Source organism: Chitinophaga sp. OAE865, assembly GCF_040546735.1.
Taxonomy (GTDB): Bacteria; Bacteroidota; Bacteroidia; order Chitinophagales; family Chitinophagaceae; genus Chitinophaga; species Chitinophaga polysaccharea_A.
Map to the genome: position 1 here is coordinate 937743 of NZ_JBEPOF010000001.1, position 230686 is coordinate 1168428.

Sequence of the window (230686 nt, forward strand, 5' to 3'; positions counted from 1 at the left end):
TGAATATGCGCTATTGTTTATAACGTATAAAAAAAAGTATGTGTTGGGAGAATATTTCAGTCTGCATTAAAAAAACTACTGCGAAACCTCCACATACTCCACCCCTTTCCCGATCAACCCCTGTTCGCTCACTCCTTCCACACTTACCTGGAACCTCCCATAAACATCCGAACAGTAAAAACTGACTGTTGCCTCACCATTTTCATCTGTCGTAATATCCGGTATCCAGGCAAGGGTTTTTCTAAAGTCAGGACCGTTGTTTGACTGATCAAACTGCGGAGAAATATAGTAACCACCTGCTACAGCGAGGTTGAATTTTTTTAGTAGTTGTTCCTCTGTAAATGTGGGGTAGTGATATTTTACTTTTTTTACTTCATCCGCGGTGAAGGCAAACGGATGCGATACAATTTCCTGCCTGCGGTTCCCGATATACTCGCTGTATTCCTTTCCTTCCACGGGTTTGGTCCCTCCCCCACAGGCGGGGCAGTTTAAAAGTCCGCACGCGCCTACATAATCTGCGGGGCCTTCAAGTTTAGCAATGCTATCGAGTTTACCCAGGTATTTGGGCCAGGCGGTTTTGGCGCCTTTGGCAGAGATTTCCACGCCGGCTAATGTTTTACTGAACCGGTTGAAAATAATAGCTGTGTCCGCGGTTTTTATTCTTTTAAGAGCAGGAGGATAATAAGGTGTTTTGTTTTTCTCTGCAACGGTAATGGCGGCAAACGGATCGGTAACGGTCATTGTGAAAGGTTGTTTGCTCTGTCCCGGGTATTTGATATAAAGCCGGTTCCCGGATGCCAGGATAGCGGGATCCAGGAAGAAATGCCCGGCACTGTCCGTGCTTAACAAGGTGTTGTTTTTTTCTGCTGCGTTGAATACAAAAAGCAGGTTGGGAGATGAGTGGGACTTATTCCCCCTGCCCTGGAAACTCAAATTACCGGCAATGCTGTCGGTGATCACGGACCTTGTATCAGGATTGGCTTGCCGCTGATCGCTCCACAGGTAACTGTTCTGTTGCCGGGTAAGCAGTAACAGGTCCAGCGCGGCTAACCGGTCTTTATTTTTTTCATCAAAGTAGTATCCGGGATCATCGATCCTGGTTCTCAGCTGGCTGGTAAGCAGGTAATGATCATCAATGTGCTTGCCATCGTTGTTATCATAGGCATTGTAAAATACTTTCAGGCTAAGCCTTGCTGGAACAGGATTACCTTTTTCGTTTGTTGTTTTAATCACCAGGGAAACTTTTTTCCGGGTGAAGTAATGTTGTTCAGGAAGTTGAAGATGGATGTTTAATTTTTTATCAGGGTGTACAAACACCAGCCGTTTTGCCAGTGGTTTCAGTTGCTGGTCAAATAGCGTAATGGCTGCAATGCCGCCGGGACTTCCGCCCACGGGGAGCCGTACCAGCAGGCTGTCTTTGAGCAATGCAGTGGCAGCTGCCTGCATTAGTCCGCGTATCTGGCTGCTGATATAGATCCTCTGCGCGGCCATGCCGGCGCTGGCGGTGATTTTAATAGAGATGCTGTCGGGCCCTGCCGGTTGTACATGCATTACAATGCCGGTATCTGCAGCTTTGGGAAGGGGAATCAACTTATCGCCTGCCTGTATAGTGTATGTGGCGCCCTGTTGAGGAATAAGATCAAAACTTCCCATTCCCAGATGGGTGGTTTCAATGTGTTGTAATGGTTTTCCGTCTTTAAGCAGTGTGCCGGTAATTTGTACCGGTACACCGCTGCTGGTTGTTGCGTTAAATGCAATGTGATTTTTTAACCCGGAGATGAATGTACCTCCTTCCGTAAATGTTTGCAGCTGTACGGAGTCGTTTGTTTCCGGCTGTAGGGAAATGTTGCCAGATGCACGGGGCAGAGAATAGGAATCTTTAATGATGTGCACTTTACGTAAGGCATAAAACGGCGCAGGACCTGCTGTGAAGGAATGCGCGGAATAGGCTTTCAGCCAGTAGTCGCCTGCTGTAAGGCTGCCATCCAGGTATATATGACCGCTGGAAGCGCCATTGCTAACCAGGTAAAGCTGCTGCCATACAGTGCTGTCGCTGCCGGCTTTTGTTAGCTTCACATACAATGTCTGATCGGTTGTATACCATACGAAATGCTGCGCATTCAGCAGGCGTGCATTGAACCAGAGGTCTTCGCCCGGCTCATACACTCCACGGTCTGTTTGTAAATAAATATTCCCGGCGGGAATAGCTGCAGCCGCTTCTGTTAATGCGGTGGCTAATTGTTCTGCCTGTGGAAACTGCTGGCCGTTGGAAGTAAGCGGATGAATTGCCAGCAGTATAAGAGCCATAAGTACTGTCTGCCGAAATATTTCCATCTGCTTAAAATATAAAAAATACTCCGTAAAGCGACGGCTGTTTCCGGCTGAGATAAGTTGGCGCCCGGTTATTCATTGGCAATCATCAGCATTCCAGCAACCAGCTCTTTTTCTCTTTACTTACAATGATATTTTTTGTTGAATGGAAATTTCAGGTTCACTTTAAGCTTCCTGGGAAAGTGTTCTGTTGCGTCCCGGATGGCATTACGGTTAACAAGGAATTGCCTGTTCACCCGGAAAAATGTGGAGCTTACCTGTCTTTCAAGTTCTTCCAGGTTTTCAGGAATCGAATATATTTTGCCTGAGTGAGTATACAGATGATTGATTTCATTCTCCAGATAAAACAAGGCAATCTTATCAAAACTGATCGGCAAAAAAACGGTCACGGTATTTAATCATATAAGTGCCGTTGTCTTTCAGCAGATAGGTGGAAAGTGCTTTCATGGCTGCTTCGTACTGACGTACAATATCGCCGGCCAATAATTTTTTCGGGTTTTCAAATTTGGAGATCGCTTTCTCCAGGGGTTCTTTACTAAAGGGTTTAAGTACATATTCTACATTTACTTTAAAAGCTTCTATGGCGTAGCCGTCGTAGGTGGTGCAGAATATGATGGGAACATTGATATGGCCTTTCAGTTGTTCAGTGTTTTCAACCACCAGCTCCCAATCCATACCGGCGCCAAATCTTGTTGACGCAGTAACAGGTGCTTCTATATTTTCATTTGCAGGCGGGAGTATTCCAGGTCGGTCTGGATCTTGGTGTGGTGTGTAATTACAAAGTCGTGCAGTAAAAGTACAATGGTTTAGTAATGATCACCGCTACCATTACGTATGTCAGCTGCCACCTTACACCTTCTGTATTGAAGCCGGCGTTGGAAAAGTTGCTGCTCGTTTACGATAAGGAATTTATGTCTTATTTCGGTGCTTCAGGCGCCCGGCAGATCTCCCGGTATAAAGATGTGAAAGCTGTTTTAAGCGATCATCAAACCTTTTCTTCCGGGTATATGCCAAAACAGTATGATAATATTTTTACCAGAATCTCAACATGGCACAATGTGGCAGTTAATTAATTTAATGCGATTTTTATATATGTAAAATATATGCAATATTATTGTCAAATAGTCATTGCAAAGGCGTTTAATTGGGCATATTGCGCTATTTTATTGTCTGTTTCTATTTGTTGATATCCCTTCAAACCCTTTCTCACAGGGAGGAAGCAGATCAAGTCCACCTCCACTCCATTTTTACTGCGGGCCCTATTTTACTGCACAGTATGCGTATCGCTATTCCTCTGTATGAATAAGCTATACATCACACAACAAAAATCAATATAATCTGCACGTTTAATCAAATATTTAACTAGCTTTGCCGCCGATGTTCATCTTCCTGAACATTGGTCTATTCCTCCTTAGCTCAGTTGGTTAGAGCATCTGACTGTTAATCAGAGGGTCGCTGGTTCAAGTCCAGCAGGGGGAGCAAAATAAAAAGGCGCTTAACATAATCAGTTGAGCGCCTTTTTATTTTTATAGTGATTTGACAGTATATCTACGCCGTCACCAATATCATACATCCCGGATGCACAGGAAGTATTTCAATCATGGGCTCCGCATGATCAACACCGCTTTTAATCGCAATACACTTTTATCAACGCAATTTCGTGTATGCTATGTAATTGAATGTAGCCACTCTCTTAATCGCAATACATTTTTACCAGCAGCTCATGAAGGCGTAATCAGCTAAGTGGCTCCAGTATGTTGTGCTGGATGAAGTGATTGGAAATGATGTCGCCAGATTTTTTGATCGCTCATTTGTTGCCCGCGACAGATTGGAAAAGTTGTTTTGAAAGATTGAATGATAACAAAGACCGGAGGGCAGCCGTTTTTATTAAAAAAAACTTCACTAACTTCGCCGCCATGAAGGTAAGGGTCTGCCATAATGCAGGCTCTTTGCATTTAAGACATAACAACGGGGATTTTTATTAATTTTCCTTCTTTAATTCAGACAACATAATGGATAAAACCAGCAAATTTATAGCGGTAGAAGGTTTAGACGGCGCGGGTAAGTCAACACAAATAGAACTGCTGACACAATACCTGGAGTCGAAAAATGAGAAAACCAGGTTTATACATTTCCCCCGTAGCAATAAGGGAATGTTTGGTGAGCTCATTGCTAAATTCCTGCGCGGTGAATTTGGCGACGTGAAAAATGTGCACCCGCAACTGGTTGCCTTGTTATTTGCTGAAGACCGCAAAGAGTTTGCCGCCACTATCAATGAATGGCTGAATGATGGTTATTTTGTATTGGTAGATAGATACGTGCTTTCAAACATTGCTTTCCAGTGCGCTAAACTCCAGTCAGACGAAGAAAAACAATACCTGCGCAACTGGATCAATGAATTTGAATACAACTATAACAAGATCCCTAAACCCCATTTCTCTATTTACCTGGATGTTCCCTTTTCTTTCACGGAGTCCGCACTAACTAAAAGACGCGCAAATGAGGACCGGGAATACCTGCAGGGGAAAGATGATATTCACGAAGCGGATTTCTCCCTTCAGCTGGCCGTGAAAAAGGAGTATGATGCCTTGTTAACCGCAGATCCAACCATTAACAGGATTACCTGCTATAATGATGCACAGCAAATGCGCCCCATACAGGAAATCCATGAAGAAATTATTCAGCTGGTGAACAGCCAGGTGAAATTATAATAGTTTATTGCTATGAAGCTGCAACTGTAGGGAAAAATATTCCCCTTTAAGCAGATAGAATTATAGTCGCCTGTTGCTGCAAAGTTTCCCTCCGCCCGGAAAAATATTCCCTTTAAGCAAGTGGAATGATAACCTCTTATTGTTGCGGGACTCTCCCGTTCGTGCAACCGTTCCCGTACCTGAAAAATATTTTTACCGGTTGTAAGTAATTACCGGTAGTATACCTGTCCTCCTGTAAAAGCGCCTGCGCCAAACCTGGTTCCACTGTTATGAGCGCGCAGTAGCAATTATGACGGCTTTACATACGACTGGCTGAGCACACCAGGAAAACTGTTTATTCCACAAAACCCACAAAATCCACAAACTGGAAAACATGAAAACTCTTCCCTGCGCTAAAGCGCTCCTCCACAGCACCTGCTTGGCAGTGCTTCTTCTGGCATTGATTGTTACCGGCTGTAAGAAACCGGAAATGATCAAATCTTCCGAAAACAACACCCTTTCCGGTACAACCGGCCTGGTAACAATTAACTCCGTACAACCGGTGAAATCCGAAGCATTGCTGGCTATGCAATGCTACAACAACGCATTTTATCATCAGTACGGTACTTATGGCCCGTCTTTCAAAGCCTATTACTATTCAGATGTAAACCACACCGGCAGGATGGATTTCTGGCGACAGGCAGAGGCCATCGAAACACTGATTGATGCCTACAACATCAACAACGACACAGACCTTAAAAACAAAATGGTGTACCTGTACAACGGAATGCGGGATAACTATGGCCTGCTCTGGACTTCCAACATCTATAACGATGATGTGATATGGGGCGCCCTAATGTGCATCCGCGCTTTCCAGATCACCAACGACGGCGGCATGAAAGATATGGCCAAAAATAACTTCGACATGGTATGGAACCGGGCCTGGGATACCAACCTGGGCGGCGGCCTCTGGTGGACCACCGCCAACAATACCAAGAACGCCTGCGTGAACGCGCCGGCAGCCATTTGTGCCATGTACCTCTACCAGGCTACCGGAGATGCCACCTATAAAACCAAAGCCAAACAAATTGTTGATTGGATGGTGACTAAATTATACGTACCCGGCACCGGCGAAGTAAAAGGTGCTATGAACGCCGCCGGCGTTATTACAGAGGGGCCCCGTACCTACACCCAGGGCACTTTTATTGGTGCCTGCAGCATGCTGCACAACTCTTATCCTTCAGATAATTACAAGGCAATGGGTGCTAAAGCCATGGACTATACGAAAATCAGCATGTGCAACGCACAGGGATTACTGCCTGATGAATATGACACCGACGACTGCCAGGGCTTCAAAGCCATTTTTGCCCGTTGGGCCTGCCGCTTTGTGAAAGACCATAGCTACCAAAGCACTTACGCCGCCTGGCTCAACTACAACGCAGCTGAAGCCTGGAATTACCGCAACTCCAACGGGCTTATGTGGGGCCAGTGGTGGCACAGAACTCCCGATAATTACGTGAATTCCTTTGAAACTACCTGCGGTATTGCTATGATGAATGGCGTTTGGCTGTTTTAATGACTGCTTTTGTTTTTGTTCCTGGAGATATTTAATTTGTGTGAAACAAACCTATATCAACCGGTTATGATACACACAAAAAGAATAACACTGCTGCTGCTCGTAATACTTTCAGGCATCATCACACAGGCACAGTCCCTGGCAGATATCGTGAATAAGAACGTTGCAGCGCTTGGTGGCGCCGATAAGCTGAAAGCATTGAAAAGCCAGTATGCCGAAGGCACTATGGAAATGCAGGGAATGAACTTTCCCTTCAAAAGATGGGTGCTGCAAGACAAAGCCATGCGCCTCGAATTTGAAGCGATGGGCACTACCAATATCCAGGTGCTTACAAGCGCCGGCGGCTGGGTACAAATGCCCGTGATGGGTAAAACCACCCCGGAAGATATGGACAGCGCTACCATCAAAGCGCTGGGCAAACAGCTGGATCTGACAGGTGATTTCTACCACTACAATGAAAAAGGCAACAAACTGGAACTGCTGGAACCTGAAACCGTAGATGGCATAAAGCTGGCGAAAGTGAAGGTAACCTATACTAACGGCAACGTCACTACGTGTTTTGTAGATCCTGCTACGGGAAATGTGTTGAGAATGGCCAATTCACTGGAAATCCAGGGCCAGCATATGGACCTGGTTACTAACCTCAGCAATTTTGCAAAAACTGCAGATGGCTATAACTATGGCTCCAGCATCTCGCAGGAACCGGTGGGAGTGAAAATCAGCATTACAAAAATGGAGAATAATGTGCCGGTAGACGAAAGCATGTTCAAAAAGCCATAAAACGAAGAAGTGTATCAAAGAGGAATGGATATTTCTTAAATGCCTGGCTAGCCAGGCGCTCACATAAAAGAGGCTGTTCAAAATTGAAGTGCTCCAAAAGTGTCGAACTTTTGGGGCACTTCAATTTTGAACAGCCTCCTTCCTTATTTCGTAAGCAACGATTCCAGTAACCTGATCTTCTTAAGATCCGGCTTTGTGGTAAAGATCCCCTGCCCGCTTACATTCCTCACCCCGCGCACAAAGCAGTAGATGACGCCCCCGAACTGTTTCTCATAATTAAAGCCAGGAATGCGGCTTTCCAGGTATTTTTTTACCGCTACAGTATAAATAAAATACTGAAGATGGTAATTGTTTTCATTCATCGCTGCAGCCAGGCTGTTCGCATCATAATCAGCCACACTGTTGCCCAGGTAATTCGATTTCCAGTCGAGGATATAATATTTCCCCTGGTGCTCAAAGAACAGGTCTATTTTCCCATTCATGATACCTTCCAGCTCCTGGTTGCTGTATTCAGAGAACCGTTTTACGCTTACACTTACCTGTTCGTCGGACAGATTATTGAGCAGGTTCGACTTAAACACCGGCACCGGGAAATCAAACTCAAACTCTGCCAACCGTTGCTGCCGCCCTACAGATGCCAGCTGGAAATTAACGCCGTCAACATGTATAGTGGAGTACATTACATGTTGCAGCATTTCGTTTAGCCGTTCCAGGTATATTTCCCGTTGCCCGGGCACAAATTTCCGGATGGCTTCTTCCAGCCAGTGCTCCCACTTGCTGCTATCGGAGAAATTAATACTTTCAAAGATGAAGTGCAGCAGGTTACCCGTTTTGGCGCCGCGGCGCAGTGTATTGAATATGAAATTATCATAAGGGTCGGTTTGCTGTAGGGAACGTAGCCGTAGCTGGTGTTCCGGTTTGGCAGCCAGCATGGTATAGCTCATTTTCCGCCAGTTCTGCTCCTGCAAATGAAAAGATACCGGCGCCCTGCTTACAGCCAGCCGGCCTTTGTTAAGCTGCTGCCTGTAGTTTTCTGCGGGCGCTTCCGGTAGAACGCCCTGCAGCTGTATCAGCGAAGCATCCGGTGGCGCTGCAGCCAGCTCCTTCAGGAAAACAGACAGCGACGAATCCTTGAAAGAATGATGGCAGTTTTTAAACAGGTAACATTTATACACAGCACGGGTAATGGCTACATAAATCAATCGGCGGTTTTCCTGCTCCTGTTGCTGCTGGTAGGCTTTTAGCTGTTCTTCTGTAAGCAACGCCTTTTGTGTGCCCAGGTAATCGCCGGTGACAGGATCGCGGAAGCTGACAAAATCAATTTTTTGCTTCTCCACAAAATCCAGGAAAGGAGCAATCACTATTTTATATTCCAGCCCTTTACTTTTATGGATGGTTACTATATTCACGGCGTCTTCATCGCTTTCCACGCGTTGGGCGTATTCGTCGCCGTCGGTGTTCATACCATCAATGCCGCGTTTGAGCCAGGAGATGAGATCCCGCATGGAAAGGTTTTTACGGCTCTGCACCTGGTGTACCAGTTCTGATAGCTGGTACAGGTTGGTGATGATACGTTCCCCGTTTTCAGTATGGCCATCCAGCAATACCTGGCGTACATTGAAGTCCGCAATAAACTCCATGAGCGCGGTATAGGCGCCATCGCGCTGCCACAGGGTGCGGTATTTGCCAAATAGTTCCAGCATTATTTCGTCATCCAGCTGAAGAATGGTGTTGCTGTTGTAGCCGGTGAATGATCCCAGCAATGCCCGGTTGATAGTTGACCGGTCCGGCGCCTCCATGGCTTCCAGTAAGTGCAGCAGTTGCTGCGCCTCGGCCGACCGGAGCACTTTGGCTTCATCTATGGTAACAGCAGGGATGCCCAGTTGAGCCAGTGCATGCTTGATGTCCCTACCCTCCTGCCCGGTGCGCACCAGTATACCAATGTCCGACGGAATAATGGAACGGGAGCCTTCTTTGTTTTCAATGCGGTAATCCTTATCCAGCAGCAGCTGTGCAATTTGTGCGGCCACGCTGTTACAGATGGATTCTTTTTTATCACAGGCCATCACCTCAATGGGTACATCGGGCGTATTGCCTTTATAGAGATAGCCTTTCCGGTTGTTCTCCGGGCTGTGTACCTGGATGTAATCTATGCTATCGCCCTGCCCCGTAAAATCAAAAGTGGGAAAGCCGGGTGTTGGCTCAAAGAACACGTTCATGGCACGGATCATATTTTCCGACGAGCGGAAGTTCTGATTCATGTCGTACACATGCTGTACGCCATTGCGGGCGTTGAAATAGGTGAATATATCTGCTTTGCGCCAGGCGTAAATACTTTGCTTGGGGTCGCCAATGTAGAACAGGATGGTGTTCTGGCCAAAGGCCCGGTCAAATATTTCGAACTGTTCTTTATCGGTATCCTGGAATTCATCCACAAATACCGCTTTGTATTTATTTTGTAAAGAAGCAATCAGCTCTTCGTTATTATTTTTCACCAAGGCAGTATGCAGGTTGTTAATAAGATCATCATAACCCAGCATGTTGCTGCGCTCCTTGAAAGCGCGTACCTGTTCACTGATTTCCTTGATGGCAACATAGTAAACCTGCCGGCGGATGAGTTGCTGATGTTCTTCCAGTTGTTGGGTTAATGCCTCTATTTTGTCTATTTCTTCCAGAATTTCAGGAAAAACAGCACTAATGAACTTTGCTTTCTCCCGTTTGGCTTTTATTTTTTTAACCAGTTCTTCCGGCTCAGCTACCAGGTCCGGCCATTCGCTTTTGGTATATCGGTTGGCAGTGCAGGCGGCTACCCAATGTGCGCTGTTAGCTGTTATACCGGTATATAGCTTTTCAGTGGCTTCCAGTTCTTTTGCCTTTAGTTGCTGTAGTTCCCCGATCCATTGTTCCTGCAGGGCTTCATTGATCTCATCCGGTATATCATCTGTATAACCAAAAAACTTCTTCCCGCTGAGATGTTCTTTGATCACATTCAACAGTTCAGTTTTCATATCCTCGTTCCAGATCTGTTCCAACAGGTCGGGATGAAGCGTGGTTACATTCCTGCGCCAGAATTTATTCAGCTCATTTTCAATAACCGGCGTAAGGTCGGGCACCATGGTGGCGCCAAACAGCTGGTTGGTTTCAAAGGCATATTCATTCAGGGTTTGCTGGCAGAAGCCGTGAATGGTGAGCACGGATGTTTCATCCAGCAGCAGGATGGCATCGCGCAGCAGTTGCTGTACGGGGCGGGGATCATCAAAGTCGATAACGCTGAAAACCAGGTCCATGATCTTCTGGTCGCTGATCTCCTGCCCCCGGCTTACCTTGTAGGCCTGGCGTATAAACAGCCGTATCCTTTCTTCCAGTTCAGCCACGGCAGCCCGGGTAAAGGTAACCATCAATATTTCTTTTACAGATAGCTTCTGCTCCAGTATCAACCGTAGTACCAGTATGGCGATGGAATAAGTTTTACCGGTGCCGGCGCTGGCCTCAATGAGGTTGCTGCCTTCCAGCGGAACGGTACCCGCATCAAACTGTTTATATGTAATGCTATCGATCATTTCTCTTTGTCTGGTGTTTCAAAATAGGCCTGTAACAGGATAGTTAGCGGCTGTATCAGCAATTCATAAATATCGAGGTAGCTGCTCAGCGCCTCTTCTTTCTCAAAAAATCCCTGTTCATATACCTGTACAAGGTAAGGGTCCGGCGATTCCTGCCGGTCTATCATCCCCGATATCTTATCCCTGAATTTTTTCAGATCCATATTCAGCCAATCTTTTTCCGTAATCTCAAGATCAGGGTAAAAGGATATTATTTTGCTGAAGCCCTTTTTATACACTTTTACAATTTCCGTTAAGCGCTTTAATGCTTCTTCCTGCGTTAGCGGAGCGGCCTGGAAGGCGTCTTCTTTTTTGGTGCCTGAAATAAAACAGAGGTCCGTTACTACCCCCGCCGCTTTCCCGGCCAGGTAGCGGAGATAAGCTTCTACCAGGTATTTGCTCTCTTTCTTCGACCATGATACCTGCACCAGGGTTTGGTCAAACACACGTAGGTTCCCCTTCAGCAGACTGTCATCTGTCATTAACTCAATTGTGATCCGCTTTTCTTCAGCGCCTTTGGTAACTGCTTCATACAGGCTGCGCACCGGCATTACCATTTCTTCCATTTTATGGATGGCAACGGTAGCCATATTGCGAAGCGGCAGTTTCCCTTTTTTTACCAGGGTGGTTTGCAGCGTATTCTTTTTATCGCCGGTTGCCGGCAGCAGTTCGTTTTTCACCGACCATTGCTGCAGCTTATTCAGGTTAAAAATTTCCGTTTCGCTGAGCAGCAGCTGGTTGTCGTTATAGCGGATACCGAGTACCTTGTTGTAATAGGCCCTGAAAGGATTTTTAAAAAAACTGATCAGTTCTTCCAGGGTAATTTCTTCGAAGGTTAAGGGAGTAACAGTTTTATTTTCGTTGAGATAATTTTTTTGGCCGGTTTCCTTATTGCCCAGGTAGGAAAAAAGACGCTGATCTGAACCGGCATATTTCCTGCTGAAGCTCTGCAGTGGCTGCAGGGTGATCAGTTCGATGCGCACGGCTTCCGGTGTATTTGTACCTGCTTCAATATAATCTACCAATTCATCTACCAGTACGGATGGCGGAAGATCAGTGTTGTCTTTCGCATCTTTCCCGATATAGCTGATGTACAGGTATTCCCTTGCGGAGAGCAGGGTTTCGAGGAACAGGTGCTTATCGTTTTCTTTTACATTACGGTCACCTTTCTGCCGGTCTTTTTCCATGAGGTTGAAGCTCGATTTATTCTCCTTCCGTGGAAATTTATTGTAGTTGAGGCCCATAAGTGCCACTACTTTGAAAGGAATACTGCGCATGGGAATGAGCGAGCAGAAAGTAACGCCGCTATTTACGAACAATCCCGCGCGGGTGCTGCCGGTAAGCGTGTCCAGGAAGCTGTGGCTGAACACTTCGAAAGTTACTTTTTCGCTCATAAATTCATTCAGCGCATTATAAGCAGTGAGTTGCTTTACGAGCGTATTATAGTCTTCATCAATATCGTCTACCGGCTCGTACACCATATTATGCAATACCCTTTCGGTGTAGGCTACCCATTCTACAATGCTGCGTGGGCGCCGCCTGTCTGCGATAGAAGACATAAGCACTTCTGCAAAATGACAGAAGCGGATCACATCATGTGCATCGCTGCCTTCGGTAATATCCAGCGGGAAAAAGCTGTCTTCCCCACTGCCATATTCTTCTTCCCCACTCATACAGATACCAAACATAATGCGTTGGATACCGTATTGCCAGCTCACAAAATGGGTTTCCTCCTTTTTGTTGCCGCTAATGCCAAAGCGGATATTGGCAGCCTCAATGATGCGGCGGATGAGCACCGGGTCGTTGAGGTTAAAGCGTTTGCGGATATAGGAAAAGTCGAGCAGCTGCATCACCGCTTCCGATGTGAAATTCTCCTCGTTCATGGTGAGGATGGCGTGCAGGGCATTAAAAAGATTATCGTTATCGGTATAGCTTTCATCGGCGATCGTATACCGGAAGGCATAAGGCGCATTGTTGAACACGGCTTTGATATAGGGCGCATAAGCATCTATATCGCTTACCATTACTACGATGTCGCGGGGCGACAAGGCCTCCTTCCTTTGCGCTACCAGGTGCACCAGGTAGTTGTAAAGCACTTCTACTTCACGGGCTATGGTATAGCAGGCGTTGATGGTGATGGAGCCGTCGCGCACATCATGCAGGGTGATTGGCTGCCTGTCGGCAGTGGTGGCTGCGGCGTTGAAAATATCGTGTTGTATTTTATGGAGCAGGTTATCCGGTTCGGGTTCCACGGTATCAATTTCTTCGTAGGCATTGATAAATGCGTCGTATGCGAAGAAGAGGCCAAAGCTGTCTTGGATAACCCGTCCCCAGCCGGTAAGCAGGGCGTTGCCGGCTTTGGCGTCCTGTATATCTTTTAAGCCTTTCTGGCGCCAGCGGGCTATCTGTTTTTCGTTCCGGTCGTCGAACCAGAACACCACCGGCGATGGGTTAATGATATGAAAATATACGTCTATAAAAGACGATAGCTCATGCAGGATCTTCACGTGGTAGGCGGTGATGATAGACAGGCCGAACAGGTGTACCACGGGCATACGGGCTGCCAGTCCTGATTTCTGGCTGTTGCTGTGCAGGGCATCGAGAATAAAATTTCCTACGATGGTTTTATCCGGAAGGGCGCCGCCGGAAAGTTGTTTTACTTTTACCCATAGCCAGTGTTGCCACCCGGCGGTGGCCAGTTCCGGGGTATCGGTGAAGGTCCATGCCTGGATCATTTCCGGGCGGTACACCTGGTACTGGTCGAACAGGTCGGCTACTTTTTCTGCCAGGGCCATTCGTTTCAGATCGCTTTCTGTTTCCGCTGCAGTGTAGTAAGCAGCAACTTTCGGGTATTTGGCAATGAACTCTTCCTGGCCGAGTAGTTTAAATACCAGCCAGCTGAGGTTTTGAGGTGAGAGCACTTCTGAATGTGGTCCACCCAGGATTACATACAACTGGTACAGCAGGTCGTTGGGCTTCATGAAGCGGCAATTCGCTGCAATACCCAGGTGATCTGCCAACTGAAGTTTCAGCCAGTTGTTCATCCCTTCCGTTTGGGTAATGATATAGTGAGGCTGGAACACACTGTTGCCTGCATCGCGGAGGTTTTGCGCCAGCCCGGATGATAAACTGTTCAGTGAGTTCGAAACTTTTAAAAAACAATGCCATTGATAGATCCTTTTGCACTCCGCCATTCCCGAAGCAAGTGATTTAATTTGCCGCTGCATCCATTTCTTTGAACCTCGCCGCGATGCCTGAAGCCCTTTCCACGAAGCGTTCTGCCGCCATGAGTATTACTTCCGGCGTTCCCTGTACATACACTTTATTTTTTGCACGGCTTACCGCGGTGTACAGCAGTTCCCGGGTAAGAATGGGAACATCGGTGGTATCCGGCAACAGTACCAGTACTTCCCCGAATTCGGAGCCCTGGCTTTTATGGATGGTCATGGCAAAGGCGGTTTCCGCCTGGGTTAAGTAGCCGGGCAGCACGGCTTTTAATGCGCCGGTACTGTCTTCGAACCAGGCCATGAGCACCCCGTTTTCATCTGCACGGATGATGCCGGTATCGCCATTGAACAAGCCATGTTCATAATAATTACGGGTAAGGATCACCGGCCGGTTTTCATAGAATTCCGTATTGGCGGTGATCAGCTTTTTATCGAATAAATATTTTTCTATTTTCTTATTTACAGTACGCAATCCCTGCGGGCCTTCCCTTACGGCTGTGAGCACACGTTGCGCATTGAGAAGCTTCAGCGCTGCAGCAATATCTTTTTCTGCAATAAAACTGGCGTAGCCGGCAATGAAATCTTCGAACAATTGTTCTGAAGCTTCCGGGTCAATGATCACCTGTTCATCTGCCGAAGGCGGAAAAAAAGAACTGATCACCGGAACATTATTGCTGATAATAGCCCAGCTGAATTTACCGATGCCCTTGTCCCCGGTGAAGCGATGGCTGTGCCTCAGTTCCACGAGGTGCTGGAACAGGGGGTGATGATCATCGTTTTGTGTTGCGGATGCAGGGATCTGCCGGCTTTCTTCCGGAATAAAATTATTGATCAGTTGCCGGCGGCTATCTGTAAAACGGTTCAGGTGTTCCTGTGCCTGGCAGAGGTCACCAAAAAGACTCCCCGCTTCCACGGAGGCCAGCTGGTCTTTATCGCCCAGCAAAATGAGCCGGGTATCCGGGTGTATGGCATCCAGCAATTTAGCAAACAGGGCCACATCAATCATGGAGCACTCATCCACGATCACTACGTCGTAATTGAGCGGGTTATCTTTATCATGCCTGAAGTAGGGGCTGCCGCTGATGGGTTTCAGCAAACGATGAATGGTAGCCGGTTGCAGCGCGCGGAACTTTTCGGCGACAGGCGCGTCTACATCGATGGTTGTATTACGCAAACTTTCCGCCATGCGGGCGGCGGCTTTCCCGGTGGGCGCTGCAAGGGCCACTTTCAACGCCGGATCAGTGGCAAACAGGATGGCCAGTATTTTAGCCACGGTGGTGGTTTTACCGGTACCCGGGCCACCGGTGATAATAGTAAAATTATTCAGCACGCCGGTGATGGCGGCTGCCAGCTGCCAATCGGCCGGATCGTTATTGTTGCCGGCAAACAGCTTACTGATAAGCGGTTGCTGTTGTTGCAGCAGGGCAATTCTTCCCGGTAGTTGTATTTTCTCTTTTAAGAGGAATTGCCTGATGCGCTGGAGGAAATCTGTTTCATACCGGAAATAGCGTTGCAGGTACAATCTATTCTGATAAATCACAAAAGGTTGTTTATCGTTGCCTCGTGTACCTACCAATGGGATATTTTCCAGGGCTTGATTACTTGTTTCTATTTTTTGATAAGATTCAGGAAGATTATTTTTTTCTTCTGCTATTTTATCGAGATGAATGCAAATATGTCCTTCACTTCCTTTTTTGGATAACAGGTAAGCATAAGGTTTTAGCGCCGGTATATCAAAATACTCGGCGAATTGTTGGTGAACATCATTGAGTGTGGCTATGTTTCGCATTCTTACCTTATCACTTGAAAAGATTAAAGTACAACTTTTTCTGCTTCTGCTGAAACGCTATATTGCAGGCATTCAAAACCTATATACTGTTTTTTATGATTAAGAAATTGCTAACCCTTTGCACTGTTTTTTTAGTTGTTTGTTTACATGCCAGCGCCCAGGAAGAATTCTGGAGAAAACCTGGCCAGTTGAAAGCAAATTTATCCCTGTTGGGAGTGAATGCAAATTACGAATTGCGGCTGTTAAAATATTCAACGCTTAACCTGGAGGCAAAGATCGACATGGGCCTTTTATTCCGGAGTAGTGGTGATTATGGAAATGAATGGGATTTTTTGGCATGTCCCGTTTTTTCTGCGGAGTTCAGGCAGTATTATGGTATTGCCCATCGTGCGGGAAGGAATAGAAGAATAGACAACAACGCTGGTAATTTTTTTAGCATTACCGGTGGATACATGGGTCAGCCGCTAATATCCACCAAAGATTATTATTCCGCCAGTAGCGCATTTTTTACGCCAGCCTGGGGAATGCAGCGCAGCTGGGGTCGTCGCTTCAGTTTTGAAGGCCGCTTTGGTCTTACTTTTTTCCCAAAAGAGTACGCCGATGTGGTACAGCCGAGTATACGGATCAACTTCGGGTATATAATCCTGTAACGGCGCGTTTTCGTAAATTAGCTGCTAAAACCGTGAGAAATGTCTTCCAGGATAATTAAGCAGGTAATAGTGATGCGTAAGGATCTGAATATGCGCAAGGGAAAAATGATCGCACAGGGCGCGCATGCTTCGATAGCCTTTCTGACGAGGCATGCCACCATTAGTGGGCATATATTGCAAACCAATATCAGGAACCCGGAAGAGGTATCGGAGTGGATGACAAAGGGATTTACGAAGATCTGTTTGTCGGTAGATTCTGAAGAAGACCTGGAGCGGGTATACCGGCAGGCGGTGGAAGATGGGCTGAATGCTACGCTGATCACAGATTCAGGGTTAACTGAATTTGGTGGCGTACCCACCAAAACCTGCTGTGCCATCGGGCCTAATTTAAACGAGGAGATAGATCGGATCACAAAAGATCTGAAGTTGCTTTAATCTTCGTCACCTACCACATCGGTTTCCACTACCCTGCCTACCTGTCCGTCTTCCAGCCGTACTTTAATACCGCGGGAATGATAGGCTGCAGAGGTGAGCAGATCCTTTACGATGCCATATGTTTTTTTACCGCTGCGCTGATCTTTTTTCAGGATGATGGCCACTTCCAGGCCAGGGTAAATATCTTTTCTGTATTGTCCGTTCATAGCTGCAAAGCTAAAATTTTATTGGTATAAATAAAAAAGGCGGGTCACTATATGACCCACCTATTTTATTTGGAGATGAAGATCTGACGCAGCTGATCTATCAGCATACCGTTTCCGCTTACACTGATGTTGCTGATCTTCTCCGCGATCTTTTCCACATACTCCATTTCCTTCAGCTTAAACAGCATCGGGTTGTCTTCCATGAGCTTTGCAGTATTCAGCAGGCTCCTGGTGCTGGCAGTTTCTTCCCGGCGCATGATGATATTGGCTTGTGCCTTCTTTTCGGCCACCAGTACCTGGTTCATGATGTCCTTTATATCGCCTGGCAGGATGATATCCCGGATACCGAAGCCGGTTACGCTAGTACCGAGAGCTTCCGCTTTCGCGGTGACGGCCTTCAGGATGGCAGGCGCCAGGGTATCTTTCTTTTCCAGTAATTCATCGAAGTTCAGGGCTGCGATGTATTCCCTCAAAGCCAGCTGGAACAATACGTACAGCTGCCGTTCGTATTCCTTGTTTTGCAACAGGGCTTTGTTGATATCAGTTACACGGTACTGTGCCCATGCGTTCACCCGCAGTGCTGCTTTGTCTTTGGTCAGGATTTCCTGTCCGTTCACTTCCACCTGCAGCTGGCGGGTATCTACTTTACTAATGGTGATGGTGATGTTGTTCTTCCACCAGAAGTAAACGCCGGTGTACAGGGTCATGGCATATTTACCATCTACCAGCATGATAGCCTGTTCGTAATTTTCCACGCTGAAAGTTCTTACGTAAGGCGCTACCAGCCGGTGGCAAAGGGTAGACCGGTCTATATTTTCAGTGATCGCTATTTTAGAGATATCTGCACGAACAAACTTGTTGTCGATGATATTTTTCCAGAACGTATAACGGCCGGTAGTCAATACCTGCTTCAGCAAGCCATTTTCATAGTGCAGCACAATTTCGGTTTCTTTTACTTCCACAACCTGCAATGCGTTCATCACATCTGCGTCCTGCAGGAGGATGTTCAGCTCAACCGGTGCAATGAATGGCTTGTTGATATCGTAGATAGTCACATCTTCGTTGATCAGCCAGTGGCGGCCTACCTGCAGCATCCGCTGGTATACGCCGTTCCTGAATACCAAACCTCTTTCGTAGGTGTTGATGGTTACTCTTTTCATTTTCTTCAATTTTTGGGGTGTTGATAATAAAGCCAGTGCTGCTGTCCGGATGGCGAACACGGAAACAGGTGCAGCTCAGTGATTACGCATCGCTCAGGGCGGAAGTGCTAAGTGATGGTAAGGAACTGATGTATTCCCTGTTTGCGGGGTGTTTTCTCTCCTGCCGGTATCATCCTTTTGATGAAGTGGCGGGGCAGTAAGCCCTGGCTTTGTTTGTTTTGTTAAAGGATTTTCAGTCCTTCTGATTTAATCTCTATCTGAGATTGTCTATTGCTCTACCAGATGAGCTACCGTTTTTCAAGGACGGAAAGGATTCGAACCTTTTACCCATAGATGGTGTGTGCGGGAACCCTGTTTTTGCAACAGCATACAGTTTGTTACTACCACTGCACTGGGGAGTAGTGTGATACTCCTGCCTGGGTTACTGAATTACAGTTGTTCCCGACTTCCTGTTGAGGAAGCTTTTCAGCAAATGCTTTTCATTTGCCTGGTGGATGAAGCAGGAGTCGAACCTGCACGGGCGGTGCTTCAAACCGCTGCTCTACCATTGGAGCTATTCATCCTGTTTAATTGGCAATGGGTGCAGGCGGGGTTCGAACCCTGATCTTCCGGTTCACAGCCGGATATTCTGCCATTGAACTACAAGCACCATATTTTAGTAACCCTGACTGGATTCGAACCAATAACTTTCTGCTCCAAATGCAGACGCGCTAACCATTGCGCCACAGGGCTGTTTTGAGTAGTCCGGATTGGATTTGAACAATAGCCGGCTGCGTATAAGGCAGGTGCTCTGACGATTGAGCTGCCGGACCGGATTTGCCTGTTGCCGTGCAGGCATAAAAAAAACCGGGTGTTCAGCACGACCGGTTCCTACGTATATTCATAAGCGTTACTTATGTTCGCCGACGCCGGTGTCGTTGATGAATAAATTGGCAGCCATAGTTAACCGATAGCAATGGTTTGCTATGATGGCTGTTAAATTGTATTTTATGTGTATGCATTTGCATGCGTATTTTCAGTTTTAAGTGCAAATAAAAAACCCCGCAATCTATTGCGGGGCCTGTGTTATATCGAATTCGTTTATCTCAACTTATTCATCAGCATAACATGCCCCGCCACTGGTATAACCTGGTGTCAGGCTAAACTGGTGTTTTGAATGTATGTTAAAAATTGAGCGGTACATGTTTGTTGTTTTTTGTTAATGCAAAGGTGGGGATATTTTTTTAATATCTCCAAATATTTTTTAAAAATTTTCTGGATAGGTGTGGAAGGTGGATAAGCAGATGGTTAGATAGATATTTACAAGGGAAGGAAATTCGTTTAGTCGTGTTATTTACTGGCATAAAATAATACCAATTGTTAATCAAATACAAATAGTGCGCTTATAATAAATATTTCGGGATGCTAACTTTATCAAATGTTTGTTAACGTCGGATTAACAAAAAAGTTCCTTTATTACTCTTATTGGTAAAGGATTTTGAAATTTTTAGACCTAAAACTCATTTTGATTTTCAGAATTAAAATTTTCCGTTAAGACTTCCATTTTAATGATGAATAGTCATTTCCTTTGAGATCTGAAAATAAAATCTATGAAGTCCATTTTTGCTTTGAAGCGAGAGTCCCGATATAAATGTGAGGCATATACGATAAAGCCGATATCAGTTTGTAAAACTTTGATTTATCACCCAAGTAAATATAACTATGAAAAATCGTATCCTACATGCTGAGGACGATGTCCTGTTTTCGGGCATTGTAAAAAAGATACTTCAGCAACAGGGTTTTGAAGTGTATAGTGTCTTTGACGGGGAGCAGGCATGGCAGCTTTTTAACGGAATGAGATTTCATTCATGTTTATTGGATATTATGATGCCAGGGCTGAATGGAATTGATCTTGGAGAGCGTATTCGCACTCTGGACAAACAGATTCCCATATTTTATCTGTCGGGAGAAGATATTGCGATGGTGTCTGCAGAAGTGTTCGGGAGAGGAGGTGCAAATGGTTATTTCCCTAAGACCTTCAACTTGCGCGAGTTGACAGGAAAATTACAAACTTCTTTAATTCATATCAATAATTATGCTTTATGGAAAGAATTATAAAGACGTCCTATTATGATCCCGAAGCTAATGAGTTTTATGCCTCTCATGGCAGACCCCGGAAAGTTGCGCCGGAAGTTAAGAAAGTGTACAAGTGCCTTTATGATAATGCAAATAAATTAATCAGCAGAGAAGCTATTATGGATAATGTTTTCGGGAAAGATAATCACGATATAAACAAATTGTATGTATACATATCCAGGATCAGGCGAATTATCCAGGATCACTTCGGTTCAAGGATACATAATGTACGTGGTAAGGGATATAAACTGATTGTGCCCGTAACGTAGGAATCCTCTGTTTATCCCTATATTATTTATTCCAATACCTTGTTATCCTAATGGGATATTTTATTATATTCGTTTCCTGTTTAGTAAACCCAAAGTATAACCGTTAACCATATTTATCTACTACAAAACTAATAGTCATGAAACTCCTTAGAACATTGCATCATCCGGATGGTGTGCGTTCATCAGCCGAATATGAAATAAGGGACAATAATGTTTTTGCCACTGTCCACCATCCCGGTGGATCCGCTCCCCTGCCCTGGTATGAGGTGAGAGAAGATAAGCTCTATCCCACTATCCATCATCCGCAGGGGCGGAGCTCATTTCACTGGTTTGAAATTAATGACACGAGTATCAGGCCTTCCATTCACCACCCAAAAGGCAGTGATGGGTTGCCATGGTATAAGATTGTGTAACCACTGAAGAAAATGGGTTTATGAAGCTGGCCTGGCATGGATGCCGGGCTTTTTTATGGCATTTTTGCACTGTATTTTATCTGGATAAATAAGCATTGACCCCGCATTCGAATCTTCTCATCCGCCCCGATCCGATGTTTGCAAGCCTGCTGCATACCCCTATACAACCTGCTTTGGGGCCAATGCTACTCATTTGAAGTGGAATCAAAGCGGTATGATTAACGCCTTATTTACAGGCTTTTCTAGACTTAACAAGTAATTGGCGTCCAATAATTTTAGCAGTTCATTGTAAAGCAAAAGCAGGTCGGCCCGGTGCTGGGCATCTTCGTATTGGGTATCCTCCGCAGCCAGTGTTTCCGATAACCACAACCAAAGCGTTTGCCTCGCTGCAGCAGGTGGAAATAGTTCGCAGAAACGGCTGATAGCCAGCATAGGATCCACAGACTCCTGTTCGGATAAATGTGTGTAATGAAAGAATGACGGTGAGGTTTGCATAACAATAGATTTTTATTGTGCTCTAAGATAGTAAAATTATGATAATAAATGTGATTTTGATCCTTTTAAATAATGATAATGTGCTTATTTATGTGATTTTAATGATGTCATAATGATTTGGCTTATGCTTATATTGTTGAAAAATATGCTTATAAAGCAGTTATGGCAGATCAAGTATTCAATAGAATAAAAGCAGTGCTCGCTGAAAAAGGCAGAACAAATAATTGGTTGGCGGAAACTTTGGAAATGAATAGAAATACTGTATCAAAGTGGTGCACGAATCAGATGCAACCAACCATAGAAACATTGTTTAAAATTGCGCAGGCCTTAGATGTAGAGGCAAGAGATTTACTGGTACTAAGAAAAACTAAATAACCCGTTATTTGTCAAACCCATTGCCATATAAAGAGCAGCTTCACCTGCTCCGCCAGCAAATTCCAATCGGTATCCGCCAGGGTATCCAGCTGCTTAATCAAACTAATGGGGATGTTGATGAGGCCCGGCTTATATTTGAGGCAAACCTTGTTGCGGTGATAATTGATAAAACTGCTGTTACTGCGGATATAGCCAGGAAGTATTTAATAACACATAACTACGATATTCCCCAAACTATTGCCAGTATTAACGCAGAACGTTTCACTTTATCTGAACGTATCTTGCAAAGATCGAAGAATAACAAAGAAGATGCGTTAACGCTGATTGTGCAAAGCATTGAGACAGCATCAAGTATTCAAAGGAAATTCTGGCTGCCTTTGGAAGAATTGACATATTTATCTCCACCTGTTTATTGTTTATTGGTATTGCATGATTTTTTAAATTATGAAGATTGGGAAGGTTTTAGCAGCGCTGTTTACTTCCATCCCGGTATAGTTACCGCCCAGCTGGAAACGTTGCCCGGTTTGGGGTTTGTAGCAAATCACCTGCGCGAGGCAAAAAGGCGTAGCGATGAAATTTACCAGCAGTGTAAAGGATGGCAGGCGTCGGAGATATCCAATAAGGTGGCGGATGATGTGGAGTTTGGTATACACGAGGCGGGGTTTGATGCTGCGAAAACAATGATCATTGACCGGCTGTATAGTTTGGTGGTGGAGAATATTGGTGTATTTCCTTGAAGATAGTTCCTATCTCCGCATCATTCTTTCTCGTAACCCTTCAACCGATAATACATTTATGTCCTTATGCAACATCCTGTGACAATTAGAACATACCAGCGCAAGATCTTTTAAGCTTGTTTTTGTGGAGGCGGTTATACTAGAAAGGGGTGTTCTATGATGACATTCAATAAAGCCTTTGCCTATATCTCCATAAGAAACATGAAAGTCAAATCCACAAACTTCGCAAATTAATTTTCCTTCCTTTTTTAAGGTGGCTTCTTTTTTTAGTTTAATGATAGCAGCTGCCCGCTCTCTTACTTTATGTAATTTATATAAGATGGATCCTTCTTCTACGCTATCTTGGGTGGTTTGCTCATCTTCTTCAATTTTAAATATCTCTTCCTTTATTAATGGATCTGTTACTGCTTTGGTTATTTCTACAGCTAATTTTTTTAGCTGCGCTTTTTTATCAATGAATTCTTCAAACAGTAATTTATCAAGCTTAGAAGCACCTTCTAGGCCTTTGCCCGAATAATTTTTCTTATCTAATGACATGAAATTTGCCAGCTTTCTTGCTACTCCATTTACATTTCGAAATTTAATAGGATCGGGACGCTCTAAATCTAATGGAAGACTCCTTAATAAATTACTCAACGCGATAATCTTCGGATTTTTGCTATCAACACTTCCTCTATCTGGAGAAAAATAAAGATCGAGTGCAAGTATAATTTCATCCCTATGCCACTTTGGGTTGCTTTTCATGGTACAATGTATGGACGCTTAAATCACAAATGGTAAAGTTCTTCTTATAATGATATTTATAATATCGTTATAAGACGCAAATATAAATACAGAATTCCTCATTCCCCCTTTGCTAATCCCCTCTTTTCTCCCTATTTTTACCTTAATGTCCACGCACCGTCCAAAACAATCTCACCTCCAACTTAAGTCAGTATTTGACCTGCTATACGTGCGCCTTTGCCGGTTTGCCACTCTTTTAATTGCTAATCCCGCCATGGCGGAGGATATCGTTCAAAACGTGTTCGTAAATTATGAGCAGGAAGAAGATGATTTTCCCGCAATTAAAACTTACCTGTATAAAGAAGTGCTGAATGCCTGCAACCAACATACTGCAGCTGTTAAAACAGCCGTTATAAAGGCAGAGGTAGGCGGGGAAATAAACCGGGCTATCGCAGCGCTGCCGGAAGGCTGTAGTAAAGTTTTCAAGCTGAGTTATGTGGAAGAGCTGAAGAACGAAGAGATCGCAGCAGAAATGGCAATGCCGCTAAGCTGGGTGAAAACACAAAAAATGCGTGCATTGGAATTATTACATTGGCGATTAAAACCGGAAACTTTTCTCGTATTAAATTTTTTCCTTTCCATTGCAGAATGATCTGGAGTCATATCAATACGGAGCCCGGCTAATAGTAAAGTACTGGGAAAACACGCTTTCAGCTGAAGAGAGTGAGGAGTTAGAGGTATGGATAGCTGCCAGCGAAGAGAACCGGTTGTTATTTGCGGAGCTGACAAAGGAAGCTACCTTAAAAGAAGAATTGCGACAGATAAGCAAGTTCCATCCGCAGCGGGCCTGGAAAAAGATTGAAGCTGCACGTAAGGAAAAGAAACAGGTTCCCTGGGCGGGTGTTGTTGCTACACTGATCATGTTACTGCTGGCCATTACCTTAAAATGGTGCTATCTCCGCGAGGCACCGCCGGCAGATAAAAAAACAGATAATAGGGGTATCAGCCGCTGAGCCGCGTCAGATAAGGAAAGAGGGATTACCTCTTCTTTCCGCCATAGATTTTTATAGAAGGGTGTATCAAAATTAGATACGTCCTTTTTTATTTGGTTACCTGATGAAGGCCGGTGGTCGCTTAGGTGAAGCTCCTCGCCCTCGTTTATTTAATACATGCACTTTATTTATATCCGGCCGCCTGCAGCTCAAATAATTCGGCATACCGCCCTTTGCGGGCAAGCAATTCTTCATGACTTCCTATTTCAATAAGGGTACCACGTTCCAGTACCAGGATACGGTTAGCCATGCGTACTGTAGAAAACCGGTGCGATATCAATACCGCGGTCTTATCGCGGGTAAGATCCGCGAAACGGAGAAATACATTGTATTCTGCCCGCGCATCCAGGGCAGAAGTAGGCTCGTCCAGTATCAGCAATTGGGCATCTTTCATGTAGGCCCTTGCCAGCGCTATCTTCTGCCACTCGCCACCGGAAAGCTCTATGCCCTGGTTAAAACGCCGGCCCAGCATCTGGTCGTAGCCGAGCGGCATTTTCTCTATAAGCGGAGAGGCAAGACTTTGCCTGGCAGCATCTTCAATCATCGGGAGGTTATTGCTTTGGGTAATGTTGCCTACGGCAATGTTTTGCGAAACCGTCATCTGGTAACGCTGGTAGTCCTGGAATATAACGCCTACCTGCGTACGCAATTCCCTCAGATCGTATTCCCGGAGATCAATGCCGTCGAGCAGGATACGGCCTTCTACCGGATCGTAGAGGCGTGACAATAGTTTCACAAGCGTGGTTTTACCGGCGCCATTCTCCCCTACCAGCGCTAATTTTTCACCGGGATGAAGCGTGAAGTTAAGATGCCTGATGGCCCATTTATCGGAATTAAGATATTTAAAACCCACATCCTCGAAAGTAAATCCCTGTTGAATAGGCCGTGGAAATGCCCGCGGATGAAGCACGGGAACCATTTTAGGCTGTATCTCAAAAAACTCAAACAAATCGCGCAGGTAAAGAGCGCCCTGTGTAACGCTGGAAAACCGGATAAGGATGCCCTGGAAGGTAGTGCGTAACTGCCGGAAAGATCCCGCAAGAAAAGCCAGGTCGCCGATACTGAGATGCCCGTGGATCGTTTGCAGGATAATGATCACATAAGCGGCATAATATCCGGCTGCACCTACTATAGCGAAAACGGTACCCCAGATGGAATCCCGGATCTGCAGCGCTTTTTTATCAGTATAAAATTTATTGGAGATGAACTTAAAACGGTCCACCAGGAAATTGGAAAGATCAAACACTTTCACTTCTTTCGCGGTTTCATCACTGGCGCCGAGATAGCGGATATAATCCAGTTCACGCCTGTCGGATGTTTGGCCCCAGGCCAGTTTGTAATACAGGTCGTTGAAGTGCGACTCATTCAGGAAGGCCGGGATCACTGCCAGCAACAGTAATAATATAAGCCATGGGTTGAATAACACCAACCCTGCTGCAAGAAAAACAATCGTAATAATATCCTGCACCTGGCTCAGCACCTGTGCCAGCAATACCGTTCTGCCGCTGGTTTGTTGCCGGGCGCGTTCCAGTTTATCATAGAATTCTGCATCTTCAAACTGGTCGAGGTCCAGTTTGGCGGCATGTTCCATGATTTTTACAGAGGTGTGATTGGCAAACAGATCGCCCAAAAGTCCATCCAGCAGTGAAATAGCGCGACTCAGCGCGTCAGATATTATTGCCAGGCCGAATTCCATCGCTACCAGTTGCCACAACCACGTAGTAGAGTGCCCCGGATCTTTGGTGAGATGTACTACCTGGTCAATGATCAGCTTGCCCACATACAATAATGATAACGGCATGGTGGCCTGGGCTACTCTCAGTACTGTGTTGGCTATGGCCAGCCCCGGGCTGGTTTGCCATACCATCCGGAAAAATGCCGGTAAATTACGAAGAGCGGCCAGCCGCTCTTTGAAGGTTAATTTTTCATCTTTGCCCGAACGTTTTTTCCGGGGATTTGCCATTGCGCTCATGAAGGTAATTTACGAAAATTGCCTTGCTGAACGTATAGGCGCATTGTGTAAAAGGATTTTGTTATTTTTGATTTTCATGTGAATAAACCGGAATGCTATGTTATTACTGATCGTTTCCTTACTGGTAGCTTGTTGTGTGATCGTTGCCGGCGTTGTGTACGCGGTGAATGAACAATCCAAACAATGGGCGGCAACGGAGAATTAAAGCTGCGGCTATGCTGCAGTGACCGGGCGGTATAGTATCGCCGGTTTATATGTGCGGGTTTTGCTGCCTTTATGTAATCAGCCCTGGCTGCCCAGTCTCCGGGAGGCTGTTGTATCTCAATGCACATATGTACCAATTTTTGCAGACCTACCTCCTGGTTTCGGATAGCCCTTCTTCGTGTATCTGCCGGTTTTCAATGTAATTAGCACAGCCGAGAGATCCCGGTTATTTTACTCTAACTGCCGGCACACCGGCAGTTCCCATCATGGCATAGAGGGATACGCCACATAGCCGCGTTATACCAGCGTATTGGAGCTTTATATTAATTAGCATTTATCGATATGCGTGAAAAAAGAACAGTGCTGAATTACCTGGCAGAAAAGGAATGGCTGATCATAAGCTTATGGTTTGGATTATCCTTTATTGGCGCCATCCTGGAGATTTCCCGGCATAACATCAATAATTATCTCATATTTAAAGACGTATTTTTTCACGTCATACACCAGCAGCCGCTATACATCCCCTACCCGGCCGATTATTATGATGTGAATCTTTATGGCCCGGTATTCAGTATTGTCATTGCCCCGTTTGCAGGGCTGGATACCAGCCTGGGAGCGATACTCTGGTCACTCTCCGGCTCAGCCGTTTTGTTTTACGCTATCCGGCAGCTGCCGCTCACGCGTATGCAGCAGAATATCATCCTGTTACTGTGCTCAATGGAGCTGATGGGCGCCGCCAGCTGGTTCCAGATGAACCAGTTCATCGGCGCTTTTATTATCCTCACCTTTACCCATATTATTAAAGGAAAAGAGCTTTGGGCGGCCTTCTTTATTGTTTTGGGAACCCTTACAAAATTTTACGGCATCGTAGGATTGGCCTTTTTCTTTTTCAGCCCCAATCCCAAACGCTTTATCGGCAGCTTGTTTTTATGGGGCGCAGTAATGTTTGCACTGCCCATGATCATCTCTTCCCCCCAATATATTATTCAATGCTACTTCGATTGGTATGCCGCACTGGTGCACAAAAATGAACTGAATGAAGGAGCCAATATCCTGTTCCAGGATATATCTGCCGGAGGCTTTATTAAAAGGGTATTTCATTTGCCAGGACTGAGTAATAACGTGGTACTCATTCCCGCAATAGTGCTTTTCCTGTTACAGTATACCCGGTTGAGCGACCGTTATAACTCCCGCTACCGCCTGTACATACTTTGTTCTACGCTGATGTTCCCCGTATTGTTCAGCACCAGCTCGGAATCACCTACCTATATCATTGCCATACCTGCAGTATGTATCTGGTATGTAATGCAGCCATATACCAGGTGGAACAACATATTTATGTTTTTCGCCATTGTCCTGATCAGCTTTTCCCATTCAGATGTAGTAACTCCCTGGGTAAGGAGGAACATAGCGATGCCATATGCAGTGAAAGCCTTTCCCTGCCTGGTTTTGTGGCTCATGATCGCCTATGATATTTACACCCGGAAATATTTGCTGAAAAAAGATGTTTCCCCCGTGCCGGTAAAGGAATTGGAGCCTGCCGCCGTATTGTGAAAAAATTAACTGAAAAAGTAATAATCCGGGCGTAAATTGCCGGATTATTAAAGGTTTTTGATTATGAACACGGGATTCAAGATAGGTAGCGCATTTGCGTTATCTGCGATGCTGTTTCACGGCATCCAGGCAAATGCACAGAGAAAATCAGCACCATTGCCAGGCTTTGTTGAAAGTAAATCAGTTGCTTCAGTAGATCCTTATATCGGCTCCGGCGGGCATGGGCACGTATTTGTGGGTGCCAGCGTTCCTTACGGCGCAGTACAAGCCGGCCCTACCAATATTGTAAAAGGTTGGGATTGGTGCTCAGGATATCACTATTCAGACAGCGTATTAATAGGCTTCTCCCAGATGCACCTCAGCGGAACCGGTATCGGCGACCTCGGAGATGTACTTATTATGCCTTACACCGGCAATGTGAGAACCAACCGCGGCACACAGGAGAATCCAACTTCAGGATACGGCTCCCACTATTCACACGACCGGGAAACCGCACGCCCCGGCTACTATGCAGTTCAGCTGGACGATTACAACATCAAAGCTGAAATAACCGCTTCAGAAAGAGTGGCTTTTCATAAATACACCTTTCCAAAAGATCAGCAGGCTAACATCATCATCGACCTCAAAGAAGGTATAGGATGGGATGCGCCGGTAGAAACATTTATCCGCCAGGTAGATGAATATACACTTGAAGGCTACCGCTACTCCAAAGGATGGGCGGTAGACCAGCGTCTTTGGTTTGCCATTAAATCCAATGTACCTGTAAAGCAATTCCAGGTATTTGACGGAGATAATAAACAAAACGGGAAAGAAGTAAAATCGAAAGAAGCAAAGGGCGTGATCGTATTCGACAAATCGCCCGGACAGGTGATGCTGAAAGTAGGCATCTCCCCGGTGAGCAGCGAAAATGCCCTGGTTAATATCAAAGCTGAAATTCCAGGCTGGGATTTTATCAAAACCATCAACAGTGCCAATGCCAAATGGGACAAGGAATTGTCTAAGGTAAGTATTGAAACAAAAGATGAAGCCGCCCGCCGCGTATTTTATACGGCCATGTATCATACCATGATCGATCCTGCCCTGTTTAACGACCATGACGGCAGCTACCGCGGCACTGATAAAAAAGTATATTCCAATCCCGGATTCGATAACTACTCCGTATTTTCTCTCTGGGATATCTATCGCTCCTGCGCTCCACTCGCTACCATCCTGCATCCTGAAAAGGTGAACAGCTTTGTGAACTCAATGCTGGCCATTCATAAACAACAGGGAAAATTACCGGTATGGCCGCTGATGGGCAACGAAACCAACTGTATGGTGGGCTACCATGCAGTGCCTCCTATTGTGGATGCATACCTGAAGGGATTTAAAGGATTCAACGCAGAAGAAGCATTCGAAGCCATGAAAGTAACCGCCAACCGCGACGACCTCGGGCTGAAATACGTAAAGGAATTGGGTTATATCCCCGCAGATAAGGAATATGAATCCGTTTCCAAAGCAATGGAATATGCTATCGACGATTGGTGTATTGCAGCCATGGCAAAGAAACTGGGCAAAACAGCCGATTTCGAATACTATAAAAAACGCGCGGCTTATTACCGTAACTATTTCGACAGCACTATCCGCTTTGTGCGTCCGCGCATGAGCGATGGCAGCTTCAAAACACCTTACGATCCGTTTAACTCCATCCATGAAAAAGGTGATTTCACGGAAGGCAACGGCTGGCAATACACCTGGCTGGTGCCACAGGATGTGGAAGGCCTGATCCAGCTGATGGGTGGCGACGATGCATTTACCCGTAAGCTCGATAGCCTCTTTACTGCAAAAGGCGATATGGGAGCCGAAGCCTCCAGCGATATCTCCGGTCTTATTGGTATGTATGCGCATGGTAATGAACCGAGTCATCACGTTACCTATATGTACGCTTTCTCCGGCTATCAATGGAAAACCGCAGAGAAAGTAAGACAGGTAATGAAAGAGTTCTACTTTGATCAGCCGGAAGGTCTTGCTGGTAATGAAGATTGTGGGGCTATGTCTTCCTGGTACGTATTCTCCTCGCTTGGCTTCTATCCCGAAAACTCCGCCAGCGGCGTGTATGTATTAGGCAGCCCGCTGTTCAACAAGGCATCGATTAAACTCGGTGCAGGTAAAACCTTCACTGTTCAGGCTATTGATAACAGCGCAGAAAATATCTACATCCAAAGCGCTACGCTTAACGGTAAGCCATATACGAAAAGTTTCATTACCCATCAGGACGTGGTGAAGGGTGGAACGCTGGTGGTGAAAATGGGTAGCAAACCAAATCTCAATTTTGGTAAAGCTGTTGCTGACAGGCCGTCGAATGCGCTTTAAGCGGATGTTGTCTGACTCAGGATTATGATGATTATGCTGATTACGCTGATTTGATTTTGAAATGATTTGAAAATAGCTTGGGGAGATAGAGGCAGGTAATTGCTTTTATCTCCCCAAGACTTTTTACAAATGTACTAAGCATTTTCTCCCAGCACCCGCAACACTTCCGGGGTTACTTCACCAAAGATGGAAACGCCTGCTGCTCCATTTTCTATGGCCAGTTTCACAGCTTCGCCAAGATCAGTGTAATTGCCATGGAAGTCAGGAAGATACAAGCCGGCATACAATGGGAATGCCCCGTGTAATCCTTTCACGCCTTCTGCTACGGCATCTCCGATCCAGCTTACATTTTCCTTATAAAAACCGTGATAGATCATCGGGCAAACAGCGTTCAGCGGCCAGTTGGTCCAGTCCTGGCGAACAATACGTTTAGCAATTTCAGGTGTGGGAAACACGGCTGCTGAAATAGGCTTTTTATGCTGCCTGGCCACCTCAGCGAGGTTGCTCACTACGTTGGTAATCCGGTCGTAGCGGAATTTACGCCAGGAAGGGCTTTGGTCCGGATGCTCCATCTGCAGCGGATCTACGCCGCTTTTTTCTTTATATGCATTACGGCATTGCCCGCAATAACAGAAATCATATTCGGGTAATTCTTTCGACTGGTCAATGCCATAGTTACTCCAGAGATTCACCGGTAATATCACATCACAGAAACGTACGTAGTCGAGGTGAATGCCATCTACATAATCCAATGAAAGGATTTTTTCCACCTGGTTCTTCAGATAATTCACCACTTCCGGTTTGCTGGGGCATAACCAGCGATAGTAATCCACATAGGGAGGATGGTTGGCACAGGATTCGCCTTTGCGGTTTTGTGCATACCATTCCGGGTGACTGGCCAGCAGATCTTTCTCTCCCCTGTTCATGGTCCACATCCAGCGGTGAGCCTTGATGCCATTGGCTTTGGCCATTTTAAAATGTAGGGGACTGTCTTCCTCAAACATAATATCAGTGATGCCTGACTTGCTGTAAGCGGCATACCTTGATTGCAGAACGGTTGCAGTATCTTTATGATCCGGGTTAATCCATACCCGGTGCTGCACGGCATTTTTTTCCAGTGTGGGTGCTGCTTTTTCAGCAACTGCAGCGGCACTGGCCGGCAATGGTGGTTTTACCAATGCCAATCCACCGATGCCCAACGATTTTATAAAAAGACGTTTGTCCATACCCGTTATTTTCTATTGTTATATACTTTACCTTCCTGGTTGATATTTACAGAACCGCTAAAATTGCTTCCGGTAACGCTGGCATTATATTGCAGCGAAATACCTTCCATTTTTAGCGTATATACCTCACCGTTAGCTCCTGTTTGTTTTTCAGGAATCTTCAGCGCTTTTAAACTGCTGGCATATCGCCCATTGGCTTGCCTGTACTCCAGTTGTGCGCTGTATATCTGCCAGAGGTATTGGCGGGCTTCCTCCGTTGGGGGTAATTGAAAAGTAGTATTGGCCTTGCTTGTAAACAGCAGGTACCCCCACCGTTCCGGTGCATGCATATTCACAATACCCTGTGGCGACCATACCCAGTTGTGTTCCGGTCGCTTCAGTTTTACATACTTTCCGTTCTTAATATCGGTATCCCATTCCACCCGGGAAAAATTGATCCGCCAAAGGCTGTTTTCCTGTGGCCGCTGATCCCTGCTGAAGAAACTGAGCGCACTGAAAGGTATGGCCATTTCCACTGTCCATTCTTTATCCGTATCCGATGGGTTATTGATAGTACCGTTGATATGCACCGCGGTAATAATTCCTTTGGTATCCCAGTTTATCAATGCCTCTCCCATATTGCGGTACGGCTTGCCCATAAATAGATCCATCACGGTATTTAAAGCATTGATCTCTATTTCGTAATATTGGTGGGTATCTCCATCGGGATCTATAAACACTTCAAAATCGTTATCCCGGAAAATGATGGCGTCATGATCTGTCAGTGTTCCCCATATATGAGGTTCCTGCAGGGTGGCTGCAATATAAAGATATTGCTGGTCCCACATCATTTTTACCCTGGCACGCAGTGCGGGCGCTGGTTTTGCATCGCCTTCAATGTCCTGGAAATCGTTGGTCCATGGGGTTTGCTGCCAGGCGGCTTCTTCCAATTTGCCATCGATTACCACCTTATCTTTCGTTTCCTGGCATACGTAATGCCGGGGTGTTCCTTTGAACGGCTTCGCGCTTTGCGCGGAAATTGTCTGACTCAGGATTAAACTGATTACGCTGATTACACTGATTTTTTTTTGTGTATTGAAAGAAAAATTTTTCATTTATAGTTTCCGTTGATTAATCTTCTAAAGTCGAGGCTTGGCCGGCCAAAGTTAATAAGTAATCCGGTTTCTACATTATATGCTTCGAGATAGCTTTTAATCTGGGATAAATGGACTTGTTCTGTTACTGTTAAGGCCTTTAGCTCTACAGCCACAACGTCTTCTACAATGAAATCGGCCCTTCTGCCTCCTACATGTTGTCCTTTATAATATAAAGGAATCTCTTTTTCTCTCACAAAATGAATTTGATTTTCACTCATTTCAATGGCTAATGCCCGTTGGTAAATTACTTCCTGGAATCCTGATCCAAGTATGCGATGTACTTGCATCGCACAACCAATAATCTTTCCGGTAAGCTCGGAATGCTTATAATGAGGATTAATCATACATTATATATTAGGTTAAACAAACAATGGCTCTAATTTAGCTCATTCTAATAATTAAAACAAAGAGCCGGATTTTATCCGGCTCTTAAAATAATACCCAATGAAAATCAAAAATCAAAAATCAAAAAAATAAAATCAGCGTAATCAGCGTAATCAGTTTAATCCTGAGTCAGACAACGTCCGCTGCATTACCAAATGCGCACCCTTGCGCTATCCGGCCTATACATAGCATCCCCGGGTTTTACGCCGTATACCTCGTAGAAGGCATCTACATCCGCAAACGGTCCGTTCACCCTGAACTTGGCAGGAGAATGCACATCTGTGAGCACCTGCCTGGCGAGGGATTCCTTTTTGGTATGTCCCAGCCAGCCCAGTGCGTAACCCATGAAATAACGCTGTGATGGAGTGTAGCCGGCAATTTTCTCATTCTTTTTAAACTGCTCCGTTTTTTTGAACGCTTCCCAGCCCAATAGGATACCGCCAAGGTCGGCGATGTTTTCGCCGAGTGTAGCTTTACCGTTGATGCGTAAAGTATCTACTACTACGTAGTTGTTAAACTGATTCACCATTACAGCTGCGCGCTCATTGAATTTTTTCTCATCATCCTTTGTCCACCAGCTTTTGAGGTTTCCGGCAGCATCAAACTGGCGACCTTCATCATCGAAGCCATGTGTGATTTCGTGGCCAATGGTGGAGGCACCGGCGTAGCCATAAACAATGGCGTCATCCAGCTCTTCATCACGTTTCCCGGGAACGGTGAAGATGCCTGCGGGCAACACAATTTCATTGTTGCTGGGGTTATAGTAGGCGTTGTATGTTTGCGGGGTCATATCCCATTCGGTACGGTCTACCGGTTTACCCAGTTTGCTGATCTGGTAGTTTTGCCACCATTGTTGTGCTGCCTCTATGTTCTGGTGATAGGATTGTTCCTTGATATCCATTGCGGAAAAATCCTTCCACTTATCGGGATAGCCAACTTTCTTCGTGATCTTCGACAGTTTGTACAATGCTTTCTGCTTGGTGCTGTCGCTCATCCAGTCGAGATGCTCGATGCGTGTTTTCAGTTCGGCACGTATTTCTTCTACCAGGTTTTCATATCTTTTTTTGGCGGTGTTGTTAAAGAATTCTTTTACAAACAGTTGTCCCAATGCCTCGCCCATGGCGCTTTCTTCAGCGTCCAGCACGCGCTTCCAGCGGGGCTTCTGTTTGTCTTGCCCTTTCAGGAGGGTGCCATAAAAGGCGAAGTCGGTGTTGGCAATGGTATCGCTGAGATGTGAGGCTGCCGCGTTGATCAGGTTCCATTTGAGGTAGTCTTTCCAGGTTTGAAGTGGTTGCGACTTAACCGCGTTGCTCAGATTGGTGTAAAATTCCGGCTGTCCAACAATCACAGTATCGGCAAATTTGTTGATGCCTTGTTGTTTAATGAAATCATTCCAATCAACATTCCCTGCAATTTTATTGAGCTGTGTCACTGCCATTTTGTGGTAGTTGGCTTCCGGGTCGCGGAGTGCTTCCAGTTTACGGCTGTTTTTAGCCAGGCTGGTTTCCAGTTGCACAATGCCGGCAGCGGCCTTTTTAGCAGAGGTGCTGTCGTAACCAACAAATTGAAGCATTTTGGCAATGTGTGCGGGATAAGCATTTCTTATGTTGGTGGTACGTGCATCGGTGTTGAAGTAGTAGTCGCGGTTAGGTAATCCTAATCCGCCCTGGCCCAGCTGAACGGCAATCATCTCGCTGTTTTTGGCGTCCTGGCCTATGTACAGGCTGCAGAAGGCGCCGGTGCTCATGTTCAGTTTAGAGGCTATTTGTACCAGTTGTGGAATGGTAGTAACTGCATCAATGGCTTTCAGTTCTGCTTCAATAGGTTTTATGCCTTCCTGGTTGATGCGAACGGAATCCATACCGCTTGTCCAGAAAGCGGCGATTTTTTTAGAGATAGGATCGGCAGGATTTTCCACTGCCTTTTCGTTGATGATGCGCAGGCGTTTGTACAATTCTTCCTGTACAAGATTACCAATACCCCATGAACTATATTCTGCGGGTATGGGATTGCGTTTTATCCAGCCGCCGTTGGCATAATCAAAAAAATCCTGTGTGGGGCTCACGGTACTGTCTACATTAGCGGCTACTGCATCAGGTGTGGGGGAGTTGGCATCACCGGGCTGTTTCTGTCCCTGGTTACATGCGGTAAAGCAGGTAACGGCAGCCAGGCCGGTTACTGTAAGGATGGATTTTATCATAAGCTTTTCAGATTTTGTTATCGGCAGAAAGGTAATTATTTTTTGGGACCCCGGTTATTAAAATGGGCTTAACGGCAGTAGGAGAATATAAAGTAAATATTGTACTTTGTATAAAGTCATTTCCTTACCACTTATGATTAACAATTTAAAGACTGGCCGCATTTTATCTATCGATGCCTTCCGCGGAATTACTATTCTTGTCATGATTTTCGTTAACAGTGTTGCGGGGGTGAGCAGTATCCCGTTGTGGATGCAGCATGCGCGTGGTAATGAAGACAGGATGACTTTTGTGGATGTTGTTTTCCCTGCTTTTCTTTTTATCGTGGGCATGTCAATACCTTTTGCTATCAATAGCAGGTTGGAGAAAGGAGATACTTTCTGGCAGCTGCAGCGGCATATTATATGGCGCACGCTGGGCTTGTGGGTACTTGGTATTTTCATGGTAAATGCGGAATTGGTGAACGCTGCTGCTACCGGGATAAGCGGCGCTGCCTGGTCGCTTCTTTTTTATATATGCGCCATACTGGTATGGAATGTTTATAAGTTCGAAACAAAATGGATCTCCTGGTGCTTCAAAGCTGTAGGTGCAATCGGATTAATAATACTTGCCGTTATTTTTCGTGGTGGTGAGGACGGAACTGAACGTTTAAGCCCGCAATGGTGGGGGATCCTGGGCCTGATAGGCTGGGCTTACCTGTATGCATGTATTATTTACCAGGTGTTTAAAGGTGTTGTAGGAGGTATTATGCTGATGATAGCCGTATGCATCGGATATTATATTTTATGCAAACAGCCCTTTATGCAGCAGGGAGAATGGAGCTGGCTTACTTCGCAATCGCGTAATGCTGCTCATACTGCTATTGTTTTGTCGGGAATGCTGTTAACATTATTTTATTTTGATGATGACCTGGGATTGAAAGGAAGTAAGCTGGTGGCAAGGGTAATGGGATATTTTTCCTTATTACTGATCGCCGGTGTTATGTTAAGGCCAACTTACAAACTATCAAAGATCCAGGCTACGCCTAGCTGGTGTTTGTATTGCAGCGCTATATGCGTGGCTATCTTTTCTTTATTATATTTCCTGATAGATGTAAAACACATCAGTAAGTGGACGGCTTTCTTCCGTCCGGCGGGATCCAATCCTTTGCTCACCTACATATTGCCGGATATCGTTTTCTATGGTATGCTGCTGGCGGGGATCGGGCTGCCGGCTGTGTTGGGTGAAGGACTGCCGGGTATTGCCTGGTGCGCTTTTTTTGCAGTGATCATGCTTTTCCTTGTAAAAGGATTAAACAAGCTGGGAATCCGTTTACAACTGTAACAATCTTACACGCCGGTTCGTTATAACACTCGCAATGTAGAGAAATATCTACGTGAAATACATCCGTAACAGATGTATAACACGGTAAATAGGTAATGGCATTTGGTTTGTCCCCTATTTTGCGGAAACATATTTTTTATCCCAAAAGTTCCCCCATGAAAAAAATTGCAATTGTATTAGCGGCAGCAGGGTTGATTTTAGCTATCTTAGCGCAGTATGCCTTAACAAACGACTGGATGTGGTTCAAAGTGTTCCATACCATGGGTTTTGTTGGCTATATATTAATTATCAGCGGTCTTGCTTGCTTTTGCCTGTGGTTGATTCATCAGTTTTCCCGCGATGAGAAAAACAGGATAAAGCGTTACTATCATCGCCGGCACGATGAAAGGGAAGTAAATACTGCGCAACAGTAATGATCTATGTCAGACTTCTTCACACTTAAATTTGAGTATAAAGGGCATCCACATATCCTGGATGTGCAAACTATTCATCAGCAATTCAAAACGGTTTACAAAGTGGCCATTGAAGAGCACGAAATTACTTTTGAGCCTGATGAAGAAGGCTATGTACGCGCTGTTTCCAGTAAGCCTATGCATGATCATCTGCCGCCGGTAGATATAGGCCTGTTACATCATGCGGCAGAACTTATTATCCAGCATATCCAGTAACAATCAGGCTTCGTCCGGCTTTTCCCCCCGGATCTCGTCACGCAATGACTCAGGATCCCAGCCCTGTCCTTCATCCAGCCAGGTTTTTACCCGGTCGGAAGAGATAAGTTTTTCCATTTCTTCAATTCGTTCCTTCATAGAGCTGATGTATTGCTTTTTGTCGTCGCGTAGTGCTGATAAGCCTTTCAGGGTTCGCTCATCCTGGCGGAAGAAGGTCCGGGCGGCGCGTTCGCTATGATAGGCTCTTTCTCCCAGCATGCGCAGGGCATCCACCCCAACACGCAGGGAAGTATCTACCGTTTCACGATAAATATGCAATACACCCAGGTCCATCAATTCAAAAGTATCTTCATTATTTTCAGCCCTTACCAATAGCTGCAGGTGGGGAAAATACCGTTGTGCCATTTTCACTATTTCCAATGTTTGTTCCGGGTGATCGGTGGCGATGATCAGCATTTTAGCATCTGCAGCGCCTGCGGCTGCCAGCAGATCATAACGCGACGCATCTCCATAATACACTTTAATACCAAGGTTATGAAGTGCATCCACCCGGTCGGAGTCAAGATCCAGGATAGTGGTGTTAATTCCGTTTGCCCGGAGGAAACGGCCCGTCATGCTGCCAAAGCGGCCAAACCCAGCAATGATCACAGGGTTCTTCTCATTGATCTCATCTGCTTCCCTTTCCGCTTTCACTTCGGACCGGGTATAATATGGCTGTATCACTTTTTCATACAGCAGCATGATCAACGGGGTGAGGGCCATACTGATGGCTACTACTGCCGTGATCATGGCAGTCATTTCTTCACTCATAAGCCGCGTTTGACTGGTAAACGACAACAGTACAAACGCAAACTCCCCGATATCTGCAAGGGCAAACGCGAACAGCAGGTTCTGATCTGTGCTGAGCCTGAATATTTTTCCGAGCACAAGTAACACAATGGCTTTCAATGCCATGATGGCCGCCACCAGTCCCATGATCAGCCAGGGCTGCTCCAGTATTAATTTAAAATCGATAGATGCGCCGACGGCGATAAAAAATAAACCAAGCAGCAATCCCTTGAAAGGCTCAATATCACTTTCCAGTTCGTGGCGGTATTCGCTGTTGGCGAGTACCACTCCGCCGAGAAATGCGCCCAGTGCTGAGCTAAGGCCTACCAGGTTCATCAGCACTGCAATACCAACCACCATCAGTAATGCAGTGGCGGTAAATAATTCGCGTACCCGGGTGCGGGCTATGATACGCATGAGCGGTCGTACCAGGTACCTGCCGGCAATAATGATAATGGCTACAGCTCCAAGTACTACCAGCGTTTGGGCCCAGCCGGGTATATTATCTCTAAGGGAAGGTGTGTGTGAAGCAACATCGCCGGCCGCATTGCCCGCCAGTAAAGGAAATATGGCCAGCATAGGGATCACCGCAATATCCTGGAACAGCAATACGGAAAAGGCGCTCTGCCCCGCAGAGGTGCCCATCCACCCTTTTTCATTCAGTGTTTGCAACACAATGGCGGTGGAGGAAAGCGACAGGATCATGCCCAGCGCCAGTGAAGTGTTCACCGGTTGTCCGAGCAGGTAAGCAATACCCGCAATAGCTGCTGCACTTAATGTTACCTGCAGCCCTCCCAGCCCGAGTATGGAAGAACGCAGCCGCCATAGCAGTGCCGGTTCCAGCTCTATACCAATCAGGAACAGCATCATTACCACGCCGAATTCTGCAAAGTGCATAATATCTTCTCCTTCTCTTCCTATAAAACCCAGCAAGGAAGGTCCGATGATAATGCCCGCTATCAGGTAGCCCAAAACAGCGCCCAGTCCCATCTTTTTGGCCAGTGGCACAAATACGATGGCTGCAGCCAGGTATACCATCGACTGAAATAGCAAAGAATGTTGATCCATATTATCTGGTTTGAGCGGGTAGTTGAAGTATTTGAGTCAGGTTCTCCAGGCCAGGCAAAGGAGTAAGATCAAACTTATCATCGCGGAGGTGCTCCAGCACCTGTTTCAGCCTGACGGCGTCTTCCTGGATGTCGGAAATATCCTGCCGGTGCACTCCATATATAACATAGGGAGCGGCGTAATGCATATTGCACAATTTGGCTGTTTGTATAAAAGGCAACAGGAAGTCCTGTATGGTATGACCATGATGCCCATCCCGCTGATACGAATGTTCAGAGCCACCTGCGGTGATGATATTACTGAAATACTTCCCCTGCAAGGCTTTGCCGGTATGGCCGTATGCCCATCCATGTTCCAGCACCAGGTCCATCCATTGCTTTACAATAGCAGGTGCGCTGTACCAATAAAAGGGATGCTGCATAAAAATAATATCGTGCTGTTCCAGCAGCTTTTGTTCACGGGCTACATTCACATCCAGGTCGGGATATTGCTCATATAGGTCATTGAAAGTAATGCCCGGCATGTTCCTGATCACCCGTAGCAAGTGGGCATGTACCCTGGATTTTTCCAGGGCGGGATGTGCAAAATTTATCAGAACTCTGGCCATTATCGGATTTTCGTGTAAAGAAATTTAGGCATTTTGTTTCAAAAGTATTGGCACTGTGCTATTAAATCTGTCAGCCCTCTGAATATTCCTGTAATAATGAACGGTATTTGTTGAGAATGCTGGATTTGGAGATAAAGCCCACCAGCTGTTTATCCTGTATTACCGGCAGGTTCCATGCCTGGGCGGTATCAAATTTCTTGATCACCACGTTGATATTATCTTTCAGATTAACCACTGCCGGTGGCGCCTGCATCAGTTTCTTTACAGTAATCTTATCATACATTTCCGGATTGAACATAACAGGCCGGATATCGTCCAGGGTAATAATCCCTTCAAATAGCTGATCCTGGTTTACCACGGCAATAATATTCCGGCCGCCTGTTTTTACCAGTTCTATAATTTCCCGTAAAGTGCCGTCAATGGAAACGGTTTGCACATCTTTTTCTATGAGGTCGTCCATTTTCAAGAGCAGCAGGATGTTTTTATCATGCGCATGTGTAAATACTTTACCATCTTTTGCCAGTTCTTTAATTTCCGGGGAAATGGGAGAAAACCATTTTGCCATCAGGAAGGAGATCGTGGAAACGATCATCAGCGGGATGAAGAGATCGTATCCAGAGCTGGATTCAGCTATCAGGAAGATGGCAGTAAGCGGGGCATACATCACCCCGGCCATTACGCCGGCCATGCCTACAATTACCAGGTTGGTTACGGGGGTATCAGCAAACCCCATTTGCTGGCAAGCCATCGCATAAAAGAATCCGAGGAATCCGCCGGCAAACAGCGATGGCGCAAAATTACCGCCATTGCCGCCGCTTTGTATGGTAACCGAAGCAGCCAATGCCTTCAGCAGGCATACGCAACCGGTAAATACCAGTATCATCCAGCTTTGCAAAGGCAGATACCGGAAGAAACTGTTTTGCAGGATAGCCTCACCATTGCCCGCAGCCAGCGATTTCACACTGGTATAGCCTTCTCCGAATAAAGGAGGCATGGCCACGCAGAGTGCAGATACGAGTATGCCGCCCAGTATAGCCCGCTGCAAGGCTGTCCAGTTAAGGGAGTGAAAAAAATGTTCTATTTTCTGGGAGATGACTACATAATATCTTGCATAAAACCCCGAAAGTATTCCCAGGGCTATATAATAGGGTACATTGTGATAATTAAAAGCGACCCTCGATTCAAAATGAAACAACGCTTCTTCCTGTAAAATAATTTTGGAGAGCAAACTTCCGCAAACAGCCGCCACGATCAATGGCATAAAATCAGAAAACACCACGCCGGTAAGTAAAATCTCAAAGGCAAACATCATCCCGGCAATAGGTGCATTGAATGCTGCTGCTATTCCGGCAGTGGCGCCGGCTGCCAGCAATAGCGTGCGTTCTTTATATCCGAGTTTATAGGTACGTGCATAATTGGAGCCCAGTGCCGCCCCGGTAACAGCGATGGGGCTTTCCAGTCCGGCAGAGCCGCCAAGCCCTACAGTAATGGCACTTTGCAATATCTGGGAATACATTTTTACAGGTGGGATCAGGCTGGAGTTCCTGGCTATTTCATGCAGGATAGCAGGTATTCCTTTCCTGGATTGGCCTTTAAAAAACCAGATCACCACGAGGGTGGTCAGTACAATTCCGAGAAACGGGAATACTATATAAAAGATCACCTGGGTACTGAAATGCACCTTATAGGTGATCACATAATGAATATAATGGACGAGACTTTTCAGTATTACGCCGGCCAGCCCTGCTGAGCACCCTACCAGTATACCCGAAAGCAGGAGGAACTGGTTACGGTTCATTTTGCTGTGTAACCAATGAAGTATGAGTTCATAGCTTTTAGCGCTCTTTAAACTGTATTGCTCAAAATCTTTCCTGAATCGAAAAAAACTATGATATTTCCGCAGTCGGTTAAATTGACTCATGCGGCAAATTTAAGGATCAAAGTTCAATCAGTGCATAAACTTTATCATTCATATAAGGACCGCCAGGGCGGCGGGCAGTGTAGTCCAGATTAATCCAGTACTCCCCCTTCAGTTCGTGATAATATATTTCCTTTACGGCCGGTTTGGGGAAAAGTGTGATAATGGCCTGCTTCATAATTTCGAATTCTTCTTTGTCGCCACAATAAAGCTCAGGGTAGGCATGACCTTTTACCAGTACAATACGGCAGCGGGCCCCGATGGATTGCAGGCAGGAGGTCATCAGGATGGAATGATCATCACAGTCGCCGCCAAGCCCGTTCTGGATGGTTTCCTGTGCAGTAGCGAAGTACTCATCACGCCTTGAATCGAGCACATATTTAAACTGGCTGTTGATAAAGCGGAACAGGGAAAGGAACCGGGTTATTTTTCCATACTTGTAAAAGTATTCGTCGTAATAGTCGAGGGAGTGCTTTACGGAAAAATTGCGAACCACCGAATCCTGGTAATTGATCTTTTCCTTTATGCCACGCACGGTTTTATCGCGGTAGCTTTCCACCCTTCTGGGGTATAAACTAAGGATATCCAGTTGTTTGTTGCCTTTGGTGTTAAGATTGCCCTGCACCATTCCTTTATAATCGTTGAGCACATTATAAAAGGTATAGCGGTCGGTAAGTTTATTTATTACCAGCACACTGCACATTGTTAAAAACACCGGGATGATGAGTGGTCTGAAAATCCAGCGGAGGAGGTAAACAAGGATGAAACTTCCTGCTACGGCCAATAGCAGATCAATATGCCAGCCATTCAGCATGAGAGGCGGCGTAAAGCTGTTGATATAGGGTGCGAGCAATAATAAGGTCAACAGGCTCAGTGTGTTGAACAATATTTTCTGTGCTATGGTATATTTGCTTTCGTCTATGGCCATTATGCTACGCAATAAAGCAAAATTATGCCATAATCACCTCGCAAAATTTGAAACGGCCTGTTTAAAGGAGGTACTTTTCCTGATGAGCTCTATTTGCTGAACGGTATCATTTTTTTGTTTATCCATCTGCAGTTGCTGGTAGATCTTGTTCAGCAGACCGAAATTCATCAGTGCCAGTACTTTGAAATCAAGCTTCTGTGCGTTTTCCACGGCAATTTCTGCCGTACGGATGGCCTTATTGAATTCGTGTTCGTTAAAATACACACCGGCGTAAAGCAGTTTCTGAACAGACTCCAGGTATTTTCCGCCAAAATAATCGACAGAATATTTTTTGATTACCTGGTCGGTATGCCGGCAGATGCGTGCAGCAGATGCCGTTTGCCCTAAGCCAAGGTAGGCCTGGGCCTGCCAGCAGAGCAGGGTGAGGCGCAGTGAATCTGTTTTACGGTGTTGTAGAGAAGGATATGTTTCAAAGATCCGTGTGGTAAAGCTCAGCAGGTGCTCATTGTCGCCCAGTAAGGTGAAAACGATGCCCATATTACGGAATACAATTTCCTGTGGTTCAGTGATGGGTTTCTTGCCACCGCCCGTCCAAAAGCGGAAATAATTGTAGATCTTTTCCCTGATATCTTCATTGATGATACCAAACTTGAGAAATTCATAAATGAAGAGCTGGATTTCATAAGGTGTTACCCAAAGCTCATCTTCAAATTCATCAGGCGCGTAAATCTTCTTGATATTATTGAGCTCTATTTCACATTGTTCTGCATCCAGCTGCAATAATGCCATGGTGAATAACTTGCTCCTGATTTTCAGTTTATCTTCCCGGGCCTCAGCAAGTCCCAGCAAAGCGGTAAGTACTTTGCGTTTCCTGAAATGAATAAATTCGTCACTGATAAAGGGGCCAATAGGATTTTTCTTGAAGAAGCCCGCCGGGAAGATGGATTTGAGTTCACCCTGGTTGTTGCCATCGTGCTGGTAATGTAATACCAGGTACTCCAGCAGGTGTGATTTTTCTATGTTGGATAATGGTAAATGCAACATTTTGATGATGCCATCGATCTGTGCATGGTTAATGGCGTAGCGGAGCAGCCATCTGAATACGCCTATCCGGTAGGGCGACTGTGGCAGGTGCTCAAGTATAGCCATCAGCATGGGCTCATTTATTTCCTGGCCGTTTTCTTTCAGGTAATGCATGGCCACAAAATATTCGAGCAGCATGGTATGTGCAAAGCGCACTTTCACGTTGAACATGATTTCCTGGCTCAGGTTTTCCTCCACCAATATATTATCTGCCAGCAGTTCTTTATAGGCAGGGAAGAGTTCTGCATTCTGGGTGAGCAGCAGGTTTTTATCTACATAGATCCCTGTTCTGCCGAGATCGAGCAGGGTTAATAATTTTTCAATGATCTTTATTTTGAATGCATTGCTTTGCGAATTGAATACGCGGTTCTGGATAAAGCGCGATACAATTTCAAATAAGCTGAGATGCTCGTCTACAAAGGTTTGATCCGGACCGCTGTTGAGCTGGCAAAATAACTGCAGGTAATATGGATAACGCAGTTTTTGCAGGAAATTTTCAGAAAACAGGCGCACGGTGGCAGGATCGAACTGGTGATTATAGAGAATAGACTTTACTTCCTGTTCCGTAAGCCGGGGCATGTTGATATTGGTTTCTTCATCCATTTCAGCGCCCAGGTACCAATAGCGGCGGAAGGCCGGGTATTGCTGGGAGTGCTGGAATATTTCGGCCCAGGTACTGCTTCTGATGGAAAGGATCACTTTCACCCAGGGATACAGGTCGTTGGAGTACACAAAATCTTCCAGTTTGGAATATAGCAACCGTAGCTTTTCACCTGCCACAGCAATTTCATCAAACCCGTCTATTATTAATATAAGGCGTCCGCCTTTTTTATCGAAATGGCTGGAGAAATATTCGCGGAAGTTTTCGCCGTTGCCGAGATTCATCTGGTTATCCAGCCACGAAGAGAGTGAGAATCCTTTCAGCAAAAGGCTTCCTGCAGCGTGTGCGTGTATAAACCAGCATACATCCTGTTTATACCGGGCTTCTTTGCCAAACCAGCAGTGTTCCGCAAGGTGAACCAGTGCCAGCGACTTACCCCATCCTGAAGGTGCTATTAAAGCGGTGGCTGCGTAGTCGCTTTCCAGGAATTTTTCGATGTGGGCGTTACAGAAGGGCCTGTGAACAGTATACGGGAAGGCAATACCAGAGCGGTTTTTGAGAGTGAGCATGGTATAATGTGAAACTGCATCTGCCTTGTTTTTCAAGTCAGACCATTTACTATTATCCAATGCTGCGGTTGAAGTAGACGCACTGGTTGTTTTCGAAGCGGTGTTTAGCTTCCGGTAGTGATGTTGCTGAAAATCCTCCCAGTCTTTGTACTGGCAATATTGCGAAAGTGTGTTCAGGGTATATCTGGAGAAGCTGTGTTGAGCAACAGCAAATCCAAACACCCTTTTCAGCGTAGTTTCGCTTACCAGTTTTGTGGTGTTATCCAATATGGACTGAGAGAGATGTTTGCAATCTCCTGGCAACATGACTTCAACACCAAACCTGCGGAGTACTTCATTCTGCAGGGTAATGATAAAGTCATAGGATAGATCAATCATAGGGGACAGTAAATGGATTTTCGAATTGTCGGTACCTGTTTAATTACGTATCGTATTTGCGTTTAGATTTTCGAAAGGCCGAATGAACAAAATGAACAGAAGGCATTAAACTGAATTATATATATAGAAATTAATAATGGAATAAACATCTTTATTAGTTATCAGATGAATATCATATATAAATATGACTATTACCATATAGTATTATTATATAAAATATATTAATATTTTATTTATTGGCTTTTGAATAAAGAAATAATTATCCATAAGTGAATTGTTGAGATTGCTTGATTTTTTTTACGATACGTCAGCGTTTTCCTTTTTTGCCCCAAAAAATGCATGTGCATTAATGCGCAAATGGACAAAATGAATATCATTTTTTCAAACTGAACAAAATGAACATTTCAAATTAAATGAACAAAAAGGGCTTTCGTATAACGCTTACATCCATTTACTTTCGTACCACAATTGTAACAATACTTTAACTTTTTGAAAGGGGGAAGATATCAACCAGTCATATACGTAAACAAACTGATATACTGTTAAGATTGCTTCTTTTGTTACTCCTCATAACCGCCTGCCTGCCTAGAGTTCTTGAAACAAGAACATTAAAAAATGCATTTATAAAACCCACTATTGCTATGCATCCTATCTTTACTCCTAAGGGGTCGTCAAGGGCTGTCACTTCATTAATTCTTCTACTATTGCTGATCATCACAGCGGGTGGATCTATCAATGCCCTGGGAACCAAACCCATTCCTGTTGCACATGGCAATCTGAATAAGGGGGACCTCAACTTCCTGGTAAATTATTTAAGGCTGCATCCCTATGCACCACTGAATCCTGATAGAGTTGTGGGCAACCGCCGCGCTGCGGGCCCGCTCTGGAGCTATGCCTCTGGTCAAAGTCAAACCACCGCTGGTGGCTGTTTGCTTTGTACCGTTAATAATCCGCAGCTCGCGATCGATGGAGACACTTCCACCGCTTCCACGCTGGTATTGGCTGCAGGCCTAGTGGGTAGCATCGGTCAGAATTTGCAGTTCTCAGGCTCTTATCTGGCAGGAGACCAAGTGGCCATCGACCTGGAAATTCCCAACCAGATCTATACAAAACAATTTTTATCGGCAATAAAAATACAGACATCCAACGCCGGTATCTCCAATAATGATCCTGTAACATTAGATAACGCATTAGTAAGAGTACAGGTATTGGGCATTGGACTTGGCACCACCAACAAATTCAGGGTAGTAGTTCCAATCACAAAAAACTTTGATGCTGTACAGGTAAGTCTTTCTGCCTTGTTCGCCGAACTGGGCTCACTGAAGATTTACGAGGCTGCCGCTATTATTCCGGTAACAATACCTGCACCACCGGTAACGCCTGTAGGCAGTATGGTAACATTAAATGCGTCTATGCCACGTGTTTCAGGCGCTACCTTCAAATGGTTCAGCGTTCCATCCGGCGGCACTGCACTGGCTACCGGCAATTCTTTTACTACTCCGGCACTGAGCAGAAGCACTACTTATTATGTAGAAGCATCCACCGGTATACCTGGTTTGATAAGCTATGTGCGAACACCGGTACATGTAAAAGTGAGTGGCGGAAACGGGGCGCTATGGAGCTTTGCTTCTGATGAGCAAAGCCCTGTTACAGGTGGAATTGCCTGTGCATTGTGCTTTGTGGATTATCCGGAGCTGGCCATCGATGCCGATACCAGCACTGCATCAAAGATTGTATTACCCGTTGGTATCGCTACCTCAGCAGGACAACGCCTTATTTTCTCCGGCAATTATAAAGCCGGTGATAATATCTCTCTTGATCTTGAAATTCCAGGAAAATTATATACTAAACAGGCGTTGTCTGGTATCCAGATTGAAAGCTTTAATAATGGTGTGTCCAATGGTGATGCTACCAATATTGGTGCTGCCCTGATCCGTTTACAGGCCCTCGGCGTAGGCCCGGGAGGCATCAGTAAATTCAGGGTGGTGTTGCCGGTAACAAAAGATTTCAATGCAGTACAGGTGAGCCTGTCGGCGCTCTTCGCCGAATTTGGCGCATTGAAAATATATGAAGCAGCAGCTTTTGTACCTGTAAAAGCAACACCTGATACGGTTAGTATTACGGCCGGTCAAACAGCCAGTCTTACTGCTTCTATTGATCCACGCATGGCTGGAGCTACCTTTAAATGGTATGCTGATTCCATAGGAGGAACAGCACTGGCTACAGGTGCAAATTTTACCACACCAGCACTTTCCACTACCACTAACTATTATATTGAAGCCACCACGCCGGATGGTCTTCACAGTTTTGTACGCACACCTGTAAATGTTAAAGTAACAGGGGGCGCCGGCGCTTTGTGGAGTTACGCAGATAACCAGACAAGCCCTATTACCGGAGGCGTTGCCTGTGCGCTCTGCTTTGTAGATAGCGCAAACCTGGCTATAGACGGTGATACTACCACTGCTTCTAAAATAGTATTGCCGGTAGGCGCGCTTACTTCTGTAGGACAGTTGCTGAAGTTCCCCGGCAGCTATAAAGCCGGCGATAACATTGCACTGGATCTTCAGATACCCGGTACCATCTACACTAAACAACTGCTCTCTGCTGTAAAGGTGCATACCTTTAACGGTGGGGTTGATAATGCTGACCCTATTACACTGAACAGTGCGCTGATCCGTTTACAGGCACTGGGCATAGGTATTGGCGGTACACCCAAATTCCGGGTGATCATCCCTGTACAAAAAGATTTTGATGCTGTGCAGGTGGATCTTTCTGCGCTCTTTGCAGAATTTGGTTCACTGCGGGTATACGAGGCTACCGCATTTATACCGGTAGCTGTTGCTCCTGATTCAGCCAATGTGGTGCGTGGTAGCAGCGTAACTTTCGCTGCCAGCATCGATCGCGTGCCAGGAGCATCTATCCGGTGGTTCAGCACTCCTACCGGAGGAACGCCGCTGGCAACCGGTAACAGCTTCACGACACCACCACTGAACAGAACCACCACTTACTATGCAGAGGCTACCGGCACAGATGGTAAGAAGAGTTTTGTGCGTACGGCAGTTCCGGTAACAGTAACCGGAGGCGTGGGACCATTATGGAGCTTTGCAGACCAGGAACAGAGTCCGATCACGGGTGGCGTAGCCTGTGTGCTTTGCTTTGTAGATAGTGCCAACCTGGCTATTGATGGCGATACCACCACTGCTTCTAAATTAGTACTGCCTGTAGGTGCACTTACTTCTGTTGGACAACTGCTGAAATTCCCCGGTGGCTATAAAGCAGGTGATAATATTGCACTGGATCTCCAGATACCAGGCGCCATTTATACCAAACAATTATTATCAGCAGTAAAAGTACACACGCTTAAAGGCGGTGTGGACAATGCTGATCCTATTACGTTGAACAATGCGCTGATCCGTTTACAGGCCCTGGGTATCGGTATTGGCGGTACACCCAAGTTCCGGGTGATCATCCCTGTGCAGAAAGATTTTGATGCGGTACAGATTGACCTCTCTGCACTCTTTGCAGAATTTGGTTCCCTGCGTATATACGAAGCTACTGCGTTTATCCCTGTTGCTGTTACACCACCGGCACCTGCTACAACTGCAGGAGGTACTGTGGCGTTAACAGCCGGCATTGACCAAACGAGGATAACCAATCCTACCTTTAACTGGTTTACTTCTCCCACCGGCGGAGCACCCGTGTTTAGTGGTAGCACCTTTACCACACCGCCGTTGGCACGTAATAAAACCTATTACGTGGAAGCCAATTCACCGGTTGATGGATTAAACAGCTATGTACGCACACCGGTGTCCATCAAGGTGGGCGGCGGGCCAGGCATCATCTGGAGCTTCGGCCAGGACCAGGTGAGTCCGATCACTTCCGGTATTGCTTGTGCAGCCTGTGTTATTGACAATGCAGACAGTGCATCTGATGGCGATACGACAACAGCTTCCAGGTTTACAACAGGTATAGGAATAGGTACTACACTGAGCCAGCAGGTGATCCTGCCTGGTGTATATGAAGCGGGCGACAGCATCGTGCTTTTCCTTGACCTGCCTGCTGATCCTATCGCCAATGCCCAGTTATTACCTAATATTACTGTTCAAACATTCAATAATGCAATCGCTGGTCCGGCTGTACCTAACAACGACCAGGTATTACTGAATAATACAGGCCTGGTGAGGTTCCAGTTACTGGGAGCAGGTTTGAACGGCACCAATAAGTTCCGTGTAACCATACCTGCTACCAAGCAGTTTGATGCAGTGCAGGTAGGCCAGGCTTCATTGGCGGCATTGTCTTCCTCCATGCATTTGTACGAAGTGGTAGCTGCCATCCCGGTGAAGGTTACTCCATCTCCTGCTACTGTAAATTATAATAAACCTGCTACGCTTAATGCCACTATCCGTGTTCCTAACGCCGCCTTCCAGTGGTTTAATACACCTACCGGCGGTGCTCCGATCCCTAATGCAGGCGCTACTTTCACTACGCCTAATTTAACAAGGAACACTACTTATTATGTAGAAGCAACCGATCCATCGGGAACAAAGAGTTTTACCCGTACGGCTGTTACGGTGAAGATAAAAGGTGGTAACGGACCACTGTGGTCATATGGAACCGATCAGCAAAGCCCGATCACCGGCGGTATCGCCTGTGCACTCTGTACTATACAGGATTCACTGAAGGCTATCGACGGAGATACTACTACTTCTTCCAAACTGATCGCCCCGATCGGTTTAGCAGGATCAGTAGGACAGAAAATCATCTTCCCAGGATCATACCAGAAAGGAGATAGCATTATTGTTTTCCTGAGTTCTCCTGTTGATCTCCTGGCACAGGCAGCTGTATTGAAGAGCATCTCTGTAAAAACATCCAATGGCGGCGTTGAGAATAACGATCCGACTGCACTGGATGCAAATGCTATTGGCATCAACCTGCTGGGTTTAGGTACTGATGGCGAACGCAAGTACAGGGTGGCTGTTCCGGCGAAGAATCCGTTTGATGCGGCGCAGGTAGACCTCGGCGGACTGCTCACCGTAAGTAATTCCCTGCGCATTTATGAAGTAGCGGCGAGCATCCCTGTTACGGTTGCAGTAACACCAACAGATACCACTGTAAATGTTGGACAAACTGCCACATTCAATGCCAGCATACCAAGAATACCTGATGCTACCTTTAACTGGTACGAAACCAAAACCGGTGGCACACCGGTAGCCACTACCAGCAGCTTTACAACTCCACCGCTGACACAAGGTAAAACATACTACGTTGAAGCTACTTCTCCGTCTGACGGGCTTGTGAGCTTTGAACGTACAGCCGTTACTGTTCGCGTGAACAATGCCCCAAGTAATGCAGATCTTGCATGCGGTAGCGCCAAAACGCAAACGTTTGGCTCGGTGGGTATCTGTTTGTTATGTTCTGTGGATTCGGCAGCTAATGCAGTAGATAACTCCATCTACACTGCCTCTAACCTGCGCACTGTAGTTGGTGTGGGCGGAGGAATGGCGCAGCGCCTGAACTTTGGAAAAGTAGGCAAGCCTACAGACAGCATCAGGATAAGGATAGGCATACCTGCATCGTTGGTGGATCTGGGCCTGCTGAGCAATCTTACACTTACTACCTACAATAATAATGTATCCAATGGCGACTCCAGGCCATTGAGCGGCGGCTTGCTGACGCTTGCCCTGCTTGGATCAGAACAGGTGGGTACCCTTACAGTACCTGCAGGTAAAGCCTTTGATGCAGTGCAATTAAGTGTGACCGGTTTAGCTACGGCTGCATCTTCAGTGAAGATTTACTATGCTGAAGTGATCACACCGGTTGCCACTGTGGCCAGCAACAATGTAAATGTATGTAGCGGTACTGCTGCTACATTAATGGCCACCGGTCCTGCTGGTTACGCTTACCGCTGGTATACACAGGCGGTTGGCGGCACACCGGTTGGTTTCGGTCCTAATTATACCACACCTTCATTAACTGCAGATGCAAACTACTATGTGGAAGCGATCACCCTGGATGCAGATAGTTGTGCCAGCAGTGTTCGTACGCTCGTTTCTGTCAGAATAGGACAACCAAGTGTAACAGTAACGCCGGCGTCTGCACAAGTGGCACAAGGTGCTACTCCTACCTTCAATGTAGTGAGCCCTGTTCCTGCCAATAAGTACAACTGGTATACTACGCCTACCGGCGGTACGCCTGTTTTCGTAGGACCTACCTTCAGTGTACCTGCAGTAACAGCGAATATTACTTACTATGTAGAATCAACAGATGCAGCAGGTACCTGTAAGAGCCTGAGAACTCCGGTGCCGATCACATTAACCGGTGGCGGCGGACCTTCCTTGCCAGGTGACATCGACTGTGGTGGTGCTACCAGCCAGTTAAGTAGTGCCAATGGTTTGTGTGTGGGTTGCTATATAGAAAAACAAGATTCTTCTGTAGATAATAGTACAGCTACTTCTTCTGTATTACATACCATCCTCGGACTGGCAGGTGCCTATACACAGCAAATGCTGGTCTTCCCGACCCATGGTAACCTGGGAGATAGTGTAAGGATCGGTATATCCGCAAATACCGGTTTACTTGACGCTGGTGTGCTCAACAGCATTATGGTTGGTTCCTATAATGGAACTACCGCCAATGGCGACAATGTTACACTGGATAACGCAACAGTTAAAGTAAAACTGCTTAGCGGTAATCAGCGCGCTGATATTACTTTCAAGCCAGGAGCTGGTTTCGATAGGGTATTTATCAGGCTTAACTCTGGTTTAGCTACTGCGCTTTCATCTCTTAACGTTTACTACGCACAGATCTTTACCGGTGCACCAACAGTTGAAAAAGACACTGTTTACGTATGTACCGGCCAGGCAGCTACACTGAAAGCTACCGGCCCTGGCACCAGCTTCCGTTGGTATAACCAGATTACCGGCGGTGCTCCGTTGGCTACCACTGCTACTTACACAGTTAATAATGTGACTGCTAATGCAGTATACTATGTGGAATCTGTATCCGGTGCAGGTTGTACCAGCACCGCCCGCAAGCCAGTGTATGTAATGGTAGGATTACCGGTTGTAACTGTTGCGCCGCAAACAACGAGCGTAAATAGCGGTAGCACGGCAACCATTACTGTTACCAACCCGAATCCGGCCTATCAATATAATTGGTATGATGCGCCTTCAGGTGGTACACTGGTAGCAGCTAATAAAACTACTTTCACTACACCACCATTAACCGGTGCAAGGATCTATTATGTAGAGGCCTTTGACCCGGCCACCAGTTGCGCAAGCTCTCAGCGCACCAGGGTGTCTGTAGATATTAATATGTCGCCGGAACCAACTCCATGTAGCTATGCCAACCAGCAGCAAAGTCCGATCATTACCGGTGTTTGCCTGCTGTGTGGTGTAAACAATCCTGCGTTTGCGGTGGATACCAACGCCAATTCAGCGTCCACAATCAGTGCTGCGCTGGGTGCATTGGGATATGTAGGTCAGCTGTTGCGCTTCCAGAATACATATGCGGCTGGCGACAGCATCACCATTGATATGGAAATACCAGGGCAACTGGCTTCAGCAGCCTTGCTGGGTGGTATCAAAGCAGAAACATACAATGGTACTACTGCCAATAATGATGAGGTTACACTGAACAATGCCCTGATCAGGCTCGCCCTGCTGAATGGCAGCAATCGTTTCAGGGTAACAATACCGGCAACGAAAGCATTCAATGGTGTATTGATCAGTATCAATGGCACCATCTCCGTGCTTACAAATCTTAAAGTTTACTTTGCAGCGGCATTCCCGCCACGGCCGGTACTGTCACAAACCAGCTACAGCACTTGCGCAGGTAAGAAAGATACCTTAACTGTTACCGGTCCTGCCGGAGCAGACATCAGGTGGTATGACGCTGCAACAGGCGGTACCCTTGTAGGTTCAGGTAATACCTTCATCACACCTGCTCTTACCACTACCACCACTTACTATGCTGAATCCGGCAAATTTGGTTGTGCCAACCCTGTGCGCGTACCTGCTATTGTAAATGTAGGTGCGGGTCCTGCTGCTCCAACAGCAGCTGGGGTAACGCTTTGCGCAGGTGGTAAGGCAACGCTGGTAGCTTCGGCGCCGGCAGGTGTATTATTCCATTGGTATAAGAGTGCCACCGATACCGCTATACTGGCCACCGGAACTTCCTTTGTAACACCGGTGCTCACTGCAGATACCGCTTATTATGTGGCATCCGATAACAATGGCTGTATCAGTACCCGTACAAGAGTACCTGTAACCATAGGTGCGGTACCGGCGAACTTCACTGTTACACCGGAAAATACAACAGTGAGCAGAGGGCAGGGTGCCATCATCAATGCTGCAGCTACAGGCACCGGCATCATCTTCAAATGGTACAGCGCTACCGGCGATAGCCTGTTTGCTGGAACCAGCTTTAATACCGGGCCGTTACAAGCCACCTCTACTTACCTGGTAGAAGCGGTTGGACCAAATGGTTGCGCTACTGCACGTAAGACTGTTACAGTAACAGTACTCGGCGGTGGAGGCAATGATGTACCATGCGATGCCGCTAATAACCAGACCAACAATGCCAATGGCATTTGTATAGGTTGCTACGTGGAAAATCCTGCCCTGGCAGTAGATAGCGCTGTTTCCTCTTCTTCTACCCTGCATGTGATCGCAGGATTGTTAGGTGGTTATGTACAACAAACGCTGATCTATCCGTCTGCCAGCAATGCGGGTGACAGTGTAAATATCCAACTGAACTTCCCTGTTGGCATCACAGATATTGGATTGTTATCATCTATACAGGTAGCAACTTACAACGGTACTACCTATAATAACGACAGAGTGGCTATAGGAAACGCATTGCTGTCGCTGAAATTACTCAGTGGCAATCAGCAGGCCATCCTCAGCTTCAAGCCTACTGCTACTTTTGACCGTGTGGAAATACGCCTTAATTCAGGCGCGGCCGCACTGCTCAATGCAGTTGGTGTGAACTATGCCAGCCGTCTGGTGGCAGCTCCGCAGGTTGTTGCTGATTCGGTGACCATCTGCGCCGGTGACTCCGCCAAATTGGCTGTGAAGAATCCGGTAACCGGTGTTACCTATAGATGGTATAACCAGGCTAGTGGTGGTAGTGTGCTGTTCACAGGAACCAACTTCACCAGCAACCCTGTTAACTCAGCTGCTATCTTCTATGTAGAAGCAGCCAAAACAAGCAACGGTTGTATCAACCCGGTTCGTACGCCTGTAAGGGTTAACATCGCAACAGCACCTGCTGTTCCCGGTCAGCCATCCACAGTAACAGTTTGCGCAGGTGCAGATGCTGTACTTGCCGTACCAAACCCGGATACCAAACTGCGTTACAACTGGTACAATGTTGCTACCGGTGGAACCAAGTTGAACACCGACAGTGGCTTTACATATAAAGTACTGCATGTAAGTGCTGATACCACTTATTATGTTGAGGCGATGAATAGCTGTGGTACTGTTTCCGCAAGACAGGCGGTGAGGATCACATTGGGTTCTGCTCTGCAGGCGCCGGTGATCACACCATCACCTGACACAGTACGGATTAACGAATCTCCTGTGCTCAAAGCTACACCGCCTGTTGCCAATGCAGTGATTAACTGGTACACATCAGATACTGCTACGCAGATAGCATTTACCGGTAATATTTATTCTCCTGCCGGTAAAGCCACACCAGGCACTACTACCTACTGGGCACAAGCGGTGTTGCAAGGTGGCGCTACCTGTCAGTCTGTACGTGTTCCGGTGAACGTAGTAACCATCAGCGGCTCCGGCCCGCTCGCAGTACCTTGCGAGGGCGCTACCACCCAAACTATTGGCGGCAGCGGATTGCTCATACTGGGTAATGTTTACAACCCTGCGTTCGCGGTAGATAACGATCAAACTACAGCTTCATCTCTTGTAATAAATCTTGGAGCATTAAATGCTACCGTATGGCAGCGCGCTCGCTTCAATGGCGTGTCTGCACCGGGCGACAGTGTACGTGTACTGTTGTCAAGTCCAAGCCAGGTTCTCTCAGCCGCTCTGCTGGCCAGCGTTCAGCTGACCACTTACAACGGCTCAACTCCTGGTGATTCTATACTGGTTAGCAACCCGATAGTACATCTGAACCTGCTGAATGGCCAACGCCAGGCTGAGCTGACCTTCCTTCCTGCACATCCGTTCGATGCAGTGGAAGTGAAACTGAAATCAGGTATCGTAGGTGCGCTCACCGATGTAGACTTTAACTATGCACGCCGTATCATTGCTAAGCCACAGGTACAGGCATCATCCGTGAAAGTATGCGCTGGCAACACCGCTACTCTCAATGTAGCCAACCCTGCAACAGGCATCACTTATCGCTGGTATACCGCTAACGGTACTTACCTGAGCGGTAAAGATGGCAGCAGCTTCACTACCGGAGCGCTCACAAAAGACTCTGTATTTTATGTAGAAGCATTCAGGGCGGCAACAGGTTGCGCAAGTACCGACAGGACCGCTGTGAATGTAAGCGTAACTGCTGCACCGGTTGCACCTGCTGTAATGGCGGATACTGCTTCTGTTTGCGCAGGCGCTGATGCAGTACTGGCAGTGTCCAACCCGGTTAAAGGCTACACTTATGGCTGGTACAATGTACCAACCGGCGGTACTAAACTGAATACCGACAGTGGCTTTACTTATAAAGTGGTGAATGTAACCGCCAAAACCATCTACTATGTGGAAGCGAAGAATGACAGCTGCAATAGCGTATCTGCCACCAGAACTGCTGTAGTGGTGCAAACTTCCAACGGGCTCACCGCGCCAACTGTAACACCGTCACCTGCGAGGGTAGGCATTGGACAACAGGCAGTACTGACTGCAACTGCAGGCACTGCCAATGCAACACTGGCATGGTTCCGTACACAAACAGCTACAGATACACTGGCTAAAGGTGCGATATTCTCACCGGCCGCCAGGAATGCAGCCACAGTAGATACCTTCTGGGTAGAAGCATTCCTGCCAGGTGGCATAACCTGTAAGTCTCCACGTACCTCCGTACTGGTGATTACACAGCCTGTAGTACTTGACACTGTTCCTTGTGAGGCAGCGATCAGCCAGATCATCGGCGGTAGCGGCCTGCTTATCCTGGGCAACGTGTACAACCCTGCTTTGGCAGTAGATAATAATATTAATACCGCATCATCGCTCGTCATTAATCTCGGAGCGCTTAACGCCAATGTGTGGGAACGCGCCCGCTTCAATGGTGTATCTGCCATCGGTGATACCGTGAAGGTGATGCTCTCCAGTCCAAACCAGGTTCTCTCAGCCGCCCTGCTGGCCAGTGTTCAGCTGACCACCTATAACGGCAGCACACCGGGTGATTCAGTTCTGGTAAGCAACCCGCTGGTAAGCCTGAAAGTGTTGTCTGGTACAAGAGGCGTACTGTTGTCTTACGTTCCGACGAAGACATTCGATGCGATCGAAGTGAAACTGAGATCCGGAATAGCAGCTGCATTGACCGCAGTAGACTTTAATTATGCACAGCGTGCTATTGCTGCACCAAAAGCGAAAGCATCCGGCGACTCTGCAATTTGTACCGGTAAATCCGCTACCCTGTCAGTAGTGAACCCTCAACCGGGTGTAACCTACAGCTGGTACGATAGTAAGGGCACTCACCTGAAAGACAGTGTAGCCTTTATTACTCCGGCCAACCTGGCCGCTGGTAGCTACAGCTACGTAGTGAAAGCATCCAGGAATAACTGTAACACCGCTGCATCTGCTCCGGTAGTGGTTACTGTACAAACACTGCCGGCACCACCGGTAGCCGACACCAGCAACCCTGCAACGGCTTGTATTGATAAGTTGCCGGTAACACTCAAAGTGAAACCTGTAACCGGCGTTACCTTCAACTGGTTTGATGCAAACGGTCAGCAGATCGCTACCAATACTAATAGTTATCAAACAGCTGCTAACCTTGCAGCTGGTACTTATAACTTCTTCGTAGTGGCTTCCAACAGCAATGGTTGCGCTAATGATAGCGGCCGTACGAAGATTTCACTTAACGTAACAAGTGCATCTACCGCTACAGATATCAGCATCTCCGATGTGTCCATCTGTGCAAGCGATAGCGCTGTACTGAAACCAACCAGCACCACGGTTAGCAACCCTGTATTCAAATGGTATGCAGATGCTAACAAGGTAACACCGATCACACAAGGTGTAAGCGCAACAGGTGTATTAACCATCCGCGGATTAACTGCCGGAACATATACCTACTACGTAAGCGTAAGCAACGGCGGTAAGTGTGAAAACGCTGCCGGTGATCTGAAAGCAGTTAAGGTAACAGTAAATACAGGTGCTACTGCGGCCGATATCACACTGGCCGACACTACTATCTGCGCAAGTAATACTGTGAAACTGACCGCTACCAGCACCACCGTTACTAACCCTGTGTTCAAATGGTATAAGGAAGCCAGCCTGACAACACTGTTGTTCACCGGCGCAACATATACCACTGGTGTTATAGCTACCAATACCACCTACTATGTAACAGTAGAAGGAGCTAACAAATGCGCTAACGATGCTGCCAACGCGAAAGCGGTAACAGTAACTGTACGTGATGTACCGGTGCCGATCATCACAGCATCTGCTATCAGCATCTGTGTAGGCGATACAACAACATTAACTGTACAGAACGCTGATAATGCGCTCACCTATCGCTGGTACAATGCTGCCACCGGAGGTACCTTACTGTTCACCGGTCCGGTTTACAAAGTAACTGGTCTTACCGCTTCAGCAGATTTCTATGCAGAAGCATCTGCCGGTGGATGTAGCAGTGCTACAAGAACTAAGGTATCCATAGGCGTAGGTGTGGCACCAACTCCGATACTGGAATCTAACAATGTAACAGTTTGTCAGGGTGGTACAGCAGTACTGAAGGTGACTTCTTCTGTCAATAACATTACTTACAAATGGTACACAACTGCAACAGGTGGTACCGCAATATTCACTGGTCCGATATTTACCACCGGTGCAATCAATGCGAACACTTCCTACTTTGTAGAAGCCACCGGTGATACTTCAAAATGTGGTAAACCATCTGCCCGCGCAATGGTAACAGTAACAGCGGTACCGGTACCAGCAGCTCCAACCCTGGTAAGCACCAACGTACAGGGCTGTAAAGGTCAGTCTGCTTCACTGGCAATTCAGAGCCCGGCAGCAGGTACCACCTATCAATGGTTTGATGCAGCTACAGGTGGTACGCTGATATTCGAAGGACCGGTATTTAACATTACCGCCCTGGATAGCACCGTTACCTATTATGTACAGGCATTGGTAAATGGAGGCTGCCCAAGCGCCACCAGGACCAGCGCTACCATTAAGGTAAATGCGGTTCCAGCAACGCCGGTAATAACAGCAACTTCCCTGTTCGTTTGTCAGGGTGGAAGCGTAACACTTTCTATTAAAGATCCGGTTACAGGTACTACCTACCGCTGGTTCGATGCTGCTACCGGAGGCAACCTGCTCTTCACAGGCAGCAGCTTTACAACAGGTGCATTAAACGCCAATACTGATTTCTATGCTGAAGCCAGCAACGGTAATTGCAGCAGTGCTCAGCGTACTAAGGTATCCATAGGTGTAGGACAGGCGCCGACTCCAATACTGGAATCCAACGCGGTAACTACCTGTCAGGGTGCTCCGGCTACGCTCCGCGTAACTTCAGCAACTAACGGTATTACCTATAAATGGTATACACAGGCAACCGGCGGAACAGTTGTATTCACAGGACCGGTATTCACCACAGCTCCGCTTAATACCAGCATGGACTTCTGGGTGGAAGCAACCGGTACTACGGGTCAGTGTGGTAACGCATCTGCGAGAGTAAAAGCTACTGTAACAGTAGTAGTAGCTCCGAATGCGCCGGATGTAGTAGCATCTTCTCTGAAAACATGTGCGGGCACGGGTGTTACTGTAGCTGTGAAAACAATACAGCCAGGCATTACTTACCAATGGTATGATGCCGCGATCAATGGCTCATTACTCTTCACAGGACCTGTTTACAGTGTGCCGGTGGTGACAACAAATACCACTTACTACGTACAGGCTAACCTGGGCAGTGGCTGCTCCAGCTCTACCAGAACAGCTGTGAACGTATCTGTTGATCCGGCTCCGCCAATTCCAACAGCAGACCTGGATAACGTGGTAACATGCATAGGCGGTACAGCAACGTTCACCGTTAAGAATCCTGATCCGGCAATGACGTATCGCTGGTATGATGCTCCATCTAACGGGCTCCTCCTGGCTACCGGTAATGCTTATACTACCGCACCGCTTGCACAAACTACTGTCTTCTACCTGGAAGCATTGAACAGTGCAGGATGCAGCAGCGCACGTAAAGGATTAACCGCAACTGTAGTAAGCACAATAGATGCACCGCTCGCTGATCCGATCACTGTATGCAGTGGCCAGACTGGTGTATTGATGGTGAAGAACAGGCAGACAGGTGTGATCTATAAATGGTTCACAGTAGCACGTGGTGGTACAGCTGTATTCACTGGTGCAGACTTTACCATCACACCAACTGCAAATACAGTATACTATCTCGAAGCATCTACCAGTGGTGGTTGTGTAAGCGCCAGCAGAACTCCGGTAAATGTATCAGTGAATCCTTCTCCGGCTGCTCCGGCTGTTGCAAATGCAACGCTGCAGGCTTGCCCAGGTCAGACAGTTACACTGAATGCACTGAATCCGGATCCGGCACTTACTTATAAATGGTACACAACTCCAACTGGTGGAACAGCAGTGGCTACAGGAGCGTCTTATACAACATCTCCTATAAATGCCAACCAGATGTACTACCTGGAAGCAACCAACAGTAATGGCTGTTCAAGCCCAACACGTACAGCTGTTAGCGTGGTAGCAACACCGGCTCCGGGTAAACCAACAGTTACCGGTAACGATAACGGGGTATGTCCTGGTAAAACAGCCACACTCACTGCGGCATCAACAACTGCAGGCGTCAACTTCCGCTGGTACACAGTTGCTACGGGTGGCACACCAATCTATACCGGTGTAACATTTGTAACACCAGCATTGAATGCAAATACTACTTACTATGTGGAAGCATTTACAACCGGTGGTTGTATCAGTGCAGGACAAAGAACAAGTGTACAGGTAAGTATTGCACAACCGCTGCCGGCACCGGTAGTAGTAGTGGATAACACAACAGCTACCACCATTACCTTCCGCTGGTCTTCAGTAACAGGAGCACAACGCTACGAAGTAACACTCGACAACGGTGTAACCTTCATACCGCCAAGCTCAGGTGCGAACGGAACAACGCATACGGTAACAGGCCTCCAGCCTAACCAGAGCGCTACAATACAGGTAAGGGCCATCGGAGCATCTGAATGTGAAACAAGTGCATTGTCCACAGCAATAACTGGTAAAACAAGTAATCCGCAGGGCAACAACATCTTTGTTCCAAACCTCTTCAGTCCGAATGGTGATGGTATAAATGATATCGAGTATGTATACTCAACTTCCATCGCACAACTTGAATTCAGGGTTTACAACCAGTGGGGTCAGTTGGTGTTCACCTCCAAAGATCAGCGCCAGGGATGGGATGGTACTATGAGTGGTCAGAAACAACCGGTTGGTGTTTATGTATACATCCTGAGGGCTACCATGCAAGACGGAACCGTAATCACCAAGAAAGGTAACATAACCCTCATGCGATAGAAATGATTCATCAGGTCAAGATCACATTAATCATAAAACCGGGATGCGCCACTGCATCCCGGTTTATCCAGAAAATACTAAAAAATGTTCCTATGAAAAGGATTTTTATAGTCACAATAATTTTATGGAGCAGTTTATTGCCCAGGACGTCTGTAGCCCAGGTCGATCCTCACTTTTCACAGTACTATGCTTATCCGCTATGGCTGAACCCAGCGCTAACGGGTGTAATAGACGGTGATTACCGGATCAGTGGCGACTACCGTAATCAGTGGGCCAATTATGGCAAGCCGTTCTCAACGGCAGGAATTTCTATTGATGCCGCCACCGATAAGAATGTTGGCGTAGGCCTGAACGTGATAAATATGTCTGCAGGAGATGCCGGCTACAATCACTTCAACGCGATGGCCAGCGTTTCCTACAGCGGCGTGAAATTTGGACCTACCAAAACCAGCCGCCTGGTATTTGGTATCAATGCGGGTTTAATTAACAGGCGACTGGATCCTGCCAAATTTCAGACAGGTAGCCAATATCAGCCGGTTACAGGTTTTGACCCCAGTATTTTCAATGGTGAAAATGTAAACAACACAACTTCTACGCAATTTGATGCTGGTGCAGGCGTAGTATATTTTGATGGTAATCCCAATCATATGTTCAATCCGTTTGCCGGATTTGCCGCAGCTCACCTTACTCAACCAAAGGATCCTTTCTCCTCTGATGGAACCGAAAGAAAATTACCGGTGCGCTACCTGGTGCATGGAGGAACAAAGATCAAATTAAACGAAGCACTGAGCCTTACGCCTACCGGTCTTTATATGAGACAAGGGAATGCGGAAGAGATAGTTGCCGGTATGTATGCGCAACTAATGGTAAATCCCGAGTTCGACTTCCTGGTGGGAGGCAATTATCGCTTTAACGATGCGGTAATACCTTTTGCAGGATTCCATTTCAAGAGCTTTACGCTGGGGTTGAGCTATGATGCCAATACCTCCAATATGCGCAGACTGGTAAACGGCAGCCAGAGCTTTGAAATATCACTTTCTTTTATCAGCCGGAAAAGAAGGGTGCTTAATGAAGAATACTTTATTTGTCCCAGGTTATAATTTATCAAAAACCAAATCAGAATGGAGGCAAAAATTTATACAGAAAAAAGAAATGAAACCCTCATGAAAAAAATTACACTCTGTTGGCTGGTGGTTTTTACAGGAATAATGAGCACCCTTCAAGCGCAATATGTTTACGATTTTAAACATACTGCAGACGTTTTTTATAATTCAAGGGATTATTATTCTGCAGCGCAGTACTATAATAAAGCACTGGGAACTTTTAAGATCAAGCCGGAACAGGTATTGCCGTATACTGCTTCAGGCGCTGCCGCCCCAACTGGTAAATTGAAAGATTATCAGCAAGTGGTAGCCCGGTTGGCCGAGTCTTACAGGCTCTTTTATGATTATGGAAATGCGGAAACATGGTATGCACAACTGGTCGGCTTTAACAACCCCGCCTTTCCCCAGGCACGTTATTGGTACGCTGTCTGCCTTCGGTACAATGGAAAATACCAACAGGCGCTGGAGGAGTTTAAGAAATTCAAACAAAGCTATACTGTCGCCGATGAATTGTCTGTAAGAACCCCGCTTGAAATCGCCTGTTGTGAATTTGCTCTCTCGGAAGCAAATAAAGAACCGAGATTTACAATAGAAAAAACTGCCGGCAATGTAAATGAGGGCGGAGCAAATTATGCACCTGTGATCCTGGATCCAGGTACCCTGTTGTTTACTTCTTCCCGTGCCGAGAATCCACCGTTGCCTACTACCACTAAGCAGCCCACCGCCAAAAAACAAACAAAAAAAGGAACCCCTTATGTAAATGACCTCTACACTGCTACCGGAAGTGGTAATACCTTCGATAACAGCCAGAAACTAAAGATCCCTTCCGCTAAAGGATATGACCAGGGGGTATCTGCAATTACCCCGGATGGTAACTCACTTTATATCACCCGCTGGTCTATAAAAGACGGGGTGAAACAATCTGCTATCTATTTCAGTAGCCGCCAGAACGGAGCCTGGTCCGAGCCCAAAATACTCGGTGAAAATGTGAACGTGCCCGGGTATAATTCTATGCAGCCTTATATTACCGCCGACGGGAAATACCTGCTGTTTGCCTCTAACAGACCCGGGGGGATGGGTAAAAATGATCTTTGGTACTGCATTATGACCAATGGAACTCCCGGTGGCGCCCGTAACATGGGTACAACCATTAATACAAAAGATGAAGAACAGGCGCCGTTTTATGATGCGGAGAAAAACCTGCTCGTGTTCAGCACTGATGGCCGGGTAGGTCTGGGCGGTCTTGATTTTTTCCAGAGTGAAGGCGATTTCGGTACGTGGTCTGCCCCTGTTAACATGGGCAAACCATTGAATTCACCCAAGGATGATATCTATTACACTGCTTTGGATAATACACATCCCTTTGCAGCAGGATTCATCAGCTCCGACAGGGAATCCATCTGCTGCCTGGAGGTATTCAGCGTTCACCGTATTCGCAAGTTAGCAAGCGGTCTTATCATCGACTGTGATACACACCTTCCGCTGCAAGGCGCCACTGTTAGCCTGCTGGATACTGTGAGAAGAAAAACCATCCGTAAAGTTACACTGGATGCCACCGGAAGATATACCTTCGAAGTGGATCCACAGCGCTACTATAAGATAATCGCTGAAAAAGAGAACTACTTCACCAAAGCACTCTATTTTAATACTGATTCACTGGTAAGGATCGATTCTATGGATAATCCTACCCTTTGTCTCAAGCACTACGAAATAGAAAAACCAATTGTACTCAATAATATCTATTACGATTTTGGTAAAGCTACCCTGCGTGAAGAATCTAAAATTGTATTGGATACAGTGGTGGAAATGCTGAATGATAATCCTAAATTAACCATTGAAATGAGTGCGCACACAGATAGCGTGGGCTCTGTGAAGTTCAATGATAAGTTGTCGCAGGCACGTGCGCAATCCTGCGTCGATTACCTGATCAGCAAAGGTATTTCTCCGGAAAGGCTGATTGCTAAAGGATATGGTAAATCAAGACCAATTGCGCCGAACTCATTGCCAAATCATAAAGACAATCCTGAAGGACGTCAGCTTAACAGAAGGACCGAATTCAAGGTGTTGAAAAGACAGGTTCAGGTGAAAGCGGAAGATGACAGCAATAGTAGTCAGTAAGTTTTTCCCTTAACCGGCTTATCCGCCGGAATACTTCCATATCCTGTAATAACCATTTAGAGCCGGCCATTTGGCCGGCTTTTTTATTGAATGTCCGGGCAGATATATAATTAGTAGTCCTATCTAAATAAAGAAAACGAAAAAGCATGTTCATCTAAATGAACATGCTCCTGTTAGTTCTAATGTAAATTCCCGGTTGTTGATTAGTTGCTTTTGCCAAAGCTGCCTATAGCAATAGTGTCGGCTGCTTTCATTACTTTCAGGTAAGAACTCAGTTCCAGAGCATTGTTATACTTGAAGGTAGTGTCTCTCTGAACGCCACCTGGTTTGGAAACCTTAATGGTTTTTACTTTAGTCAAAAGATCTATTTTCAATGCAGCGCCAGTGCCTTTAAATGTTCCCTTGATCAATGTGTCTGTTTTGGGAGCTGCAGCAGTACCAGCGATCAGGTAAACGCCATGATCCGCATCCTTAATGTTTTTGGTGAGATTCAGTACAACGTTTACACTGCTGTCTGTATTCTCCGAAATGGTAATCTCACCTACTTTTTTATCTTTATCAGCGCCGGTTCCCTTCAGTTCAAACGACTTGGAACGTGGCGTTGGAGGAGGTGGTGTTGGATTGTCGTCATCTTTGCAGGAGCTTACAGTAATACCCAATACAGTAGCGATCACTACTCCGCTCAGGAGTGTGTTTTTGTTGAACATAAGCATGATTTCAGTTTTATAAAGGTTTTACGATTGTGGTTTTTTGATTGTAAATTTTTGTGATTATGATCTTTGTTTTAATATAGGTTTTTCAGCGCTTACTAGAGATGTTAAACGACAGTGGAAATAAAAAGTTACAGATACAGGTAAAGTTTTTTTAAATATATTTTTTCATTGCCTGTAACCTTTACCTATATTGAATCGTAGCAGGTTTGTTTTCTTGTTATGGAGAAATACCTATTGTAACTAACATTATGTACATCTTTGAAAAGATGATTTTTTGTTGATTGAAAAAATAAATTACATTTGTTCAGCATCATTTGATGCATGAACTGATAGCATATGAAAATTTTTTAAGACCACGGTACTTCCGTTTGTCGCTCTCCCACTTCTCCTGTTTTAATTTGCAGTACATATAATGTACTGTTCCTCGTTTATTGTTTTCAAAATAAGTTTATGTCTGTTTTAACGAAAACGTCCAGACGTGTAAGTCGTTTTTTGCAATTATTTAAGATAGCCGTTACCGGTAGTGAAAAAGAGTTTACCAAAGGGAGCATCAACCGGGCTATATTCCTGCTCTCTATCCCTATGATCCTTGAAATGGCGATGGAATCCCTGTTTGCGGTGGTTGATATTTATTTTGTAAGTCACTTAGGTGTTAATGCTATTACCACGGTAGGGCTTACAGAATCAGTACTTACCCTGGTGTATACCGGGGCTATGGGATTGAGTATGGCTGCAACAGCCATGATTGCCCGCAGAACGGGAGAAAAAGATCCGGATGCTGCCGCCCATGCTGCAATGCAGTCTATATATCCCGGTTTGTTTATTTCCGTGCTGATAAGTATAGCAGGAATATTTTTTGCGAAAGATATATTACTGCTGATGGGAGCGGCCAGTGAAGTGGCAAATTACGGTTATGTATATACGCAGATACTACTCGGGGGAAATATAGTGATCGTTTTATTATTCCTGATCAACGGTATTTTCCGGGGTGCCGGTGATGCGGCACTTGCGATGCGTTCATTGTGGATTGCCAATGGGCTTAACATTGTACTATGCCCTCTGTTGATTTCGGGCTGGGGGCCAATTCCGGCATTGGGGTTGAAAGGCGCTGCCATTGCCACTTTTATAGGAAGAGGCACCGGGGTGGTATACCAGTTATATCACCTGGCAAAGGGAAAGGACCTGATCCGCATTACGAGGAAGCACCTGGCGCCGGTATTTTCGCTGATCGGAGCCATTCTTAAAATTGCAGCGGGCGCCACAGCGCAAATGCTGATAGCTTCTGCCAGCTGGATCTTCCTGGTACGTATCATTTCTCATTTTGGGAAAGATGCAGTGGCAGGGTATACGGTTGCCATCAGGGTGGTGATCTTTACTATATTGCCTGCCTGGGGAATGGCGAATGCCGCTGCTGCACTGGTCGGACAAAATCTGGGTGCTCAACAACCAGAGCGTGCCGAGCAATCAGCCTGGAGGGCGGCTTTCTTTAATATGATCTTCCTGGCCATTGTAGCGGTGATATTTATGATATGGGCGCCGGCCATTATTGGTTTCTTTACAGCAGATACGGTGGTGATCAATTATGGTGTGCAGTGTATACGGTTAATGAGCGCCGGGTATATCTTTTTTGCCTATGGTATGGTGCTTACCCAGTCTTTCAATGGTGCCGGCGATACGCGGACACCTATGCTGATCAACATGTTTATTATGTGGCTGTTCCAGATGCCCCTGGCCTATGTATTGGCTATTACATTCAAAATGGGGCCTGTAGGGGTTTTCTGGGCAATGGCTATCTCCGAGTCTACCTCGGCCCTGGTGGCTATATGGCTGTTCCGGAGGGGTACCTGGAAGCAGGTAAAGATTTAGCTTTCTGCTTTCTGTTTAAGTAATTACCTTTGCGAGGTTTGCATTAAATTTTTACATAATAAAAATAACTTAATAAGCATGTCACTCACTGTCGTAGGTACTATGGCGTTCGATGAAATCGAAACCCCCTTTGGAAAGTCAGGCAAAATCATTGGTGGTTCCGCCACCTACATCGCATGGGCAGCGTCTAACTTTGTTAAGCCTATTAACCAGGTGTCTGTAATTGGTGAGGACTTCCCTGATTCAGAACTGAAAGCCCTGACTGCTAAAGGAGTGGCGCTGGATGGCGTGCAGATGAAGAAAGGAGAAAAATCGTTCTACTGGTCCGGCAGATACCATATGGATATGAATACCCGCGATTCACTGGCAACAGAACTGAATGTGCTGGCCGATTTCCAGCCGGTTATCCCGGAAAGTTACCAGGGAAGTGAGTTCCTCATCCTGGGTAACCTTACTCCACAGGTGCAGATGAGTGTGATAGACCAGATGAAAGTGCGTCCCAAACTGATCGTGATGGATACCATGAACTTCTGGATGGAAGTAGCGCTGGATGATCTGCTGAAAGTGTTGAAAAAAGTAGATGTATTGATGGTGAATGATGGGGAAGCCCGCCAGTTAAGCGGTGAATATTCCCTGGTGAAGGCAGCCCGTAAAATTATGTCGATGGGTCCCCGTTACCTGATCATCAAGAAAGGAGAGCATGGTGCATTGCTGTTCTTTGAAAATCATGTGTTCTTCGCTCCTGCTATGCCGCTGGATGATGTATATGACCCAACCGGCGCAGGCGATACCTTCGCTGGAGGCTTCATTGGTCACCTGGCTAAAACAAAGGATATTTCTTTCGAGAATATGAAAACCGCCATCATTGTGGGCTCTGCTATGGCCTCTTTCTGTGTGGAGAAATTCGGAACAGAACGTATCCGCGAAATTACTCACGAAGATATTGCCGCCCGCCTGGAACAATTTGTTCAGCTGGTAAATTTTGATATCGACCTGGTGTAGAGCGGATTTTGACTCAGGATTAAACTGATTAGGCTGATTAGGCTGATTGGATTACTTTGGATTTAAAATGATTAGGGGAGATTTAAGCGGATACTTTCGCTTATTTCTCCCCTAGCCTTTTATAAAATCATTACAAAATCAAATCAGCCTAATCAATTTAATCCTGAGTCAAAATCCGCTGCTGTCGCCGAAGGCGACCCTATTATTTATATATCGCATTAAGGATGGCCGCCAGCCTCAACCCGCCCTTCAACAGCTGTTGATTCAGGTTATCCACAAAAACATAATTATAACGGTAACTGAGCTTGGAATCAGGCAGGGTATAGGCATAAATCTGGTCGGAAAGCTGGTGTGAATCAAACATCCAGTCGGCGATAGAGCCCTGTTGCATGGCTTTAACTTCCGCCGCAGAGGCGATATCCAGTGCCTTGGTGTATTCTGTATAGCTCAGCTGTTGGAAATCGATCAGTTGCTCATCCCACACTTTATGAAGGTTGGAAGGTTTATCAAACCAGGTCACGGCAATTTTATTACCACCCATATCTTCGTCGCGGCCTACATGCAGTGGCTGATGCATGTCGCCTATCATGTGAACCAGGAAAGTAAGGGCAAACCGTTGTTTCTCTTTCGGCAGTTTACGGTTTTTCAGCTCTTTTATCATGGCCTGCGTTTGGGTATACAGGTTTTCGCCGGTGGCAGCCTTCAGCAGCTGGTCAAATTGCGCACGGTCGATATGGCCGGGGAAATCAAGGTAATGCCACTTATTTGTGTGATCATATTGATGTGTGGTGTCTGATTTGATAAAATCAGGCCAGTTGGCGATCATTGCCAGGCTTTGTTTGCCCAGAATGTTGGTAATAGCTTTACGCGCCTGCGGGGTGAGATGAAGCCAGGCTATTTCGGCGGTAATACGGTGGCCGTTCGGGCCCCAGGCAAAAGAGGCAAGGGGTAACAGGAAGGCCAGTATCAGCCCCGTTAAAATTTTTTTTCTCATAAGTCCGTTCTTGATTGTGGCAGCAAAATTAAAGCATCTTTTTTAACACTTTCACTTCCATATTCTTTAGTATTTTTACAGATACTGCTCAAATACAATTTCAATATGTCTTTTAATATACATGCGCCATACGCTCCCGCTGGTGACCAGCCGGAAGCGATCAAACAATTAACGAAAGGAATAAATGAAGGAGAACCCTTCCAGACATTGCTGGGAGTAACCGGTTCAGGTAAAACATTTACAGTTGCCAATGTTATCCAGCAGGTACAGCGCCCCACCCTGGTGCTTACTCATAACAAAACGCTGGTAGCCCAGCTTTATGGCGAACTGAGACAGTTTTTCCCGGATAATGCGGTGGAGTATTATGTTTCCTATTATGATTATTACCAGCCGGAAGCGTATATGCCGGTAAGTGATACCTATATAGAAAAAGACCTGGCCATTAATGAGGAACTGGATAAACTCCGGCTGAAAGCTACCTCCAACCTGCTTTCCGGTAGAAGGGACATTATAGTGGTGGCCAGTGTATCCTGCATTTATGGTATTGGTAACCCTACCGACTATGAAAATGGTATCATCCGCATCCAGAAAGGACAAACGGTGAGTCGCAACACATTGCTCCACAGCCTGGTAAATTCCCTGTACAGCCGCACTACCGGTGATTTTAACCGGGGAAACTTCCGGGTAAAGGGAGATACCCTTGATATTAATCTGCCTTATGTGGATTATGGTTACCGGATTACTTTTTTTGGAGATGAGATAGAAGAGATAGAAACCATTGATGTGCAGAACAGTAAGCGGATCACAGTAGTGGATAATGCGGCTATCTTTCCTGCAAACATGTACCTGGCGCCTAAAGATATGATGCAGCAGATCATATATGAAATACAGGATGAGCTGAAGGCACAGGTAGAATATTTTAAAGCCAATGGTAAGCTGATAGAAGCACAGCGTTTATCCGACAGGGTGAACTATGATGTGGAAATGATCCGTGAGCTGGGATATTGCAGTGGTATCGAAAACTACTCCAGGTTCCTGGACCGTCGTAAGCCGGGCGCGCGGCCATTCTGCCTGCTGGATTATTTCCCGAAAGATTTCCTGCTGGTGGTAGATGAAAGCCACGTAACCATTCCGCAGATTGGCGCCATGTACGGAGGCGACAGGTCCCGCAAACTGAACCTGGTGGAATTTGGATTCCGACTGCCTTCTGCACTGGACAACCGGCCGCTGAACTTTTATGAATTTGAGAATATGCTGAACCAGGTCATATTTGTGAGCGCCACTCCGGGCGACTATGAGCTGAAGAAAACAGAAGGTGTGGTAGTGGAGCAGGTGGTTCGGCCTACCGGCTTGCTGGAACCACCTATAGAAGTAAGGCCCAGCGTGAACCAGGTAGACGACCTGCTGGATGAAATAGACAAGCGCGTGCAGAAGGGTGACCGCGTGCTGGTGACCACGCTTACAAAGCGTATGGCCGAGGAAATGGATAAATATCTGGGACGTATTAATATTAAGTCGCGCTACATACACTCCGAAGTGGATACCCTGGAACGTATTGAGATTTTGCGTGATCTGCGGTTAGGTAATATAGATGTATTGGTAGGGGTAAACCTGCTGAGGGAGGGGCTGGATTTGCCGGAGGTATCGCTGGTGGCCATCCTGGACGCTGATAAGGAAGGATTTTTGAGAGACGAGCGCTCGCTGACGCAAACCGCCGGGCGTGCGGCTCGTAATGTGGATGGGTTGGTGATCTTTTATGCAGATAAGATCACGGAAAGTATGCAGCGTACTATTGATGAAACAGACCGCCGCCGGGAAAAACAGATCGCATTTAACCTGGAGCATAATATTACACCGCGTACTGTCCGTAAAAGTAAGGAACAGATCCTTGGACAAACTTCTGTGTTGGAGATCAAGCACTTTGATGAAAATTCACCAATGGCTATTCATGATGAAGTACAGCTGGTGGCGGAAGACGCAATGGCATATGCAAAATCATCCGCAGCCGGTGTGAAAACTATCCCGCAGATGGAGAAATCGATCGCTAAAGTAAAGAAGGATATGGAAAAGGCAGCCCGCGATCTTGATTTCATGGAAGCGGCCCGTTTGAGGGATCAGATGTTTGCCATGGAGCGTGAATTACTTGAAATGAAGCAATAATTGACTTCGTAATTTCAGAATATTATATATAATTATTTATAATATAAATTAGTTGTTCCAGCAATTAAAGTAGTAAAAATATAATTTATATACTATTATTTACCAGGTGCTTATGAGCTTATCTTCCTTGTTACAGTAGCAAGTGCACCTGGTAAATTTGAAAAATGTTAACCTTTCCTTAATATTCTTCTAACTATATTGATAACCAGTGTTTTAAATCATAAAATTAACCCTTTAACAGCCTGTATATCTTAAAAAAATATAATTAATATTATTATTAATTATAATATCATTGATTTAATCCCAATTATCGTATCTCTTATTTAAATATTTCTATTTTTAGTCCCTTCTATTTGATGTTTTAAATTTCAGATCTACTTTTATTTAAGAAATTTAAAAATCAAACGCTATGAAGAAAGTATCTTTTCAGGACTATCTCCCCTTCATTTTCCTTGCGCTTATCGCAATAGTTGGGATTTTTATGCCCTCCCTCCCAAGTTTTGCTGACGCCAGCAAATATAATTCCGCTGATATCGCCTGGATTCTTGTAGCATCATCCCTGGTATTTTTGATGACTCCCGGTTTATCCTTCTTTTACGGAGGCATGGTAAATAAGAAGAATGTTATTTCTACCATGATGCAAAGTTTTATTGCTACGGGTTTAATCAGCATTGTTTGGTTGGTAGTTGGGTTCAGCCTGGCGTTTGGTAAATCTCATAATGGTCTTATTGGAGATCCCGGTACATTTTTTATGTTTCAAAATGTAGGGTCAGGAGCCCCCTGGAGCCTGGCCCCCACTATTCCGCTGTTACTGTTTGCACTCTTCCAGATGAAGTTTGCGATCATCACCCCTGCACTGGTGGTAGGAGCAGTAGCCGGAAGGATCCGTTTCACTTCATATGTATTGTTCATGGTGTTGTTCAGTATACTGGTGTATGCACCTATTGCACACTGGACCTGGCATCCCGATGGCATCCTGTTTAAATTAGGCGTACTTGATTTTGCCGGTGGTACTGTGGTACATATTTCTGCTGGTTGCGCTGCACTGGCCGGAGCCCTGGTACTGAAAAGAAGAAAAGATCATATCGAGAAGAAAGAATTACAGCCTGCAAACATCCCATTTGTATTACTGGGCACCGGTTTACTGTGGTTTGGCTGGTTCGGTTTCAACGCAGGTTCTGCTCTGAGTGCCAACGCTCTTGCTGCTTCAGCTTTTGCTACTACTAACACAGCTACTGCTGCTGCCGGTTTATCATGGGTATTTTTTGATGTGATCCGCGGAAGGAAACCATCTGCACTCGGTTTCTGCATCGGTGCGGTAGTTGGCCTGGTAGCCATTACACCTGCAGCTGGTTTTGTTGCTATCCCACAAAGTATATTCATTGGTTTCATTGCCGCTATCATTTCCAATATCGCTGTACACTGGAAATCAAAAACCAGCATTGATGATACACTCGATGTATTCCCCTGCCATGGTTTAGGCGGTATGGTAGGTATGCTGCTCACAGGTATCTTCGCTACCAAAGCAGTAAATTCAGCAGGTACAGATGGCTGGTTGTATGGCAACTTCGACCTGTTCAAGAACCAGGTACTGGGCCTGTTACTGGTAGTAGGTTACAGCTTCATCGTATCTTTTGGCATCTTCAAGCTCATCAACCTGATCCACCCGCTGCGTGTATCTGAAGAAGAAGAAGAACTGGGTCTGGATGTTACACAACACAACGAAAACTATCATCCTTCTATGATCAGCATATCCGATAACGGTTCACTGAAAGAAGAAGACGAACTGGTTCACTCCTGAAACATTACACCCTTCGCTGGTGTAGAACAAGAGTTACAGTTCTTTGAGTACGATATTTATCAACTTTATTAAACGCATATACTTTACGTTGTAAGAACCTGGAATGGATAATTGGTAGTTAGAACTTGCTGTAAATAAGTGAAACTCGCACCAATCATTAATTACTGATTATCCATTCCTTCTATTTCTGTAGTAGCATCAGAAACAGTAGCACGCACCCCCTAAAACAATCCGTGAGAAAAGGCCGCATTACTTACCATTTTATCAACCAAATTTATAAGTATGAAAAGAATGTTAACGACCTTGCTTGCCATGGGCAGCACTCTGGTTGCCATGTCACAAACCACGACAGATAGTACATCTGCACCCGCTTTTAAATTATCAGGATCTGCAGATGTGTATTATAAATACAATCTCAACGGAAATTATACTGATAATAAAACCAGCTTTACCAATTCTCATAATTCATTTGAACTGGGAATGGTATCACTGAAAGTAGAACACGGATTTAAGAATGGTAGCATCGTAGCCGACCTGGGCTTTGGAAAAAGGGCCGGTGAATTTTCCTATAACGATGTACCCGGTTCCGCCAATGGCCTTTCTATGGCGATCAAACAATTGTATGTTTCTTACCAGGTAGCTGAAAAAGTAAAAGTGAGTCTTGGTAGCTTTGCCACACACGTGGGCTATGAACTGGTAGACGCTTATGCCAATAAAAACTATAGCATGAGCTATATGTTTAGTTATGGTCCTTTCTTTAATACCGGTGTAAAGGCAGATATTGCGATCACTTCCTCTTTAAGCGCTATGGTAGGCGTTTTTAACCCAACTGATCTGAAGTCAGTAACCCTTAACAGCCACAAATATATTGGCGCCCAGCTGGGTTTTGCACCGGCAGAAACGCCCATTAAATTATACCTCAACTATCTCGAGGGAAAAGATACATTCGGCATTCAGAACCACCAGGTAGACCTGGTAGCTACTTACCAGTTCAATACTGTATTCGGCCTGGGCTATAATGCTACCTACAGCACCTATTCCGATACGCGTGCTCCCAAAAGTACCCGCGAAAATATGAAATGGTGGGGTAATGCCCTGTATGTGAACCTTGATTTCACAGAGAAGCTGGGCTTAACCCTTCGTGGTGAATATTTCAGTGATAAAGACGGACTTAAAGTTTTTGGAGCCGTTCCCGATGGCGGTAATGTAGTAGCTGGTACACTTACTTTTAATTATAAGGTAGGAAACCTAACTATAATGCCGGAATTCAGGGTAGATAAGGCTTCTGCAGATATTTTCAGCAAGTCGGATGGAAAACCTGCTGATATAACATCCAATGTTTTATTAGCCGCCACCTACCACTTCTAAAAGTTGCATTCACTCAGGTGCAGGAATTTGCTGTGGAAAGAAATCTTCTTCCGGCAAGTATCCTGCACCTGTTTTTTATGACCAGGAAAAATGGCCCTTCAAAATTCCAAAAACCATAAATGATTTGTATTATATTGCTGGCAAAAAGAAGTAATGCTGCAGCCGTCCACGTTAAAATTCCTAAAGTCGCTCAGGCTGAATAATGACAAAGTCTGGTTCGACGAACACAAAACTGAATACCTGTCCGCCAAGGCAGATTTTGAAAGCATAGTACAACAGCTTATAGATGGGTTGGCAAGACAGGACGCCACCATGCAGGGGCTACAGGTAAAAGACTGCGTTTTTCGCATTTATAAGGATATCAGATTCTCAAAAGATAAAACTCCTTATAAAACCAATCTCGGCGCTTCCTTCCAGGCAGGCGGCAAGAAATCCACCCTCGCAGGGTATTATTTTCACCTGGAACCCGGAGGTAATAGTTTCGCGGGCGGCGGCATCTGGATGCCGGCAGCGCCCGAACTGAAAAAACTCCGCCAGGAAATCGACTATAATTTCCGTGAATTTGAACAAATTATCTCCAATAAAGAATTTATTAAACATTTCGGGAAGGTAGAGGGCGATGCATTGAAAACAGCGCCACAGGGATATTTGCCAGATAACCCGGCTATTGCGTACCTGAAACTGAAAAGCGTGATCGTGTCGCATCCCCTAACGGATGAAGCATGTACACAGCCTGCCATGGTAAAGGAAATACTGAAAACATTTGCGCTGATGCAACCACTGTTGCAATTCATTAACCGCGCCATGGATTGATACCACCGGTAGTTTATTAGTTTATCAGATAATTAACCTGCTTTAATAGTCGCCTGTTACTAACATATAGATAGTGCTTGCAAACAATAGTAAGAAAAAGATACCGCAGATAATACCCAGTATCCAAACCAATATATAGGCAAATGGTTCTTTATTTTCTCCCGGGAACTTCATTTCGCTTAACTATCTGATAAACTAATAAATACTTATCCGGTTTACCCGGGTCAATTCTTGTGAATCAGGAATTCAAACGGCCGTGCTTTGCGGTTCTTTAATAGATTTTCCTTGTCAGTGCGCGCCTGAGCAAAACGTTGATTGTAAACATTGGCCACCTCAATAATAGGTATAATTCCGTCAAGCGTATCCTGCTGATCAACGATGTTCATGATCCTGGATACCTGTGAAGAGAAATTAGTGCTCCACTCTTCGGTGAACTTGTGCATTAACAAAAGCTCTCGATTGGTGTTGGTTTTCATAGGACTTAAGGGTGTTTTCTGATTAGAAAATAACGAAAAATACCGGCATCTCTAAAATTGGACTCCTCTTCTCTTTCAAAGAGATTAGTTGGCATAGGATTATTATTACCAAAATTGAATTTTATCCCGCACAAATCAATACTACTTCCGTGTAATTTTTAGGCTTTGCGTGTTATGATTTTGTAAAACACGTAAAAAAGAGCAAGCGGTAAATTGCTTGCTCTTAACGAGTTATAAATATGTCTTCGTATAGTCATATACGGGAGGCGCCGTTAAATGTGGTATAGCACCTTAATTACATAGCACAACAGTATGATTACAGCCAGTTTTTGCCGCTGAGGTATTCTGCTATCTGTACTGCATTGGTTGCTGCTCCTTTGCGAAGATTATCTGCAACTATCCACATATTCACTGTTTTAGGCTGTGTTTCATCCCTGCGGATACGGCCTACAAACACTTCGTCTTTATCATGCGCATCCTTCGGCATAGGGTATAAAGCTTTCGACGGGTCGTCTACAACTATTACCCCCGGCGTTTTTTCAAGTAAAGCCCTCAGTTCCGCCACATCGTATTCATTTTCAAACTCTATATTCACCGATTCACTATGCCCTCCCATTACCGGAATACGTACAGTCGTAGCCGTTACCAGGATGTTGTCGTCTCTCATGATCTTTTTTGTTTCATTCACCATCTTCATTTCTTCTTTCGTATAGCCGTTGTCGAGAAACACGTCTATCTGCGGAATAACATTCAGATCTATCGGATAAGCATACGCCATTTCGCCGGTTACTCCCTTTCTCTCATTCATCAGCTGAGTTACTGCCTTTACGCCGGTACCGGTTACCGATTGATAGGTAGACACCACTACCCTTTTGATTTTATATTTTTCATGCAGAGGCTTCAGGACCAGTACCATCTGGATGGTAGAACAGTTAGGATTGGCAATAATTTTATCTTCCTGTGTTATAGCATCGCCATTTACTTCAGGAACTACCAGTTTCTTGGTAGGATCCATTCTCCATGCGCTGGAGTTATCAATAACTGTAATACCCGCTGCTGCAAACTTAGGGGCCCACTCCAGGGAAGTGCCACCGCCGGCAGAAAAGATAGCTACATTTGGTTGCATGGAAATTGCTGTATCGGCACTCACCACCTTCCAGGTCTTACCCTTAAATGTTACTTCCTTACCAACAGACTTCTCAGAAGCCACGGGAATCAATTCTGTAACGGGAAAGTTTCTTTCCGTTAACACCTGTAACATTTTTGAGCCTACCAGTCCGGTCGCTCCAACTACGGCAACTTTCATTTTGTTTTACATTTTTAATTTTGGAAGCCCAAAATTAACATATAGCCCCCGCTTTTCATAACATTAAGAATTTTTTTTGCCGTTTACATGGCATTAACATCCGGTAACCAGTTGAGCGTTAAGTTTGAAAGCGATAAATTATTGTTTATGCGGTTAACCCTTGTTTGTTCCTGCCTGTTGCTGCTGTTTACCGCCGGTTTTGCACAAAAACCGGCTATTTATGATGTAGTGATTCACGAAATAATGCCCAAACCTTCTCCCGTTTTGGGATTGCCGCCATATGAATATATAGAGCTGCGGAATATCAGCAGTGCGCCGGTGCTGCTGAGCAACTGGCGGCTTGCCGTGAATAAGAGGGAAGTATTGCTGCCCGCAGTTTTGCTGCAGCCGGACAGTTTGCTGCTGCTCTGCGCCACTGCAGCAGTGAGCAGCTATAACATTTCCAATATCATGGGAATAGACCGTTTCCCCGCAGTGGCAGACGACAGCGCCCTGATTGTTTTATATGATGCCTCCCGGAGAGTTATACATGCCATAGATTATCATCAGGGATGGTATGCAGGTGGAAAGGCCGGCAAAGGCGGAACCAGCCTGGAAATGATCAACACGGCTTTCCCATGCAGCGGTAAGGCAAACTGGATGGCCAGCACTGCCCCTGCAGGAGGTACCCCTGGTATTGCCAACGCCGCTGCGGCCAATACCATTGATCCCGGTAAGCCAGATCTCCTGTTTGCCGCACTGGCAGACAGTATACATATATTGCTGCAATTCAGCCGTACGCTGGATAGCGTAGCTGCTGCAGATCCTGCGCATTACCAGCTGAATGGCGGCATACAGGTTATTACATGCCGCGTGCTGCCCCCGCTGTTTAACAGCGTGGAACTAAAGCTGGGAGCCGCTATACAGCCGCAGGAAATATATACTGTCAGTGCCACCGGGTTGCCAGACTGTAATGGCGCCATCAGTAATATGTATAACAGCGTTACGCTTGGCATGCCTCAAACCCCTGCAGTAAACGATGTGTTGATTAGTGAGGTACTGTTTTACCCACCAACAGGTATTCCTGAATTTATTGAACTGTACAATGCCAGCCGCAAAGCGGTGAACCTGGATGAGCTTCGGCTTTGCGCCCGTAATGCCGTTGGCAGATTGAGTGTTTTTAAAAAGATGGGCACCGGTGGCCGTTTGCTGATGCCAGGACAGCTATTGGCACTTACCACAGATAGGGAACTGCTTTGCGGGTACTACAATTGCCGGTCACCGGAAAATATCCAGGAAATAAGCAGCCTGCCTTCTATGCCGCTGGGAGGAGGAGACGTGGTGCTGCTACGTGCAGATAGCATGGTGATTGATGAACTGCCATATAGCAGCGGTCAACATTTCCCGCTGGCCAGTGAACTGCAGGGTATTTCGCTGGAGCGGTTGCAGTACGGGCTGCCCACATCTGATGGCGCCAACTGGCACTCCGCTGCTGCTACTGCCGGATATGCCACTCCCGGATCGCTGAACTCACAGCGCCGCGAGGATGCCGGCGATTCGCTGAATATTGCAGTATTACCGGAGGTCTTCTCCCCTGATCATGATGGAACAGACGATATAACGAAACTCTCCTGGCACCTGCCCGGCCCGGGTTTCCTTGGGAATGTCACTGTATACGACCTGCAGGGGAAACAGGTGAAGTACCTTGCCCGTAATATGTTGATGGGAAATACCGGATCTTTGTCCTGGGACGGAATTGGAGAAAATGCAGTAGTTTTACAGCCAGGGATTTATATATTTTTTATAGAGATATTTAATCTTCAGGGATTTGTGAAACGCCTGAAACGCACGGTGGTCATGGCACGAAAGTTGAACTGACGCACGCCCCCGTTGCCGGCTTTTTACAAGCCAAAAATAGCCGTGGGCAATCTATTATAATTACTTTATATTTGCGCTTCCTAAAAATTTGAACATGCAGTACAGAGAAATTGTTGCAGTAACCGGATTGGGCGGTTTGTTTCAGTTAGTAGCCAGTAAACAAGATGGCGCCATCGTAAGGTCACTGGAAGATAAAAGTACAAGGTTTGTATCTTCCCGCGTGCATAATTTTACTCCACTGGAAAGTATTGAAGTATTCACTACCGGCGAAAACGTAAACCTGGCTGAAGTATTTAAGGCCATGGACGAAAAAGCAGCGGCACACCCGCCTGTAGCAGGTAAAGCAGACAACAATGCTATCAAAGCTTATTTCAAAAGCGTATTCCCTGAATTTGATGAAGACAGAGTGTATGTGAGTGATATGAAGAAGATGGTAAAATGGTTTGGTATCCTCAAAGCAAACGATCTGTTGAAATTTGACGAGATCCTCGCCGAGGGTGAAGGTGAAGTGGAAGAAGTGGCAGTAGAAGAAACCGCTGCTCCGGAGAAAAAGAAAAAAGCAGCGCCTGCAGCTACTGAAGAAGCAGCTACAGAAGAAAAGCCTAAGAAGCCCCGCGCTAAAAAGGCTGCTGAAAAAGAAGAAGGCGAAACAGGCGCTGAAGAAAAAGCACCTAAAAAAGCTAAAGCAAAGAAAGATGACGCACCGGCTGCAGAAGGTGAAGAACCTAAAAAAGCTGCCAAGCCACGCAAGAAGAAAACAGAAGAATAGTAAGAACCAGGAGTGCCTGGTGATGAAAGCAATCACCAGCCGGCAAGATATTTCAGGCTTCTATTTACAGCGCGCATTGCCTGTAAATAGAAGCCTGAATCGTTTACTAACAACACAAACGCTATGCCCATAGGGCATAAACCGGTTAAGGAAAAAGAGCCGGCCAGTACTTGATATTCTTTATATTTAACGATTCTTTTAGCCGGAAACACACGGGCATTCCCTCAAAAATGCCTAAATTTCTACATCCGAAAATTTAAAAAATAACAGAAAGCATGGATAAATTAAGTGCAGATATAAAGAAACTACCGCGTACATTTCTCCCGGAAGATTTTAAAGTAACTACCTGGGATACCCTGCAGCCCTACTTTGAAGCCCTGAAGGAAAGAAAGATCAATAACGTACAGGAGCTGGAAAAATGGCTCAAAGATATGAGCGAACTGGAAGCAGTTATCAGCGAAGATGCCTGCTGGCGGCAGATCCGTATGACCTGTGATATTACCGATAAATCACTTGAAGAAGCCTTCGCTTACTTCTGTATGGAAATTCAGCCTAAACTGCAACCCTATGCAGATGCGCTCAACAAAAAACTGCTGGATAGCCCGTTTGTAAAAGAACTGGATCAGGATCTGTATAAAACCTATCTCCGCAATGTTCAGAAACAGGTGAAACTGTTCCGGGAGGAAAACATCCCAATCCAGGCAGAGCTGAGCGTGATGGCGCAGCAGTACGGCGTTATTGCAGGTAAAATGACCATTAGGGTAAATGACCAGGAATATACCCTGCAACAGGCTGCCAAATTCCTGGAGAACAGCGACCGTTCCCTGCGGGAAGAAGTGTTTACCAAAACCGCTGCCCGCCGTCTGGAAGACCGGAAAGCACTGGACGACCTGTACACCGGGCTGATCTTGAAGCGCGACCAGGTAGCAAAGAATGCCGGCTTCGCCAATTACCGTGATTATAAGTTTGAAGAACTGGGCCGCTTCGATTACACGAAGGAAGATGCCTTCCAGTTTCATGAAGCTATCAAAGCACATATTGTTCCACTGGTACAACAGATCCTGGAAAAACAAAAAGCCAAACTGCAGCTGGATACATTGCGCCCATGGGATACGGAAGCAGAACCGGTTGGTGTAAAGCCACTGGAGCCATTCCACACAGGAGAAGAGCTGGTAAATAAAGCCATCGCTACTTTTGATGAACTAGGCCCCTTCTTCGGAGATTGCCTGCGGGTGATGAAGAAAATGGGCCGCTTTGATCTGGAAAGCCGTAACGGTAAGGCTCCGGGCGGTTACAACTGCCCGCTGGCAGAAACGGGCGTGCCTTTCATTTTTATGAATGCAGCCGGACAAATGAAAGACCTTACCACTATGGTACATGAAGGCGGTCATGCTGTACACTCATTCCTCAGTCACCACCTGGCGCTCAGCGCCTTCAAGGAATATCCTATGGAGATAGCCGAGGTGGCCAGCATGAGCATGGAACTGTTTACGATGGACTCCTGGAATATTTTCTTTGATGACGAAACGCAGCTGCGCCGTGCACGTTTGCAACAGCTGGAAAGAGCCATCACTATATTCCCCTGGATTGCCACTATCGATAAATTCCAGCACTGGATTTATGAGCACCCGCAACACAGCACAGAAGAGCGTACCGCCAAATGGCTGGAAATACTGGGAGAGTTCTCCCCTGCGGTGGTAAACTGGAGCGGTCATGAAGAGTACCGCGCTATCACCTGGCAGAAACAGCTGCACCTGTTTGAAGTACCTTTCTATTATATAGAGTATGGTATCGCGCAACTGGGCGCTATTGCCATGTGGAAGCAGTTTAAGGAAAACAAAACACAGGCGCTCAAGAACTACGTACAGGCATTAAGTTTAGGTAACACCAAAACATTGCCCGAGTTATATAAAGCTGCAGGAATAAAATTTGATTTTTCTCCGGCCTATGTGAAGGAACTGGCCGATTTCGTGAAAGCGGAAATAGAGAAGTTATAGTAAGGATGCCTTTGTTGATGCTATGCTCCGGCAGCATTAACAAAGGCATTTTTTTATTTGCAGGATTTACATACCCCACTTACCACCACTTCCACATTATGGGCAGCATAACCTTTGGGAAGCTGTATCTGCGGCACATCTGTTTCATCTAAACAAATGGTATTACCACATTCCTCACACTTGAAATGAATATGATGATCGTGGTGATGATGCTCCGAACATTCTGATTTACATAAAGCGTAACGTACGGATGTATCTGTAGTTGGTATTTTATGAATGATCCCTTTATCAAGGAACGTTTGTAACGTGCGGTATACAGTTACACGGTCGAACGACTGGCCAGCCAGTTTCTCAAAATCGCTGTGTTCCAGCGCACCGTTGCTTTTCATAAACAGTTCCAGGATCTTCGTCCGGGTTTCTGTTACACTCAGCTTGCTTTCACGCAGTATGCCGGCTATTCGTTCTGTTATTTGTTGTTTGGTGCCCATGATGAAAAAACTTTATTCTTCCATTAAACGGTCTATGTCTTCAATCAATTTATTAACATCCTGGTTTTTGGTGCCTTCGTACAAACCGCGGATCTGTCCTGTTTTATCTACCAGGGCAAACCATTGTGTATGTACAAAATCTTCTTCCCCGGTATATACGCCGTCATCTACCAGGTAAGCCTGCCTGGCCATGCGGTAAAGTTGTTTTTTATCGCCGGTAAGGAACCACCAGTTTTTTGAATCGGCTTCATGTTTGGCGGCATATGCTTTTAATACGGGTACGCTGTCGTGGTCCGGATCTACCGTATGGGAAAGGATCAGGAAGTTGGGATTGTTTTTATACTTCGCATATACTTTGTCCATATTGGCATTCATCTTCGGACAAATACCGGTGCAGGTGGTAAAAAAGAACTCCGCTACATAAATTTTGCCGTCAACATCCGCTTTCGCTTTGGTGTGGCCGTCCTGGTCAGTAAAGGAAAATCCTGGAACAGTGTGTCCCGGCGCCCCCAGAACAGGCAGTTTATCTTTTCCAAAGAAGGTGCCCGTTTCCCCTTTAATAACATAACCGGCATAGCCCAGAAAACCCGCGCTCAGCACCACAAAAAACGAAATCAGTATAATTGCTTTCTTCGACATAGGTATAATCCCCTGTTTTATTCAATACACAAAGGTAGCACATAGTTAACAGATGCCCATCAGTGCTACCCATCTGTTACTTTTTTAACACGAATGCAACATTTTACAGTTGAAAAAATAAATTATCTAAAGAAATCAGTTATTTTATTTTGCAACATTGTTGCAAATTTATGTAGTTTTGTCCGGATAGAAAAACGGGACCATGGAAGGGAATATTTTAAAGAAGATGAGTTTGGACACCATTGGAATCGGTGCCTCTTTATTATGTGCAGTGCATTGCGCCTTACTTCCCCTGATGCTCACGGTATTACCATTGGTGGGATCGCATGTACTGGAAAATGAAAAACTGGAGTACGGCCTGTTGTCGTTTTCCTTTGGAATAGGCTGCTGGTCGCTGGGCCGGGGATATTTCCGGCAGCACCGCCGGATAACGCCGCTGCTGATCTTTGCTGCGGGGTTTACCTTGTTGCTGGGCGGGCATTTTGGTTTTGCCGGTGGTTTCTGGGAGCCGGTTATCATTTTTGCCGGTGCGGCAGGGGTAACGGGAGCGCATATATTAAACCTGCAGCGTTGCCGGCAATGTAATGTGGGGAAAAAGAATAAAGCCGCTGATCAAAGGTTTGTAAACAGCAAAACATACCTATAGCAATATAACTTATCACATATGGAAAAATTACCTGTTACGGTGCTGAGTGGATTTCTCGGCGCGGGGAAGACCACTTTGCTTAATCACGTGCTGCATAACCGCGAAAACCTTCGTGTAGCCGTTATTGTTAACGATATGAGCGAAGTGAATATCGATGCGCAACTGGTGAAGAATGAAAACACCTTACATAAAACGGAAGAGCGACTGGTGGAGATGAGCAATGGCTGTATTTGCTGCACTTTGCGGGAAGATCTCCTGAAAGAAGTAGCAGCCCTGGCTGCAGAGAAAAGGTTTGATTACCTGTTGATAGAATCCACCGGCATTTCAGAGCCCATACCGGTAGCCCAAACCTTCTGCTATCAAGATGAAATTAATAATGTGGATCTCACTAAGGTAAGCCAGCTTGATACCATGGTAACAGTTGTGGATGCCTATAATTTTATCCGGGATTACAACAGTACATTGCTGCTGCAAGACAAAGGCTTAACAGACGACGCAGCCGACCGGCGTACTATTGTAAACCTGTTGACAGACCAGGTGGAATTTGCCAACGTAATCGTACTGAATAAATGCGATCTTGTAACAGAAGACCAGTTGGGTAACCTGAAAGCAGTGTTGCGTAAATTAAATGCCACAGCCCGGATCGTGGAAAGCATTAAAGGCCGGGTGCCACTGAAAGAAATATTGCACACGGGTCTTTTTGATTTTGACACTACCTCGCAAAGCGCCGGCTGGCAGGCCGAACTGGAGCATGAGCATACCCCTGAAACAGAGGAATATGGTATCTCCTCCTTTGTATACCGGAGCCGTAAACCTTTTCACCCCGAGCGCTTCTGGCAGTATATCAATGAGCGCTGGCCGGGCAATATTATCCGTAGTAAAGGACTGTTCTGGCTGGCCTCCCAGCCTGATATAGCAGTGAACTGGAGCCAGGCGGGCGGATCGCTGCGTGCAGAAAAGGCCGGTTACTGGTGGTGCGCTATCCCACGTAATCAATGGCAGATGGATCCTGAAACTTATGAGCTTATCACCGCCCGTTGGGACACCCGGTTTGCCGACCGGTATAATGAGCTGGTAATCATCGGGCAAGAGCTTGATTCTCATGATATCATCATCGACCTCGACAGCTGCCTGTGTACCGAATCTGAAGTCAAAAGTTTCCAGGATGGTCATCTTTTTAAAGATCCTTTTCCTGAAATTTAGATTAATCTAAAAAATAATTAAGACAAGTATAAAAATAGAAGATAGTTTTGTAAAAAAAATGGAAGTGTAATCCATTGTTACTATCCGTGAAAACGCTGTGCTAAGATTAAAACCTACATTACTTATACGCATGAAACAACTATCTACTTTACTATTCTTATTACTATTATCTGTAGCTAACGCATTTGCCCAGCAAGGCATGGTGAAAGGTGCTGTTGTCAACAAAGGCGGAAAACCTGTACAGTTTGCCAATATTGCCATCCCCGCACTGCATACCGGCGCTACTGCCGATCAGCAGGGTCTTTTCAGCATTAAAAATATCGCCCCGGGCACTTACGATATTAAAATATCAATGGTAGGATACCAAACGGTTAAGCTGAGAAAACAAATTACAGGGGAACAAACAACTGCATTGAATATCACGCTGGAAGAAGACCTGTCTAAACTGGAAGAAGTGGTAGTGACCGGTGTTTCCCGCGCTACCGCCGTCCGGAAAAATCCTATACCTATTGCCGTTATCGGTAAGCGGGAAATGAATATGAATGTAAATAATAACATCATCGACGCTATCATTAAAGGAGTGCCGGGTGTGAGTGCAGTAACTACCGGTCCCAATATTTCCAAACCATTTATCCGGGGGCTTGGCTATAATCGCGTGCTTACCTTGTTTGACGGCGTAAGGCAGGAAGGACAGCAATGGGGCGATGAGCATGGCATAGAAATAGACCAGTACGGAATTTCCAGGGCAGAAGTGGTGAAAGGCCCTGCCAGTCTTACCTACGGCTCAGACGCCCTGGCCGGGGTCATTAATATGATCCCCGATATACCTGAGCTAACACCAGGTAAATTACAGGGTAGTTTCCTGACAGATTACCACAGCAATAATGGAATGATAGGCTCCTCGTTGGGTCTGGCTTACAGGCAAAACGACTGGAAGTATGTATTTCGTGGCACTGCAAAAGCTGCGCACAACTACCGCAACAGCGTGGATGGATTTGTATATGGCACTGCTTTCAGGGAGTATAACCTGACTACCCTGGCAAGGGTGGATAAATCATGGGGATATTCCCAGTTTGGGGCTACACTCTATGATAATACCCAGGAAATTCCGGATGGGAGCCGGGATTCCCTGACCCGGAAATTTACGAAGCAGGTGAAGGAAGAGGATGATATAAAGGACCGTCCACTGGTGCCGGACAATGAGCTGCGTACTTATACCATTAACCCGTTGCATCAGCATATACAGCATTATAGGATATATAACCGTTCTAAATGGAACCTGGGAGCCGGCGATATAAATACAATGATAGGCCTGCAACAAAGCATCCGCAGGGAGTATAATCACCCGGAAATGCCCGCGCAGCCGGGACTGTACGTGGTGCTGAACACCCTGAACTATGATGTGCGCTATAATCTGCCTGTTTTAAATGGCCTGGAAACAACTGTTGGGGCAAATGGAATGTACCAGCAGAACCGGAGTAAGAATGGGACCGATTTTCCTATCCCGGATTATAACCTGTTTGATATAGGCGGGTTTATTTTTGCCAGGAAATCTTTTGGTAAGGTAGATGTATCCGGTGGTATCCGTTACGACAATCGGTCTATTCGCTGGAACGATTTCTATGTAGGACCCAATAAGGAAAATGGATTTGAGCGGCGTGTCCAGTTACCGGATACGACGGGAGCACATCTGCAATTCCCTTCTTTCAGCAACCGGTATACCGGTATTTCCGGTAGCCTGGGAGCTACCTGGAACATCAGCGAGCGGGTGTTGGTGAAAGCCAACATTGCAAGAGGCTACCGTGCGCCGAATATCACAGAGATCGGCTCCAATGGTCTTGATCCGGGAGCGCATATCGTATACCTTGGTAACCGCGGATTTAAACCGGAGTTCAGTTTACAGGAAGACATAGGTTTGCAGGCCTGGCTGCCGGACGCAGATATCAGCCTCGAATTGTTTAATAATAATATTGAGAATTATATTTACCAGGCAAGACTATACGATAATGCCGGCAACCCGGTGGTAATAGTACCGGGGAACGCTACTTATAAGTACCAGCAATCGGCCGCGAGGCTGTTTGGAGCAGAAGTGAGTGTAAACCTTCACCCGAGGGCTATTGCCTGGCTTACCATGAATAACAGTATGGCCTATACACAGGGACGTAACCGCAATATGGAACTGATCAGTAAGTATGGGGACGAGGCGCGCTATCTGCCGTTTATACCGCCTACGCATATACGTAGTGAGCTGAAAGCTGCCACACAACGTAATTACGGCATATTTACAAAGGCATATGCCCGCGTGGAGGCGGATATTTTTGCCGGTCAGCCTCACTTTTACGGAGTAGACGATACTGAAACATATACACCTGGCTATACCCTTTTCAATATTGGCGCCGGTACCGGGATTCTTAACAAGAAAGGGAAAACGGTTTGTGAAATATTCCTGCAGCTCGACAATGTGGCTAATGTAGCCTACCAGGCCAATATGAACCGGTTGAAATATTTTGAATACTACAGCTCCTCTCCTAACGGACGGCTGGGCATTTATAATATGGGAAGAAATTTCAGTGCAAAAGTGATTGTTCCCTTTTAGGGCAGGATTACCAGAGTTTGAGCCCCATTTTAATACCTATCTGGAGACTGGGCAACACGCTTACCATTTTCCCGTCGTTAAGGGATACTTTGTCTTCGTCAAAATGATAGGTATTATATTTATAGATCTTACTCCGGATGCCTACACCGATAAACGGATCAAGAATGAAGCGGTCTTTTTTGAATTGCCGGCCTACCAGCAGCTGTAAACCTATTACAGTTTTATCTCCGGAGTTGGTATATGTAACGTTCCCGACAGTATTATCTTCGTTAGGATAGAAAACTTTTTTAACGAATACTACGGGTTCAAAATAGGTGCCGGCTGCACGGGAGGGCGACATTTCCTGTGAAATAAGGTACAGGCGGGTACCAACCCGGAAGCCGAGGCCCCGGCCATCTACAAACTGCTCTGTACTGATGTCCGGTTTCTTTTGACCGATGTCAATTTTTTTTGCCAGTACATAATCCGGGTAATCGGTATAAATACCACTGATACCAAACTCAAGACTGAATTTGTCAGTTATTTCCTGTTCCAGGTAAATATCGAGTTCATTGATTAAGGTGGTTGGATTTACTTTGAGAAAGGTGTTTTTGCCCAGTTGTTTCTTACCGTCCTGAGCGAAGGACGATAAAATAAACGAACAGGATAACCATATTAACAGTAGTGTCTTTTTCATACAGTTGTAAGGGTTAGACTGGCTTAAGAACCTCCATCCAGGCTTATATCAGCCTTCAGAACCGGTCAATAATCGTTCCACAATTACCGGAAACCACTGATGTTCCAGCGCCTGAACTTTGCGTGCTACGGACTCGGGTGTATCTTCCGGTGTAACGATAATACGTTCCTGCAGGATCGTTTCGCCATCATCATATTTTTCATTTACGAAGTGGATAGTGATGCCGCTTTCTTTTTCCCCTGCAGCTATTACGGCTTCATGCACAAAATGGCCGTACATCCCTTTCCCGCCGAATTTTGGCAACAGGGCCGGGTGTATATTGATAATGCGGTTAGGAAAGGCCTGTACCAGGTTGGCAGGGATTTTCCATAAAAAGCCTGCCAGCACTACCAGGTCGATCTGCCGTTCCTTTAATAACAGGATGTATTTATCTGAATGGAAAAAGGCTTCCTTTTCGATTAGTATGGTAGCAATGCCTTCGCGTTCGGCTATCTGTAAAACACCTGCCCCGGGTTTGTTGCATACAATTACGGTAACCCTGGCCTTATCTGAATGTCTGAAATGATCTATAATTTTCTGCGCGTTGCTTCCTGCACCCGATGCGAATATGGCAATATTTTTCAAAATCTCCTGCTATTTAAGTAGGATACAAAAATAGATAATTTAACAGGTATTTGGGAGAATGAATATCAACATACCCGGAGCCCCGCCCCGGACAGGGATCGGGGTGGGATAGGACATACTGTGGCCATACATAAAAGGTGGACTTGATGCGCTTATGAGGAGAACTTGAACAGGAGATGACCTGGTATTGAGGTGGATTTGATCCGCCTTGTGCTTGTTGCTGATTTGCTCCTGGGTAAACCTGTTCTGATCCGGCCTGTATGCAGGATCTGATCCGCCCTGTCCTTATTTAAGATATTCGCCGCAGCCCTGGTAGGTTTTGTCTTTTACCCGTACCTGTACGCTGTTGGGTTTCATCAGGCCGCTCATATCATCGGTGCAAATAGTGTTCCGGATACTTATCGTGATACCGGGAGTGGTATATACCTTTAAGGTGTCTGTATTGGGATTGGGCCGGGGCAGTGACGCCTCGAGGCTATCGCCGTTAATGTTGTTGAAACGTATTTTTTTATTATCCAGGTCAAGAGACCAGCCGGGTTCGTTGCCATTGGCAGTGAACCGGATACCGGCTTTTGATTTATCTGCCAGGAGTTGCCTGCGGTCGCCGCCTTCCACTGGTTTGAGGATATAGTTACCGGCCAGTACGCCTTCAATGCGTTTGCCTTTAGTGTCGAGCAGGAGGAGTTTCCCTTCAGATGCCAGGAAGGAGCTGCTGTCTGTTTTTTTCAGGATCATTACCGTAGAGTCGGAGGTTTGCTTCCAGGTGCCTGTTTCCACGGAAGCTATGCCCTGGCCTCTTCCCTGGTAAGCCACCAGTTCGCTGAAGGTATGATCGTTAAACAGGCTGATCTGGTAGTCCATACCGGGGCAGTCTGCACAGGGAAGGGTACCCTGGTAGGTGCCGGTGACAACCGTGGGGGTACCTGTGGCTGTTGCCGTATTTTGTGCCGTGCTGTCGTTCCCGGAGGAGGTGTTATTATTATTATTACAGGCCAGAAAGGCGGTAAGCAGAACGGGTATGAGCATTTTTTTCATGGGATCGTTTTTTTAGTGGCAGATTGAACATTCTGGTCTGCCGGTAGGTTATTAAGGTAAAAATACAACTCTCACAGAAAATTAACTGAGCTGACAGATAATATATTATATTGTGTGTGAAGGGATATAGGGGACCACTATTTGATTTTCATCTGCATATATTATAATTATATCCCCGCAAACCTTGCCCCACGTTATGATGTAGACGTGCGCCCACAAAGGAATTAAACTTTCAATCAAAATAATAAGTTCTGAAAGGAAATATTAGGTGAAGTATTCAAATAGGCCAGCAGTAAGACTTTCGGCTCAATCGTCGCTTAAAAAACGGAATAAAAACAGCACGCTATAAGACAATAATTTTTTTTAATTGTTGGTAAATTGTCAACATTCTGTCTTATTTTTGCTGGCACTTTTAAGAAACTTTAGGTCAAATCTAAACTATATAGGCTGTGTATCGTCGTGTTTCCATTCTTTTGCGCAAGCATTTTGTGAGTGTGCTTATTCTATGCGCTAGTATAGTAATTCCGTTTTCTTCCGTTAAGGCAGCGGATCCTGCGAAGGGTAAAGCATTATTCCAAACAAATTGCGCTTCCTGCCATAATGTCCACAAGAAGCTGACAGGTCCTGCATTAGCGGGAGTAGAAGATCGCTGGCCCGATAAGAAATTATTGCACCAGTGGATCCACAACTCTGCTTCTGTATTGGCCACAGGGGACAAATATGCCAACGCTCTGTATCTGGAGTACAACAAGACAGCGATGACACCGTTCCCTCAGTTATCCAATGAGGAAATTGACGACATCCTGGCGTATGTAAAAGTTGAGCAAGCCAAAACTCCCGGAGGCTCTAAAACTCCCGCAGGTGATACAGATGCTGCTGGTGCCACAGACAAGGGTAATGACAACAGCCTCCTGTTTGGTATCATCACGCTGATCCTTGCAGTAGTAGCGCTGATCCTCATGCAGATCAACAGCAACCTGAATAAGCTGGCTGGTGATAAAGAGGGTGTTCCAACTCCAGACCCGGTTCCTTTCTACAAAAATAAAGCTTACCTGGCACTGATCATCCTGGTGCTCTTCATGGTAGGTGGTTATCTCACCATTCAGGGCGCTATTGGCCTGGGTCGCCAGAAAGATTATATGCCGGAGCAACCTATCTTCTACAGCCATAAGGTACATGCCGGTATTAACCAGATCAACTGCCTGTACTGCCACGCCGGTGCTGAGAAGAGTAAGCATGCCATGATCCCTTCTGAAAATATCTGTATGAACTGTCACAAAGCCATTAAGGAATATACCGGTCCTGAGCTGACAACTGCAGAAGGCCGGAAGGTAGACGGTACTGCTGAAATCGCAAAATTATACGATTACGTAGGCTGGGATCCTGAAGCTGGTAAATATACCAAGCCAGGCAGACCAATCGAATGGACCAAGATCCACAACCTGCCAGACCATGTTTACTTCAACCACTCCCAACACGTGGTTGCCGGTCAGCAGCAATGTCAGACCTGCCACGGTGCTATTACCGAAATGGATGAAGTACATCAGTTTGCCGACCTGTCTATGGGATGGTGTATTAACTGTCACCGTACTACCAAAGTACAGTTTGCAGACAACAACTATTACAGCATCTTCGAAAAGCTTCATCAGGATATTAAAGATAAGAAGATCGACAGCGTAACAGTTGAAATGGTAGGTGGTACTGAATGTCAAAAATGTCACTACTAGGAAGGATTTAGAGAGATTTTCTCTTGATCAGAAGATATCAAATTTATAAACGTAACTCGTTAATATAACATGGAGCAAAAAAAGTATTGGAAAGGCTTGGAGGAGTTGCACAATACCGATGCGCATCAGGAAATTGTGAAGAACGAATTCAGTGAAGAGCTGCCGTTCGAGAGTGAAGGCCTGTTGAATGCTACTACCCCCCGCAGGGATTTTCTGAAATATCTGGGGTTCACTACCGCTGCTGCTGCTATCGCTGCCAGCTGTGAAACACCGGTTAAGAAAGCGATTCCGTATGTAAACAAGCCGGAAGAAATTACCCCGGGTGTAGCCAATTATTATGCTTCTTCTTATGCCATTGATGGTGAATATGTACCGGTTGTGGTGAAAACCCGCGAAGGTCGCCCTATCAAAATGGAAGGGAATACTTTATCAACCATCACCCAGGGGGCAACATCGGCTAAAGTACAGGGTGCTGTACTGAGCCTGTATGATACTGCCCGTCTCCGTTTCCCGACTATCGGCGGTACAGAAACAACCTGGGCGGAACTGGATAAACAAGTAGGTGCAGCACTGGCCGGTTTAGGCGGTGCTCCTGTTGTTTTATTAAGCGCCACCCTGCTTAGCCCGACCACTAAGAAAGTGATCGGTGAGTTCCTGGCAAAATATCCGAACTCCCGCCATGTAGTATACGATGCAGTTTCTTACTCAGGTATGCTGCAGGCAAACGAAGCCTCTTACGGTAAACGGGTGATCCCTTCCTATCACTTTGAAAATGCCAAAGCGATAGTGAGTTTGGGAGCAGACTTTATCGGAACCTGGCTCAATCCTGTTGAATATGCCCGCCAGTTTGCCCAAACCCGTAAAATCAATGCACAGAAACCCGAAATGTCCAAACTTTTCGCGTTCGAAAGCCATATGAGCCTTACAGGTGCAAACGCGGACGAAAGATATACACACAAACCATCTGAATCAGGTGCAATAGCACTGGCTCTGCTGGCAGCAGTGGGTGGCAGCGTAACAGCCCCGGCTATAGCAGACAAGCGTGTAGCAGATGGTATCAAAAAAGCAGCGGAATCACTGAAGGCTAACTCCGGTAAAGCACTGGTAGTAAGCGGTTCTAACGATGTAAACGTACAAACCATTGTAAACGCCATCAACAACATTATCGGCGCCAATGGTACTACCATCGATTTCGCATCTCCTTCCAATTACCGTCAGGGTATCGACAGCGATATGACCAAACTGGTAAGCGATATGAATGCAGGCAGCATCGGTGCTGTACTGATTTATGGCGCCAACCCTGCTTACGACTACTTCGAATCACAGAAATTTGCTGAAGGTCTGAAGAAAGTAAAAGTGGCTGTATCGTTCAACGACAGAAATGACGAAACAACTGTACTGTGTAAATATGCGGCTCCTGATCATCATTTCCTGGAATCATGGAATGATGCTGAAGGAAGAACCGGCTACTACAGCTTTGCACAGCCTACTATCCTCCCGCTGTTTAAAACACGTGCGGTACAGGATACACTCCTCTCCTGGTCTGGTAACACTACCACTACCTGGGCTGACTACCTGAAAAATGAATGGATAGCCAAACTGGGCGGACAGGAAGCATGGGATAAAGCTTTGCAGGATGGTGTGGTTGAACCAGCTGCTGCTCCTGCTTTGGGAGGTGCAACATTTGCCGGTGACGTTGCCGGTGCTGCATCTAAAATAAGCAGTGCGAAGAAAGGTGGTAAACTGGAACTGGTGCTTTATGAGAAAGTAGCTATCGGTAGCGGCAGATCTGCCAACAACCCATGGTTACAGGAAATGCCTGATCCGATTACCCGTTCTACCTGGGGTAACTACGCCTGCATCTCCAACAAACTGGCGAAAACATTCTCTACTCAATTAGGAGACGATTACGAAATCAACGCAGAGAAGAAAGTACTGAAGGTAAAAGCCAACGGTAAAGAACTTGAGCTGCCATTGCTCATCGTTCCTGGTATGCACCCAGATGTGATCGCTATTGCAGTGGGTTATGGACGTAGCGACAGCGCAGGTAAAGCTGCCGGCGGTGTTGGTAAGAACGCCTATCCTTTTGTTAGCTTCAATGGTCAGAACTTTGATTACTTCACTGTTGACGCCACTGTAGAAGCTACCGGTCAGAAAGAAATTGTTGCTTTAACACAAACACATAATAGTTACGAAGGTCGTCCTATCGTTAAGGAAACCACCCTGGAAGAGTTCATCAAGAACCCTAAAGAGGTAAACGAAGACAGACTGGAACTGAAGAAATTCGGCGCTGATTTCCGTAAGGATGCAACGCTGTACCCTAACTACAGCTATCCTGGTATCAAGTGGGGTATGTCTATCGACCTGAACACCTGTTTTGGTTGTGGCGCATGTACTATTGCCTGCCAGGCAGAAAACAACGTTTCTGTTGTAGGCCGGGAAGAAGTGGCGAAGGCACACGAAATGCACTGGATCCGTATCGACCGTTACTTCAGCGGTGATGAGGAAAATCCGGAAGTAGTGTTCCAGCCGATGCTGTGCCAGCATTGCGATAATGCTCCATGCGAAAACGTTTGCCCTGTAGGCGCTACCAACCACAGCTCTGAAGGTATCAACCAGATGGCTTACAACCGTTGCATCGGTACCCGTTACTGCGCTAACAACTGCCCTTACAAAGTACGTCGCCTTAACTGGAGAGACTGGAATGGTGCAGACAGCTTTGAAAACAACCTGTATGATGTGGCCGATATGAACGATAACCTTACACGTATGGTACTGAACCCTGATGTAGTGGTTCGTAGCCGTGGTGTAATGGAAAAATGTTCTTTCTGCGTACAACGTTTACAGGAAGCTAAACTGGATGCGAAGAAAGCTGGTCACCCGCTGAAAGACGGTGCTGCCAAAACAGCCTGCCAGCAAGCTTGTGGCGCTGATGCGATCGTATTTGGTAACATCAACGATAAGAACAGCGAAATCTATAAGATCCGTAACGAGCAGCAGGTAGACAGGATGTACTATGTGTTGGAAGAAACACACGTACTGCCATCTATCAGCTACCTGGCGAAGATCAGAAACAAGGATGCGGCTCCTAAAGCAGAGAAAGAATCTGCACATAAGGAAGAAGCGCACCACGCATAATGATCTTAACCGGTAACCGTTAAGAAAAAGACAGAAAGAACAGAATCTGAGATCATAACAAAAGACAAGGGCTAGTAGCTAGAAGCTAGCAGCTAAAAGCTTATAGAATATGCATTTAAAATACGAATCCACACTGAGAGAACCTTTGGTAGACGGGGTTAAGGATTATCACCAGGTAACGGAAGATATCATTAGTCCCATTGAAGGGAAGCCTGGAAAACTGTGGTATGTAGGCTTTTTCATCTCTCTGACATTGTTGGGCTTTGGCGCCTTTTCAGTGTTCTGGCAGATCTATTTCGGTGTCGGAGTATGGAATCTGAATAAAACCATCGGTTGGGGTTGGGATATTACCAACTTCGTATGGTGGGTAGGTATTGGTCACGCCGGTACCCTGATTTCCGCGATCCTCCTCCTGTTCCGCCAGGGTTGGCGTACAGGGGTGAACCGTGCGGCGGAAGCGATGACGATCTTCGCGGTAATGTGCGCCGGTCAGTTCCCGATCATTCACATGGGTCGTGTATGGATGGCGTTCTTCATTCTGCCTTATCCAAATACCCGTGGCCCGGTATGGGTTAACTTTAACTCCCCGCTCCTCTGGGACGTATTTGCGATCTCTACTTACTTTACCGTATCCCTGTTGTTCTGGTACTCTGGTCTTCTTCCGGATTTCGCCAGCGTTCGTGACAGGGCTAAAACCAAATTGCGCAAATTATTATATGGTATAGCAGCTTTTGGCTGGACCGGTTCTACCAAGCACTGGCAACGTCACGAAGCACTGTCACTGGTACTGGCAGGTTTGGCTACACCACTGGTACTTTCTGTACACACGATCGTATCTTTTGACTTTGCGACTTCTGTAATTCCTGGTTGGCATACTACCATCTTCCCGCCTTACTTTGTGGCTGGTGCGATCTTCTCCGGATTTGCGATGGTACAAACGCTGCTGATCATTACACGTAAAATATTACACCTGGAAGAGTATATTACCCTGGGCCACATGGAAGCCATGAACAAGGTAATTGTATTAACAGGTTCTGTAGTAGGTTGTGCTTACCTGACTGAGTTGTTCATGGCATGGTATGGCGCTAACCCTTATGAGTTTGCCACTTTCTTCAAATACCGTGCTGCCGGTCCGCTGGGTTGGTCTTACTGGATCATGATGACCTGTAACGTAATTACCCCGCAGGTATTCTGGTTCCGTAAAATGAGAAGAAGTGTTGCAGTGACTTTCGTAATGTCTATCATTGTTAACATCGGTATGTGGTTTGAGCGTTTTGTGATCATCTGTACTTCATTGTACCGCGATTACCTGCCATCCAGCTGGTCATACTATCGCCCATCCTGGCCTGAAGTAGGCTTCTATATGGGAACTTTCGGTTTGTTCTTTACCTGCTATTTCCTGTTTGCTAAATATTTCCCTGTAATTGCGCTGGCCGAGATCAAGTCTATCCTGAAAACTTCCGGTGAGAATTACAAAGAGAAAATGGTGGTGTACGAAGAAGTGCCTGCAGAGAAATTTGCTCATGATGTAGCTCACGCACACTAAAAGACGAACTGAGAGAATTTATTACTTGGAATTTGAATCTTTAAAAATATGGCTGTTAAAAATTTTGTTGTAGGCTTGTTTGACGATGAGGCAGTGTTGTTCCCGGCAGTAAAGAAAGTGCGTACTGCGGGTTACAAATTGCACGATGTATACACTCCTTTTCCTGTTCACGGCCTCGATCATGCAATGGGTTTAAGAGAAACCAGTCTGCACACAGCCGGTTTCATATATGGTATCACAGGTACAACTACAGCATTATCCTTCATGAGCTGGGTATTTAATGTAGACTGGCCTTTGAATATCGGTGGTAAACCGCACTTCCCCTTACCAGCATTCATTCCAATTACTTTTGAGCTGACAGTATTATTTGCTGCGGTTGGAATGGTGTACACTTTCTGTTATCTCTGCCAGCTGATGCCGGGAGTGAAGAAGCACATTTTTCACCCAAGACAAACAGATGATAAGTTTGTAATGGTGATAGAACTGACAGAAAAAACTAATGCAGAGGAAGTGAAGAGCTTTCTTGCATCAGCCGGTGCGCATGAAATTAATGAGCAAAGAGCTGAAGCCGGATGGTGGTTCGGACGGTATGATAAGGATGATGAGCCTTATCTCCGTAAAATACAGACCACAAACGCTTAAAATATATAAACAGCTAAAACATACCGTTGCAACATTAGGATTTGAGCAAGCAAGACTAATGAAAGCTAGATAAATAATTTCTGATGAAAAGGACTTCCAACATATTGATTGTAGCCGCATTGGCAACTGGAGCTTTCCTGGCAGCCTGTAACAGGGGAGAGCATAACAGAAAGCCCGGCAGGATTTATATGCCAGACATGTATGAATCCCGTGCGTATGAATTTTACAATGCTCGTTTGTCAGGCCTGAAGCCAGTGGAAGGAACAGTAAAAAGAGGAGAACTTTTGCCATACCATCTGAAAGAATCAGATACGGCACTGGCTAATCTGGTAAAGAATCCATTAACTATTACGCCAACTGATCTTAAAGAAGGCGAGCGTTTATTTAATATCTATTGTGGTATCTGCCATGGTACTGCATTAGATGGTAATGGTCCGCTGTACAAAGGTGGAGATGGACCTTACCCTGCAGCGCCAGCTAACCTGGTGGCCGGTGCAAAATCCGGTTATACAGAAGGCCGCCTGTTTCATGTAATGACTTATGGTTATAATATGATGGGTAGTTACGCCAGCCAGCTGGACAGGGATCAGCGCTGGAAGATCGCTGCCTATATCAAGAGTAAACAGCCAGGTGCTGCCGCCCCGTCTGCCGCTCCTGCTGGTGATAGCACTGCAGCTAAATAAATGAGTTAAACTGAATTTCAAACAAGTATTTTAATATACAGTAATGAAAGACCAATTTGTAGTACCGGCAAGATTAAAAAAGACCAGCTTCGTGTTAATGGGCGTGGGCTTGCTGACGTTATTGATCGGATTAATTGCGTTTCATGGTGAGAACGCGACACGGTTTTGGGCCGGTCTGTTGCAAAACAGCAGCTTCTTTTTGCTGATTACATTGGCGAGCACGTTCTTTATAGCTGCTACTACCCTGGCACATGGTGGCTGGCAGATTGCTTTCCGCCGTGTACCTGAAGCTATTTCAATGGCCGTTCCCATTCTGGCTGCCATCTTATTTGTGGTGGTGATGATCATTGTTTTCGGTGGTAAAGATGATATCTACCACTGGGTAAATGCACACCACGTAGCAGAAGATAAGATCCTGAGCTGGAAATCTGCTTTCCTGAACAAAGGATTCTTTACCATCGCTACTATCCTGACACTGGGCCTCTGGATATTTTTTACCATGAAGCTCCGTAGAATGTCTATCGAAGAAGATGGATGGGATCTGCGCCCTGAAACAGGCCGTAAGCTGCTCTGGAGAAATACCGTTGTATGCGGTGGATTCCTGGTAGTGTTTACCCTGAGTGTTGGATCAACCACTCCATGGATCTGGTTAATGAGTATTGATGCACACTGGTTCTCTACTATGTACAGCTGGTATACCTTCGCCAGCACCTGGGTATCCGGACTGGCACTGATAGCGCTCTTCGTTGTATATCTGAAAAAACACGGTTATCTGACCTATGTAACTGAAGAACACCTGCACGATCTGGGTAAATTTATGTTTGCTTTCAGTATCTTCTGGACTTACCTCTGGTTCTCCCAGTACATGCTGATCTGGTATGCCAACATGCCGGAAGAAACTGAATACTTCCAGCCACGTGTTTGGGGCCAGTGGAGACCTATTTTCTTCCTGAACCTCCTGATCAACTTTGTTACTCCGCTGTTGTTCCTGATGAAAAGGGACACCAAGCGTAACTATACTGCCATTGTTTTCATTGCTATCGTGATCATCTTCGGTCACTGGCTGGATTTCTGGCAGATGGTATCTCCAGGTACTGTTAAAAACCTGGTATTCCCCTGGTTTGAACTCGGGCTCGGACTTGGTTTCGTAGGACTGATCATCTTCCTGGTATCCAACCAGCTTACCAAAGCTGCACTGGTTCCAAAGAATCATCCTTACCTGAAAGAAAGTATCATTCATCACACCTAACAGGTGATCAAGGAGATTAGGCAAAAGAAAAGCATTAGATAACTTAATTATTTCATATAGCAATGTCAGGATTTTTAGCAGTCTTAGTTGTTGTTCTCATATTCATAGTCATCTTCCAGATTGCGAAGGCGAGCGAATATGTGTCCATATTGAAGGGAGAAAAGAAAGCGCGTGAGCAAAGCAACCGTATAAATGGTTTCCTGCTGATTGCATTCCTGGTGCTGGGGCTTATAGGAGTGTACTGGTGTAACGATTTGCTGAAAGGCAAAATCCTGGGCGAATCTGCATCGGAACAGGGAGAAGGCGTTGACACCCTTATTTATGTAACACTCGCCATCACTGGTGTGGTGTTCGTGATTACCCAGATTGCCCTATTCTGGTTTGCATTTAAATACCAGGAAAAAGAAGGCCGTAAAGCATTTTATTTTCCGCATAATAATAAACTGGAAGTTATCTGGACCGTTATCCCGGCTATCGCGTTAACCATACTGGTGGCCTTTGGTCTGAAACACTGGTTCCAGCTCACTTCAGAAGCACCAAAAGATGCTGCTGTGGTTGAAGTAACCGGTAAGCAGTTTAACTGGATCTTCCGTTATCCGGGTAAAGATGGCGCACTGGGTCGTCGTGATATTAAGAACATCGACCCTTCCGCCGGTAATGAGCTGGGTCTGGACTGGAACGATCCTTTGAACAAAGATGACTTTATGCCTACCGAACTGCACCTGGTGGTTGGAAAGCCCGTAAAGCTCATCATCGGTTCCCGCGATGTTATCCATGACGTTGGTTTACCTCACTTCCGCATGAAAATGGATGCGGTTCCCGGTATCCCTACTACTATGTGGTTTACTCCCAAGTATACCACCAAGCAGATGAAGGAAAAAACCGGCAACCCGGATTTCACCTATGAAATTTCCTGCGACCAGATGTGCGGTAGCGGTCACTACTCCATGAGGGGTGTGATTATTGTGGAAACTCAGGAAGAATTTGATAAATGGGTAGCTGCCCAGAAATCTACTTATAGCCTGACACATGCTGACACTGCAGCTCCTGCTGCTCCTGCCGGTGAAGCCAAAGCAGATAGCACGCAAAAAACAGTAGCTGCCAATATCCGGTAAGCTGTAATTTTGTGTAGAAGAATTTTTGACGGAGTACAATTAAAAACAATAAGAACAAACTGACAAACGACGATACTTCCCGGGCGTTAGTTTATAATAAACCGAACCGATTATGAGTAACGAAGCAACATTGCACAGTCAACAGGAGGTAATGCACGGAGCGCATGATCATCATGATCATGAGCACCACCATGAAGACAGTTTCATTTCGAAATATGTGTTCAGCATGGATCACAAAATGATCGCCAAACAATTCCTGATTACTGGTATCGTTTGGGCTATCATTGGTGCTTTCTTCTCTGTACTGTTCCGTTTGCAACTTGGTTTTCCCGATGCCACTTTCCCATGGCTGGAAAGCATCCTGGGCCATTGGGCTAAAGGTGGCCGCATTACAGCGGAAGCATACTATGCATTGGTAACAATGCACGGTACTATCCTGGTATTCTTTGTATTAACGGCCGGTTTGAGCGGTACCTTTTCTAACCTGCTGATTCCTTTGCAGGTAGGTGCCCGCGACATGGCCTCTCCTTTCATGAACTGCCTGAGCTACTGGTTCTTCTTCCTGGCCAGCCTGGTAATGATGGCTTCCCTGTTTGTTCAAACAGGCCCTGCTTCCGGAGGTTGGACAATGTATCCGCCGCTGAGTGCATTGGGAGACGCTTCTATCGGTTCTAAAATAGGTGTGGATCTTTGGTTGACCAGTATGGCGCTGTTTGTTGTTTCTCAGCTGCTGGGTGGTTTGAACTATATTTCCACGCTGCTGAATATGCGTACCAAAGGTATGGCGATGACCAAGATGCCTTTAACTATCTGGTCATTCTTCTTCACCGCTGTGTTAGGTGTATTGTCTTTCCCTGTACTGCTGTCAGGTTTCATCCTGCTGCTCATGGATCGTCACGCCGGCACCAGCTTCTACCTGTCCGATATCTTTATCGCCGGTAAAGCACTGGCCAACGAAGGTGGTAGCGCAATCCTCTATCAACATTTATTCTGGTTCTTAGGTCACCCTGAGGTATATATTATCATCCTCCCTGCCATGGGTATGGTATCTGAAGTACTGGCGGTAAGTTCCCGCAAGCCTATTTTCGGTTACCTGGCTATGATCGGTTCCCTGTTCGCTATCTGTATCCTGGCCTTCCTGGTTTGGGCGCACCATATGTTCGTAACAGGTCTGAACCCGTTCCTGGGAGCATTCTTCGTACTCTTAACCTTATTGATTGCGGTACCTTCTGCGATCAAGGTATTTAACTGGATCACTACCATCTGGAAGGGTAATATCAACTTTACACCAGCTTCCCTGTTCTCTATCGGCTTCGTGAGCACATTTATCTCCGGTGGTTTAACAGGTATCTGGTTAGGTAACTCTTCTATCGATATTCACCTGCATGATACCATGTTTGTGATTGCCCACTTCCATATTGTAATGGGTGTATCTGCATTCTTCGGTATGTTTGCCGGTATCTACCACTGGTTCCCTAAAATGTATGGCCGTTTCATGAATAACACAATTGGCTATATCCACTTCTGGGTAACCCTGGTGGGCGCTTACCTGATCTTCTGGCCTATGCACTACGAAGGTATGGCGGGTATGCCAAGAAGGTACTATGATGTATCCGGCTGGGCTTCCTTCAAACAGTTTGGCGGACTGAACGAGTTCATTACCATTGTGGTAATCTTGGTGTTTGCAGTACAGCTCCTGTTTGTATTCAACTTCTTCTACAGCATTTTCAAAGGTAGAAAGCTGACTACACAGAACCCATGGAAAGCAACTACCCTGGAATGGACCACGCCGATCCACGCCGGTCATGGTAACTGGCCTGGTGAAATTCCTGAAGTATACCGCTGGGCTTATGACTATAGCAAGGATGGAAGGGATTTCATTCCGCAAACAGAGCCTATTGGACCTAATGAATCAGCGCACTAAAATATAATTCGGAATTCCGGCAGGAAGATGCCTTTCAGGCGAAAAAACTTGCTGCCGGGATTTTGTTCACTGTGATGTTTGTAAATTTGTTCCGGACTTAAACCCGGGATGTGGCTAGAAAAAAAATGTTGCAAGAAAACTCCATAAAATTGTCGTCATCGTATGCGGTAGCCAGTAAGGCGAAAGATTACTCTCAGCTGATGAAGTTTAATCTCACCTTTATGGTGGTATTTTCGTCGGTAGTGGGTTACCTGCTGGTGCCAGGTGTGGAGTTTAACTTAGTAAAAGTTCTTTTATTATTTGCCGGTGGTTTGCTGGTTTCCGGATCAGCCAATACCATTAACCAGATTTGGGAGAAAAATACGGATAAACTGATGGCGCGCACCGCTGTCCGTCCATTGCCTTCAGGGCGTATGCACGACAACGAGGCGATTGTACTGGCGGTGATCACAGGTATAGCAGGGCTCCTGGTAATGGGGTATTGCTTTAACTGGTTGAGCGCTGCTTTGAGCGGGTTGTCTTTGGTGTTATACGGTTTTGTATATACACCCTGGAAAAAATGGAATTCCCTTGCCGTACTGGTAGGTGCAATTCCAGGCGCCATGCCTCCTTTGATCGGGTGGGCAGCCGGTGCTAACAATCTCAGCGAAGGTGGCTGGTCTTTATTTGCTATACAGTTTCTCTGGCAATTCCCGCATTTCTGGGCCATCGCCTGGATCGCCTATAAAGATTATGCCAGGGCTGGCTTTAAAATGCTGCCAGGCAGTGGGGAGCCCAATAAGTACACAGCTATCCAGGCTGCTATGTACACGTTGTTGCTGATTCCTGCCGGCGTAGCGCCCTACCTCCTGAAGATCACTGGAAGCATTTCTGCCATAGTGGCCATTCTGGCGGGTATTTTCTTCCTTTACAGGGCTGTTAACCTGTACCGGAAAAATGATGTTCCTGCAGCGAGAAAGCTCATGTTCGGATCTTATATTTATCTGACCATTGTTCAGCTGGTACAATTGCTGGACAAAGCTTAAATTGAAAAGAGGAGTGATGGATACTATGACACTAGAACAACGTAAGAAAATACATCCGCATAAATATTCCCTATGGATCGCCATGGGTAGTATTACCATGATGTTTATCGGGTTTACCAGTGCTTACATTGTTAAAAGATCCCAGGCAAACTGGCTGGCATTTGAACTGCCGCATATTTTCTGGGTATCCACTGCCGTGATTCTGACAAGCAGCTTAACGATACACCTGGCTTTAAAGCAGTTTAGAGAAAGGAATATGCAGCGTTATAAACAACTGATCACCCTTACAGCATTTTTAGGGGTGGTGTTTGCAGCCTGCCAGTGGATAGGATTTTCACAATTGAAATCAGTGGGACTGCCCCTCAACGGGCCTGTTTCCGCTTCTTTCATTTATGTTATTGTAGGGGTGCACATGCTGCACGTATTGGGTGGTGTGATTGCATTGCTCATTATGTTTGGCAGGGCTTACAGAACCCGTGTACGGACCTATAGCGCAGTTCCCATTGAAGTAGCCGCAACCTACTGGCATTTCGTGGACATACTGTGGATTTACCTGTTAGTTTTTTTAAGTATCGCCAGATAAACTTTGTAAAATTTTATAAAACAAACAATGGATACAGCAGTTACAGCGAAGAAAAAATGGTGGGCCGGAGGATATTCTCCCTTTAATGTGAGCTATGGTAAGTTGATGATGTGGTACTTCCTGATGTCAGATGCGTTCACATTCGGCGCATTGTTGATCTCATATGGTACCATCCGGTTTTCCAGCCCATCCTGGCCTGATCCGAATGAAGTGTTCAAATCATTTCCCGGCATGGGCCATGCCGAGTTGCCGTTGATGTTTGTGAGCTTGATGACCTTCATCCTCATTATGAGTTCTGTAACCATGGTACTGGCGGTACATGCCGGTCACATGAGAGATAAAAAAGCCGTTGCCAAGTGGATGATCTGGACCATCATTGGAGGCGCCGCGTTCCTGAGCTGTCAGGCATGGGAATGGACACACCTGTATCATGAAGGTGCATGGTGGGGCCGCAATCCTTTCCATAATGTGGATGGTACACTGGCTTCTACCAACTTTACCAACTTCTTCTTTACCATCACCGGCTTCCACGGATTACACGTAACTTCCGGTGTTGTATTGAATATCGTGATCCTCGCCAATGTACTGAAAGGTACCTACGATCAGAGAGGACACTATGAAATGGTGGAAAAAGTAGGTTTGTACTGGCACTTTGTAGATCTGGTTTGGGTATTCGTATTCACCTGCTTCTACCTGCTTTGATCATAAAACAGGAAGAGAACAACAAGGTTAGGAACTGATTTTAGAATTTATTTAATTGAAATAATAATGGAGCATACACATAATGCAGGGCATGAAGCCGCACATGCTGACTCATCTACCAAAACAATCTGGAAAACGTTCTGGATACTGTTGTGTATCACAGTGTTTGAAGTAGGTCTGGCTTTCTTACACCTGGAGTTCGGGTTTCTGCCAAGAGTAATGCTGAACGCGATCTTTATCGGTCTTACCCTGGTGAAAGCATTCTACATCGTTGCAGAATTCATGCACCTGGGCCATGAGATCAAAAATCTCATTATGACCATCCTTATTCCATTACTGCTGTTTGTATGGTTTATTATCGCCTTCCTCTACGAAGGTGATTCCTGGAAAAACATGCGTACCGATCTGAAACCCGGTACACCTGTGGAGGCGGTGAAAGTAGCACCTGCTGAGAAACATCATTAATTCATCAATAAACTATCAGGATCATTTCTCGCAGGGCTTTATTAGGAGTTTCATTGGCAATACTGGTGCCGCTTTTGGGTTATCTCATTGTAGATCACTACGGAAAAAATGTGGTGCCGGTACCCGGATACTTCATCCCCGAGGGAATAGATACGATCTCTGAAAATGGTAAAGTTTCCTACGATACCGTTTTTCATAAGATCAGGGACTTTAAACTTACCAACCAACTGGGAGAACAGGTGAGTTTAAAGAACATGGAAGGAAAAGTGTTATTGGTCGATTTCTTTTTTACTTCCTGTCCGAGTATCTGTCCTACACTAACAAAGAACCTGAAAAAGGTACAGAGTGCTTATGTAAAGAACGATTCTTTATTGCAGATCCTCTCCTTTTCAGTAGACCCCGATAGGGATACGGTAGATAAACTGCGTAAGTACGCATACGATCACCAGATAAATCCCGACAACTGGTGGTTGCTTACCGGTAGTAAAAAAGAGATCTATGACCTCGCCAGAAACGACTTTTTTGTTTCTGTAACACAGGGAGATGGCGGTCCGGACGATTTTATACATACCGAGAAGCTGGTATTGATCGATAAAAACAGGAACATCCGGGGATATTATAATGGTCTTGATTCCAACGATGTAAAAAGATGCGCCGGCGATATCGCCATATTGCATCTGGCAAAGGACAGACACCGGCCGGGTTTTGCAGCCTTCCTTAAAAAACTGTTCTCCGGAGAGAAGTAATAAAATAATTGTAAAGGAAAGGTGAATAAGGAAAGGTTGTTCACCTTTCTTTATTCACCTTTCACATTTAAGTGGATATGGAACTTAAGAACAGAAATCTCAATACGCCTATTACCATCGTGTCAATAGCTATACCTGTGCTGGTTGCGTTATTGTTTGTTTTACCCAAACCGGAAATGCACCCTGGTTTTGACATCAGGATATTGCCATTGTTCCATGCTATTCTGAATACCAGTACCGCGGTTTTATTGCTGGCCAGCCTGTATTTTATAAAGAACGGACATGTGAAGGCGCATAAAACCACCAACCTGATTGCGGTGGGCTTGTCGGCTATATTCCTGCTTTCCTATGTTACCTACCATTCACTGGCTCCTGAAACCCGCTTTGGCGACCTGGATCATAATGGTGCGCTTGATGCGGCAGAGAAGGCAATGCTGGGAAGCATCCGTTACATTTACTATTTCCTGTTGCTTACGCATATTGTACTGGCTGCTATCATAGTACCGCTGGTGCTGTTCACCCTGCTGCGCGGTTTTCAGAACGATATTCCGCGTCACAGGAAAATTGCCCGGATAACATGGCCCATCTGGTTTTATGTAGCTGTTACCGGCGTGATTGTATATATTATGATTTCCCCTTACTACCATTGATAGAATTAAGGAAGATTTTTTAAGACGGATAGCCTAATTTTGCTGGATCAAATAACAAATACTATGAAGAAGGCAGGTTTGTTTTTACTGACAGTGTTTCTGATTATGATGAGCGGATCAGTAATGGCGCAATGTTCCCTGTGTACTAAAACGGCTCAACAGCTGGGTGAGGGCCCCGCAAAAGGCCTGAATAATGGTATTCTGATGCTGGCTTTAACGCCCCTGGCTATTATCGGCTTCCTGGCATTCAGATGGTGGAGAAGCAATAAAGAAGCCTGACAAATTTCGCATAACCCAAAAAAGCTATGATTACCTACAGAAAAGCGGATATAACGGATATCCCGCAGTTAGTACATTTGCGGCTGCAATTTCTGAAAGAAATTTACCCTAATTCTGATAACTCCAAGGATGCCGTGTTGAAGGATCAGCTCAGGGCCTACTTAACAGAACATCTTACAAAAAACAACTTTGTAAACTGGTTTGCCGATGTGGAAGGCGAGATCGTGGCCAGTGCGGGCATTGTTTTTTACAACCAGCCACCACTGTACCACAACCTCGAAGGCAAAGTAGCCTATATCCTGAACGTATTTACACTTCCTGCTTTTCGTCGCCGAGGTATTGCAAAAACGTTACTGCAGAAGATCCTCGATGAAGCAAAAGAACGGAATACCGGCAAAGTAAGCTTACATACCAGTAAAGAAGGCCGTTTATTATACGAACAATTCGGGTTTGTAGCAGGTGATAATGAAATGACCTGCCAGTTGCCCCGTATCCAGTAAATAATGGCTACTCTTCCCGGAGCTTAAAAACAGGACACTCCATCCTTAAACCGCCATTGTTTAAAGAGATCTTCAATTTGCTGCAGTGATACCCTTTCTTTTCATTGAGATGCTCACAGTTAAAGCACATAGGCTGAGTGGAAATAATTTCCTCCTGATTGAGCTGGTATATTACCTGCATCAATTGTTCCAGTAACCCTGCCTGTTCCTTTAAAGGCATTTGCGCCACCGTTTTTTGTAATGGATCCGCAAATTGCTCTACTTTTTTGGCAACAGCCCTGCCTTCTTTTACAAGATGTAAGGTGTGGCTGCGCGTGTCTGTAGGGCTGGCCTTACGAGTCAGGTAATTCTTCTGTTCCAGTGATTTCACTGCATCGCTGATGGTGGCTTTGGTCATGTTGAAGTACGATGCCAGTGTGGTTACAGTACGTTTTTCCTCCGGGTAGTGCAGTAAAAAGGTAAGTACCTGAATTTGGATGGGACTTAATCCATACTGTGTTGCTTCCTGCCATAATAATACGCGGAAGGCTTCTGATAATCGCTCCAGGGAGGCCACTATTTTACTAGGTGTGTCTTCTGCCTGCTGTGCAGGGCTGAATGTGGAAACTTTCCCCATATTTTCTTGCTGTCCTTATAGTTAGTTTGGCAAGGTACAATATAAATATATGGCATGAAATAGCATATTAGTGACATTCCTGCATGAAAGCGCTTTTTATTGGCATCCTTCCAATTCATGGATATAGTATCCGTTTTGCCGGATCTGGGTTTCCCAGCGCGGTATAATTTCAGTGATATGGCAAAAACGGCAATCTTTCCGGGAAATATTTAACCCCTCCCCCTTTTTGGATTGGAGGTATATATTTCCAAAGGTCAGGACTTCATCAAACGGGGTATCTTTTGTAACGATGATATCAAAATGCAGATATCCTCCATCTTTTTTCTTAACGTAAGTGTCGAAAACAGCAACTTCCATTGAAATACTTTTGATGCTAACGTAAATGGTTATTTAAAAAGGGAGTTGTCGGGGCTGGGGGTATACCCATAACAATACACTGAAACTAACTGCTTTGAACCAGGCCTGCTGCATACGTTCCACCTCCGTTGCCGAGTGGCCATGTTTGCCCAGGAAAGGTCTTCCAGCCTCAGAAACAGGATATATAAAAGAAGACAAATAACGTAAGTATACCAGCGGCAAAGGATCTATCTCATGTTCCTCCGCTTTTTTATTTTGCAGCTGAGCCGCAATCCGCTCTTCAAATTGCCACCATGGATTCCCTTCCTGGCGTGTGCACAGGTCAGTTATCCATTTCCTGAAATGCGGCCGGAGCGATTGCAGGTAAGCAACATCAGGCTCACCATCTTTGGTGAAATAACCAGCGAGATAGTTATTTTTTAAGATGCAGTTGTACCAGTTATCAAGGATATCTTCTGTATGCGCTGCAAGGATATTTCCCGCCATTATCAGGTATTGCTCATCCTCATTGGTGAACAACAGCATTCTTTTTAATCTGACCAGTGTTTGTGCATCCAGTGAGGAGGGGTTATCAGCGCCAGCTGTGCCATGATGCCTAGCGTCATTCATACATGTTATTTTTGGTTTCCTTCACGGATTGGTTATTACAAATATAATAAGGTTGCCTAACTAAAACAACACCCGCCAGGATCCTGCAGATTTTGCACTGGAACAATGATTCGCTGATCATATTGATTTTTGGGAGATTATATGGAGAGGAGAGATATTGGCAAGCGTATACTCCTGTACGTTAGCCGCTGAATATATTAACTAAAAATTATTTGTGATTCTACAGTGAACTATATAGATTTGATAATCTGGCTGATAATACCCACTTCATGACAACTAAGCTTTACGCTATAACAAAGAACGGACTCCCCCTGATGGCGGTTGAACCACTGCAAATACCGGCTAACGCATCCATACCTGGCTCCTCCCGTACCTGGTATCTTTCCATTGCTGCAATACTGGTGGCTGCCGCCGGAGCTGTTGTTGCATGGGGCATTACCACTATCATTCACTGGATAGCATCGCTGGTCTACTACGGTGAAATAATAACCGCTTACACCGGTATTGAAAATACAGAACGTGATCTGTGGATCATTATTATCCCCGTAGCGGGCGCCATATTGCTCACCGCTTTAGGTCGTTATACTTCTCCCCTGCTCCGCGCATCAGGATTAACTGTTGCCATCGGAGCCGGCAATCCGTTAGGTATTGAGAATGCAGCTATGTTATTTAACGGGGGCATAGGCGCCTGGACCGGAAAGTTGTTCCGTTGTACGGAGGAGGAATGCCGGATACTTTTTATTGCCGGCGCATGCAGTACTTTAGGTAGCCTTTTTGGTGCGCCGGTAGCAGCTGTATTTCTTGCGCTGGAGTTATGTTTACCAAACCGGACACTTAAAAATATATTGCCGGTAGTGGCGGCTGCGGCAACGGCTGCTGCAGGCAATTACCTGTACAGGGGCACTGCTCCGGTGTTAAGTTTTTCTTCCCTGCCGGCAATGAACGGAAAAGCGGTGGCGGCTTACAGCGTTATTGCTATACTGGTGGGGCTGTGGGCCCGGTTAAGCACGGTGTTGTATAAGCTTATTGGTAAATGGTTTGGAAAGCTAACTAAATATAATAAGTGGTATTTACTAACCGTTGCTTTGCTTGCCGGTATCGCCGGGTACATTTTTCCGCGGATACTGGGCACAGGCGAAGGTTATGTTACCGACCTGCTGCAAGCGCATGTTACCCTGGCTATTCTTTTTGCACTGGCCTTTATTAAATGGATTGCCTGGCTTTTTTTCTCAGGCGCTAATAAAACAGGCAGCGGTATTATTCCCTTACTGGTTATAGGTGGGGCTATCGGCCTTTTGATCGGCGCTCCCATGCAGATGCTTTTTCCTGCTGTCATGATCAATGCCGGCATTGTTGTACTGGTTGGTATGGGAGCCATGCTGGCAGGCACATCACGCCTGGTGTTCACCGCTATTGTACTACTGCTGGAAATGACCCATGATATCAATGCTGCGCTTCCTGCCATGCTTGCCTGCGTTCTGGCTTATGGCATTGCCATCTTCAAAAGCAAAACAGCGCAAAGTGATATATAACCCTGCGCTGTTGATGCCTGTTTATTCGTGTCCTGAAACAAACTTTAAACCTACAATTGAGCCTATTAACAACATCAGGAAAAAAATGCGCAACATGGCAGCCGGTTCCTTAAAGAATATCATACCGGCAATAGCGGTACCGGCAGCGCCAATACCCGTCCACACAGCATAAGACGTGCCTATAGGAAGACCGCCATTAATCGCTTTATTCAAAAAGAAAAAGCTTAAACAGATACATACAGCAAAGCTCACCGATGGCCACAGCCTGGAAAAATTCTCAGAATATTTTAATGAAATAGTAAAGCCTATTTCAAACAGCCCGCCAATGACAAGGAATAACCAAGGCATAATTACTGAATTTAAAAAGTAAAAAATATATGGAAATGTATGGGTATGAAAATGACCGTTCCCCGGGATCAGAGACCGTAATTAAACACCGCGTAAGCGATAGATATGCCGAATGAAGTAAAACGCATGCGGCAAAGGTAGCAAAAAGTTATCTAATCGATCCTGCGGAGCGCTTCCCGCTTACTGAGCGGCGCCAGTGGATAATTGTTCACAAACTTACGTACGCTGCCCGGATTGGTTTTGGCATATTCCCGTAAAGCCCAGCCAATGGCCTTTTGAATAAAAAATTCTTTTGAGTGGGCGCATTGTTTGATATAGCTGTATAACAGCTGTTCATTGGTATATTGCTTGTAAGCATTCTGATGTATAATAGCCGCCCTTTGCAACCACATATTTTCGCTGGCGATCCACTGATTGGTGACGGCAGGCCATACCTCAGGAAATTTTCTCAGCCAGGGGCCAGCAAGGAATGACACTGTGGAGTCTACACTGTCCCACCACGATTTATGAACTATCATGTATTCAAACAGGTGGATATCATTTATGGTCCAGTCTTTACGCAACAGTTGCATAAAATCAATAGCAGCATATTGATATTCACGTTCCGGTTTTTTCCACAGCGCTTTTACCAGTACGGGCATATCGTTGATGGCTGGCAATCCGTATTCCGCTTTCAGCCCTTTATTAATGAGGCGGCGTTCCGGTGTTTTAATGCCCAGGTGCTCAAACTGATCACGCAAATACGCTTTCATGGTGATGGCGTAAGCCGGGTTGGCGGCCACTGTATATGCTTCTGTGATTAGATTAAGGTAATTCATACGCCTCTTAGCTTTTAGTGCCGATATAACGGTAAAGATTAAACGTTTTTTGCTGAAGCAGTTCCTGTATCTCCTGTTGAAGGATTTGTTTGGAAATATTTTTCATGCGCCGGTGTTGTATCAGCTGCCAGGCTTTTTCAGCCAGCAATAAAATATGCTTTTGTTGTTGATGGGAAACCAGGGAATGATGGTTTTCGATGGCCTGTATTATTTCGTGTATCCCTGACTGTTGGGTAGCTATCGACTTGATCACAGGAATTTCCCAATCGCCCTGATGCTTGCTGTGTGCCAGCAGCCGCAGGTTTTTCACAAAGGCGTCTGCATTATCCCTGTCGGCTTTGTTCACAATAAAGATATCCGCGATCTCCATCAGGCCTGCTTTCATGGTCTGGATCTCATCGCCGGCCTCCGGAACCACTACTACAACAGTGGTATCTGCCACACCGGCTATTTCCACTTCACTTTGCCCCACGCCCACGGTTTCAATAAAAAGATAGTCGAATGCTGCGGCCTTAATCAGGTCACTTACTTCAATGATTTTAGGGCTTAATCCTCCCAGGGCGCCCCTGCTGGCCATAGAACGGATAAAAACACGGGGGTGATTGAAGTGCTGGCTCATCCTGATCCGGTCGCCCAGCAGGGCGCCGAAATTGAAGGGCGACGAGGGGTCTACTGCTATGATAGCCACGCTTTTATCCTGTTCCAGCAATTGGGTAATGAGTGCATTTACCAGCGTGCTTTTTCCCGCACCGGGAGGGCCGGTAATACCTACCACTTTGGTATGATCACTCACGGGTATCTGTTCCAGCAGCTGTTCATATCCTGTTGCTTCATTTTCAACGAGGGAAATGCAACGGGCCAGTGATTTGATATTTCCGTTTAAGAGTCCGGGTATATACTGCTGGTACATTTTACTGTTTACAGAATTTGAAGAACAAAAATAAGGTATCCCGGTTTACGCGGTCAGTGAACGGTAAATATCCAGGTACTTGGCTCCTATTTCCTCCCATCTGAAGCTATCGGCGTGCTTTTTAAGCGCAGCCATAGGCTGGGTGGCATTATAATGGGCCATCCCTTTATTAAAAATGTCCTGCATGTAGGCAGGATCAAAATTTTTAAAATAGTAGGCCAGATCACCGCCAATTTCGGGTAAGCTGGTTTTATCCGAGAGGAATACCGGTTTTCCGTAGTGCATAGCTTCTATTACAGGAATGCCAAAACCTTCAGCGATAGATGGAAATACAAAAGCGGAGCAGTTGCTGAAATACCAGTATTTGCTTTTTTCATCTATCGGACCAATAATTTTAACCCGGTCCTGGACGCCATAGAGCGCAGCTTCCTGCAGGATCTGTTTTTGATAGGTGGTATTGGCATTGCCGGCTATAATCAGTTCATAATCATTGTCTTTCAGCAACCGGGGAATAACATGGAAGTTTTTCTTGGGTAGAATAGTGCCGATGGTGAAAAGAAATGGCCGCGAGGGGCGGTAAAGCGGGTTATTGAATAACGGGAATGATTTTACATCACAACCATTATAAATTACGCTCAGCGGGGTATCTCCAATTTCGAGGTGCTGTAAAACATCTTCTTTTACATAATTCGATATTGTAATAATATGATCGGCTTTATTGATCATCCGCTGCACTTTTGCCAGCTGGCCCGATATTTTATATTTATAATTGGGTTTGTACAGGAAATTGAGGTCATGAATAGTTAATACACGTTTTATCTCCGGTGAAGCCGGGGTATAGTCGGATAACTGGTAAGTGGTATGCCAGAGCTGAATATCCTTTGAATAGGGCATCCACAGCTTATGCCATGCTTTTTGTTTGTAGTGTGCCTGGTTGGAGAAAAGCGTTTCCTTATAGGAAGGCAAATAGAAGTACAGCTCCTCAGGGGGAGCGATCAACTTCATTAAAGTTTGGCCAAGTTCGCTGCAATAAGTATATAGACCGTTGTTCGGATATTTCATTCTCTCACAGTCTATCACAAATCTTGGCATATTAATCGGTTTGAATAATTGTCAGGTATATATTTATATATAACTAAATGCTTAAGCGAAGATATTACAACTTTTTACGAAAAAGAGATAATTATCTTCCGGCGGTTTCCGGATAAATTTATCTTCCTGGCGTATATTGGTCGTCAGTCCGATGGTGAATAAAAAATACAGATGACGAATTTTATCTCCATATTTCCGCTTGGAATTGTAGTGTACCCGGGGGAGCAGTTGAATCTGCATGTTTTTGAGCCCCGGTACAAGCAATTAATAGCAGCCTGTTTGGCTGAGCAAAAGCCGTTTGGTATTCCAGTTGTAATAAATGAAAAAATTATGGAATATGGAACACTCGTGCAAATAAAAAAGGTAGAAAAAATATATGAAAGCGGGGAAATGGACATAATTACCGTTGGAGACAGTGTTTTTCGCATTTTGGAGCATGTTTCCACTATCCCTGAGAAATTATATGCCGGCGCTATTGTAAACTACCCCGAGAACAATGAGTCAGGCAACAGCCGGTTGCTGCAGGAAGTACTACATGGTGTAAGGGAGCTGCATGCCATTCTCCAGATCCATAAATCATTCAAGAAAGACGATAGCGAGCTCAGCTCATACGACCTGGCGCATCATGCCGGGTTATCGCTCGATGAAGAGTACGAGATGCTTCACCTTTTTTATGAAGCCCAGCGGCTGGAATACCTGAAGCGTCATTTGCACAAGGTTATCCCCATGATGGCGGAAATGGAAAGGCTGAAAGAGCGGGTGCTGTTGAACGGGCACTTCAGGAACTTATCTGCTGATAATTTATAGTTTTGGGTAAGATGCCCGCCTGGTCTGCTTTTCCTGCCAGGGGCACTGGAACTTTAACGTGCATTTAACAGGTGGTTTTTTTGTTTTTTTTGCTTCCCGCCTTAAAAAGTTGATATTTGCAGACCCATAATTTCAATGGAATAAGGGCTCAAACTCAATTCTGATACTAAATGCATTGGACAAAAGTCAGTATTCTTTGCCTGTTAGGAAGTTTTTTTCTGTTGGCAAATAAGGCTATCGCACAGGACAACTCACCATATTCCCGCTACGGATTAGGAGATCTGCATAATAACCAGAACACGGTAAACCGTGGAATGGGAGGGGTTTCCCAGGCGTATAGCGACCCTCAGTCAGTTAACTTTATCAATCCGGCCAGCTACTCCAGCCTGTTGCTCACTACTTTTGATGTGGGGGTGGAAGGTGGCGCCCGTTCTATTACAGACAAGGGAGCAAAGTTCAGTTCCGGATTCGGTACGCTCTCTTACCTGCAGTTGGGTATCCCGTTGATCACCAACAAATGGGGATTAAACCTGGGCCTTCGCCCGGTAACAAGGGTATCTTATAATATCCAGGAATCACATAACGGTACTTTCTTTGATACGCTGAGGGTCCCGCTAACCAGCAAGTACGAGGGCAGCGGTGGTCTTTACCAGTTATATGCCGGTACAGGCGTACGTTTCGGTCATTTCAGCGTGGGGGTGAACCTCGGTTATCTTTTTGGTAATATAGAAAACAATACCCGCCTTGCTTTCCCTGATCCAAATGTATATGCTTCACACAGGATGTTCCGTACCACCTACAACAGCTTTTTTTACAAATTAGGGGTACAGTACAGGGCTAAAGTGGCAAAAGATATGGACCTGACCTTTGGGGCCTCCGGAAGTTTGAAGCAAAATATGAATGCCCGCCAGGAAACACTCAACGAAACTGTACAGTTCGACGCATCTTCCAATAACTATGTTACACAGGATACTGTCAGTTACTCCAAAGGCGACCGGGGAACAGTAGTGTTCCCGGAAGAATATGGCGCCGGTATCATGCTGCGCAAATTTGATAAATGGATGATCGGGGTTGACTTCAATTCAAGCCAGTGGGAGAATTATAAGAACTTCGGTAATAAAGATTCCCTGCAGAACTCCTGGAAGCTCGCCATCGGCGGACAGTTTGTGCCCAATGCCACAGCCCTGAGCGGTTACTGGAACCGGGTAGCATACCGCCTTGGAGGATATTACGGTAAAGACTACCTGCAGCTGGAAGGAGTGAATATGCCCACAATGGGTTTCACAGTAGGCGCCGGTTTACCGGTACGCCGCATGCCCTACTCCAATCAGTACAGCATGATCAACCTGGCATTTGAAATAGCTCACCGCGGCAACAACGAAACCGTGTTAAAAGAGAACATCTACCGTATATCACTCGGCTTTACCCTGAGCGATAAATGGTTTATCAAACGTAAATACGAATAACTTTTACAGATATACATGCAGCGGAGATATAAGCTAAGTAGACACAGACTACGCTTATATCTCCGCTTCGTTTTTAAGGAAGCTGAAAGCTTATACTGAATTCCTATCTTTGAAGCATTATCCATTCAAATGATTAAAAGAACCATCTTATTTTTTATAATAGCCCTTGCCGTTAGCAGCTGTGAAAATGACATCGATGCTGTAATGGAACTGGATTCAAAAAAGGCAGCCACGGAAAACGGGCAGGATATTGTGATCATATTCAGCCAGGGGGGAAAGGTGAATGCAAAATTAACAGGACCTACAATGGAACGGGGCCTGGATAAGCCCACTTACGTGGCTTTTAATAACGGGCTGAAAGTGTTTATGTATAATGATTCCCTCGGACTTGAAAGCACCTTATCGGCCAAGAAAGGGAAATTTATGGAAGATGATGGAGATGTGTTTCTTTCAGACAGCGTGATTGTGATCAACAAGAAGGGAGAACGCCTGGATACAAAAGAATTGAACTGGGATCCGAAAAGAAAGATCTTTTATTCTACAAAGGAAGTGTTTATTAAAACGCCTATTGATTCGCTGCACGGATGGGGACTGGAAGCCAACCAGGATTTCAGCGAGAAGAAGATATTAAAGGTAAGCGGGCCTATTACTGTGCAGGATAGTACCGCCACGCTCAACTGATATCATATAAATAACTATACGAAAGAACCCCACCTCTGCAGGTGGGGTTCTTTCGCTTTAACCTATTTTTTAACCTAAAATTTGACCTTAAAAGTCAATAATTATGCCAGTTTGCTGTATTCCGGCCATTGTTTGTTACCGCTTATAACATTTAAGGAGATGCGGGGAAAGCTTGTTCACTATAACGTGGATGGCTATATTAGGCAAAAAATTAGCAAATGGAAACTATCAGCTGGCCCGATTTTGAAAAAGTAGAAATGAGAGTGGGCACTATCCTCGAAGCAAACGACTTTCCCAAAGCCCGTAATCCTTCTTACCAGTTAATTATTGATTTTGGTCCCGAAACCGGTATCAGGAAATCATCTGCCCAGATCACCCATCTTTACCGGAAAGAGGATCTTATTGGAAAGCAGGTTGTGGCGGTTGTGAACTTCCCGCCAAAGCAAATTGCCAACTTTATATCAGAATGCCTGGTGCTGGGTGCCGTGGGCGATAAAAAGGAAGTTGTGCTACTTGAGCCGGGCATGAAAGTGGCAAACGGACAGCGCATAGCGTGATAAAATAACCTGTGAAACTGATATCTATACTGAATATCAGTTATTAATAGATATTTAATATATCTAATTGTAATTATTAATAATATTATTATTAAAATAATATAATAAGTTATTATCCATTATCATCAGTTTACGAACAATAATACATCGTTCACGGAAATGAAATCTATACTAAAAACCGGCAGTATATCTTTGTTCCAGGTTTTTCATAGGATATGGTTAAAATTATTACAAGGGCGGTATTCTTACCAGCCCTTTTTTTATGTTTTCTCCCGGAAAAACCTCAAAATGGGCAAAATAACTGTTTAAACATCTACTAAGGTTGACAATCAATTATTTGTGGGCTAAACTCACATTGGAGCTTATCATGAAGTGTTTTTTGCCTCTATACGTTCACCTTCACTTTTCATACGTTTACCGGAAAAATTATATCATTCACTAGAATGCGCATCGCAGTGTGATAAAAATCGACCACCTTTGGTATAGGTTTTTCAATAAAGATATGGTTAAAATTTTTCGGGGCTGTAGTCTTGCAGCCCTGTTTCTTTTTCTGAAGTCCTATTTTTCCCTCTGCCTCCTTTCAACCCCGGTATTTCCATAACACATAAGAATATTACAGCCTGACAAACAGATACAGGTGTATTTATCTGTGTGCCAGGCCGTAGGTTATTGATTTAGAATTAGTTATTTATTGAACTGCTCAGGAAAAGGTTTATCCAGCAGGTTATTATAGATAAAGCGGTAAGATTCGCCGGAAGAATGCACACTTTTTAAACCTCCCCATCCGTGGCGTTCGCCGGGATACAGCATAAATTCGAAATGCTTATTCAGATTCTCAAGTTTGTCGATCAGCTGGATACAGTTCTGCATATGCACATTATCGTCCATAGTGCCGTGTACAATGCGGATCAGCCCTTTGTATCGGTCAACATAAGTTAAGACAGAGGTGGCTTTATAGCCTTCAGAGTTCTCTGCCGGGGTATCCATATAGCGTTCGGTGTAATGGCTGTCGTATAGTTGCCAGTCGGTTACTGCATAATTGGCCATACCATAGTTAAACACATCCGCACCATAGGTGAGGGCCATACAGGTCATATAGCCTCCAAAGCTGCCACCCGTTATACATATTTTATTGCTATCGGCCCATGGTTGTGAACGGAGCCATTTTGCGGCGTCCATATAATCCTCGATTTCATACTTACCCAGCTGTCGGTGAATATAGTTCATACCCATTTTGCCCAGCTGGCCGCTGCTACGGTTGTCTATGGCTACCTGGATCACTCCTTCCTGAGCCCACCACTGTTGTACATTGCCGTATTTCCAGGTATCGTATACCGTACCTGCGTTGGGGCCGCCATAAATGCTGATCAGGACAGGGTATCTTTTACCAGGTTCCATATGCAGGGGCATAGTAATAGTAAGTGGCAGTACCAGCCCATCGCGGGTTTTATAGGTTTGCAATGATGTTTTCGCAAGATTAAAATCATCAAACCTGGCCCCTTTGCTGTTGCCCAGCTCCCTTATCAGTTTACCGTTATTATCCAGCAGAGCCATTTTTGAGGGTGTTTGCAGGTTGGAATAGGTGGTAATAAAGTATTTGCCTCCGGGCGCCAGTTTGATCACATTATTATAGTTACCATTGGTCAGGCGGGTCAATGCGCCTGTTTTCATGCTCACTTTATACAGGTCGAAGCGGGTAGAAGCCTCTTTGCGGGCAGTGAAATATACCAGTTGATTTTTTTCGTCTATCTGTAATACTTCTTTCACTGTCCAGTTACCGGAGGTAAGTTGCTTCTTAAGGGAGCCATCCATGTTATGGAGATAAAGATGCGACCAGCCGGTTTTATCGCTTTGCAACAAAAAGCCCTGGTTATTTTTCAGGAAGGGAACCGCGTCAAACCAATCGATCCATGTTTTCTGTTTCTCATCATAGATTTCCTTTTTGGCGCCGCTTTGCGGGTTGATGCTATATATTTTCAGGTTATCCTGTCCGCGGTTCATCCATTGCATCCACAATTGGCGGCTATCTGCTGTCCAGAAAGGCATACCGAAGTACTGATCGTCATTTTCGTTGAAGTCGGCCCAAATGGTAGGGCCGCCGGCAACCGGTACTACGCCTACTTTCACAGTGGGATTGGGATCTCCGGCTTTAGGGTAACGTGTGTTTTCCAGGTAGCCGTGCTGTCCTTTCTCGCTGTAAATAGGGAATACGGGTACTTTGGAATCGTTAAAGTGCATATAAGCGATCTGCCGGCTGTCGGGGCTCCACCAGAAAGCCCGGTAATGTGTGGGCCTGCCGAGGATCTCCTCGTAATATACCCAGGATGCCCATCCGTTATAAACTACATCAGAGCCATCGGTGGTATAGCGGGTTTCTTTTCTGGTAGCTACTTCCACGCTGTAAAGATCATTGTTCCGGGTAAAAGCCACATATTTTCCGTCGGGTGAAAGCGTCGGATTTTTTTCTTCAGCGGCATCGTTTGTTAAACGGGTAGTATTGCCATCTGCTGCTTTATAAAAAACATCTTTCTCACGTATCTCCACACTGGGGCCATCTACCGGTGCTGTATAAACCGTTGCCTTGCCGGTACGGGCATCTACTGACCATGCCTGCATGCGGCCGGTTGCCGCATCAGGGCGCATTTCGAGGTAGTGTTCCCCGTCTGCCCAATCACGGATAGCCGGTAATGGCTGGGTAATATTGGTAGCCTGGCCTTTAAAAGCCTGTTCAAAAGTAAGATCCTGCTTTTGCTGCGCTTTTAAACAGGGAGCAGTGAGCAGCAATAAGCCTGCGCTGCAGATAGTGGTTGGTTTTAACCATTGTTCGCTTCTCATCATTTGTAGATATCAGGTGGTTGTTTTGTTGTAGTTAGCGGACGAAAATAAGCATAACTAAAAAATAGCGGTTACAATTTACACAAACGGGCAACGCCCGCAAACCGGCAACAGGCCAAATACTGCCAGATATGAAGGATTTCCGGGCAACGGTTAGTTTGGGGCTGTAAATAGCAGTGGAAGCGGTTATCTTTAATATGGTTTTCATAGGATATGGTCAAAAAATAAGAGGGCTGTAGTCTTACAGCCCTTTTTACTATTTTTGCACTCCATTAGTGCAATTAAATTACTACATGACACAATTATCTGAGCAAGAGATTATACGCCGGGAAAAATTACAGGAGCTGCATAACTTAGGTATAGACCCCTACCCTGCAGCTGAATACCCGGTTAATGATACTTCCGTGAATATAAAAGCCAATTATTCGGAAGAAACAAAAGAGAAATTCCAGGAAGTATGCCTGGCAGGCCGTATCATGAGCGTTCGCGACATGGGTAAGGCAGCATTTGCCGTTATCCAGGACAGCGTGGGCCGCATCCAGGTATATATCCGCAGGGACGATATCTGCCCGGGAGACGATAAATCGATGTACGACACCGTATTCAAGAAACTGCTGGATATCAGCGACTTTATAGGGGTTAAAGGCTATGCCTTTATCACCAAAACGGGTGAAACTTCCATTCATGCAAAGGAAATCACCATTCTGTCCAAATCACTGCGCCCCCTGCCGGTGGTAAAAGCCAAAGAAGGAGAAGTATTTGACGAGGTAACAGATCCGGAATTCAAATACCGTCAGCGTTATGCCGACCTGGTAATTAACCCGGAAGTAAAAGAAGTGTTTATTAAACGTACCCGGATCATGCAAACGATCCGCGACTTCTACAACAACCTGGGGTACCTGGAAGTGGAAACGCCTATCCTGCAGCCGATTCCCGGCGGCGCTACTGCCCGTCCGTTTATCACGCATCACAATGCGCTGGATATGCCTCTTTATCTTCGTATAGCCAACGAATTGTACCTGAAGCGCCTCATCGTGGGCGGTTTTGAAGGAGTATATGAGTTTGCAAAGGATTTCCGCAACGAGGGAATGGACCGTACGCATAACCCGGAATTTACCGTAATGGAAATGTATGCGGCCTATAAGGATTACGAATGGATGATGCGTACCACAGAGTCGCTGCTGGAAAAAATTGCCATTACCTTACACGGTACCACCCTTGTACAGGTAGGCGATAAAACCATCGATTTCAAAGCGCCGTTCCGCAGGGTATCCATGTATGAAGCCATACAGGAGCATACCGGTTTTGATATTGCCGCTATGGATGAGGCACAGCTGCGTGATGTGTGCAAACAACTGGGCATCCATGTAGACGCTAAGTTCGGCAAAGCCAAACTGATAGATGAGATTTTTGGTGAAAAATGCGAAGGCAACTATATTCAGCCAACCTTTATTACCGATTACCCGGTGGAAATGAGCCCTCTCACCAAAAAGCACCGCAGCAAAGCAGGCCTGGTAGAACGTTTTGAGCTGATGGTAAACGGTAAGGAAATTGCCAATGCCTATAGTGAGCTGAATGATCCTATTGATCAGCGTGAGCGCTTTGAAGAACAGGTGAAGCTGATGGAACGTGGCGATGATGAAGCCATGTATATTGACTACGACTTCCTGCGCGCCCTGGAATATGGCATGCCGCCTACTTCAGGTATTGGTATAGGTATTGATCGTTTAACCATGCTGATGACCAACCAGCCATCTATCCAGGATGTGCTCTTCTTCCCGCAGATGAAGCCGGAACAACAGAAATAAGATCATCTTTATAAAATAAAAGAAGGCGAATGGCTACGGTCATTCGCCTTTTTGTTTTATACAGGGTAAATGTGGCATTAAATTTTCATGAAGCGTTCATATACCAATGCACATCGTTAACTTTAAGTAGTGCTTATTAGTATCTTAAAATTAGCCCATATGAAAACAATATTAGTACCCACTGATTTTTCTGATACCGCTTATAATGCCGCTACCTACGCTATTGCGCTGGGAAACAGTTTAGGCGCCACCCGCATTGTATTGTACCACGCATATGAGCTGATTGTACCTATCCCCGATGTACCCACCATGATCCCGATGGTAAACCCGGAAGATCTGAGAGCTGCCAGCCTGGAAGGTTTGGAGAAAATGAAAAGGGAACTGGCGCCCCTGGCCGGGGAAGGAACCACGCTGCTTACGCGGGCAGACAATACCCTGCTGGCGGCAACTATTGAAGACGTATGTAAAAATGAAGGGGTAGACCTGATTGTGATGGGCATCACCGGTGGCAGTAAACTGGAGGAAGTACTGGTGGGCTCCAATACGATCGATGTAGTGAAGAATACCAGCTACCCGGTGCTGATAGTACCGGGATCCGCAAAGTATAAACATATAGAAAAGATAGTTTTTGCGGCAGACCTGCGGAAGGTGGCAGATACCACACCGGTAGAACCATTGAAAAAATTACTGCATATTTTTAATGCGGAACTGCATGTGATCAACATAGACCACGAAAGCCGTCATTTCAGTACCGATACGCCTTTTGAAACATTAATGCTGGATACGCTGCTGGAAGATTTCCACCCGGAATATCATTTCATTGATAATCCCAATGTGGTAGCTGGTATTGCGGAATTTGCCGAAGAAAATAAAGCAGACCTGATTCTCACCATTCCTAAAAAGCATGGGCTATTTGAAGGCATTTTTAAACGCAGCCGTACTTCCAAACTGGCGTACCAAACACATATACCACTGCTGACTTTACACGAATAATTTATACTTTTGAAATATTAATATTTATAATAACACTATGTTTAAACGTTCATTATTGGTACTGCTGGGCTTATTCAGCCTGCAGGCAACTCAGGCCCAGCTGCTGAAGAAACTGGGTAAACAACTGGAAACCGCTACCAACAAAAGTAGCAGTACAGGTACCGGTACTAGTACTTCTATTGCAGGTTTAACAGAATCCGATGCCGGTTCTGCCATCAAAGAGGCGCTCTCAAAAGGCGTGGCTGCCGGTATTGCAAAGCTTAATAAAAAGGATGGTTTTTTTGGAAGCGACATATACAAACTGTTGCTGCCGGAAGATGCGGTGAAAATAGGTAATACACTGCGGGCCATCGGCTTAGGTAGCCAGGTAGATAAGGCCATCCTGCAAATTAACCGTTCTGCTGAGAAGGCGGTTGGTTATGCAGCCCCTATTTTTGTAGGCGCTATCAAACAAATGACCCTTACCGATGCGCTAAACCTGGTAAAAGGCGGCAATACATCTGCCACTGATTTCTTTAAAAGCAAAACAACAGATTCCCTGAAAACCGCGTTCCGGCCGGTGATCAAGAAAACGTTGGACAGCACCAGCGCCACCCGTTATTATGCAGATATCGTAAACAACTACAACAAGCTGCCTACTACCTTCAATAAAGTAAATCCCGACCTGCAGGATTATGTAACCACTATGGCGGTAAATGCTTTATTTGATCAGATAGCAAAAGAGGAGCTGGCCATCCGTGCCAATCCTGCTGCAAGAACAACAGATCTGCTGAAGAAAGTTTTCGGCGCCAAATAATATTCAACAGCATAAAAGAAAGGGTCGGAGATCATGATCTCCGACCCTTTCTTTTATGATTTATGACGTTAATAGCTGCCCGCCAGTAATATTTGCCATGCTGCTGCTACGTTCCCCTCATCCAGTAATTTCTTTGCATAATAATGCAGTTCCTTTTCCATTTCATCCGGTGTTACACTGTAGTACTGGATAATGTTTTTGAGATGATCATCATGGAAGGTGGCATCTACAAAAGGCACTTCATGAACATTGCCCAGTTGCCCCAGGTTGTTGCCGGTAAGGATACGGCTGTTCCGGATGGCCAACGGCAACGCATCTACGCCAATGCCTAGTTTCGTATTGGGTTTAGCCACCTCGAAAACGGCATCGCCGGAGGCACGGCAATAGTAATCACCTCCCATGCGGGCCACCAGATCTATTTTATGCGGATCTATTTTGCCGTGGCTATCCAGTATGTTTTCATTGATATGCAACATTACCGGTTCGCAGATCACCAGGTTGCCGGCACCGCCATCCTGTCCTGTTTCAATGATTTGTTTAACAATACATTCCATTTGCACCGGGCTTTCCTTTACCCGGAACGGCTGTACTTTTTCCGATCTCAGCGCGGTAAATCCCGCTTTTTCAAATTCATTTACACCGGCCGGGTACTCGCAACTCGATAAGGAAGCTTGCTGCACCATGTTGTAGCTAACCACGTTGATCACTACTTCTTTTGTGGCGTATACATTTTCCAGTGTATGCTTTACCGTATTGTCGCGCACACGGCGTGAAGGGGAAAAGATCAGCGTTGGCGGATTTGAGCCAAACACGTTAAAGAAGCTGAACGGCGACAGGTTAGGTTGACCGCTGGCATCGATAGTGCTGGCAAAGCAAATAGGACGGGGTGCTATTGCCCCCAGGAGGTAAGCATGCAGCTCACTTGTTTTTACCTGTGATGGATCTATCTGCATGGTCATACTTTTTTCTTAAGTGCCAGCAGGGAGAAGTCGGTATCTTCTTTTACAATGGTATTGGATAGAATACCTAAGCCGGATACTTCCATTTCCACTACATCACCGGGTTGCAGCCATTGCTCGGTGTAATCGGGGTCATTCAGTTTGCCCGTACCATTCAGTTCCAGGAAGCAGCCGGTACCTACCGTGCCGCTGCCGATAATATCGCCGGGGAGAATATTTACCCCATAGGCACAGCGTTCCACTATTTCGGCGAAGGTCCAGTCCATATCGGCCATATTCCCTTCACTTACAGGGATGCCATTTACCTTACAGGTCATTTTCAGATTAAAGTTATTGCCGGTATGCCCTTCTTTTGCCGGCACTTTCAGGTGTTCCAGTTCATCGGCCGTTACCAGCATGGGGCCTACCACCGTACTGAAATCCTTCCCTTTGGCGGGCCCCAGGTTAAGCAGCATTTCTTCCATCTGCAGGGTGCGTGCGCTCATATCGTTCATGATCATGTATCCGCCTATATAATCGTCTGCTTCAGCAGCTGTGATATTGCGGCCTGCTTTACAGATAACGATAGCTACTTCCAGTTCAAAATCCAGTTTTTCGAAATGGTCGGGCATACATATTATTTCGCCAGGCCCCTGGATAGCGTTATGATTGGTAAAATAGAAGATCGGGTATTGATCGAACTCCGGGATCATAGGCACCTTGCGGTTACGCCTTGCTGCGGCTACGTGTTGCCGGAATGCGTACCCATCCCTGCAGGAAGTAGGGAATGGCACGGGTGAAAGCAATTGTACACTGTTTACGGGAATACCGGTAGCGGAGCCGGGGTGTTTACCTTCTTTCAGGAGGGCATCGGTCTGTTTGGCGATCTCTATCACGTCTTCCCACATCATGAGGAACATGCCCATGTTGTTAGGCAGATCTGGATGCAGTTCCTGTGTATTGTATAACAAACCGTTTACCAGGATGGCCAGCTGGTCTGTTTCTTCTCTTAAATAACTTACTAGTTTCATGGTTTGGTAATTGTTCTGGTTGTATGAAGGATCAAATATAAGAATGGTGGTTAAAAGCAGTGGCTATTTTTTTGCCTGCCGGCGAATTACTTTATATTTATAAGCAGAACCACCAATATGCGTTGCCGTTTGCTGCTACTCCTGATGTATGGCCAGTTATTAACTGTGCAGGGCCAGTCCCGCACAGATACACTGCTGAAAAACCTGTTGGACCGCGAGGCTTCACCGGCGCTCCGGCATATCCTGCAATATCCTGATTCATTCCGTTACCAGCTTATTTATACGCAAATTGACCGCGATGCCCGTAACCGTCCGCATTTTAAAAGTTATTACCTGGAGGTAGACGGCGGTAAATATTTTAACCCCGCCAGTACTGTGAAACTGCCTATTGCTTTGCTGGCGCTGGAAAAGATGCATCAGCTTAAGGTGCGGGGGCTTCACCGGAACACGCCTATGCTTACAGACAGCGCCTGGCAGGGGCAGGTAACCGTGCATACAGACAGCTCGGCAGCGAATTTGCTGCCATCTGTAGAGCATTATATCAAAAAAATATTCCTGGTCAGTGATAACGACGCCTATAACAGGTTGTATGAATTTGTGGGTCAGCGGACCATCCACGAAAAGCTATGGGCAAAAGGATATAAGGATGTGCGCATTGTGCGCCGGTTTATGCCGCTTACGGAAGAAGAGAACAGACATACCAATCCCATACGTTTTGTAGATAACGGAAAGCTGGTATACGAACAACCGGCAGCTTACAACAACCAGATATTCGATTTCAGCAGGGAAGTAAAGCTGGGGCGTGCTTACCTGGATAAAAACGACAGGCTGGTGTTTACGCCCATGGATTTTACCAAACATAATAACCTTCCGCTGATGGATTTGCAGCAGATGTTGCAGTCGGTGCTGTTTCCTGCCAGTGTACCGCTATCGCAGCGGTTTGATATAACGGAAGATGATTACCGTTTTTTATACCGCTATATGTCGCAATACCCGTCAGAAACCCTTTGGCCGAAGTATGACACCGCCGAGTATTATGACAGCTACACTAAATTCTTTTTTTTCAAGGCAGGGAAGAAAAACATTCCGCCGTATATACGTGTATTTAATAAAGCCGGCTGGTCGTACGGTTTTCTTACGGATGCAGCCTATATTGTCGATTTTAAGCATGGCGTTGAGTTTATGCTTACCGGTAACATTTACGTGAACCGGGACGGTGTTTTAAATGATAATAAATATGAATATGAAGAAGAGGGGCACCCATTTTTTAAAGAAGTGGGGGAAATAATTTACCGGTATGAATTGCAGCGGAAGCGGAAACACCGGCCTGATCTGCATAATTTCAGGATAAACTATAAAGAATGACAGGGAACAGGATAAATAGAATTTATAGCCTTATAGAGTGATATAGTGAGCGAAATAATCTACGAACGTTGTATTTTTGCGTTCGATAATGACAGCCATCTTCAAAATGCGCATCATTTTTGAGGCGGCTGCCAGGGTAAATAAGGAAGGTTTTATTCATGTCCCGTAACTGCACTCTAAAATTTGGGAGCTATGAAGTTTGAAAAGATTAAGAACAAAGGACAGGCAAGATTATTTGAAAGCCAGTATCTTGAGATGCTTACCAAAACGCATCCATTGGTGATCTGGGGGCTGTATCTGCCCATTATTGGCTATATGCTTTATTATAGCCACAACACCTTAGGTTTTACACCCGGTACAGTTGCAGCTATATTCGTTGGGGCCATGTTATTCTGGTCGTTTTTTGAGTATCTCATGCATCGCTTTTTGTTTCACTTCGCAAGTGATAACCCCAGGGTGCAGCGTTTCATTTACGTAATGCATGGTAACCACCATGAGTATCCGAGAGACAAGCAGCGTTTATTTATGCCTCCGGTGCCCAGCCTGATACTGGCTTCCGCCATCTTTGGCATGCAGTATATCTTCCTGCGTGAAATCACATTTATGTTTTTCCCTGGTTTTATCCTGGGATACCTTATCTATGGAAGCATGCACTATGCCATTCATGCGTGGAACCCGCCACTGAAGTTTATGAAGCCATTGTGGCGTAACCACCATCTTCACCATTATAAGAGCGAGGATAAGGGCTTTGGAGTGAGTTCTTCTGTATGGGATCATGTATTCGGTACTTTCTTCGACCTGGAAAAGGAAAAAGAAGATAAGGAAAAAGTGAAGGAACTGACATTTTAAGTTTTTAAAGAAGAAGGGGTGATGCTTACGCGTCACCCCTTCTTCTTTTTACCATCTTTCTTCATCGTCGGGCAAATCATGTTGTTTGTATGTGGCCCGGGATATTATTTTTTGCAGTTGCCTTTCAATAATCAGTGCGGCAATGGCCTTATACGGATCCTCTCCTGTAGTTGCTGCGTCCTCCAGTATTCCTTTCACTTTTTTTTCCGCCACATCAGTACGGTACAGCAGGAAAATGAACCTGGAAAAATCTTCGCTGATGAGCTGCTGTAATTTGCCTGCGAGTATCTCCCATAGTTGTTCATAACTAACATTCACGGGCACACTTATTTCAAAGTTGTCCTGTGCCCATGCGGCTGTTTCCCGGAGATATTGCGCTGGCAATGCAGTCATTACTTCATCTGTTTTATTTTATACGATGCATTGGTAACTACCTTTACGGGTACTTTCAGGTCGTGCTTAATACGTTTTGCCTTATCCGCTTTATAGGTATAGTTGCCAGACATCTCGGTGTTTTGCACGCAAATGCCTGGTAAGCCGCTGCTGCGGTTAATCAGGTAGTTGGAAGAGGTAGTACCGCTGATCTCTGCGGTAGCTTTGATGCCATCGTCAAGGGTGAGCATTTGCACCTTATCTGTGTTGATTTTAGAGGTGCCGCCAACTTTGGCGGTTTGTGCATCCCAGGTTTGCAGGTTCCAGTAAAGGTCTATCCGGCCTACAAGCCCGCCACGCAGCGGTACATTTTCTTCCCATTGCGTGCCGGTTTTAATGCCATGGGCGGGATACATGATGAGCAGTTGTTCCAGCCAGCTTTGGAAAGCTTCTGTTCCAAACTGGTCTTTCATCAATTTTTTATAGGCTTCCTGTTCATCTTTTTTTAGCGAGCTGAAAGCGCTGGACGCATTGTCCAGTATGCCTTCCAGGCCGTCTATTTTATTGATGATCCCGGTGGACTGAACTTCTACGGTGAAGGGTTGGTCCAGTACTTTTTTCAGGCCGGCCTGGAAGGGTTCTTCCTGTTTGGTGACCTTTGCATCTACGAAGATGTTCTGGTTTTTGGCGTTGAAATTGAACTTGAGATCTTTATAGCGAAAGGTGAGCGTGGTTTTGCCCGGCTCCACGGCCGTTACTTCCATCGCAATAATGTTGTTATAATCGCGGGTGGTCCGTTGCACTACTTCATTTACCGTCATATAGGTTTCGCTCCGGCTCTTCTGTTCCAGTTCAAACAGTTCACCTTTATTGAAAGTATATTTCAGATCCACATATTCCTGTGCTTTAGCGGATAAAGACAGTGTTACTACCATTGCAATCAGTCCCAGGATTCTTTTCATTATCATGTTTATTTTATCAGACATATTTTTCTATCACTCCCAGGCCAAATAAGGCAAAGTCATATTTGGCAGGATCATCAGGATCCAGTTTCTTCAACTGGTGTGTGAGAGCGGTGGCTGTTTTCCAGTCGGCCTTCGCTTCCTCTATTATTCCCAGCCTGGTGGCCACTCTGCTTACGTGTACATCCATCGGGCATACCAGTTGTGAAGGTGATATGTGCTGCCAAAGCCCAAAATCCACGCCATTTTCGTCATTTCTCACCATCCAGCGTAAATACATATTCAAACGCTTGCAGGCAGAGTTCTTGGCCGGTGTAGCAATATGCTTACCGGTCCTTTCCGGGTGTTCCAGGGCAAAAAATACTTTCCTGAACCCTATCAGGGCTTTTTCCACATTTTCATCCTGTGGGGTGATGTGAGCGCTGAAGGCAAATTCCAGCGATGTTACATTCATGTAATAATGCTGGAGGAATTCCACAAAATACAGCAGATCCAGGCCGTTGAAGGTGCGGTGGCAGAAGGAAAGTAATTTCATGCGGTCCTTCGGCTGATGATGGCGGATAAAATCATAGGGGGAATCGTCCATCATTTTCATCAGCTCTGTGCATTTGTTGATGATACTGGTACGGTTCCCCCATGCCAGTACTGCTGCAAAAAGGCCGGCGATTTCAATATCCTGCAATACACTAAACCGGTGTGGTATGCTAACAGGATCGTTAGCAATAAAGTCCGGGTGATTATAATATGCCGCCTTGGCATCTAAGAACTCCCTTAGTTTCTGGATCTTCATAAGTTAAATCACGTGTATTACCATAAGCTTTTTTATACCGGAATTTTCCATTCAGATATAAAAAGGCGCTGGATATGGTTAGGATAAATATTTACGCTCCCGGTAAAGATAATTTTTACCGCATAAGAATTAAAATCTATTACTTAACCGATAGCTTTTGCGAGATCCCCGGTCAGGTCGTCTGCATCTTCAATACCTACGCTCAGCCGGATCAGGGAGTCGGCAAGGCCGTTCTTTATTCTTTCTTCACGGGGAATGGAGGCATGCGTCATGCTGGCAGGATGGCCTATCAGTGATTCTACCCCTCCCAGTGATTCTGCCAGGGCAAAGAGCTGGGTGCTGCCCAGGATCCGGTTGGCCGCTTCCAGACTATCGTCTTTCAGGGTAAAGGACATCATTCCTCCGAAACCTCTCATTTGTTGTTTGGCGATATCATGATTGGGGTGGTCGGTGAATCCCGGCCAGTATACCTTATCCACTTTGGGGTGGTTGCGGAGGAAGTTGGCTACCACCTCCCCGTTTTCACAATGGCGCTGCATGCGCACATGCAATGTTTTAATACCACGCAGTACGAGGAAGCAGTCTTGCGGACCCGGTACAGCGCCGCAGCTGTTCTGGATAAAGTACAGTTGCCTGGCGAGTTCTTCATTTTTTACAATTACCGCACCGTGCACCACATCGCTGTGCCCTCCCAGGTACTTGGTAGCCGAATGCAGAACAATATCGGCGCCCAGGTCCAGCGGGTTTTGCAGGTACGGTGAGGCAAAGGTATTATCCACGCAAAGGATTACTTCGCTTTTGCGGGCTATGGTGGCACAGGCTGCAATATCTATGATCTTTAAAAGCGGGTTGGTAGGAGTTTCCAGCCATATCATCCGGGTTTGGGGGGTAATATGGGACTCTATGTTCCTGGCATCAGACATGTCTATAAACCGGAACCTGATACCATAGCGTTCAAACACTTTGGTAAAGATCCGGTAGGTACCCCCGTAGAGGTCATTTGTGGCAATTACTTCATCACCGGGGCTGAGGAGCTTCATAACCGCATCTGTGGCAGCGAGACCGCTGCCAAAAGAGATACCGTGCGTACCGTTTTCAATGGCTGCCAATGCGTTCTGAAGGGCGTCACGGGTAGGATTCTGTGTCCGGGCGTATTCATAGCCCTTATGCACCCCCGGCGCACTCTGTACATAGGTAGATGTTTGAAAGATCGGCGTCATAATAGCGCCGGTTGACGGATCGGGAGCTACACCTGCGTGTATGAGTTTTGTACCCAGCTTCATGTCTTAAATAGTTTAGAATGATCAATTTTGGTGGTTTCCAAATATACTCCAGTTTTTGCGATTGGCGGGTTACAATTGATAAAGGACAAACTTGTCCATTTTAGCTGATACCAAAAATATGAGCGCATAAATTTCAACGCTTACGAACATTTTTATATCGTTCACCAATTAGCTACTAACGGATATGGTTAATCGCGCTAAATTCGTTTTAGGTTTTTCATAGGATATGGTTAAAATTCTTAAGGCGGTATTCTTACCGCTTTTTCTTTTTAAAGCAACAGCTGTGTAAACAGTTTTCGTATAAACGTTACCGGGGCGAAGTAAATGCAGTGTGCTACTGCTTTACTTCGCCCCGGCGGCATTTTATATTGTAGGTGTTATTTCTTTTTTGCAACAGCGGTTTCCGTCCACTTAATAGGCAGGCTTACGCTTACTTTATCCCAGGCAATGATAAGATTTGCGCCGGGATCTCCCTTTTCAAATACCATTGTAAATGCTTCTACCGGCGTATCCAGCGACAATACAGGAAGAGCAGTTCTCACCACATCTTTTTTCTGATCGTATTTAAAAGCGCCCCATACATCAGTGTCTTTGTTCAGGATGATGGTCCAGGTTTTTTCTGTTGGGATAGCATACAGGGTATAACGTCCTTTCGGAATGTTCTTTCCGGCTATGATCACCGGTCTGAAAAATTCAATCTCAGTAGCTTCATTAGCGCCCAACCGCCATATTTTGCCGTATTCCTCCAGGTTTCCAAAGATATCCCTTCCTTTTGTCTGGGGGCGGCTGTAAATAACCCTGGCTACCAGGGAGCCAGGTTCGCCTTTTACTTTTACAACATAGGGATACATTACAGGGTAATAGGCCATATCCATCGGGCTGGCATCAAGTGGTGGTAGTTTTTTATCCTGTGCGGCAGCGCTGAAACCAATCAAACCTGCTACAAAGGCAAAAAGGAGAACTTTTTTCATCATCCTGGGAAGCTTTATTTCTTTTATAGATTATTGGCGGCAAACCTACTTTTTTTTAAGGAATCTGAAAAGCGTAGTTCTCTCATTTAACAAGCCGTTAGCGGTTTTCGGTTTGCAGCAGTCCTTTCACGTAAGCCTGCAGCTCGGGGAAGAAATCCTGGTAGCATTTTTTCAGCGCGGCATAATGCTCCATAAACACGGCAAATACAATACTGTTGTCTGTTTCCAGGTATTTGGCCCGGCGTGCTACTCCCCTGATGGAGCTGGAAATACCATCGGTGCTATGGTAATTATACAACCAGTTATAGGCCTGCATGTGCTCAAACATCTGCAGAAAAGCCGGCGGCAGCTGCCCGGCGCGCTGATTCACCTGGCTGTAAACGTAACGGGCAAACGAATATAGTGAGTTGTTGGTAAAGCGCTCAGGATCAGTGGCCAGGAAATGATCGTACACGAGATCAGTGAATACGCCGCTGTATAATCCGCACGACGGGCGGAAAAATTGTTTGGCCCTGGCCGTTACCGGATGTTGGTCAGTAAAGTTGTCGATAGCCCGGTGTATGCGGATGCCCTGCTGAATCCCTTCCGTGTAGGCCAACAAGCCCTTTTTGCCCTTTACAAAATCGGCAATGAGATTACCGGTGATCAGTTCCGGCTGGTTAAACGATAAATAAGCATGGGCCAGGTAATTCATCGTCTCAAGGTACGTATTTATACGCCAATTGGCAGTGGCCGGTCCGTCCGGCCCGGAACCTTATCCATTTTAACAATTTCTTAACTCTACCCCAAGCAACATTGGCAGGTTGGCACCAACAAACAGGCTATGGCTGGTCTTTACAGGCCGTTGTCCGCCACCGGTCAGGCGGACGTTCATTAGCGGATAGCCCAACTAATCATGTGCTCCCACCAGTAAAGTATGCCTTGACCACCAGTCACTTTGGGGCGTAGCTTTGACTCATCGAAACAAAAAAAATTACAATCACCATAAATTTTTTCCGCCATGAAAAAACTTATTGTATTAATCAGTGCAGCGCTTATGCTGAGTGCAAATGTGCTTTTTGCAAGCCCTTATGAAACTACTGTTAACAACAAGATCAACAGTACATTCAACGAATCTTTTACCGGTGCAACCGATGTGAAGTGGTATACAGAGGATAATAAAACCTTTACCGCCAAGTTTACCATGAGCAATACGAAAGTAACCGCTTTCTTTAAAGAAGATGGTACCCTGCTGGCCACTTCCCGATACCTGCTGGGTGATCAGCTACCACTGAGAGTGCTCAGCAAACTGAATAAGAAGTATTCCAATAGCAGCATTTATTGTGTAGTGGAATATGCATCTTCAGAAAATGTGGTATATTTTGTAACACTGGAAAGCACCGATACCTGGACGGTGATCAAAACAGATGCAGAGGCCAATATGAAAGTATACAGCCGTTTGAAAAAAGCTTAGTTTTAGTAGTGTTAAAAATACAGGGCCTGTGGCATTTGCCGCGGGCCCTTTTGTTTTATCCCCACGCCCTTGCCCCTGCAAAAATTATCTTAACTTTGCCCCCTGTTAAGGCTTTATTAGCCAGACCGTTAATGTATAAATGATTAAATGACATGAATAAGGGACCTGTTTCTCAATTTATCCAGCACCATTACCGTCACTTTAATGCAGCTGCATTGGTGGATGCTGCCAAAGGATATGAAACACATCTGCTGGAAGGCGGTAAAATGATGGTGACATTAGCCGGGGCGATGAGCACGGCTGAACTGGGCATTTCTTTCGCGGAAATGATCCGTCAGGGTAAAGTGGATATCATTTCCTGCACCGGTGCCAACCTGGAAGAGGATATCATGAACCTGGTAGCGCATACACACTATAAGAGAGTACCCAACTACCGTGATCTGAGCCCGCAGGAAGAATGGGATCTGCTGGAGCAGGGCTTCAACCGCGTTACAGATACCTGTATCCCGGAAGAAGAAGCTTTCCGCCGTATTCAGAAGCATATCTACAAAATATGGAAAGACGCTGAAGAAGCCGGTGAACGCTATTTCCCACATGAATTCATGTACAAGCTCCTGTTGAGCGGTGTCATGAAAGAGCATTATGAAATTGATCCTAAGAACAGCTGGATGATCGCTGCTGCCGAAAGAAATATTCCTATCATTGTTCCGGGTTGGGAAGACAGCACCATGGGTAATATCTTCGCATCTTACTGCATCAAGGGTGATCTGAAAACGTCTACCATGAAAAGCGGTATTGAATACATGATCTACCTGTCTGAATGGTACCGTAAAAACTCTGCTGGTAAAGGTGTTGGTTTCTTCCAGATCGGTGGCGGTATTGCGGGCGACTTCCCCATCTGCGTGGTACCGATGATGTACCAGGATCTTGAGTGGACAGATGTGCCTTTCTGGGGTTACTTCTGCCAGATATCCGATTCTACTACTTCCTATGGTTCTTACTCAGGCGCAGTGCCTAATGAAAAAATCACCTGGGGTAAACTGGATATCAACACACCTAAGTTTATCGTGGAATCAGATGCTACCATTGTGGCCCCGCTGATGTTTGCGTATATCCTGGGATGGTAACTAAGCATTGTGAATGTTTATATAACAGGCAGCGGAGATCATTTCCGCTGCCTTTTTTTATAAGATAAATAGCTCGCCTGCTATTCCATCTGCAAACAGGCGGCCGGCTTTTGTTAACCGTAACGTTTCCCCTACCCGCTCTATGCGGCCCATCCTGATATAGGGCTCGCTATGTGCCAGCAGGTGAATGCTATGATCCGTCCCGAATTTTTCCGACACCCATTCCAGGTTACATCCGGCCGAAGTGCGGAGGGAGGTCATAACGTACTCATTAAACTGCATGGCGGTAGTGAGGGATTCAATTTCAAAAGGCACTTTACCGGCTGCTATACTTTTGATGTATTGTGGATTACTGGCAATGTTCCATTGCCTGGAAGTGCCGTTGAATGAATGTGCCGATGGTCCCAGGCCAAGATAGGGCTTACCCTGCCAGTAGCTGCTGTTATGCCGGGAGTGCCATCCAGGCAGAGCGAAATTGGAGATTTCGTAATGTTCATATCCTGCGGCGCCCAGCCATTCCATCAGCATTTCAAAATGTTGTGCCGCCTTATCCGGATCAGTGGCAGCCATTTTCTTTTTCGTTATAAAGTGATCCAGTGCTGTTCCTGGTTCCACGGTAAGTGCATAACACGATAAATGCGGAATACCCAGGGCAATGGCCCGCCTTACATTTTGCTCCCAACCCTCATCCGTGAGGGTAGGCCCTCCGTAAATGAGATCGATGGTGATATTCTGAAATCCCAGGTCCTGCGCCAGTTTGATACAATCCTGCGCCTGCCGGCTATTGTGCGCACGGTTCATCCAGGTAAGGTCTTCTTCATGGAATGACTGTACGCCTATGCTCAGCCGGTTGATGCCGGCAGCTTTGAGTTGGGTCAGTTTTTCAGCGGTAAGATCGTCGGGGTTAGCTTCCAGGGTAATTTCTGCATCCGGCGCCACGTTGAAGGTAGTGCGAAGGTGCATTAGCAATGCAGTGAGCTCCTGCTCCTTCAGCAGGCTTGGAGTGCCGCCACCAAAGTAAATAGTATGTACCGGCTCCTCCCCCAGGTAGTTTTTTTGCAGGGTGATTTCCTGCAACAGGCTGTTTACCATTGTTCCCTGTTGCGCCAACGAGGTGGAAAAATGGAAATTGCAGTAGTAACAGGCCTGCCTGCAAAAAGGGATATGTAAATAAATTCCGGCCATGGCGTTTTTTATAATTTGTTACCTGTATTGGCCGCAAAGATACCTTCTTCCCCTTACTACACCCCGGTCAACTATGGACTATTTTAATATATTTGCGATATCAAAATTGCGTTTCCTTTTTGTTATGTGGGCCGGACGTTGTTAATTGCTGTTGATTCCTTCTTTGGAAACGTGTTATTGAAAAACCGATTTAAAAATCATTGCAAAATATTTTCCTGGTGCGAAACTGGTTACTGCTGTTATTCATTTTTGGTTATTTGCCGGTTTGGGCGCAAACAACAGATTCCGCTGCGGCGACGGCAGTAAAGAAAAAGCCGGTGGCTACCCGTACCGTTGCAGATTCACTGCGTCCGAAACCACGTACCACGCCTGTCAGGAAAGACAGTACCAGGGCCGTTTTACCGGCAATTGCGCGGGCAGGTAAGGATTCTGCAAAGTCAGGGAAGGATTCTGCCACCCTGAAAACAGACAGCCTTGCCCTGGCGGCAGCGCCTAAAGTAAAGCCGGTATCTGCCCCCCCCCCCCCCCCCCCCCCCCCCCCCTATGATCTTTACCTGAAGAAGATATCGCAGGAAAACATCTTCCTGAAACCCGGCAAGCCCAGGTTTGTGGATACTAACCCGATAAGGCCCTACCGTAATATGGACTGGCTGATCTACCTGATGGCCGGTGTATTGCTGGTACTGAGTATCATCCGCTTGTCCTACAGGAAATATTTCTCTGATCTGTTCCGGGCGTTTCTCAATCCCACATTGAGCCAGCGCCAGTTGAAAGACCAGCTGTCGCAGTCGCCTTTCCCAAACCTGCTGCTGAATATTTTCTTTGCCATTGCACTGGGACTGTATTTTTACCTGGTATTGTACCGTCAGCAGGTATTTCCACAGGCTGAGCCGTGGTTGCTTATACCCGGACTGATATTAATGGTAGCCGTGGTATATGGTTTCAAATACGTTATGCTGCGGTTTTGCGGATGGTTGTTCGGGAATTCTGAACTGGCAGATGCCTATATTTTCATTCTTTACCTGATTAACAAAATTCTTGGGGTGTTACTGGTGCCGTTTTTGGTGATTATTGCCTTTTGTTCGCCGGAAATAGCGCGTACTTTCCTATATATATCTTTGTTTTTTATTGTATTACTTATTATCTACAGGTATATTAGATCTTATTCTCTGGTTCGGCAGTACCTATCTTTCAGTAAATTGCATTTTTTTCTTTACCTTTGCGCTTTCGAAGTAGCGCCTGTTTTAATATTAACCAAGGTGCTGCAGAATATCTGGTTAACTGGTAATCCCTGATTATCGCCTATTGTTAACACAAGAGCAAAAAAAGTATGATAAAAGGCGGGCCAAAAAAAGATTTGCAAGGAAAACAAATTCAGTCAATCCTAATTTCTCAACCTAAGCCTGAAACAGAAAAGTCACCCTACTTTGATCTGGCCAGGAAATTCAATATAAAATTGGATTTTTATCCGTTCATAAGGGTCGAAGGTTTGCCAGCGAAGGAGTTCAGAAAACAGAAAATCGACATTCTCAGCTATACGGCAGTGATTTTCACCAGCCGTAATTCGGTAGACCACTTTTTCCGGATCTGCGAAGAAATGAAGATTAAGGTGTCACAGGAATGCAAATACTTTTGTATTACTGAAGCAGTTGCGTTGTACCTGCAGAAATTCATTCTCTACCGGAAACGGAAGGTATTTTATGGGGCAGACGGTTCTACCAAAGGAGTGCTGGAAGTGATGAACAAACACCGGGACAATGAAAAATTCCTTTTCCCGAGCTCCGATAGCCAGAAAAAAGATATTGAAGAATGGTTGAAAGCGAACAAGTGCGACTATGCCACTGCTACTCTTTACAAAACTGTTTCAACTGATGTAAAGGAGGTATTGGCAGCTACTGCTTATGATATGATCGTGTTTTTCAGTCCTTCCGGTGTGAAATCGTTGTTTGAGAACATGCCGGAGTTTGTGCAGAATGGGACGCATATCGGCGCCTTTGGCCCAACTACTTCTGCCGCTGTGGAAGAAGCAGGATTGAGACTGGATGTAAAGGCTCCGCTTCCGCAGGCGCCATCTATGGCAGCTGCACTGGAGCAATACCTGACAACCCTGTCAAAAAAGTAAGCATTTTTACTGCAATAAAACTGGCAGGGATGGCATTGTGCCATCCCTGTTTTTTTGCTGCAATGTCAATGCAGGGGCTGTTTCCAAAATATTTCTTTATAATCCTGAAAAAATAAATTTCTTTGTAGAAGAAATAGAAGATCAATCATTATTTATCGAGTAGGGGGAATCCATGAATAAGCTTATCAGTGAAACCAGTCCATATCTGCTGCAGCATGCGCATAATCCTGTAAACTGGTATCCGTGGGGGGAAGAGGCGCTGCAACGTGCGTTGCAGGAGGATAAACCTATACTGGTAAGTATTGGGTACGCTGCATGCCATTGGTGCCACGTAATGGAGCGGGAGAGCTTTGAGCAGGAGGCCACGGCTGCCATCATGAACGAGCATTTCATTAATATCAAGATAGACCGTGAGGAGAGACCGGACCTGGATCATATTTACATGGATGCAGTGCAGGCTATGACCGGCGCTGGTGGCTGGCCACTGAACGTTTTTCTTACACCCGACAGGAAACCTTTTTACGGGGGGACATATTTCCCGCCGGTGAAGGCATACAGCCGTCCTTCCTGGACAGATGTGCTGCTGTCGCTGGCCGATGCGTTCCGGCATAAGCGCGACGAAATTGAGACCCAGGCCGATAACCTTGTACAGCATATCCGGCAATCGGCCCAGTTTGGCCAGCAGCCAGGTTTACATCTGGATATTCCTTTTGAGGAATTATTTACCAAAGCGCAATGTGATACTATCTGCGAAAATATACTGAAGCAGGCAGATACCCGGTGGGGCGGTTTCGGACGGGCGCCCAAATTCCCGCAAACGTTTACCATTGCTTACCTGTTGCGGTATCACCATGCCTACCAGCATCAGGAAGCGCTGCAGCAGGCGTTGTTGTCGCTCGATAAAATGTTGCAGGGAGGCCTTTACGACCAGCTGGGCGGTGGTTTTGCCCGTTATTCCACCGACGAAAAATGGCTGGCTCCTCATTTTGAAAAGATGCTGTATGATAATGCCTTGTTGCTGGATGTGCTGTGCGACGCTTACCAGCTTACGCACAATGAGGTATATGCACAAACGATCAGGGACACGATGAGTTTTATAACCCGTGAAATGACCTCGCCGGAGGGGGGCTTTTATGCCGCCCTGGATGCGGATTCTGAGGGAGTGGAGGGGAAATTTTATACCTGGAGCCAGGCGGAGATCCAACATATACTCGGGGAGCAGGCAAAGCCTTTTTGCGAGTATTATGATGTTACAGAACATGGCAACTGGGAAGAGCAGAATATATTATGGGTGCAGCAGCCCCTGGAGGCTTTTGCTGCAGAGAGAGGATATGATGCAGGTATTTTCGGGGTGATGTTAAAGGGTTGCCGTGAAAAGCTGCTGGCAGTAAGGGCGAACCGGATCAGGCCAGGTTTGGATGATAAGATCCTGCTGGGGTGGAATGCCCTGATGGTGCATGCCTGCTGTAAAGCTTATGCAGCCCTGGGTGATCCGGCTTACCGGGAGATGGCTGTCCGCAATATGGATTTCTGTTTAGCCAGTTTCCGCCAGGAGACTGCCGGTGGCGGGTTTTACCATACCTGGAAACAGCAGCAGGCGAAGTACCCTGCATTCCTGGATGACTATGCATGTTTGATCCGGGCGTTGATAGCTTTACAGGAAATCACCGGCGATACCCGGTATTTATATGAGGCACGGGATATTACAGCATTTGTAACCGCTCATTTCAGTGATGAAAGCGGCTTGTTTTTTTACTATACTATTGAGGGCCAGAACGATGTGATAGTACGGAAGAAGGAAGTGTACGATGGTGCAGTGCCCAGCGGTAATGCGGTAATGATGCAAAACCTTTGGTACCTTTCTGTTGTTTTTGATCGGAAAGAATGGGCGGATCGATGTGTGGAGGCTGTTTCCAGCCTTTCGCAAACAATAATCAGATACCCTACTTCGTTTGGCGTGTGGGCGAGCCAGTTATTGCAGCTGGTAAAAGGCACTCCTGAACTGGCCATTGTTGGAAAAGATTACAGGGAAAGGATGGAGGAGGCAGGAAAATGGTTCCTCCCATACAGGGTACTTGTGGGCGCCAGGGAAAATATTCCGGAGATTCCCCTGCTGACCGGACGGGAACAGGAGAATGAGACGCTGGTGTATTTATGTAAAGATTATCATTGCATTAAGCCGGTACATTATATAGAAGAAATTGTTAATTTAATATAATATTTATGTAACTTGCCCCTTGTAAGGGAGGGTTTAGATTCAATAAATGTTATTACGTTTATATAATAAAATGTTAAAAGAAGCGTTTAAACTAGTTACAGACCGGATATAAGGCGAATTGAAAAAGTTGGATAAAAAGTCACTACGGATTAAAATAAATTATTACATTTGCTATCTTTCATATAAACAAAGCGGGTGAAAAAATGAGAAATGTGTTCCCTTGCATACAGGCAAATCACACCAGGCTGGTTAATAGAAAAAACATATTCTGATGAAAGCTACCCTTATGAAGCTTAACTATGTAAAAGGTCTGTTGGCAGTTTTGCTGGTTTCCCTGCTGGCCAGCTGTGGCGGTAGTAAAACCCCAAAAAATGCACAAGGGCAATTGATCGGCGTGAGTCCGAGACCGAAGTACACTCCCCCTGTACCGTACGGAATGGTATACATACCAGCCGGAACTTTTCACATGGGTCCCAGTGATGAGGACGTAAACTATGCGTATACGGCGCGTAACAAGTCGATTTCCATTTCCGGTTTCTACATGGATGCTACGGAAATCACGAATAACGAGTACCGCCAGTTCGTGAATTGGGTACAGGACTCAATTGCGCATATTTTACTGGGGCATGTAAAATCTGATGATGGTCATGATATAATTGACTGGAAGCAGAAGATTGTATATAAAGATAAGGCGACCATGGAAAAGCTGGATGCGATGGTATATACCGAAGCAGACCGGTTATATGGCCGTAAGGATATTGACGTAGGCAAACTGATATACCATCAGGAAACCTTTAACTGGGATAAAGCGAAGCTGAGAGAGAATTTCGGCAAGCCGCGCTCTACTTTTATAGTAAAGAAAGATGTGCCCATTTACCCGGATACACTGTGCTGGATCAGGGATTTCTCTTACGCCTACAACGAGCCGATGACACGTATGTACTTCTGGCACCCGGCGTTCGACAACTATCCGGTAGTAGGTGTAAACTGGCACCAGGCGACAGCTTTCTGTGAGTGGAGAAGTAAGTTCTGGGAAGACTACCGCGCCAGCAAGAAGCTGTTTACGGAAGATAAATTCCAGTTGCCTTCTGAAGCGCAGTGGGAATATGCCGCCCGCGGCGGAAGAGAGCAAACGCCTTACCCATGGGGTGGTTACTATATCCGTAATAAAAAAGGATGTTTGCTGGCTAACTTCAAACCCGGCAGAGGTAACTATCCGGAAGACGGTGGTTTTTATACCGTTCGTGCAGATGCTTACTGGCCTAATGACTATGGTTTATACAACATGTCCGGCAACGTTGCGGAATGGACAGCAGATATCTTTTACGAAAACGCCTATTCTTTCACATCAGATATGAACCCATATCTGAGAATGGATGTGCCGGATGACGCACCATTAAAGATGAAACGTAAAGCAATCAGGGGTGGTTCCTGGAAAGACGTGGGATATTTCCTTCAAACCGGTACCAGAACTTATGAGTACCAGGACAGTTCGAAATCCTATGTTGGTTTCAGATGTACCATTGCCCTTAGCAGACGAGTAAAGCACAGATAGAGATAGGATAATTAAAACCGGTAATAGCCTGTATTTATTAACACCAAAGAAACCTTTGTAGTATGTACACTATTATGAGTAAATCAGTGAGAATTAACTATTCCATACAGACTTTAACTAACATTTTAACCAGTAAATTTTAACCTATGGCTATGAATCCTAACAAAGCTAAATGGCTGAACTTTTTCGTATGTATTGCGGCTTCCGTGGTAATTATCGGGGCATTATTCAAATTACAGCACTGGCGCGGAGCAGACATCGCTTTGATCCTGGGTCTGAGCACAGAGGCGCTCATCTTTTTTGTATACGCTTTTGTACCTGATACCGGTGCACATACAGAAGGACAGGTAGTAGCAGTAGCGGGAAGCCCTGCTGTGGCCGGCCTGGACAAAATGCTCCAGGAAGCAGACATTACTCCTGCCAACCTGCAGCGCCTAAGCGAAAACTTCCAGAAACTGGGTACTACCGTTGATAAAATGAGAGACATCAGCGATGTAGTAGCAGCTACCGGAGATTATACACAAAAAACCAGAGAAGCTGCCAGCGCTATCGGTAATGTAGCAAATGCCTACACCACTGCCGCCGCTGCTGTATCTTCTTTCAACAGTGCGTCAGAATCTACCAAAGACTTCCATGTACAGATGCAGGGTATGACTAAAAATCTCGCTTCCCTCAATGCTATCTATGAACTGGAACTCCAGGATACCAACAACCACCTGAAAGCAATGAACTCATTCTACAGCAACCTGCAGAATGCTTCCAGTGCAATGAGTGGCAGCATTGAAGATGCCAAGAAAACACAGGAACAAATTTCCCTGCTCGCTAAAAACCTCAGCAACCTGAACTCAATTTATGGTAACATGCTGAGTGCTATGCACGGAGGAAGATAAGGTACAGCTAATAGTTTCTGAATTAAAACATATCAATTAAATCTGCAAACAAACTATGGCACTACCTAAAGATCCTAGGCAGAAGATGATCAACATCATGTACCTGGTCTTGACGGCCATGCTGGCTTTGAACGTCTCTGCTGAAATATTGAACGCTTTTAGTATCGTAAATAACTCAATTAATACTTCAAATAAATCCTTAGCCGACAAAAATGACTTTATCTACAGGCAGTTTGACGCACAGATGAAGGATAACGCGGAAAAAACAGCACCTCTCAGAGCCAAGGCGCAACAGGTGAAACAGATCTCAGCCAGTATGTACGACTATGTTGAATCTTTAAAGAAAACCATCATTACAGAAAGTGGCGGTTTTGATGAACATGGTGAAATCAAGGATAAAGCCGGACTGGATGCTCCTACCAGGGTGATGGAGAATATGAAAAAAGGCCCTGAACTGGAAGCTAAACTGAGGGACTTACGTGCTAAATTGCTCTCTTTCGTTGATCCAAAAAAGAAAGATCAGTTCGAAAAAACTTTACCACTTAAAATAGAAGTAGGCAAATCAAATGATGAGCATGGCAGTGGTCCTAAATCATGGACAACCTACCACTTCAACATGGTTCCTACCATTGCTGCAGTAACCATCCTGGGTAAATTCCAGAATGATATCAAAAACTCTGAGTCTGCCATTATCGATGACCTGTTCCGTCAGATTGATGCGAATACGTTCAAATTCGATAAAGTAAGACCGTTTATTTCCCTGAACTCCAAAAACCTGATGGAAGGACAAACCTTAACTGCCAACATCGCAGTAGGCGCTTACAGCACCACGGTGAACCCGACTATCGTTGTGAATGGTCAAACCATTGAAGCACACGAAGGTTTAGGAGTATTTACAACTCCTGTTTCCGGAATTGGTGAAAAAACACTGACCGGTACTATTACCTTACCTAGCCCAACTGGTGGCGCTCCTGAATCCTATCCCTTTACAGAAACTTATAATGTAGGTGCTTCGGCAACCTCTATTTCCGCAGATAAAATGAACGTGCTGTATATCGGCCTGCAGAACCCTATCTCGATCTCTGCTGCTGGTGTGCCTGCTGAACAGGTATCTGCCTCTATAACAGGTGGTAATATGACCAAACGTGCTTCCGGCGAATACATCGTAACTGTAAGCCAGCCAGGCAAGGCAGTGATTAATGTAGTTGCCAACATCGATGGTAAAACCAAGTCACTCGGCCAGAAGGAATTCCGTGTAAAACGTGTTCCCGACCCGGTGCTGAAAGTAGGAGTTAATAAAGGCGGAAGCATGAAAGCTGCCGACTTTAAAGTACAGGGCGGTTTACGTGCCGACCTCGAAGATTTTGAATTTGAAGGCGTGAAATATGAAGTAATCGGTTACCGCGTTGGTATCTCTGCAAAAGGCAAAGAATACCAGGAAGGTGATGCTACTTCAGCTTATTTCCCGGGAAGCGTAGCCGCATCCATCCGTTCACTGCGCCCAGGCGATGAAGTTTTCTTTGAAAACGTGAAAGTGAAAGGACCGGATAACGTGGTTCGCTCCATGCCGAGTACAATATTTAAATTAAACTAACGGTCCATTAATTACTGAATTATGCGAGCAGTAATATTTAACAGAATTGGTTGGTGCACTCTTTTGCTGGTGATGCTGGCAACAGCTGCTGAAGCGCAACGCCGTGGTGGTACTACCCGCCGCAGAACCGCAACCACAGCAACACCTGCACCAGATAGCGTGGTAAACCCGGCTACCGGGAATGCCGTGGCACCTCCTCCCCCCACTGCTGCTCCCCCGGCTTCTTTGCGCCCGGATGATATATCAGCCCCGCTGGTAGATACTCCCCGTAAATCGCTGCGTGTGGATGGTGTGGTGGAAAGGAACCTTGCCAGAGAACGTACCCCTATTGCCTACGATTACATCCGTGAGGATGACAGGTTCTGGGAAAAGCGTGTATGGCAGGTAATCGATATCAGGGAAAAGATCAACCTCCCCTTCCAGTATAATGTGGAAGATGAGTCTGGTGTGAACCAACTGTTCATTAATATTTTGCTCGAAGCCATCAAGAATAAAGAGGTAGAAGCTTTCAGCGCTATCGACGACCGTTTTACCACTGTAATGCCCTACTCGGAAATACAGACTAAGTTAAGCGGAGAAGAAAGAACTGTGCGTAGTATAGATCCGGTGACCGGCGAAGAAAAAATGGTGACTACCCGCGACGACTTTGATCCGCGTACCATCAAACAGTACAAGATCAAGGAAGTATGGGTATTCGACAAAGAAGCTTCCGCCCTCAAAGTTCGCATACTCGGTATAGCTCCCATGGTATCCCGTATAAACGAAGATGGTAGCGTACGCGCATCCATTCCTTTATTCTGGGTGTATTATCCGGATTGCCGCGCTGTTCTGGCCAAACATGATGTGTACAACCAGAATAACGATGCTTCCACTATCAGTTGGGAAGACCTTTTTGAAATGCGCTTCTTCGGCAGCTACATAGTAAAGGAAAACAATACCTACAACCGCGAGATCAAAGACTACATTAAAGACGGTACCATGCGCCTCCTGGAAGGACAAGCCATTCATGACCGTATCTTTAACAAAGAGCAGGACCTCTGGCAGTACTAATCAAAAAATGATCACCGATCAATACGGGAAGGCAATCAGTTATGCTGATTGCCTTTCTTTTTTTATCTTGCCGTTATGCCCCTTCAGCAGTTACGTAAAATTGTTTTCCAGGTAATGCCTCTCCCCGATGATGTATGGGAGGCACTGGCGGCCTGCTGGCACCCGGTTCAGTTTAAACGGAAAGAAGTCATGACCGCAGCAGGGGAAATAGAAAAATACCTCTATTTCGTGACTGCAGGTGTTCAACGCGTTTTCTCCCTGGAAAATGATAAAGAATCCACGCTTGTATTTACCTATGCCGGTTCATTTTCAGGAGTGCTGGACTCCTTCCAGCTCCAGCAACCTTCTCCCTGGTATCTTGAAACACTTACCCATAGCGAGCTTCTTCGCCTGTCGTATACAGACTTTAACCAGCTTACATTACAATATCCCATCCTGGAAAGATGGGTCCGGCTGGCAACCGTTGCCGCATTGGCCGGCGTACTGGAAAGACATAAAGAATTGTTGTCTTTTTCTGCAGAACAAAAATTCAGGACATTGCTTACCCGCAGTCCTCATGTGTTACAGATAATCCCACATAAGTACCTGGCCTCATATCTTGGTATAGATCCCGCTACCTTCAGCAAACTGCTAAGTACTGTAAAGCTATAAAATGTTGATCTGCACAAAGATTTTGTATCCTCTACACGCCTAGTTTTGCAGTAAACAAATACAACATGACCAGCGTAAACAGTGATGAACTGCTGCAGGAACTGCGAAGGAAGAATGTAGAAATTCAATATAAAGCTGAGAACCGTTTCGGCGGGCAAACAGACGCGGTACTGCAACATATGCCCGGCCCCGGCCAGTGGAGCGCCGTGCAATGCCTGGAACATCTGAACACTTATGGCCGGTTTTATCTGCCAGCTTTGGATGAGGCCATTACCAGGGCGGAGAGGCGCAACAGCCGGCCCGCTCCCCGGTTCCAAAGCAGCTGGATAGGCGCCTGGTTTACCCGGCTTATGGAGCCCGGAGCCGACGGTCAGTTGCGGTCACGTATGAAATCTCCGAAGGGGCATTTACCGTCTGCTCAACCGGAGGTAACACCGGTATTGCATGAATTTATCCGGCAGCAGGAACAGATGGAAGACCTGTTGCTCCGTGCGGCAAAAGTAAATATCCAGCAGATAAAAGTACGCACCTCGTTATCACGGTTTATAAAATTATCGGCAGGCGATACATTTGGTTTTTTAACCGCACATACCCGCCGGCATATTTTACAGGCGGAGAAGGCCATCAGTAGCCGGCGGCAGGTGGAAAATGCCATATAGCTGCCGCTGGCGGGCAACGATGTTGCACCTGGCGAAGGTGTAGTGGAAAAAAACTGTATAGCCTGTAAGATCAGGCCTCTTCTTTATGGAAATGGTCCCAGATCAGTTTGGCCTTGGCGGCGCCCACTTCTTTCACCAGGTCATCCTGTGAAAGAAGTTTGATCTTAGCTACAGAGCGGAATGTTTTCAATAGTTGTGTAGCCGTATTTCCCCCGATGCCCTTTATGCTTTCCAGCTCATTTTTAAACGTTCCCTTGCTTCTTTTCTGGCGGTGGAAAGTGATCCCGAACCGGTGTACCTCATCACGTACCCGGCGGATCAGTTTCAGGCTCTCGCTGTTATAAGGCAGTTTGATGCTTTCCGAGTCTCCCGGGAAAAATATTTCCTCTTCATTTTTTGCGAGCCCCACTACCGTCATGCTGCCTATAAGGTTCAATTCCCGGATGCTTTCCATGGCGGAGCCCAGCTGGCCTTTACCACCATCAATGATTACTAACTGGGGTAATGGTTGTTGTTCTGCAAGCAGGCGGTTATAGCGCCGGAAAACGATTTCCTTCATGGAAGCGAAGTCGTTGATCCCTTCTACCGTTTTAATATTGAAATGACGGTAATCTTTTTTAGAAGCTAAACCGTCTTTGAACACCACACAGGCAGCCACCGGGTAGCTGCCCTGGAAATTGGAGTTATCGAAACATTCGATATGTTCCGGTAAGGCGGGTAATTCCAGGTCGGCCTGCAGCTGGTAAAGCACCTGCCTGCGTTCCATGTCCGATTTTCCTTCCAGGTGCAGGATCTTTTTACGGTATAGCTCTTCTTTAAAATAGTTCACATTTTTTTCAGACAACTCCAGTACTTTCTTTTTATCGCCGCCTTTGGGAACCGTCACCGTGATATTGCTTTCCGGATAGGTTAACGGGAACGGCACTATGATTTCTGAATTAATGCTTTTAAATGCTTCCCGCAGGTAGGCAATGGCATAAGTCAGTACTTCTTCATCGCTTTCTTCCAGCTGTTTTTCGAGCGTTACTGTTTTGGTATCGGCAATAGTGCCATTCAGGATGCGCAGGTAATTTACATATGCATGATTACCTTCGCTAATGATGGAAAACACATCCACATTGCCCATGCGGGTATTTACAATAGTGGATTTGGCAGAATAATCCTCCAGGCTTTCTATTTTTTTCCGCATGATCTCCGCTTTCTCAAATTCCATCTTTGATACATGCTCCAGCATTTGTTCTTTGAACAGGTTTACTACCGGGGTAAGATTGCCTTTTAATACATTCTTTACCTGTTGCAGCCCTTCGCGATAATCATCCTGTGTTTGTAATCCCTCACAGGGGCCTTTGCAATTGCCCAGGTGGTATTCCAGGCATACCTTAAATTTTCCCCTACGGATATTTTCTTCAGATAAGTTCAGGTTACAGGTACGCAGGGGAATGTTATACTTGATCACATCCAGTATTTCCCTTACCCTTCCTACCGAGGTGAAAGGCCCCAGGTAATCAGAGCCATCCTTTATTACATTCCGGGTGAAAAATACCCGTGGAAATGGTTCATGTTTGATAACGATGTAGGGGTAGGTTTTATCATCTTTCAGGTTGATATTGTACCTGGGCTTGAATTGTTTGATAAGGGAGTTTTCCAGGAGGAAAGCATCCTGTTCAGAATCAACAATGGTAAACTCAATGTGATGGATGTGTTCTACCAGTTTGCGGGTTTTATAGTTGTCGTGATTTTTTACAAAATAGGAACTTACCCTTTTACGCAAACTTTTGGCCTTCCCTACATATAGTAGGGTGCCTGATTCATCGTAGTATTTGTAGATACCGGCGTCTCCCGGTATGGTGTGTGATATTTGCTGAAACTCCGCTGCTGTCATGTTTACAATCCTGTTTTGGGTGCAATCGTTACATTTACTTCAAGTTGTTTGGGCGCCAGGAAAGCAATCTTCTGATAGGTAGTCATCCGGACCTGCCGGTTTTGCTGGTAGTGCAGATCCTGCCGGAATTCATATACCATATTGCTGGTATAGGAGTGAATGTTTACCTGTTGTATGTTGCCTTGTTTATCCATCTCAAGGGTAATTTCCGAAGGATTGGTCTGTTTCCCTTTTGATTTATAGATCAGTGATCTTCTCCCGGAAAACGGATCATACAAGCCGGAAGTATCGTATTCATCCCGGAGGGAAGGCTTATTTAAATCTGCATCCATGAAGGGCTTTAACAGATCGTGTACGGTAGCGCTGTCGTTGCCGGGGATACTGATTGTATCAGTTTTACCATTAAGGGTCACTGATTTATGCAGTATATAGCCGCCTGCGCGGATATGAGCGTTCTCCTGGCTGAAATATTCAGGCAGTTTCATGAATTTATCGGGAGCCTTTTGCTTTGATGGGTTATTTGCCAGGTTACAGGCCATTAAGCCAATCATGGTAAACAGTGCCGTTGCTTGCCTGTATTTTTTCATGTTGCAAAATTAATACTTAAATGTGGGTCATAAAAAATGCGCCGTGAAAACGGCGCATCGATGCATGAGCAAATCTGTCGAGAGCACTAAAAATATGTAAATCAGCGTGTTGAGCTGATATTTTTCGTGGGTAACGCTTGTTAAACGGAGGTGATGAACTAAATGTTACAGGGGTTAATAAATAAAACAGGAAATATCGCCTTCGGCGATGAGGAAAATTGTCCTGGAACACTGATCAGGCTGATTTTGATGATTAGTTTGATTTTATAAAAATTAAGAGCGATAAAAATTAAGGGAGATAAAAAGCGAATAGTCGCTTCTATCTCCCTTAATTCTTTAAGTGCATAGAATGATTTCATTGAAATCATCAAAATCAGTTCCGCAGTGCCTATACCAGGAGGTTACCGGTCATTTCCTTCGGAATTTCCAGGCCCATGAAGTGAAGTATGGTAGGTGCAATGTCGCCCAGTTTACCGTCTTTTACAGGGCCCTGGAAGTCTTTATTGATAATAAAGAAAGGTACCAGGTTCAGTGAATGGGCGGTGTTGGGTGTACCATCTGCATTGATCATGAAGTCGGCGTTACCATGATCTGCTGTCAGGAAAACGGTGTAATCACTTGCCAGCGCGGCGGTAACCACGCGCTCCACGCAATGGTCTACTGTTTCCACGGCTTTAATAACAGCTTCAAACACACCGGTATGCCCCACCATGTCTGCATTGGCGAAGTTAAGCACTATGAAGTCGGCAGATTTTGCCTGCAGTTCCGGTACAATGAGGTCTGCCAGCTCATTGGCGCTCATTTCCGGTTTCAGGTCGTAAGTGGCCACCTTGGGCGATGCCGCCATCAGCCTGCGTTCTCCTTCAAACTCCTTTTCCCGTCCGCCGGAGAAGAAGAAAGATACATGGGGGTATTTCTCCGTTTCAGCAATACGGATCTGTGTGCAATGGTCTTTCTCGAGCACTTCACCCAGGGTCATATTGAGGTTATCGTTTTCGAAGATGACATGTACATTTTTATAAGTACGGTCATATTCTGTCATGGTGGTGTAGTAGAGATCCAAAGGCTTCATACCGAAATCAGGAAATGCTTCCTGAGTAAGTACCTGTGTTATTTCACGGCAGCGGTCTGTACGGAAGTTGAAACAAAGCACGGCATCGCCATCCTGTATGGTGGCAATGGCTTTGTTTTGTGCGTCGGTTACGATAATGGGTTTAATAAATTCATCGGTAACGCCTTCGGCATAAGATGCTTTCACGGCTGTGAGCAGGTCCTGGGTAGGTGTACCGGTACCATTTACCAGTGCATCATAGGCCAGCTTAACCCTTTCCCAGCGCTTATCGCGGTCCATCGCATAATAGCGCCCGGTAACCGAGGCAATTTTGCCGGTTGTTTTTTCCAGGTGGGCAGAAAGATTTTCCAGGAAGCCTAACCCGCTTTTAGGGTCGGTATCGCGGCCATCTGTAAATGCGTGTATATATACTTTTTCCAGACCGTGTGCCTGGGCAATGGTAGCCAGTGCTTTTACGTGCTCAATATGAGAGTGAACGCCGCCATCGCTTACGAGGCCAATGAGATGCAGTGCTTTATTATTGTTTTTCGCATGTGCCAGGGTATCAAGAAGGATCTGGTTTTGTGCCAGTTCGCCTTCACGGATGGCCACATTAATCCTTTGCAGCTCCTGGTATACGATCCTTCCGGCGCCTATATTCAGGTGACCTACTTCAGAGTTACCCATCTGCCCGTCTGGAAGACCAACAGCTTCTCCACAGGTGATAAGGTGGCTATGCGGGTATTGTTTGTATAAACTGCTTACAAAAGGGGTTTTTGCGTGTGCAATGGCATCGGCAGCAGGAACTTTACCTTCGCCCCATCCGTCCATAATTACGAGAATGGCTCTTTTCTTTTCCATATCCTATCTGGTTATAGTTTTAATATAATTCACTCGAAAGGGTGAAAGTACTTATAAAGGGTTTAAATATTTTGCAAAAATAAAGCTTCCCTGAAAAATAAGCGTTCCGGCCTTTCCAACAGATGCTGCATTATAATTATTCAAAATGAAACACATATTATCTTACTGTTATTGTTTACAGGTTAAGTGCTACTACTATAATGTGATTTTGTTGATTTGCAGGGTGTTTGGCATAGTTTTCGCTTTTAATTTGAGTTGGAGAAAATCACATTTTTAATAAAAAAACTGACAATGAAGAAGCTATTGATGGTGCTGGGGATTATGTTGTTGGGAGGTGCTTTTACAACACTAAAATTATCAGCCAGGTCAATTGAAATCACTGTTGCCGGCCCGTTCGAAGATGTAGTGGCGGCACTTAAGAAAGGAGATGTAAGCGGTTTAGCCAGTTACCTCGATAATAATGTAGAGATCAATATAGCCGGAAAATCAAATACTTATAGTAAGGCACAGGCTGAAATAATTTTGAAAGATTTCTTTTCAAAAAACCAGATTAAATCATTTGAACTGGTACACCAGGGTGGGGATAACTCCCGTTTCGGCATCGGTAATATGACTACCACTGCCGGCAATTTCCGGGTTTCTTTTTTCCTGCAGAAGAAAGGAGGTTCAATGGTATTGAACGAGCTTAGATTTGAGAATAAATAAAGATGCTAACATAAATTAGTTGAAAAACCACGGTGCCCCGCAATTAATTGCGGGGCACTTTTTATTTTTGACCTATCTTTCGCGCTCAGAAACAAAGCACATCTCTTTGCGTGAACACCAGATAATACAATCAATTATGTTAGATGAAGCAGCGCTGAATGCGTTTATCAGAAGCGCACTGGCAGAAGATATCGGAAGCGGCGACCACTCCACGATGGCCTGTATTCCTCCCACCGCCAAAGGTAAAGCGGTGCTGAAAATTAAGGAAGATGGTATCCTGGCTGGAATGGAAGTGGCAGAAGCCATATTTAAGTGGCTGGATATGTTTACCGTTTTTACGCCTCATAAGAAAGATGGCGACCCAATGAAGGCCGGTGAAACAGCCTTTGAAGTAGAGGCGGCCGTACATACCCTGCTGATGGGAGAAAGACTGGTGCTGAACTGTATGCAGCGGATGAGCGGTATTGCCACGTTAACACACAGGTACGTGGAAAAACTGAAAGGCTATCATACCCGGATACTCGATACCCGTAAAACCACCCCTAACTTCAGGATGCTGGAGAAAGAAGCGGTTCGTATAGGCGGCGGTGTGAATCACCGGATGGGATTGTATGATATGGTTATGCTAAAAGATAATCACATCGATTTCTCAGGTGGCATCACTGCGGCGGTAACCAATACAGTGGCTTATCTGAAAGCACATAACCTGCCGCTTGCCATCGAGGTGGAAACACGTAACCTCGAAGATGTGAAAGAAGTGCTGGCTGTAGGGCAGGTGAACAGGATTATGCTGGACAATTTTACCCCCGCCGATATTGTTAGCGCCATGGAGCTGATTAACGGCCGTTTTGAAACAGAAGCCTCCGGCGGCATTACACTGGATACTATTGAATCGTATGCAAAAACGGGAGTGGATTATATCTCCGTGGGCGCTGTCATACACCACGCGGTGAGCCTGGATCTGAGCCTGAAGGCAATTATATTATAAAACAGTTTTTTTGAAGAAGATTCTATTTATCATTAACCGCAAGGCGGGCACCGACCGCGAAAAACGATTGGAAAATGCTATCAGCAGGCATTTGCCGGCTGATCAATACGAAGTGAGCACTACCTACCTGGCGTATCTTGGACATGGTGCAGACCTTGCCAGGGAAGCCGTGAATAATGGTGTAAACACTGTAGTGGCAGTAGGCGGTGATGGCTCTATCAATGAAATAGCACAGGGACTTGTAGGCAGTAATACGGCAATGGCCATCCTTCCACTGGGTAGCGGTAATGGCCTGGCACGCGCACTGAAAATCCCGTTGGATGTAAATAAGGCTTTGAGCCTTGTTGTAGCCAATAAGCAACGCGCCATCGATGTGGGTTATGCCAACGAACATCTTTTCCTTAGCAATGCAGGAGTGGGTTTTGATGCCCTTATTGCAGAACAGTTCCGGCACAATACCAAACGGGGCCTATCCGGGTATGCCAAACTGGTATTGAAAAGCTTTAATACCTACGAACCTGCAGAATACCGCATCGAGATAGACGGCGAAGTGCTGCAAACAAAAGCCTTTCTCCTAACGGTGGCTAATGGCAACCAGTTTGGTTATGAATTTAAGCTGGCCCCGAAAGCCAGTGTTTTCGACGGTCAGCTGGATCTTTGTATAATGCCGCCTGTAGGCATTATGAGCCTGTTGCCGGTCAGCATTTTTTCCTTAATGGGTAATATCGATCAAACAAGATACCTGAAACATTATACCGGTAAAGATATTACCATTAGCAGCAGTGCATTGCAATACCTCCAGGTAGACGGAGACGCGGTGCCGCTCACAGAAAATGGCGTGGTACGCATCCGCATTCAAACGGGTGCTATCAATTTAGTGGTCAACGAATAACCTTTAAATATTTTAGAGAGATGTCGAAAAAGAAAAATACACCAGGCAATGGAATTGTTTATTCCACTAATCCCAACTTCTCATTTGAACCCGAACAGGAAGAAGACGCAGTTACCCTTGCGCCTGCAGAGCAAATATTAAGAGTTACGTTAGATAAAAAACAACGTGCCGGTAAAGTTGTAACCCTTATCACCGGTTTTATTGGCAAAGAAGAAGATATTCAGAAGCTGGGTAAGGAACTCAAAACCAAATGTGGCACGGGCGGGAGCGTGAAAGACGGTGAAATCCTGATCCAGGGAGACTATAAGGACAAAGTAATAAAGTGGCTGCTGGATTGGGGATATAAGCGAACTAAATAATGCAGCGGATTTTGTCTGACTCAGGATTAAACTGATTACGCTGATTACGCTGATTTGATATTTTTGATTTTAAAGGATTTAGGGAGATATAAGCGGATTTTGCTTTTATCTCCCTAAATCTTTTTAATCATTTAAAAATCCAAAAAATAAAATCAGCGTAATCAGCGTAATCAGTTTAATCCTGAGTCAGACAAAATCCGCATCGCCGTAGGCGATCCGTTTACTATCTGTTCACCAGTTTCATTCCTCCCTCTGTATACCGGGTACCGGCAATGGCGTTGTCGCGTAAAATACCATCAATGGCAGCCAGGTCATCTGCAGATAAATTCACTTCAGCTGCTGCAGCGTTTTCCTGTAAATATTTTCTGCGCTTTGTTCCCGGGATAGGCACTATGTCTTCGCCTTGCGCCAGTAGCCATGCAAGCGATAACTGCGCCGCAGTAATACCCTTTTCTTTGGCAAATGCTTCCAGCGCATTTACAGTTTGTAAATTCTGCTCAAAATTTGCTCCCTGGAAACGGGGCAAATTTTTACGGAAGTCGCCATCCTTTATACTATCGGTATTGTTGATAGCGCCGGTGGAAAGGCCTCTCCCTAGTGGACTATAGGCTACCAGTGTAATACCGAGTTCGCGGGTGGTGGCTAAAATACCTTCTTCCACATCGCGGGTAAACAGGGAGTATTCTGTTTGGAGCGCTGCTATGGGATGTACCGCATGGGCTCTTTTAATAGAGTCAATGCCTGCTTCAGACAACCCGAGATAACGCACCTTGCCTTCTTTCACAAGTTGGGCCATAGCGCCTACTGTTTCTTCCACAGGAATTGTTTCATCTATCCGGTGTGTATAGTAAAGATCAATCACATCTACCTTCAGTCTTTTCAAACTGTCTTCCACTGCCTGTTTCATATATTTCGGTGAACCATCAAAATAGTAAGTGCCATCTTCTTTAAACCTGAACCCGAATTTGGTAGCAAGAAAAACTTTATCTCTTTTGGTGGCAAGTATTTTTGATAACAGGATTTCATTAGCTCCCTGGCCATACATATCTGCGGTATCCCAGAAGTTGATGCCCAGGTCCAGCGCCAGCTCAAGTGTGGCAAGTGATTCTGTTTCATTAAAATCCTGTGCGGTGCCGTATGCAAACGACATTCCCATGCAACCCAGTCCTATTGCGGAAATTGATTCGCCTGTTTTACCTAGTTTTCTGTACTGCATATTGTTAAAATTTTTGTGATACAAATGTACATGCAGGTACAGGGCCTTGAATTGTAGAAGGCAAAGTATTAATTGTTAATATCAAAGTCCTATTGCGCCCGGTAGAGATGCGGGGAAATGCCACTATGATTTTTGAAGAAATGCGTAAAGTTACCGGGATCCTCAAACCCCAGGCACCATGCAATTTCAGCGATCTGCCAATCGGTATGCATCAGCAGCAGGCGCGCTTCAAGCAGCATCCTCTGCCGGATATGCTCACTTACTGTCCGGCCGGTGGCTTGTTTCACACAGGCATTCAGGTGATTGGGATGCGTATTTAATACCTGTGCAAACTCTTTCGCTGTTTTCAGTGACAACTGGTTATGCGTAAATTCTATTGGAAATTGTTTTTCCAGTTTATCAGTAAAACGATGAGCGAGGGCCTGTGCAGCTGTTAGCTGGCGTTTGGGCTGATTAGCCTGGGTGGATAAGCGTTTGCCTTCCAGCATCAGCAGCTTCAGGTAAATGAGAATGGCTTCATGTTTAAAAGCTGCATTTTCCCTGTATTCTTTTACCAGTTGCCGGAAAATGGATTGAAGATAATCTACCTGTTCATCTGTTAATGTGAACACGGCCTTTGCTCCCATCTGCCAAAGCGGATGTTGTAACAGGTTTTCCTGGTGATTGGGTTGCGACTCAAACAACAGGTCTGTGAACAGGCAGTAATAGCCTTCCTGCTCATCGGAGGTAGCATGCCATGTTTTTAATTCAAAAGGATTAATAAAAAGTAAAGCGGGGCCATTGATCTCATAGCGATCATCACCAAGAGTAAAAATACCAGAACCTTTGGTGAAGAAACTAATTTTATAATAGTCCCGTCTGCTGGCACTGACTTCGTCCAGGCAGGGATACTCAGATCTTTCATGTACGGCGAAACTGCCACGTAACGGTGCTTTGGGAGCTACCTCTTTGTGTGTGTATAATAGCAGGTCGTCGTTAAAATCGTTGAAAGTTTTGAGCTTAATGGAGTTGTTTTTACTTGAAGACATACTCAAATTTAAACAATTCTATGTTAAAATCTTCTCACCCAACTTGCACGTATGTTAACTTTTAGTAGGTTGGATTGCCTGTAAACCCTTACTGGTATTGCCATGTTTTTATAAATGAAACATCGTTGCAATTTCATTTTTGATTAATCAGAAAAAATTTCACAATTTGTTAACGCCTTTATCAACCAAAATCTTGTTATCATCAAGCCCTGATGATCGCTATGTAGAGCAGCCTGCCACATATGCCACTGAACAAGAAATTTTAAAATCTATAAACGGAAATACATTGCAGCACAAGCAGGTATTTCCGTTTTTTTAATAGTTAAAATTTTTTGTCGCTGCGTATGACACATCGCATTACCGGGCAACCGGAGCATCACCGCACTTCTTCATGGCTGTTATTATCATTTATCATTATAAAAATGATTTTCCAGTTTGCAGTACTGAGTCCCTGTTATGAGCTGCACCGCGACGAGTACCTGCACCTGGATATGGCCAATCACCTGGCTGCGGGATATTTGTCGGTACCTCCGCTTACTGCTTTCAATTCTTTGCTGGTACAATGGCTGGGGAATAATTTTTTCTGGGTAAAATTTTTTCCTGCACTTTATGGCGCGCTCACCATGGCGCTGATATGGAAGATGGTGGAAAAGCTTAATGGCGGCTGGTTTGCACAGGTATTGGCGGCATTGGTATTTTTATGTTCTGGTTTCTCACGAATGAATATCCTTTACCAGCCCAATTCTTTTGATATCCTCGCATGGACGGCGCTGTTCTGGTGCCTGATGCAATACCTGCAAACCAGGAAGAATAAATGGTTATTGTGGATGGGCGTTGTTACCGGTATAGGGATACTTAACAAATACAATATTATTTTCCTGGTGATCGGAATGGCAGGCGCCCTGGGATTGTCGGCCCACCGGAAAGTATACAAGAACAAATACCTGTATACAGGAATGGGAATAGCGTTGGTGATCATTGCGCCAAATATCATATGGCAACTGCAGCATGGAATGCCGGTATTGCATCATATGAAGGAGCTGAGTGAAAGCCAGCTGGTGCATGTAAGCCGTATTTCTTTCCTCGGAGATCAGCTCCTTTTCTTTATGGGCGGTGCTTTTATAGTGGTGGCAGCAGCTATAGGGTTAATATTTTCGCCGGGGTTCCGGCCTTACCGTGTTATCATCGGCGTTTATGCCTTAACCATATTATTGTTTACCTACCTGCGTGCAAAGAGTTATTACGCTGCGGGTTTGTACCCCGTGTTGCTTGCTTTTGGCAGCGTATACTGGGAGCGGATTTTTACCCACGACTGGACCCGTTACCTGCGGTTATTGTGGCTGGCATTGATAGTAGTGCCTTTCGCCCTGCTGGTAAATGTTATTTTTCCCGTAATGAAGCCGGCACAGATCAGTGAAAAGGCCGGCAAATTCAAGAAGCTGGGGTTGCTGCGATGGGAAGACGGGCAGGATCATAGCCTGCCGCAGGATTTTGCGGATATGCTTGGCTGGCGGGAGTTGGCGGATATGGCCTGGCAAACCTGGCAGCGGGTGCCTGAAGCCGATAGGCCGTATACATTACTTATCTGTGATAACTACGGGGAGGCCGGCGCGCTGAATTATTATAATAAGGGCAGAAACATTCCATTGGCCAATGCCATGAACGCGGATTATGTTTTCTGGTTCCATGAAATGGATACTATCCGTTATATCGTTAAAATAGGTACGAAGCCGGAAGCTGAATACATGAAAATGATTGGCCACATGGAGCAAACCGGCATTATGAAAGACACCTTATCAAGGGAATATCAATCGGGGGCGGGCGCCTGGCTGATGTCCGACCTGTCGCCGGATTTGCCGGCAGCGCTGAAGATGGCTTTGCGGGAGAAGCAAAATGTTTACCGGGGCAGATAAGTGAGCAGCTAAATGTAATGTATGGTGCCCCATAAGTAAGCGATCTCAATGCTCCATGCCCTGGGGCAGCTATTATGTTGTAACCGGTTCCGGTTCAAATGGAGAAAACACCTGTCAAAGGCCGTTACAGGAGCAATAATACTTTTAAACGCTGCTGCCCGCCGTTACCGCGTAATGATAAACTCCACTTCTCCGAAACCCAATTGCAATATTTCGCCGTTCCTTTCCAGGCAAAGATGTCCATCCGGCAATACGTTGCGGATAATGCCTTCAAATATTTCCCCGTCTTTACGATAAAGTCCTGGCTGTTGCCAGCGGAAGAGCCGCGAATTGTATTCGGTAAGCAATGCTTCATAGTTTGCGGGTTGCAGCTGCCGGATCCTTTTATCCAGGAAGGTGCATAATTCCCTGGCCAGGTCTGCCGCCTGATGGGTTTTACCGGTAATTTGCCGGAGGGAAACCGCGTTGGGCAGTTCGGGGGGGAAAGCCGCCTGGTTAATATTAAGCCCTATACCTATAATGGCATATTGCCATATATTTCCGCGTAATACGTTCTCAATCAGGATGCCGCCTGCCTTTCTGTCACGCCAATAAATATCATTTGGCCATTTGATGATCGTTTCGTCGCCGGCGTGCGAAGCAAAGAAATCGGTGGTGCCGAGAGCTACCGCAACGCTGAGCATAAATTGTCTTGAAAGAGGCAATATTGCCGGCTGGAGGGCAATTGTGAGGGCGCTGATATCCCCGGGTTGGGCCAGCCATTGTTTTCCGCGGGTACCTTTTCCGGCCGTTTGGTTGCTGGTAAACCAGGCTGTGCCTGATGTCACCTGGCCGGAATTTACCTGCTCCATGGCATAGTTATTGGTGCTGTCTATTTCGTCTAATATATAAAACGGGTGTCCTATCACATGAATCTTTTTTAGTCTGTATCCGGCCCGAAAAGTAATTCATTTTATTATTTAATTAACATTTTCAGGCCCCCCGCGGCGGATATTAAACATCTTATATTACTGCTTGTTTAGTAACTTTGGCAATTAAAGATTATTTTTAACAAAAACGAGATTTATTGGCACCCTTAACCGTTCTGAGCACGAGAAAGAAGGCGCAGCAACGCCTGACCAGAGAAAGTGAAATTTTTACCACCATCATAAAGGCCATACAGGATAAGAAGGGGGAAAATATCGTGTCCCTGGATCTACGCCAGATTCCTGAAGCTGTGGCCGATTTCTTTATAATATGTGAAGCCAATTCAGGCACCCAGGTAAAAGCCATTGCTGATTATGTATCAGAGGAGGTGGAAAAACATACGTCGGAAGAACCGTACAAACACGAAGGATTTGGTTCTCAAAACTGGGTTCTGGTTGATTATGTGAATGTTGTAGTACACATTTTTCAACCCGAAAACAGGAAGTTCTATAATCTGGAAGAAATGTGGAGTGATGCTGACAGGATGGATCACACCGAAGACTGAACAAACAGCTTGTTTTAGAATTTAATTATTCATATTATTCTGATAGCAATAAACATCCGTAAAGGAGCGTAAGATTATGGAAAAAGGAGGCAATAACTTCAATAAGGGTTCGGAGAAATCACCTAAGAAAGGACCGAAGTTCAATATATACTGGGTGTACGCCTTTATTGGCGTGGCCCTGCTCGCAATGAACTTTTTTGATTTAAGATCCCCAACCAAAGAAATCAGTTTCCAGGAATTTCAGATAGATTATCTGAAACCGGGAGATGTTGATAAGCTGGTTGTTGTAAATAAAAAGTATGTAGAGGTCTACATAAAACATGACCGTCTCAAAGAGGCGAAGTTTAAAGATGTTAACAAAAGCAAATTTGGCGGCGAGAACCCCGGTCCTCACTTCCGTTTTTCTATTGGTAGCGAAGAAAGTTTTAAAAAGGATATAGATAAAGCCCAGGAAGGTGTTCCGGTAGAGAACCAGGTGAAGATCTCATATGATGAGCGTCAGAGCTGGTTTGAGCCTATCTTCCAGTTGCTGTTACCAATTATCCTGATCATTGGTTTGTGGATACTGCTGATGCGTAAGATGGGTGGCCCTGCAGGTGGCAGCGGCGGCCCGGGAGGCATTTTCAATATCGGGAAATCCAAAGCTACGCTGTTCGACAAAGGCACCCGCGTGAATATCACCTTCAACGATGTGGCTGGTTTGGACGAAGCGAAAGTAGAGGTAATGGAAATCGTGGATTTCCTGAAAAATCCTAAAAAATATACTGCCCTGGGTGGTAAAATTCCCAAAGGAGCATTGCTGGTAGGCCCTCCGGGCACCGGTAAAACCCTCCTCGCAAAAGCGATGGCCGGAGAGGCACAGGTACCTTTCTTCTCCATGTCCGGTTCCGACTTTGTGGAACTGTTTGTAGGAGTAGGCGCCAGCCGTGTACGCGACCTGTTTAAACAGGCCCGTGAAAAAGCGCCATGTATCATTTTTATAGATGAGATTGATGCGATTGGCCGGGCAAGAGGTAAGAACGTAATGATGAGCAACGACGAGCGTGAAAACACCCTGAACCAGTTACTGGTAGAAATGGATGGTTTCGGAACAGACAGCGGTATCATTATCCTGGCTGCTACCAACCGCCCCGATGTACTGGACAGCGCATTATTGCGCCCGGGCCGTTTTGATCGTCAGATCTCTATTGATAAGCCGGACCTGGCCGGAAGGGAAACAATTTTTGAAGTGCACTTAAAGCCTATCAAAACCTCCCCTAACCTGGATGTGAAGAAACTCGCTTCCATGACACCGGGTTTCGCTGGCGCTGATATTGCCAACGTATGTAACGAGGCTGCCCTGATTGCTGCCCGTAAAGGCAAATCACAGGTGGAAATGGACGACTTTAACGATGCCATTGACCGCGTAATAGGCGGTCTCGAAAAGAAAAACAAAATCATCTCCCCGGAAGAAAAAGAAGTAATTGCTTACCACGAAGCCGGTCACGCTATTTGCGGCTGGCACCTGGAACACGCTAACCCGCTGGTAAAAGTAACCATCGTTCCACGTGGTGTGGCAGCGTTGGGTTATGCGCAATATCTTCCTAAGGAACAATACCTGTATAATACAGAACAGTTGCTTGATGATATCTGTATGACGCTCGGCGGCCGTGCAGTAGAGGAACTGGTTTTTGGCAAAATATCCACCGGTGCGCAAAACGACCTGCAGGTAATTACCCGTATGGCCTATGCAATGGTAACCGTATATGGTATGAACGATAAAGTTGGTAATGTATCGTTCTACGATCCAAACAGCGATCAGTCATTTACCAAACCTTACTCAGAAGAAACATCCAAGATGATCGACGATGAAGTAAGAAAACTGATTGCGAGCGCTTATACCAGAACCAAAGAGCTGCTCACCTCCAAAATGGACCAGGTGAAGGCGCTGGCAGAAGAATTGCTGAAGAAAGAAGTTTTATACCAGGCCGACCTGGAAAGATTGATCGGTAAACGTCCTTACGATACCCACAAGGAACACCAGCTGGGTAAGGAAGGCGCTCCTACTGAGGGAGTACATCCGTCAGATATCATCAATCCTTCTCCGTCACCAGCTAATGCGTAAATAGTGATATGAAGATTTCTCCTGCTAAGGAAAATATTCTGAAGAGAGTACGGAATGCTTTAAGTCAGTCAGTACAATTGCCCTTCCCAAATTCGGAGGGCAATTCGTCTGTTTTCAAAACTGAGAATGAGAGCCTGGAATTAAAGTTTGCAGAAGAATTTACCAGGTTGCAGGGAAAGTTTGTTTACTGTACGGGAAAAGGCGAATTGATGGAAAGTCTTCGTGCGCTTTGTGAACACAAAGAATGGCACAATGTATTTTGCCAGACGCCTGCCCTGCTGAAAACAATCCACCAGCAGGATTTGCCTGTACTGAACCAGGGTACCATGCATGAAGCGGATGCAGCTATCACAGACTGCGAATACCTGGTGGCGCGTACCGGAACATTGGTGCTGAGCTCCGCACAACCCAGCGGCCGGGCATTGCCGGTATATGCTCCTGTGCATATCGTAGTAGCCTATACGCACCAGCTGGTTTTTGACCTGAAGGATGCGCTCAATAAGCTGAAAGATAAATATGGTAATGACATCCCGTCGGCAATATCCTTTGCAACAGGGCCCAGTCGTACTGCAGATATTGAGAAAACGCTGGTGGTAGGGATTCATGGTCCCAAGGAAGTATACGTATTTTTAGTAGACGAATAAATAATTGGCTTTTAGTTTTTAACGGTTAGCTTTTAGTACCAGGGGCGATGTATCGCTTCTTTCACTAAAGGGTAACAGTTAAAAGCTAAAAGCTTCATAATTTTAAGAATGGATATTGCATTACCGGCCAATAAGAAAGTATATTTTGCCTCTGATTTTCATCTTGGCGCTCCCAATCCTGCAGCCAGCAGGGAGCGCGAAAAATTGCTCCTGCAGTGGCTGGAGCAGGTGGAACATGATGCACAGCATATTTTCCTGGTAGGCGATATTTTTGATTTCTGGTTCGAATACAAGCATGTTATCCCGAAAGGCTACACCCGTATTTTAGGTAAGCTGGCAGCATTAAGTGATAAGGGGATCGGTATTTCCATTTTTATTGGTAACCATGATATGTGGATGGATGGTTATTTTGAAGATGAACTGAATATACCGGTATACTATGAGCCGCAAACCTATACCATTGGCAACAAGCGGTTTTATATTGGTCATGGCGATGGTTTGGGGCCTGGCGACCATGGTTATAAGATGCTGAAGAAAGTATTCAGGAACCGGTTTTGCCGCTGGTTATTTTCCGCTATTCACCCGGCGTGGGGTATTGCCCTTGCCAATTATTTCAGCCGCAAAAGCCGCTCTGCTACCGGGCAGGAACTGGAACATTTCCTTGGAGAGGAAAATGAATGGCTGGCGATATACAGTAAAGAAATACTGCAAAAAGAGCATTTCGATTATTTCATCTACGGGCACAGGCATCTTCCACTTGATATTTCCTTACCGGGAAACAGCAGGTATATTAATCTTGGCGACTGGCTCAATTATTTTTCCTATGCTGTTTTTGACGGCAACACAGTAGACCTGAAATTTTTTACTGAAGAGGGTGAGAAGGCCGCCGCGATTGGCCGGCAGATCAGGCATCCAGGATCTCATGTAAAATAGGCGGGGAATGCATCTCCGTAAAATCCGGCAGGTGCAGCCGGAAAAATTCCAGGTACGCATACAGCAACTTCCTCCTTCTTTCCTTATTCATAGTGATCGCCGCCAGGTGCTCCACTGCTGTGCACTGAAACAGCTGATCCGTTAATTCACTGCTAAAGGTATCCAGGTAATTGGAGTGATGTGGGGGCAGGTCTGAGAAAGTACCTTCCTGCAGATCGAGGTATGGCGTATATTCAGAGAACCTTCCGTTAAGCCTGAAGCCCAGGTGCTCTCCCATTTTAAGCGTAAAATACAGTGGCAGGTTGGCTACTACCTGCAAACCGGAAACATCCAGCAGCTGCAGCATATTTTCAGTAAAGAAATAAAGATCTGTTTGTTGCTCCGGTTGTTTCAGACATTTTTGCAGCAACTCTATCATATAAAGCGCTACCGTATTTTTTACCACATTCAGATGTATGGAATGGTAGAGAAAGCCCAGTTTGTATTCAGAGATCCGCTGCAGGTTTTTGATATCATTGTGATATACTACCAGGTCAAGGATATTACCAGGTTGCAGCAGGTTGCCTTTGGCTGCCTTGGGTTTGGAAGAGCGGGCGCCATTAACCATATACGACTGTACCCCGAAGAGTTCAGTGAATATACTCACAATAAGGCTGGTGTCGCCATACTTTACTGTGCGTAATACGATGCCGCGTGTTTTGTGAAGCAATTTTCCTGGCTTTTGCTGTTAGCAGTTTGTGAAAGCAACCGGCATGCAAGTTAACACAAACCGGGCTATTGAAACAGCTAAAAGCTAAAACCCAGCACCTGGCAGCTAAAAGAAGTCAGCTCATCGCTGTTGGCTAACAGCTAATAGCTATTTTAATTACCTTTACGCCCATTACTAAAAAGGGAATCCTTATGTGGCAACGTTTAGCAGGCTTTGTGCTAAAATATCGATTATTGCTTCTTGTTCTACTGCTTGCCGGGACCGGCTTGATGGGTTATTTTGCCAGTAAGGTACAAATGTCATACGAGTATGTGTCCAGTATACCTCATGATAACCAGAAGTTTCTTGAATTCCAGGAGTTCAAGAATAAATTTGGCGGAGATGGAAATGTGCTTATGCTTGCTGTGCAAACGGATAAATTTTTCCAGGCAGATTTTTTCAAGGATTATGTTCAGCTGAACAAGGACATGAAGAATATTTTTGCAGTGGAGAATATCATGAGTGTGCCGATGGCAATCAACCTGGTGAAGAATGACAGCACGCAGAAGCTGGAAGCTAATTTACTTTTCCAGGGTGATCTTACCAACCAGGTGGAGATTGATAGTTTATCCCGTATTTTCAACACACTTCTTTTCTACAAGGGGCTGTTATATAATCCTGATACCCATGCTTACCTCATGGCCATTTACGTGAATAAGGATGTATTTAATTCCCCGAAACGTACAGGAGTAGTGAAGGAAATCACTAAGCTGGCCAATGCTTTCCAGGAAAAGCAGCACACTGAAGTGCGGCTGAGCGGGTTACCGCTTATTCGTACGGCCATGGCCGTTAAGGTGGCTGATGAGCTGAAGCTGTTCCTGAAAATATCTTTCCTGTTAACGGGACTGATCCTGTTCCTGTTCTTCCGTTCATTTGGCGCAGTATTGATGTCGATGATCGTGGTGGCTATCGGTGTGATCTGGTCGGTGGGTACCATAGTGCTGATGGGATATAAAATTACATTGCTTACAGGGCTAATACCCTCGCTTATAGTAGTGATAGGGATTCCGAACTGTGTATATTTCCTGAGTAAGTATCATACAGAATATGCCAAGGATGCCAATAAAACACGGGCGCTGGTGCATATGATACAGCGCATGGGGATAGTTACCCTGTTTACCAATCTTACGGCCGCCATTGGTTTTGGTGTGTTCTGTTTTACAAATAGCGCGCTCCTGAAGGAGTTTGGTGTAGTGGCAGGATTAAATATCATGTTTATCTTCCTGATCTCTTTTATTTTCCTGCCATCTGTTTTAAGTTATTTACCTGCACCTAAAAGTAAGCATACCACTTACCTGGACAACCGGTTTTTCGGAGCGATACTTGATTTCCTGAATACGCTGGTATTTAAGTACCGGCCATGGGTATACGGAGTGAGTGTAGCATTGGTATTGGTGTCTATTGTGGGAATGGGACGGTTACAGTCGGTGGGATATATGCTGGATGATATTCCGCATACCGATAAGCTGTACACGGATCTGAAGTTCCTGGAAACGAACTTCAAAGGTGTAATGCCATTGGAAATATCAGTAGATACAAAGAAAAAGAATGGTGTTATCAGTTTGCAAACGCTGAATAAGCTGGATGAACTGACGCAGCTGATTGCTTCCCAGCCGGATTTTGGCCGCCCGTTATCGGTGGTAGAGGGTATCAAGTTTGCCAAGCAGGCATATTATAATGGCGATAGCTCCAACTATGCAGTGCCTAACCAGTTTGATCTGAGTTTCCTGGCGCCTTACCTGCGTATGAAAGGTGGAAATACGGCCGGGCCAGCTTCTACTTTCTCGAAACTGGTTTCTTCCTTTATGGACAGTACCAGGCAGGTAGCGCGACTGAGCGTGAATATGAAGGATGTAGGATCACAGAAGCTGCCGGTATTATTGGATTCATTGCAGCCTAAAGTAACCGCCATTTTTGACACCGCGCATTATAAGGTCACCTTTACCGGTACCAGCGTTATTTTCCAGGAGGGTACCCGTTTTATTATCAATGGGCTGATGGAAAGTGTGATACTGGCTTTTGTATTGATACTGATTTGTATGCTTTACCTTTTCCGTTCCTGGAGGATGCTGATGATATCATTGATCCCGAACGTAATTCCGCTGGTGGTTACCGCCGGGGTGATGGGATGGGTAGGCGTTCCTTTAAAACCGTCTACCGTACTGGTTTTCAGCGTGGCGCTGGGTATAGCCATTGACGTTACTATCCGCTTTCTCGTTAACTTCAAGCAGGAATTGCCGCGTCATGATTTTGATATCAGTGCCACAGTAAAGCAAACGATCCATGAAACAGGGTTAAGTATAATTTATACGTCTGCCATCCTGTTTGCCGGGTTTATGATCTTCAGTTTTTCCGAGTTTGGTGGTACAAAGGCCCTGGGCTGGCTTACATCCCTGACCTTAGTAGTGGCTATGATCACCAATCTGACCATATTGCCGGCGCTGCTGTTGTGGATGGAAAAGGCGTTACTGAAGAAAGCAAAGAAGAAAGAGTTATGGAAAACGCTGGATGAGGAAGAGGATATCGACATCCGGGAGTTGGGGATCAGCGATGAGGAATAGTATTTAAACAGATAATTATACCGGGCCACCGCGATGAGCAGTTTACGTCTTTTGGACGTCCTGTTTGTCCCGGTGGCTTTTTAGTGTTATGATACCGCAGTAAATGCTAAATATTTAGCTAAAATGGACAAAAAATCGCACTGAAGTGATCTAGTGGGCAGCATTCACATACACTTATAGCCGCTTGTAAAAAAAGGGGGGATATTATAATGAAAAAGTATGAGGTTTAGTATGCCATTCTAACCACATAGTTCATGAAAAATAAGTACTTAAAGGGCGCTCACTTATCCGAGCGCAAATTTAAGGAGATCCTGCGGCTGTTTGCCGATGATCTCACTGCGACCCAGATAGCGAATATCAGCGGTGTAAGCAGGGTAACTATTAACAGCTACCTGAAGAAGCTACGACACCAGATTGCGCGATACTGTGAAACGCAGCACCCTGTGCCGGTTCCCGTGTTAACGTATGAACCGCGGCAGAGCGATCTTTCCTCCGACAACGACAGCGACACGCTGGTGGCGGTAAAACCGGAAGTAGACCGGATTGTAAAGCCGGTAATCTTCGGCATCTGCAGATCCTCAGACCGGTTACACACCGAAATTCTTCCAGACGTAAGCAGATCCATGATCCATGCCGCCACCCGCGGGCGTTCCGTATTGGAAACGCAGGCTGCAACAGAACGTTTGCGCCGGTTCAACGGGTTGGTAGATCTTGGTCAGTATCGTTTATACCGGTTGGGACAAACGTCAGACACCCATCAGATGGATGATGTAGATGCTTTCTGGGGCTTAACCAAGCATCGCCTGGCTAAGTTCAAAGGGCTTAACCGGAATACCGCGTATCTGCACCTGAAAGAGTGTGAATACAGGTTTAACCACAGGAATGATGACCTCTTCGCAGTGTTGCTGGAGTTGCTGAAAACATATCCGCTTACACTTTCCTGATAAAAATATTAGCCCTGCATTATGCGGGGCAACTTTAATCTCGATTTAGATTTTGGTTGATGAGCACAGGCGGTATTCTTGCCGCTTGTTTCATTTTTATGCCTATACACATAATCTTATATAATTATATGTTAATGAGATGTTAAAAAAATGTTATCCAAACGTTATCAGGAACTTTTCAAGCTTAATTTTTTGTTAAGAATTATTACATTTGATCCTGGTTGAAAATTTGCTTAAGGAAACTGCTTATGAGGAAGAAGTTAACTACTTCTATATGCGATTTATTGAATAAATCGCAATAGTTGTCGTTAGTTGTTTAGTAATGTCAAAGTGCAAAATGCACAGTTTGCCAACTTACCACCAATAAAGTATCCCGTCACGATTTTATCAACTGATTTTAACGGAACCATTTGAATCAGGGCTATCGGCCTTGAATGTATTATTATTTTTTAAAAGGTCAACGAACAACAAAATCATGCTTATGAGGAAAGTTTTATTTCTCCTCTTGTCCGTGCTATTCCTGGGCGGGCAGGTCTATGCGCAAAGTCGCACGGTAACAGGGAGAATCACCGATGGTAAAGACGGCTCGCCCATACCCGGTGTAACCATTCAGATCAAGGGAACCAACAAAGGCACTATGTCCGCATCGGACGGCTCTTACAAGATCACAGTAGACAACAGCAATGCGGTACTGACCTTCTCTTTTGTGGGATACCTGGTAAAGGATCTTCCTGCAAATAAAGAGGTGATGAACGTGAGCCTGGAAGCCGACAACAAGCAACTGAGCGAAGTGGTGGTAACAGGTTACACGCAGGTAGACCGTAAAAAAATGGTGAGTTCTATTGCTGAGGTAAGCTCCAAACAAATTGAGAATGTACCTATGCCGGATGTAAACCAGATTCTCCAGGGACGTGCGCCCGGTGTGGTAACTGCTTCTGCTTCCGGGCAGCCAGGTTCCGCACAGAAAGTGACAATCCGCGGTATCGGTTCACTGAGTGCAGGTGCTGGTCCACTCTATGTAATTGACGGTGTGATCGTAAACAGCGGTCAGTTCAACTACGATAACCAGACACAGAGCAGCGACATTATGGCCAATCTGAACCCCAATGACATTGAAAGCGTTAACGTGCTGAAAGATGCCTCTGCTACTGCGTTGTATGGTTCAAGAGGTAGTAACGGAGTAATCGTTATCTCTACTAAAAAAGGGAAAGCCGGTACTTCTAATGTAAATTTCAAAGCACAGTACGGGTTCACTTCACCAAGCTTTGGCAAGTGGAAACAGATGAGTGGTAAACAGGCATTTGATTATGAAAAAGCGGTGCTGCGTTTGAATGGTGCAACTGAAGCGGAGATCAGGGAACAACTTCCGGATTCATTACTGGATCATATGTTTGACTGGAGAGATGCTGCGTTCCAGAATGGACGCACCGAGAACTACCAGATTTCTTCCAGTGGAGGAAATGATAAGACCAAATATTACCTGTCTGGCGCTTACTTTAGCCAGGATGGTGCGCTCATTTATTCTGGTCTGAAACGCTACTCTGTAGTATCCAATATACAGCATAAAGTAAACGACCGCCTGGATATCGGTATGAACCTGAACCTGTCTTACAGTGATGCTAACAATGCTGGTGCAGGTAACCGTTACAGCAGTCCGCTGCTGGCAAGTTTTGCCAACTCTCCTATGCTGAACCCCTATAAACCTGATGGTACCCTGTATACCGGTCTGGAAACAGCCTGGGCTAACTCCCCTACCGGAGATAACTTCCTGTATTCAGTTCCGTTAAACACCAACAACAACTACAACTTCCGTGGTTTGGGCAAAATGTTCCTGAATTACCGCATATTTGACTGGTTGAAGTTTACGCAGACGCTTTCTGCCGATATGATCATGGCCCGTCAGAAGTCTTTCCAGGATCCAACTACAGCAGATGCTTTCAACCCTGCTGATAACTCCAAGAGCGGAAGCATCCTGGAAGCCAGCCAGAGTAACAGGACCATCACATCACAAACATCTTTCTCCGGTAATTTTAACATCGGTGAAAAAAGCCAGTTTGATTACCTGGCGATGATGGAATATGTACCTACTCACTTTGATGGCTTTAATGCGTCAGGTATTGGTTTGGCCAGCGGAAAACTGAAAGTGTTGGATGCTGCCTCTACGCCGCAGTCAGTAGCAGGTAATTCTTACGATTATCGTTTTGTTTCCTATCTGGGTCAGTTAAACTATACTTACAACAATAAATATTATCTGACAGGTTCCATCAGAAGAGATGGCAGCAGCCGTTTTGGACCTAATAACAGGTATGGTACTTTCTATGCATTGGGTGCTTCCTGGCGTGTAATTGATGAGAACTTTATGAAATCCCAGCATATCTTCTCCAACCTGAAGCTGAGAGCCAGCTATGGTACTTCAGGTAACGCCAATTTTGGTAACTATAACTGGATGGCATTGTACAAATATGATGTTGGTTATAATGGCGCGCCGGGTGGATACCTGGATGGTATTGGCAACCCTGATCTCACCTGGGAAAAGAGCACCAATACAAACGTTGGTTTAGATATGGGCTTCCTGAAAGACAGGCTGAGCGTTTCTGTGGATTTTTATAACAAGAAAAGCACCGACCTGTTAATGAATGTTCCTATTCCACCATCAATCGGACATGATACCAGGCCCGCTAACGTAGGTGCAATAAGGAACCGTGGTATTGAAGCAACTGTATCTTCTGTAAATATCCAGTCAAAGGAAGTAACCTGGACAACAGATGTAACTTTTGCGATGAACCGTAATAAGATATTAAAACTGAACGATCATCAGCCTATCAACAACTTCGTGGACTTTGAGGATAATGCGTATACCAATACCATCCTGAAAGAAGGTTTACCAGCTTATACCTGGTACCTGAAAGAGTGGGCCGGTGTGGATCCTGCAAACGGAGATCCGCTCTGGTATACTGCCGATGGTAAAACAACCAACAATATCAACCAGGCAGCTTTCAAAACTTTTGGAAACACGATGCCTAAATTCACTATGGGCTTCAATAACACTGTAAACTACAAAGGTTTCTCCCTGTCGGCGTTCTTCTATGTGTCTCAGGGTAATGAAATCTTCAATGCAACCAAAAGATATGGTGACGCTGATGCTGGGCGCTTTGGCTGGAATTATAATGTTGAAGCAGGAGAAAATTACTGGACTACTCCAGGTCAGAAGGCTGACCGTCCTAAACCTGTGATTGGTGGTAATAAGTCTTCCAATTCATCCTCTTCCCGTTACCTGGAAGATGGTTCCTACATCAGGCTGCGTAATGTTACACTGGGTTATAACCTGCCTTCCAATATGCTGAAAGCCGCGAAGATACAGGGTATTCGTGTATACGTGCAGGGAGCCAACCTGTGGACAATCACCAACTACTCCGGTGTAGACCCGGAAATCGGATATGATGGATATGAGTTCTTCAAATATCCGGTTAACAAGAGCGTGAGCTTTGGAGTAGATATCACATTGTAATTTTAAAAGGATAATCAGCATGAAAAAATATATCATAGGCATATTTGCCGCAGCTGTTTTGTTACAGGCATGTACAAGCAAGCTGGATGTACAGCCAAGTAACTCGCTGGAACAAGGCGAGGCATTGAGCGATTTACCCGGAATACAGTCTGCACTCGCCGGTACCTACGACGCATTGCAGAAAGCAGAATATTATGGCCGTAACTACTGGTTGATGACCGAAGTAAGTGGCGATAACGTATATATAGCGGCAAAAAACAGCAACCGTTTTATATCCAGTTTCAAGCGTGAATACAATGTACAGGACGCGGATGTAGAGGATCTGTGGAAGGCAGCCTACAAGACCATTCTTGGGGCGAATAACATTATTAACAGCGTGGATGCTGTTACCGGTGACCAGGAAGCCAAGAATATTGCGAAAGGAGAAGCATTGTTTATACGGGCGTTAGCGTATTCTGACCTGGTAAATATGTTTGCAAAACCTTATCGCAACACTAATGGCAGCCAACCTGGCGTGCCCATTAATTTAAAGTTTGAGGTAAAACAAACTCCACGCAGTTCTGTTGCAGATGTGTATGCTCAGATCATTACAGATTTGACTGCATCCAAAGGTTTACTGGCCAATGTGGGCGCTGAAACCAAGTTCCATGCAAGCCAGTATGCAGCATCTGCTTTGCTCGCCCGGGTTTATCTTGCTAAAGGAGATGACCAGGCGGCGATTACAGAGGCAACCAATGTTATAAACGCAGGATTTACCTTAACGGCTCCTGCAGGTATAGCAACGTTTTACAGCACTGCCGGAAACCCGGAAGAAATTTTCACACTGAGGTTTACCGGTAATGCAGAAGATCGTGGTTCTGATAACATCGGCCAGATGTATCTGAAGCCAGGTTATGGCGATATCCGCGTATCTCCGGATTTATCTGGCATACTTACCAGCTCAGACAAGAGGAATGCTTTAATTGGCGTATTTTCTGACGGCAGCACCGGTGAAAAAACAAACCTGAAATTTGCAAGTCAGGATGGAATTGCCGGTATGCATAGCCCAAAACTCCTGCGTTTGGCTGAAATGTACCTGATCCGTGCGGAAGCATATGCACACCTGAATCAGGGTGCCAAAGCGATCGCTGATCTGAATACATTAAGAGAGCAGAGGGGGCTGACCCAATTGTCTGGTATCCCTGATAAGGATGTATTGGATTATGTGCTCACTGAAAGCCGTAAGGAATTTATGTTTGAAGGACACCGTTATTTCGACCTGATGAGAAATGGTAAGGATGTTGTCCGCAATTTTTGTCACAACCTGCTGGAAATAACAGCGCCATGCACTATTAGTGCCGGTTCTCCTATCTCCATCTGTCCTATTCCACAGGCGGAATTAAATACCAACCCGATTGAGCAGAATGCCGGATATGGCAACTGATAACTCATTTATTCATAAGAAAAAGGCCGTCTCAAATAATAGAGACGGCCTTTTTTAGTACCTGGATAAGAAGAGGAGATCCTGGAAAGCTGTAGATCGATTTATTGCGGAACAGTGGCGGAATGAGGGGAACAATGGTGTTATTATAATATATATTATCAGTCAGATCATCGGCTTATTAAAGATAAAAGCAAAATAAGGATCGGGGCACAATAAGTGATTGAAAAATAACGTATTATCTATATGCTGGTTGATTTGCCGGCAAATCTTCGTAATCCCGGGAACAAACGGTTATCAGAAATATGCACCGGAGTATGGATTTAAAAAAAAGCGTGTTTTGCACTAGTATTTTTTAAATTTCCTATATTGCAGAAGAATTTAAACAATATTTAACAAATACGTACCACAATAGAAAACAAAATCTAAGAACAAAATCTGAATTAATTGGTGCTTGTGTGGATTTAACCGCCATTTCAAATCTATACCGGAAACAGTTTCTGATATAGTTTCGGAACGAACAGAGGAGAGAAACTGGAATTTGCTTTGAGAAATATCAATACCAAACGATGAGCTGGAGGAAAAAAGGATTTACGGAATTAACCTTGGGAAAAATAAGTACAGCACTCCCTTTTTTATTAGTTAACTGACAATATCTTTCAAATCTAAATTGCTTATGAAAAGAGGACTACTCTTATGGTTGCTAATGGCCATCAGTGTTGTGCAAGCCTATGCACAAACAAAATTAATCAGCGGCAAGGTTACGGATGCCAAAGACGGCTCCGGACTCCCTGGTGTATCAGTAGGAATTAAAGGTACTGGTAAAGGTTCCCTAACCACAAACGATGGTTCATTCAAACTCGAAGCTCCTGCGGGCTCCGTGCTTGTTTTTTCTTTTATTGGTTACGCTCCTAAAGAAGTTACTGTTGGAGCTGAGAACACTATTAATGTGGCGCTTGGCGCTGATAATAAAGACCTCAGCGAAGTGGTAGTTACCGCGCTGGGTATCAAACGTGAAAAACGTACATTGGGTTATACTACCCAGGAAGTGAAAGGCGACGACATTGTGCAATCCAAGGAAGTAAACTTCCTGAACGGTATGCAGGGTAAAATCGCCGGTGTACAAATCAATAATACTTCAGGTATTCCTGGTGGCGGTACCCGTATCGTTATCCGTGGTGCGGCCTCTTTAACCGGTAATAACCAACCGTTATATGTAATAGATGGTAACCCCATCAGCAATGATCAGATCGGAGCAGGTGATTCCGACGATGATCCGGTGCTGGCAGGTGGTACTACACCTAACAGGGGTATTGATATCGACCCGAACATTATTGAATCAGTAAACATTCTCCGTGGTGCTTCTGCCACGGCGCTGTATGGCTCCAGGGCCTCTGGTGGTGCTATCATCATCACCACTAAAACCGGCGCAGGTTTGAAAGGTAAATCTTTCAGCCTCACAGTTGGTTCCAGTGTAAACATCGACAAAGTGGTACTGCCTGAGTTCCAGACTGGCTGGTCACAGGGTGATCTTGGTGTTTTCTTTAACGGGATCGACCGCAAATCTTCCCGCTCCTGGGGCGCAAAAATGGATACATTAAAAGTTGACGGTAAACCTGCCGTTAAGTATGATCCACGTGATGCTTTCTTTAAAACAGGTACTACCTGGGATAATAATATCAGCCTGAACGGATCTACTGATAAATCTAACTACCTGATGTCTTACTCTTCCTTAAGACAGGAAGGTGTGGCTCCTGGTACAGATTTTTATCGTAATTCCTTTTACGCAAACTTCTCTACCCGTCTTACTGATAAATTAACTGCAACAACCGGTATCAACTACATTGATTCACGTAACGACCGTTTGCTGGAAGGTAACGGTAGTGGTGGTACTTCTTACCTGGCTAACCTTTACAATGCGCCGGTTAGTTATAACCTGCTGCCATACGAAAACCCGGTAGACAAGTCGCAGTATATGTATAAGGTGAATGCCAATAACCCGTTCTGGACTGCTGCCAATACAGGATTACAACTGAACGTATCCCGCTTCATTCCTAATTTCAGCCTGGTATACAATCCTTTGAACTGGCTGACCCTGACAGAAAGAATAGGTGCGGATCTTTATACAGACGAACGTATATTTCATGAAGCGATTGGCTCGTTCGGATCTTTCCCGAATGGTCGTATGTACAACGAAATTATTAATAACAAGCAGATCAACCACGACTTCTACGCAACAGCGAGAAAAGAATTTGATAAATTCGATCTGACTGTAATGGTTGGTAATAATATTATTTCTGAACATTATACCGATCAATTTTCAAAAGGCGTCGGCTTGTCTGTACCAGGTTTCTACGATATCACCAGTGCAGAGTCTGTAACATCTACCAAAGGTTTCTATGACAGAAGAAGGGTGAGTGTTTACGGCCAGGCAGTTTTGGAATATAACCGCATGTTGTCTTTGACTGTAACAGGCAGAAACGATTGGTCATCTTCTATGCCGGTCAAAAATAATTCCTACTTCTACCCTTCCGTTACAGGTGCATTTGTATTCTCTGAACTGGCAGGATTGAAAGACAGCAAAGCATTATCATTTGGTAAAGTAAGAGTGGCTTACACCGCCATTGGTAATGACGCACCTCCTTTCAAAGTAGCAACACCTTTCAATAAAACAATAGTTGGTGATGGTTTGCGTGGCTCACTGGATCTGCCTTTTAATGGTGTAAATGGTTTCTCCAAGAATAATGTGCTGGGTAACCCTGATCTGAGGCCGGAAAAAATTAAGGAATTTGAAGTTGGTCTGGAAACAAAATGGTTAAACAACCGTATTGGTCTGGAAGCAAGTTACTATAACAAGGTTAGTACCGACCTGATATTCCAGACAGCAGTATCTGCTGGTTCCGGTTATACCCAGGCGGTGATCAATGCCGGTAAAATCACCAATAAAGGTCTGGAAGTAACTTTAAATGCTAACCCGATCAAAGGAAAAGATTTCAACTGGAATATTTCTGCTAACTACTCCAGGAATAAAGCCATGATCAATGAGTTGACTCAGGGAGTAACCTCTATCCAGATAGGCGGGTTCACCACTCCGGGTATATACCTGGTAGCAGGTCAGCCTTATGGTACCATCAGGGGCTCCCGCTATGTGAGAAACGAACAGGGCAAATTGCTGATCGATGACGATGGTTACCCTATCCAGGATGATGGAACTTCTTTTGACATTGGTAATACCCAGCCAAGATGGATTGGTGGTGTAACCAACAGCGTATCCTATAAAGGTATTTACCTGTCGTTTACGTTTGACGGCCGCTTTGGTGGTCAGGTGATCAACTTTGATGAATACTATATGACTTTCTACGGTACCAGTGGTCTTACCAGCAGCCGCGACGGATCAATGGTATATGATGGTGTAACCGCCGATGGTAAACAGAATACCAAATCCATTAAAACAAACCAGGCTTACTGGCAGGCATGGGGCGACACCTATGAAAACCTGATCCAGGATGCTACGTTTGTAAAACTGAGAAATGTTACACTGGCCTATAATTTTAGTCCAAAGTTGTTAAAACGTACTCCATTTAAAGCAGCAATGCTTTCTGTTGCCGGCCGTAACCTGTGGATCTATACCCCGCACTTTACCGGCTCAGATCCTGAATTGAGCACTTATGGCGCAGGTAGTAACTCAGGTGGTTTCTATCACTATGTTTCACCAAGCACCAGATCTTACAACGCAACTTTGAAGTTAACTTTCTAAACTGAGTAATGATGAACAAGAAGATAATTATATCCATTATAGCGGGAAGTGTAATGTTAGGAGGTTCGGGATGTAAAAAATTCCTGGACGTAAACAACGACCCGGCTGCTGCTACGAATGTAACTGATGCCCTGTTAGTGGGAGGCGCTGAATTAACTACCGCGTTTAATATCGCAGGTGGTTATCCTGCCAGAACTGCCGCTTTCTGGACACAACAGTTAGCTTATGATCAACCAGCTCCGGAATGGGATACCTATAAAGTAACCGCTTCCGATGTAGACAATACCTGGGCTTTTGACCTGTATCCCCAGGTACTGAATAACCTGAATATCCTGCAGAATCAGGCTACAGCAACCAATCACCCACATGCTGCCGGTATCGGTAAGGTATTAATGGCCTATAACATCGCCGTTGCTACCGACCTGTGGAATGCGGTGCCTTATTCACAGGCATTCACTGGTTTTGGAAATTTGAAGCCTAAGTACGACACGCAGGAAAGTATCTATACCAGCATTAATACTTTACTGGATGATGCGATAAAACTGTTTGCACAGGAAGATGCTTCTGCATCAGTGGGCGATAAAGACCTGATATATGGATCAGATCCGGATAAATGGACAGCTTTTGCTTATCTGTTAAAAGCGCGTTTTGCTTTACGTTTAACATACGCACCTGGTAAAGTAGCTACTACTCAGGCACAGGCAGCATTAACTGCATTGACTAAAGCCTTTCCTGATGCCAGCTATAATGCAGGTGTTCAGTTTGGTACCAAATCAGGATCAGAAGCTCCCTGGAACCAGTTTACTGTGAAATGGGGTAGTGTAGCGGTGTCGTCTAACTTCCTCAAAATGCTCAAATCAACAAATGATCCAAGATTGTCTGTAATGGTAGCAAAACCTCTAAAAGGTGATACGCTCAGAGGTAGAACAATAGGTACTCCCCAGGAGAATATTGATTCACTTTCAGGTGTGGGTGATTTCTTTGCTGCCGCTGATCAGTCCGTATATTTAGCAACTTATGATGAGCAGCTGTTCATCAAAGCGGAAGCTACTTATCTGGCTTCCCCCTCTGATCTTAATGCTGCTGAGACGGTTCTGAAAAGCGCGGTAGAAGCTAATATGACAAGATGTGGCTTGAATGCTAGCAGCGCAGCAGTACAGGCTTATATTACAGCTCACTGTAAACTCACGGCTGCTAACGCATATGAAGTGATCATGACGCAGAAATATATTTCTAACTACCTGTCACTTGAAGTATACAACGACTGGCGCAGGACTAATTTCCCTAAGCTTACTGTTGTACAGAACGCCTATCAGGGTATCACTACCGTTCCACGCAGATGGGTATATCCGGCTTCTGAAAACGAAACAAATGCTCAGCCGGAACAACCAGGTAAACTTACCGATCGCGTTTGGTGGGATACCAAACAATAATCAGTATTTCATTTAACTATTAATACGAAGCGGGTGTCTCTTTAGAGATACCCGCTTTTTTTGTGTGGCTACGATGTATGTTGCTTTTAAAGGGGATGTTTAAAGTTTCAGACACAGAATTTTGTAGCTATAGAACCCAGCCGTTCCGATGTGATTATTTATCAGGAATGCTAACAATTGGAATCAGCTATAGGAGGAAAAAAAAGCTCACAGGCGTTTGCACCTGTGAGCTTTTTTATGAAGATAAATAACTTACTTCAGTACTTCCTGCAGCTTCGCTTCCAGCGCGGGTCCTCTCAGGTTGGAAGCAATCACTTTTCCCTGCGGATCTAACAGGAAATTAGTAGGAATGGCATTGAGGCCATATAAAGGCACTACTGCCGAATCCCAGAATTTGAGATCACTTACATGATTCCAGGCCAGGCCATCTGCTTTGATGGCTTCCTGCCATTTATCTTTTGTTTTATCCAGTGATACACCCAGGATTGTAAAGTTCTTTCCTTTGTATTGCTGGTATGCTTTCACCACGTTAGGATTTTCCTGGCGGCAGGGACCGCACCAGCTGGCCCAGAAATCCACCAGTACATATTTACCACGGAATGAGCTCAGGCTGATCATTTTGCCGGATGGATCCGGAAGTGTAAAATCGGGAGCTACCTGCCCTACTTTTACGGCAGACGGCTCTTCTCCACCTGCAGCATCACCGCCGGCCTGATTTTTCTCCAGTTCCAGGATCTTATCGGTCATGCTTTTTACCAGGGTGTTTTTAGGAAAACGGGTAGCAAGATTAGTGATCACCTGCTTGTGCGCCACAATTTCTTCCCCGCTTCTTACCTGGCTGATAGCAAATACTGCTGTCGCAGGATTTTTTGTTTTATCTGCCATCAGGAAAAAGCCGTTTTCAAACTCTTTTTCTTTTTTCTGGAAAGCAGCCACCTTAGGTTGGAATGCGCTATCAGGCAGTATAGCGTGAAGGCTATCCAGGCTACGCATTTCTTCTGTAAGGGCAATAGACTGTTTGCTGATGTCGCTCATAAACTGCTGCAGTTCGGCAGTTGGTTCAGAACCACTGATCTTCACATCTTCCAGTTTATCGGCATCTCCATCTATTTTCATATTACCGGCATCAAGTGCGAGCAATATAAATTTGCCATTTTCAAAGCGTATGCGGTACAGACCCTGTTCGGGTACCATACCTTTCAGTGTGAATTTCCCACTGGCGTCTTTTACATTGGTAGAATCAACTACTTTCACATTATCCAATGTCAGTTCTTCCAGTAATACAGCACCCAGTGGTAAATTATTCAGGTGCCCCTCTATTTTAAATTCACCTTTTTCCGTTTGTCCGGCACATCCTGCAAGGAGAGCAGCGGCGGAAACCCATAATAAGTATTTTTTCATGCTACTATTTTTTGAACATTCATCTGACGGATGCCACTCAAGATAGGCTAAATATTTTCAATGCACATTTAGCCCTTCAGTTTTTCAGCCAGCAATTCGTTGGTAAGCCGCGGATCTGCCTTGCCTTTAGACAGTTTCATTACCTCTCCCACAAACAGTGACATAAGCCCTTTCTTTCCACCTTTAAAAGCAGCCACTTTATCGGGATACTTAGCCAGCACTTCATCAATGATAGGAGAAATATTATCGGCATTGTTATCCTGTAATAAGTTCAGGCGGGTGGCAATATCCATCGGGTGATCCGCAGGCGCCTGGATCATTTCCGGCAAAATACGGGACGAGGCGATGGAGAAGCTCACCTTTCCGGCGTCTGTAAGCGTAATCAATGCAGCGAGTGCCTGTGGCGTTACCGGGAAATGGCTGATTTCCGCAGAATGCTCGTTCAGCCATGATTTAACCGGCCCTAACATCCAGTTGGCGGCCGCTTTATATTGCGAGGTAACAGCAATCAGACTTTCGTAATAATCTGCGGTAGATTTATCATCGCAAATTACACGGGCATCGTATTCCGGCAAACCGAAATCGGCCGTATACTTACGGATAAGCTCTTCCGGCAATGCAGGCAATGTGGCCCGTATACTATCGATAAATTCATCAGTTAGTTTGAATGGCGCCAGGTCCGGTTCCGGGAAATAGCGGTAATCGTTGGCCTCTTCTTTGGAACGAAGCGAAAAAGAGCTGCCATTGGAGGCGTCAAAGCTGCGCGTTTCCTGTACCAGCGTACCCCCGGCTTCTATCAGATCAATCTGTCTTTTTACCTCGTTATCAATAGCCCGCTTTACGTTGCGGATGGAGTTCATATTTTTTACTTCCACCTTTGTACCCAGGGTGGTACTGCCTTTCAGGCGAACTGAAATGTTGGCATCACAGCGCATGCTGCCTTCTTCCATATTACCATCACATACGCCAAGATAACGCACCAGTCGGCGCATTTCGGTGAGATAGGCGTATGCTTCCTCACTGCTGTGAATATCCGGTTCAGTTACAATTTCCACGAGGGGCACGCCGGCACGGTTCAGATCTACATAGCTGTCGTGGGGATCCTGGTCGTGAAGTAACTTGCCGGCATCCTCTTCGAGATGAATGCGGTTCAGCTGCACATTGCGGGAGCCGGCGTCTGTAATAATGCTGATATAGCCTCCTTTACAGATAGGCGCTGTATGTTGTGATACCTGGTATCCTTTGGGAAGATCCGGGTAAAAGTAATTTTTACGGGCAAAATAGTTGTCCTTTTCAATCTCACAATGACAGGCAAGCCCCAGTTTAATGGCATATTCAGCCGCTTTGCGGTTCATACGGGGCAGTGTACCAGGATGTCCCATTGTAATCGGGCTGATATGTGTATTGGGGGCGCCGCCAAAGGCTGCGCTGTCGCTGCAGAATAATTTACTTTCGGTAAGCAGCTGGGCATGTACTTCCAGCCCGATCACTGTTTCATATTTACTGTATATATCGCTCATTTTCCGTACTGATTCCCACAAATATATTCAAATAATACCGTGATTTCAGGCTATTTGGTGCCAATAAATACCTAAATTGAGATACACATCAAAATTTCTGCCCTATGATCAGCAAGGCCCAGGCAAGTCAGCTTTACCAGGCGCAACAGGTTTATTTCGACTCAGGCGCTACTCTTTCGTATTCCTTCCGGAAAACGCAGTTAAAGCGCCTGAAAAACGGGATCAAAAAGTATGAAGATAAAATTACTGCTGCCCTGCATGCTGATCTGCATAAGCATCCGCTGGAAGCTTATGGTAGCGAGATAGGATTTTTGTATGAAGAAATCAGCTATATCCTGGAAGGTTTGAAACATTGGATGGAGCCGGAGCTGGTGACCTCCCCCTTTGTGACCTATCCCAGCAGCAGCCGGGTGTATAAGCAGCCGCTGGGACTTACACTTATCATTGGCCCCTGGAACTACCCGTTTATGTTGCTGCTCAGTCCTTTACTGGGAGCCATTGCCGGTGGCAACTGTGCCATTATCAAACCCTCAGAGCTGGCACCGCACACCGCAGCAGTAACTGCCGAGCTGATAAAAGATACTTTTGATCCTGCCTATATTACAGTAGTGGAGGGCGATGGCTCGGAGGTGATCCCTGCCCTGATGAGCTTTCGTTTCGACCATATATTTTTTACCGGTAGCATCCCGGTAGGAAAAAAGATCCTTGAAATGGCTGCACCTCATCTAACTCCGGTTACATTGGAACTGGGCGGTAAATCGCCCTGCGTGGTAGATGAAAAGGTGAATGTAACGGTAGCGGCTAAACGAATAGTATGGGGTAAATTCTGGAATGCGGGGCAAACCTGCGTAGCGCCCGATTATTTGCTGGTGCACCAGAAAGTGAAAGCAGAACTGGTAACTGCGCTGAAAGCAGCCATCACGGAGTTTTTCGGGGAAGATCCTTCCCGTAGTGACGATTATGCCCGTATTATTAATGCCAGGCGTTTTGATACGGTAGCAGGCTACCTGGGGGAAGGGCATATATTACATGGAGGACAAACCAACCGGGAACAACTGTATATAGCTCCTACTCTGCTGGAGGATGTGGAATGGACGGACCCCGTAATGCAGGAAGAAATATTTGGCCCCGTGTTGCCCATCCTTACCTATACGGGCCTGCCACAGGCTATACAGGCTATTAAGCAACTTCCCTATCCGCTGGCGTTGTATGTATTTACAAAGAATAAGAAAACGGAAAAAGCCCTGATAGAACAGGTGCGTTTTGGCGGGGGCTGCGTAAACAATGCGCTGGTGCATCTTACCAATCCTGAACTGCCTTTTGGCGGCGCAGGCTATAGCGGGATGGGAAAATATCACGGCAAATACAGCTTTGATACTTTTACACATCAGAAAGGAATGCTGAAAACGGCCACCTGGCTGGATGTTCCAATGAAATACCCGCCGTTTAAGAATAAGCTGAAGATGATGAAAATGGTGATGAAATAGAAGATTGCAGATGTTGGTATTTTATGGGAGATGAATACCAACACCTGCATTGAAGCTATATATCTGCTTTATTTAATTTTACAGGCAGCTTTATGGTCAACGTTTTATCCGTTCCGTTCCGGCGGATTTTTGCGGGTGCATCGCCTTTAACTTTGGCTTGTGTTTCACGATAGGCGTTAGACAATTCTGCTGCATTTTTAACCGGTATTCCGGCAAGCTCCGTCACGATATCATCTTTCTGGAAGCCGGCAGCAGCAGCCGGGGAGGAAGGACTTACGTCAATAACCTGTGCGCCTTCGTTGTTTTCTGTATCCTGTACCCGGAGGCCCAGTTTTTCTTTGTTATCAAAGTTGTCGCCAAACCCCTGGAACCCACGCGGCATCGGGAAAGAAAAGGACCTGGGCCCATTCTTTGGAAATGCAGATAAAGGCGGATGCATGCTCCAGCTGTTATCCATTTCTTTTCTTTCATCGAGGGTAACGGATACCTTGTTTGTTTTGGTATTGCGTATATATGTTACCGTTATCTTATCTGCCGGTTTATGTTTGCCGATTTCTTCAAATAATTCTGCCGGCTCATTGATCTTTTTATCATCTACGGAAGTAATGATATCGCCGGTTCTTATTCCTGCTTTATCGGCGGGAGTGCCTTTGGCTACTGATTTTACGGTTACGCCGGTGGCAGCCGCTTTTTCTGTGATCACACCAAGGATGGCTTTATTCATCACCGGCATTTCTATATCGTCTCCTTCGTCATCGCCATTGCCATTGAAAAGATCAAAGCTACCGCCCTGTAAAGGATTGCTTTCGAAGCTGAAGGCGTTGCCATCGCGGGGCGTAATTTTCCGGCGGAAAACAGAGAGGTCGGAGTCTTTATACTGGTCCAGTTTCTGACCATTGATGAGTACGTCGCCGTTTTTGATTTCCACGGTCACCTTACCGTCCTTATTGCTTTTTTGCTTGATCACAATTTCATCGAACTCTCCCAGCTGGTTTTTGGAGCTGTCTTTTGTTTGCGCAGATACCGCGCTCATGGCGAAGCAGGAAAAACCTGCTATAGTGAGAATTTGCAGTAACCTGGTCATGGTGCTAAGGTATTTTGTTGATTAAATTTAACTAATGCGACAAAATTAAAGGGTGGGTCAGGAAAGAAAAAGTTAAAATGTACGGGAATAGGCAAAAAAAGAGGAATCAAAATAAATGAAAGTGCTGAGCCTGGCCCCTATCCGGATTCCCGAATTGAAAGAGGGTGTATCGAATGTTGAATTGATCCCCGGGAGTTAAACGCTTTTTGGGAGGCACTTCAACATTCGATACACCCTCTTTTTTTCTTCCGGCAAAGACCAACCTAAAAGTAATCCCTTCGCAGTAAGGGGTAAACAGGCTGCAAAACACGTTTTAGCATTGTCAACACCTGTTTACCTTTTAGTCAGACCCTGTTTATGCGTTGAGGAATTTTTTTACTGCAGCTATTACCTGATCAAGTTTGTCTGTTTCCTGTCCGCCTGCTGTGGCAAAGGTCTTCTGGCCACCGCCGCCACCTTTGATCAATGGGGCAATATGCTCTTTAATAATCTTTGGCGCTTCCCATCCTTTGGTGGCCACCAGTTTTTCATCTATGCTGAGCGCCACACTGGCTTTCCCGCCGATATTGGCCACAAACAGCAACACATGATCCGGGATCTCGTTTTTAAGCTGGAAAGAAAGTTGTTTCAAACCTTCAGCATTGCTCACATTTACTACCTGTCCAAGGAAGTTAACGCCATTAATACCTTCTGCCTGTTGGCGTATGGTAGCTGCCAGGGCCCGCACTTTTTCCTGTTCCAGTGCATCCAGTTGTTTTTCCAGGGAAGCCTTATCCAGGAGCAGTGTTTCTATGGTTTTCACCGGTTCTTTCGGATTTTTCAGGGCCGCCTTAATTTCTTTCAGTTGCTGCAGCTGTTCGTTCACAAATGCTTCCGCTTTGGCGCCTGTTACAGCTTCCACGCGGCGTACACCTGCGGCAACTGCCCCTTCGGAAACAAATTTGAACTGGCCTAATTCACCGGTAGAACTGATATGAGTGCCACCGCAAAGCTCCACGCTGTAAGCCGGATCTATGATCACTACCCTTACCGTATCGCCGTATTTTTCGCCAAACAATGCCATGGCGCCGAGCTTCAGGGCTTCTTCCTTTGGCAGCTCGCGGATTACCACGGGAATGTTTTCACGTATTTTTTCGTTTACAATAGCCTCTATCTGCGCCAGTTCCTCATCAGTTACTTTAGCAAAATGGGAAAAGTCGAAACGCAGGGCATCTGCATTTACCAGCGAGCCTTTTTGTGCTACGTGCGTACCCAATACCTGCCGGAGTGCGGCATGCAATAAGTGCGTGGCGGAGTGATGGCGCTCGGTATTATGGCGTTTTTCTTTGGCTACAGCGGCTTTTACAGGTGCGCCGGGTTGTGCGGGCAGTTTATCTGCAAAATGTATGGTGAGATTGTTTTCTTTTTTGGTATCGGTAATATGAATTACTTCATCGCCAAAGTGCAGGGTGCCGGTATCGCCTACCTGTCCGCCGCTTTCAGCATAGAAGGGTGTTTGTCCCAGCACCAGCTGGAACTGTTCTTTGCCTTTTGCTTTCACAGTGCGGTACTTCAGCAGTTTGGTGGTGCTTTCCAGTTGCTCGTAACCAACAAAAACAGAATTGGGCGTTTCATCCAGAATTACCCAATCGCCCATATCCAGTTCGGTAGCAGCGCGTGAGCGGTCTTTCTGTTGTTTCATAGCGGCTTCAAAGCCTTTTTCATCTACAGAAAAGCCATTTTCAGAGGCTATCAGGCTGGTGAGGTCGTAGGGGAAACCGTAGGTATCATATAACTCGAAGGCGGTTTTTCCATCTACCGCTTTAGCAGTGCTGTGCTGGATAAAATCCTCTATCCGGCGGATACCGCTTTCAAGAGTCCGCAGGAAATTATTTTCTTCTTCAAATACTACTTTCTTCACGAAATCTACTTGCTGCTGCAGTTCAGGGAATACGTGTGAAAACTGGGCGGCCAGTACAGGTACCAGGTCGTGCAGCAGGGGCTTTTTCACTTCCAGGAAGGAGAAATAATAGCGTACAGCCCTGCGGAGGATACGACGGATCACATAACCGGCGCCGGTGTTGGATGGCAACTGCCCATCGGCGATGGTAAAGGATATAGCCCTGATGTGATCGGCAATAACACGGAAGGCAACGTCTTTTTTATCATCGGTGCCGGTGTATTTTTTGCCGGTAAGCCCTTCCGTGGTGTGGATGGTGCCCATGAACAGATCCGTGTCGTAATTGGAGGTTTTATCCTGCAATACCCTTACAAGACGTTCCAGTCCCATACCTGTGTCAACGTGCTGGGCCGGTAATGGCTCGAGCGACTTATCTTTCAGGCGGTTGAACTGCATGAATACATTGTTCCATATTTCAATCACCTGGGGATGATCGGCATTTACCAGGGTTTTACCGTCAACCTGGCTTCTTTCAGCCGCCGGCCGGCAATCCACATGAATTTCGGAGCAGGGCCCGCAGGGACCCGTATCCCCCATCTCCCAGAAATTATCTTTTTTATTACCCAGCAGGATACGGTCTTCCGCAATATGTTCTTTCCAGAAGTCATATGCCTCCTGGTCTTTAGGCAAATTTTCATTTTCATCTCCCTGGAAAACAGTAACATACAGTTTGTCTTTAGGAATCTTATATACTTCGGTGAGCAGTTCCCAGCTCCAGGCAATGGCTTCTTTTTTAAAATAGTCGCCAAAGCTCCAGTTACCGAGCATTTCAAACATGGTATGGTGGTAAGTATCAATACCTACTTCTTCCAGGTCGTTGTGCTTGCCGCTTACCCGCAGGCACTTTTGCGTATCAACCACCCTTTTATTCGGGGGAACCCTGTTGCCCAGGAAGTAATCCTTGAACTGGTTCATACCCGCGTTAGTGAACATCAGGGTAGGATCGTTTTTAATAACGATAGGGGCAGATGGAACGATCTGGTGCCCTTTTGACGCAAAAAAGTCCAGGAATTGCTGTCTTATTTCAGATGCTGTCATAAATATTGATACGAATTAATATGTATTTTATATCTTATAAGCCGTAACCGGGTAGGGGCTTGTAGTTGTATTTCAAGCCCTTATGAAGTAGTTAGAAAATTGACAATCAAAAGGTTGATGTTTTAATCTAATTACAGTAGGTTTGTGCGCCTTATTTTCCCGCCGTGTTAAAGGGAGTGCAAAAATATTGAAACCTGTATGATTATGCAAAACAGGTTGTGTTACCCGGCAAAAATAGTTCAGTGGGAGAAGAAACGCCAACAATACCCATCCATAAGTTTGTACCTCGTGAAATAAATCTGCTGTCATAGCGTTCACTGCACTATGGCGCATAAAGTACACCCTGGTGCATGAAGAAGGTTAAATATTTTTATAATACCCAAACATTAAAATACGAGAAGCTCGTTGTTTCTCTGCGGGTAAAAATCCTGAGAATACTGGGATTTGTATCTGCGGCTATTGTGACCGGGGCTATTTTTCTTTCCGTAGCCTACCGGCTGGTAGACTCCCCAAAGGAGAAATCCCTTCGCCGGGACCTTGAAGGTATGAAGGAAAAATATGATGCGTTGCAGGGGCGGATGCGGGAAGTAAAGGGCAAACTGGCGGAACTGGAAGAACGTGACAATGAAATTTACCGGGTCATATTTGAGGCCTCCCCCATTCCCGACAGTACCCGCATGGGTAAAGTAAAGCGGGATGAAGAAGCGGCACAGCTGCAATCCTTTGCCAGCAGCGAAATCATCGCCTCCACCTCGGTATTGCTGAAAGAACTTGATAACCGCGTAAAGGCACAGGAAGCATCTTACAATGAAATTGATAAGATGGTAAAGAACAAGCAGCAGATGTTGGCCTCTATTCCTGCTATCCAGCCGGTATCCAATAAGGATCTTAAACATATTGCCTCCGGTTTCGGGTACCGGATCGATCCTATTTATAAAACCATGAAGTATCACGCCGGGCTCGATTTTGCGGCGCCCAGCGGTACTCCTATCTATGCTACCGGCGACGGCACGGTGGAAGAAGCCAGCCTGAGCGATGTGGGTTACGGCAACCACGTGATTATACGGCATGGATATGGCTATAAAACCCTTTACGGGCATATGCTCCGTATGAAGGTCAAAGCCGGGCAGGCTGTTAAGCGCGGCGATGTACTGGGTTGGGTAGGAAGTACCGGTAAATCGACCGGGCCTCACTGCCATTACGAGGTGATTAAAAACGGAGATAAGGTAGACCCGGTATTCTTCTTCTTTAATGATCTCACCCCGGAACAATTCGACAGGATGCTCAAAATGGCAAGGTCAGGAAACCAGTCGTTTGACTAAATCTGTTAGCTTTTAGCTGGTTATAAAGTTTCAGGATGTTATCTTAACCCAAAAAATGAGGGGGGAATGCTACAAGCTACAAGCTAAAAGCTTAACTTCATCTTTGTAAAAGATATTTGTCACCTCGTTTTTTACTACGATGCACCAGCTAGACCTTTTTTCGACATCTGGAGTACCGCATCCTGCCGAAGCTGCGGTAACAAGACCAGTTAAAGTAAAAGCAAAGGCCAGCAGCAAGAAGGCTGCCGTAGCAACCACCATACCTGGGAAAAAACGAGGGCGTAAATCATTGAAAGAGTTATCGGAGGACCCGGATCTGATTATGGAATTGGACAAATTGGTATTGGATAAACAGTATTATTCTATCAGTGAGGTAGCAGCCATGTTTAAGGTGAATACGTCGCTGATACGCTATTGGGAGAATGAGTTCGATATACTGCAACCCAAAAAGAACCGGAAGGGCGACCGCCTTTTCCGGCAGGAAGATATTCACCACCTTAAATTAATCTACCACTTACTGCGCGAAAGAAAGTATACGATAGAAGGAGCGAAGCAGAAACTAAAGGAAGATCATAAGCTGGCCGCCCGTAATTTTGAAATGGTACAGGCTTTGCTAAAGGTACGGGGTTTCTTAACGGAACTGAAAGATCAATTATAAAAACAACATTATGAGATTGAAAACATTACTATTGGGTGGTGGCTTGTTATTCTCGACCCTGGCCTGGGCTCAAAATGAAACAGTACTGAAGGGTAAGATAGATATGAAAACACTGATGAACGATACCTCCACAACGTGGTTCTACAAAGGTGTAAACAGCTACCAGCCTAACGACAATATGCTGAACTATATCAAAACCAACCGCGCCAATTTCAATATGGTAGTGGTAATGGGAACCTGGGACAATACCAGCCGCGAGGTGGTGCCAGCCTTATATAAAGTGATGATCACCGGCGGCAGCCCTGATGAGCAGATCACGATGTTTGCGGCAGATAAGAAACTGCAAACTGATGCACCGGTAGATTATAAAATAAAGAAGTTACCCACCATCATCGTATTCAAGGATGGTAAAGAAGAAGGCCGTATTGTAGGCGCTCCAAAAGAATCAATTGAAGCCGACATTTCCCGCATCCTGCTGAGCAGCACGAAGAAGGAGAAAGAATAGTGTAGCGGATCGCCTTCGGCGATTGTCTTGGAACACTGATTATGATGATTTGTTTGATTTAATCATATTGAATTCTAAAGAAATAAGGGAGATAAAAGTAGGTAATACTTTATCTCCCTTATTCATTTATAAACAAAAATTAAAATCCGCAAATCATCATAATCATCATAATCAGTGTTCCAAGACAATCGCCGAAGGCGATCCCCTCAGCTCACCGCATGTCGGTGAGCGTCACACTGGTGGAAGTACTCGGCAGTTTGAGCCCGCGAGCTTCCAGCAGTTTTATTACATTCAGGTTAACCGTTTCCCTTAACAAGTTATACTGGGTGCCATCAATAATATAGGTGTTGAAAATGATCTGGATCACATAGGTATCTTTGGTAAAGTCGTTCAGGTTCACCGTAAAGTTTTCCAGGATGTTAGGATTGCTGCCCAGCATATGCCGCACATCCTGAAGGAACAACAGGAGGGTTTCCGCAGGAGTTTCCGTTCCCAGCTCCAGTTTCAGGGCCACCCGCTGCTGTGTGCGCAGCGAAAGGTTATCCAGGATACTATCCACCATTTTTTTATTGGGAACTGTTACAAATGTTTTTTCCAGTGTTCGGATGCGTGTACTGCGTAACCCGATTTTTTCCACGGTTCCCTGCCATGAATCTACCTTAACGTTATCGCCTACACGGAATGGTTTATCAAAGAAGATGATAAAGGAGCCGATCAGGTTTTCTATACTTTCTTTTGCAGCCAGTGCCAGGGCGGCAGCGCCTATTCCCAGACCTGCAACGATCTTTTCTACCAGCCCCGGTCCGAACAGGATACGGATAAAGGCGATGGCGCCCATAATGAACACAATGGCCTTGAAAAAATCGCGAAAGAAAATAATGAACTGGTTATCTGTTTTATCTTCCGTAAGATCCGCTTTCTTTTCCAGTACAAGGGCAACGAAATCGATCAGCCGCAACATGATCCAGATAATGCTCATGCTCAGCGCCAGGTTCAGTATAGTATTGGTTACATCGTGCAGGGTGGCCTTATTGTAAATATGGACATTAAGGATCTGCGGAAATGTAAAGCGGTCGATGGTAAGCATGAAAGTAACGAGCAGGAAAAAATATTCCAGTGGGCGCAGCAGCAGGCTGATAAAATCTTTTTCCTCGATTTGCGGCGACCAGTGCCGCACCAGCCGGAACAGGATGGTGGCCAGTCCTTTTGAAATATATCGTTTGATAATAAATACAAACAATAAAACACCGATCAATATCAGGTAGTCCTGTACAGGGTTGTCTAAAATTACTTTGTTTAAAAAATCGTTCATAAGTTACAGCTAAATAATTCTACTGCTTTCCTGGTTAATCAATATTACGCCTGGCTTGCTGCCGGGATTAAAAGTACCATAGGTATCCTGTATGCTCAGAGCCTTTGCGCCATTAAATGTAGCCCATTGCAGTATTTCTTCCAACGGAATTTCCGGAAAATGCCGGCGGATGGTTTTTATTTCTTCCCAGATGGATAAACAGTGATTGGAAGCCAGGCTATCGGTGCCCAGGGTGATATTGCATTGCAGTTGCCTGAACTGTTGAATATCCGGTAAACGGTTCTCGATGTACAGGTTGGCCTGGGGACAAAGGCACCACCAGGTTTCTACAGGTTGCTGCTGCGCAAAGCGAATATCGGCTGCATCGGTAAAGGTATTGTGTACCAGCAGGATCTTATTCCGGGAAAAGTAAGGAAGATAGGCTTGCAGGCTGTTGGTACCAGTAGGCTGAAAGCTGCTGATATCCATCCCGAAATGCTGGTAAAAAGACAGGAATTCTCCTGTTTTCTGCTGGTATAATTCATTCTCCGACGGTGTTTCCTGGTTATGAATGCATACCGGCGTATTATCCGGGGTACCAGCCAGTAACCCGAATAAAGTATTGCTGACGGAATAAGGTGCGTGCGGCACAATAGAACAGTGGTGATGGGATCCGTTAATTTCCCGGAACGACGCCAGTACATCCATGCTGTATTGATAACGGCTGTCGGCGCCGGCAGGCGCTACACCCATACATTCCACAAAAGTGTGGTAGTACATCCTGGTCTGCTGTTTCTTTACCATGGTGGTCGTACCGTTGCTGATATCACCCACCGCGGAAATACCGCTTTCCCACATCTCCTGTTCGGCCCTGTCGATAATAGCGTTATAGTCGCCGCCAGCCAGGTGCCTCGATTGCATTACCTGTGTGAGGAAGGCAGGCAGGCCGGTTTTTTCGGGAATCACACCTTTCATATGGGATAATTCCAGGTGACAATGGGTATTTACAAATCCCGGGCACAGTATTCCATCCAGCTCCCTGACATTTTCACCGGCGTCGGATTCGGCTACAATGCCCGCTACTATGCCATCTTCATTAAGTATTAATACTTTCCCGGGACCCAGCAGATGCGTACCGTTAAATATATCTTTTCCCTTTAATTTGATCTGTTTCAATTACCTGCTGTTTAATTAAGTTAATGGTGTTAATTTTGCAACCCGATTGGCAGTATCATTTCCGGTTGGAAAGGGTACTCAAAAGTCAAATATAATTATGATAGACAAACTGGAAGCTATAAAAGGTCGTTTCGAGCAGGTATCGATGGCGCTTACCAACCCCGAGGTTGTTAGTGATAACAAAAAATTTGGTCAGCTCAGTAAAGAATACCGGCAGCTGGAAAAGATCGTGAAGGCATATGACGCCTACCGTAAATTGCTGGACAATATTGCATTTAACAAAGAAGTGCTGGACAGCGGCGATGATGAAATGCGTGAACTGGCCAAAGCCGAAACAGAAGAACTGCAGGAGCAGAAAGGCGCCCTTGAAGCCGAGATCCGTAATCTGCTGATTCCAAAGGATCCACAGGATGAGAAGAACGCCATCCTGGAGATCCGCGCCGGTACAGGCGGAGATGAAGCCAGTCTTTTTGCCGGTGACCTGTTCCGTATGTACCTGCGTTTCTGTGAGCTCAAAGGCTGGACCACCAGTTTGCTGAGTGAAAACCCCGGATCTGCAGGCGGCTACAAGGAAATAGTGATGGAAGTAAACGGCGACGATGTATACGGTACCCTGAAATTTGAATCCGGCGTGCACCGGGTACAGCGTGTACCGGCTACAGAAGCCTCCGGGCGGGTGCATACCTCAGCAGCAACGGTAGCAGTATTGCCGGAAGCGGAAGAAGTGGATGTGGATGTACGGGAAGCAGATATTAAAATGGATACTTTCCGTTCCTCAGGTGCGGGCGGCCAGCACGTAAATAAAACCGAATCGGCTGTTAGGTTAACGCATATCCCTACCGGCGTAGTGGTAGAGTGCCAGGAAGGGCGTAGCCAGCATTCCAACAGGGAAATTGCAATGAAAATGTTACGGACCCGCATATACGAAGCAGCGGTACGTAAACACGAGGATGCTATTGCCTCCCAAAGGAAAAGTCTTGTATCTACGGGCGACCGCTCCGCCAAGATACGTACCTACAATTATCCCCAGGGCCGTGTGACGGATCACCGGATCGGGATGACAGTCTACAATATGGACGCCTTTATGAATGGCGATATTAAGGATATGATAGACGCCCTCCAGTTCGCCGAAAATGCAGAGAAGCTGAAACAGGGCAGTTAATAATCATTGATTTTGATTTTGTGGAAGGATAAGAGCTGTCCCCTGCTGTTATCTTTCCACAAAATTCCGGGCAGCTTAATTTGTAATCACATAAAATATCCTACATTTAGTCAGCGGTCACAGGCCGTGGCACTAAAAGAAAACCTTTTCTTCCCCTAAAATTATCATCAAAATGTTAGAGCAATTAATGGACCTGGTCCGCGAAAATGCCCAGGGCGCTGTGGTAAACAACCCTGCAATTCCTAACGAACAGAATGAAGCCGTAATAGGTGCGGCTACTTCTTCCATTGCATCAGGTCTGCAACAGGAACTGGCAAGTGGCAATACTGAAGGAGTGTTGTCTTTACTGGGAGGCGCCAATAGTGATACTTCCAGTGCTAACCCGGTGGTGGGAAACATATCCAATAACTTCATAGGAACGCTCCTGGAAAAATTCCACCTGGATAAAGGCACCGCCACACAACTTGCGGCTACCCTGATCCCAACTGTATTAGGCTCCCTGGTTAATAAAACAAAGGACCCCAATAACAGCAGTTTCAGTCTGGATAGTATCCTTAATTCACTGACCGGCGGCTCTGCGCAGGGGCTTAACCTGAACGGTATACTGGGCGGACTGTCTGGCGGCCTCGATAAGAACGGCGATGGCCAGGTAAACCTGGAAGATTTGAAAAGCCTGCTATCCAACGGCGCCCAGCAGCAGCAACAACAGGCGGGCGATGGTGGTGGAATTGGCGGATTATTAAAAAACCTGCTTGGGTAATCTTTTTCGCTACTTCATTGTTATATAGTCGTATACGTTACTTTTCTATGCGCAATTATTGTTATGTGATTTATGGCTGCAATTTTTTTATTGCCTGTTTACTTCTACTTATCAATATGTTGTGACTCATAAATCAACTTGGCAAGTTATTTGATTACAAGTTTTTCAATTAATTTTGTCAATGGAATTAATGCGAAAAAACCTTCATGTCTAAATTTATTATGATGAAAAAACTCAATGTTCTGATAGCTGTGGTCTTGTCAACAACCATGTTCTTCAGTTGTAAAACCTGGCAGGGTATAGATAATACTAAAAAAGGCGCTGCCATTGGTGTAGGTGGCGGAGCAGCCGCTGGTGCAATAATTGGTAAAGCAGCCGGTAACACTGCATTGGGAGCTATTATTGGTGCTGCATTAGGTGGTGCCGGTGGTGCTTTGATCGGTAAGAAAATGGATAAACAGGCCCAGGAAATAAAGACCGAGGTGCCAAATGCGACCGTAGAACGTGTGGGTGAAGGTATCAATGTAACATTTGATGCCGGCGTTTTATTTGGCTTTGATAAATCCAACCTGTCTGCCGTAGCCCAGGACAATATCAAACAGCTGGCGGTTATCCTGAACAAATATCCTGACACTTATGTGCGTGTGGAAGGTCATACCGACGACAAGGGTACAGATGAATACAACATGGGATTGTCTGAAAGAAGAACTAAAAGCGTAATGGCTTACCTGGAAGCGCAGGGTATTGCAAAGAGCCGTATCCAGGGATTCTGGTATGGTGAGTCACAGCCTAAAGTACCTAACGATTCAGATGCTAACCGCGCCATTAACCGCCGTTGTGAGTTCTCTATCTTTGCAAATGATAAAATGAAGAACGACGCGAAGAAAGAGGCTGGTCAGCAGTAAAAAAATAATAAGAACACTTATTTCTCATAAGCAGATATATTCCCCCCTGGCTACAGGGGGGATTTTTTATTTATCCTTGTTAAAGAACAGGTAAACAACAATTTTGAATACCCATACTCCGGCAATAGCGCCTAAAGTGTCTGCAACTAAATCATACATATCAAAGCTGCGGCCTATAGCCCAGTATTTCTGGATAAATTCAATTGCAAGGCCATAACCTGCTGCCAGCAAAACCAGGAGCACAAGTGTGGTGGTGGAGATGTGTTTCTTTTGCCAGTAAATAGCAAGGCTCAGGAACAGCACGATGCCGCCGAAAAGGCAGAAGTGAACAAACTTATCAAAATGGATCCTGTCAAGAAATGAGTTGGAGGGAATATCCTTCCCCGGAAGGGTACACAAAACAAGGATCAGGATGATCCATAAAATAGCTGGTGTATAATATCTCAGAAGTTTCATGATCCTTTTTTAGTAGTAGTAAAAAGGACAACAGGCTTACCGTTCAATAACGTAGCCTGTTGTCCTTGCTTATATAAAAGATTATTTTGGTCAGAATTATTCACCCACCAGCGCCTGGTAAGCAGCAGCATCCAGGAGCGCTTCCACATCAGCCGGGTTGGTAACGGTAACTTTCACCATCCAGCCCTTGCCATACGGATCCTGGTTTACCAGCTCCGGAGAGGCTTCCAGCTCAGGATTCACTTCATTAACGGTACCTGCAACAGGCATAAACAGGTCGGACACTGTTTTTACTGCTTCTACTGTGCCAAATACTTCTTCGGCGTTTATTGTTTTGCTCAATGAGTTGATATCTACAAAAACGATATCGCCTAATTCGCGTTGTGCAAATTCAGTGATGCCGATGGTAGCTACATTACCCTCTAATAAAACCCATTCATGATCCTTTGTGTAACGCAGGTTTGACGGAAAATTCATATCAAGTTTGATTTTGAGCCGTAAAAATACAGAAACTATTATGATTTTAACGGCGGGCTATCGTAAATTTTGACTTTCTGCCGACATGCCATTTTTCTCTAGAAGAACAGCCATTTCTTCACAATACGGATTTTCATAGGCACGTCCTGAAGAGGCCTGTCGTGGCTATCGGTTTTGAGCGCTGCAATTTTATCGATCACTTCCATGCCTTTGATCACCTGGCCAAATACGGTATAGTTTTGATCCAGGTGAGGGCTGCCTCCTGCTGTTTTGTATACCTGCCGCTGGTCTACCGGTATTTTGCGGCCTTTCAGCCTTGTTTGCTCCAGCTTGTCCAGTTGTTCATCAGTAAATACTTTGCCTTGCACAATGTAGAACTGGCAACCGGAAGATGCTTTGTCGGGCCGGTCTTCCCGGGCCGCAGCCAGTGCGCCTTTGCGGTGAAATAAATCCAGCTGGAATTCCGGTGGAATGGTATACCCCACATCGCCGTTACCCAGTGTATCACCCGGAAGGGCATGTTTGGAATCAGGATCACCACCCTGGATCATAAAGTTCCGGATAACACGGTGAAACAGGGTGCTGTCGTAGAAGTGTTGCCTGGCCAGCTTTATGAAGTTGTCGCGGTGTTTGGGCGTTTGGTCATACAACCGGATAACCATGGTGCCATAGGGAGTAATTACTTTTACTTTCCGGTTTTTGGCAGCCGCCAGGCTAACAATCAGTAAAAAAAGGGTACTAAGGAGTAACAGTTTCTTCATATGGGTGTATTATGCTTCTTCATGACCGGCAAAGTAAGCAATTACATGCTCTTTCAGGAAGATTTCCTGTTCGGTCATTTCCATTTTTGGAACCGGCTGCGTTTCTTTGAAATGCGGCCATCCGTCTTTATCGTAGCCATCAAGTTCAAAGTAACCACTCTGGCTTAGCAGCGTGCATACAGCCACGTGCATCAGGTCCTGCTTTTGTTCTTTGGTATATTTCTTCTTTAAATTATTTATTTCATTTACGCCGATGAGAAAAAGAATAGCTTCCATATTGGGCGTTTTACCAAACCTTTTGGTAAGCATCTCTTCTACAGGTTTCCAGCGCTTCTCAAAATCTTCCATATTGCTGTTACTTTTAAATGATGAGCGTTTTTGCCAACGCCTTATTCCCCGCAAAGGTACGTTATAGGGAAAAATATTATATAAATATGCCGGGCTTTATTAATTTAGGCAGCGCCGTAGAATGATTATTTAGCGGGAATGAGCCATAGTAGCAAGTTTAACAGCATTTTAACGGCCCATTCACATAGTGATAAGTTTTATTTGACCAGAGAATGTTTATTTTAGCACACCTGAAAAATTATTAGCATGGAAAATACATCGTCCGACATCCGGCAACTGAATGAGAAGATCCACCAGGCAAGCGCTTTCGTGGACCTGCTCACAATGGAGTTAGGTAAAGTAATTGTTGGCCAGCGTTATATGGTGGAAAGACTGCTCATCGGTTTGCTGGCCCAGGGCCACGTACTGCTGGAAGGCGTACCCGGTCTGGCAAAAACCCTGTCTATCAAGTCCCTGTCATCCGCTATCAACGCGAAATTCAGCCGTATCCAGTTTACGCCCGACCTGCTGCCTGCGGATGTGATAGGTACCATGATCTATAACCAGCAAAAGAATGAATTTGTAGTACGCAGAGGTCCCATCTTCGCCAATTTTATCCTGGCAGATGAGATCAACCGCGCCCCGGCAAAAGTGCAGAGCGCCCTGCTGGAGGCTATGCAGGAAAGACAGATCACCATCGGCGATACCACTTTCAAACTGGATGAGCCTTTCCTGGTACTGGCCACCCAGAACCCGATTGAACAGGAAGGAACTTATACCCTGCCGGAAGCACAGGTAGACCGTTTCATGCTGAAAGTAGTGATCGGGTACCCTACAAAGGAAGAAGAAAAACAGATCATCCGTCAGAACCTGAACCCGGAGCTCTCCACGCCTATCCGTTCCATTATCCAGCCTTCAGATATCCTGGAAGCACGTAAACTGGTAAGGGAAGTATACATGGATGAGAAGATCGAAAAATATATTCTTGATATCGTTTTTGCCACCCGTAACCCGGAAGACTATAAACTTAATAAACTGAAACCGCTGATCGCATATGGCGGTTCTCCAAGAGCCAGTATCAACCTGGCCTGGGCTGCCAAAGCCTACGCTTTCATGAAGCGCCGTGGCTATGTGATCCCGGAAGATGTGCGTAATATATGCTTCGACGTTATGCGTCACCGCGTAGGCTTAACCTATGAAGCAGAGGCAGAAAACGTTACCAGCGAAAATATTCTGAGTGAGATCCTGAATGCAGTGGAAGTTCCATAGCAGGACCGGTCATTTTCCGTAATTAGTAACTCAAAATCTTTCCCATTGGATACGGCTGAAATATTAAAAAAGGTAAGGCAGATAGAGATTAAGACGAAAGGGCTTACCAACCACATATTTGCGGGTGAGTATCATAGCGCCTTTAAAGGACGTGGTATGTCGTTCAGCGAAGTAAGGGATTATCATTTTGGTGATGATGTAAGGTCTATCGACTGGAATGTAACAGCCCGGTTCAACCACCCTTTTGTAAAGGTTTTTGAAGAAGAAAGGGAGCTTACCGTAATGCTGCTGGTGGATATGAGCGAAAGCTCCTCTTTCGGCACCAAAAAACAGGATAAACGCGACCTGATCACGGAATTATGCGCTGTACTTGCTTTTTCTGCCATCAAAAATAATGATAAAGTGGGCGTTATCTTTTTCAGCGATGGTATGGAAAAGTATATCCCGCCTAAAAAAGGTAAATCACATATTCTTTTCATTATCCGTGAGCTGCTATCGTTTACGCCTAAACGAAAAGGAACAAATATTAAAGAGACCCTGCGTTTCTTTAACAACGCTACCAAAAAACGGAGCATCGTTTTTATGCTGAGCGATTTCTTATCAGGAAATTACCAGGACGCATTGAACATCGCTGCAAAAAGACATGATGTGGTAGGGGTACAGGTGTATGACCAGCGCGATAAAGAACTGCCACCGGTAGGCCTGATCCAGGTAGCAGATGCTGAAACCGGCGCCACCCAATGGGTGGATACCAACGACCGCAGGGTGCGCCAGTATTATGAACAGCAATTTCTTCAGCATTCACAATATTGCAAAAATGCGTTTATGAAAAGTGGCGCAGAATTAGTGAGCGTACGTACCGACGAGGATTATGTGAAAGCGTTACAAACATTTTTCCTGAACAGGGCATAGATATAAAGGAGAGCAAATTAAACATGTATAAACAACAAGTTATAAGGCGTATATTTTTATGTTGCATACTGGGACTGTTATTTCCCTTTTCCCTGCTGGCACAGCAGGCAGTGGATGTAACCGCTAAAGCAGATACCAACAGTATCAGGATAGGCGAGCAGATAAAACTGCAGCTTACCGCCAAGCTTACAGCGCAACAGTTTAAAGACGCCAACTTCAAAGTGCTCTTCCCGGTATTACCTGATTCACTGGATCATTTTGAAGTGGTAACCCGCTCCAATCTTGATACACTGGTAAACCAGGATCAGCATATACTCCATCAAACTTATACTCTTACCAGCTTTGATTCCGGCCATTGGGAAATTCCCCCGATGCACTTTGAAGTTTTCAGCGGCGCCAATGCCACTGCCGACTCTGCAGTGACCCTGCCTATAGGGATAGATGTAAACACCGTGGCGGTAGATACCACCAAAGCATTTAAGCCTATTAAATCGATAAAGGGTGTTGCCTGGAGTATATGGGATTACTGGCTGTATATTGTAATTGGCGCAGCAGCTGTGCTTATTATAGGTGGGCTGATATGGTATTTCCGCACCCGTAAAAAGCCGGAACCGGTTGTAAAAACGCCGGTTGTTTCTCCTTACGAAATTGCTGTCCGCGAACTGAGAACATTGAAAGAAGAGAAAGTTTGGCAACAGGGCGATATCAAGCAATACTATACCCGGTTAACGGATATTTTGCGTACTTACTTTGAGCACCAGTTCAATATTGCTGCCCTGGAGCAAACCAGTGAAGAGTTGTTGCAGAATATTAAACCGGTAACTAAGCTGAACCAGCAAAGGGATAAACTGCGTTCATTGCTGGCAATTGCAGATCTGGCAAAGTTCGCCAAACTGCAACCCACGGCAGATGAGCACACAGAATGTATGCAGAAGGCCGAAGAAATCCTGGAATGGACCAAGCCGAAAACAGGACCTGCAGAGGAAACCGGTGCGGATACAACCCTGGAGAAAGCATAAAGTCAGCATGGATCTTAATTAAAAATTGATGAATTTTTCAACCTGGAAAAATATTGAATTTGCCTACCCGGCTTTCCTGTGGCTTCTGCTGCTGGTGCCGGTACTAATATACTGGTACTTTGCACGGCGTAAAGGCCGGCAAAGCGTAATGATGGTATCTTCCATTGAAGGTTTGAAAGGATTGCCGGTATCCTGGAAAATACGTTTCAGGCCCTTATTGCTGGTGCTGCGTATCCTGGCGGTGATTGCGCTGATTGTAGCCCTGGCGCGGCCACAAACCTCCAACACTTCTGAAAGTATCGACAGTGAAGGGATTGATATTGTAATGGCGATCGATATTTCAGGCAGTATGCTGGCGGAGGATCTGCAACCCAACCGGATGGAAGCAGCCAAGCGGGTAGCCACCGATTTTGTGGATAAACGTATCAGCGACCGTATCGGCCTGGTGGTGTTTTCCGGCGAAAGCTTCACCCAATGCCCTATCACCACTGATCATGCGGTACTGAAGAACCAGATCATGCAGGTGAAAAGCGGTATGCTGCAGGATGGTACTGCTATTGGTATGGGCCTTGCTACTTCGGTAGACCGCCTGCGCAATAGCCGGGCAAAAAGCAAAGTGATCATTCTCCTTACAGACGGGGTGAATAATACCGGCCTTGTAGACCCGCTCACTGCACTGGAAATTGCCAAGGCATTTAAGATCCGTGTATACACTATCGGCGTAGGTACCATAGGTAAAGCCCCATTCCCTATGCCGATGTCTGATGGCAGCGTACAAATGGTAATGCAGGATGTACAGATCGATGAACCACTCATGAAAAAGATCTCAAAGGAAACCGGTGGTAAATATTTCCGGGCCACCAATACCAATGATCTGAAGAGCATCTACAATGAAATTGACCAGCTGGAAAAAACAAAAGTGGAGATCACTTCTTATAAGCGTTTCGCAGAACATTTCTTCCTGCTGGCAATGATTGCTTTAGGCTGCATGCTGCTGGAAGTTGTACTGCGCTACACACTATTCAAGAGCCTGCCTTAGCGGAGGGGGGGGCGCCTTCGGCGCTGTTAAATTGTCTTGGAGCAGGATTACGCTGATTATGCTGATTTTTCTGATTTGATTTTTGGATTTATAAATGATTAAGGGAGATAAGAGCGAAAATGTCCGCTTATATCTCCCTTAATTATTTTTTTAAAAAAAAACTCAAAAATCAAATCAGAAAAATCAGCATAATCAGCGTAATCCTGCTCCAAGACAATTTAACAGCGCCGAAGGCGCTCCCCTCCGCAAAAAAAAAATTCGCGTACCTTTGGGCATCTTATAAATATGCAAGCAACAGTATATAAATCAACGGGAAGCTGGTATGTGGTAAGAACCGCTACCGGCGAAACTTTCCAGGCCAGGATGAAAGGTATTTTCAAAAAGAATGAAGATATCACTTCTACCAATCCTATCGCCGTAGGCGATGTAGTGGAAATTGTGGAAGATGATAGTGATGCTAACGCCAAGAATGCCATGATCACGGAAATAGGTTCCCGGAAAAATTATATTGTGCGCAGTTCTCCCCATGGTAAAAACAAAAAACATATAGTAGCCGCCAACATGGACCAGGCAATGCTGGTGTGCACGGTAAAGGAACCCCGTACTTCGCAGGGCTTTATTGATCGCTTCCTGGTTACTGCCGCTGCCTATCACATCCCCGTGATACTGGTTTTTAACAAACAGGATATTTACAGGGAAAAAGAAATCGAAAAGTTTGAAGAAATGGAAGCGCTGTACAGCGATATCGGTTACCAGGTATTATTAATTTCCGCTACTAATGGTGAGGGTGTAGATGATGTAAGGGCGCTGCTGAAAGATAAAACCACTTTAATGGCAGGGCATTCCGGTGTAGGGAAATCCTCCCTGATCAATGTACTGATGCCCGGACTGGAGCTGAGGACCAAAGCTGTAAGCGGATGGAGTGGCAAGGGGTTGCATACCACCACCTCTGCTGAAATGTACGACCTGCCTTTTGGTGGCTGCCTGATAGATACTCCCGGTGTAAGGGAATTTGGAATTGTAGATATTTCAAAGCCGGAGCTTTCCCACTATTTCCTTGAAATGCAACCCTATATTGCCCAATGCCAGTTTAATAACTGTTTGCATATCAATGAGCCCGGCTGCGCCGTAAAAGCAGCAGTAGAGGAAGGGCATATTGATGCCGACAGGTATGTGAGCTACGCTACCATCCTGGAAACCATTGAGGAAGAACAATACTGATCAGCCTTTTCCCGGTTTGCCTAATTCGTCCAGCACTTTTTCAGCGCCCCAGTTACGCCTGGGTTGGGGACAGCCTTTTTTTTGTGTTCTGCAGGCGGTAAAGGCAAGAATAGCCATCAGGGCCAGTAGAATAACCTTACGCATAGGATAGGTTTAAAACAGGCGCATTTGTTTGCCCGCCTTACGGTTTTGTTGCTTGATGTCTTTTGTGTAGTAGTTGGAAGCGGGGCATCCTGTTTTTTGCGATGAACAGCTGGCAAACAGGATACTCCCCGATATCAGCAGGCATACTGGTATTTTCATAGGAGGATATTTGCCTGCAATATAACGTTTTTCTATAACATGAACATTATGGTTCCTTTACTTCCTCTGCATGCTGATACCAGGATGCGTACATGCTGTAGTTTTTGGAAATACGGTTAATCTCCCCGTTGATAAGGGCCATGTCAATATCCTTCACTTTACGGGCAGGCACACCCGCGTAAATAGTGCCTGGTTCCACGTGTGTGTCGCTAAGCACAACGGCGCCCGCAGCAATAATACTGTTGCTGCTTACACGGGCATTATCCATCACAATAGCGCCCATACCCACCAGCACATTGTCTTCAATAGTGCAGCCATGAAGTATGGCATTATGGCCAATAGACACATTATTGCCTACTATTGTTTTTGTTTTCTGGTAAGTACAGTGAATTACTGCACCATCCTGTACGTTCACGTTTTCGCCGAGGCGGATACTGTTTACGTCGCCGCGAACAACAGCATTGAACCATACCGTGCAACCTTTACCCATTACTACATCCCCTACTATGGTAGCGTTAGGGGCCACGTAACAGTCTTCAGGAATTTGAGGAGTAATTCCGTTCAGTGGAATAATGTGCGCCATAATTAAATGTTTTAGTGCTTATATTACAAATATAACAATTACTAATTAGCAGTTGTTTTCTAACTTCGCAAAGAACAGCGTAGTTAGTGATATGAATAACAGGCAACTTTTTTTGCAGCATGTAGCACAAACCTCCGATGCCCCTCTGGCACTGGAGATAGTGAAGGCGGAAGGCATGTATATGTGGGATGTGAACGGAAAACGATATCTCGACCTCATTGCCGGTATCAGTGTATGTAATGTAGGGCATTGCCATCCTGCCGTTGTAAAGGCTATCCAGGACCAGGCGCAACAGTATATGCACCTGCTGGTATATGGCGAATTTGTGCAATCGCCCCAGGTAGCCTTTGCCAGCCTGCTCACAGAGCACCTTCCGGAAAACTTAAACTGCGTATACTTTACCAACTCCGGCGCCGAAGCTGTGGAAGGCGCTATGAAGCTGGCCAAGCGATATACCGGCCGCCATGAAATAGCGGCCTTTAACCGCAGTTATCATGGTTCCACCCAGGGCGCCTTGAGCATCCTCGGGGATGAATACTGGCGCAACGCCTACCGGCCCTTGTTGCCCGGGATTCAGCACCTGGAGTATAATGACTTTGCATCATTGGAATTAATAACAGAAAGAACTGCAGCGGTGATCGCGGAAAGCGTACAGGCAGAGGGCGGCGTAATAGTACCACAACGGGAATGGCTACACGCTTTGCGGGGAAAATGCACTGCTGCAGGCGCACTGCTGATACTGGATGAAATCCAATGCGGTTTTGGGAGAAATGGAACACTATGGGCTTTCGAACAGTTCGGTATTGTGCCCGATGTTTTATTGCTGGGTAAAGCACTCGGTGGAGGTATGCCTCTGGGCGCTTTTATTGCCTCCCGCGATATTATGTGGACGCTGACCAATAACCCTGTATTGGGCCATATCACAACGTTTGGCGGGCACCCGGTTAACTGCGCCGCAGGCCGCGCCGGCTTCCAGGCATTGCTTGACCAGCACCTTTTGCCAGAGGTGAATGCGAAAGGACAATTGTTCCTGGATCACCTGAAACATCCGGCCATAAAATCAGTGCGTTCGCTGGGCTTAATGATGGCAGTGGAGTTTGAAAGTTTTTCCGTAAATAAAAAGGTGATCGACTATTGCATCAATAAAGGCGTGCTTACAGACTGGTTCCTCTTTGCCGCCGAATGCATGCGTATTGTACCTCCGTTGATCATTACGCCCGAAGAAATTAAATGGGCCTGCAGCATTATCTGCGAAGCAGCAGATAATATATAACTATATAACTATATAGCAAGTTTGACTAAATAGTAAGCATTCCTTACTATTGGATCAGGAATTCAATCTGCTGAAAGTAAGTGTAACCCGTTTGGAAAATAATTCTATGGCATCATTTCCGAGAAAAGATAAGTAGTAATAATATTTTCCCTGTGCAGTTATTTCGTGAAGGTTATTGTTGTACTTAAATTTCCCCCGGTAAAACTGATCAAGGGTACTGCTATCTGCGGTTCTTTCCGGGTGAATGGAAAAACTGGTGATAGTTGCCTGGTGAAACTCGGCGATGATTTTAAAATCGTCGTTTGTAAATCTTAACTGTAGCAGTTTTTCTTCAGGGTCCAGTTTAATTTTTATGCATTGATAATCATTATGCAGATCATAATAGTTACCATCTATTTCTCCCTGCAGGATGCTTTCAAATAACGGGGTATGTGTTACATCTTTCATGACCAGCAGGTTAAAACTGTAATTTGAAACTACCGAATACACCAAAACGTTTGTTGGCAGGTTCTCCCGGTGTTACATCCGGTGTTACTCTCCAGATAAAATCTACCCGGAGGAATTTAAAGATATTTTCTATACCGGTACCCAGCTCCAGGTAAGGATCGCCCTGTAAGGTTTTGAAAGCAAAGCCGTTGTTGAGGTTCAGCTGTTTGTTGGATTCAGACAATGAGCCTATCACCCCTTTGGCGGTCCAGAATTGCCGCCACTTCAGCTTTTTAATCAGCGGGATATAACCAAAAATACCATTGCCAATGGTATGTTCCACATTAAATCCTGCGTATTGATCACTGATGAATTCGAAGCGGTTCATCATGTTGAATGCATATTTGTTGTAGTAGTAAATTTCGTTACCCGGATGCACTTCGAGCGAAGTATAAGGCACAGTACCAAAAATTTTACCACCAAAAACATTATAGTAAAAGGAGCCGAAAGGCGGCAGTTTAACATAGTCCGATACACTGAGTGAAACACGCTGATATTTTTGCCCGCTGTTGGCAATACCGGGTATGCCGGCAGCTAATTTCAGCTCGGCAATAGGGTATTTACTGCCAAGACTGATCCGGTAATAATTTCCTTCCAGGAACTGTTCGTGGAAAGCATAACGGAATTTTACTTCTACTTCCGTATTGGTCAGCGGATCACGCCCATCGGGCGCTTTGGGATAAAACGCAGCAGTAGGAAGCGGTTCAAACGGCCTTACCTGTTTATGCGTCAGCGAAATCTGGTGGGAGAAGCCGCTGTAATATTCCTTGAAGAACTCAAAACGTTTTTCATCTACCATTAAAAATTTTTGTGGCACGCCACTTTTACGGATGGCCAGGGTAAAGATATTATCTGTACCTACTTCATCATAGTAGTGAGTGCCATTGTCGAGGTCTTTGGTATAAGACGCATACAGGTAAGTACGCGGATGTCTTTTCAGCAGCCAGAGGGCCGACATTTTACCTTTATACACATGATCCGAGAATCCATAGGCCAGGTAGCCATACAGGTAAAGATCCTTGTTGAACTTGGGAGTGGTGCCGAGGTCCAGCCGCAACCGGAATCCTTCCAGCCTGTTTTGAGAGAACAGGTAATAGTAAGGTCCCCATTCAATAGGCCCAAAAGGTTTATAGCCGGTGGCCAGGAAGCGGATGGTATTGGAATAACTGCGGAAAAGCGGCATTTTCTGGAGAGTATCCACCATTTTGTAAATGCCTTCTTCGTTTTTGCTGAGATTTTCCGGGCGGTTATCCATCCAGAAATCATCTTTCCTTGCCCTTGCACTATCCAGCACTACTACATTCTCAGGATATTTTTTATTACTGAAGATGTTGGTGGCAGCGGTATCGTTCGTAATTACATCGTCGTAAGTCGTGGTTTTACGACCTATGAAGTCGAACGTTTTACCGGGCTTAGGGCTCGGAGCCCAGAAATCGGCGATGAATTTATCTTTATAGAGGAACCAGGAACTGTCTGGCAGTTGCCGGAATTCCTGTACCATACTGATTTTGCGGACAAAGTTGATATTGGCGTCCCGGGGTACCGACAGCGTGGTTTTCTGCACAGCATAGGTAGTATCATGTACCCATATATCGCCAATAAAAGTATTCTCCCCTTTACGTTTAGGCGTGAAGTTTAGTTTGATGAAACGCTGGTTATTTACATACTGCGTATCAGCAATGGAGTAATCGTAATAGAACGCGCCGTTATGGTGAATAGGGCTTACAAACTGTTTATCAAATACCGGGATGAAATTGTCGTAGATATTTACATTCTGGTACATCCCTCCCAGGAATTTGGTAACGCTTTCATTATCTATACCCGATGTGCGTGCAGCTTTGATTATTTCCTTTGTTTTACGGGGGCTCGACTGGAAGTAGTAGTCCGATAATGATTCCGTAAGGAAAATAGGTAGAAAGGGTTTGTCTTCAGACGTGCTGTCTATATTATCGAGAATAAACGCAAATGGTTTGGTGAAGCGGTTTTTGCCGAGTTTCTCCTTGTTGAGATTCTTCATATCCAGCTCCAGCTTATTATACACCTCGTATTTGTAGTTGTCGAGGCGATTGTAATTATTCTCCGGTTTATGCTTAATGATCTGTTTCAGAAGGATGAGCGCCCAGTTTACGTTCGCTTTTACCTCGTATGTTTTCAGGGAAACATCTGAGCGGGTTACCTCGAAGTTGATGACCTGTTCCTTTTGTTCTTTGTTCACCGGCAGTTTAAGGATGTTGTATCCCATTACCCTAACCAGCAATGAATCTGATGGGATAACATTTAGTTCGAACAGGTATTTCCCTTCCGCATTGCTAACCATACCTGTTTGGGTATGCACAAACTGAAGAGTGGCGAACGGAATGATTTCCTGTGAGTGCGCGTCTCTGACCACTCCACTTACCTTGTACTGCTGCGCCATCAAACCCGAACCCCAACCGCTTACGCCGATGATTATTGCTAATATTCTTTTCCAGCCAACCATATCTGACAACAATATTATAGTATTTATCGCTATTCTGGACAGATGGTATCCTATAGGTAACGCAGTTATAACAAAAAATTATATTTTGTGATTCAAATTTTTCTGTTAGCTTTGTAGTGCAAAGTACTTTTTTGTATGACAGACCAACAACATCTGGAGGCATTAACGGATATCAAGCGGATGATGGAGCGCAGCAGCCGTTTCATTTCGCTAAGCGGGTTAAGCGGCATTTCTGCCGGCGTCTGTGGCCTGATCGGCGCATTTATTGCCAACACCTGGCTGAATGAATATTATTTCCAGTGGAATTCCACCGGGGTGCATAGCCATTCAGATTTCATGGAGCTGAAATTCCGTTTAATCGTTTTGGGATTCTCTGTATTGGCAGCTGCGCTTATTGGGGGCACTTTTTTTACCTGGCGGAAAGCGAGGAAAAATAATTTGCCCATCTGGGATCTGACATCAAGGAAAGTGCTGATCAATACAGCGATCCCTTTGGCTGCAGGCGGTGCGTTTATAGCGGGTTTGTTATATAATCACCTGGAAGTGCTGGTAGCTCCCACCTGTCTGGTGTTTTACGGATTGGCAATTATTAATGCCAGTAAGTATACTTTGCCGGACGTGAAGTACCTGGGGATCTGTGAAGCAATTCTTGGTATACTTAATCTTTTCTATTTGAGGCAGGGGCTTTATTTTTGGGCCATAGGTTTCGGTTTACTACACATCATTTATGGAGCCCTGATGTGGTGGAAATATGAACGGAAAGGGACAGTTTAATCAATCGCATGAACCCGATAGGTAACTTAAATAAGATTTTCGAGAGCCGTATACGCCTGGGCGTTATGAGTGTATTGATGGTGAACGAGGAAGTTAATTTCAACGATCTTAAACAGATGCTGGAAGTAACGGATGGTAACCTGGCGTCGCATCTCAGTACGCTGGAGGAAAACGGATATCTCAAAGTGCATAAAGGTTTTATTGGCCGCAAAACCAATACTACCTATGCTATTACCGCGGCAGGCGAGAAGGCGTTTAAAGGCCATCTCGCTGCACTTGAACATATGATCCGATTCACTAAATAAATTTTTTTTGTCTTATTACTTTGAAACACAAAGTACTTTCTAAAAACAAAAAACATGGAACCTTCAACAAACGACTCCCCTTCTTTCTTTGACCGTTACGCCTACGCTATTAAAGCGGTTATCATTTTTGTACTGATGCTGGTGTTACTTATTCCAGCTACTTTAATTCAGAACATTATCTGGGAACGCCGCGACCGGCAAAATGAGGCTACCCAGGAAATCAGCAGCCGCTGGGGCGGTGAACAGAATATTACGGGACCTGTGCTCGCCATTCCGTATAAGGGAAAAAGCAGCTATGTGTATCTTCTGCCGGAAAACCTGAAGATAAATGGGGAGCTGCTGCCGGAGAAACTGCACCGCGGTATTTTTAACGTAGCGGTATACAATGCCAGGCTGCAACTCAGCGGCGCGTTCAACAGCAATGAGCTGTTAGCCCTCAATCTCCCTCCTTCCGCCCTGGATTGGGAACATGCATCGCTGCTCATTGGTATCAGCGATCTGCGGGGCATTGGCAACCAGGTGCAAATGATGTGGAATGGTAAGAACCATGCGTTTAATCCTGGCCTGGTGAGTAACGACCTGTTTGATAACGGTATTCAAACACCGGTATCCATTACTCCCGGCGACACCGGCGCCCTGGGTGGTAATTTCTCGCTGGAACTGGGAATAAAAGGCTCCGGCCGGATCAGCTTCTCTCCCATTGGTAAAACCACCACAGTAGGCATTAATTCCAGCTGGACCGACCCGGCATTTGATGAGGCTTTTCCTCCTAAAACCCGCAGGGTAGATGATAAAGGCTTTGCTGCCACCTGGCAGATACAGCACCTGAACCGCAACTATCCCCAAAGCTGGGAAGGCAAAAAATTCAATATTCATTCCGCTGATTTCGGGATCAGGTTATTTATGCCGGCAGAAAGCTACCAGATGTCTATGCGCGCAGTAAAGTATGCTATTATGATCATTGGGTTAACCTTTTTTGTCTTCTATTTTATTGAGTTATCACAGCGCCGCGCCCTTCATCCATTGCAGTATGCCCTCATCGGGCTGGCCCTTGTTATTTTTTACACCCTGCTCATCTCTATTTCAGAACAAATTAACTTTACTATGGCTTACCTGATTGCGAGTGCGCTTACAATAGGTCTGATTATTGCATATACGGCAGCTGCCTTTAAAAGCATTCGTATTGCATCGGGCATCGGGGCTACACTTACTATCCTTTATGGATTCATTTATGTGATTATCAGTGCAGAAGATCAGGCGTTGCTGATGGGAAGCTTAGGACTCTTTATTATCCTGGCCCTGATCATGTACTTCAGTACTACTATCAAATGGGATAAGTTAGGACAAAAGAACACCAATATCCAATAAAAACTAACATGGGAAATTCATATATCAGCAAACGGTTGGCCAGTTTCGGATACGCATTTAATGGTATTGCCGCTTTTTTGCGCAGCGAGCCACATGCACGTATTCACGCCCTGGCTACCATAGTGGTGGTGGCAGCCGGTTGCTGGTATAAAATAGCAACGCCGGAATGGATCTGGATCATCCTCGCCATTACACTGGTGTGGATCACAGAAATGATGAATACAGTGATAGAAAAAATAATGGACCACCTTTCGCCGCAATTGCATCCTAAAGTGAAATTCATAAAGGATGTAGCTGCCGGCGCTGTACTGGTAGCGGCCATTGCTGCCGCTATTATAGGGGCTGTCGTGTTTATTCCCTATATTTTTTAATTATCTAAAAGTAACCATATGCAATTGAAGAGAACCATCCGTTTATTACAACACCGTATAGGCCGGTCGCGGCACCAATACACCCTGTATACTTCTGTGCTGTTCAGTTTGGCGTTGCTGTTTTTCCGTGTAATGCATACCGGCAGTTATTTGCGGGTATCCCTGATCTGGAATCTTTTTCTTGCCTTTATTCCTTTTGCTATTACCGGCTGGATGGAGAAGCACCCGGAACAGGTAAAGAACCGTTACAACTGGTACGGCTGCTTCATTGTGTGGCTGCTGTTTATTCCCAACGCCCCTTACATACTCACGGACCTGTTCCACCTGTTTGATGGTGGCGTGCCATTATGGTTCGACCTGTTCGTCATTTTTTCTTTTGCCTGGAACGGCATGATGTTCGGGTACATGTCTATCCGCAGCATGGAAAAAATGTGGAGTAACCGTCATAGCCGCTGGCCGGCATGGCTGTTTACCTTCCCGGTGATGTTCCTCTGCGGAATGGGCGTATATATAGGCAGGTATTTACGTTACAACAGCTGGGATATTGTGAAAGACCCGCTCACCCTGCTGGGCGATATGAGGGATATTTTCCTGCACCCGGTGGAAAACCGGCATGCGTGGGCTTTCACTATCTGTATGGGAATATTCCTGAGCTTAATGTACCCGCTGGTTAAAAAGCAGCATGCGTAGGTAGCGCCTTCGGCGCTTGTAAATTGTCTTGGAGCAGGATTACGCTGATTATACTGATTTCATTGATTTTTCTTTTTGATTTTATAAAATGATTAAGGGAGATAGAAGTGAATACCTACTTCTATCTCCCTTAATTTTTAAAATCGAATATGGTCAATCCAAAATAAAAATCAAAAAATAAAAATCAATGAAATCAGTATAATCAGCGTAATCCTGCTCCAAGACAATTTAAACCGCCGAAGGCGGTACGCTTAGAAATCAACCCCCATACCGAAGTACCAGATCGGGCTGCCTCTGAAAAACGCTACAGCAGGCCAGCCTGCATCAGCGCGGAGGAAGTAGCCGGCAATAGTGGTACGTGCACCAAAACCATAACCACCTACAAACGGCCCAAGGAATCCTTCTTTAATACGGGTGGTGATACCCTGTCCATCGTCATAAGTAGTATAGTTGGCGTCTTTAAAGCTCAGCTTTTTATTCCATGCGGTGCCGATGTCAACAAAGGAAGTTACCTGGAAATTACGCAGGAAAGCAGAGTTGATGGGTTTGTCGATGAATGTGGCAAACACCGGTAAACGGAGCTCTGTGTTCAGCAACATCACGTTATTACCGTTTCTTGCATTCTGCTTGTAACCACGCAGGTTACCGGCAAGGGTCTGGAAAGCATAGTTTTCACTGAGATTTACAGGGTTCCTGGTATTGATCTGCGGATTCAGCCAGTTATCGATACCTCCCAGGTAATACAGCAGCTTACGGGTTCCCCACGACATATCCATGGCAAAGCGGGTGGCCCATATAAAGTTGCGGTAAATTTTGGTATAGTGGCGGATATCCACTCCCATGTTATAGGTAAACCTTCCCTGTGCAGCTGCAGAAAGACCGGGGTTGAACAGCTCGTTCAGCCCTCCGTTGGTGAGCTGCGCATTTGTTTCTCCATAAATTTTATAACGGGTACCATTCCAGATATTAATCGCCGGGTTAATAGTGTTGTCGTACACATACTCCAGGCGCATTAAAGCATAGGTTTCTTTGTAATCCTTGTTTATCAGGGATGGTTTATCTACTGCCTGCATCACCAGCTTATCTGTACGTATACCGGCAGATAAGCGGATGCTTCTCACCTGGTCAAAAGGATACCTCATTTCTCCCTGGTAGATGTTGGTGATCATCTTGGCAGGAATAAAAGCGGAGTCATTGCCAAACTGGTCGCGGATAGAAAACCCGTTATTCTTATCCACTTTACGGTAGTAGGTGAATTTATAATCGAAGCGTTTCTTCAGGTAACTGGCCGAAAAGAAATACTCGGAGCCCTGAAGGGACGACGGAATACGGAAGCCCCCATTGAATTTCAGGTCTTCAAATAAGTCGCTTACACCAATGCGGATCAATCCGTTCACCGGGTCGGTAAGGCGGATAGGGCCGCTCGGCGGACCTGTAAATGGTTGGTATTTATTTATCAGGATAGAGTTGTCCAGTTGCAGGATCAGGTAATCGGAGGCAAATTTGAATTTATAAGGGAACAGTTTCGATTTTTTAAGGATCGATTCATCCTCCTTTCTTTTTTCAAACAGCGCAGGTTCATTTGCAGTAATGGCGGTGGAAGTATCTGCCGGCTCATTACCAAATTCGTTCTGGAAGAAATTAGGATGCGTAGACGTATCTTTCGTTGGAGCCAGGTAGGTTGGCAGGCCTAAACGTAAACTGTCTGCATGCATCTGAGCCCTTCTGAAATTGGTGTTTTTTGCCGTTATATTCCTTTTTTTCAACACCACGGTGTCTACTTTCAGCTTCATCAGGCGTTTGATATCTGCGTACTGCACCACTTCTGATACTTCCCCTTTTTCACCGGTAATCCTTGATTCCTGGATACCATAGGGGTAGTTGGAGATAGGGAAAGTGTAGGTAGAGTCTTTCGTGATGGTCACCGCTTCTACAGAATCGGGGGCTGTGGAGCCATAGGCTGCCAGGGCGGAATCCAGTTCTTCCTGGTCAGGGTTATGGAGTATTTCAGAGCCCACATAGAAAAGGGAATCCACGCCGTCGGCCTGCGATTTGAAGAAACCGGCGTAACGGTTACGGATACCGTTGGCATCAGAAACAAAGGTAAAGTGAGTGGTATTGTATTGCATAGGCAGTTTGGCATTGCCATACTGCAGGTCGGTCAGCTGGGTGATCTGTTTCTCAGAGCTTTTGTTCCAGTTGTCGACCATGAATATATTGAATGGCTTGTTCATCAGCGAGGTATCGCTTCCTCTTCCTTTAGGACCTGGCCTGTTGGAGGAGTAGAGGATACCGCTTTTGCCGGGGAATGCGGCAAATGACGGATCCAGGTCATCATACACATCGTTGGTGATCTGCTCTGTTTTGGAATTGCTGATGTTGTAGGTAAAGATATCTGTATGCCCGTTTTTCACAGCAGAAAGCAACAGGGTGTTTTCTTGTACCGGCATGTATTTAAAGTCTATGACCCGGTCGAACTGGGGCAGCTCCTGGCGTATAGTCGTACGGGTAATGAGGTCATAGATCATCAGTTTGGTTTTGCCTTCATGTTCATACACCACGGCCAGCCGGTTACCTTTTGTGTTCCACGCCATCTGCGGGTAGTTGGGATCTACCTGGTTAGCCAGTTGCATTACGCCGCTGTGCAGCAATACTTTGGGTTTGTTCCAGCCAAGCTGGATCTGTACCCTGTATACGCCTTTTTTGAACTGGACTACGGCGTAGGAATTATTTTTAGGATTAGGGTTGAACCGGTAATAATCAGCTTTGGGCGTAATTTCCTGGGCTACAATAGTGCGGCCTTTGGCGGAAGTCTTCCTTCTGCGGTTATCTTCCTGGAATCTTTTCTGGTAAAAAACGAAGAAATCCCTGGTGGCATTTTTGGGGGTTTTGTTCAGCACCTGCTCAAATCCCTTTTTCAGCCCGCGGTTGATGCGGGTGATATACATCAGGTAAGGCACGGCATCTTTTCCGTATTTGCTTTCCACGTAGTACCAGAATGCCTGGCCTGCCAGGAGGGTATGGTCATAGGCAAGGGCGTTGAAGTTGCTGTATTTGCCAGACATGATGATGAGCTTCAGTTCTTCATCCTGTTTGGCGGTCCAGTTTTCAGCCGCATAACCAATAAAGCCGTCTGTGAACCATTTTGGGAAGTCGATCAGCGCTGCATTACCGGCAAATTCGCCGATATCTTCCCCAAATAGCAGTGTTTCCAGCATAATACGGGCAATTCCCTGCCGGATCTGGCGGCGGAGGTTCTCGTGGTTGCCATCAAAATAAACGATCATTTTATTGCCCACCAGTTTGGTGACCCCTCCTGTATTCTGCCAGTCTACGCCAATCCCGATGTTGGACTGCTTCATTTCCCCGAAAGAGTTGTAAACCACAATATTAATACGCTGCCTGGGGTTTGATTCCATGAACTGTTCCAGCTGGGGTAATTCCTTTTCGGCTACCTGTGCCGCATACTTACCGAGTTCCAGCCCGTTCTGGGCGAAATAGGTGTTGAAATGGCGGCTCTGATAGTATCTCCATTTAAAATTCTTGAACTGCACACGATTTTGTCCGAATTCTACTGTATTGGTCTGGGCCTGGGATACTATCGTTCCAAGTAATAGGGTACCGTGGAATAATAACCTGGTAATAAATCTGTTCATACAGAAAGTATTGATAATATTGTGATCTGTTTTAAAATTAGCCTAAAAAAATCGGGTTACAATGATTGAAATACAACAATTCACTTTTGGTCCCATACAAGAAAACACTTTCCTGCTTATTAACGGAAAAAAGGAATGTATAATTATAGACCCAGGGTGTTATTTTCAGGACGAAAGAAAAGAATTATTACAATATATACAAACGCAGGGATTAAATGTTATAAGATTATTGAATACGCACTGCCACTTTGATCATATATTCGGTAATAAACTGGTATCGGATACGTATAAAGTGCGGCCTGAGTTTCATGAGCTGGAACAGCCTGTACTGGATAATTCCCAGCGGGCGGCAGGGATGTATAACATCCCGTTTGATCCTTCCCCGGAAGCGGGCCGTTACCTGGCAGAGGGGGAAAAGATCCTTTTCGGTACCGATGAACTAACGGTATTGTTTACCCCTGGCCATTCTCCGGGGAGTGTAGCCTTTTACTGCCCGGGTCAGCATTTCGTGATTGGAGGTGATGTGTTGTTTTACCAGAGCATTGGCCGTACGGATCTCCCGGGCGGTAATCATGCTACCCTGCTGAAAACTATCCGGGAACAGTTGTTTGTATTACCGGATGAGGTAAGGGTATTCCCTGGCCACGGACCGGCCACCACTATAGGTTTTGAGAAAAAACACAACCCCTTCCTGGTGTAGTGGCTTATACTTTAATAAACTTCCCGATCACCGGTAACCGGGCAAACTCCTTCTTCTCCATACGGAAAATAAACCAGGCGTAAGCAGCAAAGAAAGCCGTTGCCACTGCGAGGGGAAGGGGCCTGAGGGCATATATATCTTTAGGCGACAGCACTGTCGCATTGAGCCAGCTGAACAGGTAGTAAATGCCGGTGGCCAGTCCTATGTAGGTAATTAATTTGGGAAGATGATAAGGGATCGGGTAATACTTCTGCCCCAGTACATAGCAAATCACCATCTGTATAAAATAGCATACCATGGTGGCCAGCGCAGCGCCATAGTATCCCATTACCGGGATCCACCAGTAGTTGAGCAGGAAGGCCAGCACGGCAGTGATGATGGTGATCACCGCGCCTGTTTTGGTGCGGTCGGTAAGCTTAAACCAGATAGTAAGATTGTAATAAATACCCAGGAACATGTTGGCCAGCAGCAATACCGGTACAATACGCATGCCCTGGTAATAGAAGGGCACCCGCAGGAACGCCTTCCATATATTCAGGTAAAGGCTTACAAACAGGAACATAAAGCAAAGCATGATCACAAACAGCTTCATGATCCGTGCATACATTTTCCTGGGATCCCCGCTTTCTGCCTGTTTAAAGAAAAAAGGCTCCGCCCCTAACCGGAATGCCTGTATGAACATGGTGATCAGGATAGCCAGTTTATAATTGGCGCTGTAAAGGGCAATAACCTCTTTTTTTGCCTCCATGTCATTGCCGGGCAGGAACTGGGGTAAAAACCAGGCCCTGTCGAATGTTTCATTTACCATGCCCGCCATGCCCACTATGATCAGCGGAAGGGCGTAATGCATCATCTGTTTCCATAACCCGGCATCAAATTTCCATTCGATTTTGCGGATCTGGGGCAGGAATAACACCAGCGTGAGGGCGCTGCCCAGCATGTTGCTCAGGTAAATATAACCCGTCTGATCGCTGCCGCTTTGCAGGTCCGGCAACCAGTGATGCCCCGCAGCATATAGTTTGGGACAGATCACCAGGAAGAAAATATTGAAAAAGATAGTAGTAACTATACCGGCTATACGAATTGCGGCATACCTCATGGGCCGCCCCTCCAGTCTCAATTGTGCAAAAGGAATGGCTGTGAGCGCATCAAACCCCATCAGGAGCACTACATAAGTGTAATAGGTAGGATGTCCGTTGAGCCCCGCCAGTTCCCCGGCGTAGGAATTAATGACCGGCGATCGCAACAGCAACAGCAAAATGGTAATGCTGATGGTGGAAAGCAACAGGGAAATGGTGGAAGTGCCCAGCACATGTGCCTGGTTCTCTTTTTTTGCAAAACGGAAGAAAGCCGTTTCCATACCATAGGTGAGCACAATATTGGCAAACGGGATATAGGCATATACATTGGACATCTCCCCGAAAGAGGCACGGGTTAAGATGGTCAGATAAAAGGGCGTAAGGAAATAATTGAGCAGTTTGCTCACTATATTACTTAATCCGTAAAATATCGTTTGTCCTGCCAGGTTCTTGATACTCAATTCCCAAAATATTTTGTCGCAAATTACGAATTACGGATTACGAATTGCGGATTAATGGAAGAAACAGCATGTAACAGCTGTAGCGTAGCTTTCGACGTGCTATTCAAATCCTCCCCTTCTTTGCTGCTTCTTATCGGAGTGTCTTTTTTTAGATTCCATCCTTTTCTCCCGGGCTGCTTTGGAGGGCCGGGTGGGCACTCTCTTCTTACGGGGAATGAGGGCTTTGCTGATCAGCTCATTCATTTTGGAGATCACTTCCTGCTTGTTGCCAAGCTGGGTGCGCTCTGTCTGGGATTTTACCTGGAGCAGACCGTCTGCATTAATGCGGTTCGACAACTTCTCCATCAGCATTGTTTTTTGCTCCTGGGTCAACAGGACAGAAGCCATTACATCAAAGTAGCCTTCCACCATGGTTTCCACCTTATTCACATTTTGCCCGCCGCTGCCGCCGCTACGGGCAGTACGGAATGTGATTTCAGGGGTCACATCGATATTCATTTTAATTTAATTTTTAATATAAAAGATGTCTTAGGAAGGGCAAGTTATTAAAACTACAGGGAATAGCCCTTTTTTACTGCCAGGCAGCGGCTTCCTGCATCCATGCTGGTTGCCATGAGAGGACTTATGGCAACTTAATATCACGGAAATAGCAGGTTCTTTACAGTTGGTATCTATACCGGTTACCAGAGGTAACCTAAGGCAATTATTATAAATTATACGGGATAAGATAAATATTGTTGCTGTCTTTCGGTACAGCAACAGGGTTATCGTTTAACTGCAAACTATATATTTCAGTACCACAGCAGCCAACTGATCTTGTCAGAAAATTTAGTTTATCAAGGGTTGCTTTATCAGGCCGGCCCACCCGTAAAGATTGAGGCCCCAGTACAGAAAAGTATAACAGCGCTGTATTATTGGGGGTATCTATCACCTGCTTTACCTGTATGGTAGTGTCCTTCATCTGGATTTTGATACTGTCAGGCAGTATACGTGCATAAGGACCATAAACAAGATCACGCCCGGTTCCCGGTTCAACCAACCTGAACTTACAGATCGGCGCCATATAGTCGCATATAATACCATCGCAGGGATTTTTTTCGGATGAAACTTCGCAGGAAGCGAACAAGAGCAAACCGGCCATTAAAAGGGAATAAATACGAACCATAGTGTGCAGTGATTTTGGTGCTCGTTAAACGTTATCAACCCCCGATATGTTACAGATACAAACGATTTGCCTTAATTTTCCGGCGTTAAACGAAAACCCATGAGAGCAGTCATACAACGTGTAAGTTCGGCGTCAGTTACAGTAGACGGAGCTGTAACAGGGGAAATCCAGCAGGGCCTGCTGGTATTGCTGGGCATAGAAGATATTGATACAGAAGAAGACATCCGCTGGCTGAGCGCTAAAATAGTGAACCTCCGGATCTTTAATGACGACGGGGGAGTAATGAACCTGTCTGTTAAAGATGTTCATGGCGATATTTTACTGGTAAGCCAGTTTACCCTGCACGCCTCTACGAAAAAGGGCAACCGTCCTTCGTATATACGTGCCAGTAAGCCCGATGTGGCCATTCCCCTGTATGAAAAAATGATCGTGCAGCTGGAGCAGGATATGGGTACTACTATCCAGCGGGGAATTTTTGGCGCTGATATGAAAGTGTTGTTGTTAAACGATGGGCCGGTTACAATTATCATCGACTCACATAACCGGGAATAAGATCAATCTGTTATCTTTAATAAATAAAAATTAATCCATGACCATTCAGGAAGCCCAGGAAAAAATTGATAACTGGATCAATACTACCGGTGTACGCTATTTCAGTGAGCTTACCAATATGGCTATCCTCACGGAAGAAGTGGGAGAAGTGGCCCGCATCATGGCCCGCAAGTATGGCGACCAGTCATCAAAAGAAAGCGATAATAAAAAGCTGCTGGCAGATGAACTGGCAGATGTGATGTGGGTGTTGCTTTGTATCGCCAATCAAACCGGTATTGATATGACGGTGGCCCTGGAAAAGAATTTTGAAAAGAAGAATATCCGTGATGCACAAAGGCATCATAATAACCCTAAATTGAAATCATAACAGCCTGCATACTTTTTGTTTGCTGTTATTAAAATGCTGCTATGAAAAAAACGAGCAAGCTGAAGGTCTTCTGGCAGGTGCTGAAGCAATCCGGTAGCGATTTTATTGACGATAAAGTAATGAAGCTCAGCGCCGCACTGGCCTACTATACCATATTCTCCGTAGCCCCCATGCTGATCATTATTATCTTCCTGTGCGACCTGTTCCTGGGGAGAGACGCCATAGAAGGGAATATTTATGGCCAGATCAGGGGAATGGTAGGTAATGACGCCGCCATTCAGATCCAGGCCATGATTAAAAACGCTTCCCTCTCCGGCGATATGAGCTGGGCTACCATGGTGGGGTTTATTACCTTGATCATAGGGGCCACGGGGGTGTTCGCGGAAATACAGGACTCTATTAATTTTATCTGGCGACTTAAATCAAAACCCAAAAAGAACGGCCTGCTGCGCATGATACTGAACAGGTTGTTGTCTTTCTCGCTGGTGGTGAGCCTGGGGTTCATTTTGCTGGTATCATTGGCTATTAACGGGTTGGTGGAATTATTTTCCTCCCTGGTGATAAGCCTGCTTCCCGGCAGGATTACATCGGGTATTCTTTTCTCCCTGGCCGATTTTGTAGTGCCCTTCCTGGTGATCTCCACCTTATTTGCCATCATTTTTAAGGTGCTGCCGGATGCCAGGATCAAATGGAAAGACGTAAGGGTGGGTGCTGTAGCCACTGCCATCCTTTTTATGATCGGCAAGTTTGCCATTGGTTACTATCTCGGCGCCAGCAGGGTAAGCTCCACTTATGGTGCCGCCGGCTCTATTGTTATTATACTGCTATGGGTATACTATTCAGCGGCGATCCTGTATTTCGGGGCTGTATTTACCCGTAACTATGTGCAGTATTTCGGCGAACAGATTTATCCCAACGATTACGCCGTTTGGATCAAACAAATTGAAGTTCCACACGAGCCGGAACCTGTTCAGGAAGGGTAGTCACAGTATTATAAATTATTTTATAATCGCATACGTATTTTCAAAATAGGCCTTTATCTTTGCGCCACTATGTCTACAGATCAGAATAAATTCCAGGCGATCATATCGCATTGTAAAGAATATGGTTTTGTTTTTCAGTCCAGCGAAATTTATGATGGGCTCAGCGCCGTATACGACTACGGTCAGTATGGCTCAGAACTGAAGAAGAACATTAAGGATTATTGGTGGAAAAGCATGACCCAGCTGCACGAAAATATTGTTGGGATCGATGCAGCCATTTTCATGCATCCTACTACCTGGAAAGCATCCGGACACGTGGATAATTTCAGCGACCCGATGATCGATAACAAGGATAGTAATAAACGCTACCGGGTTGATCACCTGATTGAAGGTTTTGCAGAAACATTACCACAGGAAGCCGCCAATGCCCTCCTGGCACAGATGGATGAGCTGCTGAAGGAAAACGACTTCGCAGGACTCAAAACACTGATAGAAAGCAACAAAATAAAATGTTCCATAAGCGGTACTTCCAACTGGACCGATGTGCGTCAGTTTAACCTGATGTTCTCCACCCAGTTGGGTAGCGTTACCGATGAAGCCAGCGAAATTTACCTGCGCCCCGAAACGGCACAGGGTATTTTTGTTAACTTCCTGAACGTGCAGAAAACGGGCAGGATGAAAGTACCGTTTGGTATCGCTCAAATCGGTAAGGCCTTCAGGAACGAGATTGTGGCCCGGCAGTTTATTTTCCGTATGCGCGAGTTTGAGCAGATGGAAATGCAGTTCTTTGTTCGCCCCGGCACACAGCAGGAATGGTATGAGAAATGGAAGGAAGAGCGTATGCAGTGGCACCTGAGCCTCGGCACCGATCCTGCGAAATACCAGTTTAAAAACCACATCAAATTAGCGCACTACGCAGATGCCGCAGTGGATATTGAATATGAATTTCCGTTCGGGTTCAAGGAAGTGGAAGGTATCCATTCCCGTACTGATTTTGACCTGAAACAACACCAGGAATACAGCAAGAAAAAAATCCAGTATTTCGATACAGAGATCAACCAGAACTATGTTCCTTACGTGATAGAAACGTCTATCGGCCTGGATCGTATGTTCCTGCTGACGATCTGTAACGCCTATGCGGAAGAAGACCTTAGCACGGAAGATAAACAGGATAGCCGCGTAGTGCTGAAATTCCCACCCAAGCTTGCACCTATTAAGCTGGCAGTATTCCCATTAACCAAGAAAGATGGTTTACCGGAGACGGCAAAATTGCTTATCAACGAATGTAAACAGCATTTTCATTGCTATTACGAAGAAAAAGACAGCATCGGTAAACGTTACCGCCGTCAGGATGCCATTGGTACACCATTCTGTGTTACCATTGATCATCAGACCAAAGAAGATGGCACTGTTACCATCCGTCACCGTGATAGCATGGAGCAGGAACGTATCCCGCTGAGTGAAGTGAAAGCGCTGGTATTAAGCAAGATTCTCTAATTACTTTTCAGGGCTGCAGCCGTTATATGTAGTATAAGCATTTCTATATGCCTTACGAACTACTTATAACTGTTGCAGTTCTTTTTATTTCCCCGGATACATTACCCGTACAATTCCTGGTGTATATCATGCCGGTCGTATCCCATTGCCTGGATCCGCTGTTTGGCCTCATCGATCATAGCTTTCCAGCCGCAAAGAAAGAAATTGGCCGGGCGTTTCTCCTGCAGCAGCTCCTCGTAAACATTGTGTACATAGCCCTTTCTGCCGCTCCAGTTTTCCTCTCTCGATAAAGTAGGTATGTAATTGAAATTTGGCAGGGAGGCGGCCAGTTGCTGCATCTCGGCGGCATACAACAGATCATGCTGGTAACGGACCCCAAAGATCAGGTGAATTGGGGCATGCGGAACATCATGCAGGTGAATATAATTAGCCATAGAACGGAACGGCGCAATGCCGGTACCCGTGCAGATCAGGAACAATTCCTTGTCTAACTGTTCCGGCAGCACGAAAACGCCCTGCGGCCCGCGCAGCAGCAGTTCGCTGCCTTCTTTTATTTCGTTGAACAGGTAAGTGCTTCCCAATCCCCCTTCCAGTAAAACAATCACCAGCTCAATCACATTGGTGCCATCCGGATGGGACGCAATGGAATAGCTACGCCAGCGTTTGTTTTTTTTCTCGTGGATGGGAAGGTCCAGGGTTACGAATTGTCCCGGTTTGAAATCAAACCGTTCCATGTCCGGTACCTGTATCCAAAAACGGCGCGTGTTGTGGGTTTCGTCCACCAACCTGGTTACGATTCCGGTATGCCATAGGTCCAGCATGGAAGTTGAGTTTGGTCTTATTGAATATAGTGAAAATTTGTCATTCTGCTATAGGGATATTTTCTTATTTATTTTATTTATTATGAAAAAAGGGGAAGGGAATTCTATAAATATCTTCCCTTATCAAATCTCAAAACCGGTAAATCTTCGTACCTTTGCATTCTTCATGAATTTACAGGCTGTATTACAATTATTTCAACGTGATCCGCGCCTGCAGTCGCTGGTGAAGGGGATTCAATTACCCACCCCACAATACTTTCAGCTTTCCTCCATTAGTGGAAGTGCAATAAATTTTGTGGCAGTGAGCACCTGGGCGCATGCAGATGCGAACCATCTTTTTATCTTAAACGATAAAGAGGAGGCAGCCTATTTCCATAACGACCTGGAACAACTCAGCCAGGCACTGGATATTTTCTATTTCCCCGATTCATTTAAGAAAGCCGGCCAGTTTCATGAGATCAACAGCAGCCACAGCATGCTGCGTACGGAAGCGCTCATGAAATTTTCCGGAAACAGCGTACGGAAAAAAATACTGGTCACCTACCCCGAAGCCCTCTGGGAAAAGGTGGCGGGCAACCAGGCTTTCAGCGCCAATATGGTACAGCTGAAAGTGGGCGATATACTGAAAGTGGATCCGCTGCTGGAACAACTCATCGGCTGGGGTTTTCATGCTACCGATTTTGTGTATGAGCCCGGCCAGTACGCCGTAAGGGGAGGTATCCTGGATATCTATTCTTTTGGTAACGAGAAACCTTATCGTATTGAATTATTCGGGGAAGATATAGATTCCATCCGCCTGTTTGATCCTGAATCGCAGCTCAGCGAACGGAAGCTCACACAAGTGACCCTCATCGCCAACATGGACACCCATGCGGCAGACCATACCAAAACTCCCCTCACCGAGTTCCTCCCGGCCAATACCGTAGTATGGATGAAAGATCCTGCCTATGTAAAAGGCGTGATTGAGCAAATGGAACAACGGCTGGACGATTTCCTGCAAACCGGTCAGAAAGTGAAGGTAGATGAAGATGAAGAAATGGCGCTGAAGGAAGAAGACTTTGTAAAGGCCGCCCCCTTACTGGAACAACTGCTGCAAAAGCCGACCATTGTTTTTGGTAACAAAGACTGGCTTACAGACAACGGTTACCAGCCGCAATTCATCGCTTTCGATACACAGGAACAACCCGTATTTAACCGGCAGTTTGATCTGCTGATCAAAGATCTCGGCAAACATAACAGCAATAAATATTCCCTCTTTATATTCTCAGACAATCCGCGTCAGCTGGAACGTTTGCGCAGTATATTCGAGGACCTCAAAGCAGATTTTGTATTCTTTCCCATCCCCGTTGCTATCAGCAGCGGGTTCATTGATCACTCGCTGAAACTGGCCTGTTATACCGATCACCAGATCTTCCAGCGCTTCCACAAATACAAGGTAAAACAAGCCTACAACAAGAATAAGGCGATTACCATGAAAACCCTGAGGGAGCTGCAGGCAGGCGATTTTGTAACACATATCGATCATGGAGTGGGAATGTACAGCGGCCTGCAGAAAATTGAGGTAGGTGGAAAAATGCAGGAGGCCATCCGTATTATTTACAAGAACAACGACCTGTTGTATGTAAATATCAATTCACTGCATAAGATCAGTAAATATACCGGCAAAGAAGGCGTAGAACCTAAAGTGAATAAACTGGGCAGCGATGCCTGGGATAAGCTGAAAGAGAAAGCCAAAACGCAGGTAAAGGATATTGCCAAAGACCTGATCCGGCTGTATGCTGTACGTAAGGCCCAGCAAGGCTTCGCGCATACCCCGGATACCTACCTGCAAACAGAACTGGAAGCATCTTTCATTTATGAAGATACGCCGGATCAGAGTAAAGCCACCGCCGATGTGAAACGCGATATGGAATCGCCTGCACCGATGGACAGGCTGGTATGCGGAGACGTAGGCTTTGGCAAAACAGAAGTGGCCATCCGGGCAGCATTTAAATCTATTGTAGATGGTAAACAGGCTGCCGTACTGGTACCAACTACCATCCTGGCATTCCAGCACTATAAAACATTTGCCGACCGCCTGAAAGATTTTCCCTGCACCGTCGATTATCTCAACAGGTTCAAATCTTCCAAAGAAAAAAAGGAAACGCTTAAACGCCTCGAAGAAGGAAAAATAGATATCATTATAGGCACGCACGCCTTATTGGGAAAGGAAGTGAAGTTTAAAGACCTCGGTGTGCTGGTAGTAGATGAAGAACAAAAGTTCGGTGTTTCTGCCAAAGAAAAACTGAAACAGATAAAGCATAACGTAGATACCCTTACACTAACGGCAACGCCTATACCGCGTACGCTCCAGTTTTCATTAATGGGTGCGCGCGATCTTTCTGTTATCAATACCCCTCCGCCTAACCGCCAGGCGATTGAAACGGAAGTACAGGTGTTTAACCAGGACCTGATCCGTGAAGCCATTTACTATGAAGCGGAAAGAGGCGGACAGGTATACTTTATCCATAACAGGGTAAAAGGCCTGAAAGAAATGGCTGGCCTGATCCAGGGGCTCTGCCCCGACCTGTCTGTTGCCACAGCACACGGACAACTGGAAGGACATCAGCTGGAAGAGGTGATCCTGGATTTTATTGACCGCAAGTACGATGTGCTGGTATGTACCAACATCGTGGAAAGCGGTGTGGATATTCCCAACGCCAATACTATCATCATTAATAACGCCCATCATTTCGGGCTCAGCGATCTGCACCAGCTGCGTGGCCGCGTAGGACGCAGTAATAAAAAAGCATTCTGCTATCTGCTGGCGCCGCCTATGAGCACATTGCCATCCGATAGCCGTAAACGCCTGCAAACACTGGAACAGCATAGTGAACTGGGTAGCGGTTTCCAGATTGCCATGCGTGATCTCGATATCCGTGGCGCCGGTAATCTGCTGGGTGGAGAACAAAGCGGTTTTATGGCGGAAATAGGCTTCGACATGTACCAGAAGATCCTGGACGAAGCCATCCGCGAACTGAAACAAAATGAATTCCGCGATCTGTTCAAAGATCAGCTGGAAGAGAAGAAGGATTTTGTGAGCGACTGTACTATTGATACAGACCTCGAAATACTTATCCCCGATACTTATATTGAAAGCATCCAGGAAAGACTGAACCTTTACCAGGAGCTGGATAATATCACAGAAGAAGGCAAATTACAGGCTTTCGCCAATGATATGATAGATCGCTTTGGTCCTATGCCTGAGCCGGTGAAAGACCTGCTTACAGCTATCCGCTGCCGCTGGATGGCCATACAACTCGGCTTCGAAAAAATGATGCTGAAAGAAGAGAACCTGCGCTGCTATTTTATCAATAATCCCGACTCTCCTTATTTCGAATCTCCTACGTTCAATCACATATTAACGTATATACAAACCCGTACCAACAACGCCAAACTGAAACAGGTAGGTAAAAACTTTATGCTGGTAGCCTCCCGCATCCGTCATATGAACGACCTGTACGACTTCCTGAAAGCCATGACGGATAGCCGGAAATAATTTCCCCCTGTAACATAATTCCTTTGTAATCGTTTCATAGCTAATATGAAATGTATAATTCTATTTCTGTAACTATTGCATTAACAAAATTTTATAATTCCCCTTTTGTGGAAACGCTTTTTAACTCAGCATCATGAGGGCGTAAACAACAACAAAAACAATTTTTTTAACAATAGAAAACTTCGACACATGAAAAAGGTAATGTTATTAGCAGCAGGATTATTTTTTGCACTGGCTACTTTTGCACAGCAGACAGATAAGCAACCCCCGGTAAAAAAGATTGAGGTAAATGGTTCCGCAGAAATGGAAATCACACCGGACGAAATTTATTTCAACATCTCTTTAAGGGAATACCTGAAAGGAAAAAACAAAGTAGAGATCAGTACGCTGGAAAAGCAGCTGCAGAAAGCCGTAGCCGACGCCGGGATTCCGAAGGCAGATTTTACCATAGAAAATGTATATGGTAACAATTTTGAAATTATTAAGAAGAAAAAAGATCCGCTGGAATTTATGGCGCGTAAACAATACCGTCTTAAATTAAGCAAGCTGGATAAAATCAATGAAATCCTTGGAGCAGTAGATGCAGAAGGTATTGAAAGCGCCAGGATCGCTTCTTATTCTTCCAGCAAAATGGAAGCATACCGTAAGGAAGTAAAAATTAAAGCCTTACAGGCAGCGAAAGAAAAAGCAGAATATATGCTCGCTGCTATCGGTAATAAAACAGATGGCGTAATAGAGATCCAGGAAATGAATACAGATAACTATGCGGATGCCCGCCCTATGATGGTGAACTATATGGCGAAATCTGCAGAAGGCGCTGCGGATGCATCTTCCGATATTGATTTCAAAACTATTAAGATCCGTGCAGAAGTAAGAGCAGTATTTGCTATTAAATAATTACACCGGAGATGTAATAACAAAAAAAAGCGGTTGTTCCATTGGAACAACCGCTTTTATATTTTATAACGACAAGCTGAATTAGAAGCTGTATCTCAGGCCCAGCTGCATCTGGTGACGGGATGCAAAGAAATCCTTTGAGTAGGGAGCGCCCGGAGTGCTGAAGGTATAAGTTGGATAATTATTAACCACTTTACCGGTTGGAGACAAACCAACACTTGCCATTGAGTTAAAGGTGTTAGGCGTGAAGTACTGAATACCCCAGTCTTTGTTCAGCAGGTTGGTAACATTCACGATATCATAAGTTAACGTGATGGTATGTACTTTTTTACCAGCCTGGAAATTGAAGTCCTGTGCGAAACGGAAGTCGGCCTGTGTGTTCCATGGAGTACGGCCACCGTTACGTTCAGTGAACTGGCCTTTACGGCCGCTCAGGTAGCTGTTGCTATTCACATAGTTCATGAAATCCGCAGCCTGTTGGGCAGCTGTTTGTCCGCCGGCTTTATCAGTAAAGAAGTTGGTAGCTTCAGCCACATCTTTCGGGATGTAGGTAAGGCTTACCTGCTGAGGTGTTCCGTTGATAGTAGCGTTTACTAAACCATAAGAGAACGGTGTTCCGGAAGAAGTATTGAAGAAGGCAGAGAAGTTGGAAACCCATTTGCCTTTGGTGCCCCAATCCTGTTTGTAAGCAACAGTAGCCACGATGCGGTTACGGATATCGAAGTTAGAGTAAGCCAGTCCCGGGCTGTTTGGATTCAGCGCCTGGTTCAGCTGCCAGTTCGATTCCATGGAGTTGCGGATACCATTGGTGATATCTTTTGCCTGTCCATAAGTGTAGGCCACCATGAAGTTCAGGCCAAATGGGAATGTTTTGGATACCTGGCCGGTGATGCTGTAACGGTAACCTTTATCGGTATTGGATAACAGGTAAGCGTTAGTATATAAAGGATTGATCTTGGAACCGGAGAAGATCGGCTGTTGCTTGTTTACATCGTATGCAAAGTAAGTAGGATTATCTGCCAGGTTTACCTGCTGGAACATCAGGTCCTTAATTACTTTAGTGTAGATACCTTCTATAGAGAACTTCCACTGGTCGTGAGTAGTATAATCCAGTGCGAGGCTGCTTCTCCATACCTGTGGCATTTTGAAGTTATTGTCGATCATATCCACCTGGGTAGCGCCGGCGGCATTTTTTACATCTACGCCGTTCTGTGCCGCAAAGTCGGCGATACCATTAGGTGATGGTTTCGCAGCAGGCAGTGGTGCATTAACAAATGGTTTGGAGTTTCTCTGATCATAAGCGCCATAAGTAACACCATTATTATAGTAAGCATAACCGATCCATGCAAAAGGAATACGGCCGGTGAATAAGCCGGATCCGCCACGCAATACGAGGCTGTTATCGCCTTTAATATCGTAGTTAAAGCCTAAGCGCGGAGAGATCTGTACATTATTCAGGAAGTCGTTTTTGATATCCTTTGGTTTGGTATAAGTATAGGTGGTACCGTAGTTAGGATCTTCCGGAGATTTGATGGTTTTATCGCTCAACGGCTGTTTGTTGGGAATGCCGGTGTAATCCAGACGGATACCAGGTGTAATCCTGAAACGGTCTGTCAGCTGGATCTCATCCTGTCCGTAAACGCTCAGCAGGTTTGCTTTGAACTGGGCAGGAGGATTAGCCATGATATAGTCACGGGAATTGTTGGTGTAGTTATAGTTACCACGTACACGTGCCGGGTTATTATTCAGGAAATCTTCAATGCTGTTATAATCCAGGCGTCCATTCCAGGAGTTTACAAAACCATAGGTGATGTTGTAGAACTCATTGTGTGTACCCAGGGTGATGGTATGATTTCCTTTGAACAGAGTTACGTTGTCAGTTACTTCAAATGTTTTTTGCTTCATGTTGAAGATACTGGCTTCACGGTCGGTACCCAGGAAGATGGTAGAACCAGGTGTTCTTCCTTTGATCTGGATCTGCGGTGTTGCAGGATCAGACAGGGGATCCCTGTAATCGTGTACATTGGAATAACCGAGGATCAGGCTGTTGGACAAAGTACTGTTAAAATTACTTTTCAGTTCAAGTACAGTAGATGTCTGGTTATTTACCTGTTTGAAGTCGATGCCTTTGAAACGGAAATTTTGCTGATCGCGTTCCAGGTTGGTGGCTTCAGAAGTAATAGTGTTATTACGGATGGCTAGCTGGTGTTTCTCATTGATGTGCCAGTCGATCCTGTTAAAGAACTTATTGGAGTTGGAATAGATACTGGTGTTACCGGCAGTGCCTGGATCTACGCCATATGTTTTCATCAGTGCGGTGATATCAGCAGCGTCTTTTTCTGTTAAGATACCGCCGCCATCAGCAGAACCTGCGCCGAGGATCACGGGATCCACGCGGCGGGTAATTTCTTCGTTGGTAAAGAAGAATAATTTGTTTTTGATGATAGGGAAACCAAGGCGTACACCGGTTTGGTATTCATGAAAATCGCTGGGAAGTTTGGAACCATCGCCGGCATTGTTTTTACCCACCATGGAAGCGTTACGGCCAAATCCGTAGATGGAGCCGTGTACTTCGTTGGTACCGCTGCGGGTTACCGCGTTTACGCTACCACCCAGGAAGTTACCCACTTTTACGTCGAATGGAGCCAGTAATACCTGTATGTCCTGGATCGCATCTACTGATACGGGGTTGGTACGGGTGCTGCTTCCTGGCTGGCCGCTGGTGTTGCTCTGGCCGCCCAGTGAAGGACTGAAGCCAATAGCATCGTTGTTGATGGCGCCATCTACTGTTACGTTATTATAACGGTAGTTGGTACCCAGGAAGGAGTTGTTGTTGCTCTGCGGAGTTACTTTAGTGAGGTCCTGCAGGCTGCGGCTTAGTGTAGGAAGCGCTTTTATCTGCTCCTGTCCTACCCGGGTGCCTGATTTGCCTGCACCGGCGTTACCGGTTACCACTACTTCGCTCAGTGCGGTTGATTCTTCCTGTAATTTAAAGTTGAAACTGGTGGTTCCCAGTCCGAGGTTAACATCTGATTTTACTTCTTTCTTATATCCAATGAATGAAACAGTAATGGTGTAAGGACCGCCTGGATTGAGGTTGGGAAGGATATAGCGGCCGTCTGTGTTGGTTTGTACACCGGATTTGGCACCGGTGCTGTTATTTACTATCACTACGGTAACACCTGGAATGGCTTGGCCACCCGGATCGGATACCTTACCCGATATTACAGAAGTGGTTACCTGCGCATGCGCATTGTAGCACAGAATTACAAGAAAGCTAGCTAGTAGCGTAAAAAATGATTTCATAAACTGTTTTGTAAGTATTTACAGGTGCAAAGGAAACAGTCTGATGCAACCAGAATGTTAACAGATTATTACGGAATTGTTAAGAAGTGCATAAAACGTCCGGGAAACCTGCTTTTGATGGCTTATTTGCGTTTAAATACTATCAGAAACACGGTTTGTATATGACCTTAATGTTAACAGTGCGGGAAAATGAGGTAGGAATTATTTGTTAACCCAGGGTAAACAACAAACAATATAATATAACCTTAACGTACCTACGAAAAATAGCCCCGCCTTTAAAGGCAGGGCATGCAGGAAGTTCATCAAATGTGTTTAATAAATTACGACTTTAAAAGTCCCGTCCGTTAGAGGTTTTTCTGTTTCACCACTTATTAATACACCGGAGAAAGTACCCTCCGCGTGTTTACTATTAATGCCTGTTATAATTACTTTGATGTTTTTGCCCAGATAACCGGGTTCCTTTTCCTGGATGTTCATCAGCGACATTTCCACATCTTCAGTATAAGTGCCGGCTTTCAGTGAATCAGGAAAAGTGATCATCAGTTCCATATGATGCCCGAAGTTGTTGGTAACGCCATCCAGTACCAGCGTTTTCCTGCCGGCATATACGGTGTCGGTAACATAGGCCTCAGTGGCGTTTGACTGGTATTGAACGCCATCCAGTTTAAAGGAGAAGATACTGGATGGTGTGATCACGGTTTTTTTATCACAGGAACAGAAAACCGTTCCTATAACAGCAATAACGGCTACCATGAAGAGTTTCATTCTCATAACACTATAATTTAGGTATGCCGCTCTACAGGAATGAAACCAGTGCCGGCTGCTTTGTGCGCCGCCGGCCTTAGTCAGTTTAGCATAGGATACTGGTTAGATTCTGTTGGCATAGGGATAATATGGATGCAATATATATAAATATTTATTAATTAAATAAAATATATATGGATATAGGGTTAATTTATTGTTTCTTCATACATGCAATCACTTACAGGGTTTTAACGGAGCCGGACTTGTGTATTTTTGCAGATACCCGGAAGTTCAGGCACAATTAACACTTTTTTTGCGGCCGAATTGCGTATTATTACGGGGTTACTGAATAATTAAACAGAAGCACATTATGTCATCGGAAGTAATAAAGCAATTACAGGAGGCGGTGCAGTTTTCACCGGAGAATGTGCCTTTACGTATGCACCTGGCGCAGGTACTGCTACAGGATTATGAGTATACTGCCGCAGAAGAACAATACAGGAAAGTACTGGAGTTGTCGTCATCCAATACTGCAGCGCAGCTTGGTTTGGCGCGCACTTTTTACCATCAGCATAAATATTCCGCAGCCATTGTGGTACTTGAGCAGCTGGAGAGCCGTGAACCGGATCATTTTGATGCCCTGCTGCTGCATTGCCGTATCCTGGTAAAGGAGCAATCCATGCCGGCTGCAAAAGAAATATACCAGCATTTACTGCAAATTAACCCGGGCTTCCGCGACGAGGCGCTGGACGGGCTTTTCAGGGTGGCTCAGCAACCATCCCCTTCCTTCAACGGGGAAGATGAGGACGAGGAAGAAGGCGAGAGCTTATTCATGCTCGAGAAACCGGAAATCAATTTTTCAGATGTAGGTGGTATGGAAAGGGAAAAGCAGGAAATAGATCTGAAGATCATCAAGCCCCTGCAGTTTCCTGATCTCTATAAAGCTTATGGGAAAAAAGCCGGTGGCGGTATTTTATTATATGGCCCTCCGGGATGTGGTAAAACATATCTTGCAAAAGCTACGGCCGGGCAAATTCAGGCAGAATTTATCAACGTAGGTATTCATGATGTGCTGGATATGTGGGTGGGCACCAGCGAGAAAAACCTCCACAGCCTGTTTGAGCTGGCACGTCAGAGTAAACCCTGTGTGCTGTTTTTTGATGAGGTAGATGCTTTAGGCGCTAACCGTTCCGCACTCCGGCAGTCGGGCGCAACGCATATTATTAACCAGTTCCTGGCCGAAATGGATGGCATTGCCGCCAGCAATGAGAACATTCTTATTATTGGCGCTACTAATGCTCCCTGGAGCCTGGACCCGGCATTCCGCCGCCCCGGCCGTTTCGACCGGATCATTTTCGTAGCACCACCGGAAACAGAAGGCAGGGAAGAGATCCTGAAACTGCAGTTACGTAATAAACCCGTGAGCGATATTAATTACAATGCACTTGCAAAGGCCACCCCGGGCTATTCCGGCGCCGACCTGAAAGCGATTGTGGATATTGCTACAGAAGAAAAACTGCTGGAAGCCCTGCAAAAGGGAGTGCCACAGCCTATTACACAGAAAGAATTATTAAAAGCCGCTAAAACACATAAACCCACCACAAGGGAATGGTTTAATACTGCCCGTAACTATGCGCTGTATTCAAATGAAACCGGTCTTTATGATGATGTTTTGAAATACCTGGATATTAAGAAATAA

At 45.6% G+C, this 230686-nt stretch carries 186 protein-coding genes, 4 tRNA genes and 1 pseudogene; 113 read left to right on the forward strand and 78 right to left on the reverse strand.

Features of this window, described 5'->3' with window-relative positions; all coding sequences use genetic code 11:
• Positions 1-75: 75 nt before the first annotated feature.
• From ABIE50_RS03985 to ABIE50_RS03995, 3 genes are all read right to left on the reverse strand, one after another.
• Positions 76-2307: a hypothetical protein gene (locus tag ABIE50_RS03985; protein ID WP_209855575.1), complete on the reverse strand. Its 2232-nt coding sequence runs from the start codon at positions 2305-2307 to the stop codon at positions 76-78.
• Positions 2308-2450: 143 nt separating this feature from the next.
• Positions 2451-2720 (reverse strand): LytTR family transcriptional regulator DNA-binding domain-containing protein, encoded by a 270-nt coding sequence (locus ABIE50_RS03990; protein ID WP_354027865.1) that lies wholly within the window; start codon positions 2718-2720, stop codon positions 2451-2453.
• Positions 2692-3006, reverse strand: coding sequence for a hypothetical protein (locus ABIE50_RS03995; protein WP_209855572.1), 315 nt, complete (start codon positions 3004-3006; stop codon positions 2692-2694). Before ABIE50_RS03995 ends, ABIE50_RS03990 begins: the two co-directional genes overlap by 29 nt.
• A 137-nt stretch (positions 3007-3143) precedes the next feature.
• Between ABIE50_RS03995 and ABIE50_RS04000 the strand changes: the two genes are divergently transcribed.
• From ABIE50_RS04000 to ABIE50_RS04020, 5 genes are all read left to right on the forward strand, one after another.
• The gene (locus ABIE50_RS04000) at positions 3144-3404 is read left to right on the forward strand and encodes a hypothetical protein (protein WP_209855570.1); all 261 of its coding nucleotides are present in this window, start codon (positions 3144-3146) and stop codon (positions 3402-3404) included.
• Positions 3405-3736: 332 nt separating this feature from the next.
• A tRNA-Asn gene (locus ABIE50_RS04005) sits at positions 3737-3810 on the forward strand.
• 533 nt (positions 3811-4343) lie between these two features.
• Positions 4344-5042 (forward strand): dTMP kinase, encoded by a 699-nt coding sequence (gene tmk, locus ABIE50_RS04010; protein WP_209855568.1) that lies wholly within the window; start codon positions 4344-4346, stop codon positions 5040-5042.
• 373 nt (positions 5043-5415) lie between these two features.
• Positions 5416-6597 carry a glycoside hydrolase family 76 protein gene (locus ABIE50_RS04015; RefSeq protein ID WP_354027866.1) on the forward strand — a complete coding sequence of 394 codons (1182 nt, stop codon included), beginning with the start codon at positions 5416-5418 and terminating at the stop codon, positions 6595-6597.
• Positions 6598-6663: 66 nt separating this feature from the next.
• Complete coding sequence (locus ABIE50_RS04020; protein ID WP_209855566.1) at positions 6664-7377, forward strand: hypothetical protein; 714 nt, start codon at positions 6664-6666, stop codon at positions 7375-7377.
• A gap of 143 nt (positions 7378-7520) precedes the next feature.
• Here ABIE50_RS04020 and recB read toward each other — a convergent pair whose 3' ends face one another.
• Genes recB through recD form a run of 3 tightly spaced genes read right to left on the reverse strand, consistent with a single transcriptional unit; the run spans position 7521 to position 15992 of the window.
• Entirely contained in the window at positions 7521-10937 is a 3417-nt protein-coding gene (gene recB, locus ABIE50_RS04025; protein ID WP_209855564.1) for an exodeoxyribonuclease V subunit beta, read from the reverse strand.
• A complete protein-coding gene (gene recC / locus ABIE50_RS04030; protein ID WP_354027867.1) occupies positions 10934-14170 on the reverse strand; it encodes an exodeoxyribonuclease V subunit gamma in 3237 nt (1078 codons plus the stop codon). The genes recB and recC overlap by 4 nt, the downstream gene beginning before the upstream one ends.
• Positions 14171-14186: 16 nt before the next feature.
• On the reverse strand, positions 14187-15992 hold the full coding sequence (gene recD / locus ABIE50_RS04035; protein WP_354027868.1) for an exodeoxyribonuclease V subunit alpha: 1806 nt from the start codon (positions 15990-15992) through the stop codon (positions 14187-14189).
• A gap of 95 nt (positions 15993-16087) precedes the next feature.
• On the opposite strand from recD, the gene ABIE50_RS04040 reads away from it, so the two are divergent.
• Both ABIE50_RS04040 and pth2 read left to right on the forward strand, forming a co-directional pair.
• Positions 16088-16642, forward strand: coding sequence for a hypothetical protein (locus ABIE50_RS04040; protein ID WP_209855561.1), 555 nt, complete (start codon positions 16088-16090; stop codon positions 16640-16642).
• A gap of 39 nt (positions 16643-16681) precedes the next feature.
• A complete protein-coding gene (gene pth2, locus ABIE50_RS04045) occupies positions 16682-17077 on the forward strand; it encodes an aminoacyl-tRNA hydrolase (RefSeq protein WP_209855559.1) in 396 nt (131 codons plus the stop codon).
• Here pth2 and ABIE50_RS04050 read toward each other — a convergent pair.
• Both ABIE50_RS04050 and ABIE50_RS04055 read right to left on the reverse strand, forming a co-directional pair.
• Positions 17074-17283, reverse strand: coding sequence for a YwbE family protein (locus ABIE50_RS04050; protein ID WP_209855557.1), 210 nt, complete (start codon positions 17281-17283; stop codon positions 17074-17076). The genes pth2 and ABIE50_RS04050 overlap by 4 nt on opposite strands.
• A gap of 65 nt (positions 17284-17348) precedes the next feature.
• Positions 17349-18443 carry a slipin family protein gene (locus ABIE50_RS04055; RefSeq protein WP_209855555.1) on the reverse strand — a complete coding sequence of 365 codons (1095 nt, stop codon included), beginning with the start codon at positions 18441-18443 and terminating at the stop codon, positions 17349-17351.
• 20 nt (positions 18444-18463) lie between these two features.
• On the opposite strand from ABIE50_RS04055, the gene ABIE50_RS04060 reads away from it, so the two are divergent.
• A complete protein-coding gene (locus tag ABIE50_RS04060; RefSeq protein ID WP_209855553.1) occupies positions 18464-18643 on the forward strand; it encodes a hypothetical protein in 180 nt (59 codons plus the stop codon).
• A gap of 288 nt (positions 18644-18931) precedes the next feature.
• Here ABIE50_RS04060 and ABIE50_RS04065 read toward each other — a convergent pair.
• The 3 genes from ABIE50_RS04065 to ABIE50_RS04075 all read right to left on the reverse strand — a co-directional run bounded on the left by ABIE50_RS04065 (position 18932) and on the right by ABIE50_RS04075 (position 19255).
• Positions 18932-19006, reverse strand: a tRNA-Phe gene (locus tag ABIE50_RS04065).
• Positions 19007-19102: 96 nt separating this feature from the next.
• Positions 19103-19175: transfer RNA gene (locus tag ABIE50_RS04070), tRNA-Gln, on the reverse strand.
• Between the two features lie 8 nt (positions 19176-19183).
• Positions 19184-19255, reverse strand: a tRNA-Ile gene (locus ABIE50_RS04075).
• Positions 19256-20144: 889 nt separating this feature from the next.
• Between ABIE50_RS04075 and ABIE50_RS04080 the strand changes: the two genes are divergently transcribed.
• From ABIE50_RS04080 to ABIE50_RS04090, 3 genes are all read left to right on the forward strand, one after another.
• Positions 20145-20540 (forward strand): response regulator, encoded by a 396-nt coding sequence (locus tag ABIE50_RS04080; protein WP_209855550.1) that lies wholly within the window; start codon positions 20145-20147, stop codon positions 20538-20540.
• Positions 20525-20827: a winged helix-turn-helix domain-containing protein gene (locus ABIE50_RS04085; protein ID WP_209855548.1), complete on the forward strand. Its 303-nt coding sequence runs from the start codon at positions 20525-20527 to the stop codon at positions 20825-20827. The genes ABIE50_RS04080 and ABIE50_RS04085 overlap by 16 nt, the downstream gene beginning before the upstream one ends.
• Positions 20828-20964: 137 nt before the next feature.
• Positions 20965-21240, forward strand: a complete 276-nt coding sequence (locus tag ABIE50_RS04090) for a hypothetical protein (protein WP_142684372.1) — start codon at positions 20965-20967, stop codon at positions 21238-21240.
• Positions 21241-21444: 204 nt separating this feature from the next.
• On the opposite strand, the gene ABIE50_RS04095 is transcribed toward ABIE50_RS04090, so the two are convergent.
• Entirely contained in the window at positions 21445-21735 is a 291-nt protein-coding gene (locus tag ABIE50_RS04095) for a hypothetical protein (protein ID WP_209855546.1), read from the reverse strand.
• 117 nt (positions 21736-21852) lie between these two features.
• Here ABIE50_RS04095 and ABIE50_RS04100 point away from each other — a divergent pair, with 117 nt between their 5' ends.
• Both ABIE50_RS04100 and ABIE50_RS04105 read left to right on the forward strand, forming a co-directional pair.
• On the forward strand, positions 21853-22110 hold the full coding sequence (locus tag ABIE50_RS04100; RefSeq protein ID WP_354027869.1) for a helix-turn-helix transcriptional regulator: 258 nt from the start codon (positions 21853-21855) through the stop codon (positions 22108-22110).
• A gap of 8 nt (positions 22111-22118) precedes the next feature.
• Complete coding sequence (locus ABIE50_RS04105) at positions 22119-22847, forward strand: hypothetical protein (protein WP_209855544.1); 729 nt, start codon at positions 22119-22121, stop codon at positions 22845-22847.
• Between the two features lie 9 nt (positions 22848-22856).
• On the opposite strand, the gene ABIE50_RS04110 is transcribed toward ABIE50_RS04105, so the two are convergent.
• Positions 22857-23591: an HNH endonuclease gene (locus tag ABIE50_RS04110; RefSeq protein ID WP_209855541.1), complete on the reverse strand. Its 735-nt coding sequence runs from the start codon at positions 23589-23591 to the stop codon at positions 22857-22859.
• Between the two features lie 253 nt (positions 23592-23844).
• Between ABIE50_RS04110 and ABIE50_RS04115 the strand changes: the two genes are divergently transcribed.
• Both ABIE50_RS04115 and ABIE50_RS04120 read left to right on the forward strand, forming a co-directional pair.
• Positions 23845-24222, forward strand: a complete 378-nt coding sequence (locus tag ABIE50_RS04115; RefSeq protein WP_209855539.1) for an RNA polymerase sigma factor — start codon at positions 23845-23847, stop codon at positions 24220-24222.
• On the forward strand, positions 24212-24583 hold the full coding sequence (locus ABIE50_RS04120; protein ID WP_209855537.1) for a hypothetical protein: 372 nt from the start codon (positions 24212-24214) through the stop codon (positions 24581-24583). The genes ABIE50_RS04115 and ABIE50_RS04120 overlap by 11 nt, the downstream gene beginning before the upstream one ends.
• A gap of 163 nt (positions 24584-24746) precedes the next feature.
• On the opposite strand, the gene ABIE50_RS04125 is transcribed toward ABIE50_RS04120, so the two are convergent.
• Entirely contained in the window at positions 24747-26594 is a 1848-nt protein-coding gene (locus ABIE50_RS04125) for an ABC transporter ATP-binding protein (RefSeq protein WP_354027870.1), read from the reverse strand.
• Positions 26595-27140: 546 nt separating this feature from the next.
• Between ABIE50_RS04125 and ABIE50_RS04130 the strand changes: the two genes are divergently transcribed.
• Positions 27141-28352 (forward strand): glycosyltransferase family 87 protein, encoded by a 1212-nt coding sequence (locus ABIE50_RS04130; protein ID WP_209855535.1) that lies wholly within the window; start codon positions 27141-27143, stop codon positions 28350-28352.
• Between the two features lie 63 nt (positions 28353-28415).
• Positions 28416-30704, forward strand: a complete 2289-nt coding sequence (locus ABIE50_RS04135; RefSeq protein WP_209855532.1) for a GH92 family glycosyl hydrolase — start codon at positions 28416-28418, stop codon at positions 30702-30704.
• A 134-nt stretch (positions 30705-30838) separates the two neighbouring features.
• On the opposite strand, the gene ABIE50_RS04140 is transcribed toward ABIE50_RS04135, so the two are convergent.
• From ABIE50_RS04140 to ABIE50_RS04155, 4 genes are all read right to left on the reverse strand, one after another.
• Positions 30839-31930 carry a family 10 glycosylhydrolase gene (locus ABIE50_RS04140; RefSeq protein ID WP_209855530.1) on the reverse strand — a complete coding sequence of 364 codons (1092 nt, stop codon included), beginning with the start codon at positions 31928-31930 and terminating at the stop codon, positions 30839-30841.
• Between the two features lie 5 nt (positions 31931-31935).
• Positions 31936-33024, reverse strand: coding sequence for a carbohydrate-binding family 9-like protein (locus ABIE50_RS04145; protein ID WP_209855528.1), 1089 nt, complete (start codon positions 33022-33024; stop codon positions 31936-31938).
• Complete coding sequence (locus ABIE50_RS04150; RefSeq protein ID WP_209855526.1) at positions 33021-33410, reverse strand: GxxExxY protein; 390 nt, start codon at positions 33408-33410, stop codon at positions 33021-33023. The genes ABIE50_RS04145 and ABIE50_RS04150 overlap by 4 nt, the downstream gene beginning before the upstream one ends.
• A gap of 188 nt (positions 33411-33598) precedes the next feature.
• Positions 33599-35650 (reverse strand): M13 family metallopeptidase, encoded by a 2052-nt coding sequence (locus tag ABIE50_RS04155; protein WP_209855524.1) that lies wholly within the window; start codon positions 35648-35650, stop codon positions 33599-33601.
• 133 nt (positions 35651-35783) lie between these two features.
• Here ABIE50_RS04155 and ABIE50_RS04160 point away from each other — a divergent pair, with 133 nt between their 5' ends.
• The 3 genes from ABIE50_RS04160 to ABIE50_RS04170 all read left to right on the forward strand — a co-directional run bounded on the left by ABIE50_RS04160 (position 35784) and on the right by ABIE50_RS04170 (position 37639).
• Positions 35784-36971: a DUF5009 domain-containing protein gene (locus ABIE50_RS04160; protein ID WP_209855522.1), complete on the forward strand. Its 1188-nt coding sequence runs from the start codon at positions 35784-35786 to the stop codon at positions 36969-36971.
• A gap of 155 nt (positions 36972-37126) precedes the next feature.
• Positions 37127-37384 carry a hypothetical protein gene (locus ABIE50_RS04165; protein ID WP_209855520.1) on the forward strand — a complete coding sequence of 86 codons (258 nt, stop codon included), beginning with the start codon at positions 37127-37129 and terminating at the stop codon, positions 37382-37384.
• 6 nt (positions 37385-37390) lie between these two features.
• On the forward strand, positions 37391-37639 hold the full coding sequence (locus ABIE50_RS04170) for a hypothetical protein (RefSeq protein ID WP_209855517.1): 249 nt from the start codon (positions 37391-37393) through the stop codon (positions 37637-37639).
• Positions 37640-37642: 3 nt separating this feature from the next.
• Here ABIE50_RS04170 and ABIE50_RS04175 read toward each other — a convergent pair whose 3' ends face one another.
• The 5 genes from ABIE50_RS04175 to ABIE50_RS04195 all read right to left on the reverse strand — a co-directional run bounded on the left by ABIE50_RS04175 (position 37643) and on the right by ABIE50_RS04195 (position 45619).
• Positions 37643-39535 (reverse strand): monovalent cation:proton antiporter-2 (CPA2) family protein, encoded by a 1893-nt coding sequence (locus ABIE50_RS04175; protein WP_209855515.1) that lies wholly within the window; start codon positions 39533-39535, stop codon positions 37643-37645.
• A 1-nt stretch (position 39536) separates the two neighbouring features.
• The gene (locus ABIE50_RS04180; RefSeq protein ID WP_209855513.1) at positions 39537-40142 is read right to left on the reverse strand and encodes an NAD(P)H-dependent oxidoreductase; all 606 of its coding nucleotides are present in this window, start codon (positions 40140-40142) and stop codon (positions 39537-39539) included.
• Between the two features lie 70 nt (positions 40143-40212).
• Positions 40213-42063 carry a chloride channel protein gene (locus ABIE50_RS04185; RefSeq protein WP_209855511.1) on the reverse strand — a complete coding sequence of 617 codons (1851 nt, stop codon included), beginning with the start codon at positions 42061-42063 and terminating at the stop codon, positions 40213-40215.
• Positions 42064-42079: 16 nt separating this feature from the next.
• The gene (locus ABIE50_RS04190) at positions 42080-43000 is read right to left on the reverse strand and encodes a transglutaminase domain-containing protein (RefSeq protein ID WP_354027871.1); all 921 of its coding nucleotides are present in this window, start codon (positions 42998-43000) and stop codon (positions 42080-42082) included.
• A gap of 21 nt (positions 43001-43021) precedes the next feature.
• Positions 43022-45619: an NACHT domain-containing protein gene (locus ABIE50_RS04195; RefSeq protein WP_209855508.1), complete on the reverse strand. Its 2598-nt coding sequence runs from the start codon at positions 45617-45619 to the stop codon at positions 43022-43024.
• Between the two features lie 641 nt (positions 45620-46260).
• Here ABIE50_RS04195 and ABIE50_RS04200 point away from each other — a divergent pair.
• The 3 genes from ABIE50_RS04200 to ABIE50_RS04210 all read left to right on the forward strand — a co-directional run bounded on the left by ABIE50_RS04200 (position 46261) and on the right by ABIE50_RS04210 (position 64562).
• On the forward strand, positions 46261-61341 hold the full coding sequence (locus tag ABIE50_RS04200) for an Ig-like domain-containing protein (RefSeq protein WP_209855506.1): 15081 nt from the start codon (positions 46261-46263) through the stop codon (positions 61339-61341).
• A 92-nt stretch (positions 61342-61433) separates the two neighbouring features.
• Positions 61434-62441, forward strand: coding sequence for a PorP/SprF family type IX secretion system membrane protein (locus tag ABIE50_RS04205; RefSeq protein ID WP_142684346.1), 1008 nt, complete (start codon positions 61434-61436; stop codon positions 62439-62441).
• Positions 62442-62504: 63 nt separating this feature from the next.
• The gene (locus tag ABIE50_RS04210) at positions 62505-64562 is read left to right on the forward strand and encodes an OmpA family protein (RefSeq protein ID WP_209855504.1); all 2058 of its coding nucleotides are present in this window, start codon (positions 62505-62507) and stop codon (positions 64560-64562) included.
• 203 nt (positions 64563-64765) lie between these two features.
• Here the strand turns inward: ABIE50_RS04210 and ABIE50_RS04215 are convergent, their stop codons facing one another.
• On the reverse strand, positions 64766-65275 hold the full coding sequence (locus ABIE50_RS04215; protein WP_209855502.1) for a hypothetical protein: 510 nt from the start codon (positions 65273-65275) through the stop codon (positions 64766-64768).
• A gap of 450 nt (positions 65276-65725) precedes the next feature.
• Here ABIE50_RS04215 and ABIE50_RS04220 point away from each other — a divergent pair, with 450 nt between their 5' ends.
• Positions 65726-67141: an MATE family efflux transporter gene (locus ABIE50_RS04220; RefSeq protein WP_209855501.1), complete on the forward strand. Its 1416-nt coding sequence runs from the start codon at positions 65726-65728 to the stop codon at positions 67139-67141.
• 78 nt (positions 67142-67219) lie between these two features.
• Complete coding sequence (locus ABIE50_RS04225) at positions 67220-68143, forward strand: PfkB family carbohydrate kinase (protein WP_142684341.1); 924 nt, start codon at positions 67220-67222, stop codon at positions 68141-68143.
• Between the two features lie 202 nt (positions 68144-68345).
• Here the strand turns inward: ABIE50_RS04225 and ABIE50_RS04230 are convergent, their stop codons facing one another.
• Entirely contained in the window at positions 68346-69137 is a 792-nt protein-coding gene (locus ABIE50_RS04230; RefSeq protein ID WP_209855500.1) for a S1/P1 nuclease, read from the reverse strand.
• 105 nt (positions 69138-69242) lie between these two features.
• On the opposite strand from ABIE50_RS04230, the gene uvrB reads away from it, so the two are divergent.
• The 4 genes from uvrB to ABIE50_RS04250 all read left to right on the forward strand — a co-directional run bounded on the left by uvrB (position 69243) and on the right by ABIE50_RS04250 (position 75279).
• The gene (gene uvrB / locus ABIE50_RS04235) at positions 69243-71297 is read left to right on the forward strand and encodes an excinuclease ABC subunit UvrB (protein WP_142684338.1); all 2055 of its coding nucleotides are present in this window, start codon (positions 69243-69245) and stop codon (positions 71295-71297) included.
• Positions 71298-71706: 409 nt separating this feature from the next.
• On the forward strand, positions 71707-73098 hold the full coding sequence (locus tag ABIE50_RS04240) for an ammonium transporter (protein WP_209855499.1): 1392 nt from the start codon (positions 71707-71709) through the stop codon (positions 73096-73098).
• Positions 73099-73380: 282 nt separating this feature from the next.
• A complete protein-coding gene (locus tag ABIE50_RS04245; protein ID WP_209855498.1) occupies positions 73381-74466 on the forward strand; it encodes a porin in 1086 nt (361 codons plus the stop codon).
• A gap of 153 nt (positions 74467-74619) precedes the next feature.
• Complete coding sequence (locus ABIE50_RS04250) at positions 74620-75279, forward strand: DUF2461 domain-containing protein (RefSeq protein ID WP_142684333.1); 660 nt, start codon at positions 74620-74622, stop codon at positions 75277-75279.
• A gap of 224 nt (positions 75280-75503) precedes the next feature.
• On the opposite strand, the gene ABIE50_RS04255 is transcribed toward ABIE50_RS04250, so the two are convergent.
• On the reverse strand, positions 75504-75755 hold the full coding sequence (locus ABIE50_RS04255; protein ID WP_142684331.1) for a hypothetical protein: 252 nt from the start codon (positions 75753-75755) through the stop codon (positions 75504-75506).
• A 316-nt stretch (positions 75756-76071) separates the two neighbouring features.
• A complete protein-coding gene (locus tag ABIE50_RS04260) occupies positions 76072-77061 on the reverse strand; it encodes an aspartate-semialdehyde dehydrogenase (RefSeq protein ID WP_209855497.1) in 990 nt (329 codons plus the stop codon).
• Between the two features lie 87 nt (positions 77062-77148).
• Between ABIE50_RS04260 and ABIE50_RS04265 the strand changes: the two genes are divergently transcribed.
• The 3 genes from ABIE50_RS04265 (at position 77149) to ABIE50_RS04275 (ending at position 81684) form a co-directional block, all read left to right on the forward strand.
• Complete coding sequence (locus ABIE50_RS04265; RefSeq protein ID WP_209855495.1) at positions 77149-78918, forward strand: lamin tail domain-containing protein; 1770 nt, start codon at positions 77149-77151, stop codon at positions 78916-78918.
• A 94-nt stretch (positions 78919-79012) separates the two neighbouring features.
• Positions 79013-79687, forward strand: a complete 675-nt coding sequence (locus ABIE50_RS04270; RefSeq protein ID WP_142684326.1) for a DUF5606 family protein — start codon at positions 79013-79015, stop codon at positions 79685-79687.
• 275 nt (positions 79688-79962) lie between these two features.
• Positions 79963-81684, forward strand: a complete 1722-nt coding sequence (locus ABIE50_RS04275; RefSeq protein ID WP_209855494.1) for a M3 family oligoendopeptidase — start codon at positions 79963-79965, stop codon at positions 81682-81684.
• Between the two features lie 53 nt (positions 81685-81737).
• Here ABIE50_RS04275 and ABIE50_RS04280 read toward each other — a convergent pair whose 3' ends face one another.
• On the reverse strand, positions 81738-82172 hold the full coding sequence (locus ABIE50_RS04280; RefSeq protein WP_142684322.1) for a Fur family transcriptional regulator: 435 nt from the start codon (positions 82170-82172) through the stop codon (positions 81738-81740).
• Between the two features lie 12 nt (positions 82173-82184).
• Complete coding sequence (locus ABIE50_RS04285; protein WP_142684320.1) at positions 82185-82811, reverse strand: SCO family protein; 627 nt, start codon at positions 82809-82811, stop codon at positions 82185-82187.
• A 202-nt stretch (positions 82812-83013) separates the two neighbouring features.
• On the opposite strand from ABIE50_RS04285, the gene ABIE50_RS04290 reads away from it, so the two are divergent.
• The 3 genes from ABIE50_RS04290 (at position 83014) to ABIE50_RS04300 (ending at position 87256) form a co-directional block, all read left to right on the forward strand.
• On the forward strand, positions 83014-83457 hold the full coding sequence (locus ABIE50_RS04290) for a MerC domain-containing protein (RefSeq protein ID WP_209855492.1): 444 nt from the start codon (positions 83014-83016) through the stop codon (positions 83455-83457).
• A gap of 18 nt (positions 83458-83475) precedes the next feature.
• Positions 83476-84660: a GTP-binding protein gene (locus tag ABIE50_RS04295; RefSeq protein ID WP_209855490.1), complete on the forward strand. Its 1185-nt coding sequence runs from the start codon at positions 83476-83478 to the stop codon at positions 84658-84660.
• A gap of 130 nt (positions 84661-84790) precedes the next feature.
• Positions 84791-87256: a TonB-dependent receptor gene (locus ABIE50_RS04300; protein WP_209855488.1), complete on the forward strand. Its 2466-nt coding sequence runs from the start codon at positions 84791-84793 to the stop codon at positions 87254-87256.
• Between the two features lie 7 nt (positions 87257-87263).
• Here the strand turns inward: ABIE50_RS04300 and ABIE50_RS04305 are convergent, their stop codons facing one another.
• The 3 genes from ABIE50_RS04305 to ABIE50_RS04315 form a co-directional block, all read right to left on the reverse strand.
• Complete coding sequence (locus ABIE50_RS04305) at positions 87264-87932, reverse strand: hypothetical protein (protein ID WP_209855486.1); 669 nt, start codon at positions 87930-87932, stop codon at positions 87264-87266.
• A gap of 48 nt (positions 87933-87980) precedes the next feature.
• Positions 87981-88556, reverse strand: a complete 576-nt coding sequence (purN, locus tag ABIE50_RS04310; RefSeq protein WP_142684315.1) for a phosphoribosylglycinamide formyltransferase — start codon at positions 88554-88556, stop codon at positions 87981-87983.
• A gap of 285 nt (positions 88557-88841) precedes the next feature.
• Positions 88842-89591, reverse strand: coding sequence for a copper resistance protein NlpE N-terminal domain-containing protein (locus tag ABIE50_RS04315; protein ID WP_209855483.1), 750 nt, complete (start codon positions 89589-89591; stop codon positions 88842-88844).
• Positions 89592-90040: 449 nt separating this feature from the next.
• Between ABIE50_RS04315 and ABIE50_RS04320 the strand changes: the two genes are divergently transcribed.
• The 16 genes from ABIE50_RS04320 to ABIE50_RS04395 all read left to right on the forward strand — a co-directional run bounded on the left by ABIE50_RS04320 (position 90041) and on the right by ABIE50_RS04395 (position 106565).
• Positions 90041-91318, forward strand: coding sequence for a c-type cytochrome (locus tag ABIE50_RS04320; protein ID WP_354027872.1), 1278 nt, complete (start codon positions 90041-90043; stop codon positions 91316-91318).
• Positions 91319-91387: 69 nt separating this feature from the next.
• Positions 91388-94456, forward strand: a complete 3069-nt coding sequence (locus ABIE50_RS04325; RefSeq protein WP_209855481.1) for a TAT-variant-translocated molybdopterin oxidoreductase — start codon at positions 91388-91390, stop codon at positions 94454-94456.
• A 109-nt stretch (positions 94457-94565) separates the two neighbouring features.
• Complete coding sequence (gene nrfD / locus ABIE50_RS04330) at positions 94566-96002, forward strand: NrfD/PsrC family molybdoenzyme membrane anchor subunit (RefSeq protein WP_209855478.1); 1437 nt, start codon at positions 94566-94568, stop codon at positions 96000-96002.
• A 48-nt stretch (positions 96003-96050) separates the two neighbouring features.
• A complete protein-coding gene (locus ABIE50_RS04335) occupies positions 96051-96644 on the forward strand; it encodes a DUF3341 domain-containing protein (protein WP_209855476.1) in 594 nt (197 codons plus the stop codon).
• A gap of 83 nt (positions 96645-96727) precedes the next feature.
• Positions 96728-97327 (forward strand): c-type cytochrome, encoded by a 600-nt coding sequence (locus ABIE50_RS04340; protein ID WP_209855474.1) that lies wholly within the window; start codon positions 96728-96730, stop codon positions 97325-97327.
• 43 nt (positions 97328-97370) lie between these two features.
• Positions 97371-98576 (forward strand): quinol:cytochrome C oxidoreductase, encoded by a 1206-nt coding sequence (locus ABIE50_RS04345; protein ID WP_209855472.1) that lies wholly within the window; start codon positions 97371-97373, stop codon positions 98574-98576.
• A 62-nt stretch (positions 98577-98638) separates the two neighbouring features.
• On the forward strand, positions 98639-99691 hold the full coding sequence (locus tag ABIE50_RS04350) for a cytochrome c oxidase subunit II (RefSeq protein WP_142684308.1): 1053 nt from the start codon (positions 98639-98641) through the stop codon (positions 99689-99691).
• Between the two features lie 112 nt (positions 99692-99803).
• Positions 99804-101615 carry a cytochrome c oxidase subunit I gene (locus tag ABIE50_RS04355; protein ID WP_142684307.1) on the forward strand — a complete coding sequence of 604 codons (1812 nt, stop codon included), beginning with the start codon at positions 99804-99806 and terminating at the stop codon, positions 101613-101615.
• Between the two features lie 125 nt (positions 101616-101740).
• A complete protein-coding gene (gene cyoE / locus ABIE50_RS04360) occupies positions 101741-102640 on the forward strand; it encodes a heme o synthase (protein ID WP_142684306.1) in 900 nt (299 codons plus the stop codon).
• A gap of 25 nt (positions 102641-102665) precedes the next feature.
• The gene (locus tag ABIE50_RS04365; protein WP_260607366.1) at positions 102666-103223 is read left to right on the forward strand and encodes a cytochrome c oxidase subunit 3; all 558 of its coding nucleotides are present in this window, start codon (positions 102666-102668) and stop codon (positions 103221-103223) included.
• Positions 103224-103250: 27 nt separating this feature from the next.
• The gene (locus ABIE50_RS04370) at positions 103251-103925 is read left to right on the forward strand and encodes a cytochrome c oxidase subunit 3 (RefSeq protein ID WP_142684303.1); all 675 of its coding nucleotides are present in this window, start codon (positions 103251-103253) and stop codon (positions 103923-103925) included.
• A 66-nt stretch (positions 103926-103991) separates the two neighbouring features.
• Entirely contained in the window at positions 103992-104390 is a 399-nt protein-coding gene (locus tag ABIE50_RS04375) for a cytochrome C oxidase subunit IV family protein (protein WP_142684302.1), read from the forward strand.
• Positions 104391-104443: 53 nt separating this feature from the next.
• A complete protein-coding gene (locus ABIE50_RS04380; RefSeq protein WP_209855470.1) occupies positions 104444-105136 on the forward strand; it encodes an SCO family protein in 693 nt (230 codons plus the stop codon).
• Positions 105137-105213: 77 nt separating this feature from the next.
• Positions 105214-105786: a DUF420 domain-containing protein gene (locus tag ABIE50_RS04385; protein ID WP_209855468.1), complete on the forward strand. Its 573-nt coding sequence runs from the start codon at positions 105214-105216 to the stop codon at positions 105784-105786.
• A gap of 63 nt (positions 105787-105849) precedes the next feature.
• On the forward strand, positions 105850-106065 hold the full coding sequence (locus ABIE50_RS04390) for a CAMCR motif-containing small membrane protein (protein WP_209857162.1): 216 nt from the start codon (positions 105850-105852) through the stop codon (positions 106063-106065).
• Between the two features lie 26 nt (positions 106066-106091).
• Complete coding sequence (locus ABIE50_RS04395; RefSeq protein WP_209855466.1) at positions 106092-106565, forward strand: GNAT family N-acetyltransferase; 474 nt, start codon at positions 106092-106094, stop codon at positions 106563-106565.
• A gap of 7 nt (positions 106566-106572) precedes the next feature.
• Here the strand turns inward: ABIE50_RS04395 and ABIE50_RS04400 are convergent, their stop codons facing one another.
• The 3 genes from ABIE50_RS04400 to ABIE50_RS04410 form a co-directional block, all read right to left on the reverse strand.
• Positions 106573-107181: a MarR family winged helix-turn-helix transcriptional regulator gene (locus ABIE50_RS04400; RefSeq protein ID WP_142684295.1), complete on the reverse strand. Its 609-nt coding sequence runs from the start codon at positions 107179-107181 to the stop codon at positions 106573-106575.
• A gap of 96 nt (positions 107182-107277) precedes the next feature.
• Positions 107278-107538 carry a DUF2024 family protein gene (locus ABIE50_RS04405; protein ID WP_142684294.1) on the reverse strand — a complete coding sequence of 87 codons (261 nt, stop codon included), beginning with the start codon at positions 107536-107538 and terminating at the stop codon, positions 107278-107280.
• A 33-nt stretch (positions 107539-107571) separates the two neighbouring features.
• Entirely contained in the window at positions 107572-108147 is a 576-nt protein-coding gene (locus ABIE50_RS04410; protein WP_209855464.1) for a protoglobin domain-containing protein, read from the reverse strand.
• A gap of 269 nt (positions 108148-108416) precedes the next feature.
• Between ABIE50_RS04410 and ABIE50_RS04415 the strand changes: the two genes are divergently transcribed.
• Positions 108417-109679, forward strand: a complete 1263-nt coding sequence (locus tag ABIE50_RS04415; protein WP_209855462.1) for a chloride channel protein — start codon at positions 108417-108419, stop codon at positions 109677-109679.
• 21 nt (positions 109680-109700) lie between these two features.
• Here the strand turns inward: ABIE50_RS04415 and ABIE50_RS04420 are convergent, their stop codons facing one another.
• The 4 genes from ABIE50_RS04420 to ABIE50_RS04435 form a co-directional block, all read right to left on the reverse strand.
• Positions 109701-110027, reverse strand: a complete 327-nt coding sequence (locus tag ABIE50_RS04420; RefSeq protein WP_079471732.1) for a DMT family transporter — start codon at positions 110025-110027, stop codon at positions 109701-109703.
• 152 nt (positions 110028-110179) lie between these two features.
• On the reverse strand, positions 110180-110845 hold the full coding sequence (locus ABIE50_RS04425; RefSeq protein ID WP_209855460.1) for a DNA alkylation repair protein: 666 nt from the start codon (positions 110843-110845) through the stop codon (positions 110180-110182).
• A gap of 7 nt (positions 110846-110852) precedes the next feature.
• A complete protein-coding gene (meaB, locus tag ABIE50_RS04430; protein ID WP_209855457.1) occupies positions 110853-111755 on the reverse strand; it encodes a methylmalonyl Co-A mutase-associated GTPase MeaB in 903 nt (300 codons plus the stop codon).
• 45 nt (positions 111756-111800) lie between these two features.
• Positions 111801-112847 carry a glycosyltransferase family 4 protein gene (locus ABIE50_RS04435; protein ID WP_209855455.1) on the reverse strand — a complete coding sequence of 349 codons (1047 nt, stop codon included), beginning with the start codon at positions 112845-112847 and terminating at the stop codon, positions 111801-111803.
• A 171-nt stretch (positions 112848-113018) separates the two neighbouring features.
• Here ABIE50_RS04435 and ABIE50_RS04440 point away from each other — a divergent pair, with 171 nt between their 5' ends.
• The 4 genes from ABIE50_RS04440 to ABIE50_RS04455 all read left to right on the forward strand — a co-directional run bounded on the left by ABIE50_RS04440 (position 113019) and on the right by ABIE50_RS04455 (position 116358).
• Positions 113019-113654 carry an LON peptidase substrate-binding domain-containing protein gene (locus tag ABIE50_RS04440; RefSeq protein ID WP_209855453.1) on the forward strand — a complete coding sequence of 212 codons (636 nt, stop codon included), beginning with the start codon at positions 113019-113021 and terminating at the stop codon, positions 113652-113654.
• Between the two features lie 170 nt (positions 113655-113824).
• Positions 113825-115120, forward strand: a complete 1296-nt coding sequence (gene bamG / locus ABIE50_RS04445) for a BamG family beta-barrel-assembly machinery protein (RefSeq protein ID WP_209855452.1) — start codon at positions 113825-113827, stop codon at positions 115118-115120.
• A gap of 129 nt (positions 115121-115249) precedes the next feature.
• Positions 115250-115801 carry an LPS export ABC transporter periplasmic protein LptC gene (gene lptC, locus ABIE50_RS04450; protein WP_209855450.1) on the forward strand — a complete coding sequence of 184 codons (552 nt, stop codon included), beginning with the start codon at positions 115250-115252 and terminating at the stop codon, positions 115799-115801.
• 218 nt (positions 115802-116019) lie between these two features.
• Entirely contained in the window at positions 116020-116358 is a 339-nt protein-coding gene (locus ABIE50_RS04455; RefSeq protein ID WP_142684284.1) for a tRNA-binding protein, read from the forward strand.
• 684 nt (positions 116359-117042) lie between these two features.
• On the opposite strand, the gene ABIE50_RS04460 is transcribed toward ABIE50_RS04455, so the two are convergent.
• Entirely contained in the window at positions 117043-119193 is a 2151-nt protein-coding gene (locus ABIE50_RS04460; RefSeq protein ID WP_209855447.1) for a S9 family peptidase, read from the reverse strand.
• A 293-nt stretch (positions 119194-119486) separates the two neighbouring features.
• On the opposite strand from ABIE50_RS04460, the gene lysS reads away from it, so the two are divergent.
• The 3 genes from lysS (at position 119487) to ABIE50_RS04475 (ending at position 122790) form a co-directional block, all read left to right on the forward strand.
• Entirely contained in the window at positions 119487-121001 is a 1515-nt protein-coding gene (gene lysS, locus ABIE50_RS04465) for a lysine--tRNA ligase (protein ID WP_209855446.1), read from the forward strand.
• Positions 121002-121160: 159 nt separating this feature from the next.
• Positions 121161-121994, forward strand: coding sequence for a universal stress protein (locus ABIE50_RS04470; RefSeq protein WP_209855444.1), 834 nt, complete (start codon positions 121161-121163; stop codon positions 121992-121994).
• 37 nt (positions 121995-122031) lie between these two features.
• Positions 122032-122790, forward strand: a complete 759-nt coding sequence (locus ABIE50_RS04475; RefSeq protein WP_209855443.1) for a DUF4197 domain-containing protein — start codon at positions 122032-122034, stop codon at positions 122788-122790.
• A 68-nt stretch (positions 122791-122858) separates the two neighbouring features.
• Here the strand turns inward: ABIE50_RS04475 and ABIE50_RS04480 are convergent, their stop codons facing one another.
• Together ABIE50_RS04480 and ABIE50_RS04485 are read right to left on the reverse strand one after the other, a co-directional pair.
• Entirely contained in the window at positions 122859-123743 is an 885-nt protein-coding gene (locus tag ABIE50_RS04480) for a flavin reductase family protein (protein ID WP_209855441.1), read from the reverse strand.
• A 2-nt stretch (positions 123744-123745) separates the two neighbouring features.
• Complete coding sequence (locus ABIE50_RS04485) at positions 123746-124759, reverse strand: fumarylacetoacetate hydrolase family protein (protein ID WP_209855439.1); 1014 nt, start codon at positions 124757-124759, stop codon at positions 123746-123748.
• A gap of 117 nt (positions 124760-124876) precedes the next feature.
• Between ABIE50_RS04485 and ABIE50_RS04490 the strand changes: the two genes are divergently transcribed.
• Entirely contained in the window at positions 124877-126124 is a 1248-nt protein-coding gene (locus ABIE50_RS04490) for a serine hydrolase (RefSeq protein ID WP_209855437.1), read from the forward strand.
• Positions 126125-126316: 192 nt separating this feature from the next.
• Complete coding sequence (locus tag ABIE50_RS04495) at positions 126317-126973, forward strand: sterol desaturase family protein (protein WP_209855434.1); 657 nt, start codon at positions 126317-126319, stop codon at positions 126971-126973.
• A gap of 48 nt (positions 126974-127021) precedes the next feature.
• On the opposite strand, the gene ABIE50_RS04500 is transcribed toward ABIE50_RS04495, so the two are convergent.
• The 6 genes from ABIE50_RS04500 to ABIE50_RS04525 form a co-directional block, all read right to left on the reverse strand.
• Positions 127022-127366 (reverse strand): hypothetical protein, encoded by a 345-nt coding sequence (locus ABIE50_RS04500; RefSeq protein WP_209855433.1) that lies wholly within the window; start codon positions 127364-127366, stop codon positions 127022-127024.
• Positions 127366-128307, reverse strand: coding sequence for a DUF6263 family protein (locus tag ABIE50_RS04505; RefSeq protein WP_209855432.1), 942 nt, complete (start codon positions 128305-128307; stop codon positions 127366-127368). Before ABIE50_RS04505 ends, ABIE50_RS04500 begins: the two co-directional genes overlap by 1 nt.
• 16 nt (positions 128308-128323) lie before the next feature.
• Complete coding sequence (locus ABIE50_RS04510; RefSeq protein WP_209855430.1) at positions 128324-129097, reverse strand: TIGR02757 family protein; 774 nt, start codon at positions 129095-129097, stop codon at positions 128324-128326.
• 143 nt (positions 129098-129240) lie between these two features.
• Positions 129241-130380, reverse strand: a complete 1140-nt coding sequence (locus ABIE50_RS04515) for a cystathionine gamma-synthase (RefSeq protein WP_209855424.1) — start codon at positions 130378-130380, stop codon at positions 129241-129243.
• Positions 130381-130757: 377 nt separating this feature from the next.
• The gene (locus tag ABIE50_RS04520) at positions 130758-131351 is read right to left on the reverse strand and encodes a DUF2911 domain-containing protein (protein WP_209855422.1); all 594 of its coding nucleotides are present in this window, start codon (positions 131349-131351) and stop codon (positions 130758-130760) included.
• Positions 131352-131448: 97 nt separating this feature from the next.
• Positions 131449-132045, reverse strand: coding sequence for an acyl carrier protein phosphodiesterase (locus tag ABIE50_RS04525; protein WP_209855420.1), 597 nt, complete (start codon positions 132043-132045; stop codon positions 131449-131451).
• 306 nt (positions 132046-132351) lie between these two features.
• On the opposite strand from ABIE50_RS04525, the gene ABIE50_RS04530 reads away from it, so the two are divergent.
• Together ABIE50_RS04530 and ABIE50_RS04535 are read left to right on the forward strand one after the other, a co-directional pair.
• Positions 132352-132804: a hypothetical protein gene (locus tag ABIE50_RS04530; protein WP_209855419.1), complete on the forward strand. Its 453-nt coding sequence runs from the start codon at positions 132352-132354 to the stop codon at positions 132802-132804.
• Positions 132805-132956: 152 nt separating this feature from the next.
• Complete coding sequence (locus ABIE50_RS04535) at positions 132957-133931, forward strand: deoxyhypusine synthase family protein (protein ID WP_142684266.1); 975 nt, start codon at positions 132957-132959, stop codon at positions 133929-133931.
• Between the two features lie 57 nt (positions 133932-133988).
• Here ABIE50_RS04535 and hemW read toward each other — a convergent pair whose 3' ends face one another.
• The gene (gene hemW / locus ABIE50_RS04540; RefSeq protein ID WP_209855417.1) at positions 133989-135116 is read right to left on the reverse strand and encodes a radical SAM family heme chaperone HemW; all 1128 of its coding nucleotides are present in this window, start codon (positions 135114-135116) and stop codon (positions 133989-133991) included.
• 218 nt (positions 135117-135334) lie between these two features.
• Here hemW and ABIE50_RS04545 point away from each other — a divergent pair, with 218 nt between their 5' ends.
• The 9 genes from ABIE50_RS04545 (at position 135335) to ABIE50_RS04585 (ending at position 145855) form a co-directional block, all read left to right on the forward strand.
• Positions 135335-136411 carry a DUF4271 domain-containing protein gene (locus ABIE50_RS04545; protein WP_354027873.1) on the forward strand — a complete coding sequence of 359 codons (1077 nt, stop codon included), beginning with the start codon at positions 135335-135337 and terminating at the stop codon, positions 136409-136411.
• A 35-nt stretch (positions 136412-136446) separates the two neighbouring features.
• On the forward strand, positions 136447-137238 hold the full coding sequence (locus ABIE50_RS04550; RefSeq protein WP_142684263.1) for a uroporphyrinogen-III synthase: 792 nt from the start codon (positions 136447-136449) through the stop codon (positions 137236-137238).
• Between the two features lie 172 nt (positions 137239-137410).
• On the forward strand, positions 137411-139456 hold the full coding sequence (locus ABIE50_RS04555; RefSeq protein ID WP_209855413.1) for a thioredoxin domain-containing protein: 2046 nt from the start codon (positions 137411-137413) through the stop codon (positions 139454-139456).
• A 271-nt stretch (positions 139457-139727) separates the two neighbouring features.
• Complete coding sequence (gene porK, locus ABIE50_RS04560; protein WP_260607365.1) at positions 139728-141011, forward strand: T9SS ring complex lipoprotein PorK/GldK; 1284 nt, start codon at positions 139728-139730, stop codon at positions 141009-141011.
• A 152-nt stretch (positions 141012-141163) separates the two neighbouring features.
• Positions 141164-141901 (forward strand): type IX secretion system motor protein PorL/GldL, encoded by a 738-nt coding sequence (gene porL, locus ABIE50_RS04565; protein ID WP_325636733.1) that lies wholly within the window; start codon positions 141164-141166, stop codon positions 141899-141901.
• Positions 141902-141956: 55 nt separating this feature from the next.
• Entirely contained in the window at positions 141957-143495 is a 1539-nt protein-coding gene (gene porM / locus ABIE50_RS04570; protein WP_209855398.1) for a type IX secretion system motor protein PorM/GldM, read from the forward strand.
• Between the two features lie 21 nt (positions 143496-143516).
• Positions 143517-144545 (forward strand): type IX secretion system ring subunit PorN/GldN, encoded by a 1029-nt coding sequence (gene porN / locus ABIE50_RS04575; RefSeq protein WP_142684259.1) that lies wholly within the window; start codon positions 143517-143519, stop codon positions 144543-144545.
• Positions 144546-144620: 75 nt separating this feature from the next.
• On the forward strand, positions 144621-145196 hold the full coding sequence (locus tag ABIE50_RS04580) for a Crp/Fnr family transcriptional regulator (protein ID WP_209855397.1): 576 nt from the start codon (positions 144621-144623) through the stop codon (positions 145194-145196).
• Between the two features lie 65 nt (positions 145197-145261).
• Positions 145262-145855: a DinB family protein gene (locus ABIE50_RS04585; protein ID WP_209855395.1), complete on the forward strand. Its 594-nt coding sequence runs from the start codon at positions 145262-145264 to the stop codon at positions 145853-145855.
• 70 nt (positions 145856-145925) lie between these two features.
• On the opposite strand, the gene uvrC is transcribed toward ABIE50_RS04585, so the two are convergent.
• The 3 genes from uvrC to gpmI all read right to left on the reverse strand — a co-directional run bounded on the left by uvrC (position 145926) and on the right by gpmI (position 150236).
• Positions 145926-147737 carry an excinuclease ABC subunit UvrC gene (gene uvrC / locus ABIE50_RS04590; protein WP_209855393.1) on the reverse strand — a complete coding sequence of 604 codons (1812 nt, stop codon included), beginning with the start codon at positions 147735-147737 and terminating at the stop codon, positions 145926-145928.
• Between the two features lie 2 nt (positions 147738-147739).
• A complete protein-coding gene (locus ABIE50_RS04595) occupies positions 147740-148324 on the reverse strand; it encodes a hypothetical protein (RefSeq protein ID WP_209855391.1) in 585 nt (194 codons plus the stop codon).
• A 388-nt stretch (positions 148325-148712) separates the two neighbouring features.
• Positions 148713-150236 carry a 2,3-bisphosphoglycerate-independent phosphoglycerate mutase gene (gene gpmI, locus ABIE50_RS04600; protein WP_142684254.1) on the reverse strand — a complete coding sequence of 508 codons (1524 nt, stop codon included), beginning with the start codon at positions 150234-150236 and terminating at the stop codon, positions 148713-148715.
• Between the two features lie 291 nt (positions 150237-150527).
• On the opposite strand from gpmI, the gene ABIE50_RS04605 reads away from it, so the two are divergent.
• The 4 genes from ABIE50_RS04605 (at position 150528) to ABIE50_RS04620 (ending at position 153180) form a co-directional block, all read left to right on the forward strand.
• Complete coding sequence (locus ABIE50_RS04605) at positions 150528-150941, forward strand: DUF4783 domain-containing protein (protein ID WP_142684253.1); 414 nt, start codon at positions 150528-150530, stop codon at positions 150939-150941.
• 136 nt (positions 150942-151077) lie between these two features.
• The gene (gene nadC / locus ABIE50_RS04610; protein ID WP_209855389.1) at positions 151078-151929 is read left to right on the forward strand and encodes a carboxylating nicotinate-nucleotide diphosphorylase; all 852 of its coding nucleotides are present in this window, start codon (positions 151078-151080) and stop codon (positions 151927-151929) included.
• 10 nt (positions 151930-151939) lie between these two features.
• On the forward strand, positions 151940-152821 hold the full coding sequence (locus ABIE50_RS04615; RefSeq protein ID WP_209855388.1) for a diacylglycerol/lipid kinase family protein: 882 nt from the start codon (positions 151940-151942) through the stop codon (positions 152819-152821).
• Positions 152822-152841: 20 nt separating this feature from the next.
• Complete coding sequence (locus tag ABIE50_RS04620; RefSeq protein ID WP_209855386.1) at positions 152842-153180, forward strand: translation initiation factor; 339 nt, start codon at positions 152842-152844, stop codon at positions 153178-153180.
• A gap of 223 nt (positions 153181-153403) precedes the next feature.
• On the opposite strand, the gene ABIE50_RS04625 is transcribed toward ABIE50_RS04620, so the two are convergent.
• On the reverse strand, positions 153404-154396 hold the full coding sequence (locus ABIE50_RS04625; RefSeq protein WP_142684249.1) for an aldo/keto reductase: 993 nt from the start codon (positions 154394-154396) through the stop codon (positions 153404-153406).
• Between the two features lie 89 nt (positions 154397-154485).
• A complete protein-coding gene (locus tag ABIE50_RS04630; RefSeq protein ID WP_209855384.1) occupies positions 154486-155424 on the reverse strand; it encodes a helix-turn-helix transcriptional regulator in 939 nt (312 codons plus the stop codon).
• A gap of 344 nt (positions 155425-155768) precedes the next feature.
• Here ABIE50_RS04630 and ABIE50_RS04635 point away from each other — a divergent pair, with 344 nt between their 5' ends.
• On the forward strand, positions 155769-157337 hold the full coding sequence (locus ABIE50_RS04635; protein WP_209855382.1) for a glycosyltransferase family 39 protein: 1569 nt from the start codon (positions 155769-155771) through the stop codon (positions 157335-157337).
• Between the two features lie 164 nt (positions 157338-157501).
• Here ABIE50_RS04635 and ABIE50_RS04640 read toward each other — a convergent pair whose 3' ends face one another.
• A complete protein-coding gene (locus ABIE50_RS04640; protein WP_209855380.1) occupies positions 157502-158245 on the reverse strand; it encodes a biotin--[acetyl-CoA-carboxylase] ligase in 744 nt (247 codons plus the stop codon).
• A gap of 158 nt (positions 158246-158403) precedes the next feature.
• Here ABIE50_RS04640 and rsfS point away from each other — a divergent pair, with 158 nt between their 5' ends.
• The 4 genes from rsfS to ABIE50_RS04660 all read left to right on the forward strand — a co-directional run bounded on the left by rsfS (position 158404) and on the right by ABIE50_RS04660 (position 162489).
• Entirely contained in the window at positions 158404-158808 is a 405-nt protein-coding gene (rsfS, locus tag ABIE50_RS04645; protein WP_142684245.1) for a ribosome silencing factor, read from the forward strand.
• A gap of 76 nt (positions 158809-158884) precedes the next feature.
• Positions 158885-160912 carry an ATP-dependent zinc metalloprotease FtsH gene (gene ftsH, locus ABIE50_RS04650; RefSeq protein ID WP_209855378.1) on the forward strand — a complete coding sequence of 676 codons (2028 nt, stop codon included), beginning with the start codon at positions 158885-158887 and terminating at the stop codon, positions 160910-160912.
• A gap of 8 nt (positions 160913-160920) precedes the next feature.
• The gene (locus ABIE50_RS04655) at positions 160921-161556 is read left to right on the forward strand and encodes a LutC/YkgG family protein (RefSeq protein ID WP_142684243.1); all 636 of its coding nucleotides are present in this window, start codon (positions 160921-160923) and stop codon (positions 161554-161556) included.
• A 108-nt stretch (positions 161557-161664) separates the two neighbouring features.
• A complete protein-coding gene (locus ABIE50_RS04660; protein ID WP_209855376.1) occupies positions 161665-162489 on the forward strand; it encodes a UDP-2,3-diacylglucosamine diphosphatase in 825 nt (274 codons plus the stop codon).
• Here ABIE50_RS04660 and recO read toward each other — a convergent pair.
• On the reverse strand, positions 162461-163198 hold the full coding sequence (gene recO, locus ABIE50_RS04665; protein WP_209855374.1) for a DNA repair protein RecO: 738 nt from the start codon (positions 163196-163198) through the stop codon (positions 162461-162463). The two genes, ABIE50_RS04660 and recO, sit on opposite strands and share 29 nt — an antisense overlap.
• Before the next feature lie 311 nt (positions 163199-163509).
• Between recO and ABIE50_RS04670 the strand changes: the two genes are divergently transcribed.
• From ABIE50_RS04670 to ABIE50_RS04695, 6 genes are all read left to right on the forward strand, one after another.
• On the forward strand, positions 163510-165798 hold the full coding sequence (locus ABIE50_RS04670; RefSeq protein ID WP_354027874.1) for an efflux RND transporter permease subunit: 2289 nt from the start codon (positions 163510-163512) through the stop codon (positions 165796-165798).
• A gap of 254 nt (positions 165799-166052) precedes the next feature.
• A complete protein-coding gene (locus ABIE50_RS04675) occupies positions 166053-166742 on the forward strand; it encodes a hypothetical protein (RefSeq protein WP_209855370.1) in 690 nt (229 codons plus the stop codon).
• A gap of 481 nt (positions 166743-167223) precedes the next feature.
• Positions 167224-170250, forward strand: a complete 3027-nt coding sequence (locus ABIE50_RS04680; RefSeq protein ID WP_209855368.1) for a SusC/RagA family TonB-linked outer membrane protein — start codon at positions 167224-167226, stop codon at positions 170248-170250.
• Positions 170251-170269: 19 nt separating this feature from the next.
• Positions 170270-171673, forward strand: a complete 1404-nt coding sequence (locus tag ABIE50_RS04685; RefSeq protein WP_209855366.1) for a RagB/SusD family nutrient uptake outer membrane protein — start codon at positions 170270-170272, stop codon at positions 171671-171673.
• 673 nt (positions 171674-172346) lie between these two features.
• Complete coding sequence (locus tag ABIE50_RS04690; RefSeq protein ID WP_209855364.1) at positions 172347-175427, forward strand: SusC/RagA family TonB-linked outer membrane protein; 3081 nt, start codon at positions 172347-172349, stop codon at positions 175425-175427.
• Between the two features lie 11 nt (positions 175428-175438).
• Positions 175439-176860 carry a SusD/RagB family nutrient-binding outer membrane lipoprotein gene (locus ABIE50_RS04695; RefSeq protein ID WP_209855362.1) on the forward strand — a complete coding sequence of 474 codons (1422 nt, stop codon included), beginning with the start codon at positions 175439-175441 and terminating at the stop codon, positions 176858-176860.
• Positions 176861-177112: 252 nt separating this feature from the next.
• Here the strand turns inward: ABIE50_RS04695 and ABIE50_RS04700 are convergent, their stop codons facing one another.
• Together ABIE50_RS04700 and gatB are read right to left on the reverse strand one after the other, a co-directional pair.
• Positions 177113-178261: a redoxin domain-containing protein gene (locus tag ABIE50_RS04700; RefSeq protein WP_209855354.1), complete on the reverse strand. Its 1149-nt coding sequence runs from the start codon at positions 178259-178261 to the stop codon at positions 177113-177115.
• Between the two features lie 68 nt (positions 178262-178329).
• Positions 178330-179781, reverse strand: a complete 1452-nt coding sequence (gatB, locus tag ABIE50_RS04705) for an Asp-tRNA(Asn)/Glu-tRNA(Gln) amidotransferase subunit GatB (RefSeq protein ID WP_209855352.1) — start codon at positions 179779-179781, stop codon at positions 178330-178332.
• A 104-nt stretch (positions 179782-179885) separates the two neighbouring features.
• Here gatB and ABIE50_RS04710 point away from each other — a divergent pair, with 104 nt between their 5' ends.
• Positions 179886-181268, forward strand: a complete 1383-nt coding sequence (locus tag ABIE50_RS04710) for an aldehyde dehydrogenase (RefSeq protein ID WP_209855350.1) — start codon at positions 179886-179888, stop codon at positions 181266-181268.
• Positions 181269-181323: 55 nt separating this feature from the next.
• Here the strand turns inward: ABIE50_RS04710 and ABIE50_RS04715 are convergent, their stop codons facing one another.
• Together ABIE50_RS04715 and alaS are read right to left on the reverse strand one after the other, a co-directional pair.
• Positions 181324-182352 carry a PDZ domain-containing protein gene (locus tag ABIE50_RS04715; RefSeq protein WP_209855341.1) on the reverse strand — a complete coding sequence of 343 codons (1029 nt, stop codon included), beginning with the start codon at positions 182350-182352 and terminating at the stop codon, positions 181324-181326.
• Between the two features lie 355 nt (positions 182353-182707).
• Positions 182708-185329, reverse strand: coding sequence for an alanine--tRNA ligase (alaS, locus tag ABIE50_RS04720; protein ID WP_209855339.1), 2622 nt, complete (start codon positions 185327-185329; stop codon positions 182708-182710).
• 350 nt (positions 185330-185679) lie between these two features.
• Here alaS and ABIE50_RS04725 point away from each other — a divergent pair, with 350 nt between their 5' ends.
• The 3 genes from ABIE50_RS04725 to ABIE50_RS04735 all read left to right on the forward strand — a co-directional run bounded on the left by ABIE50_RS04725 (position 185680) and on the right by ABIE50_RS04735 (position 187814).
• The gene (locus ABIE50_RS04725) at positions 185680-186651 is read left to right on the forward strand and encodes a M23 family metallopeptidase (RefSeq protein WP_209855337.1); all 972 of its coding nucleotides are present in this window, start codon (positions 185680-185682) and stop codon (positions 186649-186651) included.
• A 289-nt stretch (positions 186652-186940) separates the two neighbouring features.
• On the forward strand, positions 186941-187309 hold the full coding sequence (locus ABIE50_RS04730) for a MerR family transcriptional regulator (RefSeq protein WP_227024430.1): 369 nt from the start codon (positions 186941-186943) through the stop codon (positions 187307-187309).
• A 10-nt stretch (positions 187310-187319) separates the two neighbouring features.
• Positions 187320-187814 carry a thioredoxin domain-containing protein gene (locus ABIE50_RS04735; protein WP_142684228.1) on the forward strand — a complete coding sequence of 165 codons (495 nt, stop codon included), beginning with the start codon at positions 187320-187322 and terminating at the stop codon, positions 187812-187814.
• A gap of 211 nt (positions 187815-188025) precedes the next feature.
• On the opposite strand, the gene ABIE50_RS04740 is transcribed toward ABIE50_RS04735, so the two are convergent.
• Positions 188026-189126 carry a mechanosensitive ion channel family protein gene (locus ABIE50_RS04740; protein ID WP_209855335.1) on the reverse strand — a complete coding sequence of 367 codons (1101 nt, stop codon included), beginning with the start codon at positions 189124-189126 and terminating at the stop codon, positions 188026-188028.
• A 9-nt stretch (positions 189127-189135) separates the two neighbouring features.
• A complete protein-coding gene (locus tag ABIE50_RS04745; RefSeq protein WP_209855333.1) occupies positions 189136-190281 on the reverse strand; it encodes an amidohydrolase family protein in 1146 nt (381 codons plus the stop codon).
• 97 nt (positions 190282-190378) lie between these two features.
• Between ABIE50_RS04745 and prfA the strand changes: the two genes are divergently transcribed.
• From prfA to ABIE50_RS04760, 3 genes are all read left to right on the forward strand, one after another.
• Positions 190379-191443, forward strand: a complete 1065-nt coding sequence (gene prfA / locus ABIE50_RS04750; protein WP_142684225.1) for a peptide chain release factor 1 — start codon at positions 190379-190381, stop codon at positions 191441-191443.
• Positions 191444-191615: 172 nt separating this feature from the next.
• Positions 191616-192203 carry a hypothetical protein gene (locus tag ABIE50_RS04755; protein ID WP_209855331.1) on the forward strand — a complete coding sequence of 196 codons (588 nt, stop codon included), beginning with the start codon at positions 191616-191618 and terminating at the stop codon, positions 192201-192203.
• A gap of 224 nt (positions 192204-192427) precedes the next feature.
• A complete protein-coding gene (locus ABIE50_RS04760; protein WP_209855329.1) occupies positions 192428-193108 on the forward strand; it encodes a YiaD family glycine zipper/OmpA-like lipoprotein in 681 nt (226 codons plus the stop codon).
• A gap of 66 nt (positions 193109-193174) precedes the next feature.
• Here ABIE50_RS04760 and ABIE50_RS04765 read toward each other — a convergent pair whose 3' ends face one another.
• The 4 genes from ABIE50_RS04765 to ABIE50_RS04780 form a co-directional block, all read right to left on the reverse strand.
• Positions 193175-193564: a VanZ family protein gene (locus tag ABIE50_RS04765; protein ID WP_142684223.1), complete on the reverse strand. Its 390-nt coding sequence runs from the start codon at positions 193562-193564 to the stop codon at positions 193175-193177.
• Between the two features lie 96 nt (positions 193565-193660).
• Positions 193661-194041 (reverse strand): glycine cleavage system protein GcvH, encoded by a 381-nt coding sequence (gcvH, locus tag ABIE50_RS04770; RefSeq protein WP_209855327.1) that lies wholly within the window; start codon positions 194039-194041, stop codon positions 193661-193663.
• Between the two features lie 98 nt (positions 194042-194139).
• Positions 194140-194802 carry a peptidylprolyl isomerase gene (locus tag ABIE50_RS04775; protein WP_209855325.1) on the reverse strand — a complete coding sequence of 221 codons (663 nt, stop codon included), beginning with the start codon at positions 194800-194802 and terminating at the stop codon, positions 194140-194142.
• Between the two features lie 9 nt (positions 194803-194811).
• A complete protein-coding gene (locus ABIE50_RS04780; protein ID WP_209855323.1) occupies positions 194812-195150 on the reverse strand; it encodes a hypothetical protein in 339 nt (112 codons plus the stop codon).
• A gap of 246 nt (positions 195151-195396) precedes the next feature.
• Between ABIE50_RS04780 and ABIE50_RS04785 the strand changes: the two genes are divergently transcribed.
• The 5 genes from ABIE50_RS04785 to rsgA all read left to right on the forward strand — a co-directional run bounded on the left by ABIE50_RS04785 (position 195397) and on the right by rsgA (position 200589).
• On the forward strand, positions 195397-196398 hold the full coding sequence (locus ABIE50_RS04785) for an AAA family ATPase (protein WP_142684219.1): 1002 nt from the start codon (positions 195397-195399) through the stop codon (positions 196396-196398).
• A gap of 45 nt (positions 196399-196443) precedes the next feature.
• Positions 196444-197310, forward strand: a complete 867-nt coding sequence (locus tag ABIE50_RS04790) for a DUF58 domain-containing protein (RefSeq protein WP_209855321.1) — start codon at positions 196444-196446, stop codon at positions 197308-197310.
• 23 nt (positions 197311-197333) lie between these two features.
• Complete coding sequence (locus tag ABIE50_RS04795; RefSeq protein ID WP_142684217.1) at positions 197334-198329, forward strand: BatD family protein; 996 nt, start codon at positions 197334-197336, stop codon at positions 198327-198329.
• 28 nt (positions 198330-198357) lie between these two features.
• Entirely contained in the window at positions 198358-199368 is a 1011-nt protein-coding gene (locus tag ABIE50_RS04800; protein ID WP_209855319.1) for a vWA domain-containing protein, read from the forward strand.
• Positions 199369-199653: 285 nt separating this feature from the next.
• On the forward strand, positions 199654-200589 hold the full coding sequence (gene rsgA / locus ABIE50_RS04805) for a ribosome small subunit-dependent GTPase A (RefSeq protein WP_209855317.1): 936 nt from the start codon (positions 199654-199656) through the stop codon (positions 200587-200589).
• On the opposite strand, the gene ABIE50_RS04810 is transcribed toward rsgA, so the two are convergent.
• The 3 genes from ABIE50_RS04810 to ABIE50_RS04820 are packed head-to-tail and all read right to left on the reverse strand — an operon-like array spanning position 200590 to position 201475.
• Positions 200590-200733 carry a hypothetical protein gene (locus tag ABIE50_RS04810; protein WP_209855315.1) on the reverse strand — a complete coding sequence of 48 codons (144 nt, stop codon included), beginning with the start codon at positions 200731-200733 and terminating at the stop codon, positions 200590-200592.
• Between the two features lie 9 nt (positions 200734-200742).
• Positions 200743-200892, reverse strand: a complete 150-nt coding sequence (locus tag ABIE50_RS04815; RefSeq protein ID WP_209855314.1) for a hypothetical protein — start codon at positions 200890-200892, stop codon at positions 200743-200745.
• A gap of 46 nt (positions 200893-200938) precedes the next feature.
• Positions 200939-201475 (reverse strand): gamma carbonic anhydrase family protein, encoded by a 537-nt coding sequence (locus tag ABIE50_RS04820; protein ID WP_209855312.1) that lies wholly within the window; start codon positions 201473-201475, stop codon positions 200939-200941.
• Between the two features lie 52 nt (positions 201476-201527).
• On the opposite strand from ABIE50_RS04820, the gene ABIE50_RS04825 reads away from it, so the two are divergent.
• Positions 201528-202748, forward strand: coding sequence for an aspartate aminotransferase family protein (locus ABIE50_RS04825; RefSeq protein WP_354027875.1), 1221 nt, complete (start codon positions 201528-201530; stop codon positions 202746-202748).
• A gap of 54 nt (positions 202749-202802) precedes the next feature.
• Here the strand turns inward: ABIE50_RS04825 and ABIE50_RS04830 are convergent, their stop codons facing one another.
• Positions 202803-203195: a hypothetical protein gene (locus tag ABIE50_RS04830; RefSeq protein ID WP_142684212.1), complete on the reverse strand. Its 393-nt coding sequence runs from the start codon at positions 203193-203195 to the stop codon at positions 202803-202805.
• A gap of 10 nt (positions 203196-203205) precedes the next feature.
• The gene (locus ABIE50_RS04835) at positions 203206-205713 is read right to left on the reverse strand and encodes a DUF5686 family protein (RefSeq protein ID WP_209855310.1); all 2508 of its coding nucleotides are present in this window, start codon (positions 205711-205713) and stop codon (positions 203206-203208) included.
• A gap of 135 nt (positions 205714-205848) precedes the next feature.
• On the opposite strand from ABIE50_RS04835, the gene ABIE50_RS04840 reads away from it, so the two are divergent.
• The 5 genes from ABIE50_RS04840 to ABIE50_RS04860 are packed head-to-tail and all read left to right on the forward strand — an operon-like array spanning position 205849 to position 209221.
• Positions 205849-206487, forward strand: coding sequence for a hypothetical protein (locus ABIE50_RS04840; RefSeq protein ID WP_142684210.1), 639 nt, complete (start codon positions 205849-205851; stop codon positions 206485-206487).
• 8 nt (positions 206488-206495) lie between these two features.
• Positions 206496-206792 (forward strand): winged helix-turn-helix domain-containing protein, encoded by a 297-nt coding sequence (locus tag ABIE50_RS04845; RefSeq protein ID WP_142684209.1) that lies wholly within the window; start codon positions 206496-206498, stop codon positions 206790-206792.
• A gap of 54 nt (positions 206793-206846) precedes the next feature.
• A complete protein-coding gene (gene creD, locus ABIE50_RS04850; protein ID WP_209855309.1) occupies positions 206847-208160 on the forward strand; it encodes a cell envelope integrity protein CreD in 1314 nt (437 codons plus the stop codon).
• An 8-nt stretch (positions 208161-208168) separates the two neighbouring features.
• Positions 208169-208531 carry a diacylglycerol kinase family protein gene (locus ABIE50_RS04855; RefSeq protein ID WP_142684207.1) on the forward strand — a complete coding sequence of 121 codons (363 nt, stop codon included), beginning with the start codon at positions 208169-208171 and terminating at the stop codon, positions 208529-208531.
• An 18-nt stretch (positions 208532-208549) separates the two neighbouring features.
• A complete protein-coding gene (locus ABIE50_RS04860) occupies positions 208550-209221 on the forward strand; it encodes a DUF1361 domain-containing protein (RefSeq protein ID WP_142684206.1) in 672 nt (223 codons plus the stop codon).
• 251 nt (positions 209222-209472) lie between these two features.
• Here ABIE50_RS04860 and ABIE50_RS04865 read toward each other — a convergent pair whose 3' ends face one another.
• The gene (locus tag ABIE50_RS04865; RefSeq protein WP_209855307.1) at positions 209473-212877 is read right to left on the reverse strand and encodes a hypothetical protein; all 3405 of its coding nucleotides are present in this window, start codon (positions 212875-212877) and stop codon (positions 209473-209475) included.
• Between the two features lie 61 nt (positions 212878-212938).
• On the opposite strand from ABIE50_RS04865, the gene ABIE50_RS04870 reads away from it, so the two are divergent.
• Complete coding sequence (locus tag ABIE50_RS04870) at positions 212939-213577, forward strand: MBL fold metallo-hydrolase (protein WP_209855305.1); 639 nt, start codon at positions 212939-212941, stop codon at positions 213575-213577.
• 4 nt (positions 213578-213581) lie between these two features.
• On the opposite strand, the gene ABIE50_RS04875 is transcribed toward ABIE50_RS04870, so the two are convergent.
• The 3 genes and pseudogenes from ABIE50_RS04875 to ABIE50_RS04885 all read right to left on the reverse strand — a co-directional run bounded on the left by ABIE50_RS04875 (position 213582) and on the right by ABIE50_RS04885 (position 216282).
• Positions 213582-215117, reverse strand: coding sequence for an oligosaccharide flippase family protein (locus ABIE50_RS04875; protein ID WP_209855303.1), 1536 nt, complete (start codon positions 215115-215117; stop codon positions 213582-213584).
• Positions 215118-215216: 99 nt separating this feature from the next.
• A pseudogene (gene arfB / locus ABIE50_RS04880) lies at positions 215217-215615 on the reverse strand (alternative ribosome rescue aminoacyl-tRNA hydrolase ArfB); the annotation flags it as partial.
• Between the two features lie 208 nt (positions 215616-215823).
• On the reverse strand, positions 215824-216282 hold the full coding sequence (locus tag ABIE50_RS04885; protein ID WP_209855299.1) for a hypothetical protein: 459 nt from the start codon (positions 216280-216282) through the stop codon (positions 215824-215826).
• Positions 216283-216381: 99 nt separating this feature from the next.
• On the opposite strand from ABIE50_RS04885, the gene dtd reads away from it, so the two are divergent.
• From dtd to ABIE50_RS04905, 4 genes are all read left to right on the forward strand, one after another.
• Positions 216382-216834: a D-aminoacyl-tRNA deacylase gene (dtd, locus tag ABIE50_RS04890; protein ID WP_209855297.1), complete on the forward strand. Its 453-nt coding sequence runs from the start codon at positions 216382-216384 to the stop codon at positions 216832-216834.
• 37 nt (positions 216835-216871) lie between these two features.
• On the forward strand, positions 216872-217201 hold the full coding sequence (locus ABIE50_RS04895) for a nucleotide pyrophosphohydrolase (protein WP_142684199.1): 330 nt from the start codon (positions 216872-216874) through the stop codon (positions 217199-217201).
• A gap of 41 nt (positions 217202-217242) precedes the next feature.
• Complete coding sequence (locus ABIE50_RS04900) at positions 217243-218184, forward strand: YihY/virulence factor BrkB family protein (protein WP_209855283.1); 942 nt, start codon at positions 217243-217245, stop codon at positions 218182-218184.
• A gap of 69 nt (positions 218185-218253) precedes the next feature.
• Complete coding sequence (locus tag ABIE50_RS04905) at positions 218254-219681, forward strand: glycine--tRNA ligase (RefSeq protein ID WP_209855281.1); 1428 nt, start codon at positions 218254-218256, stop codon at positions 219679-219681.
• A gap of 101 nt (positions 219682-219782) precedes the next feature.
• Here the strand turns inward: ABIE50_RS04905 and ABIE50_RS04910 are convergent, their stop codons facing one another.
• Positions 219783-220502, reverse strand: coding sequence for a ferredoxin--NADP reductase (locus ABIE50_RS04910; protein ID WP_209855279.1), 720 nt, complete (start codon positions 220500-220502; stop codon positions 219783-219785).
• 166 nt (positions 220503-220668) lie between these two features.
• Here ABIE50_RS04910 and mfd point away from each other — a divergent pair, with 166 nt between their 5' ends.
• Positions 220669-224040: a transcription-repair coupling factor gene (gene mfd / locus ABIE50_RS04915; protein ID WP_209855277.1), complete on the forward strand. Its 3372-nt coding sequence runs from the start codon at positions 220669-220671 to the stop codon at positions 224038-224040.
• A 189-nt stretch (positions 224041-224229) separates the two neighbouring features.
• Positions 224230-224937: an SIMPL domain-containing protein gene (locus ABIE50_RS04920; RefSeq protein WP_209855275.1), complete on the forward strand. Its 708-nt coding sequence runs from the start codon at positions 224230-224232 to the stop codon at positions 224935-224937.
• Between the two features lie 81 nt (positions 224938-225018).
• On the opposite strand, the gene ABIE50_RS04925 is transcribed toward ABIE50_RS04920, so the two are convergent.
• Positions 225019-228243: a TonB-dependent receptor gene (locus tag ABIE50_RS04925; RefSeq protein ID WP_209855267.1), complete on the reverse strand. Its 3225-nt coding sequence runs from the start codon at positions 228241-228243 to the stop codon at positions 225019-225021.
• Positions 228244-228555: 312 nt separating this feature from the next.
• Positions 228556-229014 carry a hypothetical protein gene (locus tag ABIE50_RS04930; protein ID WP_209855266.1) on the reverse strand — a complete coding sequence of 153 codons (459 nt, stop codon included), beginning with the start codon at positions 229012-229014 and terminating at the stop codon, positions 228556-228558.
• A 343-nt stretch (positions 229015-229357) separates the two neighbouring features.
• Between ABIE50_RS04930 and ABIE50_RS04935 the strand changes: the two genes are divergently transcribed.
• On the forward strand, positions 229358-230686 hold the full coding sequence (locus ABIE50_RS04935; RefSeq protein ID WP_209855265.1) for an AAA family ATPase: 1329 nt from the start codon (positions 229358-229360) through the stop codon (positions 230684-230686).

Coding starts and splice junctions, on each gene's coding strand:
- ABIE50_RS04630 (WP_209855384.1), bottom strand. CDS start 155,424: ATGTCTTCAAGTAAAAACAACTCCATTAAGCTCAAAACTTTCAACGAT.
- ABIE50_RS04345 (WP_209855472.1), top strand. CDS start 97,371: ATGAAAGACCAATTTGTAGTACCGGCAAGATTAAAAAAGACCAGCTTC.
- ABIE50_RS04440 (WP_209855453.1), top strand. CDS start 113,019: ATGACGAATTTTATCTCCATATTTCCGCTTGGAATTGTAGTGTACCCG.
- ABIE50_RS04150 (WP_209855526.1), bottom strand. CDS start 33,410: ATGATTAATCCTCATTATAAGCATTCCGAGCTTACCGGAAAGATTATT.
- ABIE50_RS04280 (WP_142684322.1), bottom strand. CDS start 82,172: ATGGGCACCAAACAACAAATAACAGAACGAATAGCCGGCATACTGCGT.
- ABIE50_RS04525 (WP_209855420.1), bottom strand. CDS start 132,045: ATGAATTACCTGGCCCATGCTTATTTATCGTTTAACCAGCCGGAACTG.
- ABIE50_RS04170 (WP_209855517.1), top strand. CDS start 37,391: ATGTCAGACTTCTTCACACTTAAATTTGAGTATAAAGGGCATCCACAT.
- ABIE50_RS04845 (WP_142684209.1), top strand. CDS start 206,496: ATGAACCCGATAGGTAACTTAAATAAGATTTTCGAGAGCCGTATACGC.
- ABIE50_RS04680 (WP_209855368.1), top strand. CDS start 167,224: ATGAGGAAAGTTTTATTTCTCCTCTTGTCCGTGCTATTCCTGGGCGGG.
- ABIE50_RS04350 (WP_142684308.1), top strand. CDS start 98,639: ATGTCAGGATTTTTAGCAGTCTTAGTTGTTGTTCTCATATTCATAGTC.
- gatB (WP_209855352.1), bottom strand. CDS start 179,781: ATGAGCGATATATACAGTAAATATGAAACAGTGATCGGGCTGGAAGTA.
- ABIE50_RS04510 (WP_209855430.1), bottom strand. CDS start 129,097: ATGAAGATCCAGAAACTAAGGGAGTTCTTAGATGCCAAGGCGGCATAT.
- ABIE50_RS04225 (WP_142684341.1), top strand. CDS start 67,220: ATGTCACTCACTGTCGTAGGTACTATGGCGTTCGATGAAATCGAAACC.
- ABIE50_RS04270 (WP_142684326.1), top strand. CDS start 79,013: ATGCAGTACAGAGAAATTGTTGCAGTAACCGGATTGGGCGGTTTGTTT.
- ABIE50_RS04020 (WP_209855566.1), top strand. CDS start 6,664: ATGATACACACAAAAAGAATAACACTGCTGCTGCTCGTAATACTTTCA.
- ABIE50_RS04620 (WP_209855386.1), top strand. CDS start 152,842: ATGTCGAAAAAGAAAAATACACCAGGCAATGGAATTGTTTATTCCACT.
- ABIE50_RS04250 (WP_142684333.1), top strand. CDS start 74,620: ATGCTGCAGCCGTCCACGTTAAAATTCCTAAAGTCGCTCAGGCTGAAT.
- ABIE50_RS04925 (WP_209855267.1), bottom strand. CDS start 228,243: ATGAAATCATTTTTTACGCTACTAGCTAGCTTTCTTGTAATTCTGTGC.
- ABIE50_RS04095 (WP_209855546.1), bottom strand. CDS start 21,735: ATGCAAACCTCACCGTCATTCTTTCATTACACACATTTATCCGAACAG.
- ABIE50_RS03995 (WP_209855572.1), bottom strand. CDS start 3,006: ATGGATTGGGAGCTGGTGGTTGAAAACACTGAACAACTGAAAGGCCAT.
- ABIE50_RS04165 (WP_209855520.1), top strand. CDS start 37,127: ATGAAAAAAATTGCAATTGTATTAGCGGCAGCAGGGTTGATTTTAGCT.
- ABIE50_RS04800 (WP_209855319.1), top strand. CDS start 198,358: ATGAATTTTTCAACCTGGAAAAATATTGAATTTGCCTACCCGGCTTTC.
- alaS (WP_209855339.1), bottom strand. CDS start 185,329: ATGACAGCATCTGAAATAAGACAGCAATTCCTGGACTTTTTTGCGTCA.
- ABIE50_RS04605 (WP_142684253.1), top strand. CDS start 150,528: ATGAAGAAGCTATTGATGGTGCTGGGGATTATGTTGTTGGGAGGTGCT.
- ABIE50_RS04930 (WP_209855266.1), bottom strand. CDS start 229,014: ATGAGAATGAAACTCTTCATGGTAGCCGTTATTGCTGTTATAGGAACG.
- ABIE50_RS04485 (WP_209855439.1), bottom strand. CDS start 124,759: ATGAAACTAGTAAGTTATTTAAGAGAAGAAACAGACCAGCTGGCCATC.
- ABIE50_RS04760 (WP_209855329.1), top strand. CDS start 192,428: ATGAAAAAACTCAATGTTCTGATAGCTGTGGTCTTGTCAACAACCATG.
- ABIE50_RS04135 (WP_209855532.1), top strand. CDS start 28,416: ATGAACACGGGATTCAAGATAGGTAGCGCATTTGCGTTATCTGCGATG.
- ABIE50_RS04855 (WP_142684207.1), top strand. CDS start 208,169: ATGGGAAATTCATATATCAGCAAACGGTTGGCCAGTTTCGGATACGCA.
- ABIE50_RS04550 (WP_142684263.1), top strand. CDS start 136,447: ATGATAAAAGGCGGGCCAAAAAAAGATTTGCAAGGAAAACAAATTCAG.
- ABIE50_RS04585 (WP_209855395.1), top strand. CDS start 145,262: ATGACCAGCGTAAACAGTGATGAACTGCTGCAGGAACTGCGAAGGAAG.
- ABIE50_RS04425 (WP_209855460.1), bottom strand. CDS start 110,845: ATGAATTACCTTAATCTAATCACAGAAGCATATACAGTGGCCGCCAAC.
- ABIE50_RS04795 (WP_142684217.1), top strand. CDS start 197,334: ATGTATAAACAACAAGTTATAAGGCGTATATTTTTATGTTGCATACTG.
- ABIE50_RS04055 (WP_209855555.1), bottom strand. CDS start 18,443: ATGAAAAGAGTAACCATCAACACCTACGAAAGAGGTTTGGTATTCAGG.
- ABIE50_RS04865 (WP_209855307.1), bottom strand. CDS start 212,877: ATGAACAGATTTATTACCAGGTTATTATTCCACGGTACCCTATTACTT.
- ABIE50_RS04275 (WP_209855494.1), top strand. CDS start 79,963: ATGGATAAATTAAGTGCAGATATAAAGAAACTACCGCGTACATTTCTC.
- ABIE50_RS04240 (WP_209855499.1), top strand. CDS start 71,707: ATGAAGAAAGTATCTTTTCAGGACTATCTCCCCTTCATTTTCCTTGCG.
- ABIE50_RS04840 (WP_142684210.1), top strand. CDS start 205,849: ATGACAGACCAACAACATCTGGAGGCATTAACGGATATCAAGCGGATG.
- ABIE50_RS04000 (WP_209855570.1), top strand. CDS start 3,144: ATGATCACCGCTACCATTACGTATGTCAGCTGCCACCTTACACCTTCT.
- ABIE50_RS04385 (WP_209855468.1), top strand. CDS start 105,214: ATGGAACTTAAGAACAGAAATCTCAATACGCCTATTACCATCGTGTCA.
- ABIE50_RS04935 (WP_209855265.1), top strand. CDS start 229,358: ATGTCATCGGAAGTAATAAAGCAATTACAGGAGGCGGTGCAGTTTTCA.
- ABIE50_RS04660 (WP_209855376.1), top strand. CDS start 161,665: ATGGATATTGCATTACCGGCCAATAAGAAAGTATATTTTGCCTCTGAT.
- ABIE50_RS04675 (WP_209855370.1), top strand. CDS start 166,053: ATGAAAAATAAGTACTTAAAGGGCGCTCACTTATCCGAGCGCAAATTT.
- pth2 (WP_209855559.1), top strand. CDS start 16,682: ATGTCTTCCAGGATAATTAAGCAGGTAATAGTGATGCGTAAGGATCTG.
- ABIE50_RS04475 (WP_209855443.1), top strand. CDS start 122,032: ATGTTTAAACGTTCATTATTGGTACTGCTGGGCTTATTCAGCCTGCAG.
- recB (WP_209855564.1), bottom strand. CDS start 10,937: ATGATCGATAGCATTACATATAAACAGTTTGATGCGGGTACCGTTCCG.
- ABIE50_RS04500 (WP_209855433.1), bottom strand. CDS start 127,366: ATGACTGCATTGCCAGCGCAATATCTCCGGGAAACAGCCGCATGGGCA.
- ABIE50_RS04725 (WP_209855337.1), top strand. CDS start 185,680: ATGAAGAAGGTTAAATATTTTTATAATACCCAAACATTAAAATACGAG.
- ABIE50_RS04635 (WP_209855382.1), top strand. CDS start 155,769: ATGACACATCGCATTACCGGGCAACCGGAGCATCACCGCACTTCTTCA.
- ABIE50_RS04295 (WP_209855490.1), top strand. CDS start 83,476: ATGGAAAAATTACCTGTTACGGTGCTGAGTGGATTTCTCGGCGCGGGG.
- cyoE (WP_142684306.1), top strand. CDS start 101,741: ATGTTGCAAGAAAACTCCATAAAATTGTCGTCATCGTATGCGGTAGCC.
- ABIE50_RS04155 (WP_209855524.1), bottom strand. CDS start 35,650: ATGATAAAATCCATCCTTACAGTAACCGGCCTGGCTGCCGTTACCTGC.
- ABIE50_RS04090 (WP_142684372.1), top strand. CDS start 20,965: ATGAAACTCCTTAGAACATTGCATCATCCGGATGGTGTGCGTTCATCA.
- ABIE50_RS04365 (WP_260607366.1), top strand. CDS start 102,666: ATGACACTAGAACAACGTAAGAAAATACATCCGCATAAATATTCCCTA.
- ABIE50_RS04535 (WP_142684266.1), top strand. CDS start 132,957: ATGAATAAGGGACCTGTTTCTCAATTTATCCAGCACCATTACCGTCAC.
- dtd (WP_209855297.1), top strand. CDS start 216,382: ATGAGAGCAGTCATACAACGTGTAAGTTCGGCGTCAGTTACAGTAGAC.
- ABIE50_RS04110 (WP_209855541.1), bottom strand. CDS start 23,591: ATGAAAAGCAACCCAAAGTGGCATAGGGATGAAATTATACTTGCACTC.
- ABIE50_RS04140 (WP_209855530.1), bottom strand. CDS start 31,930: ATGGACAAACGTCTTTTTATAAAATCGTTGGGCATCGGTGGATTGGCA.
- ABIE50_RS04835 (WP_209855310.1), bottom strand. CDS start 205,713: ATGGTTGGCTGGAAAAGAATATTAGCAATAATCATCGGCGTAAGCGGT.
- ABIE50_RS04685 (WP_209855366.1), top strand. CDS start 170,270: ATGAAAAAATATATCATAGGCATATTTGCCGCAGCTGTTTTGTTACAG.
- ABIE50_RS04205 (WP_142684346.1), top strand. CDS start 61,434: ATGAAAAGGATTTTTATAGTCACAATAATTTTATGGAGCAGTTTATTG.
- ABIE50_RS04755 (WP_209855331.1), top strand. CDS start 191,616: ATGTTAGAGCAATTAATGGACCTGGTCCGCGAAAATGCCCAGGGCGCT.
- ABIE50_RS04040 (WP_209855561.1), top strand. CDS start 16,088: ATGATTAAGAAATTGCTAACCCTTTGCACTGTTTTTTTAGTTGTTTGT.
- ABIE50_RS04180 (WP_209855513.1), bottom strand. CDS start 40,142: ATGGCCAGAGTTCTGATAAATTTTGCACATCCCGCCCTGGAAAAATCC.
- ABIE50_RS04460 (WP_209855447.1), bottom strand. CDS start 119,193: ATGAGAAGCGAACAATGGTTAAAACCAACCACTATCTGCAGCGCAGGC.
- ABIE50_RS04655 (WP_142684243.1), top strand. CDS start 160,921: ATGAAGATTTCTCCTGCTAAGGAAAATATTCTGAAGAGAGTACGGAAT.
- ABIE50_RS04390 (WP_209857162.1), top strand. CDS start 105,850: ATGAAGAAGGCAGGTTTGTTTTTACTGACAGTGTTTCTGATTATGATG.
- recD (WP_354027868.1), bottom strand. CDS start 15,992: ATGCGAAACATAGCCACACTCAATGATGTTCACCAACAATTCGCCGAG.
- ABIE50_RS04505 (WP_209855432.1), bottom strand. CDS start 128,307: ATGAAAAGAATCCTGGGACTGATTGCAATGGTAGTAACACTGTCTTTA.
- ABIE50_RS04780 (WP_209855323.1), bottom strand. CDS start 195,150: ATGGAAGATTTTGAGAAGCGCTGGAAACCTGTAGAAGAGATGCTTACC.
- uvrB (WP_142684338.1), top strand. CDS start 69,243: ATGTCTTTTAATATACATGCGCCATACGCTCCCGCTGGTGACCAGCCG.
- ABIE50_RS04340 (WP_209855474.1), top strand. CDS start 96,728: ATGAAAAGGACTTCCAACATATTGATTGTAGCCGCATTGGCAACTGGA.
- ABIE50_RS04830 (WP_142684212.1), bottom strand. CDS start 203,195: ATGAAAGATGTAACACATACCCCGTTATTTGAAAGCATCCTGCAGGGA.
- nrfD (WP_209855478.1), top strand. CDS start 94,566: ATGCATTTAAAATACGAATCCACACTGAGAGAACCTTTGGTAGACGGG.
- meaB (WP_209855457.1), bottom strand. CDS start 111,755: ATGTACCAGCAGTATATACCCGGACTCTTAAACGGAAATATCAAATCA.
- ABIE50_RS04255 (WP_142684331.1), bottom strand. CDS start 75,755: ATGAAAACCAACACCAATCGAGAGCTTTTGTTAATGCACAAGTTCACC.
- ABIE50_RS04920 (WP_209855275.1), top strand. CDS start 224,230: ATGAAAAAGGTAATGTTATTAGCAGCAGGATTATTTTTTGCACTGGCT.
- mfd (WP_209855277.1), top strand. CDS start 220,669: ATGAATTTACAGGCTGTATTACAATTATTTCAACGTGATCCGCGCCTG.
- ABIE50_RS04400 (WP_142684295.1), bottom strand. CDS start 107,181: ATGGGGAAAGTTTCCACATTCAGCCCTGCACAGCAGGCAGAAGACACA.
- porK (WP_260607365.1), top strand. CDS start 139,728: ATGAAAGCTACCCTTATGAAGCTTAACTATGTAAAAGGTCTGTTGGCA.
- ABIE50_RS04195 (WP_209855508.1), bottom strand. CDS start 45,619: ATGATTGATCTATCCTATGACTTTATCATTACCCTGCAGAATGAAGTA.
- ABIE50_RS04335 (WP_209855476.1), top strand. CDS start 96,051: ATGGCTGTTAAAAATTTTGTTGTAGGCTTGTTTGACGATGAGGCAGTG.
- hemW (WP_209855417.1), bottom strand. CDS start 135,116: ATGGCCGGAATTTATTTACATATCCCTTTTTGCAGGCAGGCCTGTTAC.
- ABIE50_RS04305 (WP_209855486.1), bottom strand. CDS start 87,932: ATGAAAAAGACACTACTGTTAATATGGTTATCCTGTTCGTTTATTTTA.
- ABIE50_RS04775 (WP_209855325.1), bottom strand. CDS start 194,802: ATGAAGAAACTGTTACTCCTTAGTACCCTTTTTTTACTGATTGTTAGC.
- ABIE50_RS04740 (WP_209855335.1), bottom strand. CDS start 189,126: ATGAACGATTTTTTAAACAAAGTAATTTTAGACAACCCTGTACAGGAC.
- ABIE50_RS04085 (WP_209855548.1), top strand. CDS start 20,525: ATGGAAAGAATTATAAAGACGTCCTATTATGATCCCGAAGCTAATGAG.
- ABIE50_RS04080 (WP_209855550.1), top strand. CDS start 20,145: ATGAAAAATCGTATCCTACATGCTGAGGACGATGTCCTGTTTTCGGGC.
- porN (WP_142684259.1), top strand. CDS start 143,517: ATGCGAGCAGTAATATTTAACAGAATTGGTTGGTGCACTCTTTTGCTG.
- ABIE50_RS04480 (WP_209855441.1), bottom strand. CDS start 123,743: ATGCAGATAGATCCATCACAGGTAAAAACAAGTGAGCTGCATGCTTAC.
- ABIE50_RS04220 (WP_209855501.1), top strand. CDS start 65,726: ATGTCTGTTTTAACGAAAACGTCCAGACGTGTAAGTCGTTTTTTGCAA.
- ABIE50_RS04895 (WP_142684199.1), top strand. CDS start 216,872: ATGACCATTCAGGAAGCCCAGGAAAAAATTGATAACTGGATCAATACT.
- ABIE50_RS04860 (WP_142684206.1), top strand. CDS start 208,550: ATGCAATTGAAGAGAACCATCCGTTTATTACAACACCGTATAGGCCGG.
- ABIE50_RS04370 (WP_142684303.1), top strand. CDS start 103,251: ATGGATACAGCAGTTACAGCGAAGAAAAAATGGTGGGCCGGAGGATAT.
- ABIE50_RS04215 (WP_209855502.1), bottom strand. CDS start 65,275: ATGCTTATGTTCAACAAAAACACACTCCTGAGCGGAGTAGTGATCGCT.
- ABIE50_RS04785 (WP_142684219.1), top strand. CDS start 195,397: ATGGAAAATACATCGTCCGACATCCGGCAACTGAATGAGAAGATCCAC.
- uvrC (WP_209855393.1), bottom strand. CDS start 147,737: ATGACAGCAGCGGAGTTTCAGCAAATATCACACACCATACCGGGAGAC.
- ABIE50_RS04595 (WP_209855391.1), bottom strand. CDS start 148,324: ATGAAAAAATACAGGCAAGCAACGGCACTGTTTACCATGATTGGCTTA.
- ABIE50_RS04115 (WP_209855539.1), top strand. CDS start 23,845: ATGGCGGAGGATATCGTTCAAAACGTGTTCGTAAATTATGAGCAGGAA.
- ABIE50_RS04325 (WP_209855481.1), top strand. CDS start 91,388: ATGGAGCAAAAAAAGTATTGGAAAGGCTTGGAGGAGTTGCACAATACC.
- nadC (WP_209855389.1), top strand. CDS start 151,078: ATGTTAGATGAAGCAGCGCTGAATGCGTTTATCAGAAGCGCACTGGCA.
- ABIE50_RS04710 (WP_209855350.1), top strand. CDS start 179,886: ATGATCAGCAAGGCCCAGGCAAGTCAGCTTTACCAGGCGCAACAGGTT.
- ABIE50_RS04415 (WP_209855462.1), top strand. CDS start 108,417: ATGACAACTAAGCTTTACGCTATAACAAAGAACGGACTCCCCCTGATG.
- ABIE50_RS04050 (WP_209855557.1), bottom strand. CDS start 17,283: ATGAACGGACAATACAGAAAAGATATTTACCCTGGCCTGGAAGTGGCC.
- ABIE50_RS04405 (WP_142684294.1), bottom strand. CDS start 107,538: ATGGAAGTTGCTGTTTTCGACACTTACGTTAAGAAAAAAGATGGAGGA.
- ABIE50_RS04130 (WP_209855535.1), top strand. CDS start 27,141: ATGCGTGAAAAAAGAACAGTGCTGAATTACCTGGCAGAAAAGGAATGG.
- ABIE50_RS04260 (WP_209855497.1), bottom strand. CDS start 77,061: ATGAAAGTTGCCGTAGTTGGAGCGACCGGACTGGTAGGCTCAAAAATG.
- recC (WP_354027867.1), bottom strand. CDS start 14,170: ATGGCGGAGTGCAAAAGGATCTATCAATGGCATTGTTTTTTAAAAGTT.
- ABIE50_RS04580 (WP_209855397.1), top strand. CDS start 144,621: ATGCCCCTTCAGCAGTTACGTAAAATTGTTTTCCAGGTAATGCCTCTC.
- ABIE50_RS04735 (WP_142684228.1), top strand. CDS start 187,320: ATGAGATTGAAAACATTACTATTGGGTGGTGGCTTGTTATTCTCGACC.
- ABIE50_RS04175 (WP_209855515.1), bottom strand. CDS start 39,535: ATGGATCAACATTCTTTGCTATTTCAGTCGATGGTATACCTGGCTGCA.
- ABIE50_RS04555 (WP_209855413.1), top strand. CDS start 137,411: ATGAATAAGCTTATCAGTGAAACCAGTCCATATCTGCTGCAGCATGCG.
- ABIE50_RS04265 (WP_209855495.1), top strand. CDS start 77,149: ATGGCATTAACATCCGGTAACCAGTTGAGCGTTAAGTTTGAAAGCGAT.
- ABIE50_RS04515 (WP_209855424.1), bottom strand. CDS start 130,380: ATGAAGCTGGGTACAAAACTCATACACGCAGGTGTAGCTCCCGATCCG.
- ABIE50_RS04355 (WP_142684307.1), top strand. CDS start 99,804: ATGAGTAACGAAGCAACATTGCACAGTCAACAGGAGGTAATGCACGGA.
- ABIE50_RS04245 (WP_209855498.1), top strand. CDS start 73,381: ATGAAAAGAATGTTAACGACCTTGCTTGCCATGGGCAGCACTCTGGTT.
- ABIE50_RS04520 (WP_209855422.1), bottom strand. CDS start 131,351: ATGAAAAAAGTTCTCCTTTTTGCCTTTGTAGCAGGTTTGATTGGTTTC.
- ABIE50_RS04625 (WP_142684249.1), bottom strand. CDS start 154,396: ATGCAGTACAGAAAACTAGGTAAAACAGGCGAATCAATTTCCGCAATA.
- lysS (WP_209855446.1), top strand. CDS start 119,487: ATGACACAATTATCTGAGCAAGAGATTATACGCCGGGAAAAATTACAG.
- ABIE50_RS04285 (WP_142684320.1), bottom strand. CDS start 82,811: ATGTCGAAGAAAGCAATTATACTGATTTCGTTTTTTGTGGTGCTGAGC.
- porM (WP_209855398.1), top strand. CDS start 141,957: ATGGCACTACCTAAAGATCCTAGGCAGAAGATGATCAACATCATGTAC.
- ABIE50_RS04210 (WP_209855504.1), top strand. CDS start 62,505: ATGAAAAAAATTACACTCTGTTGGCTGGTGGTTTTTACAGGAATAATG.
- ABIE50_RS04200 (WP_209855506.1), top strand. CDS start 46,261: ATGCATCCTATCTTTACTCCTAAGGGGTCGTCAAGGGCTGTCACTTCA.
- gcvH (WP_209855327.1), bottom strand. CDS start 194,041: ATGAATTTTCCGTCAAACCTGCGTTACACAAAGGATCATGAATGGGTT.
- ABIE50_RS04290 (WP_209855492.1), top strand. CDS start 83,014: ATGGAAGGGAATATTTTAAAGAAGATGAGTTTGGACACCATTGGAATC.
- ABIE50_RS03985 (WP_209855575.1), bottom strand. CDS start 2,307: ATGGCTCTTATACTGCTGGCAATTCATCCGCTTACTTCCAACGGCCAG.
- ABIE50_RS04315 (WP_209855483.1), bottom strand. CDS start 89,591: ATGAAAAAAATGCTCATACCCGTTCTGCTTACCGCCTTTCTGGCCTGT.
- creD (WP_209855309.1), top strand. CDS start 206,847: ATGGAACCTTCAACAAACGACTCCCCTTCTTTCTTTGACCGTTACGCC.
- ABIE50_RS04230 (WP_209855500.1), bottom strand. CDS start 69,137: ATGAGAAAAAAAATTTTAACGGGGCTGATACTGGCCTTCCTGTTACCC.
- ABIE50_RS04375 (WP_142684302.1), top strand. CDS start 103,992: ATGGAGCATACACATAATGCAGGGCATGAAGCCGCACATGCTGACTCA.
- ABIE50_RS04455 (WP_142684284.1), top strand. CDS start 116,020: ATGGAAACTATCAGCTGGCCCGATTTTGAAAAAGTAGAAATGAGAGTG.
- ABIE50_RS04815 (WP_209855314.1), bottom strand. CDS start 200,892: ATGAAAATACCAGTATGCCTGCTGATATCGGGGAGTATCCTGTTTGCC.
- ABIE50_RS04870 (WP_209855305.1), top strand. CDS start 212,939: ATGATTGAAATACAACAATTCACTTTTGGTCCCATACAAGAAAACACT.
- ABIE50_RS04690 (WP_209855364.1), top strand. CDS start 172,347: ATGAAAAGAGGACTACTCTTATGGTTGCTAATGGCCATCAGTGTTGTG.
- ABIE50_RS04160 (WP_209855522.1), top strand. CDS start 35,784: ATGATTAACAATTTAAAGACTGGCCGCATTTTATCTATCGATGCCTTC.
- tmk (WP_209855568.1), top strand. CDS start 4,344: ATGGATAAAACCAGCAAATTTATAGCGGTAGAAGGTTTAGACGGCGCG.
- ABIE50_RS04700 (WP_209855354.1), bottom strand. CDS start 178,261: ATGAAAAAATACTTATTATGGGTTTCCGCCGCTGCTCTCCTTGCAGGA.
- bamG (WP_209855452.1), top strand. CDS start 113,825: ATGCATTGGACAAAAGTCAGTATTCTTTGCCTGTTAGGAAGTTTTTTT.
- ABIE50_RS04695 (WP_209855362.1), top strand. CDS start 175,439: ATGAACAAGAAGATAATTATATCCATTATAGCGGGAAGTGTAATGTTA.
- prfA (WP_142684225.1), top strand. CDS start 190,379: ATGATAGACAAACTGGAAGCTATAAAAGGTCGTTTCGAGCAGGTATCG.
- ABIE50_RS04900 (WP_209855283.1), top strand. CDS start 217,243: ATGAAAAAAACGAGCAAGCTGAAGGTCTTCTGGCAGGTGCTGAAGCAA.
- ABIE50_RS04395 (WP_209855466.1), top strand. CDS start 106,092: ATGATTACCTACAGAAAAGCGGATATAACGGATATCCCGCAGTTAGTA.
- porL (WP_325636733.1), top strand. CDS start 141,164: ATGAATCCTAACAAAGCTAAATGGCTGAACTTTTTCGTATGTATTGCG.
- ABIE50_RS04015 (WP_354027866.1), top strand. CDS start 5,416: ATGAAAACTCTTCCCTGCGCTAAAGCGCTCCTCCACAGCACCTGCTTG.
- ABIE50_RS04435 (WP_209855455.1), bottom strand. CDS start 112,847: ATGCCAAGATTTGTGATAGACTGTGAGAGAATGAAATATCCGAACAAC.
- ABIE50_RS04715 (WP_209855341.1), bottom strand. CDS start 182,352: ATGACCAGGTTACTGCAAATTCTCACTATAGCAGGTTTTTCCTGCTTC.
- ABIE50_RS04300 (WP_209855488.1), top strand. CDS start 84,791: ATGAAACAACTATCTACTTTACTATTCTTATTACTATTATCTGTAGCT.
- rsgA (WP_209855317.1), top strand. CDS start 199,654: ATGCAAGCAACAGTATATAAATCAACGGGAAGCTGGTATGTGGTAAGA.
- ABIE50_RS04905 (WP_209855281.1), top strand. CDS start 218,254: ATGTCTACAGATCAGAATAAATTCCAGGCGATCATATCGCATTGTAAA.
- ftsH (WP_209855378.1), top strand. CDS start 158,885: ATGGAAAAAGGAGGCAATAACTTCAATAAGGGTTCGGAGAAATCACCT.
- ABIE50_RS04820 (WP_209855312.1), bottom strand. CDS start 201,475: ATGGCGCACATTATTCCACTGAACGGAATTACTCCTCAAATTCCTGAA.
- ABIE50_RS04910 (WP_209855279.1), bottom strand. CDS start 220,502: ATGCTGGACCTATGGCATACCGGAATCGTAACCAGGTTGGTGGACGAA.
- ABIE50_RS04145 (WP_209855528.1), bottom strand. CDS start 33,024: ATGAAAAATTTTTCTTTCAATACACAAAAAAAAATCAGTGTAATCAGC.
- ABIE50_RS04470 (WP_209855444.1), top strand. CDS start 121,161: ATGAAAACAATATTAGTACCCACTGATTTTTCTGATACCGCTTATAAT.
- ABIE50_RS04885 (WP_209855299.1), bottom strand. CDS start 216,282: ATGGTTCGTATTTATTCCCTTTTAATGGCCGGTTTGCTCTTGTTCGCT.
- ABIE50_RS04125 (WP_354027870.1), bottom strand. CDS start 26,594: ATGAGCGCAATGGCAAATCCCCGGAAAAAACGTTCGGGCAAAGATGAA.
- ABIE50_RS04765 (WP_142684223.1), bottom strand. CDS start 193,564: ATGAAACTTCTGAGATATTATACACCAGCTATTTTATGGATCATCCTG.
- ABIE50_RS04530 (WP_209855419.1), top strand. CDS start 132,352: ATGAAAAAACTTATTGTATTAATCAGTGCAGCGCTTATGCTGAGTGCA.
- ABIE50_RS04495 (WP_209855434.1), top strand. CDS start 126,317: ATGAAGTTTGAAAAGATTAAGAACAAAGGACAGGCAAGATTATTTGAA.
- ABIE50_RS04810 (WP_209855315.1), bottom strand. CDS start 200,733: ATGCGTAAGGTTATTCTACTGGCCCTGATGGCTATTCTTGCCTTTACC.
- ABIE50_RS04185 (WP_209855511.1), bottom strand. CDS start 42,063: ATGAGTCAATTTAACCGACTGCGGAAATATCATAGTTTTTTTCGATTC.
- lptC (WP_209855450.1), top strand. CDS start 115,250: ATGATTAAAAGAACCATCTTATTTTTTATAATAGCCCTTGCCGTTAGC.
- ABIE50_RS04420 (WP_079471732.1), bottom strand. CDS start 110,027: ATGCCTTGGTTATTCCTTGTCATTGGCGGGCTGTTTGAAATAGGCTTT.
- ABIE50_RS04490 (WP_209855437.1), top strand. CDS start 124,877: ATGCGTTGCCGTTTGCTGCTACTCCTGATGTATGGCCAGTTATTAACT.
- ABIE50_RS04410 (WP_209855464.1), bottom strand. CDS start 108,147: ATGAATGACGCTAGGCATCATGGCACAGCTGGCGCTGATAACCCCTCC.
- gpmI (WP_142684254.1), bottom strand. CDS start 150,236: ATGGAAAAGAAAAGAGCCATTCTCGTAATTATGGACGGATGGGGCGAA.